The sequence below is a fragment of the Methanosarcina subterranea genome (assembly GCF_055385895.1).
Window position 1 is genome coordinate 980,223 of sequence record NZ_AP042426.1, and the last position, 230,686, is coordinate 1,210,908.

210 protein-coding genes, 3 tRNA genes, 6 pseudogenes and 1 CRISPR repeat array (2 of these 220 only partly in view) are annotated in these 230,686 nt (G+C 41.2%); of the genes and pseudogenes, 114 read left to right on the plus strand and 105 right to left on the minus strand.

All coding sequences use genetic code 11. The features are described from left to right. From ACZ5A8_RS04335 to ACZ5A8_RS04345, 3 genes are all read left to right on the plus strand, one after another. Positions 1-34, plus strand: partial view of an NAD(P)-dependent glycerol-1-phosphate dehydrogenase gene (locus tag ACZ5A8_RS04335; protein ID WP_464532423.1) — the 3' portion only. It extends 1,037 nt beyond the left edge of the window; the window shows 34 of its 1,071 coding nt (coding positions 1,038-1,071); the start codon falls outside the window, past its left edge; it ends in the stop codon at positions 32-34. A gap of 284 nt (positions 35-318) precedes the next feature. Further along, positions 319-768, plus strand: coding sequence for a UPF0179 family protein (locus ACZ5A8_RS04340; RefSeq protein ID WP_322223481.1), 450 nt, complete (start codon positions 319-321; stop codon positions 766-768). Positions 769-843: 75 nt separating this feature from the next. Next, entirely contained in the window at positions 844-1,479 is a 636-nt protein-coding gene (locus tag ACZ5A8_RS04345; RefSeq protein WP_229388420.1) for a DUF2150 family protein, read from the plus strand. A gap of 129 nt (positions 1,480-1,608) precedes the next feature. Here the strand turns inward: ACZ5A8_RS04345 and ACZ5A8_RS04350 are convergent, their stop codons facing one another. The 6 genes from ACZ5A8_RS04350 to ACZ5A8_RS04375 form a co-directional block, all read right to left on the minus strand. Further along, the gene (locus ACZ5A8_RS04350; RefSeq protein WP_464532425.1) at positions 1,609-2,772 is read right to left on the minus strand and encodes a glycosyltransferase family 4 protein; all 1,164 of its coding nucleotides are present in this window, start codon (positions 2,770-2,772) and stop codon (positions 1,609-1,611) included. 500 nt (positions 2,773-3,272) lie between these two features. Beyond that, entirely contained in the window at positions 3,273-4,310 is a 1,038-nt protein-coding gene (locus tag ACZ5A8_RS04355; RefSeq protein ID WP_464532426.1) for a galactose-1-phosphate uridylyltransferase, read from the minus strand. Positions 4,311-4,344: 34 nt separating this feature from the next. Then, on the minus strand, positions 4,345-6,165 hold the full coding sequence (locus ACZ5A8_RS04360) for a glycosyltransferase family 4 protein (RefSeq protein ID WP_464532428.1): 1,821 nt from the start codon (positions 6,163-6,165) through the stop codon (positions 4,345-4,347). Positions 6,166-6,488: 323 nt separating this feature from the next. Continuing rightward, positions 6,489-7,277, minus strand: coding sequence for a DUF1638 domain-containing protein (locus ACZ5A8_RS04365; protein WP_464532429.1), 789 nt, complete (start codon positions 7,275-7,277; stop codon positions 6,489-6,491). Between the two features lie 365 nt (positions 7,278-7,642). Beyond that, positions 7,643-8,437: a DUF1638 domain-containing protein gene (locus ACZ5A8_RS04370; RefSeq protein ID WP_464532430.1), complete on the minus strand. Its 795-nt coding sequence runs from the start codon at positions 8,435-8,437 to the stop codon at positions 7,643-7,645. Between the two features lie 161 nt (positions 8,438-8,598). Further along, the gene (locus ACZ5A8_RS04375; protein ID WP_464532432.1) at positions 8,599-9,417 is read right to left on the minus strand and encodes an ABC transporter ATP-binding protein; all 819 of its coding nucleotides are present in this window, start codon (positions 9,415-9,417) and stop codon (positions 8,599-8,601) included. A gap of 625 nt (positions 9,418-10,042) precedes the next feature. Between ACZ5A8_RS04375 and ACZ5A8_RS04380 the strand changes: the two genes are divergently transcribed. Further along, positions 10,043-10,399, plus strand: a complete 357-nt coding sequence (locus ACZ5A8_RS04380; protein ID WP_229388406.1) for a DUF5658 family protein — start codon at positions 10,043-10,045, stop codon at positions 10,397-10,399. Positions 10,400-10,599: 200 nt separating this feature from the next. On the opposite strand, the gene ACZ5A8_RS04385 is transcribed toward ACZ5A8_RS04380, so the two are convergent. Next, complete coding sequence (locus ACZ5A8_RS04385) at positions 10,600-11,094, minus strand: GNAT family N-acetyltransferase (RefSeq protein WP_464532434.1); 495 nt, start codon at positions 11,092-11,094, stop codon at positions 10,600-10,602. A gap of 254 nt (positions 11,095-11,348) precedes the next feature. On the opposite strand from ACZ5A8_RS04385, the gene ACZ5A8_RS04390 reads away from it, so the two are divergent. Next, complete coding sequence (locus ACZ5A8_RS04390) at positions 11,349-12,068, plus strand: DNA alkylation repair protein (protein ID WP_464532435.1); 720 nt, start codon at positions 11,349-11,351, stop codon at positions 12,066-12,068. Positions 12,069-12,593: 525 nt separating this feature from the next. Here ACZ5A8_RS04390 and csa3 read toward each other — a convergent pair. Continuing rightward, complete coding sequence (gene csa3, locus ACZ5A8_RS04395) at positions 12,594-13,196, minus strand: CRISPR-associated CARF protein Csa3 (protein WP_464532436.1); 603 nt, start codon at positions 13,194-13,196, stop codon at positions 12,594-12,596. A 174-nt stretch (positions 13,197-13,370) separates the two neighbouring features. Between csa3 and cas3 the strand changes: the two genes are divergently transcribed. The 12 genes from cas3 (at position 13,371) to ACZ5A8_RS04455 (ending at position 28,693) form a co-directional block, all read left to right on the plus strand. Further along, complete coding sequence (gene cas3, locus ACZ5A8_RS04400) at positions 13,371-16,124, plus strand: CRISPR-associated helicase Cas3' (RefSeq protein ID WP_464532438.1); 2,754 nt, start codon at positions 13,371-13,373, stop codon at positions 16,122-16,124. After that, on the plus strand, positions 16,121-17,728 hold the full coding sequence (gene casA, locus ACZ5A8_RS04405; RefSeq protein WP_464532439.1) for a type I-E CRISPR-associated protein Cse1/CasA: 1,608 nt from the start codon (positions 16,121-16,123) through the stop codon (positions 17,726-17,728). The genes cas3 and casA overlap by 4 nt, the downstream gene beginning before the upstream one ends. A gap of 23 nt (positions 17,729-17,751) precedes the next feature. Then, the gene (gene casB / locus ACZ5A8_RS04410) at positions 17,752-18,258 is read left to right on the plus strand and encodes a type I-E CRISPR-associated protein Cse2/CasB (RefSeq protein WP_464532440.1); all 507 of its coding nucleotides are present in this window, start codon (positions 17,752-17,754) and stop codon (positions 18,256-18,258) included. Between the two features lie 35 nt (positions 18,259-18,293). After that, positions 18,294-19,382, plus strand: coding sequence for a type I-E CRISPR-associated protein Cas7/Cse4/CasC (gene cas7e, locus ACZ5A8_RS04415; RefSeq protein ID WP_464532441.1), 1,089 nt, complete (start codon positions 18,294-18,296; stop codon positions 19,380-19,382). A gap of 22 nt (positions 19,383-19,404) precedes the next feature. Beyond that, positions 19,405-20,139 carry a type I-E CRISPR-associated protein Cas5/CasD gene (cas5e, locus tag ACZ5A8_RS04420; RefSeq protein WP_464532443.1) on the plus strand — a complete coding sequence of 245 codons (735 nt, stop codon included), beginning with the start codon at positions 19,405-19,407 and terminating at the stop codon, positions 20,137-20,139. Between the two features lie 9 nt (positions 20,140-20,148). Further along, positions 20,149-20,835 (plus strand): type I-E CRISPR-associated protein Cas6/Cse3/CasE, encoded by a 687-nt coding sequence (cas6e, locus tag ACZ5A8_RS04425; RefSeq protein WP_464532444.1) that lies wholly within the window; start codon positions 20,149-20,151, stop codon positions 20,833-20,835. A gap of 28 nt (positions 20,836-20,863) precedes the next feature. Beyond that, positions 20,864-21,775 (plus strand): type I-E CRISPR-associated endonuclease Cas1e, encoded by a 912-nt coding sequence (gene cas1e, locus ACZ5A8_RS04430; protein ID WP_464532446.1) that lies wholly within the window; start codon positions 20,864-20,866, stop codon positions 21,773-21,775. Continuing rightward, positions 21,753-22,061 (plus strand): type I-E CRISPR-associated endoribonuclease Cas2e, encoded by a 309-nt coding sequence (cas2e, locus tag ACZ5A8_RS04435; protein WP_464532447.1) that lies wholly within the window; start codon positions 21,753-21,755, stop codon positions 22,059-22,061. Before cas1e ends, cas2e begins: the two co-directional genes overlap by 23 nt. A 312-nt stretch (positions 22,062-22,373) precedes the next feature. Further along, a CRISPR array of direct repeats spans positions 22,374-25,025; the repeat unit is 29 nt; unit sequence GAGTTCCCCACAAGCGTGGGGATGAACCG. Positions 25,026-25,665: 640 nt separating this feature from the next. Further along, on the plus strand, positions 25,666-26,178 hold the full coding sequence (locus ACZ5A8_RS04440; protein ID WP_464532448.1) for a DUF2227 family putative metal-binding protein: 513 nt from the start codon (positions 25,666-25,668) through the stop codon (positions 26,176-26,178). A gap of 233 nt (positions 26,179-26,411) precedes the next feature. Next, the gene (locus ACZ5A8_RS04445) at positions 26,412-26,996 is read left to right on the plus strand and encodes a plasmid pRiA4b ORF-3 family protein (protein ID WP_464532449.1); all 585 of its coding nucleotides are present in this window, start codon (positions 26,412-26,414) and stop codon (positions 26,994-26,996) included. 271 nt (positions 26,997-27,267) lie between these two features. Then, the gene (locus ACZ5A8_RS04450; RefSeq protein WP_464532451.1) at positions 27,268-27,924 is read left to right on the plus strand and encodes a hypothetical protein; all 657 of its coding nucleotides are present in this window, start codon (positions 27,268-27,270) and stop codon (positions 27,922-27,924) included. A gap of 433 nt (positions 27,925-28,357) precedes the next feature. Then, a complete protein-coding gene (locus tag ACZ5A8_RS04455) occupies positions 28,358-28,693 on the plus strand; it encodes a hypothetical protein (RefSeq protein ID WP_464532452.1) in 336 nt (111 codons plus the stop codon). Positions 28,694-29,102: 409 nt separating this feature from the next. Here the strand turns inward: ACZ5A8_RS04455 and ACZ5A8_RS04460 are convergent, their stop codons facing one another. The 8 genes from ACZ5A8_RS04460 to ACZ5A8_RS04495 form a co-directional block, all read right to left on the minus strand. Beyond that, positions 29,103-29,774, minus strand: coding sequence for a phosphoribosylanthranilate isomerase (locus tag ACZ5A8_RS04460; RefSeq protein WP_464532453.1), 672 nt, complete (start codon positions 29,772-29,774; stop codon positions 29,103-29,105). A gap of 658 nt (positions 29,775-30,432) precedes the next feature. Beyond that, positions 30,433-30,666 carry a hypothetical protein gene (locus ACZ5A8_RS04465; protein WP_464532454.1) on the minus strand — a complete coding sequence of 78 codons (234 nt, stop codon included), beginning with the start codon at positions 30,664-30,666 and terminating at the stop codon, positions 30,433-30,435. Positions 30,667-30,922: 256 nt separating this feature from the next. Next, positions 30,923-31,873 carry a hypothetical protein gene (locus ACZ5A8_RS04470; RefSeq protein WP_464532456.1) on the minus strand — a complete coding sequence of 317 codons (951 nt, stop codon included), beginning with the start codon at positions 31,871-31,873 and terminating at the stop codon, positions 30,923-30,925. A gap of 14 nt (positions 31,874-31,887) precedes the next feature. Continuing rightward, positions 31,888-32,646 carry a DUF6345 domain-containing protein gene (locus ACZ5A8_RS04475; RefSeq protein ID WP_464532457.1) on the minus strand — a complete coding sequence of 253 codons (759 nt, stop codon included), beginning with the start codon at positions 32,644-32,646 and terminating at the stop codon, positions 31,888-31,890. A 138-nt stretch (positions 32,647-32,784) separates the two neighbouring features. After that, positions 32,785-33,282, minus strand: a complete 498-nt coding sequence (locus ACZ5A8_RS04480; RefSeq protein WP_464532458.1) for a winged helix-turn-helix domain-containing protein — start codon at positions 33,280-33,282, stop codon at positions 32,785-32,787. Between the two features lie 404 nt (positions 33,283-33,686). After that, complete coding sequence (locus ACZ5A8_RS04485; RefSeq protein WP_464529078.1) at positions 33,687-34,682, minus strand: hypothetical protein; 996 nt, start codon at positions 34,680-34,682, stop codon at positions 33,687-33,689. A gap of 261 nt (positions 34,683-34,943) precedes the next feature. Then, positions 34,944-36,188 (minus strand): IS110 family RNA-guided transposase, encoded by a 1,245-nt coding sequence (locus ACZ5A8_RS04490; RefSeq protein WP_464530608.1) that lies wholly within the window; start codon positions 36,186-36,188, stop codon positions 34,944-34,946. A 453-nt stretch (positions 36,189-36,641) separates the two neighbouring features. After that, positions 36,642-38,174 carry a PGF-pre-PGF domain-containing protein gene (locus ACZ5A8_RS04495; RefSeq protein ID WP_464532460.1) on the minus strand — a complete coding sequence of 511 codons (1,533 nt, stop codon included), beginning with the start codon at positions 38,172-38,174 and terminating at the stop codon, positions 36,642-36,644. 892 nt (positions 38,175-39,066) lie between these two features. Here ACZ5A8_RS04495 and ACZ5A8_RS04500 point away from each other — a divergent pair. From ACZ5A8_RS04500 to ACZ5A8_RS04535, 8 genes are all read left to right on the plus strand, one after another. Further along, positions 39,067-39,294 (plus strand): winged helix-turn-helix domain-containing protein, encoded by a 228-nt coding sequence (locus ACZ5A8_RS04500; RefSeq protein WP_011032206.1) that lies wholly within the window; start codon positions 39,067-39,069, stop codon positions 39,292-39,294. Positions 39,295-39,592: 298 nt separating this feature from the next. Next, entirely contained in the window at positions 39,593-40,249 is a 657-nt protein-coding gene (locus ACZ5A8_RS04505; protein ID WP_464532461.1) for a flavodoxin family protein, read from the plus strand. A 115-nt stretch (positions 40,250-40,364) separates the two neighbouring features. Next, entirely contained in the window at positions 40,365-42,659 is a 2,295-nt protein-coding gene (locus ACZ5A8_RS04510; protein ID WP_464532463.1) for a CDC48 family AAA ATPase, read from the plus strand. Between the two features lie 322 nt (positions 42,660-42,981). Then, positions 42,982-43,545 (plus strand): helix-turn-helix domain-containing protein, encoded by a 564-nt coding sequence (locus ACZ5A8_RS04515; protein WP_229388792.1) that lies wholly within the window; start codon positions 42,982-42,984, stop codon positions 43,543-43,545. Positions 43,546-43,883: 338 nt separating this feature from the next. Beyond that, positions 43,884-45,035 carry a pyridoxal-phosphate-dependent aminotransferase family protein gene (locus tag ACZ5A8_RS04520; RefSeq protein ID WP_464532465.1) on the plus strand — a complete coding sequence of 384 codons (1,152 nt, stop codon included), beginning with the start codon at positions 43,884-43,886 and terminating at the stop codon, positions 45,033-45,035. Positions 45,036-45,124: 89 nt separating this feature from the next. Further along, positions 45,125-45,589 carry a riboflavin synthase gene (gene ribC, locus ACZ5A8_RS04525; protein WP_464532467.1) on the plus strand — a complete coding sequence of 155 codons (465 nt, stop codon included), beginning with the start codon at positions 45,125-45,127 and terminating at the stop codon, positions 45,587-45,589. Positions 45,590-45,629: 40 nt separating this feature from the next. Further along, entirely contained in the window at positions 45,630-46,034 is a 405-nt protein-coding gene (gene ribH / locus ACZ5A8_RS04530) for a 6,7-dimethyl-8-ribityllumazine synthase (protein ID WP_011032198.1), read from the plus strand. Between the two features lie 55 nt (positions 46,035-46,089). Then, entirely contained in the window at positions 46,090-47,232 is a 1,143-nt protein-coding gene (locus ACZ5A8_RS04535; protein WP_229388785.1) for a pyridoxal phosphate-dependent aminotransferase, read from the plus strand. A 78-nt stretch (positions 47,233-47,310) separates the two neighbouring features. Here ACZ5A8_RS04535 and ACZ5A8_RS04540 read toward each other — a convergent pair whose 3' ends face one another. Continuing rightward, on the minus strand, positions 47,311-47,766 hold the full coding sequence (locus tag ACZ5A8_RS04540) for an FAD synthase family protein (RefSeq protein ID WP_464534009.1): 456 nt from the start codon (positions 47,764-47,766) through the stop codon (positions 47,311-47,313). Between the two features lie 328 nt (positions 47,767-48,094). Here ACZ5A8_RS04540 and ACZ5A8_RS04545 point away from each other — a divergent pair, with 328 nt between their 5' ends. The 3 genes from ACZ5A8_RS04545 (at position 48,095) to ACZ5A8_RS04555 (ending at position 51,229) form a co-directional block, all read left to right on the plus strand. Then, the gene (locus ACZ5A8_RS04545; RefSeq protein ID WP_464532470.1) at positions 48,095-49,597 is read left to right on the plus strand and encodes an L-aspartate semialdehyde sulfurtransferase; all 1,503 of its coding nucleotides are present in this window, start codon (positions 48,095-48,097) and stop codon (positions 49,595-49,597) included. Between the two features lie 2 nt (positions 49,598-49,599). After that, positions 49,600-49,986, plus strand: coding sequence for a 4Fe-4S binding protein (locus ACZ5A8_RS04550; RefSeq protein WP_464532471.1), 387 nt, complete (start codon positions 49,600-49,602; stop codon positions 49,984-49,986). 430 nt (positions 49,987-50,416) lie between these two features. After that, positions 50,417-51,229, plus strand: a complete 813-nt coding sequence (locus ACZ5A8_RS04555) for a DUF166 domain-containing protein (RefSeq protein WP_464532473.1) — start codon at positions 50,417-50,419, stop codon at positions 51,227-51,229. 122 nt (positions 51,230-51,351) lie between these two features. On the opposite strand, the gene ACZ5A8_RS04560 is transcribed toward ACZ5A8_RS04555, so the two are convergent. Then, positions 51,352-52,044, minus strand: coding sequence for an AIM24 family protein (locus ACZ5A8_RS04560; RefSeq protein WP_464532475.1), 693 nt, complete (start codon positions 52,042-52,044; stop codon positions 51,352-51,354). Positions 52,045-52,260: 216 nt separating this feature from the next. On the opposite strand from ACZ5A8_RS04560, the gene ACZ5A8_RS04565 reads away from it, so the two are divergent. Next, complete coding sequence (locus ACZ5A8_RS04565; protein ID WP_229388764.1) at positions 52,261-52,623, plus strand: Mth938-like domain-containing protein; 363 nt, start codon at positions 52,261-52,263, stop codon at positions 52,621-52,623. Between the two features lie 243 nt (positions 52,624-52,866). Here ACZ5A8_RS04565 and ACZ5A8_RS04570 read toward each other — a convergent pair whose 3' ends face one another. Next, positions 52,867-53,745 (minus strand): mechanosensitive ion channel family protein, encoded by an 879-nt coding sequence (locus ACZ5A8_RS04570; protein WP_464532476.1) that lies wholly within the window; start codon positions 53,743-53,745, stop codon positions 52,867-52,869. Positions 53,746-54,235: 490 nt separating this feature from the next. Here ACZ5A8_RS04570 and ACZ5A8_RS04575 point away from each other — a divergent pair, with 490 nt between their 5' ends. Further along, positions 54,236-55,513: a cell surface protein gene (locus tag ACZ5A8_RS04575; protein WP_464532477.1), complete on the plus strand. Its 1,278-nt coding sequence runs from the start codon at positions 54,236-54,238 to the stop codon at positions 55,511-55,513. A gap of 10 nt (positions 55,514-55,523) precedes the next feature. Here the strand turns inward: ACZ5A8_RS04575 and ACZ5A8_RS04580 are convergent, their stop codons facing one another. Further along, positions 55,524-55,721, minus strand: a complete 198-nt coding sequence (locus ACZ5A8_RS04580) for a hypothetical protein (protein ID WP_464532479.1) — start codon at positions 55,719-55,721, stop codon at positions 55,524-55,526. A gap of 479 nt (positions 55,722-56,200) precedes the next feature. On the opposite strand from ACZ5A8_RS04580, the gene ACZ5A8_RS04585 reads away from it, so the two are divergent. After that, positions 56,201-59,914: a PGF-pre-PGF domain-containing protein gene (locus tag ACZ5A8_RS04585; RefSeq protein WP_464532480.1), complete on the plus strand. Its 3,714-nt coding sequence runs from the start codon at positions 56,201-56,203 to the stop codon at positions 59,912-59,914. Between the two features lie 754 nt (positions 59,915-60,668). Next, positions 60,669-61,406, plus strand: coding sequence for an alanyl-tRNA editing protein AlaXM (gene alaXM / locus ACZ5A8_RS04590; RefSeq protein ID WP_464532482.1), 738 nt, complete (start codon positions 60,669-60,671; stop codon positions 61,404-61,406). A 637-nt stretch (positions 61,407-62,043) separates the two neighbouring features. Here alaXM and ACZ5A8_RS04595 read toward each other — a convergent pair. Further along, the gene (locus tag ACZ5A8_RS04595; protein WP_322224960.1) at positions 62,044-62,199 is read right to left on the minus strand and encodes a hypothetical protein; all 156 of its coding nucleotides are present in this window, start codon (positions 62,197-62,199) and stop codon (positions 62,044-62,046) included. Between the two features lie 146 nt (positions 62,200-62,345). Next, positions 62,346-62,504: a VOC family protein gene (locus tag ACZ5A8_RS04600; protein WP_322224961.1), complete on the minus strand. Its 159-nt coding sequence runs from the start codon at positions 62,502-62,504 to the stop codon at positions 62,346-62,348. A 361-nt stretch (positions 62,505-62,865) separates the two neighbouring features. On the opposite strand from ACZ5A8_RS04600, the gene ACZ5A8_RS04605 reads away from it, so the two are divergent. Then, complete coding sequence (locus tag ACZ5A8_RS04605) at positions 62,866-63,537, plus strand: diacylglycerol/polyprenol kinase family protein (RefSeq protein ID WP_464532484.1); 672 nt, start codon at positions 62,866-62,868, stop codon at positions 63,535-63,537. Positions 63,538-64,287: 750 nt separating this feature from the next. Here ACZ5A8_RS04605 and ACZ5A8_RS04610 read toward each other — a convergent pair. Continuing rightward, positions 64,288-65,328 carry a calcium/sodium antiporter gene (locus tag ACZ5A8_RS04610; RefSeq protein ID WP_464532485.1) on the minus strand — a complete coding sequence of 347 codons (1,041 nt, stop codon included), beginning with the start codon at positions 65,326-65,328 and terminating at the stop codon, positions 64,288-64,290. 1,095 nt (positions 65,329-66,423) lie between these two features. Between ACZ5A8_RS04610 and ACZ5A8_RS04615 the strand changes: the two genes are divergently transcribed. The 3 genes from ACZ5A8_RS04615 (at position 66,424) to ACZ5A8_RS04625 (ending at position 67,816) form a co-directional block, all read left to right on the plus strand. Continuing rightward, positions 66,424-66,612: a DUF2795 domain-containing protein gene (locus tag ACZ5A8_RS04615; protein WP_229388750.1), complete on the plus strand. Its 189-nt coding sequence runs from the start codon at positions 66,424-66,426 to the stop codon at positions 66,610-66,612. Between the two features lie 20 nt (positions 66,613-66,632). Beyond that, positions 66,633-66,821 carry a DUF2795 domain-containing protein gene (locus tag ACZ5A8_RS04620; RefSeq protein WP_464532487.1) on the plus strand — a complete coding sequence of 63 codons (189 nt, stop codon included), beginning with the start codon at positions 66,633-66,635 and terminating at the stop codon, positions 66,819-66,821. An 800-nt stretch (positions 66,822-67,621) separates the two neighbouring features. Further along, the gene (locus ACZ5A8_RS04625) at positions 67,622-67,816 is read left to right on the plus strand and encodes a CxxC-x17-CxxC domain-containing protein (RefSeq protein WP_464532489.1); all 195 of its coding nucleotides are present in this window, start codon (positions 67,622-67,624) and stop codon (positions 67,814-67,816) included. A 155-nt stretch (positions 67,817-67,971) separates the two neighbouring features. Here the strand turns inward: ACZ5A8_RS04625 and ACZ5A8_RS04630 are convergent, their stop codons facing one another. From ACZ5A8_RS04630 to ACZ5A8_RS04665, 8 genes are all read right to left on the minus strand, one after another. After that, complete coding sequence (locus ACZ5A8_RS04630) at positions 67,972-68,343, minus strand: hypothetical protein (protein WP_464532491.1); 372 nt, start codon at positions 68,341-68,343, stop codon at positions 67,972-67,974. A gap of 31 nt (positions 68,344-68,374) precedes the next feature. Then, positions 68,375-68,935, minus strand: a complete 561-nt coding sequence (locus ACZ5A8_RS04635; RefSeq protein WP_464532493.1) for a toll/interleukin-1 receptor domain-containing protein — start codon at positions 68,933-68,935, stop codon at positions 68,375-68,377. A 21-nt stretch (positions 68,936-68,956) separates the two neighbouring features. Then, positions 68,957-69,097 (minus strand): hypothetical protein, encoded by a 141-nt coding sequence (locus tag ACZ5A8_RS04640; protein WP_322224968.1) that lies wholly within the window; start codon positions 69,095-69,097, stop codon positions 68,957-68,959. Between the two features lie 126 nt (positions 69,098-69,223). Then, positions 69,224-69,709, minus strand: a complete 486-nt coding sequence (locus tag ACZ5A8_RS04645; protein WP_464534010.1) for a DUF6448 family protein — start codon at positions 69,707-69,709, stop codon at positions 69,224-69,226. Further along, on the minus strand, positions 69,706-69,882 hold the full coding sequence (locus ACZ5A8_RS04650; RefSeq protein WP_464532495.1) for a hypothetical protein: 177 nt from the start codon (positions 69,880-69,882) through the stop codon (positions 69,706-69,708). The genes ACZ5A8_RS04645 and ACZ5A8_RS04650 overlap by 4 nt, the downstream gene beginning before the upstream one ends. A gap of 143 nt (positions 69,883-70,025) precedes the next feature. After that, a complete protein-coding gene (locus ACZ5A8_RS04655; protein ID WP_464534012.1) occupies positions 70,026-70,190 on the minus strand; it encodes a TOBE domain-containing protein in 165 nt (54 codons plus the stop codon). A 438-nt stretch (positions 70,191-70,628) separates the two neighbouring features. Beyond that, positions 70,629-71,078, minus strand: a complete 450-nt coding sequence (locus tag ACZ5A8_RS04660) for a transposase (RefSeq protein ID WP_464534013.1) — start codon at positions 71,076-71,078, stop codon at positions 70,629-70,631. Continuing rightward, positions 71,075-71,449, minus strand: coding sequence for an IS5 family transposase (locus ACZ5A8_RS04665; protein WP_464534015.1), 375 nt, complete (start codon positions 71,447-71,449; stop codon positions 71,075-71,077). The genes ACZ5A8_RS04660 and ACZ5A8_RS04665 overlap by 4 nt, the downstream gene beginning before the upstream one ends. A gap of 93 nt (positions 71,450-71,542) precedes the next feature. Here ACZ5A8_RS04665 and ACZ5A8_RS04670 point away from each other — a divergent pair, with 93 nt between their 5' ends. From ACZ5A8_RS04670 to ACZ5A8_RS04710, 9 genes are all read left to right on the plus strand, one after another. After that, positions 71,543-71,800 (plus strand): hypothetical protein, encoded by a 258-nt coding sequence (locus tag ACZ5A8_RS04670; RefSeq protein WP_464532497.1) that lies wholly within the window; start codon positions 71,543-71,545, stop codon positions 71,798-71,800. A 69-nt stretch (positions 71,801-71,869) separates the two neighbouring features. Continuing rightward, positions 71,870-72,070 carry a hypothetical protein gene (locus ACZ5A8_RS04675; protein ID WP_464532498.1) on the plus strand — a complete coding sequence of 67 codons (201 nt, stop codon included), beginning with the start codon at positions 71,870-71,872 and terminating at the stop codon, positions 72,068-72,070. Positions 72,071-72,458: 388 nt separating this feature from the next. After that, positions 72,459-73,127, plus strand: coding sequence for an META domain-containing protein (locus tag ACZ5A8_RS04680; protein WP_464532500.1), 669 nt, complete (start codon positions 72,459-72,461; stop codon positions 73,125-73,127). A gap of 675 nt (positions 73,128-73,802) precedes the next feature. Beyond that, positions 73,803-75,173 (plus strand): tetratricopeptide repeat protein, encoded by a 1,371-nt coding sequence (locus tag ACZ5A8_RS04685; protein ID WP_464532501.1) that lies wholly within the window; start codon positions 73,803-73,805, stop codon positions 75,171-75,173. A 579-nt stretch (positions 75,174-75,752) separates the two neighbouring features. Next, entirely contained in the window at positions 75,753-76,565 is an 813-nt protein-coding gene (locus ACZ5A8_RS04690; protein WP_464532502.1) for a hypothetical protein, read from the plus strand. A 374-nt stretch (positions 76,566-76,939) separates the two neighbouring features. Beyond that, a complete protein-coding gene (locus tag ACZ5A8_RS04695) occupies positions 76,940-77,722 on the plus strand; it encodes a sulfide-dependent adenosine diphosphate thiazole synthase (protein ID WP_464532504.1) in 783 nt (260 codons plus the stop codon). Between the two features lie 184 nt (positions 77,723-77,906). After that, positions 77,907-77,978: transfer RNA gene (locus ACZ5A8_RS04700), tRNA-His, on the plus strand. Positions 77,979-78,281: 303 nt separating this feature from the next. Further along, positions 78,282-80,009 (plus strand): radical SAM protein, encoded by a 1,728-nt coding sequence (locus ACZ5A8_RS04705; RefSeq protein WP_464532505.1) that lies wholly within the window; start codon positions 78,282-78,284, stop codon positions 80,007-80,009. A 389-nt stretch (positions 80,010-80,398) separates the two neighbouring features. Next, on the plus strand, positions 80,399-80,632 hold the full coding sequence (locus ACZ5A8_RS04710; RefSeq protein WP_464532506.1) for a hypothetical protein: 234 nt from the start codon (positions 80,399-80,401) through the stop codon (positions 80,630-80,632). A gap of 418 nt (positions 80,633-81,050) precedes the next feature. Here ACZ5A8_RS04710 and ACZ5A8_RS04715 read toward each other — a convergent pair whose 3' ends face one another. Continuing rightward, positions 81,051-82,184, minus strand: coding sequence for a hypothetical protein (locus ACZ5A8_RS04715; protein ID WP_464532508.1), 1,134 nt, complete (start codon positions 82,182-82,184; stop codon positions 81,051-81,053). 1,039 nt (positions 82,185-83,223) lie between these two features. Between ACZ5A8_RS04715 and ACZ5A8_RS04720 the strand changes: the two genes are divergently transcribed. The 4 genes from ACZ5A8_RS04720 to ACZ5A8_RS04735 all read left to right on the plus strand — a co-directional run bounded on the left by ACZ5A8_RS04720 (position 83,224) and on the right by ACZ5A8_RS04735 (position 88,414). After that, entirely contained in the window at positions 83,224-85,653 is a 2,430-nt protein-coding gene (locus tag ACZ5A8_RS04720) for an Ig-like domain-containing protein (RefSeq protein WP_464532509.1), read from the plus strand. Between the two features lie 85 nt (positions 85,654-85,738). Continuing rightward, entirely contained in the window at positions 85,739-86,404 is a 666-nt protein-coding gene (locus ACZ5A8_RS04725; protein ID WP_464532511.1) for a hypothetical protein, read from the plus strand. A 52-nt stretch (positions 86,405-86,456) separates the two neighbouring features. After that, positions 86,457-87,278 (plus strand): hypothetical protein, encoded by an 822-nt coding sequence (locus tag ACZ5A8_RS04730; protein ID WP_464532512.1) that lies wholly within the window; start codon positions 86,457-86,459, stop codon positions 87,276-87,278. Beyond that, entirely contained in the window at positions 87,275-88,414 is a 1,140-nt protein-coding gene (locus ACZ5A8_RS04735) for a PGF-pre-PGF domain-containing protein (RefSeq protein WP_464532514.1), read from the plus strand. Before ACZ5A8_RS04730 ends, ACZ5A8_RS04735 begins: the two co-directional genes overlap by 4 nt. Positions 88,415-89,010: 596 nt before the next feature. On the opposite strand, the gene ACZ5A8_RS04740 is transcribed toward ACZ5A8_RS04735, so the two are convergent. Continuing rightward, positions 89,011-89,082: transfer RNA gene (locus tag ACZ5A8_RS04740), tRNA-Gly, on the minus strand. Between the two features lie 531 nt (positions 89,083-89,613). Between ACZ5A8_RS04740 and ACZ5A8_RS04745 the strand changes: the two genes are divergently transcribed. Beyond that, positions 89,614-90,951, plus strand: a complete 1,338-nt coding sequence (locus ACZ5A8_RS04745) for a DHHA1 domain-containing protein (RefSeq protein ID WP_464532516.1) — start codon at positions 89,614-89,616, stop codon at positions 90,949-90,951. Between the two features lie 98 nt (positions 90,952-91,049). Beyond that, complete coding sequence (locus ACZ5A8_RS04750) at positions 91,050-91,283, plus strand: KEOPS complex subunit Pcc1 (protein WP_322221142.1); 234 nt, start codon at positions 91,050-91,052, stop codon at positions 91,281-91,283. 163 nt (positions 91,284-91,446) lie between these two features. On the opposite strand, the gene ACZ5A8_RS04755 is transcribed toward ACZ5A8_RS04750, so the two are convergent. Next, positions 91,447-93,651: a lectin like domain-containing protein gene (locus ACZ5A8_RS04755; protein ID WP_464532518.1), complete on the minus strand. Its 2,205-nt coding sequence runs from the start codon at positions 93,649-93,651 to the stop codon at positions 91,447-91,449. 605 nt (positions 93,652-94,256) lie between these two features. Between ACZ5A8_RS04755 and ACZ5A8_RS04760 the strand changes: the two genes are divergently transcribed. The 6 genes from ACZ5A8_RS04760 (at position 94,257) to ACZ5A8_RS04785 (ending at position 97,913) form a co-directional block, all read left to right on the plus strand. After that, the gene (locus tag ACZ5A8_RS04760) at positions 94,257-94,526 is read left to right on the plus strand and encodes a demethoxyubiquinone hydroxylase family protein (protein ID WP_229389740.1); all 270 of its coding nucleotides are present in this window, start codon (positions 94,257-94,259) and stop codon (positions 94,524-94,526) included. A gap of 155 nt (positions 94,527-94,681) precedes the next feature. Next, positions 94,682-95,140, plus strand: coding sequence for a DNA polymerase ligase N-terminal domain-containing protein (locus ACZ5A8_RS04765; protein ID WP_229388696.1), 459 nt, complete (start codon positions 94,682-94,684; stop codon positions 95,138-95,140). Positions 95,141-95,356: 216 nt separating this feature from the next. Further along, on the plus strand, positions 95,357-95,728 hold the full coding sequence (locus ACZ5A8_RS04770) for an STAS-like domain-containing protein (protein WP_229388694.1): 372 nt from the start codon (positions 95,357-95,359) through the stop codon (positions 95,726-95,728). Next, positions 95,721-96,344 carry a type II toxin-antitoxin system VapC family toxin gene (locus ACZ5A8_RS04775; protein ID WP_464532519.1) on the plus strand — a complete coding sequence of 208 codons (624 nt, stop codon included), beginning with the start codon at positions 95,721-95,723 and terminating at the stop codon, positions 96,342-96,344. Before ACZ5A8_RS04770 ends, ACZ5A8_RS04775 begins: the two co-directional genes overlap by 8 nt. A 206-nt stretch (positions 96,345-96,550) precedes the next feature. Further along, the gene (locus ACZ5A8_RS04780) at positions 96,551-96,823 is read left to right on the plus strand and encodes an AlbA family DNA-binding domain-containing protein (protein ID WP_464532521.1); all 273 of its coding nucleotides are present in this window, start codon (positions 96,551-96,553) and stop codon (positions 96,821-96,823) included. 130 nt (positions 96,824-96,953) lie between these two features. Next, positions 96,954-97,913 carry an ATP-binding protein gene (locus ACZ5A8_RS04785; protein ID WP_464532522.1) on the plus strand — a complete coding sequence of 320 codons (960 nt, stop codon included), beginning with the start codon at positions 96,954-96,956 and terminating at the stop codon, positions 97,911-97,913. A gap of 24 nt (positions 97,914-97,937) precedes the next feature. On the opposite strand, the gene ACZ5A8_RS04790 is transcribed toward ACZ5A8_RS04785, so the two are convergent. Together ACZ5A8_RS04790 and ACZ5A8_RS04795 are read right to left on the minus strand one after the other, a co-directional pair. Beyond that, the gene (locus tag ACZ5A8_RS04790; RefSeq protein WP_464532524.1) at positions 97,938-98,156 is read right to left on the minus strand and encodes a type II toxin-antitoxin system HicB family antitoxin; all 219 of its coding nucleotides are present in this window, start codon (positions 98,154-98,156) and stop codon (positions 97,938-97,940) included. A gap of 316 nt (positions 98,157-98,472) precedes the next feature. Further along, positions 98,473-99,624: an ISH3 family transposase gene (locus tag ACZ5A8_RS04795; RefSeq protein ID WP_464530343.1), complete on the minus strand. Its 1,152-nt coding sequence runs from the start codon at positions 99,622-99,624 to the stop codon at positions 98,473-98,475. A 676-nt stretch (positions 99,625-100,300) separates the two neighbouring features. Here ACZ5A8_RS04795 and ACZ5A8_RS04800 point away from each other — a divergent pair. After that, positions 100,301-100,600 (plus strand): hypothetical protein, encoded by a 300-nt coding sequence (locus ACZ5A8_RS04800; protein ID WP_464532525.1) that lies wholly within the window; start codon positions 100,301-100,303, stop codon positions 100,598-100,600. 450 nt (positions 100,601-101,050) lie between these two features. On the opposite strand, the gene ACZ5A8_RS04805 is transcribed toward ACZ5A8_RS04800, so the two are convergent. The 5 genes from ACZ5A8_RS04805 to ACZ5A8_RS04825 form a co-directional block, all read right to left on the minus strand. Then, on the minus strand, positions 101,051-101,344 hold the full coding sequence (locus ACZ5A8_RS04805; RefSeq protein WP_229388676.1) for a hypothetical protein: 294 nt from the start codon (positions 101,342-101,344) through the stop codon (positions 101,051-101,053). Positions 101,345-102,083: 739 nt separating this feature from the next. Beyond that, positions 102,084-102,563, minus strand: coding sequence for a GNAT family N-acetyltransferase (locus tag ACZ5A8_RS04810; RefSeq protein WP_464532527.1), 480 nt, complete (start codon positions 102,561-102,563; stop codon positions 102,084-102,086). Positions 102,564-102,565: 2 nt separating this feature from the next. Continuing rightward, entirely contained in the window at positions 102,566-102,709 is a 144-nt protein-coding gene (locus ACZ5A8_RS04815; RefSeq protein ID WP_464532528.1) for a hypothetical protein, read from the minus strand. A 116-nt stretch (positions 102,710-102,825) separates the two neighbouring features. Continuing rightward, complete coding sequence (locus ACZ5A8_RS04820; RefSeq protein ID WP_464532530.1) at positions 102,826-102,957, minus strand: hypothetical protein; 132 nt, start codon at positions 102,955-102,957, stop codon at positions 102,826-102,828. Positions 102,958-103,166: 209 nt separating this feature from the next. Then, positions 103,167-103,313, minus strand: coding sequence for a hypothetical protein (locus ACZ5A8_RS04825; protein WP_464532531.1), 147 nt, complete (start codon positions 103,311-103,313; stop codon positions 103,167-103,169). A gap of 594 nt (positions 103,314-103,907) precedes the next feature. Here ACZ5A8_RS04825 and ACZ5A8_RS04830 point away from each other — a divergent pair. From ACZ5A8_RS04830 to ACZ5A8_RS04840, 3 genes are all read left to right on the plus strand, one after another. Beyond that, positions 103,908-104,048 carry a hypothetical protein gene (locus tag ACZ5A8_RS04830; RefSeq protein WP_464532533.1) on the plus strand — a complete coding sequence of 47 codons (141 nt, stop codon included), beginning with the start codon at positions 103,908-103,910 and terminating at the stop codon, positions 104,046-104,048. 298 nt (positions 104,049-104,346) lie between these two features. After that, positions 104,347-105,000, plus strand: coding sequence for a hypothetical protein (locus tag ACZ5A8_RS04835; protein WP_464532534.1), 654 nt, complete (start codon positions 104,347-104,349; stop codon positions 104,998-105,000). A gap of 368 nt (positions 105,001-105,368) precedes the next feature. Next, positions 105,369-105,695, plus strand: a complete 327-nt coding sequence (locus ACZ5A8_RS04840; protein WP_464532536.1) for a GYD domain-containing protein — start codon at positions 105,369-105,371, stop codon at positions 105,693-105,695. 232 nt (positions 105,696-105,927) lie between these two features. Here ACZ5A8_RS04840 and ACZ5A8_RS04845 read toward each other — a convergent pair whose 3' ends face one another. Further along, positions 105,928-106,695: an SDR family oxidoreductase gene (locus ACZ5A8_RS04845; RefSeq protein ID WP_464532537.1), complete on the minus strand. Its 768-nt coding sequence runs from the start codon at positions 106,693-106,695 to the stop codon at positions 105,928-105,930. A 493-nt stretch (positions 106,696-107,188) separates the two neighbouring features. On the opposite strand from ACZ5A8_RS04845, the gene ACZ5A8_RS04850 reads away from it, so the two are divergent. Then, positions 107,189-107,710, plus strand: coding sequence for a hypothetical protein (locus tag ACZ5A8_RS04850; RefSeq protein ID WP_464532539.1), 522 nt, complete (start codon positions 107,189-107,191; stop codon positions 107,708-107,710). A gap of 231 nt (positions 107,711-107,941) precedes the next feature. Continuing rightward, entirely contained in the window at positions 107,942-108,385 is a 444-nt protein-coding gene (locus tag ACZ5A8_RS04855) for a hypothetical protein (protein ID WP_464532540.1), read from the plus strand. A gap of 57 nt (positions 108,386-108,442) precedes the next feature. Here the strand turns inward: ACZ5A8_RS04855 and ACZ5A8_RS04860 are convergent, their stop codons facing one another. Further along, positions 108,443-108,643: a HepT-like ribonuclease domain-containing protein gene (locus ACZ5A8_RS04860; protein ID WP_464534016.1), complete on the minus strand. Its 201-nt coding sequence runs from the start codon at positions 108,641-108,643 to the stop codon at positions 108,443-108,445. 387 nt (positions 108,644-109,030) lie between these two features. Here ACZ5A8_RS04860 and ACZ5A8_RS04865 point away from each other — a divergent pair, with 387 nt between their 5' ends. Both ACZ5A8_RS04865 and ACZ5A8_RS04870 read left to right on the plus strand, forming a co-directional pair. Further along, positions 109,031-111,340, plus strand: a complete 2,310-nt coding sequence (locus ACZ5A8_RS04865) for a tetratricopeptide repeat protein (RefSeq protein WP_464532542.1) — start codon at positions 109,031-109,033, stop codon at positions 111,338-111,340. Then, positions 111,330-111,581, plus strand: a complete 252-nt coding sequence (locus ACZ5A8_RS04870; protein WP_464532544.1) for a hypothetical protein — start codon at positions 111,330-111,332, stop codon at positions 111,579-111,581. Before ACZ5A8_RS04865 ends, ACZ5A8_RS04870 begins: the two co-directional genes overlap by 11 nt. 53 nt (positions 111,582-111,634) lie before the next feature. On the opposite strand, the gene ACZ5A8_RS04875 is transcribed toward ACZ5A8_RS04870, so the two are convergent. Further along, complete coding sequence (locus tag ACZ5A8_RS04875) at positions 111,635-111,889, minus strand: type II toxin-antitoxin system MqsA family antitoxin (RefSeq protein WP_464532545.1); 255 nt, start codon at positions 111,887-111,889, stop codon at positions 111,635-111,637. Between the two features lie 30 nt (positions 111,890-111,919). Beyond that, positions 111,920-112,585, minus strand: a complete 666-nt coding sequence (locus ACZ5A8_RS04880) for a HepT-like ribonuclease domain-containing protein (protein WP_464532546.1) — start codon at positions 112,583-112,585, stop codon at positions 111,920-111,922. Between the two features lie 341 nt (positions 112,586-112,926). Between ACZ5A8_RS04880 and ACZ5A8_RS04885 the strand changes: the two genes are divergently transcribed. After that, a complete protein-coding gene (locus ACZ5A8_RS04885; RefSeq protein WP_464532548.1) occupies positions 112,927-114,435 on the plus strand; it encodes a serine--tRNA ligase in 1,509 nt (502 codons plus the stop codon). Positions 114,436-115,239: 804 nt separating this feature from the next. Continuing rightward, positions 115,240-116,484 (plus strand): IS110 family RNA-guided transposase, encoded by a 1,245-nt coding sequence (locus ACZ5A8_RS04890; protein ID WP_464530608.1) that lies wholly within the window; start codon positions 115,240-115,242, stop codon positions 116,482-116,484. Positions 116,485-116,562: 78 nt separating this feature from the next. Here ACZ5A8_RS04890 and ACZ5A8_RS04895 read toward each other — a convergent pair whose 3' ends face one another. The 4 genes from ACZ5A8_RS04895 to ACZ5A8_RS04910 form a co-directional block, all read right to left on the minus strand. Further along, positions 116,563-117,885, minus strand: coding sequence for an MFS transporter (locus ACZ5A8_RS04895; RefSeq protein WP_464532549.1), 1,323 nt, complete (start codon positions 117,883-117,885; stop codon positions 116,563-116,565). Between the two features lie 64 nt (positions 117,886-117,949). Continuing rightward, positions 117,950-118,780 carry an MmRce1 family CPBP family CAAX prenyl protease gene (gene mmrce1, locus ACZ5A8_RS04900; protein ID WP_464532551.1) on the minus strand — a complete coding sequence of 277 codons (831 nt, stop codon included), beginning with the start codon at positions 118,778-118,780 and terminating at the stop codon, positions 117,950-117,952. Between the two features lie 996 nt (positions 118,781-119,776). Next, positions 119,777-120,169 carry a DUF1699 family protein gene (locus ACZ5A8_RS04905; RefSeq protein WP_464532552.1) on the minus strand — a complete coding sequence of 131 codons (393 nt, stop codon included), beginning with the start codon at positions 120,167-120,169 and terminating at the stop codon, positions 119,777-119,779. Positions 120,170-120,305: 136 nt separating this feature from the next. After that, on the minus strand, positions 120,306-120,461 hold the full coding sequence (locus ACZ5A8_RS04910) for a hypothetical protein (RefSeq protein ID WP_464532553.1): 156 nt from the start codon (positions 120,459-120,461) through the stop codon (positions 120,306-120,308). A 619-nt stretch (positions 120,462-121,080) separates the two neighbouring features. On the opposite strand from ACZ5A8_RS04910, the gene ACZ5A8_RS04915 reads away from it, so the two are divergent. Then, entirely contained in the window at positions 121,081-122,406 is a 1,326-nt protein-coding gene (locus ACZ5A8_RS04915; protein WP_464532555.1) for a PKD domain-containing protein, read from the plus strand. A 345-nt stretch (positions 122,407-122,751) separates the two neighbouring features. Here the strand turns inward: ACZ5A8_RS04915 and ACZ5A8_RS04920 are convergent. The 12 genes from ACZ5A8_RS04920 to gvpA all read right to left on the minus strand — a co-directional run bounded on the left by ACZ5A8_RS04920 (position 122,752) and on the right by gvpA (position 130,645). Next, positions 122,752-122,825 (minus strand) — tRNA-Val (locus ACZ5A8_RS04920). 1,890 nt (positions 122,826-124,715) lie between these two features. Next, the gene (locus ACZ5A8_RS04925; RefSeq protein WP_464532556.1) at positions 124,716-125,288 is read right to left on the minus strand and encodes a gas vesicle protein; all 573 of its coding nucleotides are present in this window, start codon (positions 125,286-125,288) and stop codon (positions 124,716-124,718) included. Next, complete coding sequence (locus ACZ5A8_RS04930; RefSeq protein WP_464532558.1) at positions 125,278-126,078, minus strand: GvpL/GvpF family gas vesicle protein; 801 nt, start codon at positions 126,076-126,078, stop codon at positions 125,278-125,280. Before ACZ5A8_RS04930 ends, ACZ5A8_RS04925 begins: the two co-directional genes overlap by 11 nt. Beyond that, positions 126,035-126,391: a gas vesicle protein GvpK gene (gene gvpK, locus ACZ5A8_RS04935; protein WP_464532560.1), complete on the minus strand. Its 357-nt coding sequence runs from the start codon at positions 126,389-126,391 to the stop codon at positions 126,035-126,037. Before gvpK ends, ACZ5A8_RS04930 begins: the two co-directional genes overlap by 44 nt. Positions 126,392-126,416: 25 nt before the next feature. Then, complete coding sequence (locus tag ACZ5A8_RS04940) at positions 126,417-127,088, minus strand: Hsp20/alpha crystallin family protein (RefSeq protein ID WP_464532562.1); 672 nt, start codon at positions 127,086-127,088, stop codon at positions 126,417-126,419. Between the two features lie 164 nt (positions 127,089-127,252). After that, complete coding sequence (locus ACZ5A8_RS04945; protein ID WP_464532564.1) at positions 127,253-127,621, minus strand: gas vesicle protein; 369 nt, start codon at positions 127,619-127,621, stop codon at positions 127,253-127,255. A 34-nt stretch (positions 127,622-127,655) separates the two neighbouring features. Continuing rightward, a complete protein-coding gene (locus ACZ5A8_RS04950; RefSeq protein ID WP_464532565.1) occupies positions 127,656-127,994 on the minus strand; it encodes a gas vesicle protein in 339 nt (112 codons plus the stop codon). Positions 127,995-128,193: 199 nt separating this feature from the next. Next, a complete protein-coding gene (locus tag ACZ5A8_RS04955; RefSeq protein ID WP_464532567.1) occupies positions 128,194-128,469 on the minus strand; it encodes a hypothetical protein in 276 nt (91 codons plus the stop codon). After that, entirely contained in the window at positions 128,444-128,725 is a 282-nt protein-coding gene (locus tag ACZ5A8_RS04960; RefSeq protein ID WP_464532568.1) for a gas vesicle protein GvpG, read from the minus strand. Before ACZ5A8_RS04960 ends, ACZ5A8_RS04955 begins: the two co-directional genes overlap by 26 nt. Then, the gene (locus tag ACZ5A8_RS04965) at positions 128,725-129,384 is read right to left on the minus strand and encodes a GvpL/GvpF family gas vesicle protein (protein WP_464532570.1); all 660 of its coding nucleotides are present in this window, start codon (positions 129,382-129,384) and stop codon (positions 128,725-128,727) included. Before ACZ5A8_RS04965 ends, ACZ5A8_RS04960 begins: the two co-directional genes overlap by 1 nt. A gap of 434 nt (positions 129,385-129,818) precedes the next feature. Further along, the gene (gene gvpO, locus ACZ5A8_RS04970; protein WP_464532572.1) at positions 129,819-130,217 is read right to left on the minus strand and encodes a gas vesicle protein GvpO; all 399 of its coding nucleotides are present in this window, start codon (positions 130,215-130,217) and stop codon (positions 129,819-129,821) included. A 188-nt stretch (positions 130,218-130,405) separates the two neighbouring features. After that, on the minus strand, positions 130,406-130,645 hold the full coding sequence (gene gvpA / locus ACZ5A8_RS04975; RefSeq protein ID WP_464532574.1) for a gas vesicle protein GvpA: 240 nt from the start codon (positions 130,643-130,645) through the stop codon (positions 130,406-130,408). A 722-nt stretch (positions 130,646-131,367) separates the two neighbouring features. Here gvpA and ACZ5A8_RS04980 point away from each other — a divergent pair. From ACZ5A8_RS04980 to ACZ5A8_RS05010, 7 genes are all read left to right on the plus strand, one after another. After that, positions 131,368-131,775, plus strand: coding sequence for a PadR family transcriptional regulator (locus ACZ5A8_RS04980; RefSeq protein WP_464532576.1), 408 nt, complete (start codon positions 131,368-131,370; stop codon positions 131,773-131,775). A 162-nt stretch (positions 131,776-131,937) separates the two neighbouring features. Continuing rightward, a complete protein-coding gene (locus tag ACZ5A8_RS04985) occupies positions 131,938-132,531 on the plus strand; it encodes a hypothetical protein (protein ID WP_464532578.1) in 594 nt (197 codons plus the stop codon). A 934-nt stretch (positions 132,532-133,465) separates the two neighbouring features. Beyond that, on the plus strand, positions 133,466-134,065 hold the full coding sequence (locus ACZ5A8_RS04990) for a hypothetical protein (protein WP_464532580.1): 600 nt from the start codon (positions 133,466-133,468) through the stop codon (positions 134,063-134,065). A 108-nt stretch (positions 134,066-134,173) separates the two neighbouring features. After that, positions 134,174-134,365, plus strand: a complete 192-nt coding sequence (locus ACZ5A8_RS04995; RefSeq protein WP_464532582.1) for a hypothetical protein — start codon at positions 134,174-134,176, stop codon at positions 134,363-134,365. Positions 134,366-135,066: 701 nt separating this feature from the next. Further along, the gene (locus ACZ5A8_RS05000) at positions 135,067-136,206 is read left to right on the plus strand and encodes a hypothetical protein (protein ID WP_464532583.1); all 1,140 of its coding nucleotides are present in this window, start codon (positions 135,067-135,069) and stop codon (positions 136,204-136,206) included. Between the two features lie 474 nt (positions 136,207-136,680). After that, complete coding sequence (locus ACZ5A8_RS05005; RefSeq protein WP_464532585.1) at positions 136,681-137,271, plus strand: hypothetical protein; 591 nt, start codon at positions 136,681-136,683, stop codon at positions 137,269-137,271. A gap of 507 nt (positions 137,272-137,778) precedes the next feature. Further along, the gene (locus ACZ5A8_RS05010; protein ID WP_464532586.1) at positions 137,779-138,645 is read left to right on the plus strand and encodes a hypothetical protein; all 867 of its coding nucleotides are present in this window, start codon (positions 137,779-137,781) and stop codon (positions 138,643-138,645) included. Positions 138,646-139,053: 408 nt separating this feature from the next. On the opposite strand, the gene ACZ5A8_RS05015 is transcribed toward ACZ5A8_RS05010, so the two are convergent. Together ACZ5A8_RS05015 and ACZ5A8_RS05020 are read right to left on the minus strand one after the other, a co-directional pair. Continuing rightward, positions 139,054-139,194, minus strand: a complete 141-nt coding sequence (locus ACZ5A8_RS05015) for a hypothetical protein (RefSeq protein ID WP_464532587.1) — start codon at positions 139,192-139,194, stop codon at positions 139,054-139,056. Between the two features lie 1,427 nt (positions 139,195-140,621). After that, the gene (locus tag ACZ5A8_RS05020) at positions 140,622-142,427 is read right to left on the minus strand and encodes a replication factor C large subunit (RefSeq protein ID WP_464534018.1); all 1,806 of its coding nucleotides are present in this window, start codon (positions 142,425-142,427) and stop codon (positions 140,622-140,624) included. Positions 142,428-142,810: 383 nt separating this feature from the next. On the opposite strand from ACZ5A8_RS05020, the gene mtxX reads away from it, so the two are divergent. From mtxX to ACZ5A8_RS05040, 4 genes are all read left to right on the plus strand, one after another. Next, positions 142,811-143,668, plus strand: coding sequence for a methanogenesis marker protein Mmp4/MtxX (gene mtxX, locus ACZ5A8_RS05025; RefSeq protein WP_464534020.1), 858 nt, complete (start codon positions 142,811-142,813; stop codon positions 143,666-143,668). Beyond that, complete coding sequence (locus ACZ5A8_RS05030; protein ID WP_464534021.1) at positions 143,665-144,258, plus strand: tetrahydromethanopterin S-methyltransferase subunit A; 594 nt, start codon at positions 143,665-143,667, stop codon at positions 144,256-144,258. Before mtxX ends, ACZ5A8_RS05030 begins: the two co-directional genes overlap by 4 nt. A gap of 260 nt (positions 144,259-144,518) precedes the next feature. Further along, on the plus strand, positions 144,519-145,451 hold the full coding sequence (gene mtrH, locus ACZ5A8_RS05035) for a tetrahydromethanopterin S-methyltransferase subunit H (RefSeq protein WP_464532589.1): 933 nt from the start codon (positions 144,519-144,521) through the stop codon (positions 145,449-145,451). A 396-nt stretch (positions 145,452-145,847) separates the two neighbouring features. After that, a complete protein-coding gene (locus ACZ5A8_RS05040) occupies positions 145,848-146,204 on the plus strand; it encodes a hypothetical protein (protein WP_322224909.1) in 357 nt (118 codons plus the stop codon). A 603-nt stretch (positions 146,205-146,807) separates the two neighbouring features. Here ACZ5A8_RS05040 and ilvD read toward each other — a convergent pair. Further along, positions 146,808-148,469, minus strand: coding sequence for a dihydroxy-acid dehydratase (gene ilvD / locus ACZ5A8_RS05045; protein ID WP_464532590.1), 1,662 nt, complete (start codon positions 148,467-148,469; stop codon positions 146,808-146,810). A gap of 790 nt (positions 148,470-149,259) precedes the next feature. Between ilvD and ACZ5A8_RS05050 the strand changes: the two are divergent. Next, a pseudogene (locus ACZ5A8_RS05050) lies at positions 149,260-150,439 on the plus strand (IS256 family transposase). 44 nt (positions 150,440-150,483) lie between these two features. Here ACZ5A8_RS05050 and ACZ5A8_RS05055 read toward each other — a convergent pair. Continuing rightward, entirely contained in the window at positions 150,484-150,816 is a 333-nt protein-coding gene (locus ACZ5A8_RS05055) for a hypothetical protein (protein ID WP_464532592.1), read from the minus strand. A 130-nt stretch (positions 150,817-150,946) separates the two neighbouring features. Here ACZ5A8_RS05055 and ACZ5A8_RS05060 point away from each other — a divergent pair, with 130 nt between their 5' ends. After that, positions 150,947-151,603, plus strand: coding sequence for a transglutaminase-like domain-containing protein (locus tag ACZ5A8_RS05060; protein WP_464532594.1), 657 nt, complete (start codon positions 150,947-150,949; stop codon positions 151,601-151,603). A 58-nt stretch (positions 151,604-151,661) separates the two neighbouring features. On the opposite strand, the gene ACZ5A8_RS05065 is transcribed toward ACZ5A8_RS05060, so the two are convergent. Then, a complete protein-coding gene (locus ACZ5A8_RS05065) occupies positions 151,662-152,342 on the minus strand; it encodes a phosphoglycolate phosphatase (RefSeq protein WP_464532595.1) in 681 nt (226 codons plus the stop codon). A 208-nt stretch (positions 152,343-152,550) separates the two neighbouring features. Continuing rightward, entirely contained in the window at positions 152,551-153,528 is a 978-nt protein-coding gene (gene radA, locus ACZ5A8_RS05070) for a DNA repair and recombination protein RadA (RefSeq protein ID WP_229391631.1), read from the minus strand. Between the two features lie 286 nt (positions 153,529-153,814). On the opposite strand from radA, the gene ACZ5A8_RS05075 reads away from it, so the two are divergent. From ACZ5A8_RS05075 to ACZ5A8_RS05085, 3 genes are all read left to right on the plus strand, one after another. Beyond that, the gene (locus ACZ5A8_RS05075) at positions 153,815-154,279 is read left to right on the plus strand and encodes a phosphopantetheine adenylyltransferase (protein WP_464532597.1); all 465 of its coding nucleotides are present in this window, start codon (positions 153,815-153,817) and stop codon (positions 154,277-154,279) included. 108 nt (positions 154,280-154,387) lie between these two features. Next, on the plus strand, positions 154,388-154,720 hold the full coding sequence (locus ACZ5A8_RS05080; protein ID WP_229391633.1) for a hypothetical protein: 333 nt from the start codon (positions 154,388-154,390) through the stop codon (positions 154,718-154,720). Positions 154,721-154,902: 182 nt separating this feature from the next. Next, a complete protein-coding gene (locus ACZ5A8_RS05085) occupies positions 154,903-155,736 on the plus strand; it encodes a TIM barrel protein (protein ID WP_464532599.1) in 834 nt (277 codons plus the stop codon). A gap of 140 nt (positions 155,737-155,876) precedes the next feature. On the opposite strand, the gene ACZ5A8_RS05090 is transcribed toward ACZ5A8_RS05085, so the two are convergent. The 6 genes from ACZ5A8_RS05090 to ACZ5A8_RS05115 form a co-directional block, all read right to left on the minus strand. After that, positions 155,877-156,917 carry a methionine synthase gene (locus ACZ5A8_RS05090; RefSeq protein WP_464532600.1) on the minus strand — a complete coding sequence of 347 codons (1,041 nt, stop codon included), beginning with the start codon at positions 156,915-156,917 and terminating at the stop codon, positions 155,877-155,879. Positions 156,918-157,270: 353 nt separating this feature from the next. Beyond that, the gene (locus tag ACZ5A8_RS05095) at positions 157,271-157,564 is read right to left on the minus strand and encodes a DUF378 domain-containing protein (protein WP_464532602.1); all 294 of its coding nucleotides are present in this window, start codon (positions 157,562-157,564) and stop codon (positions 157,271-157,273) included. A 302-nt stretch (positions 157,565-157,866) separates the two neighbouring features. Next, positions 157,867-159,228, minus strand: a complete 1,362-nt coding sequence (locus ACZ5A8_RS05100; protein ID WP_464532604.1) for an energy-coupling factor ABC transporter ATP-binding protein — start codon at positions 159,226-159,228, stop codon at positions 157,867-157,869. A gap of 11 nt (positions 159,229-159,239) precedes the next feature. Beyond that, positions 159,240-160,022: a cobalt ECF transporter T component CbiQ gene (gene cbiQ, locus ACZ5A8_RS05105; RefSeq protein WP_464532605.1), complete on the minus strand. Its 783-nt coding sequence runs from the start codon at positions 160,020-160,022 to the stop codon at positions 159,240-159,242. A 115-nt stretch (positions 160,023-160,137) separates the two neighbouring features. Continuing rightward, positions 160,138-160,479: an energy-coupling factor ABC transporter substrate-binding protein gene (locus ACZ5A8_RS05110; RefSeq protein WP_464532607.1), complete on the minus strand. Its 342-nt coding sequence runs from the start codon at positions 160,477-160,479 to the stop codon at positions 160,138-160,140. Next, a complete protein-coding gene (locus ACZ5A8_RS05115; protein WP_464532609.1) occupies positions 160,476-161,183 on the minus strand; it encodes an energy-coupling factor ABC transporter permease in 708 nt (235 codons plus the stop codon). Before ACZ5A8_RS05115 ends, ACZ5A8_RS05110 begins: the two co-directional genes overlap by 4 nt. 910 nt (positions 161,184-162,093) lie before the next feature. Between ACZ5A8_RS05115 and ACZ5A8_RS05120 the strand changes: the two genes are divergently transcribed. Next, positions 162,094-163,338, plus strand: coding sequence for an IS110 family RNA-guided transposase (locus ACZ5A8_RS05120; RefSeq protein ID WP_464529342.1), 1,245 nt, complete (start codon positions 162,094-162,096; stop codon positions 163,336-163,338). Between the two features lie 246 nt (positions 163,339-163,584). On the opposite strand, the gene ACZ5A8_RS05125 is transcribed toward ACZ5A8_RS05120, so the two are convergent. From ACZ5A8_RS05125 to ACZ5A8_RS05135, 3 genes are all read right to left on the minus strand, one after another. Further along, positions 163,585-164,046, minus strand: a complete 462-nt coding sequence (locus tag ACZ5A8_RS05125) for a YqaA family protein (protein ID WP_464532610.1) — start codon at positions 164,044-164,046, stop codon at positions 163,585-163,587. A 530-nt stretch (positions 164,047-164,576) separates the two neighbouring features. Further along, positions 164,577-167,186, minus strand: coding sequence for an S-layer protein domain-containing protein (locus ACZ5A8_RS05130; RefSeq protein ID WP_464532613.1), 2,610 nt, complete (start codon positions 167,184-167,186; stop codon positions 164,577-164,579). A 355-nt stretch (positions 167,187-167,541) separates the two neighbouring features. Further along, positions 167,542-168,261, minus strand: coding sequence for a queuosine precursor transporter (locus ACZ5A8_RS05135; RefSeq protein WP_464532614.1), 720 nt, complete (start codon positions 168,259-168,261; stop codon positions 167,542-167,544). A gap of 552 nt (positions 168,262-168,813) precedes the next feature. On the opposite strand from ACZ5A8_RS05135, the gene cca reads away from it, so the two are divergent. Then, positions 168,814-170,178 carry a CCA tRNA nucleotidyltransferase gene (gene cca / locus ACZ5A8_RS05140; RefSeq protein WP_464532616.1) on the plus strand — a complete coding sequence of 455 codons (1,365 nt, stop codon included), beginning with the start codon at positions 168,814-168,816 and terminating at the stop codon, positions 170,176-170,178. 140 nt (positions 170,179-170,318) lie between these two features. Here cca and ACZ5A8_RS05145 read toward each other — a convergent pair whose 3' ends face one another. The 7 genes from ACZ5A8_RS05145 to ACZ5A8_RS05175 all read right to left on the minus strand — a co-directional run bounded on the left by ACZ5A8_RS05145 (position 170,319) and on the right by ACZ5A8_RS05175 (position 178,041). Further along, positions 170,319-171,167, minus strand: coding sequence for a DNA-3-methyladenine glycosylase family protein (locus tag ACZ5A8_RS05145; RefSeq protein WP_464532617.1), 849 nt, complete (start codon positions 171,165-171,167; stop codon positions 170,319-170,321). Next, positions 171,154-172,653, minus strand: a complete 1,500-nt coding sequence (locus ACZ5A8_RS05150) for an ADP-dependent glucokinase/phosphofructokinase (protein WP_464532619.1) — start codon at positions 172,651-172,653, stop codon at positions 171,154-171,156. The genes ACZ5A8_RS05145 and ACZ5A8_RS05150 overlap by 14 nt, the downstream gene beginning before the upstream one ends. 48 nt (positions 172,654-172,701) lie before the next feature. Then, entirely contained in the window at positions 172,702-174,177 is a 1,476-nt protein-coding gene (pfkC, locus tag ACZ5A8_RS05155) for an ADP-specific phosphofructokinase (protein WP_464532620.1), read from the minus strand. 399 nt (positions 174,178-174,576) lie between these two features. After that, complete coding sequence (gene argJ, locus ACZ5A8_RS05160; RefSeq protein WP_464532622.1) at positions 174,577-175,764, minus strand: bifunctional ornithine acetyltransferase/N-acetylglutamate synthase; 1,188 nt, start codon at positions 175,762-175,764, stop codon at positions 174,577-174,579. Between the two features lie 17 nt (positions 175,765-175,781). Continuing rightward, on the minus strand, positions 175,782-176,246 hold the full coding sequence (locus ACZ5A8_RS05165) for a CBS domain-containing protein (protein ID WP_229391650.1): 465 nt from the start codon (positions 176,244-176,246) through the stop codon (positions 175,782-175,784). Positions 176,247-176,318: 72 nt separating this feature from the next. Continuing rightward, positions 176,319-177,332: an N-acetyl-gamma-glutamyl-phosphate reductase gene (argC, locus tag ACZ5A8_RS05170; protein WP_322223728.1), complete on the minus strand. Its 1,014-nt coding sequence runs from the start codon at positions 177,330-177,332 to the stop codon at positions 176,319-176,321. Positions 177,333-177,624: 292 nt separating this feature from the next. Beyond that, positions 177,625-178,041, minus strand: coding sequence for an archaellin/type IV pilin N-terminal domain-containing protein (locus ACZ5A8_RS05175; protein ID WP_464532624.1), 417 nt, complete (start codon positions 178,039-178,041; stop codon positions 177,625-177,627). Positions 178,042-178,273: 232 nt separating this feature from the next. Here ACZ5A8_RS05175 and ACZ5A8_RS05180 point away from each other — a divergent pair, with 232 nt between their 5' ends. From ACZ5A8_RS05180 to ACZ5A8_RS05225, 10 genes and pseudogenes are all read left to right on the plus strand, one after another. Continuing rightward, positions 178,274-178,696, plus strand: coding sequence for a nucleoside 2-deoxyribosyltransferase (locus tag ACZ5A8_RS05180; protein WP_464532625.1), 423 nt, complete (start codon positions 178,274-178,276; stop codon positions 178,694-178,696). Positions 178,697-179,121: 425 nt separating this feature from the next. Beyond that, positions 179,122-179,289: a hypothetical protein gene (locus ACZ5A8_RS05185; RefSeq protein ID WP_464532627.1), complete on the plus strand. Its 168-nt coding sequence runs from the start codon at positions 179,122-179,124 to the stop codon at positions 179,287-179,289. Between the two features lie 391 nt (positions 179,290-179,680). Beyond that, the gene (locus ACZ5A8_RS05190; RefSeq protein ID WP_464532628.1) at positions 179,681-180,106 is read left to right on the plus strand and encodes an N-acetyltransferase; all 426 of its coding nucleotides are present in this window, start codon (positions 179,681-179,683) and stop codon (positions 180,104-180,106) included. Positions 180,107-180,144: 38 nt separating this feature from the next. Further along, positions 180,145-180,327 carry a hypothetical protein gene (locus ACZ5A8_RS05195; RefSeq protein WP_464532629.1) on the plus strand — a complete coding sequence of 61 codons (183 nt, stop codon included), beginning with the start codon at positions 180,145-180,147 and terminating at the stop codon, positions 180,325-180,327. 61 nt (positions 180,328-180,388) lie between these two features. Next, positions 180,389-181,417, plus strand: coding sequence for a hypothetical protein (locus ACZ5A8_RS05200; protein ID WP_464532631.1), 1,029 nt, complete (start codon positions 180,389-180,391; stop codon positions 181,415-181,417). Between the two features lie 328 nt (positions 181,418-181,745). Beyond that, positions 181,746-182,261, plus strand: coding sequence for a type I restriction enzyme subunit R domain-containing protein (locus ACZ5A8_RS05205; protein ID WP_464534023.1), 516 nt, complete (start codon positions 181,746-181,748; stop codon positions 182,259-182,261). 50 nt (positions 182,262-182,311) lie between these two features. Continuing rightward, positions 182,312-183,024, plus strand: a pseudogene (locus ACZ5A8_RS05210) (DUF3387 domain-containing protein). Positions 183,025-183,207: 183 nt separating this feature from the next. Beyond that, positions 183,208-184,392, plus strand: coding sequence for a 2'-5' RNA ligase family protein (locus ACZ5A8_RS05215; protein ID WP_464532632.1), 1,185 nt, complete (start codon positions 183,208-183,210; stop codon positions 184,390-184,392). 437 nt (positions 184,393-184,829) lie between these two features. After that, a complete protein-coding gene (locus ACZ5A8_RS05220; protein WP_464532634.1) occupies positions 184,830-185,054 on the plus strand; it encodes a hypothetical protein in 225 nt (74 codons plus the stop codon). Positions 185,055-185,191: 137 nt separating this feature from the next. Beyond that, entirely contained in the window at positions 185,192-185,650 is a 459-nt protein-coding gene (locus tag ACZ5A8_RS05225) for an Hsp20/alpha crystallin family protein (protein WP_464532635.1), read from the plus strand. A 598-nt stretch (positions 185,651-186,248) separates the two neighbouring features. On the opposite strand, the gene ACZ5A8_RS05230 is transcribed toward ACZ5A8_RS05225, so the two are convergent. From ACZ5A8_RS05230 to ACZ5A8_RS05255, 6 genes and pseudogenes are all read right to left on the minus strand, one after another. Beyond that, entirely contained in the window at positions 186,249-187,484 is a 1,236-nt protein-coding gene (locus ACZ5A8_RS05230) for an MFS transporter (protein ID WP_464532637.1), read from the minus strand. Positions 187,485-187,754: 270 nt separating this feature from the next. Continuing rightward, the gene (locus ACZ5A8_RS05235) at positions 187,755-188,354 is read right to left on the minus strand and encodes a TIGR00296 family protein (RefSeq protein ID WP_464534024.1); all 600 of its coding nucleotides are present in this window, start codon (positions 188,352-188,354) and stop codon (positions 187,755-187,757) included. Between the two features lie 389 nt (positions 188,355-188,743). After that, a pseudogene (locus tag ACZ5A8_RS05240) lies at positions 188,744-189,199 on the minus strand (IS66 family transposase); the annotation flags it as partial. 87 nt (positions 189,200-189,286) lie between these two features. Then, on the minus strand, positions 189,287-190,282 hold the full coding sequence (locus ACZ5A8_RS05245) for a hypothetical protein (protein WP_464529078.1): 996 nt from the start codon (positions 190,280-190,282) through the stop codon (positions 189,287-189,289). Positions 190,283-191,000: 718 nt separating this feature from the next. Beyond that, a pseudogene (tnpC, locus tag ACZ5A8_RS05250) lies at positions 191,001-191,978 on the minus strand (IS66 family transposase); the annotation flags it as partial. A gap of 219 nt (positions 191,979-192,197) precedes the next feature. Further along, complete coding sequence (locus tag ACZ5A8_RS05255) at positions 192,198-193,448, minus strand: phosphoglycerate kinase (RefSeq protein WP_464532638.1); 1,251 nt, start codon at positions 193,446-193,448, stop codon at positions 192,198-192,200. A gap of 319 nt (positions 193,449-193,767) precedes the next feature. Here ACZ5A8_RS05255 and ACZ5A8_RS05260 point away from each other — a divergent pair, with 319 nt between their 5' ends. From ACZ5A8_RS05260 to ACZ5A8_RS05280, 5 genes are all read left to right on the plus strand, one after another. Next, positions 193,768-194,361: a uracil-DNA glycosylase gene (locus tag ACZ5A8_RS05260; protein WP_464532640.1), complete on the plus strand. Its 594-nt coding sequence runs from the start codon at positions 193,768-193,770 to the stop codon at positions 194,359-194,361. Between the two features lie 190 nt (positions 194,362-194,551). Continuing rightward, entirely contained in the window at positions 194,552-194,848 is a 297-nt protein-coding gene (locus tag ACZ5A8_RS05265; RefSeq protein WP_464532641.1) for an Hsp20/alpha crystallin family protein, read from the plus strand. 145 nt (positions 194,849-194,993) lie between these two features. Continuing rightward, the gene (locus ACZ5A8_RS05270; RefSeq protein WP_322223357.1) at positions 194,994-195,188 is read left to right on the plus strand and encodes a 4Fe-4S dicluster domain-containing protein; all 195 of its coding nucleotides are present in this window, start codon (positions 194,994-194,996) and stop codon (positions 195,186-195,188) included. Positions 195,189-195,396: 208 nt separating this feature from the next. Further along, positions 195,397-195,522 (plus strand): 4Fe-4S dicluster domain-containing protein, encoded by a 126-nt coding sequence (locus ACZ5A8_RS05275; RefSeq protein WP_464532642.1) that lies wholly within the window; start codon positions 195,397-195,399, stop codon positions 195,520-195,522. Between the two features lie 208 nt (positions 195,523-195,730). Next, complete coding sequence (locus ACZ5A8_RS05280; protein ID WP_464532644.1) at positions 195,731-196,765, plus strand: sodium:calcium antiporter; 1,035 nt, start codon at positions 195,731-195,733, stop codon at positions 196,763-196,765. Between the two features lie 175 nt (positions 196,766-196,940). Here ACZ5A8_RS05280 and ACZ5A8_RS05285 read toward each other — a convergent pair. The 8 genes and pseudogenes from ACZ5A8_RS05285 to pta form a co-directional block, all read right to left on the minus strand. Beyond that, positions 196,941-197,174, minus strand: a pseudogene (locus ACZ5A8_RS05285) (helix-turn-helix domain-containing protein); the annotation flags it as partial. A 79-nt stretch (positions 197,175-197,253) separates the two neighbouring features. Beyond that, a complete protein-coding gene (locus ACZ5A8_RS05290; protein ID WP_464532645.1) occupies positions 197,254-198,699 on the minus strand; it encodes an S-layer protein domain-containing protein in 1,446 nt (481 codons plus the stop codon). Positions 198,700-199,062: 363 nt separating this feature from the next. Beyond that, complete coding sequence (locus ACZ5A8_RS05295; RefSeq protein WP_464532646.1) at positions 199,063-200,520, minus strand: HEAT repeat domain-containing protein; 1,458 nt, start codon at positions 200,518-200,520, stop codon at positions 199,063-199,065. After that, a complete protein-coding gene (locus tag ACZ5A8_RS05300) occupies positions 200,520-201,368 on the minus strand; it encodes a hypothetical protein (protein ID WP_464532647.1) in 849 nt (282 codons plus the stop codon). Before ACZ5A8_RS05300 ends, ACZ5A8_RS05295 begins: the two co-directional genes overlap by 1 nt. Further along, the gene (locus ACZ5A8_RS05305) at positions 201,365-202,003 is read right to left on the minus strand and encodes a helix-turn-helix transcriptional regulator (protein WP_464532648.1); all 639 of its coding nucleotides are present in this window, start codon (positions 202,001-202,003) and stop codon (positions 201,365-201,367) included. Before ACZ5A8_RS05305 ends, ACZ5A8_RS05300 begins: the two co-directional genes overlap by 4 nt. A gap of 409 nt (positions 202,004-202,412) precedes the next feature. Then, a complete protein-coding gene (locus tag ACZ5A8_RS05310; protein WP_464532650.1) occupies positions 202,413-203,165 on the minus strand; it encodes an acetate--CoA ligase family protein in 753 nt (250 codons plus the stop codon). 833 nt (positions 203,166-203,998) lie between these two features. Continuing rightward, positions 203,999-205,225, minus strand: coding sequence for an acetate kinase (locus tag ACZ5A8_RS05315; protein WP_464532651.1), 1,227 nt, complete (start codon positions 205,223-205,225; stop codon positions 203,999-204,001). A 105-nt stretch (positions 205,226-205,330) separates the two neighbouring features. Next, entirely contained in the window at positions 205,331-206,332 is a 1,002-nt protein-coding gene (gene pta, locus ACZ5A8_RS05320; RefSeq protein WP_464532652.1) for a phosphate acetyltransferase, read from the minus strand. A 258-nt stretch (positions 206,333-206,590) separates the two neighbouring features. On the opposite strand from pta, the gene ACZ5A8_RS05325 reads away from it, so the two are divergent. The 5 genes from ACZ5A8_RS05325 (at position 206,591) to ACZ5A8_RS05345 (ending at position 215,491) form a co-directional block, all read left to right on the plus strand. Beyond that, positions 206,591-207,166, plus strand: coding sequence for a flavodoxin family protein (locus ACZ5A8_RS05325; protein WP_464532654.1), 576 nt, complete (start codon positions 206,591-206,593; stop codon positions 207,164-207,166). Between the two features lie 217 nt (positions 207,167-207,383). Beyond that, positions 207,384-209,153 (plus strand): chloride channel protein, encoded by a 1,770-nt coding sequence (locus ACZ5A8_RS05330; RefSeq protein WP_464532655.1) that lies wholly within the window; start codon positions 207,384-207,386, stop codon positions 209,151-209,153. An 84-nt stretch (positions 209,154-209,237) separates the two neighbouring features. Then, entirely contained in the window at positions 209,238-212,795 is a 3,558-nt protein-coding gene (locus ACZ5A8_RS05335; RefSeq protein WP_464532656.1) for a HEAT repeat domain-containing protein, read from the plus strand. A gap of 66 nt (positions 212,796-212,861) precedes the next feature. Next, the gene (gene mtaA, locus ACZ5A8_RS05340) at positions 212,862-213,899 is read left to right on the plus strand and encodes a methylcobamide:CoM methyltransferase MtaA (RefSeq protein ID WP_464532658.1); all 1,038 of its coding nucleotides are present in this window, start codon (positions 212,862-212,864) and stop codon (positions 213,897-213,899) included. A gap of 461 nt (positions 213,900-214,360) precedes the next feature. Continuing rightward, positions 214,361-215,491, plus strand: coding sequence for an ATPase (locus ACZ5A8_RS05345; protein WP_464532659.1), 1,131 nt, complete (start codon positions 214,361-214,363; stop codon positions 215,489-215,491). Positions 215,492-215,607: 116 nt separating this feature from the next. On the opposite strand, the gene ACZ5A8_RS05350 is transcribed toward ACZ5A8_RS05345, so the two are convergent. Continuing rightward, positions 215,608-215,799, minus strand: a complete 192-nt coding sequence (locus ACZ5A8_RS05350) for a hypothetical protein (protein WP_464532660.1) — start codon at positions 215,797-215,799, stop codon at positions 215,608-215,610. A 431-nt stretch (positions 215,800-216,230) separates the two neighbouring features. Here ACZ5A8_RS05350 and ACZ5A8_RS05355 point away from each other — a divergent pair, with 431 nt between their 5' ends. Next, positions 216,231-217,382, plus strand: a complete 1,152-nt coding sequence (locus ACZ5A8_RS05355) for an ISH3 family transposase (protein ID WP_464532661.1) — start codon at positions 216,231-216,233, stop codon at positions 217,380-217,382. 187 nt (positions 217,383-217,569) lie between these two features. Here ACZ5A8_RS05355 and ACZ5A8_RS05360 read toward each other — a convergent pair. Both ACZ5A8_RS05360 and ACZ5A8_RS05365 read right to left on the minus strand, forming a co-directional pair. After that, a pseudogene (locus ACZ5A8_RS05360) lies at positions 217,570-217,671 on the minus strand (IS5/IS1182 family transposase); the annotation flags it as partial. A gap of 251 nt (positions 217,672-217,922) precedes the next feature. Then, the gene (locus ACZ5A8_RS05365) at positions 217,923-218,849 is read right to left on the minus strand and encodes a PGF-pre-PGF domain-containing protein (RefSeq protein WP_464532663.1); all 927 of its coding nucleotides are present in this window, start codon (positions 218,847-218,849) and stop codon (positions 217,923-217,925) included. 799 nt (positions 218,850-219,648) lie between these two features. On the opposite strand from ACZ5A8_RS05365, the gene ACZ5A8_RS05370 reads away from it, so the two are divergent. Continuing rightward, the gene (locus ACZ5A8_RS05370) at positions 219,649-220,977 is read left to right on the plus strand and encodes an alpha/beta fold hydrolase (protein ID WP_464532664.1); all 1,329 of its coding nucleotides are present in this window, start codon (positions 219,649-219,651) and stop codon (positions 220,975-220,977) included. Between the two features lie 52 nt (positions 220,978-221,029). Here the strand turns inward: ACZ5A8_RS05370 and ACZ5A8_RS05375 are convergent, their stop codons facing one another. From ACZ5A8_RS05375 to ACZ5A8_RS05390, 4 genes are all read right to left on the minus strand, one after another. Beyond that, the gene (locus ACZ5A8_RS05375; protein ID WP_229390931.1) at positions 221,030-222,463 is read right to left on the minus strand and encodes an MATE family efflux transporter; all 1,434 of its coding nucleotides are present in this window, start codon (positions 222,461-222,463) and stop codon (positions 221,030-221,032) included. Positions 222,464-223,465: 1,002 nt separating this feature from the next. Then, positions 223,466-224,185: a class I SAM-dependent methyltransferase gene (locus ACZ5A8_RS05380; protein ID WP_464532665.1), complete on the minus strand. Its 720-nt coding sequence runs from the start codon at positions 224,183-224,185 to the stop codon at positions 223,466-223,468. A 431-nt stretch (positions 224,186-224,616) separates the two neighbouring features. After that, positions 224,617-225,984 (minus strand): acetate--CoA ligase family protein, encoded by a 1,368-nt coding sequence (locus tag ACZ5A8_RS05385; RefSeq protein WP_464532667.1) that lies wholly within the window; start codon positions 225,982-225,984, stop codon positions 224,617-224,619. Positions 225,985-226,281: 297 nt separating this feature from the next. Further along, positions 226,282-226,638, minus strand: a complete 357-nt coding sequence (locus ACZ5A8_RS05390) for a winged helix-turn-helix transcriptional regulator (protein ID WP_229390926.1) — start codon at positions 226,636-226,638, stop codon at positions 226,282-226,284. Positions 226,639-226,809: 171 nt separating this feature from the next. Here ACZ5A8_RS05390 and ACZ5A8_RS05395 point away from each other — a divergent pair, with 171 nt between their 5' ends. From ACZ5A8_RS05395 to ACZ5A8_RS05415, 5 genes are all read left to right on the plus strand, one after another. Then, a complete protein-coding gene (locus tag ACZ5A8_RS05395; protein ID WP_464532668.1) occupies positions 226,810-227,469 on the plus strand; it encodes an NAD(P)/FAD-dependent oxidoreductase in 660 nt (219 codons plus the stop codon). Positions 227,470-227,811: 342 nt separating this feature from the next. Then, on the plus strand, positions 227,812-228,150 hold the full coding sequence (locus ACZ5A8_RS05400; RefSeq protein ID WP_322223842.1) for a cupin domain-containing protein: 339 nt from the start codon (positions 227,812-227,814) through the stop codon (positions 228,148-228,150). Between the two features lie 36 nt (positions 228,151-228,186). Next, positions 228,187-228,540 (plus strand): CGGC domain-containing protein, encoded by a 354-nt coding sequence (locus ACZ5A8_RS05405; protein WP_464532670.1) that lies wholly within the window; start codon positions 228,187-228,189, stop codon positions 228,538-228,540. A gap of 161 nt (positions 228,541-228,701) precedes the next feature. Further along, positions 228,702-229,163 (plus strand): hypothetical protein, encoded by a 462-nt coding sequence (locus tag ACZ5A8_RS05410; RefSeq protein ID WP_229390959.1) that lies wholly within the window; start codon positions 228,702-228,704, stop codon positions 229,161-229,163. A 68-nt stretch (positions 229,164-229,231) separates the two neighbouring features. Beyond that, positions 229,232-229,600 (plus strand): ATP-binding protein, encoded by a 369-nt coding sequence (locus tag ACZ5A8_RS05415; protein WP_229390922.1) that lies wholly within the window; start codon positions 229,232-229,234, stop codon positions 229,598-229,600. Between the two features lie 172 nt (positions 229,601-229,772). Here the strand turns inward: ACZ5A8_RS05415 and ACZ5A8_RS05420 are convergent, their stop codons facing one another. After that, positions 229,773-230,327: a hemerythrin domain-containing protein gene (locus tag ACZ5A8_RS05420; RefSeq protein WP_464532671.1), complete on the minus strand. Its 555-nt coding sequence runs from the start codon at positions 230,325-230,327 to the stop codon at positions 229,773-229,775. Between the two features lie 188 nt (positions 230,328-230,515). Between ACZ5A8_RS05420 and ACZ5A8_RS05425 the strand changes: the two genes are divergently transcribed. Then, positions 230,516-230,686, plus strand: partial view of a carboxymuconolactone decarboxylase family protein gene (locus ACZ5A8_RS05425; protein ID WP_229390919.1) — the 5' portion only. Its footprint extends 192 nt past the window's final position; only the first 171 of its 363 coding nucleotides appear in the window; it begins with the start codon at positions 230,516-230,518; its stop codon lies off the right edge, out of view.

Below are 230,686 nucleotides of genomic sequence, written 5' to 3' on the forward strand. Positions count from 1 at the left end.
GAAGGTTGCAAGAATCACAAAGGTCATAAGTTGAAAAGTTGTTCTAACTGAGGCGGAAACAGAAAATCAACAGTGTTTGAAATATCTTAAAACTGAATACCATGGAATACAAGAACCTTTTAAGACCTGGATTCAGATTTAATAAGTAATTAGAAACTCACTCAAGTTTAAATGAATTTAATTTATTCAGGATAATTTTACTTAAATGCCTTACTTCAGGTCTAATCTCAATACTCAATTCAAAATGTTTCGGGATAAACTCCAGGAATCCCGTAGAATCAATAAATGCCCGAAAAAAATTTAAATGGAAGAACCATTATGACAGAAAGCGATACCAAAATAACACTCATCGGATCACGGCTGGCAAGGGAAGGGCTGGAATTCATATTCAAGGGTGAAATGCCTGAATGCAAGAAATGCCGTTTGAAGAATACCTGCCTTAACCTTGAACCCGGGCGCAGGTATAGAGTCGAGAGAATCAAAAGTAAAGACATACACGAATGTTTCCTGCACGACAGCGGAGTACTTGCTGTGGACGTCAGCAGGGCTCCTATCCTTACAACAATGGAGTCGAGAAAAGCAGTTGAAGGGGCAAAAATTATGTATGAGCCCGCCAAATGTGGCAAGAGAGAGTGCGGTGTGTATGAGATTTGCCATCCGGAAGGGCTTTTAAGAGGGGACAAATGCAAAATTGTAGAGGTCCTTGAGAGCCTTGACTCAAAGTGCGAAGCCGGCAATTCCTTAAAAAAAGTGAAACTTGCCTGGTGAACATAAACAAACACCTTTTAGTAATAGTAAGACTGATTATTAATTAATAAAAAAGGTATATAAGCGGTGTTATAAGTGCCTGAACATGATATGAACCAGGTCCCCCCCTATGAATTTTATACCCAAAAGCGCTGGGAAAACTGGCTCGGACGGGCAAAGGAAAGCGGTTTTCAAATCAAAGAGTCCGAAGAAGAGGCCGGAAAGGAGAGTGCTGTATTCGTCAACATGGTTGACGATGTGATTCTTGCCTGCCTCAAATTAACCGCTCGCTTTGAAAAAAATCTGCTCTCCAAAGAAATGTCTTTAAAGATTCTTGAGGAGATCAGGGATATAGTGCTTTCCGAGGTCGAACCCATTTCTGAAGATATCGACCTTATGATCGATTCGGTACAGACCTCTTTGATGGGGGCACTCGTCGCCTTTGAATGCTATGTCATGGGCGATTACGAGGAGGAGGCAAATATCGAAGAACTTATAAAAGTAGCAATCGACGCCGAAGCCTCGGATGACCTTGAAACTGCTCTTGATTACACTGCACAGTGCGGCGCAATCGTACTCAAAGGACAGAGCCTGCCTGAAGAGATAATGGCTGAGCTTCCATATGGAATTGTTGCAGAGTGGCTTGACGGGATTGACTCAATTTCGGCAGCTATGGTAGGAAGCGACAGTTATAAAGAATTTGACGAAGACGACGAGGAAGATACTGTATAATACCTTCCTCTCACACTTTCTCTTCAAACTTTTTCAAATAATAAATTTTTTATTTTTTAGTGCTAAGTTTTTTAAGGACACTGTGTTTTAGTACACAGGCTTTTTAAATGTTCTTCATAATTTAAACACTCAGGCTTTTTCTATTACTTTTTCATATACTTCAAGGGTTTTTTCAGCTATTGTCTCCCAATTGTATCTCTTTTTCAGAAGGTCGTACCCCTTCTCTCCCATTCTGTTACGTCCGAGACCCTCAAGTACGTAATTAAGGCCCCAGGCAATGGAAGAGGGTTCTTTATGAGCAATGATTCCCGTTCTGAAGTTCTCAACAAGAGCAACTGCATCGCTTGCAACCACAGGTTTTTTTGCATCCCATGCCTCAAGCACAACTATCCCGAAGGGTTCGTTTCGGCTTGGGACACAGACAAGGTCACAGGCATTGAACCAGTCTATGACAGTATTGTCCGGGGCGTAACCAAGGAAATTGCAGGAATCCCCAATTCCAAGCCTCTGAGCCTGGTTCTCACATTGAGCCCGCATATCCCCTTCTCCTATGAGCACAAACTGGGCAGCCCGCTTCCTAAGGACTTTTGCTGCAGCTTCAACTAGCAGATCAGGCCCCTTCTGATAGGACATCCTCCCAGTAAAAAGCACCACAGGAAGGCATGGATGTATCCCGTAATTTCTTTTTATTTTTCCGGGATCAACTTCTCTTTTTATTTTTCCCACATTTATTCCATTGGGGATTTCCCATAGCTTGTAATCGGGAATTTTGTATATGTGCTTGACTTCTTCTCTCAAAACTGTGGAGGTTGTAACTACGTCGGAAGCCTCGTACCCTCCAAGCCATTCCCTGTGCGAAATCTCTTTTGCTTCCCACCAGTCACCGTGCCGGTTTCCGTTGCGGCCCCATTCCGTACTGTGGAATGTCAGGACAAAAGGCAGCCCGAACTGGGCTTTAATTCTGCAGAGTACGTTTACAGGATGCCAGTCATGCCCGTGGAGGATATCAAACTCTCCTGCCTCTTCCTGCACATCAAGGAACCGGCAATACATGGCATCGCACATCCTGTTCATTTGTTCCACTATTCCTCCAGTCCTGTCGCATGCAATTCTGTGATAGTGGACTCCACTGATTACTTCATCATTGTTTTCAAGACCTCGGGTAAAAAGATGAACCTCATGACCCTCAGCTGCAAGAGCCTCAGAGAGTTCGGATACATGGGGCGAAATCCCTCCTACACGTATTGAATACAAACTTTCCCAACTAAACATTCCTATTCGAATCTTTCTCATAGACTCACTTGTTCCTTTTTGTCAAAGTAAATGACATCACGGTCGCTAAAAGTTACAGGCTTCCCCCAGCCTGTGCTGTTCAAACCCTTCAGCTTACCGGGTTAAACATATTTTTCCAAATTTGTCAAATATTTTTCCAGACTTGTCAAATATTTTCCAGATTGGTAAACTCAGGTTGCGTCTTTCCTGCTGTAATTTCTCTGTACTTATTCCCCTTAAACCCTTCACGTACCTGTTCAGAACAGGAATTATCTAAATATACCTGGTCTACAGGACAATTTTCGCATTAAGAATATATCTCTATACTTCCCTAACTTTATTCCTTATTAATTGTACATAAATATATCTCTGATTTTTTCCATATGTTTTTTCATTGGAAACTTTTACTCTAACTGTTTATTCCATTTTTTATCCCTTTTGTTTATTCAGGTTATTTGCTCCAGTTGTTTGCTGGCTATTTGTTCCATGTCGATTTCTCTCTCCCGGGTTATTCTGGACACTCATTCATCCCCTCTGAGGTATGAGGCTGCCTTTTCCGGAGAAACCGTATTAATGTAGATTCCGGTGTTAAGTTCGAACCCTGCAGCAGTAGAGAGTCGGGGCACCAGCCTGAGGTTCAGGTGGTACTCCGGAGTTTCAAAAAGCTGGTAGAACATATAGTTATAGGGCAGGTTTCCAAGCACTTTTGCGTAATTCCTGAGGATAACTCGCAAAATCTCACCGAGGGCAAAAAGGAGTTCAGGACTAAAATCCTCGAGAAAGCTTATGTGTTTTTTTGGAAGGATCCATATTTCAAAGGGTCCTGTTGAATAGTAAGGGGCAAAAGCCACAAATTTGCTATTTTCATGGATAAGTCTTGGTGAGACTTTTTCTTTTTCAATAATAGCACAGTAAGGGCACTCTTTTACTTCTCTAATAGCCTTCAATTCTCTTTCCAGAACCTGAGGACAAACCGGCAGAGCTATGAGCTGGCTGTGCGGATGGTCCTGGGAAGCACCTGCGTTTTTTCCAGAATTTTTGAACAGGGAGACATAACGAATTTTTTCATGGGCTGTGTAATGGCATACCCTGTCCTTATAGACATTCATAAGCCCGGAAATTTCAGTATCTGAGAAATCTTCCAGTTTTTTCCCGTGAAAAGGCGACTCTACTATCACTTCGTGGAAACCGAATCCCGGGAGAATTTCAGGATCTTTCCCATGAAATCCGGGAGGAGGTGGGGCAGGAGAAAGTGCAGGATAGAGGTTTGGGAAACAGCGAAAATCCCAATTGCGTACTCTTTTTCCCCCGCTATCGGCAAAGACCTCCCCATTCTTATATACTGCAGTTGCAGGAGGCGTTTTTTCTTCATTTCCCCCGCAAAAAACGCAGCTTTCAAAGGAGCTTTCCTGAGAGCCTTCTGAACCTTCTGAACCTTCTGAACCTTCAGAACCTTCAGAACCTTCGGCTGCCCCCACAAAATCCGAAGGCCTTTTAGCCCTCTCTTCAGCAATTATGCAGTACTCGGGAAGAAAATAATGCTTTCTGATTTCTGACATTTTCTGAAACCTCAGCCTTTCCCTTATTTTCCCTTTACTCTTTTTCAGAGACTTTATCTTCCTGCGCGCAGAAGCGTGCCCCGCTTATAAGCTCATAGTACTGCTCTGTGGGCTTTTCCCAGCCCATATCCTTTGCAAGGAGAAAAGCTTCCCTGCAGAGCAGTTTGTATTTTACTCTGTCATCCACGAAATTTCTGGTAAAGTAACTGACTGCCAGGGCATAGTCAAGGACTGTTTCGTAATAGGAAAGGTCTATGTTGTCTACCACTATCACTCCGCCCAGACCTTCTACCAGGGACTCGATAGTTTTTATAGCATCACTGAAGCCGCAGACCCGGCTTACCACGCTTGGGGTCCCCTCTCTTCCGGCTTCAAGCCCTGTGAGCAGAAACGGGTCATAGCGGGAGGGAAATATCCCGGCACAGCAGCCTGCCATAAAGTCCCTGACTCCCATGCCCAGCCCTCCGTCCTCCGTTGAGATAATCTGGGGATAGAGGACTGCTGCAACTGAACGCTTTCCTCTTACCAGTCTCGTGAAATCCAGCCCTCTTTCCTCTATCATTTGCTGAAGCCTGAGTTCGTTTCCTACAAGTACATCTTTTGGCAGGTGTACCGGAAACCCTTCCGGGAGGTTAGTTTTTGGGCCTTCTGCTGCTATAAGGAAGCAAATTACCTTTACCCCCTCTTCCATATGCCCTTCCATGATGCTGTTCCTTATTATATGCTCGAGAGCTAGAAGGGAATCTAGAAGATCCGGATATCCTTTGTTTTCGACCTCTATACGGGAGATTGTGAAAATGGGAATAATCTTCTCGGGCTCGACCTTTTCCCCTCCATAGTACCTGTGCATGTTTTCGGAAAGGAAATTCCTTATATGTGCGAGGCAAAGTTCCTTGCGGCTCCAGTCTATTTTTTCGGGCACAATGGTTATTCCATTTCTAATGACAATCCCGTTAATCCCGTAAAAAAGCCTGGCTTCCTGTCGAGTCGATTCCCCAACGGCAGTAACCGTATCTGCATAGAGGGCAAGTGCTTCGAGGGAGGCAAGGTTTTCAGGCACGCCCTGAGGCCATGTGCTGTCATTGTTTCTTCTTTTTTGAATGGAATTATATCCGGCAGCTCTGCCAGGAAGGGTGGCATGCAGGGTCGCGACAGTATTTATCGGGATCCCCAGCTTTTTAAGTCTTGCAGGTGCATAGAATGTCCCGAACTCATGGCAGTGCAGGGAAATTCCGGGACAGGGAATTGAATCTTTACCCGAACCTGCCTCTTCTGCCCAGGTATCGCCAGTTTTAGGAGCTGAACTTACAAGAAGCCGGATAAGCTCGGAAATCGAATGCGAAAGAGAAAGGTAATGAGTATATTCAGCTCCATTTGGCATGCTTTCATACCTCAGGGAGTCAAGCCCAAGAAGTTCATAGGCTTCGGCTTTGACCCTGCTTTCGAGAGTCATCTCTTTTCCCATATATGAGGAGCGGAGTTTCCCAAAATCCGAAGTCTGAAATTGCAGGTAACCTATCCTGGTTTCTCCAACCATCTCCTCTCCTGTGAAAACCTTTATGCCTTCGTTTTCAAGGGCTTTGAGACTTTTCCGGAGCTCTCCGTCAGAGCTGAGAGGGGCAAGCCCGTCCATATTAGTAATCCTGTTCAAGCCCCGGTTCCAGTCTGCTCCCCTGTGCCCGAAATATGGCCCTGCAACAAGGATCTCTGTACTTTCTTTTGCCTTGAGTTTTCCGGAGTCAAAAAGAGCCGCAAGGGTATGCGCCTCTTCATCAATGACGTTCCAGATCCCGCCCATTTTGTTTGACGCAGGACCTGCCTCTTCTCCGGCAATCATAATAAAATGGTTTCCCAACTCCTGAATTCCCCCTCAGGTCTTTTGACGTTAGATTTCGTGTTTATTTGAAATCTGCCTGTGAATATTAATACCTATCAATTGATAAAGGAAACTGATAGCTTAAATGTCTCGAACTCATTTGATATTCCAAAAGAATATGTGGAAGAATTTAATGAAAGAAGGACATAAAAATAAAAGAAAGAGAGAATAATAAAAGAAAGAGAGAAAAAAGTTTAAAGATTGAAAAGATGCCGGGAAAGAAAGGGTTCGGAAAAAATATTTTTCAAACCCGAGTTTTTAGACCCGAGCTTAAAGGTCAGGATTTATACCCGGATGTAAGGTCAGGCATTGATCACTGAAGTTTTTGTTTTTGCATAACAATTTTCTACAAGCTGCAAAGTCCCATTCAGGTCCGTAATTTCAAATTCAAAGAGTGTGGAGAATTCCTTTACACAAGCATCGAAATCTTTTTCGTAGGCAAGGCCTGTATTTATTCTGGCAACCTTTTTATAGCCTGCATAATCAAAGACAAACTTCGACATCGTTATATCATCCGGGTTCTGGCTAAGGCCTGCAGTCCGGATCATTTCCCTCCAGTTCACAGCCCACATGGGGGTCAGGAAAAAGGTGCCCACCCCTCTGCAGCTTTTCAGGACTTCCAGGTAACGTCCCCTGCCTCCAAGCACGGCACCGATGCAGTCATCAACGATCTCTCCGTTTTCTTCTTTCAGGATGGAGACCCTGCAGTCCAGGTCTTTGAAGTCTTCTTCAATTTTCCCAAGCACGTTTCCACAGAGCCCGTAAAAGAGCAGGACCCCGTCCGAACGGGGAGCCATAAGTTCTACTTTTGAATATACGGTTTTTTTAAGGTTTTCAGGGATTGCGTGCAGGGCGAGCTCAAGTATGTATATTATGAGGGTCAAACTTTTGTCTTTACCTGCAGCTTTTTCGGGAATCCCTTCAAGAGGAAGGGCTGTGTGTACAATTCCTGCTTCGGTCAACTTTCTCATAATCCCGCCGCAGTCTTCGTTTTCCACTACAAGCACTTTTCCAATCTCAGGGTCGTTTTCAAGGAGGTGCATGATCTCATCTTCAAACATCCTGCACCCTATCATGGTAATTACTGGCATGTAGACTCCTCTAGCATGTGCAACTCATTATTTTTTTGAAAGCATACAGGGCGGTTCCTGAAAGAATTTACGTAATCTCCAGAATAATGTTTTTAAAAATCATATCCTTTAAAAAATAATATAAGCTTCAAAATATTCGACCTTATTTAGCGGCATATATAATAAAGAAAAATATACTGGCACTGTTTATATACCTGAGCGTTAAAAAAATACACTAACTAACCATCAGGTATATTTCAATAACTTGACATATTGCCTTCAAGATAATTTCGAATCTCAAAAAAAGTTAATTGTTTCTGAATCAATACTATTTTGAGTCAATCCCGATGCCGAAGCTCTTAAAGCTCCTTTTTATCAAAATATTTTCAGGCTTTGAGCGGCCTGAGCAGCATATTTTGCATTATACTGTACGATTTTTGCGCTATTTCAGTGCTGCCTTCAAGTTCTACTACCTCAAAATCGAAGTTAAGCGCAAATTCTTCAATCTTTTTCTCAAAATCAGGTTCGTAGGAAAGTCCTGTGTTGATCCGTGCTATTTTTCGATATCCGAGTTCTCTCAGGCTGTCAGGGGTGAATTCAAAACCAGGAAGCAACTTATCATCCAGCCTGAAAGCATTTTTCCAGTTTACAGCCCACATGGGGGTTACGAAAAAGGTATCACTATGGCTCTTCAGAATTTCCCGGTAGCGGGAGTTGCCTCCAAGGGCTGCTGCAATGCAGTCTTCAAGGGGTCGGGTAGATTCGCCTGCGTTTCTGTCCTGCAAAAGCTGTAGAGAGCATCTGATATATGGAAAATCTTTCCGCATCCGGGAAAATGAGTGCCCGCAGAGTCCGTAGAAAAGGAGGATTCCGTCTGAAAACCTGGACATCAGGCTCAGGTTTGTATATGTTTTACTTTTGAGCCTGGACGGGTCTGTGTGGAGACCTATCTCCTGAAGCTGGACAATGACGCTGAATCCATCATTTCGCTCCAGGCAGGACCTTATCTCGTAAACAGGCAGGATCACAGGTTCAAGCCCCTGAGCTTCAAGTTTGTGCAGGAGGCCGATGTTTTCTTTGTTTTTTACGAGGTAAATTCTTTCCACTTCAGGGTCATTTGAAAGCACATGGACAATTTCATCCTCGAATACCCTGCAGCCGATTATGCCCATCGTGGTCATGATGTAAACTTCGCCCTGAACTATTAATAAATATCCTTATCGGGAGAGCTAATGACTCTTAGCAAAAAAAGAGGGTTTTTAAACTATGAATCCTTTTCCTCTATCCCGGTAAGCTCTGGAACGGGTGGTTTTTCGGGGCTGGAGCCGGGATATGCTTTTCTTCAGTTCCAGGTCTGGTAGTAGCCTTCTTTTTCCAGGACTTTTACGGAGAGGGAAAAAAGCTCTGAGAGGTTTGCATCTGTCAGGACTTCTTCTTTTTTTCCGTCCATGAAGACTTTTCCTTCCTTTATGAGAATCACACGACTGATTTCGGGAATGACATCCTGCAGGTTGTGGGTGACAAGGATAACACTTTTCCCGGAGCATGCTATTTTCCGGACACTTTCACGGAAACTGTGCATGGCTTTTAAATCGAGGCTGTTTGCAGGTTCGTCAAGGATAAGGGCATGCGGGTCGTGCACAAGAGCTCTCCCTATAAGCACTCTTCTTGCTTCCCCTGTGGAAAGTTCGCACATCAACCTGTCTGCAAGGTGGGAAATCTCAAGAAACTCCAAAATTTCTCTGGCTCTTGTCTCCATTTCAGGGGTTACCCTATGGTTGTAATATATTCCTATGCTGCTGAAAAATCCTGAGAGTACTGTATCAAGAACCCGGATCTGGCGGCAGCAGGTCTGCTGGAGTTCTCCAGAGACTATCCCGAGAAGTTTTCTGAGCTCAAAAACGTTCCAGGTCTCTTTACCCATTATTTTCAGTACGAGCCCGTCGGCTCCTGCCAGCGGGTGGTATTCTTTTGTAAGGGTTTTTATGAAGGAGGACTTGCCGGAGCCGTTGGGCCCTATGATTGCAACATGTTCCCCGGGCTTGATGGAAAGGGATACAGAGTCAAGGATCTTTTTCCCGCTCCTTACAACTGTAACGTTTCTCATTTCCAGCAGGGAAGGGGAATTTTCCTTCCCTGTTTTTTGCAATTGTTCAGCCATGAGTATCATCTTTTAGTTTAAAATCGGACTTTCAGCCAGACCATCCATTATTTCCAGTTATTTTCTCACTTTCAGGACTTTGCTGGATCACTTTTTATTGAAACTACTTTTGCTGGGACTTTTTATATTGGAGGTATTTGAAACTATTTTTTCTGGGATTATTTGAAACTATTTTTACTGGAATTCACTTTTCCCCGGAGTTTTCCTTTTAATCGAAATTCCCCTTTTTAAATCTTTTCCATACCTTCAGCATAGTCCTTAACTGGCAGGAAGGTTCTTCCAGAAAAATCCATCCAGACCATATCCTGAAAGCACTGGGCATCAATTAGAAAGACTGCCATAATTTCACCCTAAAAGACTTCAGGAGCCTCAGATTTTCTCTTTTTAAATTTACTTTACAAAATATCCCATTAAACAAATATTTTACTGTCTATTTGGTTATCTTAACTCGTTTATATTTCTGGTCCATATTCGGTAGCCTATAGACATATTAAATATTATTAAAACCCTCAACGGTCCCCTTACTAAAATTTGTAAACCTCTATCTTAGTTTCTTACGCTTATATAATCTCATAAAATAAAGTCGCTTTAACCGAAAAACAGAGAAGTAATAAGGGGGGTTTTGTTGGAAGTTAGCTATATTCGGAGTTCGTTCAGGTCTTATCTGTACGATATCCGTTTTATCATTCTTTTCTATGTGATAGGGGACTGGGCTTCTACTTTTTATGCCCTGCCGTTCGGCACAGAATATAACCCTGTTCCTGCAATGATCCTGGAAAAGTATGGAATTTACCATCTCCTGCTTATAAAAGTTGCATTCGTCCTTTTGCTCTTTTACGTAGCTCCGGTAATAAAAACGTCAAAGGGACGCTGGGAACTTACAAAACATATTATTGAATCCGTAGGTATCCTTGTCACTGTAAACAACCTTATGGTGGTTTGGTACGGGAGCAGCCTTATAGAAACTCTTGGGCTGGTCTGAGTTTTTGCAGACCCTGTAATTCAGGCCTTTTTTCCTCTCTTTTTATTTTTTTCTCACTGGTTGACCTGAGCCCTATATTACTTCTCACCTGTTACTGCTCGCCGATTGTTGCTCACCTGTTGCTTATTTGTTGCCCAATGCTGCTTATTTACTCCTTTTCTGCATCCGGCTCTGCTGTTACCCTGCTGCTGCTCTATTGCTTACCTGGTTTTGGAATATACGAAACAGTCGTAGTACTCTTTCCTGATCCTGTGAACTTTTTTTGCGATCCCTTCTTTTTCATACCCGCATTTCCGGGCAACCTGTTCACTTGCGAGGTTTCGAATATCCATAAGGATAACAATCCTCTGTAATTTCAGTTCACCAAAACCAATTTTTTCAAGCTGCCTTACAGCTTCGGTTGCAATTCCCTGCCCGTGATAAGCCTTATCCACAAGATAACCGATTTCCCCAATCCACGGCCTATGCTGGTCGATTCTTATCCCGCAGGCTCCTACAAGTTTTCCGTCAAAGAGGATCGAATAATTGTGTTCAAAATTGGTTTTCTTTTTTACCTCATTCAGCTTCAGAAATCGCTTTTCATCCTCAAGGGTTTCTACCGGAATTTCTATAAACTCCAGGTCAGTGTACATAAGAATTTCAAAAAGACGCTCGGCATCGGATAGTTCCTGAGGGCGAATCTTTACTCGAGGCATAATGGAAAATTGAGCTTCCCTCATGAAAAATGTTTTTAACGCCTATCCGATTTTTCTTTCCCACTTCTCTTTCCCACTTCTCTTTCCCACTTTCTCTCCTACTTTCTTTTTGGGTTTTCATCCTGACCGGCACACGGACCAGCAAACTTTTTTCTTACCTGACCATTCTGGTACCTGGCTATTTCTTACGCCTGAAAGCACGATATGGGTAGAAAAACAAAATATAAGTAACACCTTTGATTAAATATACAACTGTGCAAGCCGATATTATAACCAGGATCAGAAAAGATTTAATCGAAAATGTGGATGAAAATACAAAAAATAGCTGTTCCCGCTTTTTTAAAGAAGAGGTGAAATGCTACGGAGTCAAGACTTCTACTGTCGGAAAAATCGCGAAAGACTATTTTAGAGAGCTGAAGCAGGCAGGACAGGCAGAGAAAATAAATATATTTCTCCTGTGTGAAGAACTCCTGCAGTCGGACTACTGCGAGGAAGCCTACATCGCCTTCGAATGGGCATACGAGGTAAGAGCCGAATACACCGAAGCTGACTTTTCTGTTTTTGAACACTGGGTCAAAAGCTACGTTAACAACTGGGCGAAGTGCGACACCCTCTGCAACCACACAGTTGGCTCTTTTATTGAAAAATTCCCGTCCTACATTGAAAACCTCAAGCTCTGGACACAGTCGGACAACCGCTGGCTCAGGCGGGCGTCAGCCGTGACCCTTGTCCTGCCCGCAAGAAAAGGCCTTTTCCTGCCTGAAATCTTTGAAATCTCAGACCTCCTTCTCACAGATAAAGACGACCTTGTCCGGAAAGGCTACGGCTGGATGCTGAAAGAAGCCAGCAAACCCCATCAGCAGGAAGTCTTCGATTATGTCATGAAAAATAAAAAGGAAATGCCCAGAACTTCCCTCAGGTATGCAATCGAAAAATTCCCTGCAGACCTGCGGGCTGAAGCTATGAAAAAATAAAAAGAGGAAACAAAAAAACCGTGACAGAAACCTCCTGCAAATCGGAAACAGTACAGGAGCAGTTTAAGGCAAAAAGATCGAAAACTGCTGAGACTGAAGATAAAGAAGATTGAAGGGAGCAGGGAGTTTTTCCGATGCAGTACCCCCATACTACATCTATGAGCCCCTTTCTCCCCCATATTCCCTGGTTTTATTCCCATATATTTGCCAGCAGTCTGGTCTGCAGGCGGATCCATTGATGCAAGCTTTGTCTGTCTGCCAATTAAATGAATGTCTTCACAAGTATTTTTGTCTATTTGTCCAGTAATGATAAAAGTTTAACACTACCTAACTTTTAATGAGAAAGTTTAATTCGCACCCGCCTGTTCTATGCTTCGCCTGATAATGTATTGCATCTGAGAATCTTTATTTTTATTTCTTGAGATATAATGTGAAAATGTGATAAGTTGGGACGAGAGGTGTTAATAGTTGTTTTTTGTTAAACAGGGCTTTTTAATTCAATTCTTATATTTTTTGCCCAGGCTGTTAAATTGAGGCAATTTTTCCTGCATCAGTTATTATGTATCCATTATCCCCGTCTGCAATATATCCCATCGATTTGAGCTCCCTCAGGTGGTTGTAAGTCATCCCTTTGGAAATTCCGGCAGTTGCCGCAATCTTAGTGACAGATGAATCCCCTTTCTGGATTTCTTCAAGTATCAGTTTCTTGGTTTCTGAAAGATTGAAACTCAGCACCGGAAAATCGATCATTAAACTGTCTTCTTCGGTCACGTAAACGATTCTCTGTACCATATCGTTTCTCGCATAAGCCCCGAAAAGAGCCCCAAAAGCCTGCGGCTTCCTGCCTCCCGATACATTGACAATGACCTGGCTGCCTCTATCGTGTTCCTTTTCAATCAGCTCGGCAACATCTTTTGCTACGCGAACGGTGTCGTAGAGGGCAGTATCTTTTTTCTCAACTTCAAGCGCGTTTTTAAATGTTTTTTCAATCATTTCCTCTGACCGCAACTTCTTTTCATCCGCCCCTTCTTCTGACAGCAGGATGATTTTCGAAGGGGAAAGCCGCGTCACACAGATAATGACAGGTTCAAGAGCGTAGATTGTGGAGATGAGTGTGAGTTTTGGCATTAGATGCTATGTATTGTTTGGTTCGGTTATATGTTTTACTATGTTACATATCTGCTATTTAATATTATATGCCTACTATTATAATTAAAATTAGAAATGTATATATAGATTATTAACTGTGAATGTTTAGGGTTTACAAATTTAATTTTAATTTGAACTAATCTTGATGATAATATGAACAACTCATGCAATAATTCGATATTTAATAATTGGGGAAAATCCGGCTCTACTGAAGAAAATGAGCATAATTATCACTTACTTGTGTATCATTGTCTTGATGTTGCAGCAGTTGGGACAATACTCTTAGAAAAAGATAATTTACTCACTGAGAAATTTATTCGGATAACAGGTCTCAACGAAAAAAGCGTTCTTTCCCTGATCTCTTTCTTCTTAGCTATACATGATCTAGGAAAATTTTCGGAAAGATTCCAGAATCTCAAGCCAGAGTTGTTGAGAACCCTTCGTGGTCACGATAGTGACAAAAATTATACCCTTCGTCACGACAGTATGGGATTTCATCTATGGGACAGAATATGGAAGAAAGTATGGGACAAAAATAATCTTCGTTTAGATAAGATAGAATACGATGTTTCTGATTGGGCACTTGTAATTTACCCATGGATTAAAGCAGTTACAGGCCACCACGGTAAACCTCCTGAATATAGTATCCATGGTGTTCCCGTAAATCCCAGGGAACTTTTCACAGAAGAAGATACCGAAGTAGGATATTTTTTTGTAGAGGCCGTTTCTGAATTATTCTTAAGCTCATATTTCGATTTTACTGTATACTCCGATGAAGGAGGGGACCCCTTTGATAATTTGATCTCCGGGTTTAAGAAATCTTCATGGTTGCTAGCGGGCCTAACAGTATTAAGTGACTGGATTGGATCAAACAGCCAGTACTTTAAATATATTTCAGAGCCGATGCCTCTCCATGAATACTGGGAACACGCCTTAATAAACGCAGAGCAGGCACTTTACGATTCCTGGCTACTTCCTTCATGTGTTTCATTAGAAACTGGAATTGAATCTTTGTTCACAAATATTCAAACTCCGAGTCCGCTTCAATCATATGTTTCAACGTGCGAGATTGAGCAAAACCCTCAACTTTTCATTATTGAAGAAATGACCGGAAGCGGAAAAACAGAAGCAGCTTTAACTCTGGCTCATCGAATGATGTCAAAGGAGCTTGGAAATGGTGTATTCATAGCATTACCTACAATGGCAACATCCAATGCTATGTATGAAAGGCTTACAGGAGTATACAGGAAATTCTTTATCCCAAATTCTTCGCCTTCTCTGGTTTTGGCTCATAGTAGCAGTTATCTTTCGGATAAATTCCGCAGTTCCATTGGATTTTCTAACATAGGAGGAGATAGTGAATCATATTGCAATAAAAACTCAATAAAAGATGAAACCATCTCTGCCCAGTGCAGTCAATGGATAGCTGACAATAGGAAAAAAGCCCTGTTAGCAGACGTAGGGGCCGGGACTGTAGACCAGGCAATAATGGCAGTTCTTCCTGCATATCACCAGTCATTGCGTATTCTGGGTTTGACTCGAAATGTTCTGATAGTGGATGAAGTCCATGCTTATGATCCTTACATGCATGCTCTTTTATGTAATTTGTTGGAAATGCATTCTTCTCTTGGCGGAAGTGCCGTTCTACTTTCAGCAACCCTTCCCATGAGACAGCGGCAGGAGCTAGCCAATAGTTTTTGCAGAGGATTGGGGGTAAGATGTAAAAAACTAACGAATGCCAATTATCCTCTCCTAACTTTTGCAAGCAAAACCGATGCTATGGAGATTCCTGTAAACATACGTGAAGGAACAGATAGAACAATCAGAATTGAATTTTTCAATGAGCCGGGTGCAGTAGAAAATAAAATCGTTGATGTCTCTCGGAAAGGAAACTGTGTTTGTTGGGTACGAAATACTGTTGATGATGCCATTGAAGCGTATCAAAGGCTTGTAGCGATCCTTGGTGAAGAACAGGTTGATCTTTTTCATGCCCGTTTTGTTATGGGAAATCGTTTAAAAATCGAAAATCGTGTGATGAGTTATTTTGGGAAAAACTCCACTGAAGAAATACGCCGTGGTAGAGTTCTGATCTCAACGCAGGTAGTCGAACAGTCATTAGACCTTGATTTTGATTATCTTATAAGTGACCTTGCTCCTATTGATCTGATTATCCAAAGGGCAGGCAGGCTCCAAAGGCATCCGAAACATGGTATACATAGGATACCGATACTCGGAATCCTTGCTCCCGAATTAACAGAAAATCCTTCTAAAAACTGGTACTCAGATGTGTTTTCAAGAGCTGCCTTTGTGTATCCTAACCATGGGGAACTGTGGCTCACAGCTAGCTTACTTGCAGAAAAAGGAAAAATTACTGTTCCGGATGATTTAAGGTTATTAATTGAAGGAGTTTTCAGTGAAAAAGCCTGTGAGAATATTCCCGAGAACTTGAAATCTTTAGCTGAAGAATCAAAAGGGAGTTCAATGGCCAGCAAATCACTGGCTAATTTAAATTCTCTTAATTTTGAAGCCGGATACCAAAAATCCCCTACACAATGGGTTGACGAGGTCATAACCCCAACACGCCTTGGGAGAGAAACAGTAACTCTTCGACTCGCAAAATGGGATGGAAATTCTCTAACTCCTTTTTTTGAAAAAGGACGATATTCATGGGAATTGAGTCAAGTAAGAATAAGCAAGAATAAATTCAAGACAGTCAATTATTGCAATATACCAGAACCGGAAATCGAGAAAGTAATTGACTCTATGCCTGACAAAGGAAAGTGGTCTATTTTTGTTCCGCTATCAGCGGTAAATGGTGAATGGATAGGTTATGCCACAGATGAAAAGGGAAATCACATTACACTGACCTATAATCAAAAAACAGGTTTAAGCATTAAGAAAGAATGACGGAGGGATTTACGGCGTTTAATCTTATCTATGAAAAATGGATACCCGTTCAAAGAAAGGACGAAACAAAAGTAACAATTGCTCCCTGGCAAATTACAGAAGGTATCGGATCAGGAAATCCGATAAGCGAACTTGATGCACCCCGATCAGACTTTAATGGTGCATTGATACAGTTTCTCATAGGGCTGGTACAAACAACGATATCACCGGCGAATGAGAGGGCCTGGAAAAATGTGCTAAAAAATCCTCCTTCTCCGGAAGATCTGAAAAACGCCTTTGAAAAGGTCTCTCATGCTTTTGAATTTGATGGAGAGAATGCGCGTTTCATGCAGGATTATGACCTTACTGAGTATAAGGAAAGCCAGATCGATGAGTTGCTGATAGAAATGCCAGGTGAGAACACAATCAAAAAGAATTCGGATCATTTCCTAAAAAGAGATTCTGTGAAAAAAATGTGTTTCCCCTGCTGTGCTACTGCTCTTTTCACACTCCAGGCAAATGCTCCTTCAGGAGGTCAGGGACATAGAACCTCTCTTCGGGGAGGAGGTCCTCTGACCACTATCGTAAAGGGAAATAATCTATGGGAAACGATCTGGTTGAACATTCTGGAAGAAGGGGATTTCAAAAAGCTAGGGGATACAGAGAAGAGCGATTTAGTGGACATATTTCCCTGGCTTGGACCTACGTATACAAGTGAGAAAAACCAAAAAATAACTTCTTCTGATGTCAATCCTAAACAAATGTTTTGGGGGATGCCTCGCAGGATAAGAATCAATTTCGATACACTTGAAAGTGGAATTTGCGAGATATGTGGAAAAGAATCTCATGATCTGGCAACAGGTTACATCTCCAAAAACCACGGTATTAACTATGAGGGAGGGTGGAGGCATGTATTAACCCCACATACAGAGGATAAGAGGGGTATTCTACCAGTTCACCTAAATCCAGGGGGAATCAGTTATCGTCACTGGCTTGGCCTTATTCAAAACGATGGAGAAGGAACTAAACAGCCGGCATTTATTGTTGACAAGTTTCGTGATAGACAGTATAATTTCAATTTATTAAGCGAAGTCTTCAATCACAGTCCTGCAATCTGGGCTTTTGGTTACGATTTTGATAACATGAAAGCTCGCTGCTGGTATGAGAGCCAGATGCCGCTGATAATAGTGAATGAAGATATCAGAGCAGAATATGAAAATGTGATTTCTCAGTTAATTAAGTCGGCAGAAGTTATTGCAGGAAATACCAGAAGCTGCATAAAAGAGGCTCTTTTTAGATATTCAAGTAATGTGAAAGGTGATCTTTCATTCATAGATAGCAGGTTCTGGAAAGATACTGAACCCGAATTTTATAAAACTCTGCATGAATTGCATGGTCTTCTGGGTAAAGGAGAAAACACTGCCGAGTTAAAGCTTAACTGGTTAAAATCTCTAGCAAAAACATCTTTCAAATTATTTGATGAGTATTCTCAGTTAGAGTTTATAGGCACCGCAGATCCCAAACGTATTTCACTTGCTCGTCGAGATCTCGGGAAGTACAACTCTCCAAAAGGGCAAAAACTGAAAACGATTCTGGGTTTGCCTATAGAAAAATCTACTAAATGAAGTGAGTTTGGAGTGATAATAATATGGAAGGTAAGAAAAATTTACTCTTTTCTTCAGATCCAAAAGCTCGCCAGGTATTGTATGAATGGTGGAGTGGGCTGGATATTAGCAGAGGGGATCGAGCAGCATTGAGGCACTGTCATGACGTAGATGAAGTTGCTTTTACTCCTTCTTTCCACCGGCTCAGAAAAGATCTGTTGGGTGAGTTTAATGTAAATCCGGAGTATCTGGCTGCAGTAGCCGGTGTACTTTCGCATGTGAAAAATAATGATGCCGGTTCAGGTTTTGCAGTTCAAATGGCTACCCCACCCTCGGGAAGTTCAAATGCGCGAGTAAGTGGTTTGAGATTCCGGAGATTGCTTACTATTGAAGACAGGCGAGAACTGTTTACATCAATGATCCGTACTGTTCGGCTACTTGATGGTACTGCAAACCTTTTCGATCTTGCATACAGCATTTACTGGTGGAATGAAATTACAAAGAAGCAGTGGGCTTATGATTATTATACGAAATCACCTACTGAAAATTAATGATGAATTTTAAACAATAAATGGAGGAATAAATAATGACAAACTTTGTACAGCTACATATTCTTACTTCATATCCCCCTTCGAATCTTAACCGTGACGATCTCGGAAGACCAAAAACAGCCGTAATGGGTGGAACCCAGAGATTGAGAATCTCATCTCAGAGCTTAAAGAGAGCCTGGAGAACCTCGGAAATCTTCCGGGAAGCTCTTTCAGATCACATGGGAGTTAGAACAAAAGAAATGGGGAATTTTATTTATAAAGCTCTGATTACAGGATCAAAATTGACTGACATTCTTAACAATGGCTCTCAAGCTCCTGCAATATACCCCAAAATGGATGAAAAGAAAGCTGGAGAGGTCACCAAACAGATTGCAGGAGTTTTTGGTAAATTGAAAAAAGAAGGATTCGAAATCGAGCAGCTTGCTCATTTCAGTCCTGAAGAGACAAAAGTTATTGAAAATCTGATCGCGGACATATCCCAAAATGATAGAGAATTGACAAAGGAAGACCTTAACATTTTAAGGAAAGATCATGCTGCAGTTGACATCGCGATGTTTGGAAGAATGCTTGCAGCAAATACCCAGTATAATATGGAGGCTGCAGTTCAGGTTGCTCATGCAATAACTGTCCACAAAGTTTCAGTAGAAGATGACTTCTTTACGGCTGTTGATGACCTCAACAATGGAGAAGAGGACATGGGTTCAGGTCACCTTGGGGAAACGGAATTTGCAGCCGGACTTTTTTATATCTATGTATGTATAAACCGCGATTTGCTGGAGAAGAACCTGAATGGGGATATAGCTCTCACCCAAAAATCGTTAAAAGCACTTACAGAATCAGCCTTGAAAGTTTCACCTACAGGCAAGCAGAACAGCTTTGCATCAAGGGCTTATGCTTCGTACGTACTCGCAGAAAAAGGAAGTCAACAACCCCGTTCACTGTCAGTTGCATTCTTGAAATCCATGGAAGACAAGGACCTTTTAAGAAAATCCGTTGAAGAACTCCAGGCTACACGGGAGAAGATCGAAAATGCCTATGGTAAGTGCTGTGAAAACAAGGTTGAGATGAACACATACACTGGTGAAGGGTCCATTGGAGATATCCTCAGCTTTGTAGAAAATTAAAGCTGGTTAGAGGGTGAACAACATGAAAAATTACCTTCTTTTCCGGCTTTATGGGCCTCTGGCTTCATGGGGTGATATTGCAGTGGGAGTCAATAGGCCCTCATATGATCATCCTTCTAAGTCGGCAGTAATGGGCTTGCTAGCAGCAGCACTTGGAATACGAAGAGACGAAGAAGAAAAACATCGAGAGCTTTCAGAGTCATATAATTTTGCTGTAGCTGTGCATTCCTCAGGGACTTTTTTGAGAGACTACCATACAGTTCAGGTCCCTTCTGCAAGTTCACTAAAAAATCAGAAGTATATACTTACCAGAAAAGAAGAACTCGGAATCGAAAAAGACGAATTGAATACAATTCTCTCTTCAAGGGATTACTACTGCGATTCGTGTTATACGGTTGTGGTATGGGCCAGAAACGCTGAAAACCCTTATTCTCTTGAGTTTCTCGCAAAAAAACTAAAAGAACCCGAGTTCGTTCTTTACCTTGGAAGAAAATCCTGCCCTCCTTCTTTGCCTTTTGAAGCAAAGGTTGTGAGTGGAGATAACCTTGAAGAAGTAATCAAAAAAACTGAGTTCAAATGTAAGGAATTTCTTTCGCCTTTAAAAATCCCCAGTCAGGTGAGGCTTTATTGGGAAGGTAACGAAAGCGGTCTGGAACCCTCACACACGATTTCCCGCAGAGATGATATTCTCAGCCGCAAAAGATGGCAGTTCGCCGACAGAAAAGAACACTACATGATGATGGAACTGGGGGAATGAAAATTGTACATGAGCAGAGCAAGCTTGAAGCCTGAAGCTGCAGTAAATAAGGAGTTCTGGAGGCTTGCTACGGATTTAGGTGACAATTACAGGATTCACAGTGCCATATGGTCACTATTTGCAAAAGATCCTGACAAAAAGAGGGATTTTTTGTACAGGCAGGATGAAAAATACGGCTTTCCTTCATTTTACATTGTCTCGGAGCATGCACCTGAAAATAGTCCTGATTTATGGAGCATCGAATCAAAAAAGTACACTCCTTCTCTTTTTCCAGGGCAGAGACTCGTTTTTTCATTGCGTGCCAATCCTATTGTTACAAGGTGGGATGACAATAGAAAACACCAGCGGCATGATGTTGTGATGGACGCAAAGACCAGAATGGAAAAAGAAGGTATTCCAGAAAACAAGAGACCTCAAGTCACTGAAATAGTCCAGAAGGTGGGAGTCGAATGGCTCAAGAAAAAAGGAGAAACGAATGGTTTTGAGGTGTCAGAAGGGCAGGTTATAGCTACAGGGTACCGTTGCAACAGGTTCTATAAACCTAAAGGAAAGCACAGTGTACATATAAGTACCATTGATTTTTCCGGAATATTAACTGTAACAGATCCTGAGTCTTTAACCGATGCACTTTACAGGGGGATAGGGCCGGCAAAGAGCTTCGGATGCGGGTTAATGCTTGTCCGTTCTGCAAGATAAAAGTGAACTGAGGAGGGGGAGTATTGAGATGCTTCCGAAACTAAAACCGATTACGATAAAAGAGAGGTTTTCCTTACTGTTTCTGGAAAGGGGAGAACTCGATATTATAGACGGAGCCTTTGTCCTGGTAGACAAAAATGGGGTACGAACCCAGATACCAGTTGGAGGAATTGCATGCCTGATGCTTGAGCCGGGCAGCAGGGTCTCGCATGCGGCGGCAGTTCTTGCAGCTCAAGTTGGCTGCCTCCTGATCTGGGTTGGAGAAGCTGGGGTCAGACTTTATTCTGCCGGTCAGCCGGGTGGAGCAAGAGCAGACCGTTTGCTTTATCAGGCACAGCTTGCCCTGAACGAAGAGGCACGAAGAAAAGTAGTCCGAAAAATGTATGAGATACGCTTCAATGAAATACTGTCGGAGGACTACAGTGTAGAACAAATGAGGGGAATTGAGGGATCAAGGGTAAAAAAACTATATGAGGTTCTGGCGGAGAGAGCTGGGATAAAATGGAATGGCCGCTACTACGATTATACGGATTGGGATGTCGGTGACCTGCAAAACAAATGTTTGAGCTCTGCTACTTCCTGCCTTTACGGAGTTACCGAAGCGGCAGTCCTTGCAGCTGGCTATTCGCCTGCAATCGGATTCATCCATACCGGAAAGCCAAGGTCTTTTGTTTATGATGTTGCTGATCTTTTTAAGTTTGAGACTGTTGTGCCTTTAGCTTTTCAGGTGGCAGCTAAAAACCCTCCAAACCCTGAGAGAGCCGTAAGGATTGCCTGCAGGGATGTATTCAGGGAAACAAGGCTGCTGAAAAAAATAATCCCGGCTATAGAAGAGGTTTTAGCTGCCGGAGACCTCCCTATTCCTGAAGAACCGCCCGAGTCACTTCCTCCTGCAATTCCAAATGAAAGGGGGCTTAATGATGCTGGTCATCGTCCTTGAAAACACAACTCCTCGACTGAGAGGGAGACTGACTCTCTGGCTTCTGGAAATCAGGGCTGGAGTATATGTAGGAGAATATTCGGTCAAGGTAAGGGATATGATATGGGAGAACGTAAAAGCCGAATTCAATGATGGGAACATTGAAGGAAGCGCGATTATGATCTGGTCCGCAAGAAACGAAATCGGATTTGATTTCAAAATCCTCGGCGAAAACCGCAGAATCCCAAGAGAAATGGATGGAATAAAGTTAATATCCTTCATGCCCGAAATTAAAACAGAAGAGTAGATAACTGGAGACATCATGTTTTTAAAATATTGTGCCTTTTATACCGGTACTAATATAAAACAATTTCATTGGTCATCGGTTAAGGAAAAATCGTTATCACTTGCATTGATTTTCATAAAATTTGTTAAATTATTCATCAAATGCAAAACTGGAATCTGATATCGATTTCAATTTAAACACTAAACATTTGGGTTTGAGTTTTTCCGTCGAAATCGAGATCCGCAGCTCAAAATCCTTAACCGAATACAAATGAAAACAATTTATATATATCACCGGAAAAACTATCCCTACTGATAATATAAAAGGTAAAGAGAGTTCCCCACAAGCGTGGGGATGAACCGTCCAAAACCGTACTCATCTCCAAGCGCTTGTAGAGTTCCCCACAAGCGTGGGGATGAACCGCTCGAAAGAGGTCTGATGCCAACGCGTGAGATGAGTTCCCCACAAGCGTGGGGATGAACCGTGTTATATTATCATATACGATATATTAAAAAGGAGTTCCCCACAAGCGTGGGGATGAACCGTGAAAATGCAACTTACAAAAGTATGCGGGAAAGAGTTCCCCACAAGCGTGGGGATGAACCGCAAGCATGACCTCTCAGACAGTCGTTTTGTAGGAGTTCCCCACAAGCGTGGGGATGAACCGTCCTTTTTAGCTCCCCTGCTAAAACTGGAAAAGAGTTCCCCACAAGCGTGGGGATGAACCGCCCACCCCGGACAGGATAGAGAGACAGAACCAGAGTTCCCCACAAGCGTGGGGATGAACCGTCCTTTTTAGCTCCCCTGCTAAAACTGGAAAAGAGTTCCCCACAAGCGTGGGGATGAACCGCCCACCCCGGACAGGATAGAGAGACAGAACCAGAGTTCCCCACAAGCGTGGGGATGAACCGCAAATTGAATACAAAGCCGCCCACGCTCGCACGAGTTCCCCACAAGCGTGGGGATGAACCGCCGGAAATGACGATCTAGGAAACAGCGTGATAGAGTTCCCCACAAGCGTGGGGATGAACCGAGCAAAACCAACATGCAGTAATTGCGGAAAACGAGTTCCCCACAAGCGTGGGGATGAACCACTTGCAAAGGAAAGAGAAACATTCGCACAGTTGAGTTCCCCACAAGCGTGGGGATGAACCGTCATTTATTACAAACAGTCCATCTGGTGCAGTGAGTTCCCCACAAGCGTGGGGATGAACCGGAGCCTGATTGAGCCATGCCAAGCGAGTCATAGAGTTCCCCACAAGCGTGGGGATGAACCGTATTATAGGTCTTACTAAGTAGGTACTGAAAAGAGTTCCCCACAAGCGTGGGGATGAACCGATGATTCTGATTGCAGAGAAGAGGCTGAGAAAGAGTTCCCCACAAGCGTGGGGATGAACCGATTGTTGAGGTGTAACTGATGCCTGGAGAAATGAGTTCCCCACAAGCGTGGGGATGAACCGAGAGCTATACAGCAGGCATCTCGATTTTCTTGGAGTTCCCCACAAGCGTGGGGATGAACCGATTGCACAAATCTAACAGGGGCTTAGAAGGGTGAGTTCCCCACAAGCGTGGGGATGAACCGTTTCCGGGACAAAGAGTAAGCCTGCTCAGTTTGAGTTCCCCACAAGCGTGGGGATGAACCGGCCCTCAACTGCCACCAGAACAATGTGATAAAGAGTTCCCCACAAGCGTGGGGATGAACCGGTGGATCTCTGTACACAGTCTCGGGTATGGCTGAGTTCCCCACAAGCGTGGGGATGAACCGTTTAGCGACTGGACATGGCAAGGATCAACAGTGAGTTCCCCACAAGCGTGGGGATGAACCGATAGAAATCTATTGTTGAGGCTGTTGGATCATGAGTTCCCCACAAGCGTGGGGATGAACCGATAATAAAGCTCCGGCTAATGCTGCTTTTTCAGAGTTCCCCACAAGCGTGGGGATGAACCGCAGAGCCACTTAATAACCTGAAGGATGGAGGGGAGTTCCCCACAAGCGTGGGGATGAACCGCTTTCAAATGAATCCGGACAAAAGATATCAAAGAGTTCCCCACAAGCGTGGGGATGAACCGACTCAAAACATTTCTGCGGGATATTCTGACTGGAGTTCCCCACAAGCGTGGGGATGAACCGAAATACACTCCCCGATTCTTCGATCTGTTTATGAGTTCCCCACAAGCGTGGGGATGAACCGTGATCCTATCTAATTTGATTTGCAAATCTCAGGAGTTCCCCACAAGCGTGGGGATGAACCGCAAAGAATCCTCTAAACTTCTCACGGTCTTCGGAGTTCCCCACAAGCGTGGGGATGAACCGCTTACAGATGGCAAAGACGGCACCCTGGAAGCGAGTTCCCCACAAGCGTGGGGATGAACCGCCATTTTCAATCAGGAATATGAAAGACCTGCTGAGTTCCCCACAAGCGTGGGGATGAACCGACGCAATAAAAGAAACTCCGGAAGAATGGGCGGAGTTCCCCACAAGCGTGGGGATGAACCGACTAAATATTTTAAGCTCACCGGAGAGCAGAGGAGTTCCCCACAAGCGTGGGGATGAACCGGTTATGCGGGCACTTACACAGTTTCAGATCTTGAGTTCCCCACAAGCGTGGGGATGAACCGGTACTATTATCTCTGAAAACAAGAATGAAGCTGAGTTCCCCACAAGCGTGGGGATGAACCGACCATCCGCGATTGCTGACGCGAAAGAAGGGCGAGTTCCCCACAAGCGTGGGGATGAACCGTCATCCCATTATATCCATTGGCGCAGACGGGAGAGTTCCCCACAAGCGTGGGGATGAACCGGGAAAGTAATCGCAAATAGTCCAGTTTTAGGTGAGTTCCCCACAAGCGTGGGGATGAACCGTTCTTAAACTGAGGGCAAAGTACATCAATTGAGAGTTCCCCACAAGCGTGGGGATGAACCGGCCCTTACCCTGCTGCTTTTGCTTTCCTGGTCGAGTTCCCCACAAGCGTGGGGATGAACCGCCCCGAGCAGCTCACTAAAACGGGGATTGAAACGCATTGTGAATTGTTTCTCCTGTGAAAAACGACTGTATTCATGAGCAAGATCCACTAAAACAAGGATTGAAACATTCAGGGGCTCTATGTGGGAAAAATGGGCTATCGATTCACGAGCAAGATCCACTAAAACAAGGATTGAAACAAAACGCTGCAAAAATGTCTTCACAGGACTCTAAATATATCTATAAATTGTCATTTTTGCTTTCTTGAAATCTATACGATTTTGATTTTTTAAAACATTAAAAATTATAATGTTTCATAGTTACTTTTTCCCTTTCTTTTTCTAATCTTCTATTAATTTAAGCGTCATACTATGTTTTTTTACTGATCTTTCAGAAATTTCTTATTTTACAGCATGTAATGCGGATACATTGTAGATGGGATTTGCAAATCTGTGAGTATTACTTGCTAAATAAAAATTGAAACTGGAATCTTTTTTATTCAAAGCTTACCCGTATGACCCAAATGAAATATTAACCATTACCGCCTGAATAACACAAAATATATAATATGTTTTATAAAATTTGAGGAAGTATACGAGCAGGTTTCATGGAACAGGTTTCAGAAGTGTAATACACTCCCCAGTTTAAAAACGGTGTTCGGAATGCCCAACGGAAAAACTCATACAAAAATAAATATTACGCTGCTGTTTGGAATATTGCTGAGTTTACATACAAACTATATAAAATCGTATATCCCATCGGAATATCTTGAATTTGATGCTATAGCAATATTTTCATTTGCACTTATATTCGGGACATACTATCTCAGTCCTGACCTTGATATCCAGAGTGAGCCCTTCAAAAGATGGGGAATTCTCAGATACATCTGGTGGCCTTATCAAAAAATTTTTAAACATCGGGGGTTATTGCACCGCCCATTATCAGGTCCCATTATAATCATTTCAACTGTAGGTCTATTTATCATAGCACCGGTTGTCAAATTATTCAGCTTCGACATAACTCATATCCCGACAGAACATATTATTTCATTACTAACTGGCATTGTTATTTCTATTGAAACACACATAGTTACAGATATAATATACACTAAAGCAAAAAGAAAATCCGCAAAAATAAAAAAGAAACTGAGAAGTATTCACACTGCCAGGTCATGAAGGCAGATAAATAAAACAGATAATCAACACCATTCGGTTCATTTCTAAAAACTAATATCCAGCTGATCTTTATATCCCAGTATACAATAAAAAGATCAGCGGAAGATGCCAGAATATGTGCTGAGAAATTGCTCTGATTTAAAATCAAAAGAGCAGTATTTTTGCCTCCACATTACCACTGATCCCGGACAAAAGTTCCCAAAACCTAAAATAGTGAGATTCAAATAATTTATATGGGTGAACGATTCATGAAAAAGACTTTCGAGAAGGTTTACCATTTAAAGCTTTCCATGAAAGGCATTACTCCTCAGATCTGGCGGCAAATCCAGGTGTCAGAAGACTACACCCTCCTTGACCTTCATAAGGCTATCCAGGCTGCAATGAACTGGGAAAATTACTATTTGCATGAATTCGAAATTTTAAATCCGGAGACAGGGAAGCATGAAATAATAAGCGCAGAAGGCGATGATTATGAATATTCAGATAAAGAACTGCCTGTATTGGAAGAGAAAACCAAACTCTCCGACTATTTAACGCTGGAAAATAAGGATGCTCTATACACATACAATTTTGGGGACAACTGGCAGGTAGAAATTCTGCTTGAAAAAATACTTCCCAGGAAGAAAAATACAGTATATCCCATCTGCACTGCAGGAAAAAGAGCAGCTGTCCCGGAAGATATCGGCGGGATATGGGGCTATGAAGATATGCTGGAGATCCTGAAGGACCCGGAACATGAGGACTATGAAGATACCGTATTATGGCTGGGGAAAGATTTTGACCCGGAATACTTTGACCCGAAAGATGTTTCTTTCTGAACTTTAAAAACTTCCGAATCAGGAATCTGGACCTGCACTATCGGTCAAATAATCTCATGCTTGAGGCTTACCTATTTTTTAGCAGAAGCTCACCTCAATTTTTGTTTTCGTTATCTTAGTCCGATATTTCAACTGTTTATCGGCACAACCCGCTACAGAATAGTTTCTACTAAAACAAAGATTAAAACATTTAATTTAAATAGCTATTAAAACATAAAAACAGATAAGGCAAACTATTTATTCTTATCAAAAGAGCCAGGTGAAGAGATTTATGGATGCAGAGACTTTAGAGGAACCCGTTTTCCAGAGCTGTGATACTGATCGCGAAAAAATAATCGGTTATCTAAAGAACCATGTAATTGGTAAAAAACTCCTTACAGATGAAGTAGTATATCAGCTTGAAGAAGGCAAGCTGGAAGGTGTTTATTCTGATGAGATGTTTTTTTCGAATTTAGTTCTGTCCGGGCACGGTTTCCAGTTTGACATGACCACTATCACCCGCGAAAAAATATACATTCTGGATTTGGATAAAAGAAGGGGCGCCGTCAAAAAAGACTTTAACGGTGTGAGCGTGTTTCGGTACGAACTGGCAGAGCGCAGAAGTACCTCCAGGATAACTGGAATGATGAGGCTGGTCTCATCGACTGTCTGTGAGCATACAATGGAAGGGATTGCTTACGGAGTATACGATTTGCAGCTGGAAAACAGCCAGTTAAGCTGGAAAGAACAGCAACTGCTGTACCGCGATATGCCTGCGGATGATGATAATTATCGACCGGTTGCCTTTGATGCAAAAGTAAGGTTTTATCTGGAAAATGGGAAGTTGAGGTTTGAGTATATTCCTGAATATTATGATTTCGAGCCTGAGAAACTTACAAGAACGTTATCTAAAGACCAGTATCCTTCTTTTGTAACAAAAGAGCGGTAAAAACTGCTTTTACTTAAAAACAGGCCAGTAAAATGAAAAAGCTTAACTTGCTGCCTCTCACTTGATATTTAGCTATTTGTCGACCAGCAAATTTAGTTAACCAAAACAAGAACAGGTAAATTTCGAATATTAGACAGTTCAAGCAAAAAATAGGTTGTTTGATATTAGTTTTCAGGTTTGATATTTCCTGGGAATTTGCTGAAAATAATGGAAAACGACCCTGTCGAGAAGTAGCTTCCACTAAAACAAGGATTGAAACCTAATGCTTACGCAAATTACGGAAAAGATTCTTCTGATTCGTGAGCAAGATCCACTAAAACAAGGATTAAAACATCATGAAAGCAGTTGATGAATCCTTAGTTTTTAGAAATTCATGAGCAAGATCCACTAAAAAAGGATTGAAACCTCACTAACATATATAAGGAGTTAAAAAATGGTAATTTCTCAGTCTAAAACAGCAATTTTAATACTGGTTGCATTAATACTCTCTTTTTTCTCAGGGTTTGCCGTCGCCTCTTATGAACCAGTAATCAAATACCAGGACTATGACGCCAGGAACACTATATCATTTTATCCAACTGATGAATACCCCGACGTAGACGGTAAATTTGTAATAACGCAGTTTGGCGACACTGCATCAGGTAAATATGTCAAATACCCAAATGCCTACGGATTAAGGTACGATTCGGGGGCTGTTTACACGGTTATGTATACAGATTACTGGATACATACAGTGGATGGATATGTTTGGAAAAAAGTACAAAAGTAAGCCGTTCACAGCACTTACTTTAAAAATCAGTATTTTTATATTATAGCCTATTATGAGACTCTGTTCCTAAATCTAGTGATTTTTGCATTTTTTGATTGAAATCTTGAATTTCCAAGAAGAATTCAGGATTCAATCAAACCAAATATTCGAGATCTTCCGGCATCAATCAATAGGTCACGTTCAAAGGATTGTGACCATTTTCAAAATCTAGTGATTTTTAATTTTGAGTTCATCACTAGATTTTGGCATTGTGTCTATTATAACCACTTATTGTAAAAATTGTAGATTCGCGAGCAAGATCCACTAAAACAAGGATTGAAACAGTTATAAAACACCCCTTTGACAGGTGATGTTTCTATTAAATTTAAAGAATTTATAGTTTAGAAAAAAACAATTCACAAAAATCGGATTAAACATCATTTTTAGCCTGCTCTATAAACTTTTTTATCTTACAGATATCTTTTGTGTTGTCTTTGACTTTAGTCCCGCTGTTTACATCAACGCCATAAGGCCTGATTTTGCTAATGGCGCTGCGGATGTTTTCAGGATTTAATCCGCCTGCAAGAATAAATTTGATTTTAGGAAACTCACTGACAATTCTTGAGCTTACTGACCAGTCATGCACCCTTCCCGTTCCGCCTACTTTGTTTAAAGCTTCATCTTTCGTATCCAGTAGATAATAGTTTGTAGGAGTTTTCATATACTGCAATAGATTTTTTAAAGTCTCATTGTAAGTAGTTACATGAACGGCTGTAATAATTATAAAATCTTCAGGCATTAATTTTTTTACTAGCTGCACTTGCTCAGGTGTACTGCCCCCATGCAGTTGTAAAGCACTTACACCGATTTTCGTTGTCGTGTCGGCAATCCAGTTTGGATCGACCTCGTGTGTAACCATTACCGGGATACAACCAGAGTTAGTTTTCTTAAGCTCATGTACCATTGCACATGCCGTCTGACGATCCACAAAATCATTCGAAGGATATTTTTGACCGACCAGTATGCCACAAAAATCCGCTCCCATAGATGCAGTATTGATAGCATCACTGATGCTTTTGTTCCCGCATATTTTCACCAGCATTTCAATCCCGTGGCTTTTTGATTATTACAATAAGGATTTTAAGAAATGTAAGCGCAGTAATGACAGAGTTCGACTGTGAATAATTTAAAAAGTTTCATTTCTAAAACAAACTATTTGGCTATTGATATTTAATAAATTATAGTATATTATTTATAAACCCACTAAAACAAGGAATGAAACTTGGTCAGTTGAAGGGAATAGTAAAGAAATCTCTGGAATTCGAGAGCAAGAATCATTAAAGCAAGGATTGAAACCGGGTAGTATTGACGTCTGAAATAGCCTGATGATAAAATATTTCTTTGTTCTGATTAACTCTTTTCGTTTTCTGTTGATAACTTTTTGACATACTCTACGGCATCGGCTATTACAGACACACCAAAGTCGTTTCCATATTCTCTGAATCTTAAACAAAATGCTTGAGCAATAATTAAAGAATGTGGCAAAGAAATATGAAAATTCAGATAGTTCGTATGTATAAAATCTTTAATATCATCCAAAACATATTTGGGAACTATTGAATATGACACGTTGGATGATCTCCCAATGAAGTTATTTTTTTACTGAATATATTTTTCTTTTTATCATATAACAAGTTTTCATTTTTACTTGTTTTATTATTTTTATTTTTTAGTAATATGTTCTCTCATATGCGAAATATTTATGTACTTAAACGTATTTTTATTAATATGCAAATCAAATTTACTTGATTTGTTTGCAAAACGGCATTTTCCTCCCTAAATATGTAGAGCGGATTCCAAAATCCAAAAATTCCTTTAGTGAACCTCGGTTTTGAAATAATCAATCGAGCTTCTGATCCTGAGAGTAGTTCTGAAACTCTTATGGATATAGGAATAAGAATTGGTCCTGGGATATGCTCGCAATCTTCTGGCATTAGTTTGCCATTTTAAACCTCCCTAAATCTGCAGTTTTCCAGGAGTGGTTTGCCATTTTAATCTCCTGAAATCTGCAGTCTTCCCGCACCAGTTCGTTCATGAGCAAGGTCCACTAAAACAAGGCTTGAGGCATTGTAACAAGAGTTTTTAAGGTGCCAAAAATGAAAACTCTTTAGAAAATCTGAATTAATTTTATGTGGTCCTCTGCATCAAAAATTATTGATACTACACTTAGCGTGTAGTATCCAGAAATTCTTAAAAGGCAGTTCCATCGAAAGTAGCTGGCACATAGGCGGTGAAAGGAACTGCTTGAGACTCAGAATCTATGGCTTCTCCCTCAAAGACATATACTGGTAAAGCAGAATCCTGTTCTTCGCCTGCGGGCTCTATCCAGTAAGCAAGGTAAATATTCTTGATGCTTGCCTTGTCGATTGTATCCAGGTTTGCCGTTAAAAACATGGCTTTGCCATTTTGCAGTTCAGTGTAAGCAGTCTCAGCTGTTTTAATATCCACCTTTTCCTTAGATATCTCTACATCTTTCCATGCCTTGAACAAACCAACGACTTCCCCCTTCTCTCCGACATATACCTTTATTTTGTTACCGGGACCAACGATAGGTATACCATTAATCTCTCTTGCAGATGCAACTACCTGAAGCACTACATCGTACTCTTCCAGGACTTTCCCTGTACTTTTCTCAGACTCTAGCTGTTTATCAGCAACAACTTTATCCAGTTTAGCATCAGACGGAAGAAGATTCATTTCTGCAAGGAAACTTTCTGCAATTTTTATTGCTTCTGCATCCGATGGTAAATCCGGCTGCGATGAAACTACGGGACTCATTTTTTCAGGCACGGAATAAAATATTGCTCCTGATTTCTCATAGACCATCAAATGCTCAGTTCCATCTTCACTCAGCATACCTGTTTTCCCAGTCCCGGCAGGACCGGCTTCTCCAGTAAAACCAAATCGTTGTCCGATTTCCTCGACGTACTCAGATGATACCACGGGTGCTTTCGTCTCTAAAACGGGAAATGTACTTTCTAACTCTGGTAAAGAAGTTTCCAGCGTAAATTCCACTGATGAATCAATATTTGCCTCGTTTGTCGGGAAAACGGTGCCTGCCTGAGTATGCAGTGCCATGCTAATTCCAAATACAGTAAGTATGGATACCATCCCCGCCAAAACCAATATTTTATTTTTCAATTTGTTCCCTCCCTTCAACAGCTATGAGTCCATGTATTGAATTGATCATCCACAACAGGATCGGATATTACAGTACCCTGACCCCATATTTTGTCATTGCCACAAGTTGACGTTTCACCAAATACTTTTAGAGTAACGCCTGTAGGCTGATTGATATCTATTCCATAGAACCAGGCATCCTTTACCGTGTATGCATCATCGTTTGCACCATCATCAATTAGATAATCAGCCCAGTTCTCTCCATCACCGGCATAATTATATGCCGTAGTGGAAAAACCACATATCAAATGAGCACCTTTTAAGGACTCTGAAAAATCGTTGTTGCTTAGAGTACTACATGCATGTAGACCGATCCACTCTAAATCATAGTCTCCCCATTCAGCTTCATTAGCATAAACTTTCTCTATGTATGTAGATACATCAAGTCTTCCAGCAGAACCATGTCCCTGGTAGAACGCAATGTCTACACCGTCTACATAAGTAGTATCCGAACCGCTCTGTTCGAAGTGAGCAGCTTTTGCGTTGCTATCGCCTTTGTTGAATTTCTTTGTCCACCCAGCGTTCCCGATACGATTATAAAAACCCACAGCAGAATCATCACTGTTAGGTAAGTCCGCATCCGGGTAAGTATAATCGCATACCCATTCAATCCCAACTTCCGGACTTGATGAATCGCTATCATCGCCTGTACCAGCGCTTGCTGGCAATGTTAGTGCTGCAAGGATACATAAGACCAACATGGTTGTCTTAATTCCATATCTACTTCTGTTCATGCACTATCTCCATTATTTTTTCTTCATAACACAATTAATTTGTATTGTATTATGGAGTAGATATGAAAATTAATAAAAGGCCGTAATATGTTCGGAAAAAACCGAATTTCAGAAATTGCCTGCTGCTTTCTTACACTACTAAAAATGTTTTTTCTCTATCCCTACACCCCATTGCCTTAAACTAGAATAGGAAAGTATGATGCTTATTACAATAAAAAGCAGGCCTACTAAAAGATAAAATGTTATGTCATAGGCACCTTCTGCTGGAGGATACATACTTTGTCTCAAATAATCCTTCATGAACTTGGCAATGTATGCAAAGCCACATGCAACTGACACGACAGAAAAAGATAAAAGAACCAGTATCTTATTCTTTTCCTGTGGATGCAAGAGAATTATGCCTTTTTCTGTTATTTCATAGTATGTCCATTTGTGGTTTCCTTCTTTTTTCCCTACCAAGCCAGCATCGAGTAACTTTTCTAAGTGTTCATGAACTGTCGATTTTGCCAGATTTTCAGTTTTCGAGAGTTCTGTGACCGTCATACACCTTGCATCAAGTTTTTTTAATATTGAAATCCTTGATCTCGATGATAATGCGATAAACGATTTTAAATCCAATATGATGTTCTCTGGCATCAAAAATTACGCACCTTTAGTTAAGTTCGTATTATGAACACTTCTATTATTTACTTCTTGAGTACAAATACTCGTATTTTAATATGCTTTTTGGTTGGCAAGCAAATTTAAATCAAGTGCAGAGTTCCATAAGAATTTATGGTAATGATTATATTTTTTCCTCTGACAACTCACGGTGCATAGCCTGTTGCGGGTGGAGTTTGTAGTAGCTGCAATACTTCATTCATAAATTGATTTAAGAAAATAAATTATTAGAATCTGTTAGTATCCATTAAACTAATAGAGAATGGTCATCAAAATAATTTTAGAATTAGTTGAGCTTATGCCAAAATCATTTAAAATGCTTTAAATCCCAAATAAAAGCACTCAATTCTATATTTTCCGGAAAAATTTCCTTAAATAGCTTAAAAATGCAACCTTCTAAAAGCAGTTGGTGCCCTTATCAAATCTTTTCTTCCAACTTTAAAAGCCGTTAATGCCGTAAGTAAAGCGGCAATGTTGCCTATAGAGACAAACATTTTAGCCCATTCAATTCTTCTTGTAGGTGTTTTCGAGCGATTGTATCCCACTACTTCATTTGAGTTCTTTCTTTCAACAGTGGTTCTAAGATTGTATATTTTACCAAGGAGTCTATGAAATTTCCTTGGTATATATATTCCTCTGAAGTGGGTTCCTGTTTCTGTTTTAAGAATAGTTCCTGCACTGTTAGCTCTGGCTGCTATAATTGGAATAACTCCATGATCAATAACCACCTGGTTAGAAGGATGACTATCAGGTCCAGCATCTGCAATCATAAAAAGTGGTTTATGAGTTTCCGATTTCATGCACTGAATGATAGTTTCTTGAAATATAGTGTTGTCATTTTTACTTGCGTTTACTGCATCCCAATAAACTGGTAAACCCCACCAACTATCAACAACACATGTATCAGTATACCCCGTTCCAGATAGGACACTATACTTTCCGGTTTTTTTAACATAATGTCCTGCATCAGGATCTGAGAGCATACCAGTTTCTTTATTTTTTAATCCACTGCAGTTGCACTCAAAGAACCTTCTATCCCATATCCAGATTTTATCTCCTATAAGATTTAGATTTCTACATTCTTGTATCAGTAATTGAGCATATTCCACGAAATATGGATAAATACATTTCAGATTTCTACGATATGATGAAAGAGTGATTCGATCACGATTTTCAATATTTAATTCCTTTCTTAGAGCTTTATTCTGGTTAAATTCTCTAATGAATGATTCAAAATTTGAATACCCCATCTTACATCTTGCAATTTCTAACTTGAGAATGTTGTTGAAATTTAACGATTCATGCTGAGGATGGTACTCCATTGAAGCCTGTAATTCAATGAAAAAGTTATCCAGCGAAGGATTTAATGCAAACATGTCTCCTATATACCCATGAAACGTTTTGAAGTGTTGAAAGGCAAGTACTTGATTCCAGGGCAATACACTTTCCATATAATCTTTGCTATGTACAACTAGAAGATTAATTTTATAAGGAATGCAAATTTTCCTTTTGAGAAAAGTAAATCCTTCACCAAAAAAGTCTGAAAGCACTTTTTGAAAAATAGGGAGCACATTACGTACTTTACAATGTCTTTTGTTTTTAGTAATTTAGCATGAAAGTACATGAGGATATCTTCCTCACATGCTCTCTTCATCCTCTTTTCGCGTTATTGCAAATATTTCACTAATTATTTTTATTCGTTCATCAACTGAGAATATCTCGGTCTCAACAATCTTTCTCTTTTGAATTTCCCTTTTTTTATATCCAGTTTCATCTTCGTACATCTCATCATTCGTAATAAGATGCCATATTATCGTTGCAATTTTCCTTGCCAAGGCAATAATTGCCTTTGCATGTCCAATTGACTTCTTTTTCCTGTTAAAAAACTCTTTTAACTTACTGTTATTCTTTCTTGCCGCTGCTTGAGCAATCTGCGTCAGAATCCATCTTGCTCTCTTTGATCCTCTCTTTGTGATTCTTCCGTTGTGGTATTTATCTGCAGATTGATACACATTAGGAACCAGACCAAGCCAAGAAGCAAGCTTATCTCCAGAAGAAAAATCCTTGAAATTGCCTATTTCAGCAAGTAGAATTGCCGCACCAAGTTCTCCTATACCTGGAACTGACATTAAAATCTCCATTTCTCGCTTATGATTTCTATAAGCATAATTGAAAATTTCTTTTTCTAAAGCTTCGATCTCATCATCAAGACTTTTTATGAGTTTTAGACAGATCTGAAGTCTGAATGCAGCACTTTGAGAGATTTCTCGCTCAAGAATTTCTCTGATTTGATCACTTTTTTTACGAACATTTGGAGAAAGACTTGCGATAATCTGGTCAACAGTCTTACCTGAAGAGATTCCTGATAAGATCATTCTGCCATTCTTGCCGAAAATGTCTGTCAGCACATTCTTCAGGTTTAACATTTCAGATGCAAGAATTGAGTGAGCTTTATTTTTTAGATCTGTTCTTTTTTGTACAAGTGTTAACCGAAGTCGAACATATGATCTAAAATCTCTATGATCCTTTGGAAAAACTCTTGATGGCTGAATCATATTATTAAGTGCAAGTTGTGCAATGACTTCTGAATCAATCTTATCTGTTTTTTTATGTGTAAATACCTTCATATCTCGCGCATTTCCAACTATCACCGGTAGATGCTTTATCAAAGAATCATGGACAGGAACCCAAAAGTCACTTGTTGATTCACATGCAACAACATTACATTTTTCTGATATTACCCAATTTTTAAGGGCTAAAATTCCCTCATCATCTCTGTCGAAACGCTGCTGTTGTTTTTCACCAGATCTACTGAGAATTGTAGCAATGAAAAAGAGTTTGTGAATGTCTAAACCACAAGCTTTGTTTATGACTTCAATCATCAAATAATATCACCCAATTTATTTGGGCAGTGGAATTGCCTCAAAGGCCAATTTAGCATCCGTGATCAAAGTCACACTTGAGCCTTCGATGGCAATTCACTGATTAGTTTTCTGACGGTTTTGAAAAACCAAAATTAGGACAACCTTACTGCCCAAAGTAATAAGGAATTCAATAGCCAAAAAAGTGGGGTAAAGTACTTTCATTTAGTTGTGCATGTTATTCAAAGAATATCATGTGCGTTTTCTGTAAAATTTACTCTCTACCCCTTACTCTTCTTTTTTGATTACTGCTCCATTACCATATACCTTTTCCAGGAAACTTTTCGGGACATTATGGAAGTTTTTACAGGATCTTCATGAAGTCACTTTTTTGCAGCTCTCTTTTAACCTCGCAATGAAAATTCAGGTAATTTGATCCAGAACTCTCCGTATCTGACTATAATTTACTCAGCTTTATCTTCTTCTATAAAGGAATACTCCAAGGAATCCGATTATTCCATACTTCATTTCGAATCCAGGCATGCCTTTACTTTCTTCCTTCTCTGACTTATGTTCGATATCTGCTTCTTCACTTTCAGTATTGGCACTTTCCGCATTTTCTCCAATATCTTCAGTGCTAGGCCGCACTTTAGCACCAGATTCTTTTGCGATTGTTTTACCGGTTATTGCAAAAGGAGAGAATCCCGGAGTTTGTGCAATAAAATAAAGGTATTTGTTATCTTCCCTTAGCAGGGTGGTCGCAAGTTGATCCCATTTTGCATCGCTGTACCTGTTCAAAGTGACAGAAGACCGGTCAATGTCTTTATTCTGTATCCAGGTCTTTTCAACCTTGAAACATACAGTTGCGTTTTCGATATTCTTTGAGGTTGCAAACCCGCTGTTGCCAACCCAGATGTTCAGATAGTTATAGACTTCACCTTCGGGCGCATCCTGGGTAAGAGTGGATTTATTTTTCAGCATTTCGACAATAGTTATTGTCTTTCCAATGGTTCTCTTTGAATCAAAGCTCACATATAAGACGCAGGTTGCATTCTTTGTGAAATCAAACTTTACAGGATTTCCGTTTGTTATGAACGCCTGTGAAAGTTCTTTCACTGCAACATTCTTTGCAGGTTCAGGAGAACCATCGGCACCACTGCTTCCACCACTGCTTCCACCCTTACTACTTCCATTTGTCTTACCATCGGTACTTCCCTTTTCCTCTGAAACATTTTCCACAGTGCACATATAAATATCATAATTTCCATTTCGATAATCCTGCCAGACTATCCTGTTTCCATAGATAGCAGGGTGCGTTTGCGACGATTCATCAGTTGTAATCTGAGTTTCTTCGGAAGTGGACAGGTTGTACATGTAAATGTTAGTATTTATGCCGTCCAGACTACGCCAATCGTCCCATACTATTCTATCACCGTAGATAGCAGGGAAAATATTATTTAGTCCGTCACTGACGATCTGGATTTTCTTGGAAGTAGAGACATTGTACATGTAAACGTTGGATCCGTTAAGAGTATCGTCCTTCCACACTACCCTGTCACCATAGATGGCAGGATAACCATCCGATGATGCGCTAGAGATATAAGTTTCAGTGCAGGTGGAAAGATCGTACATGTAAATGTTGTATTCATCACGAGTATCCAGCCACGCTATCTTATCACCGTAAATCTCAGGATAGTACTGATTTGATTCATCAGTGGTAATCTGTGCTTCAGTGAAGTTAGAGAGATCATACATGTAGATATCCAGGTTTCCATTGCGATAATCTGCCCACACTATTCTGTCTTCATAAATATCAGGAATATTTTGAGAAGATCCATTGGTAGTTATCTGAATTTCATTTATAGTGAGTTGGTACTTTGTACAGTAGACGCCAGTGCGGCAGATGAAACGAAAGTAAAAAGAAGTAAAACCAGAGATATTGAAGTTAAAGTTCTCAAAAAAAACTTTTCTTTTTTGTCCATTTATTTTCCCTTTTCCACCAATCATTCAAAACAATTAAACAGTTAATAATTTTTAATCATGTTTATACCTTTTCTTTTGAATGCAAATTCTATAGAAATCCTTTAATTTAGAAAATTACCGGCGGGCAAAGGTTGGATCAAAGCTAACCTGCGTAGAATCGCTGTGACGGCACAAAAAGTAAAGAAGAGACTCTAAAAATGTTGAATCTAAATAATATCTTACCTTTAATCTTTAAAATGCGTCCCTATTTTTTGAGACTGTAATCAAAATCTCCTTTATTTCTTCATCATCAAAACAATTAATGATCCGTGTAATCCGCGTAGTTGGCGCTCCTCTTTATCCTGAGCGGAATATTCCTGAATTCTACCGGGCTGCTTACAGCCCGGTTTTCAAAAAATCTCAACAAGGCGTTAAAATTACTTTTCTTAGTCATTTCCAATAGATTTTTATGGTCAATCACTGCTGAAAAGAGATTTATGTTCGAGCCATATATTATTAAAATTAAAGTCTTTCACAACCTGTTTCCTGGGAAAATTAAAATTTAAGGGGTCATAAGGGCTTGAATATCGTTAGATCAAAAAATCGGCTAGTAATTAACTAATGACCTTTAAGTGGCCGGAATAGTGAATTTGAATCTTAGAGAGTCCACTGATTTTTTTGAGCTTAATTATATCTGAAACTAAACAGCTTTTTTTATATAGTAACAGATTGTATTTGTATACTTATGTATTAGCTGCAGGTTAAATTTTCCTTTTAAAACTTAATACTTTATATAATACTGATATCGTTATATAGAAAGGGAAACGATAAAGACTTAGAATCTTTGTTACCTACAAAAAGATACGCTTTAATATATTTTGAAAGCGTTGATTCTTACAAAGATTATTTCTAATTAACAGTGGGGGAGGAGTAAGTATTGAAGAGAAGAAGCAGGACAGATATCGCAGTAGATATTCTCAGAGTGGCGATGAACGGGGCAAAGAAAACGCATATCGTTTATGAGGTAAACCTTAACTTTAATATTGCTCAGAAATATCTGGAAATGTTAAAAGAAAAAGAGCTTATCAGGCACGAGAATGGCGTTTTCATCACAACTGACAAAGGAAAAGTCTTCCAGGAAATGGCTAAAGAACTTAAACTTTAAGAATTTTTCTATTTCTCTTTAGATGTTTTTATTTTGTTTTCATCTGCTTTCTTTTTATTTTTTATTTTTTCTGTCTTCCCGGCTTTCATCTTCCCTGATCTATGAATCCAGGATCTCTCTCTATTTTTTATCAAATATTGAGTGGCGAACTCATCCGGAAGAATAAAAGATGAAGCCTGATTTCATAAGGAAACCGGCATCGCGGCAGCAAATTCATAATACAGCTTAGTTAAGTAATAATCCTTCTGAACATTTATGCGCTTCCGTATTTATAAAGGCATTTGGAAACATATATACTATGGCGATGAGGGCGCTTTTTTTGAACTGCACACTGAAAAAATCACCTCAGGTATCGAACACCCGTGCTCTTGTTGACAAAGCTGTGAATATTTTTAAAGAACTTGATATTGAGAGCGAGGTCATAAGGGTTGTTGATCACAATATAGCTTTCGGGATTTCCTCAGACGAAGGAAACGGAGATGAATGGCCCCTTTTACTTGAGAGAATAAAAGCCTGCAATATCCTGGTTATAGCAACTCCTATCTGGTTTGGCGTGCTTTCTTCCGTAGCCAAGATGGTAATTGAGAGGCTGGACGGGACCTATATGGAAGGGGATCCAGAAACCGGGCAGTACCCTCTTTACGGAAAAGTCGCGGGAGTTATCGTTACGGGGAATGAAGATGGGGCGCATGACGTATGTTCTACCATACTCTTCAACCTCACACACCTGGGATGTGCCGTGCCTCCCAATGCGGACTGTTACTGGGTCGGAGATGCAGGCCCGGGGCCCAGCTATATCGAAGCAGGAGGGGAAAGGCACCTTTACACGAATCGGACGGTAAGATACATGGCACATAATCTTGCGTATTTCGCAAAGCTTCTCAAAGAAAATCCTATTCCTACCAACTTGAAAATGCTTGATGAGGAGGCAAAAAGGGTAAGTGACTCGGTCTAAATCAGCTTTAAAAAGCCTTGTGTTACTTTTTACTTGTTTTCGTTGCTTTTATTTTCAAATAGCTGCATACTTTTGCTGAGGGGAACATTTTACTGATAGAGATGGAGGATTTTATTTGACTGATGGGGATAAATCGATTATAAAACTTAAGGTTGCAGAAGCAGATCAACGGGATGTCGGAAAAGGAATTGTCCGAATTGATGAAAGGTTCAGAGAAAGGATGGGCCTGAAACCCTTTGACGTTGTGGAGATCAGAGGTGGAAAATTGACTTCTGCCCTTATAGGCCGTCCTTATCCCAGTGATGCGGGCCTTGATATTGTCCGCATGGACGGGCTTATCCGTATGAATGCAAAGACGAGTATAGGGGAATACGTAGATATCCGCAAAGCAGACTGGAAAGAAGCAAAAAGTGTAACCCTTGCACCTGTAGCCAAAGGAATGCAGATATATGCCCCAAGTGAGACTCTTAAAGCCGTATTCATGAACCGTACGGTTTCAAAAGGGGATTTCATTTCCACTACAAGCCTCAGACGGTCCAGGGAGAGGGAGACTTTTGGTAAAGGGGTTATGTTCGAGGATTTCTTCCAGGACTTTTTCGGGCAGGGTTTTGGCCAATCTTTCGGGCTTGGCGAGATAAAACTGCAGGTGGTATCTACTGCCCCGTCGGGGATAGTGAAGATTACTGATATGACACAGGTAGAGCTTCTGCCTGAGGCTACGGAGGTAACCCCTGAACAGAATATCCCTACTGTAATGTATGAGGACCTGGGTGGGCTTAAAGATGCTATTGGCAAGGTAAGGGAAATGATAGAACTGCCTCTGAAGCATCCTGAGCTCTTTGACAGGCTTGGAATCGACGCTCCGAAAGGGGTACTGCTGCACGGGCCTCCCGGGACGGGCAAGACAATGCTTGCAAAAGCAGTTGCCAACGAATCAGATGCTTATTTCATTTCCATTAACGGCCCGGAAATTATGTCAAAGTACTACGGAGAATCCGAGAGGGCAATAAGGGAAATCTTTGAAGACGCAGAAAAGAATGCTCCGGCAATTATTTTCCTGGACGAGATTGATTCTATTGCTCCTAAAAGGGCTGAAGTGACCGGAGAAGTCGAAAGAAGAGTGGTCGCTCAACTTCTTTCCCTGATGGATGGGCTTAAAGCCCGCAAAAACGTGATTGTTATAGGATCGACCAACCGTGTTGAAGCTATCGATATAGCCCTCCGCCGCCCGGGCAGGTTTGACCGGGAGATTGAACTTAGAGTTCCGGACACGGAAGGAAGGCTTGAGATTTTCCAGATCCATACAAGGGGCATGCCTCTTGCAGAAAACGTAAACCTGATGGATTTTGCCCAGATAACTTACGGGTTTGTGGGAGCTGACATTGCTGCGCTCTGCAGGGAAGCAGCCATGAGTTCACTGAGGCGGGTTTTACCGAGAATCAACCTTAATGAACCAGAAATCCCGAGAGAAATCCTTGATTCCCTTCAGGTCACAAGGGAGGACTTTGAAAACGCCCTGAAAGATGTCCAGCCGTCTGCTATAAGGGAAATCCTGATAGAAGTCCCTAATATCGGCTGGGACGACGTTGGCGGCCTTGAGGGGGTAAAAGAGCTTCTGAAAGAGGCTGTTGAATGGCCGCTCAAGAGCCCTGAATCTTATAGGGATATAGGGGTTGAAGCCCCCAAGGGTGTGCTTTTATACGGGCCTCCGGGCACTGGAAAGACCCTCCTCGCAAAAGCCATTGCCCACGAGTCCGATGCCAACTTTATCACCGCTAAAGGGAGCGACCTGCTCTCCAAATGGTACGGGGAATCTGAAAAGAGAATTGCCGAGGTCTTTACGCGTGCACGGCAGGTTGCTCCTTCCATCATTTTCCTTGATGAACTTGATTCCCTTGCACCTATCCGCGGGGCTTCTACAGGTGAGCCTCAGGTTACAGCAAGAATCCTTAATCAGCTCCTTTCTGAAATGGATGGTCTTGAAGAACTCAGGGCTGTTGTGGTAATCGGTGCAACCAACCGTCCTGACATGATAGACCCTGCTCTTTTGAGACCCGGGCGTTTTGATGAGCTTATTCTTGTGCCTGTCCCGGACGAAGGAGCTCGAAGGGAAATTTTCAGGGTCCATATCGAGAATATGGCTCTTGCGGAAGATGTCGATATTGAAAAACTCGTTTCCCTTACAGACCAGTATACAGGTGCGGACATTGCAGCCGTATGTAAAAAAGCAGGACGACATGCACTGCGTGAAGACCTCCATGCAAAAAATGTTAAGCAAAAACATTTCCTTCAGGCAATTGAAGAGACCGGGCCTTCAGTTACTCCGGATGCCATGAAGTACTACCAGGCAATAAAAGGTGAACTGAGAAAAAGGAAATCCAAGGAAATAGAAAGTTCCTATTATATCTGAGTATGAGAAGGAATTCTGTTTTCTAATTTTTATTTTGTCCTTTTGAGGATTCTCTTTTCAGCCTTCTTTTCTATTTTTATTATTTGTTTAACTTTTTTGGACGTGGCATTCTTTTTATTAATTAGTACTTAATTTTTTATTACTGTTATTGTGCCATTTTTTTCTTAAATCGGTTATTTTTAATTTAATTATTCATTGACAACCTGTTTTACTGGACGTTTCTGGAAAATTGTTAAGTGGCTCCGAAAGTCATTTATATATAAACTCTTTAAATTATGTTAACCAATGACATTAAATATCATAATTACTATCGGTAATATATATGCAGCTTCCAACACCCGAAGATCTTAAAAAAAGAAGAAATGAACTCGGGCTTACCCAGAGCGACCTGGCTAAAAGGGCAGGTGTAAGCCAGCCTCTTATAGCGCGTATCGAATCTGGAGATGTAGACCCCAGGCTCTCAACGGTCAGGAAAATCCTTGATGCTTTTGAGGAAGCTGAAAAGGAACAGCAGATCATTATAAGGGACCTGATGCATTCCCCTGTCCTGCATGTTTCTCCTGAAGACTCGGTAGAAGAGGTGGTAAACCTTATGCATGTTCATGGTATTTCACAGATTCCCGTGCTTGATAGAGGAATTCCGGTTGGAAGTGTTTCGGAAGATATGATCGTAAAACTGATGGGTGAGAGCAAGAAAAAATCCATATCTCAGTTGAAAGTTTCAGGGATAATGGGGGAGTCGTTCCCCACAGTATCTCCCGGAATCTCGATCTCAGTAGTCTCGCATATACTTGAAGGAAATCCTGCCGTACTTGTAGTAGAAAAAGGGACAGTCGTGGGAGTTGTAACAAAACACGACGTAATGAAGCTTCTTCAGGGCCAATAACCGGAATCCTTTTTCCTTAAAGCCAGAATCTCAGATTGAGTGTGGAAAGCACATGAATTATATACTAGGATTCAATTAAACCTGAATCCTTAATTTAATTCGGTACTTAACCTGTTTGAACTGTCCGGAGAAACATGGTAAATGCAGTCGAAAAGGTATCAGGGCTAAGGTACTACGGATCCCTCCGGCATGCCGTATCTATAACTATACTACCCTGAACTATTTCAGGACTACATTACTAAAATAATTTCAATATCATAGAGTTTACATCAATCCTCCTCAATTAATAAAAACAAAAACCAATTTAATCTTTGAAAAAAGTGTGGAGTACAATAAATATGGATCTGGAAGATACCCTTCTCATGATGCCTGGTCCCGTACCTGTTGCACCCAGAGTCCTTAGAGCAATGTCAAAACCGATGATCAACCACCGGAGTGTTGAATTTGCCGGAATTTATACTGATTGCAGGGCAATTCTTGCAGACGTTTTTCAGACAAAAAATGACATCTTTTTGCTCAGCGGTTCCGGGACTGCGGGAATGGAAGCCGCAGTCGGGTCTGTGACCGGAAGCGGGGATAAAGTTATCGCTATAGAGAACGGAAAGTTCGGAGAGCGTTTCAAAGACCTTGCAGCTCTTTATGCTGAAGTGGTTCCCCTGGAGTTTGAATGGGGTCTTCCTGTTGACCTTGAACAGGTTAAGGAAAAGCTCGAGGAAGGGGCAAAAGCTATCACCCTTGTCCACAACGAGACCTCTGCAGGTATCATGAATCCTGCTGCAGAAATCGGCAAGCTTGCAAAAAAGCACAACGCTCTTTTTATTATGGACGGTGTTACTTCCCTCGGGGGAGACGAAGTCAAAGTCGATGAATGGAATGTCGATATCGCAATTGTTGGTTCCCAGAAATGCCTTGCAGCTCCACCGGGAATGGCAGCTGTTTCCGTAAGCGAAAAAGCCTTTGAGGCTATGAACGGAATAAAGAAGAGGCCATACTATAATGACCTTAAGGCATATAAGAAAAGCGGGGATAAACCCAGGCCGGAAACGCCTTACACTCCTGCAATTCCTCTCTTTTATGCACTTCAGGAAGCTCTTCGTATCGTTAAGGAAGAGGGGATGGAAGCAAGGATCAAAAGACACAGAACACTCTCCGAAGCAGTAAGAGCAGCAGCTGGCGCAATGAACATAGAAATGTTCCCACAACTTAATGAGTACAGCCAATACTCCAACACTATCACTGCAATGAAATCTCCTGCAGGAGTTGATGGTGAAGACATTAAAAACGACATGAAGAAACGTGGCGTAATTATAGCTGGCGGGCAGGAACGCCTGAAGAGCAAGATTTTCAGAATTGGAAGCATGGGAAATGTGACTGCAAGGGATGTCCTCTCTACTGTTCAGCAGCTCGAAATCGTGCTTAGTAAGCGGGGTTACATTGGCAGCGTGGGAGAAGGCACCGAAGCTGCATCACGTGTCATTGACAGGTTATGAGATGATTCAAAAAATCCTTCATGACCAAGGTTTATAAACGTTTCAGGAAAACCAGAAGAATATTAAGCTTTAAATTCGATCGGATTCACATGCCCACAATAGGAATTGCAGATACCACGTTTGCGCGCTATAATATGGGGCGTGCAGCAATCGACGAGATACAGAAAAACGTATCCGTAAAGATTAAAAGGGTAACCGTGCCCGGGATAAAAGACCTTCCGGTAGCAACCAAAAAGCTTATCGAAGAGGAAGGCTGCGATATCGTAATGGCCCTTGGAATGCCTGGCGGGAAGCAAAAAGACAAAATGTGCGCTCATGAAGCTTCTCAGGGCCTTATTATGGCTCAGCTTATGACAAATACCCATATTATTGAGGTATTTGTCCATGAAGATGAAGGAAAAGACGAAAAAGAACTTGCTTTTCTCATGGATCAAAGGACCCGGGAACATGCCTTAAACGTGATAAAACTGCTCTTCAAGCCGGAAAAACTGGTAAGGGAAGCCGGTACCGGTCAGAGGCAGGGTTTTGAGGACGCAGGTCCTTTGAGAATGTGAAGCGACTTTAAGTTAAAAACAAGACTGGAGACCTTACTAAATGACTATCAGCCTAGGATTTGTTGTAGCTGAATTTAACAGGGATCTGACCTATCAGATGGAGCTGCTTGGAAGAGAGCATGCGGAATTCCTGGGGGCAACAGTTAAAGAGACCATTCTCGTGCCCGGAGTCTTTGACATGCCCCTTGCAATCAAGAAGCTCTGTCAGAGGGAGGACATTGATGCAGTGGTTACCATAGGATCGGTAATCGAAGGTGAGACCGACCATGACCAGGTGGTTATGCAGCACGCCGCGAGGAAGATCATGGATCTTTCCCTTGAGTTCAACAAGCCAGTAACTCTCGGAATTCCGGGTCCGGGTATGACCAGGATGGCTGCTCATGAACGTGTCGACTATGCTAAAAGGGCAGTAGAAGCTGCAGTCAAGTTGGTGCGGCGGCTGTGAAGTTCCTTGATGCTTCAATAAGCTAGCAAGAGTGTAACAAACCAGGACCATCTCTATGACATCCGCAAGGCTCAAGCGTGTAGAAGAATCTGCAACGATCAGGATCTCCAACATCGCGACCAGAATGATTAAAGAGGGTACAGACGTTATCAATTTTAGCCTTGGCGAACCTGATTTCGACACCCCTAAAAACATCTGTGATGCTGCAGCAAAGGCTATGTATGAGGGAAAGACCCACTACGCTCCTTCTGGCGGTATTCCGGAATTAAGGGCAGCGATTGCCGAAAAGCTGAGAACGGAAAATCGCCTGGATGTGACCGAAAAAGATGTGCTGGTCACCCCGGGTGCAAAGCAGGGGATTTTCGAAATAATGATGGGTGCCCTCGACGACGGGGATCAGGCACTCCTCTTTGATCCTGCCTGGGTAACCTATGACGCCTGCATTCGTTTTGCAGGAGCAGATACTGTATGGGTTCCTACAGTCCCTGAAAAAGGGTTCCTGCCTGACAATTTCGCCGATTACATAAACGATAAGACAAAGCTCATTGTTGTAAACAGCCCGGGCAACCCGACAGGTGGCGTATTCGGGAAAAAAACCCTGCAATGCATTGCAGATCTTGCAATTGACCATGACCTTCTGGTAGTCTCAGATGAGATCTATGAGAAAATCATCTATGACCGGGAACATATCAGTATTGGCAGTTTTGACGGGATGCAGGAGAGGACCATTACTGTAAACGGCTTTTCCAAAGCGTATGCAATGACTGGCTGGAGACTTGGATACCTTACCGCTCCTCCTGAGATCTTCAAGCTTCTACAGAAGATCCAGTCCCACTCTGTAAGCAGCGCCACTACTTTTGTCCAGTATGGCGGGCTTGAAGCCCTTCAGGGCCCTCAGGACGGCGTGAAGGCAATGGTGGATCGCTTTAAAATGCGCAGGGACATCCTCATTGATGGGCTGAATAAAATAGGGCTTGAATGCAAGAAACCGGATGGAGCTTTCTATGCCTTTGCCAATGTGAGTGAGTACGGAAACGGGACCGAAGTTGCTGAAAAGCTACTGAGGGAAGCTCATGTTGCAGTAACCCCTGGAGTTGCTTTCGGGTCTTCCGGCGAGGACTTTATCCGGATTTCCTACGCAACATCCATTGATAGAATCCGCGAAGCGCTTGAAAGGCTTGAAAAAGTATTTGCATAAAACACGATTCCGAAGCGACCTTTTTAATAGAGGTCCGGAAAGTATTTTTTTTAAGTATAGAGGACGGTAGGGGTAAGTTTACCCATACCGTTTAAGGACTTCTTTTATAATTGCGCCGGTACTGCAAAGAGGGCATCTTTTTGAAAGTGGAATCCTGACCACTTTTGCAGGAAGCCCTCTTTTAGTAAGTTCTATCTCCAGGAGCTCAATGTCAAAATGCTGGTCGTAACCCAGAGCAATGATATCCGGTCTTATTTCCTTAAGGGGTTCGAACATATCCTTTTCACTGCCAAGAGTGGCTTTGTCTACCGTTCCAAGTGCATTCACCATCTCAAGCCGCTGCTCCTCAGGAACTATTGGATTTGGCTTATGGGTCACGTTGGAATCCCTGGCAACAATGACAAAGAGTTCATCTCCAAGAGCTCGTGCCTGGGTCAGGAAATAAACATGTCCAGGATGGAGAATGTCAAAAGTTCCGGTAGCAAGTACACGCGTCAATAAATCACCTGGTCTCGGGTAATATCCTCTAAGCATAAGAAACTTACTGAAAATAGTCCTGTTCCCTGACCATAAGAGTTCCATGTTATGCAACCTGTATATAGTGTGAACGGGTGTTGATTATTCTATAACTAGCCTCCATGATAATGGGGTTCGATTATCGTAAGTAATATATATGGCTCATAAATATGATTATTGATTATTGGAATGAAGACCTGACAGCAGTAGTCTGAAGATAAATTATGCAATGCCAGAACTTTTTACCTCTCACGGAAGTAGCTGTTACCCCAGGGGTTATAACAAGTAATATATAATTCTGGCAAAAATTACCATCTAGATAAGTTTATAAAAAGAGGAAAACCCCATGGTTAAAAAATCGGTTCATGAGATCAATAAAAAAATTGAGGATGGGAGCGTCAATGTAGTCACAGCCGAGGAAATGGTCGGAATTGTTGAAAGTCTTGGCGTGGAAGGTGCCGCGAGAGAAGTTGATGTAGTCACTACAGGCACGTTTGGAGCCATGTGCTCTTCAGGTTTGATGCTTAACCTGGGTCATTCGGAACCCCCAATCAAGATCCAGAAAGTATGGTTCAACAATGTAGAGGCATACAGCGGGCTTGCTGCTGTTGACGCTTACCTTGGAGCTGCCCAGATCTCGGACACACGCGGGATACAGTATGGTGGAGCGCATGTCATTGAAGACCTGCTCAGAGGAAAAGAGATCAATGTACACGCAACCTCCTACGGGACGGACTGCTATCCCAGGAAAGTGCTTGATACGACAATCACCCTTGATGACTTAAACGAAGCAGCTCTCCTCAATCCCAGAAATGCCTACCAGAAATATGCTGCTGCAACAAACAGTTCCAAACGGATACTAAATACTTATATGGGAGAGCTTCTGCCCAACTTTGGTAACGTAACCTATTCCGGAGCAGGAGTCCTTTCTCCCCTGTCAAACGACCCGACCTACGAAACTATAGGAACAGGCACAAGGATTTTTATCGGCGGGGCCCAGGGTTATGTTATCGGGAACGGGACCCAACATTCTCCCTCCAGCGGTTTTGGTACCCTCATGCTTAAAGGAAACCTTAAGGAAATGAACCCTGATTATTTAAGGGCCGCTTCTTTTACAGGCTACGGGACAACCCTTTATATGGGAATCGGAATCCCAATACCCATTCTTAATGAAAAGATCGCAGCCTCAACTGCAGTGCGTGATGAGGATATCACTACCAGTGTCCTTGATTATGCCGTGGGCAGCAAGGATAAGCCTGTGGTCAGGCAGGTAAATTATGCCGAACTCAGGTCAGGCTCTGTGCAGATTGAAGGAAAAGACGTTCTAACCTCTTCCCTTTCAAGCTTCAAGAACGCAAGGAAGATTGCAAATGAACTTAAGGAATGGGTAAAGCACGGCAAATTCTTTATCAGCGCGCCTGTGGAAAGGCTTTGCTGTGAAGGCTCGGCAAAATCCATGAAACAGACACAGGCAGTGCCTCTTGTAAAAGATGTCATGTCCGATTTTATTGTTACTATCAAAAAGAACCAGACTGTTCAGGACGCTGCAAAGAAGATCTGGGAGAATTCGTTCAACCACCTTGCAGTGATTTCGGATACAGGCGAACTGGTAGGAATACTTACTGCCTGGGATATCTCAAAAGCTGTTGCTGAAAATATTTTTGATTCCGTAGAAAGCGTCATGACAAAAAAGGTCCTGACCTGCGCTCCGAACGAACCTGTGGACCTTGCAGCCCGCAGGCTGGACCGCTATGGAGTTTCGGCAATGCCCGTGATCGATGCTCAGAAGCGGGTACTCGGAATTATCACAAGCGACAATATAAGCAAGCTCCTTGCAAGGAGGTACTGAGCATGAAAATAAAGATCAGCATCCCCACGGAAAGGATACACAACCCCATTATCTCCGAGTCTATTATCGAAACCAGAATCCTGCTTAATATTATGGTCGCAAATATTGACTCGACTTACGGAGAACTGATTGCAGACGTTAAAGATTCCAGGTTCGACAAAATTAAAAATGCTCTCGAGTCAAGAGGGGCAATAGTTGCAATTCTGGATCGCCCTATTCACAGGGATGAAGAAGAATGTGTTGAATGCGGAGCCTGCATCTCAGTCTGCCCGATGAATGTTTACGCTTTTGATGAAACCTGGAGCCTTTGCGTGGATGAAAAGAAGTGTATCCAGTGCGGCCTGTGTATCAAGATGTGTCCGCACGGTGCTTTAAAACTGGGAGAATGAAAGAGAACTGATCCGCGGATTTCCTTCTTTTTTCCATCTTTTCCTTTTTTTTCTTCATACTTTCCCGATCTTTTTACCTTTTCCTCCCTCTTCCCGGTTTTCAGCTTTTTATTCCTTTTCGAGCGCTCATACAGAGGTTTAGTTGTGGATACCGATTTCTATCTTGAAACTCCCATTATTTATAGATTGAAACAAATAATTATAATGTATAGTAAGATGATAACAGGTGAAAGTTGTCTGCTGTGAGAAGTGTATGCTGTCTGAAGCACCTTCTGTCAGAACTACCTTTTAAAAGCATATCAGCAACCCCGCAAAAAAATATTTTTTTCTCTGTGTTTTTCATTATGAGATACAAAACAGGCGGGGATCGTTACAACGAAAGCGAATTTGCATAGTGACATTGGAATCCTTGAAAAGGGAGAGCAAAAATATGAGAATCCTCGTACTTTATACAGGCGAACTCGGAAAAAAAGTTATCCAGAATTTGGTAAATTCATCAAATTTCTGCGTTTCGTGCGGTGAGCTCTGCAACCACTGCCGACAGGCAAGGAAATCTTATGCAAACCTGATTGTAGGAATCCATGAGTTTCCGGAAGACCTGCCTCCGTTCATCGAAGAGCCTGCCCAGTTTCTGCCTCCATCACTTCCGGAATGTGATTTGATCCTTGCTATAGGGATCCACCCTGACCTACTTGCAGCTCTTCCCGAAGTCGTACAGAAAACCGGGGCAAAAGCCGTAATTGCACCCGCTGAAGACTCAAAGAAAACTCCTGCCGGTGTCCTTGAGCAGCTCAGGAAAGAACTCGAAGCTACAGGTGTTGAATTTGAGGCTCCGAAACCCTTCTGCGCCCTCGAAAAAACCGGAAAGCCAGTGATAGATTCTTTTGTTGACCTTGGCTTCGGAAGACCGGTGCTCAGGGTCGAGATGAGCCCTGACGGGAAAATGTTCGTAGGAGCAGGTGTAATCCGGGACGCCCCATGTGGCTCGACCTGGTTTGTCGCAAAAAAACTCGGTTGGACCGACCTTCCGGGATATAAAGAAACCATCTCAGGAGCTCACCATTCCTATCCCTGTACCGGGAGTATGGACAAAGACCCTCAGATAGGGGATACTATCCTGCACAAAGCTGGATACATCATTAGGGAAGCTGTGGAAGACGGAATGGAGTGTGCAAAGAAGGAAAAAACCAGGTTTTCGACAACCTGCGGCGATGAAGTTGAAGCCATGGCTTCTGAAAATTAAAGTGGGAAAGAGGAAATGCGCAATTTTCCGTGCTTTTCCCTCCTTTCCGTTAGTAAAAACCCTGACTTGATTAAGTTTGTTATTTACACTGTAAGCCATTTTTACGCTGTAAACTATTTTTTTCAGGTCTGAGCCTGGAAATAAATCTCTTCATAAGGCTGGACTACTACAAACCCTTCTCCTCTGAAAACCATCTGGATAGATTCTCCGCTGCCTCTTCCAACGAAACTTTTCAGGGAGATATCAGTTTTTATCTCAGGTTCCAGATTTCCTGACCAGGCAACTGTGGCGTTAGGGTCAGTGAAGACCGGACGTTCTTTAGTTACCCTAAAAGTTACAGGATCGTGGTGAGTGGTGATGGCAACCATACCGTTTCCTTCCAGTTTTACATTGAAAAGCCCGCCTGCCATTACTCCTGCAAGCTTTTTCATCAGCTTGATATCCCAGTTGATAGTATTTTCAAAGGCCAGGATGTCGTTACCGTTTACGAAGATAGAATCATTTTCAAGTTTCAGAACCGATATTTTCTTACCCTTGTCCGCAAGGTAGAGCTTCCCTCTTCCTTCGGCTTTTGTGAGACTGACCCCTTCTCCTGTCAGGGATACTTTCACGAGCTTCCCAAGCCCGTGTTCGAGGACTCCTTCCCGAGTAAACTTTATATTCCCTGTGTATGCGACCATGGAGCCCATTTTGGTCCATACCATACTATTGAGATTAACTTCAAGCAGGCGTTCTCGTTCCAGCTCAAAAACTCCCTGTCCGAGGTCTCTTTCTCCTGTGCTTTGAATAAAATCTTCTAATGAATAGCGTCCCATTATTATTCACCTCTAATTCATTTCTTTAATATTATTTAAATGTTTAATAGTCTTTAATAAATATAAATAAATTTCCTGTGTTCCTTTCAGAAAGCAAGAAAAACCGTACTGACATAAGTTCAGGTTCCGGAGCAAACTTCCTGTTATATATATGAAGCATGCAAAACAATTGTAATATGAAATCTCGTTTTCAGTCTTTAATTTAAGAGGTAAACCATGAAACCAAAGATTGATTCCACAAGTTTTGGTTCAATTACTGTAGAAGGAGAGACTTTTGATTACGATATTCTCATCCGCCTCGACGGCAGGGTTGAAATGCGGGAAAAAATGCTCTCAAAAGAAAAGTATGGGACTTCTCATAAAATCTCTCTTGAAGAAGCAGAGAATATCTATGAGGAGGGGACAGAAAAAATCATCATCGGGACCGGGCAGACAGGTTTTGTGAAACTTTCGGAGGAAGCTGAAGACTTTTTCACGGGAAAAAAATGTGGGGTAGAGTTATTCCCGACTCCCTGGGCAATTGAGCGCTGGAATGAAATCGAAGGCAGAGTTTCGGCACTATTTCATATAACCTGCTAAGAAACAAAACAGACCGGCTGGAAATAAAACAGATAATTGACAAGAATTGACAGGCAATTTTATAAACCGGGCAGAGCTGTCTGGATTTCTTCTGAAGCAGCCCTGCCCTGTATTTGGATCATGTAACTATACTTTTTCTGCTTTTGTCCGGTTATATTTGTTCTACTATTATATCCAATATTTATTTGTCCAATACTTATTTGTCCAATACTTATTTGTCCAATACTTATTTGTCCAATACTATTAGTCCAAAGTTATTATCCCAATGCCTTTTACTTGAGTTTCCTTTATCTCCCTTTTTACTTCCTTTACATGTATTTCCATCTGAGGGAAGGGGATTTCAATTCCTTCTCTCCTGTAAGCCTCAAAGATTCCGGCAGTCAGAGTATTCTTTACGGCTGCAAAATCCCCGGTTTTCGTCCAGGCCCTGAGCTGCAGATTTACGGAAGAATTGGCAAGTTCGGTAGTGACCACTGCAGGTTCGGGTTCCTTAAGTATAAGAGGGTGACCTTTCATAATATCGAGAGCTGTCACGATAGCTTTTTCAATGTCTGAAGAGTAGCTTATGCCTACATCCACGGAAGCCCGTCTTGTAGGCATGCGTGTCATATTGACAATGGAACTCCCCCATACAAGCTTATTCGGGATTGTTATAAGCTGGTTGTCAGGGGTCAGGAGTTCTGTTGACATAATCCCTACTGCTCTTACTTTTCCGGTCTGCCCGTTTACGACCACCATCTCTCCCGTATCAATAGGTCTAATTGCCGCAACCCATACCCCGGCTGTTATGTTCGTAAGGGTATCCTGCATTCCCAGACCCAGGACCAGGCCTATTACCGCAGAAATTCCTATTACAAAACTATCCACATCAAAACTCAGACTCTTCAAAAAGACCAGAATAACTATCACATACAGGAGAATGCTCAGGAAATGTGCCAGAAACTGTGTGGTAAGGCCGGGTAGTTTTGTTTTCTGTATTCCTTTCCTGAATATATACACAAGAAACTTTACTGAAATAAATCCTGCAATCAGCACTATTATTGCGAAAATCAGCCTCGATACCGTTATATCAGTATACGGAATCACCCTCTCTATTATTCCGTTGCTTATTCCATCATCCATTTTAAATCTCCTGTCTTATCTCCTAGCTTTTTATTCCCGAATGCCGAAAAGCCCGAAAGGCTTTTTATGCCTCCGACTGGTATTTTTATAACGTTAGTCTTGGATACATCGGTTGGATTATATTGGTTAGATTTGCCTTCAGCATAAAATATTTTAATTGATTTGTATGTGTCTTATCGAGGATAGCTTTTCTTTTATTCCTCTTTCTCATTCAAGAATAGGATTACATAGAGCAAACTTTAACATATACAGGGACTAAAGAATTATACCTCTAATAATCGCATCAAATAGTTAACTTTACTAAATTATTTAGTTTATTGGATTATTAATTGTTTTAAGTTCTAAATCTTAAATCTTAGATCTTAAATCTTAAATTTTAAATCTTAAGTCTTAAACCTCATCAAGTTACAAACCTTATAAAAATTATTAGCTTATATATTTATTGACTTCATATGTTTATTAACCTAATCAAACTCAAGGAAGGCCCATATTGAAGTGGATTAAAAAGCTCTTCGGAAAACAAGAAAGATCACATGAAAAAGCTGTTTCCAGCGAAGTCAGTTTTGATGGACTGCCCGTTTGGCTGGAGGAGAATTCTCAAAAAGTATCTTCTGAAATAGAAAAGGATGTTTCAGGCCTTTTCAGAGAGCTTGAGGTTGCAATTTCTGAGCTTAAAGAAAGCAATGCCCGGCTTCTGGAAGCAAAAGTTGAAGGAGATTTTGACATAAGGGCTGTAAAACGAGCGAAGAGCAACCGGGAAAATGTAACAAAGCAAGTAGGAGTATTCATAGATAAACTCGGAGTTCTGGAGAATGCCGATTTCAGGGCTCTTAAAGGATTTCATGAAGCAGCTGTGCAGAACCTGGACACCTGCCTTGAACATATGAACCAGAGTTTCCGATACACCAGGGTTGTCTTCCCTCTGGAATCAAAAGATGTTACTGAAAGCCTTGGCAGGCTGGGTCAGGTCCTTAATAGTCTCAGGGAAACAATCAGGGAACATAAACAAGAAATGGAAGCTATCGAAGCAGCTTCTACAGGCATAAAGGAAGTGAGAGAACTAACTGCTTCAATAGAGGTCGAAAAACTGGAACTCGAATCCAAAAACAGGAAAATTCTGGCTTTAAGAGACGAAGCTGCCAGAACCGGTCAGGCTCTCGAAGAGTTCAAACGGGGAGAAGCCTGGCAAAGTATGCAGAGCCTTCAGGATGAATCAGATACAGCCAGAGACAGGCTCAAAAAAGCCGAAACAGGCCTGAATTCCCTTTTCGTTCCTTTTTCAGGCAACCTCTCGAAGATAAAAAAACTTCATGAAAGCGGCAGGTATACCCTGAAACCAGAGGTAAAGCAGCAGCTTGACATCTGCCTTGAATCCCCTGTAAACCTTGATCTTTCTTTTTTCCCGGAGCTTCAGAAAATTTTTGGAGACCCTACTCTTGATATACAAACTCAAAAGAAAGAAAAAGCCCTTTCACAGGTCAAGTCCGCATCTTCGGCCTTTGAAGAGAAGAAAAAAGAGTATATTGAGGCCCGGAAGGTTTTTGAAGCAAAAAAAGCAGAACTGGCAGGCTCAGATACCGGAAAACTTGCCGGACTTGAACATAAAGAGACAGAACTGCTGGCAAGAGCCCGCCTGCTTGAAGAAGAGATCGAAAGTTCCGAAAAGAAACTGGCTGCCTTAAAAGAAGATCTCAAAACTAGAGAAAAAGAGCTTCAGGCCAGTGTGGCTGTAATTGACAGCACTGTAAGAATTCAATTCCTTCCCTGACATCCCGGAGTTATAATATTACCTGAAGGGCCTGAAACAGGGGGAATTTTAGAGAAATCCCTCTTCCCTGAGAAATAGTTTCCCTGAGAAATCCTCCTCTTAACCATAAATTATTTTTCAATCTAAATTTTCTGTCTCTTCTTATTTCTGCTTTTTTCCTGTCGCGTTTCTTCCTGACTTTCCTCTTCTCCTCCTCCTTTTTTTGCAAGAAAAACGGTCCCCTGACGGCGTGATAATAACGACCCGGTATAAAGAAAATGGTTGTAGCGGTTATGGATATTTTTAATTCAGCCCTCCTAAATGAAGCTCACTACTATAGCCCATAAATCAGTCCTCTTGAGCGAAACGGAGTGGAGTGAAAAGGACCGCGTACTCCCGAGGCGCAATTCGGGCGAGGCGCAATTCGGGCGAGGCGCAATTCGGGCGAGGCGCAATTCGGGCGAGGCGCAATTTGGGCGAGGCACAATTCGGGGTTGACAACCTAACAGTCTACCTTAACGTTTTATCTTATCAGTTTATCTTATGAATATATAAATTATCAGCTCGTTAATTTTACTCTGAGAACTCAATTTCGTGGGGGATGAGAGCTTTTTCGGATAGTTACCTGTATTCTGTGTTACCTGTGTCTTTCATGTGACTATTGAGTGCTTTCCGGATAATTTTTAACAAATTAATGCGCTGGTCGTTATGAGTAAAGTATTATTTCGTTTATCTGTCAATGTCTTTCTGATCTCTGTTTTTCTATCAGGAGCCCTGAGTTCCTGCGTTTCGGGCATCCAGGGGGCTTCTGCAGTTGAATCCATCCTGACTGAACACGATAGTGGAAATAGCAGTATTTCCAGGGAAGATACAGGGTGGGGGGCTGTTTCTTCCGGAGAGCCTTTAAGCCCTGCACAGCAGAAGCTCTCAGGTGATCTGCTGCAGTTGAGTGACGAACGCTATCTTTCCGGAAAAGAGTCCTCTGAAACTCTGCGAGCCCGTATGGCAAAGCTGGGGCAGTTAAGTCAGGCAGATCCTGCTTCGAGAAGGGCGGTTCTTTCAGGCGAAAACCCGGGGAATTATCCAGGTTCAGGGAAAAATGCCAGTGAATCTTCTTTCTATTTGGCTGAAAAAGTTTATGTGTACATTTATCTGGAGCCTTTAGCACGCAGCAATATACTTGACGGGTACTGCGAGGTTGCGGAGAGAGATGAAGAAAATCATATCGCAGTGGCGTGGGTTCCGCTCGAATCCCTCGAGACGCTTGCTTCTCTTCCTGAGGTAAGGAGTATTCAAACTGTTCTTCCTCCCTTTGTCAGGCAGAGAAGTACGGTTTCGGAAGGTGACTCCATTCTTAACTCTTCCAGCCTCAGGGAACTTTACGGAGTAAACGGGACAGGGATCAAAATCGGAATTATATCTGACGGGGTAGACAACCTTGAGGACGTACAGGCCATGGGTGATATTCCTTCCGATGTGCATATCTTGAGCAATAAGGTAGGGGGAAACGAAGGCACGGCTATGCTTGAAATCGCCCATGATATCGCACCAGGGGCAGAACTGTATTTTCACGACTGCGGAGGCAGCAGGCTCGAATTCAACAGGGCTGTCGATGCTATTGTTAATGAAGGGTGCACTGTTATCTGTGATGATATAGGCTGGCTTTCCGAGCCTTTTTTTGAAGATGGGATAGTAGCAGACCATGTAAAAGAGCTTGTAAAAAAGCATGATCTCCTTTACATAAGTTCTGCGGGAAATTCCGGAGACAGCCATTACCAGGGGTTTTTCCATGACAACGGGAGTGGCTGGCATGATTTCAGCAGCGGGCAGGGAGAGGTAAAGAATCTAGAACTCGAGGTCCAGCCCTCGGGAGAGGCATGGGTTTTTCTCCAGTGGGACGATAGATGGGAACATTCGGGAAATAATTATGACCTTTACCTTAAAGACAGGAAAACTTCAGAGGTCATTGCGTCCAGTGCGGTCTACCAGGACGGAGACAACCTGCCCCTTGAATATATTATGTATACCAATAATGGAAAAAGCGCCCTTAACGCTTCTATTGAGATCAAAAAGACTTCCGGGGAAGCAAAAGAACTCGAGCTCTATATCTATTACTGGCCGGGAGTAACAATTAATCCTGAAAATATCGTTGCCGAAGACTCAATTTTCGGGCACCCTGCCCTGCCTGAAGTAATAACTGTGGGAGCAGTCGGGACAGGAGAATCCGGAGGTTACGAGATCGAGTATTTCTCTTCCATTGGTCCGGCTACGATCTCCTATCCTTCTCAGGAAGTTCGTCCGAAAGCTGATCTTTCAGGGCTTGATGGTGTAAGTGTCACTGGTAAGGGTGGAATTTCAGAGAAATTTTACGGCACAAGCGCATCTTCTCCACATGTTGCAGCTGTTGCAGGGCTTGTCTGGAGCGCTTTTCCGGAAAAATCGGCTATGGATATAAGAAGGCTGCTTTATACTTCATCAACAGATCTGGGTGAGCCCGGATATGATACTGTTTTCGGACACGGGCTTGTGAATGCCCTCAGGATGCATGAACAGGCATCAGGAGACCCTTCTGTTTTTATTGTAAGAACAGACGGGAACGGGGATTTTGCCTCAATCTCGGAAGCAATAAATAGCAGCAGGCCCGGAGATTCTATTCTTGTATACCCCGGAACATACAGGGAAAACGTGTATGTGCCCTGGGCTCTTAACATAAGTTCCGTTTCCGGAAAGCCTGAGGACACCATTCTCGAAGCTGAATATTCCGGAGAGCCTGTTATTCATGTGACTGCAAATTCTGCGAATATCAATGGGTTTGGTATAAACGGTTCTACCCGTGCTGGCATATATCTCGAAAGTGCAGGTGCCTGTATGCTTACGAATAATAAGGTGTCAGGCTGTAGTCAGGGAGTCCTTCTTGAAGAGTCGTTTAATAACACTCTTACAGAAAATAACATTTCAAATAATGCTGAAGGGCTCAGGCTAACAGATTCTTTCCTGAACACAATCCTTGAGAACGAATTTGATGACAACAATGTCAATATCAATGAAAGTTTCAATCAAAGTCCCTCAGGAGATACAGGACTTTCGAACACTTGGAATACAGCTTCAAAGGTATTTTATCTTTATAATGACAGAATCTATGAAAGTCGATTTGGAAATTTTTACTCGGACTATAACGGACCGGATACAGATGGCAGTGGAATAGGAGACACTCCTTATGGCAGTGATTCTTTCCCGCTTATTACCAGATTGGCATCGTACTCCACGGGTTTTGAATTAGGAAGTGCAATTCCTGCTCAGGATCCCGCTTCCTTTGAAGGGGATACTCTGGAATTCGGGATTCGTTCTACAAGAAACTGCACCTTCAGCTGGTTACTAAATGGAGCTCTTCTACAGATAAACGAATCTGCTTCTTCTGCGGTTCTTTCCATTAATGCCGGAGAAATGATAGGTAGCATCACAGAAATCAGCACTGTCGCCCCTCTTAGAACCGAATACAATATGACGGTTATTGCGGTAAACGGTATGATAAACAGCTCTTCAACCCTGCAACACAGCTGGAACTGGACTATCTATCCTGCAGAAGAAAAGATGGACGCGCCTGAGGACGTAAATGAAGATAATATAATCAGGAGCAACACTTCAGGAGGAGAAAACAAAAAGAATTCAGGAGCCGGGAGAAGTGGAGGAAGTGGAGGAAGCGGAGGAAGCGAAGGAAGTGGTTCGATTGCCAGCTCTCCTGAGCCTTCAAGCAATATCGAAAGTAAGGAACTGGCACAGAGTTTCATTACCAGTGGAAACCATATCCTGTTTGATTTTGCCAGGAATGCAACACCTGTAACAGCTGTAGAATTTGATGTGAGGAAAAACGCCGGAAAAGTTACAGTTATCGTAGAAATGCTAAAAAACCGGTCAGTTCTGGTTTCAGGCTTGCCGGAAGGCGAGGTTTACAGACACTTTAATATCTGGGCTGGCAGCAGTGGGTTTGCATCCCAGGAAAATATACAGGACCCAGCAGTCGATTTCAGGGTAGAAAAAAACTGGCTTTCCGAAAATGGAATTGACCCTACCTCAGTTTCTCTATACAGGTATTCTGACTCAAACTGGACAGAACTTTCTTCCAGAATTACCGGAGAAGATGAGTCATTTTTCTATTTTGAATCGAAAACTTCAGGTTTTGCATCTTTTGCAGTTACTGGCAAGAAGCAGAGCGAGTCTCCACAGTTTTCTTCTCCTACAGGTTTGCAGAACAACTCATCTGAAACAGGTCCTGACGGGGCTCCTGAAATTTGGATTGCACGCGAGAGTGCGGATAACTTCACAGAAAAGGTCAACGAAAATAAGAGGAACATTCCATCCCTCAGCTTTGGGACATGCATTTTCCTCTTGATTGCAGGCGCACTGTGGGTTAAAAAGAAGTGAAGTACATATCGGAAGAACGGTAGATAGAATAGGTTCGTCCAGTTTTATATGTTGGCGTTTTATTAGGTAGATGTTTTTGAGTACAAAGTAAATAAGGGCTGGTCTGAAATCCTGCATCACCCTAGTTTCGCTTCGGGATCACAGGAAATCGAAGATTTTCTGGGAGCTGCACTGCAAGTGCAACAGCACGAGGTCCTTTTCGCTACGCTTCACTTCGCTCAAGAAGACTAAACTGCTTTTTTGTTTTTCTATTTTTTAGTTTCTTCTTTCTTCCTTTCCCTCTTCTTTCTTTCTGCTTCTTTCTTTTTTTTGGGAAAGGCTGCCAGACAGGCTGGCGGAGGCGTTTATATTTACCTGTGAATTAAAATCGATTTTCGGGATCAAAAGAATTATTTCTCAAACCATGGGGGATATCTTCAGAGAACCTGTAATTTTCAAAAGCAGTGCCGATTAGTATATTTTTCTTTTTTCATACTGACGGGCTGGCCCATGGCCCGGACGGCGCAGATGAGAAAAACCAAAGATTCCTTCTTCGTATTCCGGAATAGATCAACCGCTAATAAATGACCTTTTAACATGTTATTTAGAAACTCTTTTAAAGGAATATCCATTTACCTGATAATATATTTGAGAATCAGTGTACAGTGTACTTTATTTTTTCACTTTATAGTACGCTTTAAGAGCTATCAACATTTTTGAATGTCTTCCTTAAAATTGAATTTGTAAAGAGTTTCTTAAGTAAAGAGGTTTGCCAATGACAGAAGTGCTTTATTTCCTTGATTGTTACTTGAAAGAATTCGAAGCAACCGTTGAAAAAGTGACTGATGATAAATATGTCGTCCTTGACCGCACAGCTTTCTATCCCGAGAGCGGAGGACAGCCCAGTGATGCCGGAAAGCTGATAAGAGAGGAAGATGGGGCTGAGTTTGAGATTATTTATGTCGGCAAGTTCAATGGAGACCTCAGCCATGAAATCGCTCTTGCAGGTGAAACTGAATCTGCAGTCCTGAAAGCCGGAGATAGGGTAAAAGGGGTCATTGACTGGGAACGCCGTTACAGGCACATGCGCATGCATACTGCAACCCATGTAATTGCAAATGTGATCGAAAAAGAAGCCGGAGCCCAGATTACCGGAAACCAGCTTGGGCTTGATCAGAGTCGGGTTGATTTCAGCCTTGAAGCTTTTGATAGGGACAAATTCGCAGAATACGAGAAAATTGCAAACGAAATAATAGCCGGTAACCACCATGTAAATCTCTACCTGGTCAGCCGCAGGGAAGCTGAAGAAAAACTCTCAAGGCTTACTACACTTGCCAAAGGTTTCTCTGAAGAAATTAATGAAGTCCGTCTTGTGGAAATAGAAGGAATCACAATTGAAGCCTGCGGGGGTACACACCTGAAAAACACAGGAGAGATAAAAAGAATAAAAATTGAGAAGCTCCAGAACAAGGGAAAAAGCAACCGAAGAATGTATTTCTCGCTTCTGGACTGAAAAAGCTACCGGTAAATGGGGATCTTTTCCGCAATATAAGGATTTACTTCAAAGAAGGAATACCCACTGGTATAATTTAAGTCAACTCTCGTTTAATTTGTTTATAATTGACTTTTTTAAATTCTTTCATTTTTTGCTTTTTCAGTTTATTTTTGTATTCTCCTTCTTTTCAGCCAGCTTTTCAGCTTTATATTTTTCAGTCAGGATTTGATCTCCAATTTTTCTCCTGTTTTAAAGTATACGATGATTTTTGAGTATGAATACCATTATCTATTATAGTATATAATTCTCTTATTATAGATAAAAACAATAAGGAGGAATATTGCTTAAATCAAAGTATAAGGTTATACCTTGCAATATTCCTTCAGAAATTCTTTTATAGGGGGAATAAGCTGGTATCTGATACTCTGATCACGATATGGGTTATCTCGGTAATTGTTTCGCTTGCCGTGGTCCTTTTTGATGTATTTACCCGGAACAGGAAACTTACTCCTGTAATAATGGTTTTCTGGATACTCCTTATCGTATTGCTGTCGATTTTTGGGGTAGTTCTTTACTACTTCCTGGGAAGAAAAAGGTTAACGTAACAGCCAGGGGTCATGTCCCTTCAGAAATTCTACTTTATTTTTTTAAATAATCAGATTGTTCTTTTGAATGGGCGACCATTCTTCTCTTTTAACGGGCAATTCCGGGTTACTTGCTTCTTCTTCTCTTGCCAGAGCCCAAAAGCATTATCTTCGGTGTCCATACGGATTGCAAGGTATCTCCAGCCGGGGATGATAGTTTTTGGCATCAATATTTTGAGCCGGAGATGACAGTTTTTGGCATCAATATTTTGCTTCGGAGTTCTTTTACCTTTTCGAGGCGTTTGTCTACCTAAGAAACTCCAATATAGCTCATTATTCTCTGGTCTATAGCTTCCCTTTTCCCGAGTCCTCCTCAGGGTCCGGGTTCCCATTCAAGCCCCACAGTTTCAATCATGTAGTAATCTACTGTTTCCAGAGGCTTCTCAAACTTCCAGCCAAATAATCTTGCGTAAAACTTCTTTGTCCTCTCAGAGTTGTCTGCCGGAATATCAAAGTAAACTCTTGCTGGCATTTATCCCCAAAAGTACTCGATTTTGAATGATTTAGTTCTGGAGATTGTAGAAATTCTCAGAGGGTTATTACAACTGGGTATCTGATAAGAGGGCATTTAAGGAAATACCAGTTTTATAGCGAATATAGCCTGATCTGCAAATTTATTCTGAATACATTTATTATATTCAACAAAATAATTCTCTTCAATGAAATAATCGTCTTAATAATCGTCTTAATAATCGTCTTAATAAGCAGGATTTACGGCAGTACCGGGTCGTACTGGTGGCTATGCTTTTCACTTTATTCCGCAAACTTCAACCCGGATATTAGTCGGACTTAAACAGGTGTAACTCATAAGGTATAACTCATGAAGTGATTCTATGGCAAACCTGAACCAGGAAGGAGCCAGATGTGACTATCGCGACAAAAAGTCTTCTCTTAAAGGTGAGATTGAACGCCAGCTAATACATCTTTCTACAGGAATTTTTTTTATCCTTTTCATTTATGCAACCGGAGACCAGGCATTATGGTTCCTGCTGTTTCTGCTTGCTTTCTATCTGGCAATATCTTTTGTGATTTTAAAGGATATGCTTCCTTCTTCACTTTCCACTTTCCTTTGCAGGTGGGGACGGCCCGGGAAGCAGAACATCCCTCTTAAAGGGACCATTCTGCTTGTTTGCGGGATAGTTGTCTCTCTGGTGTTGTTCCCCAAAGAAATCGTATCTGCTTCGATTGCAGTGGTCGGGTTTGGAGACTCGGTAGCAACCATTATAGGCGTTACCATGGGCAGGCATAAATTGCCTTATTCGGAACAAAAGAGCGTGGAAGGAACGCTTGCAGGCATTATAGCAGCTTTTCTTGCCTCGTTGATTTTTGTAACTCCTGCTCAGGCATTTGTCGGGTCAGCAGGCGGGATGTTACTGGAAAGTGTTGTGGATTTACAGACGATAAGAGAACTTAATTCTCAAGCAGCATTCAGGTTCTTCCTCAATGACAATTTTTTAATTCCCATATTTTCAGGTTTACTCATGTTTACTCTCGAACTTCTGTAATGTCTGAAGCCATTACCTCTATTATGCTGAAGATTTAAATTCGATGAGATTTATATTTACTATATCTATAATTTATAGATAAATAAATCATATATCTGTAAATTGTCTGTAAATTATCTGTAAATGGGGGTAAACAAATGACAGGGATTATAAGATTGATTATTGGGCTGATAATTCTGATAATTCTAATTCAGCTACTGCTGAGTTTGCTTTAATCGGCAGGAAAAAGAATAGCGTCCAGTTATTATTGTTAGTTATTATCATTTTATATTATAGGGGGTTGATAAACGGTAGCGTGCCGGATTGTTAGAATAGTAGCGGTCTCGCTGCACTGATAATTTGATTTTTCTGCTGCGGGTGCTTCTGAACATGAATTTGATTTAATGAAAAAAGAAACAGCTAAGGAGTAATTCAGTATCTGGAAAATGGGCTGCTGGGAAATAACCAATAAGTCTTTGAAACCGTATTAATAGCGTTGAGACTTCCGGATAAAACATATAAATCAAAAAGCAGGCCAACCAGAATAGAATACGTAAATCAGGATATAAAGGCTAAACCAAAATAGCAATCATCAGAATAAAGGCATTACCTTTTTCAGGATATGCCTTTATGCCTTTATTCCTTAATTCTTTATATCCGTCTGTGATTCCACTTTTTTATTCGAATATTCCTATCCTGTTATTCCTATCCGAATATCTTACCAAATATCTTACCGAATATCTTATCATAATACTCTTATCCGAATATTTCTCAGCTCATACTGAAAAGTACTGGAAGAAAAGCTGCATAGAAAACCATCAACGCTACTCCTTCCCACCTTTTTATCTCCCAGCCTGTGCTGATAAAGATAAGAAGGATTAAACTTATTACTATCATTACAGGAGTTGTAAAGAAGAGGCTTATTTCTACAACGCTTATGGGGTAGAGAAGCCCGGAAAGTCCGAGAATTAAAAATATGTTTGTGATATTCGAACCTATTATATTGCCAAGGGCTATACTTCCGTAACCCTGCCTCGCTGCGGATACCGTTACCACAAGTTCCGGAAGGGAAGTTCCGACTGCGACCAGAGTGGTACCTATGAGGGTATCCGGAATCCCCAGAAGTTCTGCAAAGAAAATTGACTCATTAACAAAATATCTTGCCCCTATTACAATTGCTGCACAGCTTAACACAAGAGTTAAGATATCTTTTGCAAATCCTCCTTCTGGCCGGCCATTTCCATCTTCTGAATCCGAGTTTCCGTTACGGTTTGAACCGTTGATCTTTTGCTTTGCACTGTTTATATATTTGAATTTGAAGAAATATATTATAAACTCTTTGAAGTGGAGTTTTCCCTCATATTTTTCTGCTTCCTCAAACAGGAAAAATACATAAGCGATATATAGCAGTACAAAAAGACCTGATTCAATTATTGATAGTTCTCCGTTGAGTGCAAAAACAAAAAATAGTACAGCTGAAAAGAGCATGATGTAGCCGTCTCTTTTAAGCATCTCAACTTCGGTTTTCATCGGAGAAAGAATTGCAGCAAGCCCGACAATTAGACCTATGTTAACAATGTTTGAGCCTACAACGTTCCCTACTACTATCCCGCTTGCGTGCTGAATAGAAGCGACTATAGAAGAAGCAAGTTCCGGGATTGATGTCCCCACTGCCACAAGAGTCAGTCCTATGACAAACTCCGAAACGCCAAGCTTTTTTGCAATTGTAGAAGCTGACTTTACAAAGTAGTCCGAACCCTTGACAAGAAAGACAAGGCCAAGTAAAAGAATGAGAAAATTTGTTGTGACCATATAATAACATCTGGTTTGTTTTTCTTCTGTTTATTCATTATTGACTTGGACTTTAATCTGAAGAACTCTTATTAAAGGTTTTCAGTTAAAATAAAAAATTAAAATTTTTGCTTACACTGGAGGCTGAAGCTTTTTCAGTTACAGGCATAAGCTTCCTACTGATGACCACGTGGAGATGGAATAATAATAATCTTTCATTTCGGGCAGCTGAGGCAATGAATAAAGCTTCAGACAAGTCAAACGTTAGGTATATATCTCATAACTAAAATTCGATTACATAAGGCTTTTTTTCGATTGTAACCTCTGAGACTCAGGTACGTTCAAGGAAGCTTTCTTTTATATGTAGTAGCTTTATTTTCTGATAGAGTATCTTTTCCGATTCGATAGCCATTTTGAAGAGACTTTTCTTTTATTACTCCGATTTCAATCCGGGTTTTATCCTGAACTTAAACTCAAATTGAAGCTATTTCCTACTCTTTCGAGTTTTCAGTGCAATCAGCCCACCATACTAATAAAAAATAAAGTGTTTCTAGACAAAAATAATCATCTTCTAACAAACGTTTTAGTTGAATTCTTTTTTATATTATATATTGCATAAATACTGAATGGAGGGTGGGCAACTAAGGGAAAAAGTAATGGCTATCCGAATCCTGCAAGGTGAACTTATTAAAAGGAATCCAGTCCAGGTTGGGGAGTCATAAGGCACAGTTTATCCGATAGGCACAGGTTATCCGGCTAAAAGAGATTCCTGTAAATATACCGAGGGAAAAAGCAACCAGGCATCAGATCTTTTGAGAGGTCTGCCTTTAAGGAATAAAGATGCCTTTGCTGATTGCCAAAAACTCGAACGTTTAGAACGAATACAACCTAACAAAGCACTGAATTTATAAGGAATTTGCGACAGCAAATCCAGTAAGGTCCACAAGGCGTTCGAATGTATTAATTTTCCTGTAACAGGATTTCCAGTTAATGTGCCAGGTATGATATCAGTAGTGAAGTTGTATATGTTCTAAAAGACCTTCCTGACAAAAGCTTATCGACTGCTCATGTCAATAAGGTGTTCGAGAGGGAGATAAAATTATATGGGGGAAAATCATGCAAACAAGTCCTATTGAAGTTCAGAAAGCTCTAAAGGGTATGGATTATCCTGCAAAAAAGAAGGAACTTATTGAGCATGCTAAAAAGCACAAAGCCAGTAATGAAGTAATGGAAGTTCTTCAGGACCTTCCTGACCAGGAGTACTCCAACGCTGCGGATGTTAGCAGAGAGTTCTCAGGTAAGTAAATAAAACCGGGGGGAAAATTATGCAAACAAGTCCTATTGAAGTTCAGAAGGCTCTAAAGGGTATGAATTATCCTGCACAGAAACAAAAACTCATTGAACATGCTAAAAAGCACAAAGCCAGCAATGAAGTAATGGAAGTTCTCGAGAGCCTTCCTGACCATGAATACTCCAACGCTGCTGACGTCAGCAAGGAATTCTCAGGCAAGTAACTCTAATCAAGAGTAAATCCGCCCTCCAAATGGGAGACTACTTATAAATAAATCAAAAGTAAATCCGGTTGAGACTCAGGGAGCTTAAACTATTCGGTTATTACAAAAAAGATAATCTGATAGGTACGCCGAATGAAAAAAGGTTCAGATTCAAGAAATCTATAGCGTTAAAAGGCTTCCTGGAAAAAGCCTGTAGCTTCCCATTTGAGGCAAGAAAAGAATCAGGAGGCTTTTAGCCTCCCCTTTTTTCAAATCGTTTCTTAATTTGTTTCTTAGTGTTTGTAGTTTTTTTAGCCCTATTAGCCTTATTATTTCAAATTTATTCTTATTATTTGGATTATACTGTCATTGTAATTCTGATGTGATGTTTCATTGGCAAAGTGTCATATTTACAGACCCCACTCTATTATTTTTAACTGATGGAAGCTTGGGCTCAGGCTGAAGCAGGAATAAAACTGTTTAGCAGGAATAAAACGATTACATTTATGCCGGCGATTACCATGTGAAATCTAACGAGTCTGGAAAACAGTAGAAACTACCATTCCGGAAAGTTAGATTACGTCAAAATAGCTGCATTACCCGACAGAAAATATTGTAACAACATCCGGCTTAAGAGCTTAAAATAAACTGCTAGAGACTTAATATACTTCAAATCCGATGCAACAATAATAAATATCACCATGCTAGATATTAATCATTCAATTAGTTCATCGAGACACACCAAAGAATAACCCATTCATAAGTGCGGCTCTTTTGAATTACTTGATATAAAACCAGGGGTTAACCAAAGGGGAAAACATATGGAACGAAAAGGTTTCCAGAGTAAAGACAGGGACCAGAGTAGAGAAGGTGGCTTCAGCAGAGAGCCACACCAGATGTACAAAGCAAAGTGTTCGAATTGTGATATGGAAACAGAGGTACCCTTTAAACCGGATCCTGATAGGCCGGTCTATTGCAGGGAGTGCTACGCAAAACAGAAAAGTAGAAAATTTTAAACCGGATGAGTTTCTGATAACTTAATTTTAACAGATATACTTCTTACAGACGACTTCTAACCTGTTTCTGAAGTCTTATCTGTAATTTTATTGTTTCCCAATTATCATACAGTAATTTTACTATTTCCTCCCACCTGTTTTTTTCTTCAGTCCTGTTACCTACCTTTCTCTGACTTGATGTCTGCTTGCTCCCTTGATTCCAGCTCCAGTTCTCTTTCTAACTTTGTAATATCGAACCATACTCTGAACAGTTCGTCTGTTACTGTATCTCTAATATCAATTTCAATGGGTTCGACCAGTGTATCTCTAACTGCTCTCCATTCTTCCCTGCGGATATCAACAATTTCCCAGGGGCCAGCAGAACTGTCTTTTACTCTGTCCCTGGAAAGCTGTAACAGGAGATGCTTCTTCTCTACTGGAGTAAGGTCTTCTATACCCTTGACTTCAGTCTCGCTTACGGTAGCCTCCCCCAATTTGGACTGAGCAACCATCGGTTCTCCGGGTTTATCTTTGATTCTTTTTTCCATTAATCCGTCTCCCTTCCTGTATTAGAAATACTCATGGTGTGGGCCTGAAGGTTCTCGGGTCAAGGTAAATGTTTCTCTGGCAGTAACTGCACATTGTTTCAAGGTGTTTCCCTGCAAGAAGAGCCCTCTCCACATCTTCCTCAGGTGAGATGTATTGTGTCATCTCCTCACCACAATAAGGGCACTTTATTTTCAGCCAATCCAGTTTCGTAAGCTGCCTTATGTTTTGTATAAGTTTTCCCAGAGCATCCTCATAGGCTTCAGGGTAAAAATTAATCGGCTGGAGATGACGTATAAGGAGGGGTAGTTCAACACCTGATTCTACCAGCGGAATTATTAACTGATCTATTCCTACAGCGAGTCCTATCTCCTGATTCACTTCCGGGGATATCACTCCTTCCTGGGTGATAATCGGGATAACGCAGTCTGACTGGCGGATTCCAAAACGTATTCTTTCAGCCAGAGAAAGGATTCGAGCTTTTCTATACAGGGCCGAAAAGCTCTCCAGCTCCACTGCCCACAGAGCCCTTGCCAGTTCCTGGGCAAGCAACTCGTCCTGTTCGCAATGAGATATGTAAATCTTTGTGATCATGCCTGTAATACTTGACCTGCGTTATCTTGTTTTCCGTGACTTATGTTCAGGCTCAGGATCCGGTTCGGGTTCAGGTATCGGTTCGGGTGAAGGAACCGGCTGCGGCTCCGGATCAGGTATCGGTTCAGGCTGGAAAGATGGTTTTCTGTCTTCTTTTGGCAAAATGATTCCCCCTTTATTCAATAATATAATTTCCCATCTATAATAACATAACCTTCAGGCTAATTTGTTTTCTTAGAAAGCACTGGTTGACATTTAAACTTATAAAGAAAATAAGAAAGACCGTTTTTAGTGGAGTTCTTCATCCTCAGTATGTTCGTCCTCAGCATGTTCGTCCTCTGTATAATGTCCTTCTTCTGGAGTGGTAGCGGTCTCGTATATTCTCTCAACATAGTGGACGAATGGCACATAAACCTCTACATACTCCCTTCCAGCTCTGACATCATCTGGATTGAAATTTTTCCTGGCAATTGATTTATCGTATTCTTCAAGAGTACCGTTCTGCACAGCATCTGTCAGAAGCTTTACCAGCTCGTCAGAAGAATTGTTCTCAAGAGCTCTGTCAGCAGCTTGAACAACTGGCCCAGGGTCAGTCCCTGCAGGTTTTAAGCCAGTGTAAGGCTCTCCCTCTGATTCTCTGTGAATGCGTGCTACCGTTTCAAAAAAGTACATATCTGCCAGATCTTTTGCTTCCGGGCTCAGCTTCCTAACTTCGAGCGTCTTATTGAATGCATCTCTGATCTGTGTCTCGTTCTCTTCCGGAACCCAAATCAGGGTAAAGTTCCATTACCGGTGTCCAGTGATTTCTGGGCAGCTTTGACGACAGGACCATCCAGAGCGTCACAATGTGCTCCAGCTGGTGTTAGAATTCCAATTGCAAAAACGCTGAGAGCTAGAAACGTTATAATCTGATTCTCATATCCCGCATCCCCTTTGATTATTATCATTTTCAGAATTCAGAAATAAAAATTTTCAAAATAATTTATTCCAAAAATTCCGAATTTTCAGAACCTGAAAAATTCATTTTAAGTCAGTAAAAATCTGTGTTTTGATAAATGCTTTCTATTAATGCAGGCCAAAACTATACCAGTCAGTCATAGGCTAACATGGCGCTTGTGGCTTTAATCACTGTATAGATCTCATGTCCTTCTTTCAAACCCAGCTTTTCGGCTGAATTTTTTGTAATAATCGAAGTAATCTCGATGCCACCCGGAAGTTCGACTATGATTTCCGAGTTAACCGATCCGTGTGCTATACTCTTGACTTTTCCTTAAGTACATTGCGTGCACTTATTTTCATTCTTATCTCCAGATTCTGGTTTTTATTTATTAATCAATAAGGTTAGTCTTGTGAATTATAGAAACATAGGAATCTGGCTTTCTGAACTTGGTTACTGAGCTTTAAGACTTCATTCTAGAGATTTACATATTGGATCTCTTCACCCATTGGAAGTACTCGGACCCCCGGGAAAATGTATCCAGCTTAAATGAAACACAACGTGTTGCAAATAAGTTGAAAGGGTGGGTTGAAGGTTAGTTTTTCAGGAGGATAATACCCAGGATTATGAACATTTTTCAGTACGAAATAAGTAATTATTAAACAGAGGATTTCTTAAACAGAGAATTTCTTAAACAGAGAATTTTCATTATTTTCAGAATAAGAGGTTCACATGGAGGATAACATCGAGCTCGTTTCAAAACTTCTCCTGTAGCTTTTCCCAATAAATAAAGAATGTTGCTAATATCACTAATGCCCTGAATATTCTGTCCAATCTTTCATACCTTAGGATAATTCTTCTGAATCCTATTTTTATCCTTGAGAAAAACCTTTCTACTGCCGACCTTTTCGCATACGATTTTTTACTAAATCTTCTAGGTCTTCCTCTTTTTCTTTTCTTTCTGTTTCTTTTGTTTTCAGGGATAGAAGCTTTGATTCTTCTCCTGTGCAGGTACTCTCGTACCTGCGTATCATCGTAAATTGAATCTGCTACTATTTCTTCTGGTCTTGTTATTGGTCTGTATCCGGTCCTTACCTTTATTGCTCCAATAGTCTCTTCAAATCTGTAAGGATCATATTCCGCTCCTGAACCAATAACAATGCTTATTGGAAGATCTTCTGAGGTTACGGCTGCATGAATCTTTATTCCTTTTCTCTTTTTGAATCCATTATACTCGACACTCTCCCCCCTTTTTTTGCTTCTACAAAACTGCTATCTATTGCAACAATTTCAAGGGAGAGTTGTCCATTCTGATAAGAATCACCTATGAGAGAATCAAAGATCTTATCCCAAACACCTTCTTCAGACCATCTTTTTAGTCGTCTCCAAGCAGTTACGTAAGATCCGTATTGTTTGGGCATATCTCGCCATTGACAACCTGTAACAAGAACATAAAGAATTCCATTAATGATCTGACGATCATTTACTCTCTTTCTCCCAACCTTCGGTTGGGGAGGAAGGTGTGAGTGAATATGAGCCCATTGAGCATCAGTAAGTTCTTCGAAATGTATACTAATCCCCTATATAATATAAAATCAAATAATATATAATTTTGAAACAGGCTCATCATTTATTCCGTTTGCGTTCAGGCGAGTGCGGATGAAACGGCAATGGAAGAATTGAAAGCTATTTATGATGAATATATCCCATATTTAAAGCCTAATATAAAAGATGCTGAGGAAATGATTAATCATATCAAAAGCAAATACCCAACTGAGGAGGATGCTTCTGCCAGGGGAAAAAAGGTTGTGGAGCTGAATGCACTGGGGTATCGGAAATATTTGCCAGATGATATATTTCAGGAAGATACTGCTCCGGATACAACAGCCCTAACCGTAAAAAACGAGGGAGCCGGAAAAACCCTTTAGGATAAACAGGAGCAGGATTATTATGACCTGCTTAAAGAACAAAAAAAATTAATAAAGAATATTGAAGAATTGCCTTTTGAGAAATATCCTATTATCGGCATCGAGAAACACAGTGGGTATGTCTTTGTTGAAGGCAGCCCATCACTTGCGGATGAAATAATACTGCTTCAGGGTTTAAACGCAAAGGAACTTAAAAACATATATTTAGTCGCTTATTATATTCAAATACTGAAAAAGAACAATCAACTGGGGTCCTTCCTAGCTACATAAAATAATCATGATCATGTGAAGCAGAGTTTTACAAAATATAATCTCTTTTTATGATGTAACCTATTAGATGATACCGCTAGCCTTGGATTTGCTTGTGTTTCTAAAACTTCTCTATACTTCTCATAAAGTCACCCTTTCTGGTTTTTTCTTTATGGAATATAAACAATCGTCAGATTATAGGTTCCGTTTTGTGAACATGGTTGCTGCCTGATAACTGTCATTTGTGGATGAGATTTGTTCAGAATTTACGTAAAATAATTGGAATAAATATTCGGTGACTGCGAATCAAACTGAAGCTTAAACAAAAGATATATTGAAGTGGCGCATTTCTCCATCTAATCACTCTCCATCTAATCACTCTCCATCTAATTGTATTACGAGGCATATTATGAAAATGAAAACTACGTCTATAGGCATGGTTTTACTCCTTACTATAGGAGTTATAACCGCGGTCTCCTTCTCGCTTGGATGTACTGAGCAGGAAGAAGCTCCTGTTGAGCCTTCAGATAACACTTCTGTCGAACCTGTAGAAAACACTCCTGCTGAGCCTGCAGAAAACACTTCTGTAGAGCCCGCTGAGAATATCTCTGCAGAATCCATAGAGAATACTCCTGCTGAATCCGCAGAAATCACGCCTGTTGAGTCTGCAGGAAGCGCAGGAAGCACTACCGAGGAACTTGAACCGGTTTCTGCTGACAATATCACCAGTATCGAATGGCAGTGGGCCAGCTTCCAGGACTCTGACAGCCCTGAAACCCAGATAACGGTGCCTGACCCTGAGAACTATACGCTTGCCTTTTTCGATGACGGCACATATTATATCAAAGCCGACTGCAACAGCGGTAGCGGGACTTATGTCCTTGAAGGAAACAACTTAACCCTTGGTCCTGTTACCATTACTCTTATGGCATGCGGGCCTGAATCTATGGATGGCGAATACCTGTCACTTTTACCCACTGTAGAAGCAGTGGCTCTTGAGGATGGACAACTTGTCCTTTACCCAGGAAACGAAGGTGACAAGATGTTCTTTACAAATGGAGGAGAGGCTGAACAGTAAAGGTTGATTTTTAATTGAGTTAGGTGAATAGAGGCTCGAATTTTTATAGAGCTTCGTTTTTACTTTTTGGGTTCTGCAGGTTTTTTCTATACTTATCGTTTTACTTTGAATCTGTTTATTTAACTGCTTGTTTTTTGATTAGAAGTTCTTTTCCTTCTGAAATGTTCAGGGCAAATAAAGAAATGGCACTAACAAATTTATTTTCAATCGAATACCCCGCTAGCTTGCTACGGGGATGGAAAACTTCCCCGGTAAGCGTTAATGATAATATGATTTATCAGTTCCATTTTTGGGCTGTTAATTTCTGCTCAAACTAAATTGTTTAGGGTTATTATCTACTCTAACGGAATTTGGAGCGGTGGCGCGAACATACCCCGTTGCTTGCGGCGGGGTGCGCCAGCGCAACTTTGATTAGTGCAACGTTTTCATCAAAATTCCGGGTCGGTGAACTGCAAAAAAGTCTTCTTACATTCCGGTTCCCTAATATAAAGGCGTCTTTGACGAATGACCGGCAGATTTAAATCTCCTTTTTTGTTTTTAGCAGTTTTGAAGGTTGTATGGGCTTATCTTGATTTCCAATATGGTATTTATAGCAGCCTCAATTATCAGAGATAATCATTTCAAGCTTAAATGTAATGATTAATGTATTCTTACGAGAAAGGTGGGAAACTAATAGTGACAGAAAATAGCATGCAATCTGAAAGATTCTCATTACATGAACGCTTGCGGTTCCTGAATACCTCAGAATTTTACGACCTGGTAAGTACCCTGCTGATTAAAAAACCCGAATTATATCAGCTGGTTATGGAATGGTTCAAAGAAAAACAGGAATCTATGCCTGAAACTACGACAGATAATGATACCGTTTCCCTAAATGATAACCTGTTGTTTGAGTACTGGGAAGATGCCAGAAGCATTATTTCAGAGTTTAACGAGCTAGGTGGTGGCCCAGAAGAAGAGGAAGAGGAAGCATTTAGTTATCTTGAAAAGATTTCAGGCCTGATTGAAGAAGGTAGCCTGTCAACTGCTGCAAAATTTGAATTTTTAGATGAAGCCTTTGAGGAATATAACATCCACAATTCAGGTTTTGAAGATGGCCTCATGGAAATTTTTTTTGAGATCTGCCAGACAAAAGAAGAATGGGAGTATCTGGTGAAAAAACTTGACGAGCATCCTTCTAATTGGAGAAAAGAACGGATAATGAATATCCAGAGAGAATACCTCCACAATGACGAAGCTTATCTGCAAGAGCGCATGCAAATTCTCACTTATGGGATGAATTACTGGGACCTGGTTAAATTTTATGTTGAAAAGGGAGATCCGGATAAAGCCCTGGAAACGGCAGAAGAAGGTATCTTAAAGGGGGAAGGCAGGCTTAGTGAGTTGTTTGAATTCTTGTGGGAATACTTCTCCAAAAAGGGAGACACAGCCAACCTGGAACGGCTTGTGCAGACGGCATTATCTCGCAATACTGAAGAAAAAAACATGCTGGACAGGTCATTTGAATATTACAGGTTAAAAGGAGACTATGAGCACGCAAAAGATGTCCTGTTAAGGTCATTTAAGTTTGCCAGACAGCAATATTATGCAGAGTACAAAAGGATGAAAGAATTCCTGAAAGCATGTGATTGGAAATCCATTGAGCCTGAAATCTTCGATAAAATCAAAGAAAAAGACTTTTATGATTATCTCAGAATTTGCCTTTACAAGGGTATGAAAGAAACAGTTCTTGAATCAATTCTAAGTTTAAAGCCTCCCTACAGTAGATTTAGTTCATCACATGAAAATGGCTTTGATGAGTTTGCAGATAAACTGACAAATGATTTTCCGGAAAAAATCATCGAATATTACTGGCAAAAAGCCTATCGAAACATACCGGGCGGAAACAGAAAAACATATCATTCTGCAGTCAAAGATCTTGAAAAGGCCAAAAATATCTATATCTATGTCTTGACGAACGAAGCCGGGTGGGCAAAACGTTTTTCTGATCTGAAATCCGAATTCAAGAAACGGCCCGCTTTTCTTGAAATCGCGAGCGAGTTATGATATCTCTTTTTTATTTTTTCAGTATCGGGCTACTTGCTGAACTTAGTCGGAACAACCTTTAATTACTTTATGACTGCTCAAGCTTCTCATAAATCTGGGGTACATCGTTTCAATTTCCCATAATCTCTCACCACGCAAACCTAAAGTTGCAAGTATCCGGAAAGTATTTGCATAAACAAGTTCTGTCGGCATGTTTATTTCAATCGAATACCCCGCTAGCTTGTTACGGGAATGGAAAACTTCCCCGGTAACCGTTAATGATAATATGATTTATCAATTCCATTTTTGGTTGTTAACTTCTGCTCAACTAAATCTTATTAGGGTTATCGTCTACTTTAACGGAACTTGGAGCGGTGGAGCTAACATACCCCGTTGCTTGCAGCGAGGTGCGCCAGCGCAACTTTGATTTTTACCAGTTCTGTGTCACTTCCAAACTCAACCAATGCAGCCTTCGATTAAGGTAAAAATAGAATTTGATCCACTTTACTCTATGTAAAAAATTATCTTTGTCTTTGCTTTCTGTCGATTTTATAAATTAATTGTCTGATGTTTAAATAGCTTTATATCTTCTATATAATCGTGATAAATATCTCTGAAGTTATTGACAATTACCCTAATATTGCAAGTGTGTTTCCTGCTGAGTGGTTTGAGGCTGAGATTAAAAAAGAAAATAATCACTTACTCATAAAAGAGTTAATTTTAGACGACGACTTCTCTATTGAGTATCTTAAGGAGTTTGAAGATTGCTTAGAATTGCTAAAAGATGAAATCAAGAAACATATGAAACATTTCAAAACATTAAGAGTTAAAGACCAATTTGAAAAAACACTGATTGAATTAAAAATAGGATATATGTTCAAAAAAATGGGATTCAATATAGAGTTTGAACCATCAGTTCAAAATGGAAAGGTAAGCGATATAAAAATTAACTTAGAAGGTATTGACATTTTTATAGAAGTATCAACTCGAATAGTCCCTGAAGAAGAGACACTAATAGAAAAAGAGAATGGAGTGAAGATAATAGAGTTTAATACCCGAGAGCCATGTAAATTTTCAGATAAAATTGAAGGAGAAAGCATACAGTTATCAAAAGATCATCCTGGGATCGTGGCTTTATATTTCCTTACTCTATATACTCCCGAAAGAAGAAGTATAATGAAAGCATTTGGCTTTGACTTAACGTCAGAAGGTGACCCTGTTTCTATCAATATTGAAGAAAGTATTGACTACTCAAATGTTTCTGCACTTTTATTGAATAGTCCAAATGACATAACTACCTTATGGATAAATCCATTTGCAAAAAATCCACTTCCAGATAAAATATTACAAAAGTTCAAAGAAAATAGTATAAAAATTATGTTTCCTAAAAGAAAGAACCAAGAAGCTTATTGATGTTATTAATTGCAAATATTTCTAACCATCAGCTTATTAATTTCAGTGTACCAAAAACCCAAGTTCTGTTCCAATTTTCTAATTCTTAGTTGTGTAAACTTAAGTCTTCAAGAATCTGCAGATGTATGAATGAAATAATTCACAAGATGTTTTTGTATATTCTGTTGTACCATCAGCAAAATATATCAAGTTCTTTCTTCTCAAATCCTTTCTCTCTTTCTCCATCAATTCCAACAACTTTAAAAGTAATGCCCTGTATCAAAACATGAATTTCAATGCTTACAGTCAGGGTTAACAATCCCTGATTTACTTATTAAAAAGTCGGGTTGTTTTTCCCCTGACTTTCAATCGTATAAGCTTTATGAGAGATTAAAATGGAACTCGACGAAGTCATAATCACACGGGCAATTTTTGAAGAGTATTCTAAAACCTTTCTTGACTACACGGACATCGATGTGGCACTTGTAGGAGGAGGACCTGCAAACCTTGTGGCTGCAAAATATTTAGCAGAAGCCGGGGCAAAGGTTGCCATTTATGAGCAGAAGCTGTCACTCGGGGGCGGCATGTGGGCTGGCGGCATGATGTTCCCTCGCATAGTTGTGCAGGAAGAAGCCTGCCACGTCCTGGACGACTTCGGGATCAGATATAAAGAGTACCAGCCAGGGTATTACGTGGCAAACTCTGTAGAATCCGTCGGGAAGCTGATTGCAGGGGCAACTTCGGCAGGGGCTGAGGTCTTCAACCTTGTGAGCTTTGAGGACGTCATGATCAGGGAGAATGACAGGGTTACTGGCATAGTTATCAACTGGGGACCTGTTACAACACAGCGCCTGCATGTGGACCCTCTTATGATCCGCACAAAACTCGTAATTGATGGGACAGGACATGATGCAGTTGTCTGCAACACGATTCTCAGGAAGATTCCTAATGCAAAGATCGGGGAACTCGGCATGCTAGGGGAAAAGCCAATGTGGTCTGAGGTCGGCGAGCGACTGGCTGTGGACGCAACGCAGGAGATTTATCCAGGGCTGATTGTTGCAGGCATGGCTGCAAATGCCGCAACCCGTGCCCCAAGAATGGGACCTGTCTTTGGAGGGATGCTCCTTTCCGGAGAAAAGGCTGCAAAACTTGCCCTTGACAGGCTTAAAAAGATCTAAATAGATTTGATATTTGCCTGAAGCCACCGTGAAACCTCTCAAAATCAGGTTTTTACCGGCTCTAGATGCCGGGTAGCAGAACCACTCCCTTCTCGAAGAAGGGTCTCCTGCTTTTCCGGCAAAAACTTTATATAAAAAAACTCCTTCTATAGGTTGCTTCAAACCTGAAGTATCAGACCCCGTGGCCGGGGTAGGGTAGCGGTTATCCTGTGGCCCTGTGGAGGCTACGATCCGAGTTCGATTCTCGGTCCCGGCCCTGTAATTATTTTAAATGTATTTTCTTCTATTCTATCTTTACTGTATTTTTTGCGGGATCGTCTTTATATTGTTCCTGACGCCTATTTTGTAACCTATTCCTCTGCTCTATTACAGTTGCCTTATACTGTGTTTCTAGAACCCTGCTGCATCTATCAATCACCCTGTATCTAATATCCGATTATATCCTATCATCTCGATTATCTCTGACTATTTCCGATTACTTCCGACTATATCTGATTATATTCGACCACATTGTATTGCTTCCAATTTCAATTATCAAACAAAGGAAACGAGAACTGATATGAAAGCACTCATCATAGACGGTTATGTGGACGAACCCGCTTGCCTTGGAGTTCCTCCATACTTTTCCCCTTATCCACGGTACCTAGCAGGAGCCTTGAGAGAGCGCGGGCTTTCCGAAAACGAAATCTACTACCTGACCATCGATACCCTGAGGGAAAATCCATCCGGAGCTGGCGAACTTATAGGGAAGGCAGATCTTCTGGTTATTATTGCAGGTATGACTGTGCCTGGAAAATATCTTCGGGCATCCCCTATCACGCCTGGAGAGATCGAAACTATTTTTCGGGCTGCACATGGGGTAAAAGTTATAGGCGGCCCGATAAGGCTCGGGTTTAGCAGCGAGGGCGGAAGGGCTGCAAAGGGTATGGAAAGCGGGATCGGTCTGGAAGAAGCCGTACTTGCAAAAATGGATATTGAGTCTTTTGTTTACGATCTTTTTGAGAAGGAAGGAACAGGTGGAATAGGGGGCGGTGAAAGTTTTCCCGCCAGGCTAAAGGTCCCGGATTCCATTGACCACCGTTTCAGGACGACAGCCGAGATCGGACGCTGGGGACTTAAAGGGGCTTTTTTGATCCGGCAGCACCCTGATTACCCTTATTGCATGTGCGAACTTGAGACTTACAGGGGCTGTGGCAGGCAGGTTCACTGCTCTTTCTGCACAGAACCCTTTTACGGGGCTTCGGACTACAGACCTGTAGAGGATGTTGTCTCTGAAGTCTCTGCACTTTATTTCCATGGAGCCCGTTACTTCAGAGTCGGAAGACAGCCAGACCTTTTCTCCTATCATGGGATCGACACAGGAGGACCTGTCCCGAAACCTGTACCTGAGGTCCTTGAAAAGCTCTATAAAGGAATCCGGAATTCTGCACCTGAGCTTTCCGTACTCCATATGGACAACGCAAATCCTATAACCCTTGCCGCATACCCCGAAGAGTCAGAGCAAATACTGAAGACGATTATCAAATATCACACCTCCGGAGATGTAGCAGCCTTTGGCATGGAGACAGCTGACCCTGCGGTAATTGCAGCAAACTCTCTCAAGGCAACTGCCGAAGAAGTTTTTGAGGCGGTCAAACTGGTAAACAGTCTGGGAGCCATTCGCGGGGCAAACGGGCTTCCGGAAATTCTCCCTGGCATCAATTTTGTACATGGGCTGATGGGTGAGACAAAAAAGACTTTCCAGATGAACTACGATTTTCTGCAGAAAGTGCTTGATTCAGGGCTGCTTCTCCGCAGAATTAATATCCGCCAGGTTATGGCATTTCCCGGAACTCCAATCTACGGCAGGGACGAAGCTGCAAAGAAGCACAAGAGACTTTTTCTGGACTATAAGGAACAGGTCCGGAAGAATATTGACCTCCCAATGCTCCGGAGGGTTGTACCGGAAGGGACAGTACTGAGAGACGTCATGTGCGAGGTGCATGATAAAGGGGTCACTTTCGGAAGGCAGCTTGGCTCTTATCCTCTGCTTGTAGGTATTCCGGCTTCTCTTCCTTTAAGAAAATTCACTGACGTTACTGTCACAGCGCACGGCATGCGTTCAATTACCGGAATTCCCTATCCTCTGCCTATCAACGCAGCTTCCCCAGCTCTTATCCGTGAACTCCCGCGAATCGGCAGAAAAACAGCTGATCTTATAGCTGCAGGCATCCCCTATGCTGACAGAGAAGACTTTCTCAGAAGGGTAAGTGAGGGAGAAAAGATTATCAGTTTTATCGATATTTAATGCTCCGCAGAAACGTGATAGTCTAAATCTAATACCCTAAACCTGACACTCTAACCTGATACCCTGAATCTGGCACTCTAAATCTGGTACTTTAAACCTAGTATCTAAACCTGATACTCTAAATCTGGTACTTTAAACCTAGTATCTAAACCTGATTTATTCCTTCTCCCTTTCTTTTTTCGGAGTTTTCCGGAACCCTACTATTTCTGAGATTTTTACATATCTGCAATTTGCACATCTCATCTTAAAATCGGATTTTTTCGGGAAAACTCTCTTTTTAGCCTGATAACATCTCCAATTTCTGAATCTTAAATGTCCGAATCTTTCAAATAAGCAGTTATTTATTCAATCCCGAATCATTCTAAATGGGATATTCGTGGGGGATTTGCTTGAGCGAGAGCACGGAAAATTTATATAGAGTGAAGATTGCTCTTCAGTTGAGCTTTATTGTATGGGTCATGCTTGGGATTTTTATGTTTTATGCTACCTTTGAAGAGCAGCCCAGAATGCTTGGGACGTTTTTGCTCCTTTTTTCAGTTATTCTTTTCGCGCCTTTTCTACCTGACGGAACAAGCTATAAAGAAATTGAGAATCTGGACGATTATAAGGAAGATGAGTTTTAGAGAGCATGAAAGGAACATGAAATTTCATGCAGGTCAGCAGAGCGTCATTTCAAAATATTCCGAAGCTTCCTTTTTATCTAAAAGATCCTCTTTATCCCAGCTCTAAGAATCAGTCCCGCAATGGGTTCAGGAATTAAAATGACTGAAACAGGGAGAGGTTTGAATTCAGAAAGGCCGCAAAAGGGACAGCGAGTCCCCAGGAGTAAAGATCTCAACAAACAGGGCAGCTGCCAGCATGTATTTTTGATTTTAGAATACTGTTCCCATAAGTTTTAAGGCATTTACTATCTTCAGAACCTTTCAGACTTTTGGTTCTTGTCTGGAGTTCCTGTAACATCTCAGATACAGAAGCACTCCAGAAAGCAAGCTTGTTCACTGTGTGCTAACTGTTGGGTTGCTTATAGCCTGTTGAATCTCCTCAGGCTTCAGTAAATCCCAGGATACTGGCAAGTTCCCCACCTTCGGGCCCAATGGATGAGAGTTCGCTCAAAGCTTCAGATTTCGAAATATATTTTTCGGTCCGGACGCTTCCAGGCTCCTCTATCTTAATGGTAACTTCCCCTTTGGTGTATCCCCTTTCAATGCATTCCCTCGCAAGAGTCCCATATATTCCGGCTATGAGCTTCAGGCAGTCAAACACTATGTTTTCTTCAACAGCGTTCTTGCCGTCCATCAGGATCAGTCTGAGCCGTGTGGATACTACGGACCTTGTGAGGAATTCTTTGATTCTTACCATGAACATATAGAGAGCGTCTCTGTCTATAGCAGGAACCAGTTTTTCATCACCTGTTATTTCATGGTCTCCGTACATGATCAAAAAAGTCCTGTCATCTGCAGAAATTATGAATCTATTCTCTGCATCCTTATCCTCAAGAACTGTCCTTGTATTGTTTTTTGTGTACTCGATATTTGTAATATAGAAATCTGATACATCCAGCTTTTTTACCTTTTCTTCTCTTGACAGAATTCCACTTTTTGCCCTAACAGGCAGGGTAAGTTTTTGAAGGTCCTCGACTTTTAGTGTGTCCTGTGTAAAACTCAGTTCAAACTCAGATCTCATGCCGTTAACCGAACTTACCTGCCAACCTTTGAGTCTTTTGTCTTCGGTTGAAGCGTAATAGGTGTTGTCGGCGCCATAAATGCTGGTCTCAAAAAAAGGGCTGAGAATTGAGAGTATTCTTTCTTCAAGCTGCCGTACTTCTATAATTGCCAGCCTGTTTTGCCTATCAATATCATCAAGTCTTTCATTCTTCTTTAATAGAGCTATGGTTGCACAGGTCTCTATGGTTCTGGACTTGATTTCAAGAATCTCTTCTGATCCGACTCCCCGCGCGTGTTCCTCTATACAGTCAGTAACGTCCTTCTGGAACCTGTCTATCTCCTCGAGCCTACTCTGAGAGATCGATGTCTCTTGTATGTTTCCCTGTTTTATCCTTATAATCGATTTTTCGAGAGGTATCACTTCTTTTGAAACCTTAATGAAGTCCTGAATGTCCTGGATAAAATCTCTCTGGACAGGAAGTTCTGTAGAGTCCTGAAAGGTATATTTCATTTTAAATTCCTCCCCTGTTGCAAAAAATACCTTTTGTTTATTAGGTTTTCCACATTTAAATCTGTGAGTATATACTTGTTATACTGGACAATATAACTCTTTCAATTCAATAATATATTCTTTCAAGCCAGTATTTTTAGCTGCTTATGAAGACTCCATTAAATACAGAGTTCATCTCAACTCAAACTGTTTTCAGAATTTTCTATTTTTAAGTACTCATCGATTTTAAGTGACCACTCAGTTTCAGATTCGGGAGAAAATTCCGGAAATTCGCTTATTGTTAATAAGATTAATTTTTGGATGAGCTCACCAGTAATTATCTTTTTACGCTATTTTTTTATAGTTTTTTATAAAAATACTCTACTTCTTAAATATTCTATTTTCAAAAAATCATTATTATTAAATATAAATTTTTATTCATGTCTATATCCAATCTCTAACTTTTTTTAGAAAGATTTATATCAAATATTTGCGTAAGTTAATTCATATTATCGTCACAAGATAATATATAAAGACGTGTACTATATTATATATTGAATATTTATTATTCATAGTAATTTGCTTGTTAGCGATTTACTGTTTACGATTAATAAGTACATGTCTGATGTGCCGGGCTGACTGGTCAGTACTGGTATAAAAACGGGGTTGATTCATAATTCCCCTGCTGCGGAATAATTTATGGGGTCAATGCTTTCCGTGCCAGAGGAAGAGGCTGCCGTACTCCTTCCCGACAGAGGTTTTGGAGAAGCGATGGCTCTCTTATCTACTAGTTAAAAATTATATTAAAAGATCAATTAAGTTTTGGAGGTGAGGTGAAAAGCAGTTTTGTACTATATAAACTGTAAATTTCCTACAGTCTTACTTTATTTGATTTTTAAATACCAGGTAATTTCAATATTTCTAGACTGTTTATGGAATTGTGTTCTAACTAACTGGAATCTGCTACAACTCGCTAACTTTAAAATATTATTTAGTAAAAAATAATATTTAATGTCAAATCGAACTAAAATTGAACATATGCGGAATCTAGGTGCAGAATATGAAACAAAAATTAATACTATTCAGTACGCTGCTAATCATATCCCTTTTAGCAGGGACAGCAGGTGCAATTGAAGATACAGATAATGAGGATCTTGTATCAGCAGATACTGGGCTGAGCATTAGTTTCAGCTACAGTGGAGCCGGCTATTTCAAAGAGGGAGATATTGTAAAGATCACTGCAACCTTCAATAAACCCGTCCCGTTTGCGGAGTTAACGGGTGAGGCTGGGGGAGTCCCTCTATTATTCGATGAAACAAATAAGGTAAGTGACACTGTCTGGTGCTGTAATTATACCGTTGAAGGTGGAGTAAATGATGCAGTGGACGTGACAGTATTTGCATTTGACGCTATCGAAAGTGAAGTACCATTTTTTTATAAAACTGATGCTCATGCCTTTGTAATTGACAATGAAGCTCCGAAATTCAAGAGAATTCAACCGAGCTCCGAATATGTCAATACAAAGTGTGTGACTTTCGAATTCAGTGCTTTCGATAAACTGGACAATACAATTGCCTATGCCATCTATATCAACAATACCGAGAAGAAAACAGGGATTGTAAGTTCTAACGGATATGTAAAGTTTGAGCCTGAACTGGCTGACGGCTATTACTATTGGGAAGTTAGACTCATGGATGATGCAGGGAATATGTGTACCAGTGAACCCATTGACCTGTATGTTGACACTAAGGCCCCAAGTGTAACCCTTGTTTCCCCGGTAGACTGCTTCGTTGACACAACGGGCCTCCTTGAATTCAATTTCACCGCTCAGGACACTCTATGCGCAGGCTATGACCTGGAACTGTATTATGAGCTGTGCATTGATGGAGAACCTGTTGAAGGTTGTTCTGGGTATATGATTTCAGGAGATTATGAGGAAATCCCAGTAGCTGGCCTCGAGGATGGAGCTCATAACTGGTCCGTTTTAGTCGAGGATAAAGCCGGAAACAGCTGTACAAGTCAAGTCCGGGATCTCTATGTAAACTGTAATGGGCTTGATGTCCAGCTCATTTCCCCGAACGGTGGGTTCGTTCCTGCAAACCTGCAGTTTAACTTCAGTGTTTCAGGAGGAGCAGGGCTGCCTTTTGATTACGAACTGCTCGTTAATGGCACAAAGGTAAAGAACGGCACGTTCATTGTTGGCGAAGATATTGTTAATGAGTATTCTGTGGATGCAACGGTGGATGAAGGAGTGGATATACCATGGACCGTACGCATTACCGACTGTGCAGACACCGTCTATGAACCTGAACCGTTTTATATCTCTGTTGATACTAAGGCTCCGGCTCCTGTGGCAAACCTAAGCGTTATTGATGCACTGGGTGATACTAACTGGTACTATACCTATGATGAGCCAGGGCTGTATGTTCGATGGGACAAAAACACTGAAAAAGACCTTGACGACTTTGCACCATATATGGTTTTCATCAGCGATTGCGAGCCTTCAAGCCTCAAGGATATGAAACTGGCAGTACCTGTAAGCATCATATTTGATGATGAAAAATGCATGTTTATGAACATTGGAGAGTATGACGGGAAGCCTCTCGTCTACGGTAAGGACTACTGGGTTGCTGTTATTGCTCTGGACAGGGCTGGCAACTATGATAATTGCTTTGCCGTATGCGGGCCTGTCAAGACATATGAGGACATGACCATCACTCTTGATGCAGGCTGGAATCTGAAATCCGTGCCTAAGACTCCTGCTAAATTCAATGCTGACACATGCTCGGTCTTTGGAGAATGCAGCACAGTACTTTACTGGGACGGCAGCTGCTGGGAATTCCCGAAGACTATCGAACCATGTAAGGGTTACTGGGTTTACACACCGGAAGCTGGCGTGAGCAATGTAAAGTTCAAGCCAATGTCAATTGACAGCACAAGTCCTGATGTACCTGCCTGTCTTGACCTTGCTCCCGGGTGGCAGATGATAGGGCACACTTCCACGCTGCCTGTGCAATGGTATCAGACTCTGGGTTCATTGCAGGGTCTTCTGGGTTTAGAGTATAAGTTCTCCAACCTCATCACGTATTCTCACAATGAAGGTTGGGGCGGTACAATCTCTCTTGGAGTCTTAGACCTGGTCGGTGCAGAAGAAGACACTCCATGCCCAGTTGGCGTGCTTAAGTCAGAGGGTCTTATGGTCCCAGGACAGGGATACTGGATCTTCATGAAGGAATGTGGTACCTACGCTTCCGTTGAGAGCGTAGATTTCTACCCTGAAGGAATAGTAAACCCGGATAACAACTCAGACAACCCGGTAGATCCATTGAACCCGGATGAAATCGTAAACCCGGATGAAATCGTAAATCCAGATGAAATAGTAAATCCGGATGAAGATGATTCCGAACCCGGTGAAGACGATTCTGAACCCGGTGAAGATGATTCTGAACCCGGTGAAGACGATTCCGGACCCGGAAAAAAGAACAAATAAACTCTAAAGCAAGTAACTTTTCAGCCAGTTCAGGCTGAAATGTTCTTTTTCTTTTTTTGCTTTGTGTAGCAATTGGAGGTAAATAATGAACAAAATATTAAAAAATAGTTTCTTAGGAACAGCTGTACTAATGTTGTTTTTCATAACAGCTGCCCATCCAGGTATGGCTGGGGATGGAGTCCCACCGCTCCCGATGACAGTGCAGGGAGTTGCCCTGATTGATGGCGCTCCGGCTCCCAAAGATACTGTTATTGCAGCTTACCTTGATGGGGAGCAGGTAGAACAGTTTCTCGTAAACACCCCCCCAGGAAATTTCACTTTCTATATTTCCGGAACTGCCGAAGATGAAGGAAAACCCGTTACTTTTACAGTTGATGGAAAGGATTCGGGACAAAGTTTTGAATGGGAATCTGGAAAGCAGATCTTATCTGTCGAACTTTCGACAGGTGTGGTAGCCAATTCCGGGAGCTCTAATAAAGGCTCGACTTCTGGAGAGGGCTCTGGAGCTAAGGTCATTGAAAGTTCAGTCCCCTTACCGAATGTAACTGTAACGGTTCCGGAAAAAACGATTTCGGAAAACACAGATGCCGATTCAGGTGTCGATGCCGGGGTCGAACAGAATCCGGAATCTTCCAAAGAACCCTCTGAAACAAGCAGTGCCCCAGGTTTCCAGATTATTTATGCGGTTGCAGGCATAGTTCTGCTTACTTTTGGACCAAAGCTCGGGAGGGAATCGAGAAGGAAGCTCTGACGGATTTCTCTAAAGGGATCTGTACGGTTAACGTGAAAAATCTCAAGGTGATATGGTGACCATCAAGGACAAATACTTAAGAATTTTATCGTGCCTGGTTATTCTGGTACTGGGCTTATCCCTTGTTCCGGTTGCATCTGCCAGCACTATTCCTTCGATTCCCAACGTGTTTGAAGGAAAGCTGATTATAAACGGTGCAGATGTACCTGCAGGGACTATAATTTCGGCTTATATAGGTTCCGAGCTTGCCGGCTCTATAACTATCGAGGAGGCAGGAAAGTACAAGCTGGGTGTCTCGGGTACCGAGGAAGATAACGGAAAAAAAATAACCTTCAAGCTAGGTATTATAGAGTCCGAGCCTGTTTCCGCGACCTACCAGCATGGCGCTGCGCCGGTGAAACTTGATCTTTCTTTCGAGGGAGACTTTGAGCTTCCGGTTATAGAAAGCTGCTCTGCATCCCCGGTGTACATCCTGAATGACGGGAAAGATTATTCGGTTATAAGGGCAAAAGTCTCGGGTGGATTGTCCGAAGTTGCGTCAGTGACTCTCGACCTCACCCCCCTAGGCGGAGGAGTGGTTTCATTGACGCCTGAAAGCGGAGGCATTTATACCTGCAACGTAGGCAGTACTCTGGCAGGAGAGTTTAAGCTCACCCTTACAGCTACAAATTCTTTTGGAAACCAAGTTACAGATAAAGACAGCATCTCGATCACTGTAGTGAAAGAAGACGAACTCACAACAAGGTACGCAGGGGCTGACAGGACTTTCTCTGCCGAAGAAATTAAAAATATTGTAAACGACAGTAAGATATCCAGCGGGATCAAATACGCAGTTCTGGCTATCTACTTTGCTGACGGGTGGGATAAAATATGAAACAGCCTGAGTTTAAAATTGCTTTTGTGCTGCTCATGACCCTGGTTTTATGTGCGGTTCCTGCTTCTGCGGGTAGTGCAGGAAGGGTTCTTCCCTCTTCAGTTGATACCAATCAGGTGTTTCAGGTAACGGTCAATATAGCTGATTATGGTGCAGCCGGACAGGTTCTTGAAAAGCTTCCTGCAGGTTTCACGTACATTAACTCAACCCTTCCGGAAAGAGCTGTAACCGTAAACGGCAGTAAAGTCTCTTTCCTGCTGATGAATGAAAAGAGCTTCAGCTACACCCTTAAAGCCCCTGCATCAACCGGGACATATCAGTTCGCGGGTCTTTTAAGGGATATCAACAAAAATGAGTTCCCTATCCTCCCTTCAAGTTCTTCCATTAGTGTTGGGTCAACCTACAACGGAGGTTCAGGTGGCGGCTCAGGCAGCGGCTCAAAAAGCTCAGGCGGCAGTTCAGGTGGCGGAGCTGGAGGTTCCCCCGAACCCCAGAGCAATGTCGAAGCTAAAGAGCTGTCCCAGACATCCGTCATTGCTGGAACACATGTCAAGTTCAGTTTTCCAAATGGTGTGACCTGCATAAGGTATGTTGAATTTGACGCCAAAAAGACTCTCGGAAAAATCACTACTCTTGTCGAAATGCTCAAGGGCCAATCAAAGCTGGTTCCGAACCTGCCTGAAGGCATTGTTTATAAGAATGTAAATATCTGGGTAGGTTCAGGCGGAGTCGCAAACTCCGATAACATCGAGAATGCAGTTGTTGGCTTTAGAGTCGAAAAAGCCTGGATCGAGAAAAACGTTGATACAGATGAAAAAGATTCGTTGAACCTCTGGTACTATGACAAGGCGTGGAATAAACTCGAGACTAAAAAAATAGATGAGAGCAACAACACTTATGTCTACTACGAAGCCAAGACCCCAGGTTTCGGATCCTTTGCAATTGTTGCAGCCGGTAAAGACGGTTCTGGTTCGATAAATATCGATCCCGTTTCTACCGATAATTCGGGGGATAATGTGTCATCAGAGCCCGAAAAACCTTCAAGTGGGGGCTGGCGTTCTATGCCTGGCTTTGAATCTGCAGCTTTTCTGGGAACAGTTGGAGCTGCATACTGCATACTGAGAAAGAAGTTCTAAACACCATAAATTTTCCATTTTGAAGCAGCATCCAGAGCTGCTTACTTTTCTCTTTTTTGTGATGCCCGAATTATACCTCGCCCGAATTATACCTCGCCCGAATTGCGCCTCGGGAGTACGCGGTCCTTTTCGCTCCACTTCGTTTCGCTCAAGAGGACTAATTTATGGGCTATAGTAGTGAGCTTCATTTAAGAGGGCTGAATTAAAAATATCCATAACCGGTACAACCTTTTTCGTTATATCGGGTGGGTTGTTTTTGTCATGCTCGATGAAGGAGGGCGATCTTTCCTCGAAAACCGAGAAAACAAGGAGAAAAAGCCGGAAAGTAAAAGTAACACACAAATTTTATATTTTTCATCTCTTTTGACAGATCGCCAGCATGTCTGGCGGAGATAGTTATATAATGTAAACTAAAAAGCAATTTGGGATAGGAAAGTGTTTTTGAGCCCGGCAGAGTATCATATATAACGTTCAGTTTCTTCTTACGATATTCGAATTTGGATATATTAGTAGATAATTGCCGGGGTCGCAAAAATAGTAAAAGAAGAAAAAGAGACATAATTTATGAATGAATATATACTTATTCATAAAATATATACATCAGCCGGGATTCGAACCCGGGTTCGAGCGTTGGCAACGCCCGGTGATGACCGCTACACTACTGATGTACGAAGCTGGCAGGGCGCCCTGCCACGTTTCTAACTATATATTTTCTTATTAATTAAGTTGACCCCTGGAAAGGTTTTATATATTTGGTCAGCAGAAAAATCTGCTTTAGTCTCTGGTGTGTCGGTTTTTTTTACCTGCTTGCAGGGCCTTTTTTCGCCTTTACCGCTTTCTCTTTCTCTTTTTTTCTCTTTCTCTTTCTCTTTTTCTTTTCCTTCCTTTTTTCCTTTCCTGTCTTCTATCTGTTTTTTCTTACTCGCTTTTCTATCGAGCTGATCCCAAAATTCAAAATTACTCTTACGAACTTCGAATTTGGAATAGTCAGTTGAGGTTCGGATCATCAAAATAGTTCTAGATATAGGAATGAAAATGGTTTTGGGATGGGCTCATTATCTAACTGTTCTGTATACTGTTTTTGGAGCATTGTGTTTTATATTATCAAGCAGTATAGACTGCCATTCTTTATTTACCCTGCATTTATGTATTAAATCGACCCTTTTGATTTTATTATTGAATTTTATGAGTGATGGGTTTTGAGCGAACTTGAAAAACTGATAAACCTTGCAAAAAACGCAGCCAATAAAATCAGGAAGCATAACTTTGTGCGTGTAGTCTGTCATAATGACGCTGACGGTCTGACTTCAGCCGGGATAATGGCTCAGGCCCTGCTGAGAGCAGGCATTTGTTTCCAGCTCTCAATAGTAGGAAAACTGGACGAGTCTGTGGTCGAAGAAGTGAACAGTGGAATCTCTCAGGGAGAGCTTGTCATTTTCTGTGATATGGGCAGCGGGCAGCCGGAACTTATCGGGAAGGTGGTAGCTGATGTCGTGGTGCTTGACCACCACCAGCCAGTAGGGCAGTCCCCTGCAAAAGCCGTGGTAAATGCCCATATGGTAGGAATCGATGGAGCAACGGATATCTCGGCTTCCGGCACCTGCTATCTTGTAGCCAGGGAACTCGGGACTGGAAACATTGACCTTGCAGGGCTGGCAATTGCAGGTGCAGTTGGGGACAGGCAGCTTTTCCAGACTGCCAATGCTTTTATTCTGGAAGAAGCCCTGAAAGCAGGGGTAGTGTCCGTCAGAAAAGGGCTGAAGGTAGGGGATGGAGGTCTTTCGGATGTGCTCGCATACAGCACAGAGCCTTTCCTGGATGTAACCGGCTACCCTGAAAAGGCATCAGAGTTCCTAAATCAGCTTGGGCTCTCCGGAAATATTGAAAACCTGTCCGAGGAAGAGCTCTCAAAACTTGCCAGTGCCATTGCCCTGAAACTTGTCAGACAGGCAAGCCCTGAAGCAATTGAAGCCGTTATAGGAGAGGTCTTCCTGCTGAACCGGGAGCTGGTGCACAACGTCTATGATTTCATCTCCATTCTCAATACCTGCGGGAAGCAGAAAGTTTACGGACTCGCCCTGGCTCTCTGCCTGAAGGACTCAAGTATTGTCGATGAGGCTCTTTCCCTTACAAAAGAGCATGAAAAGAATCTTGCCGTGGATATCCGGGACAGCGTGGAAAAAATCCGTAAAGGTGAGAATATCTGGTATATTAGCACGGTTGATGCCCTTTCTACAGGGAGCCTTGCCACAACCGTAGTCAGATATCTCCATCCCGAACTTCCTTTCATCTGTGTAAACGAGTCTGAGGGAATCCTGAAGGTTTCTGCCAGGGGTACCCGCGAACTGGTTTCAAAGGGCCTTGACCTTGCCTTTGCCCTTCGGGAAGCTGCAGGCGCAGTCGGTGGAAGCGGAGGCGGGCACAGTGTCGCATCCGGAGCTTCAATCCCCCTGGGGAGTACGGAAGAGTTCTTGAGCATTGCAGATCGGATAATAGGGGACCAGCTCAGGAAAAATTCCAGTGGAAAAGACAGGTAAAAAATAAAACAAAATAAAACAAAATAAAATAAAATAAAATAAAATAAAATAAAAAAGAAGAGCTCGGAATTAATATATAAAACGCATGAGGCATACTTATGAAAATTACAGGTACAATTGAGTTTCCTGACCCGAAGTCAAGAGAGTCAGCAGCCAGAATCCTGACAGCCCTTGCCCCGGACAACCTGAGGAGCATGGAAAGCGAAATCAGCGATGAGAGGGTTGCTGTGCGGTTTCATTCCGAGAAAATTGGTTCTCTTCTCGCAACCGTTGATGATTTTCTTATGAACTTTAAGATAGGGGAAGGAGTCGAACAGACTCTGAAAATATAAAAGTTAGAAGGGAAAGTAAAAAATAAGAAAGAAAAATAAGAATGAAAATTAGAAAAAGAAAATTAGAAAAAGAAATTAGAAAAAGAAAGTTAGAAAAGAAATTAGAAATGAAACGGGAAACCTGTACCCAGTTTCCCGATCTTTATTAAACCAAATATCTTTTTTAATCTGCAGAGCTTTCTCTCCAGAGCCTTATAAGTTCCCCGAGCCTGGAGCTCGTTAGTTCTACTCCTGTATTCGGAATCGGAAGACTATTTTTATAGACATGAATCGCTTCCTGGAGCTCTTCTGTGCTTATATGCTTTCCTTCCTGAGAGGTCAAATCATCCCAGGGGTTCCAGTCGCGGATTGTCCAGTTCCAGGTACGCATAACCTTTTCGTTTCCTGCTGTGGCGAGTACGGTAACATTATATATTCCGGGAGATAGTACACTGTTTGAATATGAACTGTTTTTTACACCGGATTCGGTAAGCTTTTTCGTTCCGTTAAGGTACCAGTTTACAGTACTGTTATGGTTTGTGGTGATATTGAATTTCTGCCCGTCTCCTTCATAGGTTATGATATTTTCTCCGGGACTTGCAGAGAGAATTGAGAGCTGAGTTAATATTATGTAATTGCTCTTTGTCTCAGAGTCAAGCCCGTTCCTGTTGCTGACATTCAGCGAGACAGTATAACTTCCGTATGATGTGTAGGTGTAGACCGGATTCCGGGTGGTTGAGTCTGCAATTCCGTCGCCGTTAAGGTCCCATTCCCAGGAAAAGGCACCCTGTGAGAGGTCAGTAAACTGGACTGTGAGAGGGGAAACCCAGCTGGTGATATTTGAAGTGAAATCAGCTTCAGGGAGGCTGTTAACAATAGTTAAAGCTTTTATGCACAGGTTTACTTCTGAATATCCGGCTTCTGATGTCAGGTCTTGCCAGCTGGCTCCATCCGAACTTATATAGCTTTCTCTGGAATTAGCCTGTGCCTTGCTGCTATAACCGGAAAGCGGCTGCTCAATTGCAAGAGTGTACGGGTCGGAGGGATTGCTAAACTTTATAACCACCGAAAATTCCTCCCCGGCGCTCAGGTCTACTGGCGAATTCAGCAGGTGGGTATGGTAGCCAGGAAGTGAGCATGTGCCGGTTTCTTTCACAACAAAATTCCTTTCCTGATTAATGGGGCCATTAGTCGGGTTTTTATAAACGTATATTTCATAAGCAGTATCAAGATCCGTAGTATAGAATCCTATAGCTTTCAGTGTTTCGTTCCCTTTCGAAGAAAATACATTTCCACCCCAGGCAGTTAGTCCAGAGTACCCGATTGTTCCTGTCCATCCCAGCGGGTCATACTGGTAATTGTAATCAAAGTTGCCCTGCCCTGCAGTTATAAACACCGCACTTTCGTTGTACCCGAGCCTGGTGTCATAATAGGAAATATAGAAGTATCCTTCTTCTCCCCAGGACTCCCCCCAGCTATTCTTTACAATAAAAGCCCCGTCTCCCGAGGGTACCTGTTTGAACAGGTTCCTATCGAAAGAATCGTTCCAGCCTACGATAGTTATTGCATGATTGGCATTATTCGAACCTGTATATAGATAGGCATTATTATTTGCCTGGTAATTTAGCAGGCTCCAGCACATTGTGGAGTACACAGCTCCGTAATCCATAAGTGCCTGTTTAATCATTTCATTGTCCAGGGACCCCGTTCTGTCAGGCAGTATAAGAACTTCCTGGACATCTTTTTGTATGGTAAGTCCCGTAGGAGAGGAGGTTGAAGTTTCACTAAAAGGATCTTCTGACTCGTTTACAGGCCCTGACCAGCGGGTAAGATATGCCATAGCTATGAAAGCATTTCCGCCGTTATCGGCTGTAAGATCAAAACCATCGGAATAGAATTTTGTAACGAGGTTTTTCATGTTATTTTCGGAAAAATCCCGATCTTCTCCTTCTACCCCCAGGATGTAAGATTCCATGGATGCAAGGCTCGAAAAAGCCCAGCAACTTCCGGTCTGCCCCTGGTTCTTCACAGAGGTGACCTGTCCTTCCGTGCGCAGGTCATAGGTTGCAGGGAGTTCCGAGCCTGATGTTCTAAGCAAAAGCCTTCCCGCAGGCCTTGAAAGCCCTGATATGTTTACAGGAGAGGGTGTATATCCAGTGCCTGAAACTTCCCCGCCGTCAGGAGGCGAGATAGGTTCAAAAGAATCTGGTTGTGTGGGCTCCAGAAAGTTTGGGTTCAGGGGAGCCGTTTCAATTGCAGGTTCTGAAATGGATGTATCGTTCAGTGGTAGCTCAAAGTTTTCGGGACTTCCGGCGGTAAGGTCAAGGCTGCCGGAGAAGCACGAAAATAAAATAATAAGTGCGAACAGAAGGGAGTTTATTTTCTTCAAGAATTCTCGGCCTCGGGTGGATCAATTTCTGATTAGCTGAAAGATAGTACGGAATAACTTGCAGGGGAGTATATTTCCGAATAATTATTTTTAGGTTGTTATTCAGTCTGAGCAGATATTCAATAATTATCAGCCTAATTAATGTTGCTCTGTAGATTCTTCCTGAGTATTAATTCATATGATTAGTTTATTAAATTTATCTATAAGTTCTTTTCTAAAAAATGAACCTCTTTACTAAAATAATTAGATATTTGCTTACCTGAAAATCTCCTTTTGGGATTATATCTTTGAAGATTAACTCTAATGAGCCTGATATTTCCTTTGTTAAGAAAAGATAAATGGCAGACAGATAAAGGTACATAGAAAATAAATGTAAAATATCTTGTTGCCATATATTTTATTCCTTATGATTTATTTATTTCTGTTTATTTGGAAAACCTAAGTAAATTTATTTATAACTTTATGTGTCTTCTATTTACCTTAAAACTCATAGAGTTGTGCTCATAATGAGTGTTACCGTGAGTATTTTCATGAGTATTCCCAATAGAAAGAGACATTAAGTTTGCCTTTCCATATCCTTACAGGGACACTTAGGGGGTAAAAGCCTGCTTTCAGAAACACTTGCAGACCTTGAGAATACCAGCCAGAAAGACCTTGATAAGGAAATTCTGAGAGCCGCAATGATTGCAGAACTGGATGCTGTCAATCTCTATGAACAGATGGCAAACCTGACAAAAAACGAAGAGATACGTAAAATTCTCCTTGACATAGCCAGGCAAGAAAAGATCCATGTAGCTATGTTTGAGACCGTGCTACTGCAGGCTGACAAGGAGTTTTTAAAGATTTATGCAGATTATGCACTTGCCCGAAAATGAAAAAAGGGAGTTAACGATTCCTTTTTTCACTTCTTTATTAATTCCTCTTATGAGTCTTTTTTATAGATTTTCAATTCTCTTCTCATAGCCTCTTTTTCAAGCTTTACTGCATAATCATTTATATCCAGCGCAGCCATATTTTCTATTGATCTTCCATGCTTGAGAAATATGCGAAGAAAAGAGATTTTGATAAGACCTCCGAACCTCCTGCTAAAGGGTTCGAAAAAAGTTCCGGTAAACCTATCTTTGTGGTCCAGCGCCATGATGCAACCAATCTTCATTATGATTTTCGTCTGGAGATGGATGGGGTTCTGAAAAGCTGGGCAGTCCCCAAGGAACCGCCGAAAAAGGCCGGTACCAAAAGGCTTGCTATCGAGACTGAAGACCATCCTCTCGGATACGCCGATTTTGAGGGGGAAATTCCTGAAGGAGAGTACGGAGCCGGCAGGGTTGAGATCTGGGATAAAGGGACTTTCAAGCTTCTGAAACGTAATGAGAAAGAGATCACTGTCACACTTGAAGGGGAAGAGCTGAAAGGGGATTATGTACTGATAAGGACAAAGTATGGGAAAGAGGATAAAGGATGGCTTTTTTTCAAGAAAAAAGCTGACTAAGAAGCCATTGGTATCATAGGTTATTTTAGTTGATTAAAAGGTAAACCGACAAAGTTATTGAAGGTAACGGGAAAAGGTGTTAAGAAATAACTCGTAAAAAGTATTGAAGAATAATTAGAAAAAATATTGAAGTGAAACTGGTAAAAAGGGTGCAGGGCTTTGTACCAGGTGCCCGGCTAAAAGTGTGCTTCTAATAGACATGGGGAGAGTGATCAAATGGGGAAGGTTACGGAAGAGAGGGTGAAGATAAGAATTATTGAGACTGCGGAAAACAATTTCTGCGTTGCAGCCTGCGATGGGGAGAAAGTTCATGACAGGATTGCAGACGCTTTCCGTAAAAACAGGAAGGTTGAGCTCTCTTTTGCAGAGATGAATGAACTTACGCCTGCCTTTCTGAACGTGGCTGTGGGGCAGCTTTACGGGACTTTCCCGGCTGGGCTGATTGAAAAAAGCCTCTCTTTTACGGACCTTGACCCTGAAGACGAGGTTATTATTAAGAGGGTGATGGAGCGGGCAAAAGGCTACTTTGAACATGCATATTCATGCAGAAAGGCTCTCAGGGATGTGATCGGAGGCGAAGATGCCTAAAAGTACCCACCGCGCAGTGGTTTATCCGGTAAGACGCAGTGTGAGGCTTCGCCCTGGGAAAGCTCTGCCTGTAAAGCCAAGCCCGGCTCCTATCCATTCCACAGCGACTTATGATTTCCCCGAAGAGAAGAGTTATTTTTTTGACACCAATATCTGGCTCTATATCTACGGCCCTATAGGCTGGCCTGATCAGAAGTCAGCGGTCTATTCCAGAGCTTTAAGGGAAATTCGAAACTCAAACGGCACGATCTATATAAACTGCATGGTAATCTCGGAATTCATAAACGCCTTCTCAAGAATAGAGTTCAAACAGCAGACCGATCATTCCAGGTTCAAGGAGTTCAGGAACTCTCTTGGTTTCCGCCCGGTTGCCGAAGACATTTCCTCAAATGTAAAAAAAATCCTCAGAAATACCCTTGCCTGCGACCCTGACTTAAAAGTAATAGACCTGCCTGAGATCATGAGCTTCTTCGAGCAGGGAAAATATGACTTCAATGATCTTGTCTTTGCGGAAATCTGCCGCTCAAAAGGACTGGTCTTCGTAACCCACGACAAGGACTTCAGCGAGATGGGAGTTGAGATCCTGACCGCAAATGATAAATTGCTGCGGAGATGAGAAGGAAATTTCGATATAAATCCGAAATTAAGTTTTCCATAGTTACTGCGTTGAGGATTTAGCCAGTTTTTCGCACCATAGTGAGAGTTTTTGATTGTCGGTAAGCGAGATCTAAAATCCTCAATTTCAGAAATTTCCAAAATCATATCTTTTATAACATTTGGATATTATCTTGAAGGCATAAGAGTAATTTTTAAGGCTTCGTTATGAACCCTTTTTCTAAGCTAAAAGAGTCCGAAACCCTTGAACTGAAAAAGTCCACTGCGCAATTGAAACCTGCAGTAATCTCCATAGTTTCCATGCTCAACAAGCATCAGGAAGGTAAATTATACTTTGGAGTTAAGGATGATGGGACAGTTGTGGGGCAGGAAATTGGGGATGACACTTTGAGAACCATTTCTCAGGCTATTTCAGCGTACATAACCAAAAATCTATCCCGTTATCCGGCAGGTAATTTTCGAGGGAAAGCCTTGCATTGAAGTTAAATTCCAGGGAAATGAGGTACCTTATTTTGCATAAGATAGAGCTTATATTCGCACTTCTGACGAGGATAAGCCCCTGAGTGTAAAAGAACTTGAGAACCTGATACTCAGGAAAAATAAAGAACAGTTGAAGTGGGACCGTTCTATTTGCAAGGAAGCAAGTTTAGAAGATATCAGTGAAGAAAAGGTCAGGTTCTTTGTAAAAGAAGCTGGCAAAGAGTACAAAGGGCTTGAAAATTCTCTGAAAAAATTGAAGCTTGCAGAAGATGGAAAATTAACAAATGCCGCAGTAATTCTTTTCGGAAAAAAACCCGAGGGCTTTTTCCCGAATGCAAAACTCAGGTGTGCAGTCTTTGCTACAAATGATACTTCGTATATCATTGACATGCAGGACTATACAGGTGATATCTTCTATCTGATCGGAGAGGCTGAAAAATACATCCTTAAAAACATCCATATTGGAATGCGGCTAGAAGGCCTGAAGAGAATCGACGTCCCGGAAATTGCGAAAGAGGTGACAAGAGAAGCAGTTATAAACGCCTTTTGTTACAGGGATCACTATGAATATGATTCTGTAAATGTAGCAGTATTCAAAAACCGTATGGAAATCAGAAGTAAAGGTCTCCTTTACGGTGGGCTTACCATCGAACAGATCAAGACCGAAATGGTTTCTGAGCGAAGGAATGAACTGATAGCTAAAATCTTCCATGAGATTCACTGGATAGAAAAATGGGGCAGCGGAATAAGTCTGATTCTTTCAATGGAGCCAGACGCTGATTTTAAAGAGGTTGGAACTCAGTTTATTGTCACGTTTAAGAGAAAATATCTTGAAGAGAGTAAGGAAAAAGACGGAGAACAGGTCGGAAAACAGGTCGGAGAAAAGGTCGGAGAAACTCTAACCCAAAATCAAGAAGTGATACTCAGTTTGATAAGAGAAAATCCACAAATTTCAGCCAGGGAACTTTCCTATAAAGTAGGTATTTCCGCAAGAAAAACTGAAGAAAACATTTCTAAATTAAATAAAAAGGGTTTGCTCAGGAGAATCGGTTCGGCTAGAGGTGGACACTGGGAAATTACTGAAGAATGAGGAATTGAAATCCATCAATTGGACTCAAACCTCAATTTTAACTTTCTGTATCCCGATAAAATCAAGTTGTCTCTCTTCTCCTTTCTCGGCTACAACCTCAAGGTAAAGCTCAATTGCTTCCTTTATTCTCCTGTTTAATTCGTCAAGTGTCTCTGCCTGCGTATGACATTCCGGAAGTTCAGGCACAGAAGCTACGTAAATTCCGTCTTCGTCCTGTTCAATGATGACAGTAAACTCTCGCATTGGGTGGCACTCCTTTTAAGATCTAAATAATATTCCAATGATTTTATTTATAGCTGTGTTAACTTTATTGTTTCCTTTTTGAACGTCTGTTTTCAGGACGAAGAATCTATAACTGGCTTCAAAGGAAGCCACCAGATATGATTTCAAAATTATATTTCCGGCTCGAAATGTTCTCCTCTTCCTTATCTGCCGTATATTTATTTAAGTGGTAAAATCAAGGAATAAGACATAGAGAGGAAATTTTCAGAGGCAGAATATTAATATCTAAATTCAGTAGTTCGCTAAAATCTTTCCTCCACTTTTACTCTACCTTCATTTATCTCAAACACCACACTGTTGTCCTCACTCTTAACTTTCTTCTTATCCATTCCTTAATAATAAGTATAAATACTTCAAATCTGAACTTATCCTCATCTATGACCTGAGGTCCTCTTTTGACAATAGTAAAATGTTTATTCTGAATGTATAGCCATATATTTTTTAGTAGAAAGGATACCAATGCATAAAAGTACCTTATAGTTGCGTTTTTAGATGATGTCTTTGGTCTAACCACATTCCTCATCCTGTATGACGATTCAATAGCAAATCTTCTTCTGTAAACTGTACTGACCTTTCTTGGAGACCATTTAACTCCAAAAACAACAAAACCAAGGTTCTCACATCCCTTTTTACCTCTCTTTCCTTTCAGATACTTAACATCAATGATAATGTCTAAAAGAATCTTTTTCTTAGAATTCTTCATGACATATTGTGTACTCCGAGCCTTATTCCCATTCATAAGTTGCTTCATCTTCTCTCCTTTCTTGACAACAGGAACTATGTGAGGAACACCATTACTTTGCAAAAATTCAAACACATCTATAGAATAAAACTCTCTATCAAGGCAGAGAACCTTGATTTTAAAATTCAGTCTTTTGATGAGATAGAGAAAATAGGAGAGGTATTCAACCATTGGTTTTTTCTTTTCTACAGGAAGAACAGATACAGTAAACCTTTCGTTCTTGTTAGTGATGTAGAGGGAGATATATGAGTAAAAAGAGTTTGTTGACTTTTTAGCTTGGCTACGAATTACATATTTCTCGTTAGACGAATCTGTTTTCCCGTAATAAGGATCGTTGGTTAAATCAATGGCAAACTCATAGCTCTTACCTGTTTTGAGAGTTTTTAGGGGATTTTGAAGAAGAATCTTTTCATTGGATAGGATCAATTCGTCCATGTTTAGTTTCTTAAGATGGTAACGTAAAGATGTTTCACAAGCAACAGCAGAATACTGTTTTGAGACAGAATGGACTGAACTCTTATCGACTGCCAAACTCACAACAGTACGAATAATGTCTTCACTTGTAAGTGAACCATTGATCTTGAGGATTACATGAGATGTGAGAGGTTGTAATACAGAATCAATACAGTACTTTGACTTTAATTCGATTTTAAACCTATTTCTGAACTTATTTGTGAAAAAAGACATAGAGAGGCATTTTTCATTACATATAAAGGTATCGAGAAGCTTCCGTAATGAGGAAATCAAAATTAGCGAAGTACTGAATGTAGCTAATATTCGAAAACTGTAATTCTAAGACAGCCTCTGAGATTCTTCCCACGACAAATTTATCCTTTAACCGGAGTTTATACTTTATAGTATAAAGCCACATCAAGCGACATGATCTACATAGGGTCTAACAAAAAATTAATTATGTTGGGTAACAATTCCAAGCATTTTAATATAAAACCGACAAATATAGAACCAATTAAATAAATCGGTGTGGCACAAAAATAGTTAATTTCCCACTATATGGGGTCTAACACAGGATCTCTGTAACAAGACGCCCTATTATGGTTTCTTTAGTATAATATGGTGAAAATCATATAAGTATCAATCGGTGGGCTAGTTCAATATGTGGCGACGCCAAAATTGAACGAAACAAGTTTGGAACTTAATTAATTTCTTGTTAGACCTACATAATATCCATAGCTGCACCACGATTTTTATGAGATCTTATAAACTCCGGTTTAAGCAAAAAAGTACTATTGATTCCGTAAAAGTGTTTGAAAAAGCCGGCCTGATAGCTTATAGAAAAAAGCTACTGAAAGGGATTAATAGGGGTGCCCTTATACAAAGATTTAACGAATTGGGGAGAAAAATAATGCCTACAAAAGAAGAGATAGACAGCGAGATTATGGACCTATGGGATGAGATCTTTGACCTTGAGGACAAAAGCAAAGAAGAACTGGATATTAAGTGTGCAGAATGGCGGAAAGTAGAACCGCGACTGGATGAAGGGGTAGATGAACTCATAATACATATAGAGGCGATGACAGGAATCTGTGACGAAAGCATGCTTATTTACAAAGAGGTTAAAGAAATCAAAATAAGGTACAAACAGCAGAAGAATGAGATACAGGCAAAAATTGATGCGCTGAATAAGGAAAAAGAAAAGATATAAAGATGTCATTGGTTGACTTTTCAGGGCAAAGGCTGGAAATTAAGATAGCTGATAATGGGTTTTCCCAGGCCTGTTTTCATCAATTTACGGTGCTTGCTGCTTCCCTCTGACCTCACCTGCCGTTTGTTTACAATGCTAAAATCATCAGAGGCAAAGTATATTAAATATCAAAAATTGCTGTAAAATTATATTTTTTGTAGATGTTCATTGAACAATAATATTTTTAGAGCCCATCCCAAAACTCAAAGTTGCTTTCTGAATCCAGTATTCCGAATAATCAATCGAGTTTTATATCCCAGAACAATTCTAAAGATTTAATGATTTGAGAATAGAACTGGTTTTGGGATGAATCTTATGACATTAATCCTCACGTATTGATTCGCTCCATCATGCGACGGAAAAGGAAAAAGGCAAAGTAGAAATTAACCTTTGAAATGACAATTTAGTTTGTCACTTATCTTTCACGAAAAATTTTTTACCGGTAAGAAGATAATTATCCAATGATTCGGTAAATAGCTCATCAAGATAACGATAATTTAGCAACCTCTTACAGGGTACCTGGAAGTGAAACTCAGGATTATTATCCCATTGAACTCCAGGATTGGTACTCTTTGCCGAAAGTAAAACGCTGAAATTATTATAGAATCCCACTCCAAAAAATCCGCTATTGGAACCCCTTGCTTTTTGCATGATTTTTTCGCGGTTCTTCGCGTACATTTCTCTTGCTGTTTTCTCCATTATCATATTATCATCTCGATATTCTCACAGGTATTAAAAGCTTTTTGAGCTTCGGGCAGGAGTAAAGAGTTGTTAAGAACTCGATACATTTCAATTCTCGGATTTCAATAGATGAAGCAGTTTTAGAAACGAAAGAGATTAAAGGCGGAGTAAGACAATTATCCCGCCCAGGCTTGAGAGGACAGGTTGAAAGGATTTCTGCCTCAGATACAATTGTGACTCATGCTATGGGTATACTTTGTTGAATTAACTCTAAACTAATTAAATTTTATTTCAATGATAACGACAAGTTTATTTCCTGGATTAACACTGACTTTTCGTAACTGCATTGATTTTAGAAAAATCCTCGAAAATGGTTCACAAATAGTAAATGAGCTCATCCCAAAATCGATTTTATTTTCATATCAACAAGAATTTCAGGATCATTTTCCTAATCAGAAGATCGATTGATTATTCCAAATTCGAGATTTAGGGACTTAATTCTGAGTTTTGGGATCAGCTCTTAAATTTGATTTTTCCAAAATTGTAGAACTTTACCATTTGGTATACTTGCGAATTTTATTGAATTACCAAAAAGGCAGTCCAATAATGGCTAATAATATTGAGATAGCAAAAAAGAGTGTCCGAACAACTACTTATAAAGGAAAGTTGAACTGCAATAGAAAAACAGTTACACAAATGGATCCAGAGATTCGATTGGCTAAAGCTCTTCTACAATTGGCTGCATGTTCAAATAGAGCACGTGTTACTCCTTATTGCTTGACCCTCTAACAAGTTTGAAACCATGCTTTATGTAAAAACCCACCGATTCTGGTTTTGAGTCGACTGTGACGTATCTGCATCCGGCGATATTCGATACTTTTTGAGTCAAATATATTGCAATGTGCAGCATGTATGACCCCACTCCCCGGCCTGCAAAACTTTCGTGTGTGGCTAATCTTGCAAGTTTCAGGGCTGGGTATTTTGAATATGGGAACCCGTCTACACAATCTGAGTTATCGATTGATTTAACCTGTATGGTATCAGTAGTTAAAGTGAAATACCCTACCAATTGTTCCTGATAGTAACAGACATAGGTCTTGTTGATCAGCTGTTCTTGATTTATCAGGGCATCGTTTTTTAAAAAATCGTTAAGATCGGTGTTTTCACAGCAAAAAGATGAAACATCGTTTCTCTTGGAAAGCGAATAAGTAACAAGTTCCAGATCCGGTATTTTATGAGGCAAGCTTACAACCTGACTGTACTTGCAAGTTTCCTTGCCCGCTTAAACATTTCTACTTGTTGTTTGGTTGCAGGTTTCTTCTCGTTTTCCCAGAATTCCCTGGCGTCCTCACCTTCTAAGACAAGACCCAGTTCAATTGGCTTTGCCACAATTGTTTCCTCCGTATTTACAAAATAGAGTTGTAGAATATAAGTAAAATAGAATTGTAGAATATAAGTAACTATCTTAATTGGTTATTATCAGCTCGTTATATAAAAAACATTGCTCAATTTACTTTTTCAAATATGATGCCGTGATCTCCGGGGCAAGGATTTGTGTGGTCGTTGTCACCTTTCCAGATCTCGTCAGAGATGCCGCCCTGGAAGGCATCGCATTCACGAATCCCATGATCTTTCAAGTCGGTGGGTTCAAACGAAAGGGATTTTGGACAATTAAATGACCTGCATCCGTCATCCCTATCCAGAAGATTTCCGGTCTGGGAGGGCCAGGTTTTCTAATTCGCTGGAGTTAGGGAGTTTCTGGAACTTCATTTTACCTAGTTCCTATTTTTCGGTTATTTAGTGCGGCTTATGCAGCTTTAGTTCGGTTTATGCGGTTTTTGCGGAATTAATATGGCTTGAACACAGGATTTATCTGGATTTCGATATGGGACATGACTGTGTAGTCCCGATGGCAAACCGCATTAACAATTGCTTCTCGAACAGCTTCCAGCGGGCAGTCCCAGACTTCTTCCTTTTCCAACCTGCTGGTCATTACGAATTTTACATTTGTATTTTGGAGAAGTTGCAAAGTTGGATGCTGTCAAAAAATCCACGCTAAAAAGTATCCTCAATCAGGCTGATGTTGCCCCTGAATATTTTCTGGAACAGCTTTAATTCTTTTAAAGAAGTAATCTGATGTATAACTGTTTTATTATATTTCCCGACGGGATGCTCCCCTCTCCTCATCGACCGTTTACATTTCTCTCTATTGTTTTTCCTCTGTAACCAGATCTCAAAATCCTCTCCTCAGGACCCTTGATGGGAAGATCCCTTTCCCTGATTGAAAATATTTACAGGTGGCCCTTTTAGGTGGTCCTTTTAAATTCTATAACACATATCTGATAGATACTGATAGCCAACCGGGCTCCAATACAGCAACCAGAGGTTTAAAATGCCCGAAAAACCCACCTTCATATCCTTCACCAAACCAATCCTCGACAAATCTCCAAATCATGAAATTCTGAAACCGGACCCCAGAATAAATAACTCTTGATAGGATCGGGAATACCTGAAATATCTTATTAAAAAGCTTCAGGAGGAAGTCCTGGAATTTACTAAGAATCCCTGCGTTGAGGAACTGGCTGACGTGAAGGAGGTCATTGATTCACTTTCCTGGATCAGAGGGTTTGGGGATGTTGTAAGTGTGCAGGAGAGGAAGAAGGAGGAGAGAGGAGGATTTGGCGGGAGGATTTTGCTTATCAGGGTTTTTGATGAAGGGGAGGAGTGAAGGTATTTGGGATATTTTTTTGATTGAAATTGCTTGTTTTATTGAAAGAAGTAATTGAACTCTATTTCGAAAGCGAAAATTTTTAGATCCTGTTGTTGAAACTTTTTTACTAAAACTTTCAAGGTCTTTTTCATTTCAGAAATTTTTACCCTTTAATTTGTAACGTTGTGTAAAACAATATGGCTTTTACCAAACAACTCATTTTTCTTACTTTTTTAAAGCATCCAAGACTTTCTTTTTTAATAACTCTCTTACAAAAACAAAAAATTTATTAATTTAATAAGTTTTCTTGTATTACATGCTACTTTTCAAGAATTCGGCTAAAACTATGGAGGGCGTTCTTAATAACGCAAAACATGCTACAGATGGAAAACCACATAATGTTAAGCCGGGCGATATAATATTGATAGCTCAAACTAAAAGTACACTTCCACCTGGGCAGAAATCAATCCGAAGGATAATGAATTTTGTATCCTGCGAGGAAGACGTAGATAATTCAAGCGATAAAATCTGGGGAAAGCACTGGCGATATATAATTAGTGGAGAAAATGTAAGGCCTGTAGAACCTTTTGATATAAATGAAGTAAAAATTACTTCCAAAAACTATGATGCAGTTCAAACTTTTGCTGTAATAGAACCTGAAGATGAGGATAGAGTATTGAATTGGATATCTGAGGCTGTAAATACTTATGTATCTGGCAACACTGCTATATCAGAAGAGTTTAGAGAAGGAAAAACCCTCGATTATGATGAATTGATAAAAAAATTAGACCTTAAATACAGAAATACTCCAGAGTTTAAAGAAACTATCATTGAATTGATACAAAGACCTTCCTCACTATCTAATGCGATAAAAGAAAAGTATGGCTACAAATGTATGATATGTGGATATCCAGGATTTTTGAAAAAGAATGGTGAAAAATATGCAGAAGTTTACCATATGATAAATTGAATCAAAAAGCACCGGAAACCCTTCAAAGCTGGAATTTATTAGTTGTTTGTCCTTTGTGTCACAGGAAGTTACACTATGCTGATGTGAAATCTGAATTTTTAGATCCCGGATGGAAAATAACAATTGATGGTCAAGAACATATTATTAAGTGAACTGATTCCAGAACTGATTTTTTGTGTCCTTATCAAGTCTAACAGGAATTCTACTGCATCAGAACATACAGTCTTATTTATAAAATCCAGATATTTCCTTCTTTAGCAGGGCATTTGTTCCAAACTTAATCTCAATTTTATTTAAAACCTTTAATAGATATGTATATATTTTATCGCTCGAGATATTAAATTGAGTAATTTAGTGGAGGGGAATTAATGCAAGATTACCTGATTCAAATATCATTTGCGCCTGAAGCAGTAGCTGCGTTAGTAGCAAATCCTCAAAACCGTGAAGAAGTAGCCCGTTCTTTAATTGAAAGCGTTGGGGGAAAACTTAAAGGTTATTGGTTCGCACTTGGTGATTATGATGTGGTGGAAATCGCAACATTACCTGATGATGAGAGCGCAGTAGCCCTATCAATGGCTGTCTCAGCTGGAGGTGCTATAAAGGTGTTTAAGACTACACCGTTGCTATCGGTCGATGAAGGCATCGAGGCCATGAAGAAAGCATCGAAGCTGGAATACAAACCACCGGGCAAATGATTAAGAAAAAATCGCTTTTTCTTTTTTACCTTGCACTAATTAAGTAGAATGTGATATCTAAAATAAAAAAGGATAAACTGCCCGAGGGCAGCCGGAAAAAGAAACGCAACTCCTTTGAAAAAAGGCTGAAAAAAAGCTTACTTTTCAGTTTCTGGATAGATTTCCTTAACTCTTCCAACCTGACCATCCGTTAATTAAACTTTTATTCTGCGCGGATGAGTTTAAGGACTGGTTAAAGTGCTGTCCAGCCGCCGTCAACTGTAATTATCTGGCCTGTAATATACCTTGATGCCTCGGATGCAAGGTAAACAACTGTTGTATCCAGATCTCCAGACTTTCCTGCACGTCCCATAGGACACATAAATTCGATAATTTTTACAAATTCCGGATCAGCAACAACTCCTTCTGCCATTCCAAGAGCAAAATAACCGGGTCCGATTGCATTAACAGTAATGCCCTCTTTTGCCCATTCGGTTGCCAGAGACTTCGTGAGCATTAATACTCCGCCCTTTGTTGAGCAGTAGGCTGTAACTGGCATTCCTTTCATTGATACTGTTGAGTGAATTGATCCGATGTTAATGATTCTTCCGTATTTTTGCTTTAGCATTACTTTTCCGACTTCGCGGGCAAAGAAGAAGACGCCGTTCAGGTTGGTATTAATCATATTGTGCCACATTTCATCGGTTGTTTTGTCTGCAGCGTCAACAAGTCCGAGGCCTGCGTTGTTTACAAGGATATCAATTCTGCCGAAGTCTTTTTCTATCTGCTCTACAGCACTCTTAATCTGTTCTGTTTTCATTACGTCACATACGTAATAGCGGCAGGTTACACCAAGTTTTTCAATTTCCTTCTGTACTTCCTTTAATTTTTCTTCACGGCGTGCAACTATAGCAATACTTGCACCTTGATTTGCCAGAGCTCTCGCAAAATCTACTCCAAGACCTGAGGAAGCACCTGTTACAATGGCAACTCTTCCAGTTAAATCAAATAGATTTTTCATTTTGACCCTCCTTTAATTATTGTTTTAGCTACAGAGCCAATATTTTGGCTCTCTATAACCCTCTAAATTACATTTTTTATCAAAAATTTATAAAAATCCGGATTTGAAAACTGCCTCTTAATTTTTTATCCTAAAAAAACGAAGGAATACAGTATATTAAATTCAAAGGAGTATATTAAATTTGTTAATTTCAGATTAGAACTGCAGTATAATGGAATTTCTGTAAAATTTATAGTCACTATTTTTCGCGAGCTCATTCCAAAACCAGGTTTATTCTAAAACCAATAAGAATCTCGAAACTATTTTTCATAATTAGAAACTTGACTAGTTATTTAATTTAGAGAAGCAACTTTGAGTTTTGGGTTGGGCTCTATAATATTGGTCTCCTAACCCTGATATGGGCTTCCTAACCCTGTTCATTCTCTCTAAAATTTCGGCTTTGTATCCTCGAAAGAAACAAATACTGTTATATTTATTACTTATTGGGAATTTTATGAATAATCTGAATAAAAGAGTCAAAAAATACACAGTATTCTTTTTTATTGGGATTTCCACATTTTACCTGAGTGGTTATATACTCAGAGGAATACATGCTCCAAGATCGATTTATCTGATGCTTCTGATTTATTGGACTCTTTTTGCGACTGGAGTGCTGGTTATAAGGGATTTCTCGCCCAGTTTTATCCTTAAGGGATTTGCTATCTCTTTTGGAGCCCTCTTTCTGATATCTGCGGGCTTTTTTGTTCTTGGGGCTTATAACCATATGGACTCAGCCGAATACTGGATCGGAGCCGAAAAACTGGGAACAGTACCCGAAAAATATGCTGTTGTCACTGAAAGTGAAATAGTAGAGTATCCGGCTTTGGAGAGAGCACTCAAGACTGCAGAACAGGATTTTAGAATTGATTCCACTGAATGGAAGCAGGTAGAAGAGTTTCTTCATTTAAAAGAGTCGGACGTAATTAAAGTGGGGGAGGATTACTATCAGGTACATCTATCAATGTCTGTTGCTTGAGTAACTGAAGATCAATCCAGACTTTATTCATGAGCTGACCCCAAAACTTAAATCTACTTTTCTAATCCTCTATTTTGAAATAGCCAATTGAGTTTCTGATCAGGAAAGTATTTCTGAAACTTTTCTAAATAAAGGAATAAAAATTGTTTTTGGGATAGGCTCGTTAATAAAAAAGGAAAAATTTGTCAGACATATGCGGAAGGTCAGAAGCATCTCAGAGGAAGCTGGATTATGGATAATATCGATAAGAAACTGGAAGATTTTTTTAGAGAATATGAGACCCGATTTAATAAGTCACTGGTCGGGAAAATTGATGTTGAAGAGACTGCAAATTCATTTACAGACTGTTTTATTGAGGCTAATCCCTTCGGGGTTCTATGCGGTAAGAATGATGAGCAATTTCGTACTGTGATTACTCAAGGGTATGAATTTTACAGGAGCATCGGGACAAAGTCCATGAGCATTGATTCAGTTAAGGTATCTTCTTTAGACGAATACCATTCAATGGCAAAAGTACACTGGCATTCATTTTACAACAGAAAAGACGGAAGAGAAGAATTAATTGAGTTTGATGTAATTTATTTTGTTCAAATAATAGATGAAAAGCCGAAAATTTTTGCTTATATTACGAGTGATGAGCAGGGAGTATTACGCGAAAAAGGCCTTATTCCTTAAAATCTTCTTATATTTAAATTTCGAATGATCATCTAGTTCCTGACCGTGAAAACAATTCTAAAAACGTTCAATGAGTGAGAATAAAGTGAGTTTTGGGGTGAGCTCTTTAGCAGTAGCCCGGACAAGGCCGTAATTCATATTAAAATAGGCATGTATCAGGCGGTCTCTCATACCTGCCATACCTCTCCAGTCCAGGTCTGGAGCTAGTAACTTTCTATCCGGGGGAATATCTTTTGATACCTCTCCAGCACCATTAATTGATGGACAACTGCACTCCTGGTTTTTTCATTCTTCAAAAAAGTCTCTTTTTCCATACTCTGTACGAAGTCCTTTATAGTTCTGTCAACTTCGGGCATTATAGAAAGATCTAGAAGCTGAGATCTTATACCCGCACCAGCTCTTTTAACACCTCATCCTCCCTTATCGGGTAGAGTGCTCTTTCCGAAACAATATCCATCGAAATCTCAACAGGTCTTCAAGATGATCCAGGCTTCAAGATGATCCCGGCCTACAGGATCAAAAGGAGTCCCATTATCCAAACCTTACCAGGATATCAACATCGCTCCCCTCTTTTTCCTCCTTGCGGGCTTATGAGTTGAAAATTCGGGGTTATATTATAAATATCCGGTTTTCAATCTATCTCTTATGTCCAGGCAGCTTGTAGATTCAATATACCGGATTTTCGATAATACTATATTGCAGGTTGAGAAGGGGCAGTACAAAAAGGCGCTCGAAAACCTTGCAAAGGCTGAAAGGCTTTCGGAGAAGGCAAATAAGCCGGAATTATTGTGCCAGACCTTGCTGTTGAAAGGAAGGGCTCTGCTTGCCCTAAAGAGGCAGGAAGAAGCCCTGGTTGAGTTCCAGAGGCTGCTGGAGCTTTCCGTCCCTCTCTTTCTGGAAAACGTAGAAGATACTGATTATCAGTACTTTGTCTACAATTCTATAGGTTTTACTGCAAAAACGCTTGAGGAAATTGGCAATATTTCAAAAACAAAAGAATCTCTTTCCAGGAATGAAAAATTCTTCGAGAAAATCTTTGCTGCGTTTGAAGAACTGCTTTCAAAGGAGCCGAAGAATTTTGAATCCATTAGAAATTATTTGAGAACGCTGGAAAATGTCCGGGCCTATTACTTGAGAGCCCAGCAGTTTGAAAAGCAGACTCCGCTCATAGGCAGGATCGTGCAAAATTACGGGAAAATTTTTGAAATCGAGTCCACAGAAGAGGAATTGTTTGATACCCTGCACACCTTAATTGGAGAATTTAAGAATTATTACCTGGTTTTCAGGAAGCCTGGGGAGGCAAAAGAGGTCTTCGCGCAGGCTGAAAAAGTCTATACAGGAGTCCTCGAAAAAGAACCTGGGAACAGCTTAGCCTTCGGAGACCTCATATCCCTGTATGAAGAGTTTGGGGACCTGTACTCAAAAATGGGGGACATCGAGAAAACTGAAGAAACTTTCCTGAAGGCTCTCAAAGTCCTGGACGAAAAGATCCGGAAGCAGCCAGTGGACATTCCTGACATCAGGAAGAAGAGTGAAATCCTCCGGGTCCTCAGCAGAGCCTTTTCTCAGAAAGGCGAACTTGAAAAAGCGGGTCAATATGCTGAAAAAGCCCTCGAAATCCTCAGAGAATTGCCAGGAAAAAAACCTGGGGACCTGGACTATCAATATGAGATTTCTGATGACCTTACCGAACTTGGGGAATTGTTTGGAGAGATCGGGGATATAGAACATGCAAAAGAGTGCCGTATGCAGGAAATCGAAATCTACAGGAACATACTCGAAAAAGACCACGAGGACCTGGTAAGTGTAGCGAATATAGCCGCTGCCTTTGACCAGATCGGGCACCTTCACGCAGGAAATGGGGAAACGGAGACTGCAAAACAGTATTATGAACAGGGAATTGAAACCTATGAAAAACTGCTTGAATCCGATCCCGGAAATCCCGAATCTGAAATAGGCATTGCAAATTCCCTAAATTATATTGGAGAACTGTACAATTACCTCGAACCTGAAACCGCCCGCCGTTACTTTGAAGAAGCTCTCGTCATAAACGAAAAAGTGGCGGAACTTTTCCCGGAAGGTTCCGATTACAGGGAAGAGCTCATCTATACCCTGAAAAACCTCGCATCCTTAAATATCAGGCAAGAACAGTATGAAAGCGCAATTCGGTTGCATGAGCGCATTATAGAGCTCCGCCTGGAAATGGTCAGGAAAAATCCGGGGGACTCGGAGCATGAAAAAGCTATGGGCTCTTCTTACAGTGAACTCGGGCTCCTTCTCGAAAGGGCAGAAAAGCCTGAACTTGCAAAGCAGCAGTATTCAAAAGCAGTAGAAGCTTTCAGGAAGGTCCTGCAAAATGAAGACGAAGACCCCCTCACAAAAGACCTGCTGGCAATGAACCTCCGGATGCAGATATCTCTCTTCACCCGTGCAAAAAAGTACCACGTCGCAAAAGAATACCTGGACCTTGTCCGTGATTACTACGAAAAATTATACGAAAATGACCCTGAAAGCCCGAAAAATTGGAAAAGCCTTTATGAGATTCGGCTCCTTGAAGGGGTTTTACATGAATCCATGAAAAATTACGGGATGGCTGCTGAAAGGTATGAATCAATGTTCCCTATTCTTAAGAAACACCTGAAATCCGATCCTGAAAATCTTGAATATCAGGCAAAAACTAACATCGCATATACCCAGCTCGGCATTGTTTACCTTTTAGCAGATGAACCCGAAAAATCAAAAGGTGCCTTTGAAAAAGCCCTGTCCATAAGCGCAAATCTGCTTGAAAAAGATCCGGAAAATCCCGTCTACATAAGAGATGCAATTGCGACATTTGAGGAATATGCGAAGTTACTCAAAAAACTGGATCGGAATGAAGAATCAGAGGAATACAGCGCAAAAGCTGAAGAACTAAAAGAGAAATTGGGGGAAGAGATCCCCGAAAATGACCTCTGATTTCCATAATAATCAGGGTGTAATTTGCTGTCTGGAAATCTTTATTGTTCAGGGGGCAGGTCGGTCGCTTCGTATCGTGACACTGTCGACTGCTGGGGAATATGAAGTAGGAGCTGCTGGAAAAATGGGTAATAAACAGCCCTGTCTTCAGATAATTCTCTTGAAAAACGGGGTGGCTGGAATACCTGCTTCAATTGGTTTCGTCCTGCACAAATTATTGCTTGCCCGGGTTTTAAAATAGAGGCGAAATAAATCATCGAATTTGATGGTAGTAATGAGTAAACGTGAAAAAAATCACGCAACAATTTCATTTAAGCTTAGCTCCCCGGCAGCCACGGGATGCAGGAGTAGTTTGGACTCATGAAACATTTTCATGACGATATCGATTTTTCTTGAAACCTCTGAAGTATAATATGCGTCCCCGCAGTTCTCGCAGACATAGGCTGAAATGTCTTTAATGGCGATGATCTGCTCTCCGACTTTTACAACGAGCTCGGTCTCGCCTTCTGAGATTTTTCCCCTATAGAATGTACACCTGTCAGGCTTCATTTCACTCCCCTCTGATTTCTATTCTTTGCGTTATAATCTCTGGTTGCTGGAATTCAGCTCATCAAACAATTTCTCAATTGTTTGCTCAAGCACGGGGATGTCTTTTATTGCAGTATCCCAAACGCGGTCATAATCTATATCAAAATAAGTACATATCAGGTGGTCTCGTATGTATATTATATCTTCCCAATCAATTTCAGGAGACAGAGACCTTATGTCGTCAGAAACGGATTTTGTGGCTTCACCTATGATCTCAAGCTGGAGTACGACTGCATCCTTTGTTTTATTATCGTCCAGAAAAGTGTCTTTGTCCATCTCTCCTGTGAACTTTTTTATATTTCTGGCAGCTTTGAGCATCTCGCACAGGTAAAGAAGAGGGGATTTCATACCCCCGGCAGTTCCCTTTAATATATCATTTCTAATTATCGGGTTAAAGCCTCTTTCGGAAACAACATCGACGGAAACTCCAAACAGGTCTTCAAGGTAAAACTCAAGCGCTGTAAAGTCAAAAAGGTTCGCTCCTTCCCCGAACCTCACCAGGACATCAATATCGCTTCCTTCCTTTTCCTCGCCTCGGGCGTATGAGCCAAAAATTTCAACGACTTCAGCTTTGAATTTTTCTTTAATTTCGTTCTTTCTTTCCAGGATAAGAAGCCGGATGTGGTTAACGTCGATATGTGTTTCTTTGGTTTTCATAATATCCTTATCCTGTATCTTTAATTTCTCACTTCTTATTTGAAACTCTGGTTTGCAATCTTATCCAGTTGTATAATGTATTACATGTTAAATAGACATTATAAATATCCGCATGTTTACCAGTCAACAGCAGAATCTAAATATTTATATAGTTGCTAATTTCTCTTTTAACTAAAAAACTACAACCAGTACAGGTATCTATATCTAATTTTACATCCGAACTATAGGCACCTGCTATTATAGAATAAGCATTTATCTCCAGAATAGGCGTTTAAATTCTGCTGACATCCTTTCCAGACTCACAACCACACTATTCAATACAACTAAAAGAGGCTCAAACCTTGGAATTACAGTTCAAACTCAAAGCTTACTTTAAAACAGGTGCAGACCCCACTCCTGCAGAGGAAGCTGTGGCTACGCTTTTTGAAGAGGCAAACAATACTCTTCTTACCAGAGGTGCCCCTGAAGGGCAGGGAGCAAAAATTACGGAATGGAAGCTCGGGGAAGACAGGATCGAGCTTACCCTGGAGTCCGGAAGGTATGTCAGGGTTCATGATGCCGTCCTGCGGCTGAAGAAAGTGCTTTCCGAGGAACTCGGGAAGAAGTACAGGATAGGGATCAGGGGAATTGAGGTCGAATCTTTTACCATTCAAGTGCCGACAGATCACGAACTCAGGATGCTGAAGGTTCCTTACATAAAGGGAATGGAAAATATCGAAGGCGGGATCATGCTCGAGCTTGAAGTAGGGGAGGCTGAGATGAAGAACCGGGTGCCGGACCGCATCCTTACTCTGCTTGAAGAAAAAATCGAGGCTGCCCAGTACGGGGCAAAGGCTGAGCACTGGAACCTGATCTGGCAGAGAGAGCCTATGGAGCACCCCTTCAAAGAAGACCCTACCCAGGCGATGATGAAAGAAGGCTGGCTCAAAAGGGGAGCAAGCCGCGGTCAGTGGATCCACGGGCCTCAATCCACAAAGGTCTTCCGGACTTTCGAAAAGATCGTTTTTGACGAACTACTTGAGCCCCTCGGGTACAGGGAGATGATCTTCCCGAAGCTGGTCACCTGGGAGGTCTGGATGAAGTCCGGGCATGCCAAAGGAGTATACCCTGAGATTTACTACGTCTGCCCTCCGCAGACAAGGGATCCTGATTACTGGGAAGAGGTTGCAGACTATTACAAGGTAACCCACGAGGTTCCGACAAAGCTCATTAAAGAAAAAATCGGGGAACCCATAGGCGGTATGTGTTACGCCCAGTGCCCGCCTTTCTGGATGTATGTTGCAGGTGAAACTCTTCCGAATGACGGGATTCCTGTAAAGGTCTTTGACAGGTCCGGGACCTCGCACAGGTACGAAAGCGGTGGGATCCACGGAATTGAAAGGGTAGATGAGTTCCACAGGATAGAAATCGTCTGGATAGGGACAAAGGAAGAGGTAATAAGGTGTGCGGAAGAGCTACACGCGCGCTACATGCATATCTTCAATGACATCCTGGACATTGAATGGAGAAAAGCAAGGGTTACTCCCTGGTTCATGGCACAGGAAGGGCTGCTCGGGCTTGCCGAAGGAAATGCTGTAGGGACAACTGACTATGAAGCCTGCCTGCCTTATCGCGGGGAAAACGCCGAATGGCTCGAGTTCCAGAACGTTAGCATCAACGGGGACAAGTATCCGAAAGGCTTCAATGTAAAGCTGCAGTCCGGAGAAGAACTCTGGTCCGGGTGCTCGGGGGTCGGGCTTGAAAGGTGGGCTGCGGTCTTCCTTGCGCAGAAAGGGCTTGACCCGGAAAACTGGCCTGAAGAGTTCAGGAAGAGAGTGGGCGAAATGCCAGCAGGAATTCGCTTCCTCTGAATTTCTTTCATTTTTCTTTTTATTTTCTTTTTAATTTTTTTTAACCCATTTTTTTTCTTTGTTTTCTTTTTAACTGAGCTTATGCCATTTTAGTTAATAGCCCTTATTTTGGAATAATGGATGTTAAAAAGATCTATTTTTTTAAAAAATTAGACTAAAACACTTTAATTTCAATTTAAAGGTAAATAGAATGGATTATACCTAATTAAACCAATATTATGTCGCCAAACAAATAATTGGGCTTTAAAAAGGTATAATCCATGATAAAGATTATTACAAAAGGATATAAGTACTTATTGACTCAAATCGACGATTTTTTAGGGTCTGCACGTACCATTGTTATAAGTCTTAAGAGTATTAAAGGCAGAAAAGAATACGAACAGCTTTTTGGTCGAAAATTGGACGATCAAAAGACAAATATTAAAATCCGTATCATATCTCTAAAACAGTCAAGACTCACAGATTTTATAAGCAATCTTTTTGAAAAATCGATGTCTATATACTCTATTTTCGATCCGATGTTGAGTGAATATTCTAACTTAAAGATCCTTTTCATTGAGAAAACGCACATGATATTCTTTGAATAACATGCACAACTAAATGAAAGTACTTTACCCCACTTTTTTGGCTATTGAATTCCTTATTACTTTGGGCAGTAAGGTTGTCCTAATTTTGGTTTTTCAAAACCGTCAGAAAACTAATCAGTGAATTGCCATCGAAGGCTCAAGTGTGACTTTGATCACGGATGCTAAATTGGCCTTTGAGGCAATTCCACTGCCCAAATAAATTGGGTGATATTATTTGATGATTGAAGTCATAAACAAAGCTTGTGGTTTAGACATTCACAAACTCTTTTTCATTGCTACAATTCTCAGTAGATCTGGTGAAAAACAACAGCAGCGTTTCGACAGAGATGATGAGGGAATTTTAGCCCTTAAAAATTGGGTAATATCAGAAAAATGTAATGTTGTTGCATGTGAATCAACAAGTGACTTTTGGGTTCCTGTCCATGATTCTTTGATAAAGCATCTACCGGTGATAGTTGGAAATGCGCGAGATATGAAGGTATTTACACATAAAAAAACAGATAAGATTGATTCAGAAGTCATTGCACAACTTGCACTTAATAATATGATTCAGCCATCAAGAGTTTTTCCAAAGGATCATAGAGATTTTAGATCATATGTTCGACTTCGGTTAACACTTGTACAAAAAAGAACAGATCTAAAAAATAAAGCTCACTCAATTCTTGCATCTGAAATGTTAAACCTGAAGAATGTGCTGACAGACATTTTCGGCAAGAATGGCAGAATGATCTTATCAGGAATCTCTTCAGGTAAGACTGTTGACCAGATTATCGCAAGTCTTTCTCCAAATGTTCGTAAAAAAAGTGATCAAATCAGAGAAATTCTTGAGCGAGAAATCTCTCAAAGTGCTGCATTCAGACTTCAGATCTGTCTAAAACTCATAAAAAGTCTTGATGATGAGATCGAAGCTTTAGAAAAAGAAATTTTCAATTATGCTTATAGAAATCATAAGCGAGAAATGGAGATTTTAATGTCAGTTCCAGGTATAGGAGAACTTGGTGCGGCAATTCTACTTGCTGAAATAGGCAATTTCAAGGATTTTTCTTCTGGAGATAAGCTTGCTTCTTGGCTTGGTCTGGTTCCTAATGTGTATCAATCTGCAGATAAATACCACAACGGAAGAATCACAAAGAGAGGATCAAAGAGAGCAAGATGGATTCTGACGCAGATTGCTCAAGCAGCGGCAAGAAAGAATAACAGTAAGTTAAAAGAGTTTTTTAACAGGAAAAAGAAGTCAATTGGACATGCAAAGGCAATTATTGCCTTGGCAAGGAAAATTGCAACGATAATATGGCATCTTATTACGAATGATGAGATGTACGAAGATGAAACTGGATATAAAAAAAGGGAAATTCAAAAGAGAAAGATTGTTGAGACCGAGATATTCTCAGTTGATGAACGAATAAAAATAATTAGTGAAATATTTGCAATAACGCGAAAAGAGGATGAAGAGAGCATGTGAGGAAGATATCCTCATGTACTTTCATGCTAAATTAGGCACACCGCCATCAAAAGTAGAGTAAAAGGATATAGAGTAATTTTACAGAGAAATTGGCACACTACCTATATTACCTTGATCTTCAATATCTTCCAATATTTTTATTTTATTATTTCGCCAAATAAACAGAGCAATCATGGAAATCATTAGTCCGGAAATTATAAACATTAAGGCAATTCCCCTACCTTTTCCTGTTCCGACAATAAAACCAGCTGTTTCAACCAGCAAACCGTCCAATTCTAAAAGTGGATTGAAAATTTTATCTGCTAAAAAGCCTGCTACTGCAAAAGCTACTATGGAGCCAAGATAAGTAATCGTAGAAATAATTGACCAAACGCGTCCCTGTTTACTGTTGTCAATGTTTTTTCGAATTAAAACTTCAATAGAGGTGTTAATAAAAGGCAGGGTGGCAAAAAACGTAAATCCTGCTAAAGTAATAAAGATTATATTTGTTGAGAGTCCAAGGTTGGCAAAAAATATGCCTGAGATGAATAACGAGACAGATAATGTTTTTACATGTTTGTTTTTGCTGCCGAATACTCCAATAAACAGGCTTCCGATCAGTATACCCGTTGCACAGATTGATTGAGATATTCCCACCGTTTTTACGGTCGTTAAATTTAGCAGCATCGGAATAAAAAGAGATTGAAGCAATCCAACAAAAAAGAGTATGAGCATGGTAGTAATAACCAAGTTAACTACACCTTTATTTTTTGAAAATTCCTGGATACCCTCTTTAAAGTCATCTATGGTCTTTTTTTCTGATTGCTTTATTGCTGTTCTGCCCAGAGTTTTTCTTACCCAGATAACAATAGAACTGGCAATTAAGAGAGTGCTAATATCGATTAAAAAAATAAATTTGATATCAATTATTGTTAATAAAATTCCGGCTAAAAGAGGGGAAATTAAATATTGAGCTGAACCTGCTAATTGCATTAATCCGCTTGCCTTAGCATATTGAGTTTCGGGTAGAAGGTCAGTAATTAAGGCCTTATAGGCTGGTTCCTGAAAAGCTGAAAAAATAGAACTGGTTGCAATCCCAAGATAAATTTGCCAGAGTTCGATATTGCCTTTTAGCATTATAAGAAATATGAAGAGAAGACCAAGCGTTGCTCCCAAATCACCGACAACCATCATTAGGCGTCTGTCGTAGCGGTCTGCCAGTATCCCTCCATAGGGTTTTAGCATGAGGGGCGGTAAAAAAACACACATTAGTATAAAAACATAGCTTGAAGCTGTATCGGTTTGCTGGTATACATATATTCCTAAGGAAAAAATAGTAAGACCGGTACCTATTATTGAGATGAATTGTCCAAACCAGATAAAAAGGAATTTGGAATAAAGATTTTCTGTTTTATTTGTCATTTTGTTGCCTTTTACTTTTCATGAAAAAATCTTAATGAACCAGCAGTAAATCTTATGCGAACCATCAGTTAGCTTCAGTAGTAAGATGCTCTTTCGAAAAAAACAACTTTTTGTCTGATGCAATAATAACCGCGGCAACAGCAATGAGAACCACAGTTTCGATACATTTTGTCGTCTGAGATATAGTCAGTGCCTCCTGTGAAATATTAACAATAAAGTGAAAGAAGATCGCCGCAGGGATACTTTTTCCGTTTTTAATGCAGATCCAGCTGATAAGCACTCCCATAGGGATAATACCGACAAAAAAATTCACACCATACCAGATGTTTTCGTGAAAGATCATATACTGATAGGAATTATTGACAAATATCAGCGGAAAGTGCCAGAGCGACCAGAGTATACCGAAAATAACCGATGCCTTAAGGTATGTGTACCGGCTCTGCAGGCTGTCAAAGGCATATCCTCTCCACCCAAGCTCTTCAAAAACTGCGGCAAGCACAAGAAGAAACAGGACAGGGACAAAGCCTGAAAAGGAGAACTCTTCTGCAAGTTGAAACTGCGAAATCGACCCCCCGAATGGAAGCGAAAGGAAGATGGAGGCCAGAACAGTAAGCGGCATTATTAAAAAAAATAACGGTAGCATTTTTGGTCTTATCAGTCTGAAATTGATAAGCCGGTTGACAAAATCTTTTTTTAGATCCGAATTTTTAGACTTAGAGATTATAACAAGAGAGATAAGAAAAGGCGCCATCAGTCCAGGCAGCATAAGTAACATATACAGCCCGCTTTTATCGTCCTGAAAACTTACATAGGACCCTGCAAACCAGAGAGTATACGTTACAAGAAAAGTTATAGAAAAATAGAATAATGGTCTGTATTTATAGTTAGAAATCATTGATCCTCAAAATTTAACGGGCATGGGATTTGTTCTTATTTTTATATTTAACCGAACTATGAAGGCATATATACTTTCTGATCGAATATGAGAGCATTACTACTGAGAATATATACTTTCCTATTTTAGCTATTGTAACTGTAAACAACTTTATGATATCCCTGATTTCCTACTGATTTTGGCAAATATGAAGGATTAATGAGATTGATGCCAACAACTTGCTGAAAGCTCTTGTAAACTACAGGCTTATAGATACTTTAGCTTAGAGATAATTTTCAGCATAAATAAAGCTCATGAGTGGGCTAACTGCGGCAGAGTCCTTGATATTTTTGGTCTCGAAGAACTCAGTGAGAGGACTGTACAGGGTTCCTGAAACCCGGGAAATGATCGTGAAACTATTATTTCCGGCACCTTGGATAGACTGTTTGCCAGATCGACTTTGAATATACGAATATTAATAAGGACAAATAATAAGGTCACTATTGATCCTGAACCTTTCAGGAAGCTTTCGATTCCTGCCAACTGTTCCTGCATATCTTTACTTCCTGCATTTGTCTCATGACTTATCCCGCTTTAGAGTCAAGCTCCTCCGTTTGGAGCTTTTTAGAAAAATCGAATAGTTGGCACTACCTTGTTTAACCTGTGTTTATAATTACTCATGATGAAGACTTGACAGTGAAATACAGATTAGACAAAGGTTATACAACCATTGTATAAATCTGAGTTAGAAACTCGTCTTAACGTAACAGAGGAGAAGTTAAAAATGACATCAAAAAGGTTAGTGCGAGAGGTACGATTAGAACTGCAAATTCATATGAGAATGAGTTCTGACCTATTGCCTTTGATATCTGGCAAGTAATCAATCGAAAAAGCCATAAAAGAAAGTTAAATTGGAGATTAGATTAAAATGATGTGGAATCGATGAGCTGTTCAATCTAATCTCCAGCTGAGTCTTAGGGTCCATACCTTATCCCTGCGGATCAGGCACTTATTTCCTTATTTCAGTATATAGCCGACCATTGCAGGGTTCAGCTTGCTTTCCCTTGAGACTTTTTTCTCAATCTCCTCAACGGCTTTGCCTTCGTTCTTCATTTCCTTTATTTTTTCAATTATTGAGGATGAAATGCTGTAATATTCATTGATATCCTTCCTGTGCCCCCAGACATCTCCTTCAAGAAGCTGGACTCTCTGCATCTGAAGGAACATCTCTATGGACTTTGAGACTGTAGCCATGTATGATTTTGGTAACTGAATTACCTCAATCTTCGGACATGTTTCTACCAGTCCAAAGATATCCTTGTTAGAAGGCCTGAAAGCCAGGTGAACAAGACGCTCATTCGGATTAAGTGTGAAAATTTCTTCTCTGGAACTGACTACTCTTATTCTCATAGTTTTCCCCCACTGTTAAGTAATCTCTTGATTTAAGTTGGTTTTAGTTTTAGTTGCTTAGTTTCATTAGTATTCAATTGATTTTGGTAAAAGGAAAAGCAAAGAAATTATACTTTTTCCCGTGAAATGGAACAGTTTATACAGGTAAGGTAGAGGAAACTTTCCCACTGCTAATTTTCCCCTGGGCCATTGAAAGGCATTCAAGCGTGCAGTAGATTGCTTTTTTCTCAACCTTTTCCAGGACTACAAACTCATGCCCACAAATTGGACATGTTTTAGTTACGTACTCCATAAATTTCACCTACTTTTTTTCCCACTGTTGGGTTCTTCTTTACTTGTACTTTGATAACAAGTACACAAACTTTCTATAAATAGTTATCTTAATGAACTAACATTATTTAGATAGTATTTTGGAAATATGGGTGGTATCATATAGTTAGATGAGTATATTAAATCCCAAAAAAGAAATGAAATAACCCCTAGCAGGTTAGTTTTCCCATATTCGCTTCAATTTTTAACAATATTTTTTCATTAAATTAATTTCAAAGTCGTGATTAAATATTTTTACGAGTATTTTTCTTTTACCTTCAACCCTTAATGAGACTATCTTCACAAGTTTAAGTCTAAGAGAAAAGGTATCACTCTTTTTTGCCTGACTGCCAGGATACATACGTAGGAATCTTTAATTTGTGAATTTCGACCCTAGGTACCTGATCAGACTACAAACTTCTCCAGATACAGTTTCAAAATCCAATCACGGCATACAATTCATTTTCTTCTTTTGAATAAATATTCCCTAATTAAAATATATCTAGCCCAACTTTGAGAAAAGATTTAAAATCTATCAACGTGTAATCAGTTTAATTATTTTTTCAACGTCGAATAAAATAAAGATAAGTCGGGGGAAATTAATGAGGAATAAAGGGAAGTTATATTCAACCGCTTTAGCTTTAATTACCTTTATTTTAGTTTTTTTAACTTCCATTTCATGTATGGCTTCTACAGCCTTCGCAGAGAGTGCAGATGGTCAGTTAACTTTAGCTGAGACCCAAATAACTAATAATCCATCATGGAAGGAAGATCCTGTTATCTACGGTGACAGAATAGTGTGGGTGGACTATCGTGAAGGGAAGATACAAGTTTACATGTACAATCTCTCATCTTCCAACGAAACTCAAGTAGTTACAACCTCATCGAGGCAGGAAGATCCTAGAATTTACGGGAATAGAATAATCTGGGTAGATGATAGAAATGATGACTACGACATCTACATGTATGATCTCTTGACCTCCAAGGAAACTCAGATAACTACCAATAAATCAGACCAGTATTTCCCTGCTATCTATGAAGATAAAGTAGTTTGGACAGATGACCGAAATAGAAATCAAGATATATACATGTATGATCTCTCAAATTCCAAGGAAATACAAATTACGACAAACGGATCAAGTCAGGCACTTCCTGCTATTTATGGTGATAAGATAGTCTGGCAGGATCAGCGAAATGGAAACTGGGATATATACATGTATGATCTCTCAAATTCTAAAGAAAGTCAGATAACCACCAACAAATCAGATCAGCATTCCCCTGATGCCTACAAAGACAGAGTATTTTGGGAAGATGAACGTAGTGGTCAAATATTTAACGATATTTACATGTACAATGTCTCTACTTCAACTGAAACTCAGATAGCCGCATCTAAATCGGTTAAGACGTACTATGATATTTACGAGAACAGAATTGTATGGCAAGATGAGCGTAATGGTAATCAAGATATTTACATGTACGATCTGTCAACCTTTAATGAGACTCAAATTACTACCAATGAATCAAATCAGTTGAAACCTGCTATTTACGGCAATAGAATAGTATGGCAAGATAGTCGCAATGGAAACTACGAAATCTATATGTGCACTATTTTGGAGGAGGGGCAGAGACAAGAGCCTATTGCAAACTTTAGCAGTAATGTTACTGCAGGTTATGTTCCTCTTAATGTTCAGTTCATTGACCTTTCGCAAAATGCAGTATCAAGAAGCTGGGACTTTGGAGATGGAGCTAATTCTACTCTACAAAATCCAGCTCACATTTATTCTGCATCAGGAACTTATACAGTTAATCTGACAGTTAGCAATGCAAGTGGCTCTGTATCAAAACTGGGCACAATAAATGTTCTGCAACCTTCTGTTTATGCCACATCAGAGTTAATTACTATTCTTCTTCTACATGATGGAAAATAGAAAGTTACATAAATATTTGGTAACTATTATTGGACGTCATAGAGGTCAAAAAATGAAGCTGTTAGGTAAGTCCAAGGTAATGAAACATAAGGTAAAACCAGAAATTACATATCCTTTAGTAAGGCTGCCACAATCGGAAGTAGATTTTGCTGGAGAAACTGCTCATATTTTCAAAACAGAATACAATGGTAAGCCTGTTTATGTAATTGCCCTTGAAGAAGAGCTTAACTGTGAACTTAAAGTTACACAACCAGAAACAAAATCTGACCTAGAAACGAGAGTTGAAGCATTAAAAAAGAAGCTCGATCTGCACTTAGAATTAGAAAAGAAGGATGATAAAGAGAGTGGGCCCGCTGAGATTCGAACTCAGGATCCCCGCCGTGTAAAGGCGATGTCATGACCGACTAGACCACGAGCCCAGTTTGCTGTTAACTACATTTTTAAGATAATTACTTACAAGCAGTTGCTTGAAATGCAAATCCAACATGTCACTAGTTATATATATGTCTTTTGTTCGGAGAAGACTTTAAAACATTATCAACAATGAGAAAATCCACATATACCCTGATTTTCACTATTAGTTGAATAAAAGGCTGGGGTAAGCTGAGAGATATGCATTTAAGCAGGTTTTTCGAGAGTGTGGAAAGTCCTGCGTTTGTAGAAGTGAGGATGAAAACGGAATATTCTTTGAGCACTTTAGCGATAGAATTCGTATAGCAAAATATATTATAAAAGATTAGCACGTTTTGTTATGTGAGCCTCTCTTTTATACATACCCATTATAGAAGGTCTATTTTATAAGATTTAATTAGTTTAATATTTAAAATACTTTTTGTGGGTTCAGAAGAGAGGATTGAGAACTTCGTTTACGGTTTTCTACGATTCAGGGCGCAGAACGGGTGAATTCAGAGCGTGTAAGGTCAAGCATGTCAAATGCTGTGTTTCGACATATAACTTGAAACCAGTATACTGGACAAATGGTTATACAAGCTACAGTTTAGAAATAAACAAACTGTATACTGAGCAAAGAAGTTATTAGACCACGCAATAGAATTCTCAGATAATAAATTTGAGAAGGATTACATGACCTGACAAGGGAGGGATATTGCGACTGGTGTGATACAGCCCGAACAGCCTCTGCTTTCTCAGCAGAAAGTTGTTACATCATCGGTTTGAAAACAGAATTTTTGTCGTTTAAAACCAATGGATATATAAAGGATTAAACTCGTTTTCGGCACACGGTAAGCATTATATATAAGGAAAATTATTTACCTTTTGCAGCCGCCTGAAGATAATCCCAACCCCCAACACCCCAATTCATACTTCCCCAACTAAGAACAAGCTTTTTTTATAGGCGGCTGTTCCTCAACTTCATCACTTGACGTTTTCTCTCATATCAAGTTCAGGGACAAAATCAACTGGTGTTCTGATTGAATAATAAATATTTCTCCTTCGGAGCTGGTTTTCCTTAATTCGTTGTTAATTTTCATCGAAAAAAGAAAGAAATAAAGCATGGATCGTATTTTCGAACCGAAAAGCATTTCCAAGAAATCTTGTTGAGATGTGAGGCGGACAAAGAAGTCCTTGATGTTCTCAAGAAATCTGGAGATTAAGTCCCGGAAGGATTCACCTTTTTTGCGCCAGCCCTTTTTGTTTTCATCCCTGAGAAGGTGTAGTAAAAATATATAAAAGTAGAGAAAAATGATCATTTGTTGGAGTTTCCTGCCCAAGTTACAACCTCAGGTGGAGAGGTCTGTCCACACAATTAAGTGAGCAGAAAAACATAACAGTTATTACTTAAATTTTTGTACGCCGTTTAAATGTTAGAGAAATGGGCAGTTCAAAATAGAATCAATTCTAAGGCGATTTAAGCCCGTCTTCCATCCTGTCTCACCCCCACACTTTCCACATTGAAGAAGCCCGTTATTACTTCTTATGGATACCCGGCTCAGAAGAATACTGATATTTTCAAACTTGATTTAGGAGTAGTAAAGTGCAAGGATAAAAGATCAAAGTTGCAGAGGCGTTTCCTGCTGCAAGCAACCGGGTATTCGCGCCAGCATTTAGAGACAGAGATGTTTTAAACCGGAATTAAGATTATCGATGTGCATATTCCATTTGAGCGCGTTGGTAAAGCGGGCCTTTTTTGGAAAGGCAGGTATGGGCAAGACTGTGTTGCTGACCGAAATAATTCATAAATGGTCAAGCAGCATCACGAAGTATTACAGAGTATCACAGAGTATCACAGAGTATCATAGAGTAAGTATTTTACGCTTCAATGGAGTTTAGGTTCTGCAATGCGCTGTCTTTCATTTACAGCTAATTAGCTTCCCTGTTGAAGATTCAGGGATAAGTTTGCATATTCTATCATATAGTCCAATAAGGTCACCTGAATGGAGATACAATTCTTCGTCGTTCACCAGGGTCAGGCGAAGTTCATCCCGTTCTTCGTCCTGGTAGATTCCTTTGCCGATATCAAGCATCCGAATTTCGGTAAGTGGAATTTCAAATAAAATTATATTAAAAGCTTTATTCCATCCGAAGATTCTACGGTTGGTTACATAAGTAAAACAGTATTTCCAGATAGGATGAGATTGCTGGAAGTAAGAGCCATAGAATTGGAACTCGATACCTTCATTTTCCTGGAGAAGAGGCCCGGTTTTCCGGTGTTCGAGCTGCCAGGCTCTGGTATTTTTGTCAAGTTCTTCAAAAAGCCCGTATTCAAGCATGGTCTCAATGGATGCAATCGCAGCTCCCAGTTTTACTCCAATGAGAGGAATTCCTGCAACTGAAATTATAACATCTGCATTAATAAGCACTCCCTTTGTAACCAATCGGTTGAGCAGTTCTCCAAGACTATCTTTTTCGCGTTCAGGTTTCATCCTCAATATTCCCCTTGAGATCAACAAAACTGAAAGGTGCCCATGGCCCTGTAAATCTTACTGCAAATCCTTCTCTTCTGTTTATTCTCTCAAGGCTTTGCCCAAGTCTTTCGATGTTGTCGTGGATAACAAGGCAGGAAAATGCAACCATAAGTTTTTTGCCCGTGTATTTCTCAGGTATATAGGGAATTTTCGCCTCAATTTTCAATTGTGTTACATTTTCTCTTATTAATTTCCCAAATTCTTCTCCCAGACTTACCAGATGGTCATTTACTGCCTGTTTCAAGCTGAGCTCGAATTTTTTTTTGAAAATGTAAGCTTTTCCCTTTGACATACCTTCTATTTTATTGTTTATCTCTTCAAGTTCGGGAATCCCCTCTATTACCTGTTTTTCCAGAATTTTCGAATCGTAAAAAATCTGTACAGAATATTCTGCAGAGTTTTTTAACCTGTCAAGTTCTCTTTTATAAGAGCCATAATCCTTTTGAAGCCAGTTTCTTATGGCTTCGTCGTCTCCTCTGGCAAGGCATCCGAAAGAAAACGGCAATACGGTATTAAAGTTCTCAGTTGCTTTATCAATTACGTAGTTATGGTTCAGAATCCACTGATGAGCCTGTTCTTCATTCTGTGCAGGCTCGGGTTCAGGTTTCGAAGCATGTACGACAGCTGCAATATCCTGGAAAACAATAGTGTATACAGGCCTATCGCCAATGCCAATGTCTCCCAGGTTTATTTCTTCTTCAGTGTTAGCTATCAAGTAAAGATATCTCCCTTGGTCGGTTTCGGTCATGCTCCTCTACCTCTTTAGCCCATCTTACAGGATTTATTAATTTATCCACTACATCATCTACAACCTCATCCAGTCCACAACGTACGGATTCAACGGTATCTTCGAGATTATTGTCAGCCTTTATGATTTCAAGTGCCTCGTTCAGATCTGCAAGTGCTTCTCCAAGTCTCTCGATCTCTTCATCACTGAGACTATCTTTTTCGATCCTCAGGAGAGCCTGCTTTTCAAGTAACTCGGTTATTATTTCAACAAGAGCTACAACAAGACCCAGTACGCCTTTTTTCAGATTTTTTTCATCAATCTTAAGCGGCATGGAATTTCCTCTCCTTTCATCGATCTTAATCGATTTTTTCTCTTCGTTTTATTTTTAGCTGCAGTACACCGTTGCTAAAACTTTTCTCTTTAATCGCTTCTGCTTCCGAAGGTAAAGTTATGATTTTCCTGTACAGCCCTGCAGAAATATTCAGTTTGCTGCCTTCAAGTTCTATATGGATATCTTCCTCATTGGCGTCCGGAATCTCAGCAATTACAAAAATATGGTCCTCTTCTCCGAAAACATCAAAAACAGGTTCAATTCTGGTAGATTCGATTTTTACTTCTTCGATTTTCTTTTTAGGGGCCACTCCTGTCGAAGTTTTCGCAGGCTTTGTGTTAAGCGGCCTTATGGAGAATCCATAGTTTACAACAGGCTTTTTATCGCTCCAGCCGGTCTCAAGCCTGTGTTTTATTTCCGAATCAGTTTCGGCAATTCTTTGTCTAAACTCAGGAGAAGTTTTTTCAAGAGTTTTTACTATTTTTCCGAAGCCTGGAATAAGGGAACCTACAAGATCTCCCACAAAACTTTCTTCACGATATTCGGATTCCCTTTTTTCTCCAAGACCTTTCTCAAGTTCCTTTATTCTTTTTTCCATGGCTTTCATTTTGGATTCTAATTCTTCTCTGGACTCTAACTTCTCTTTTTCTTCTTGAGATTCACCTTCAGATTTTCTTTCTGTCGTATCCTTTTCCATTTTAGCCCCTTTAATCTAATTTTGCATTTTAAACCCGATACTGCAAACCTTTAGACCTTTAGACCTTATATGTAGGTTCAATGCTCTAAATCAGGCACTGTCGCCTTGGTACCGAGCCATGATAATGTAGATCCAATGCCCTGATAACTTAAATCCGATGACATTTATCTGGGAGGTTTTATTTCGACTTCCGAGAGTCTTTTATTCTTAAGCGGGCTTTCCCATCCGCATATCGGGCATCCCTCATCTATCAAAAGCTTTTCTTCTCTTCGGTTTCCGCATTCCGGGCAGTTTGCATACGTTTCAAAACTTTTCTCCCAGACCGGAGCATTGAGATTGGTTCCTGAAGGGAATTCAAGCCCATACTTTGCCGCAGTTTCAAAGGATGCAATAGTAGCTGTGATTTTAACTCCAAGAAGCTCCGTACCTCCGACAGATACAGAGATATCGGCATTCAGTACAAGCCCTTTATCAAGAATTCTATCTATTACGTCAACAAGTCCCCCCGACTCCTTGACAACCGAACCATTCATTATTTCACCTTTTTATCAGTTCCAATCCGAATTTTTATAGGTTCTTTTTAAGCGGACTTTCCCACCCGCAGATTGGGCATCCCTGTGCCAGCAGTATTTTTTCTTCTCTTCGGTTTCCGCATTCCGGGCAGTTTATATGTGTTTCAAAGCTTGTCTCCCAGACCGGAGCATTGAGATTGGTTCCTGAAGGGAATTCAAGCCCATACTTTGCCGCAGTTTCAAAGGATGCAATAGTAGCTGTGATTTTAACTCCAAGGAGCTCCGTACCTCCGACAGATATAGAGATATCGGCATTCAGTACAAGCCCTTTATCGAGAATTCTATCTATTACGTCAACAAGTCCCCCCGACTCCTTGACAACCGAACCATTCATTATTTCACCGTTTATTCACCTGTTTATTTATCTGTTTATTAATTCCCTTTTAGCTCCTATAGAACTTCCAGATCCAGATATATGAAACCGGAATTAATGATGTACCGGCATTATTCTCAGTTATTTTTAGAATATATTTACTGTGGGCTGCAGGTGGTTCTCTGGGGATCTTTGAAAGATATAACAGATTTTTATGTATTTAGCCCTCCTCAGCCTCTGACTTCCTGGATACACGTTTTCCGGGCTTTCCTGCTTTTCTTTCAGGATCATTAATTTTGATACGGTAAGAATATTCGATTTTAGAGCCAACCGGTCCCTTGCAAGTACTTCTGCCAGATTTTTCGGACATTTTTTCTTTTTCCATCTCTTCAAGCAGTCTGAAAAAGTCCATGATCTTTCCGCAGGATTTTCTGGGTTCCGAGTCCCCATTTTTTGTGTGTCTTCTTTTTTCAGGCAAAGATGTCGCTTCTGGCAATGAGGTTCATCTCCTCAAAACGCTCTGCAAATTTCAGCTTCTCCATGAGCCTGGACTTTGTTTCTTCGAACTCTTCCCTTGGGACCTCCCCAAACTCGTATAACATCTGATTTTCTTTTATCTCGTTTCTGACTTTATCAGGATTATAAAGTTCCTTATATGCAAGATCCCTTATGATTTCCAGCGTATAAATCAAATCAAACCCTGGAATTGAGATTCCCAGCGCCCGAAGAATAAGATCATCGAGGAGAAACATTACCTGAAGCCTCCCCTCTGTTTCGATAATATATGTATATCTACGAAATTGTAAGGTGACCAGGGTCCGCTATACTGGACTTTAAATGAATCGTGTTTGGTCTCGAGCCTTTCAATCTCATCTGAAAAAGCCTCTATCTTATCTTTTTCCACGAGAAACGAAGTATTCATTATAAGTCGTTTGCTGAAAAGGCTGAGATCTTTGGAATCAAAAGCTATTTGCTTAAGGCTTTTCAAAAACTCGGATTTGCATTCCTGTGCTTTTTGCTCGTTCCCTTCATGATCTTTTGGCAAAACCACCTTTACTCCGAGTTCTACCTTATTATCCACAGTTTTTATGGCTTTTTGCATGGCTTTATACCCAGACCGCATGGAAATGTCCACCAATTTTTTGTTTTTGAAGACCATGCCATATGCCACAGGAATAACACTGTATTTTTTCATTACTTCGTTAACCACGTAAGTGTGAGTTTTTATATCTTCTTCATTCTCAATATCATATTTCTTAAAAAGTACGTCACTTACAACCGGAGAGAAATCTTTGTATTTGATAGTGTAGACTTTTTTTCCCTGAAAGCCTATATTTCCGAAATTTTCCTGTTCCTCCTGGGTTTTGATTATGCAATAGACATACTTTCCATTCTCATTGTCTTTGTTCACTTTGTATTCCCCACGGATGCAAGATTTTTACAGGCATTTAAAAATTCATTTACTTTCAGGTGTTAATCAAAGGTATTATGAGCTTTTTTTCTAATTTTGTAATTTCTTAAATTTTTACGGTTTATTCACTTTTTGGATAACTTCGTCTTTCCACTCACATGGGAAAGTTATGGATTACAGGACATAGTACGAGATTGAGAGCTACAGGATATTGACTTCTATGAATAGTCAAGTTTTTCGACTCCACATACAGCCTAGTTGCGATAAGGCAAGCATTGGATGCCACGATAATCTCCCCCAAATCATTCTATTCTGGAATGGTCCTTTTGAGTTTTTAAAACTGTTTTGAGTTTTAAAGCTGCTTATAGACCTGGCTGTTATCTTGGGATTTAAGAAACCATCTTCTGCCGGTATATCCCTAAATCTCCGGACACTTAGCTAATATAACATTCATCTAGTACTATCATGTCCCCTCTACGTCGCAGTCCCACTCTTCTGTATTCCATGATGTTCAGATCCATATCGAGTTTCATTTCGTAGGTACCTAATATATCCATTATATCGGGAACTGCTCTTCTCTCCAGAACTTCTATCTGGACATTCCAGTATTCTCCCTCCCTGGATATACCCACAACTCCTTGAGCTTTCTTCTTGAGAAGATGCTCAATCTGATTAAGAGCCTTGTCTCCTACTTCTTTTACAGTATGCTTTTTTCTCAAATCATACTGAATCGCTTCATTCCCAGCATCTTCATTCTGAACCGCTTCATTACTGGCTTTTTCTTGCTGTGGTGCTTCATTCCTCTCTTTATTTGATTCATTCTTTTTTTCCATACCGTCCCCTCTAATCAAAAATTCAAGCTAGTGATATCAAAAAATAAATAAAGTTTTGATCAAGATAAAATTTGAATTTTTATGTCAGCTCCGATATTTAGTTTCTATCAGTTTTTTAAACAAACTCCTTTTGAAACTTGTCTCTCTAAATGTTAGAAGAAATATGGTCAGATCCTGCTCCTTACTTATTAAGCTGTGACGGCTTTCTCTTCTTGTTCCAATATAGCTGAGGCTCTTTCAATCCTTGTGATCTCTTCTGCATAGTGCAGGAATGTGTCTACAGATGCAATAACAACTCTGGCTTCAACTGTCAGTATTTCTATTCCAACAAGCGAAACTCTGGCCCACAGATCTATAACCAAGCCTTTGTCGAGTATCAGGTCAAGTACATCATAAAGACCGTTACTATCAGGACTTTTGTTTACCATAGTTTATACCCCCTATTCCACATTTATTTTTAATTTTTAAATTTAAGTAATAGATAGCACTTTAGAATTGGGATTTTTTGCTCTGAAAACGAATTCAGCAACAAATACAGCCCCAAAGAATAAACTCCCATTTTTGTTATCTTTTAGGGTCGCAGAGGTTGAAATAGATTAGTATATTTATTTTTTTATTATAAAATATGTTTTAAAATATGGTCCTTTTATTGTACCGTATAATAAAACAAAAATAATTATTCAGAGCACTCAAATCAGTCGATTGACTTTGGTTTTAACGCTCCGGATAAGTACAATAGTGTTGCGTCAATCCTCAAGTATTGAATGATTCCGAATAGTTGTAATCAATTTTATATGATACTTTACTGCGGACTCGACAATAGTCTAAAATGAAAAATAATAATAATAATAATAATAATAATAATAATATATAAATAAAAAACATAATTATTTTCTTCGCACTTAAACCAGTTTATTACTTATCGGTTTTAAATCCTCGTATCTATTATATACTGATTTATGTAAAGAGTAAATATATTAGTTTATATATTATTTCTGATACTCTTATATAATTCGTTAATCAATGTCTAAGTGTTCACTTTTCGGATTAAATCAACAGTTAATTAAAAGATCTAAAATAATTGCTTATTGGTATGAGTCGTTCGACAAAATTTCTCCAAATTCTAAGGGGTCATTGGAGGGAATATCAGTTGCATTTAAGACAAGGACAGCCTGCCAGATATTCTAATTCTGAAATCGAAGAGGAGTCATATATTGAAAAAATGGTCAAAAAACATCTTGATATGATAATACTTTCTATAATCAGAACAAGGCCAATGTGTGGGCGAGATATTGTAAAAGAAGTCTTCAGGCAATACCAGGTATTTATTAACCAGAGCTCAGTATACAAGGTTCTGTATTCTCTTGAAGAAAAAAATATTCTGGAAGCAAGTACGACCAAAGGTGACATGAGGTCAAAAGTATACGTCCCGACGGAAAACGGGAATGAAATGATTGACTCGCTGTTGTCTGAATTTGTTTACTCAATTGAATACTTGCTTATGAACCTGAAGAAGGATACAAATTATAAAAATGATAAAGATTCGAATTTATCGTAAAATACGTCCTACTTGTGGATAGGTTTGAGAATTTACTCTATATAGAATAAACTTAATATGTACATTCAAAAGTTATTTAATTCACAGGAGTTCGGGTGAACTGTCAGCTTACTGATAAGAGCGGCCAATTTGAAGTCATCATTCGTTTATGAGTGTGAGACTATGAGAAAACTTGTTTACATCAGTATTGTCCATACCGCAGCAGATATGGGATCTTTGAGCAAAAAGCTTCAGGAAGAAACAATTTCCAGGATAGGAAGGGACAAGTGGGAAGAAACTCAGAATATGATCCGGAAGTTCTGGGACGAGCTTGAAAAAGAGCTATTCGGGCTTAAGATTGAACTTGAACATACAAAAATCTATCAGGATGGGCTTCCAATCGGGGGAGAAACCGGAATGAAAATCGTGCACACCACAGCAGGTCTTGGAAGCCAGAACTACAGGCTTATAGAGAAACTTGTGGAAAATAAAGCGGAGATTGTTGCTACTGAAAGTCCGGAGCTTCTGATTGAGGAAAGGAACCTGCTGATGGATATATATAATAGTTTGACTCCGGAAGAAAAAGAGAAAGCAAAAAAAAGGTACGAATTAAGAAAGAAAACTCTATTACAGGACAGGGACGATTATATAGCCTTCAGAATTAACAATACCTTAAAAGACGGAGAAAACGGAATTCTGTTTATAGGTGCCGAACACAACGTTATTCCCTGGCTTGACAATGATATAGAAGTTATTAATCTGGTAAAAATGAAATAAATCCATATTGATAGGTGTTTCAGTCTCGCACATTTACTATTTGTGTTCCTCTAGAATATTTGGGATAAATTACTGCTCATTTTTCGTATTCGGAACTAAGAACTAGTACTGCGATTCCAAAGTATGTTCATAAACTTGGTTTTTGAACAGATCTATAGATCAATGAATTTCCTGTTAAACAAGGGATTTATTTCGGAATCGATGCAATAGTTTAAGTTCTTTGCTTAATCTGGTTTCTGCCTTTTAAGACAACCTTAATAGTTCTCTTATTTTGCTTTGACTTTTTAACTCTTCGATCATGAATTTAATAATCCGCTCAACTTAAGCAGGAATTCTTATAAAGAGCTGAATACACAAGCAGGTAAGGCTTCTCATTTTCATGATTCATCAGCATGCTCTTTCACTCTCGCCTGCTGTACTCAATGAGTTTGTTTCTGTTGTGGCCTTAGACCAGTTTCTCAGTGACAGAGTTAGAATCTCACTCATTGAACCGATAACACATAATTCAAATTGGTTTTTCTGAATGTTTGTGGTTTCAACCATATTTTCCACATAGAGGTTATAAGACTATCATTTATTTCTCAAAAATACTCACTAACAATTTCCTTCCTTAAAAAACTTCTTTAAAGAAGAATTTAAGAAAAAGCAGTTCATTATATAATTTATTATTATAATAGTTCTATTATAAAGCACTATAAGTGTGTGTATCATAGCTATTAGTGCCAATAATTTTGAGAGGTTTCGGTTTGTATTCATTGAAGGGCGCATAGCTGTGATCGTTCTCCAGGTTAAAACGAAACTTTAGAACAGGGGGTACAATGACTGCTCAGAGCCAAGCGGAAAATAAACCTCACAGAATAAGAGGTAAGACCAGGAAAATTGCAGGATATGTTAATACCATAAGGGTTATCGGAAAGAGTCCAGTGGGGGCACTATGAGGGGTATTGCGAAACTTCCAGAAGGTCATGTGAGGGGTATCTCGCAGAGTCCCGGAGGTCGCTCAAAGGGTCTCGGAGACATTAGAGAAGCAATTGAGGAGGCTGTAGAAAGCCTTGAAAACAATCTACAGGGAGCCGCAGGTAATCTCTCAGGGGCGGCTACTAACATTGTAGGTGGTCTCGCAGGAGGGGGCATCGTCAAGGCACTTACAGATCAGCTCACAAAAACTGCAGGAAACCTTACAGATCAGCTCACAAAAACCCTTATAGATCAGCTCACAAAAAATGTAAAAGGCCTGACAGATCAGCTCACCAAACCCATTATAGATCAGCTCACCAATACTGTAAGAGGCCTTATAGATCAGCTCACTAAGACTCTTACAGATCAACTCACCAGTGTTGCAGGAGGCCTGACAGATCAGCTCACCAATACTGCAAGGGACCTTACAGATCAGCTCGCCAAGACCCTTACAGATCAGCTCACCAATACTGCAAGAGACCTTATAGGTCAACTCACCAAGGCCCTCATAGATCAGCTCACCAAAACTGTAAGCCATCAGGACTCTTCTGTAAGTCACCAGGATCTAATATCATGAGCTTACCAAAACTTTAAGAGGCCTTATAGATTTGGCTAACCAAGCTGCAGGAGACCTTATAGATGATCTCATCAATACACCACAAGGTCACCAAGGGGTCTAGAAACATTGGAAAAGTTGTTGAGAAGGTCGTATGCGGGTCTCGTAAGCAACCTGAAGGAAACTGTAAATGTCTCACTTGAGGGGCTGCTGGAGCCGGCACAGGGACCGGTTTCCAATGCGAGAGCTGAGGCTGAAACTAAAAGGAAGAAGGCGCAGTGCAGGAACAGACCAAGCAGTGAAGTCGAGAAGGATCAGTAACAAGAGTAGTAATAAGAGTAGTAACAGGAATCGCGTTAATTTGCCTGTAAGGGTCTAAAACCTGGGAGAGATCAGAACCGAACTTTAATTTGGGTCTCTTTTGGGGAGACTTAATTTTTTATCATATCAGTAGCGTTGACATGTTGACACTGCAAAACTGATTTTTGGGAATAAGGCTGCCTATCCTCAACTTGCAGCTGATAAAGCCGAGTATCTGGAAAATCAAAACGATTTGAAAAAATATCAGATATGAATAATAATTTGCTTTCCATATAGTCTCGCCTCTTTGTATGAGCAGGTTTTCTTATCAAAAACTTCATTATGGAAAGGTTTTAAAAAGAATTAGTTTATTATTATAATATTGCGATTATTAAGTACGATAAGTGGGGTATCACGGCTAATAATACCAATAGTTCGAGATTTTTCTTCGGGTCATGTTTATTGAAAGAGTGTATAATTTTGATTATTCTTCAGGATTAAAAAGAATCTTTAGAAGGGGGATACCACAAGAACTGAAAGCCAGGGAGAAAGTGTGCTTCGCAGAGTGAAAGGTAAGACCAGAAATACTGCACAGAAACTCAAAATACTGCAAAGGCAAAACAAGCGAAGCTAAAGGTAATACAAAGATACTACAAAAAAGGCTAGGGAGAAATTGTGTCGTCTCCAAGGTCAATAAGAGGCGTTTGAAGAGGAGGAGTAAAATGAGCGCTCAGAAACAAGCGGAAAGTGATACCAAAAAAACTGAAGAAAATCCCATAGAGGGTCTCGGGCAGGCTTTAGGAGGTTTAGGAAATACTATAGGTGGTCTTACAAAGGGCCTTGGCAACACTTTAGGAGGAATTACAGAGGGTGTAGGGAAAACGGCAGGAGGTCTCACAGAAGGTGTAGGGAAAACGGCAGGAGGTCTCACAGAAGGTGTAGGGAAAACGGCAGGAGGTCTCACAGAGGGACTTGGAGAAACTGCAGGACAGACCACGGAGCCTGCAGGACAGGCTGGACAACAAGTAACGCAACAGGGAGGACAACAGCCGCAGCAGTTACAGCATACTGGAGGGCAGCCCAAAGAGACTGCAGGTCGGACTGTACAACAGGCACAGGACGTTGCGGGAAAGGCTGGACAGCAGAGAAAACTGCCGGCAGGTAAGACTGGAGGTATAGGAGAACTCATAAAAAAGATTAGAGAGAGCACAGATAGACTCGCAGAGAATATCAGAGAGAGCGCAGAGAGTGAGACCGCTATAGCCAGTCTTGTAAAGGGCATCCATGAGAATACAAATAAACTTGCAGGAGAAGTCAGAGAGGCTGCAAAGAGAGAGGTGACTATAGCTGGTCATGTAAGGGATATTAGAGAGAATACAGAAAGACTAGCAGAGGAGATCAGAGAAAATGCGGGCAAGACTGAAATGCAGGGAGGACAGCAGTCTCAACAACTACAACAGTCGCAACAGTCACAACAGGGACAGCCTTTAGGAAGTATAGGAAAGACTGTAAGTGGTCTTACAGAAGGTCTCGGACAGGCTGCAGGAGATATCACGGTAGGTCTCGAAAATATTGCAGGACAATCTGGACAAAAATTAGCACAACAGGGAGTACAGCAACCGCAGCAGCTACAGCAGACTGGGGAGCAGCCCAAAGAGACTGCAGGTCAGACTACACAACAGGTACAGGACGTTGCGGGCAAACCAACAGGTGAAGCAAGAATTCCTGCAGAAGTCACCGGTCAGACCACGGAAACAAAGGCCAGAGGAAGCCTTGAAGATTATTTCAGGGAGGGTACAGAAAAATTCAGAGAAGAAGTCAGAGAGACTACAAAGAGGATGCAACGCGGAGTCCGAAAATAAAGTGAAAAGAAAAAAGTCGAAGGTAAAGAGCAGAAAAAGAAGAAGTAGGTCAAAGGATCCGGAAAGTAAAAAAGCCATGTATCGTATGTCTGTATCCAGCCGTCTAACGCCAGAAAGATCTCAAACCGAGATATCTCAAGCTCTGTTGTCAACCTGGTAGATCCCCATCCCTTGTTTGTTTTTTTAATCTGGATAGCTATGTTTTAGCCATATTCTCTGCTGAGAAGTATAGTACTAAGTATATCTAAAATTTGCATTAACAGTCCCCTGTCTCAAAAACCTTATTAGAGGAAGGTTTTAAGAGGAATTAATTCATTATTATAATAGTACTTTATTAATAGTACTATAAGCGGGAGTATCACGGCTATTAATGCCGATAATTTTCAGAACTTTTCGGTTTATATTCGTTAAAAGAGTGCAATAGCTGTGATCATCTCAAAATTTAAAAAGAAACTTTAGAAAAGGGGGAGTATCATGAGCGCTGAGGGTCAAGTGGAAGGTGAAGCTCGTAAAGCTGAAGGTCAGGCCAAGGAAACTGCAGGGCAGGCTGGAGAGCAAGCACAGCAGGCTGGACAACAGGTACAGGAAACCGCAGGACAGGCTGGACAACAGGCACAGGAAACTGCCGGAGGTCTTGGACAGGCTGTAGGAGGTCTCGCAGGGGATGTCACAAAGACTGCAGAAGGTCTCACAGGAGAGGTTACGAAAACTGCAGGGCAGGCTGGAGGGCAACCACAGCAGGAGGGACAGCAGGGGCAGCAGCAGGCAGCAGGTAAGGCCGGAGAGAGAGGTATAGGAGAGCTCATAAAGAGTATCAGGGATAGTACAGATAGACTCGCAGAAAACGTAAGAGAGAGTGCAAAGAGTGAGACAACTATAGCTAGTCTCTTACAGGAAATCAATGACAATACAAATAAACTCGCAGATCAGGTGCGAGAGAATGCAAAAAGGGAGGCTACTATGGCTGGTCTCATAAAGGATATCAGGGAAAGTACGGATACTCTCACAGAGGAGATCAGACAGACTGCCAAAAGGATGAGCTTCGACATGGGAACCGAAAGCTAAGGGTGAAAAGAAAAGAGGCGAGGTCTAAGAACAGAAAGAATAGGAGTGAATTAAGAAGGGCCTGGGGAATTAAAAGAGCCGCGTATTATACGCCTGTACCCAGCCATCTAATACCCGAGATATCTCAACCTGAGATATCTCAAGCTCGGGTTGTCAATTTGGTCAATCTCCATCCCTAGCTTGTTTTTTTAATCTGGATGGTTGTAGTTTAGCTATATCTCTTCTACTCTATATCTGTATTCTACTATAATGGCTATAATATCAATAGTTGTATCTCAAATATTTACATTGACAAGTCCCCGTTCTCAAAAACCTTCTTAGAGGAAGGTTTTAAGAGGAATTAATTCATTATTATAATAGTATCATTATAAAGTACTATGAGCGGGGGGTATCACGGCTAGTAATGCCGATAATTAAAAGAGTTTTTCGGATTACACTCATTGAGAAGAAGCAATAGCTGTGATCATCTCAAAATTTAAAAAGAAACTTTAGAAAAGGGGGAGTATCATGAGCGCTCAGGATCAAGTGGAAGAAGAAGCTCGTAAAGCTGAAGGTCAGGCCGAGGAAACTGCAGAACAAGCTGAACAGCAGGCACAACAGGCTGGACAACAGGCTGGAGAGCAGGCACAACAGGCTAAACAGCAGGCTGGACAGCAAGCCAAGAAAACAGCAGGACAGGCTGGACAACAGGCACAGGAAACAGCAGGGCAGGCTGGACAGCAGGCACAGGAGACAGCAGGACAAGCTGGACAGCAAGCCAAGAAAACAGCGGGACAGGCTGGACAACAGGTACAAGAGACAGCAGGACAGGTTACAGATACTGCAGGTCAGATTGTAGGTAAGGTCACGGATACTGTGGGACAAGCTGGACAACAGGGACAACAGCCACAGGGACAGCAGCCACAGCAGGGACAACAGCCACAACAGGGACAGCAGCCACAACAGGGACAGCAGCCACAACAGGGACAGCAGCCACAGCAGGGAGGAGGGCCTTTAGGAGGCCTGGGAGAGACTGTAGGTGGTCTTACAGGAGGTCTCGGACAGGCTGGAGAGCAGCCAAAGGAGGAGAAACCAAAGGAGAAGAAGCCAAAAGAGGAGAAGCCAGAGGAGACTGAAGAACAGCCACAGCCGCAACCGCAGCAGGCACAGCAGCCGCAGGAGACCGGCGGAGGTGGAGGGCCTTTAGGAGGTATAGGAGGTCTCACTGATACTGTAAGCGACACTCTCAAGTCGGTCACGGACACCACAAAGGGTATCGGGCTTCCTGAAATATCTGTGCTTTCACCCTCAGCTGAAGCTGGTGCTGAAGCTAAATCTGATGAGGAAGGTGAAAAGAAAAAAGATACGGGACGGGGGAAGAAGAAGAAGCAGTGAACTCGATAAGGATCTTAAAAAGTAAAAGAACTTTGTATTATGCGCCTGCAATCAGTCGTCTAATACCTGAGATATCTCGAGCCCGAATTGTCAACTTGAGAGATCCTTGAAGAAGCTTAATGGCCGATTAATTAGCCACGTTGACCTGAATAACTGATATTTTGGTAACGTGGCTATTTACTTCAATCTTGATTGTATTTTTTACTGTATCTTGATGAGGCTTAGTAGAAATCCTCTAAGTTAGATGTATTTACCCTTACAAAAATACCAGTAACTCGTAGGGTAATATGCAGATATAAAATGTCAATTTGTTGACTTGTGGATTTTAGCTATCCCATAACAGAACAGTCAGACTCATACTACTTATCAGGAAAGCTTTACAGATCTCGAATTATCTCTTTAGTAGCATTAGGAGTATTTTGTTTTTTTAGTCTGCTCTATGATTTGCTCCTTTCTCTCTGCTGGATACTGTATGTCTCTCAATATATCTTCTATGTTGCTTGCACTGCCCTCATACCATTTACTTGATATTATTATCCATGCTGTCATAAGGATACTATCATTAAGATACTGTTGTCAGGAGATACTACTCAAGATGGAGCCATAAAAGTTAACATATAAGTCAAGCCAGTTTTGACAGGAGATACATTGTGCTCCCGAAGCGAAACTCGGGGAGCAAAACGAGTAAGCAGATATCGTGCTGTTACATTTGCAGTGCAAATCTCAGAAAATTTTCGATTCCCTTTGATCCCGAAGCGAAACTGGGGAAGTAAACTCCGGTCGGGCACAACAGTGACATGATTTGAACCCAATATACATCCAGGCCAGGATTTAGTAAACTCACAATCAGTGCTATTCTTTCTTATCTGTGCTTTTTTCAGTGTTATTCTAAGAGCCCGATTAAGAGTCCTGGTCTTTTTGCCGGTTGTACGGATTCCAGAAAAACATTGTCATGGTAGACAGTTTGAGAAAAAATAGGCTATAAGACGGTAATTATAAATTATGAGGTATATAAGAGAAAGCTATTTATACTATGTATGATTACTCATGCTAAGTGAGCGGGCCTCTTTTCCATAGTATAACCCCAAACCCATATCCCCCAACTATTCCCCCCAACTATTCCCCCAAACTCCCCAAGCCCGCTCACAAACTTTTCTCATGGTTTTTTCTCAACCTTGTTTAACAATATCGATTCTATCTCAACAAATCCCAACATTTTTTAGAATTTTCTCAACTTTACCTTACTTATCTTACTGATATTCGTATTATCCCAACTTTTTTAGTTATCAAACATGGGGTACCGTAGGTTATACAGAACCGTCGCCATGATGATATAGCTATCCGGATAACTTTTAGCAATAAAACTGGTTTTAAAATCCCGACTATTTATGTTTTTGACCAAAATAATGTTCCATTCAGTTTCATTGTTCTTAGTTCCCTTATTCACAAATATTATTTTGGAGTGATTAGGGGTAGTTTTGAAACGAGCACATATATAAATTAGAAGAAAAAACGAGAGAATTGTATGCAAGAGAGCATTAAATAGGACATGCAGCAACATGTAATAAATATGTTAACAAAGTGTTTATAACTGAAGTTATATAGAGTATTTGTGAGCGGATTCCAGTCCAAACTTCCAAAATACATCAGCAACTTCTTCTTTCATTCAAAGTCAACCCTATCATTCCACTCACATAAAAGCTCATGTGTTTTTGACAGCAGCAAGAGCCTGTTACAATAATAAAGAATTTTTACTTTCAGGCTAATCAGAAAGCACGGAAACCTGACCTTTCCAGATCTGAAACAAGGATAAGTGTGAGATATAAAAAGTATGAGACCTGAAAAAAAGACGGGTTGGGATCATAAAATAAAGAATTATAAAGATATGAAATAGTAAAAAACTAGAAAAAACCTGTATGAATTGGATAATCCAGACAGAAAAATATGAAAAATGAGCGATTCGTGCTCTGGAAAAGTTAAAAGTCGAAAAGTGTCTTCTGGTTTTTAGGTTCAGCTTTTTTTAAGCCTTCTCCTGTATTTTCCTGCATGTCTGCAGAGGCTAAAACTTTATCAGTAATCCTTTGTTTTGGAAGCTCTATATCAACCAGATCCTCAACCAGATCCTTTTCTTTTGACGGTATGGAGAGGGGTTTCTGTAAAAATTCAAAAAATTGTTCTTTTTTTGGCAGTGATTCTGAAAGAGAAAGTAAACTATTTTCTGCAAGTTCCGGATCAGCAAGCAGTTTCTGTCCGGAAGTTTTTCTAGTCTCAAAAGTCTCTTTTTTCTCTACAGCCTCAGGCGGTGTGTCAAATCCCAGGTTAAGTGTTTTCTGCTTACCTTCGGAAGGCTGAGACTCAGGAATTTCAGGTTTCCCGGAAGGTGCTTCCTGTTTTTTCTCCGGAATATTAACGGGGCAGCTGAGGGTTTTCTGTTTCTCATCTACTGAAGGGACAGGAGCTTTAAAAAAGTCAGGCTCTTCGGTTTTATCCTTTATTTCACCGAGAAGTTTCTGTGCGTCATCGTAGATTTTCTGCAGTTTTTTGCTCGCTTTTGTACTTCCTGAAAGATACATAAGCTCCTCAAGCTCAAGCCCGAGGTTTGCAGTAACCTCAACAGCAGATACTTCATCCTTTAGCATTCGCGAGTAAAAACCCATAAGGTTGTTCCTCGAATAATGCATTGATTCAAAGCTATGCTCACCGATCTTTGAAGCGATATTATCTCTCATATCCCGCTTCGAACGAGTCTGCCCGAGCCTTCTCCAGAGTGAAGGCTGCTGATATTTAATAAAGCCCGGGTATGACCTTGTCTTTGAAAGGGCGGCCCCGCACACCATAAGCATACTGGCATACCTCCACATCCTGTAATTCTGGCGTTTTTTTACACGCCCGAGGTAAAGGTCAGCTTTTGAAAGATAGCAAAAACCCGCCCTTATATCTTCTAGGTCCCCGTCCTTTCGGGCATACTGGATAGGCAGGTTTTCATCTATCCAGTGCACGAGATCTTCAGGACTTTCATCAAGCCCGCGTGCAGATTCAAGAGCCCTTTTACAGTCAGTGCTTTTAAAGATTTTCTGCATCGCCTTGAAGATATTCTCCTTGACGTCCCTGCCTGCAGTACTGATATCCTCAACTTCGATGGCTTCCTTCCCGTTCGCTGCAGCCTGGAGGTCATTCATGGCACTCCTGAAGTCTCCCCCTGCATTTTCTGCAATCTGCAGGACAGCTTCCTGGCTGCAATAAACCCCTTCAGCCTCACAAACTTTTTTCAAAGCAGGGACCATGGAACGACTCTGCACGGACCCGAACTTAATTTCCAGACATAGATTCCGTATTGTGGGTGTTAGCCCGTAAATGTCATTTGCAATAAGCACCATCGGCTGAAGCGTAGATTTTATGATCCCCGAAAGAGCCCTCATTCCCCCCCTGTCTGAAGTCCCATGGATATTATCCGCCTCATCAAGGATAATAAGGCGCTTCCCACCAAAAAAAGTATTCATTGACGCTGCAGAGCCAGCAATCTTCTCAATAACACCTGCAGTCCTCTGGTCACTTGCATTGAGTTCAATAACCTCCCAGTCCATATCCCTGGCCAGGGCATGAGCACTTGAAGTCTTCCCTATCCCTGCAGGCCCATAGAGAATTACCGCCCTTCTCTCAGGAATCCGGGATTGCCATTCCTCAGCCCATACCCTGAAATCCTGTACTGCCTTCTTGTTCCCCACGACATCTCCAAGTGTCCGGGGTCGGTATTTTTCAGCCCATTCGATTGCCGACATCATCATAAACCATACCAATAAAAAAGGAACTCATTATTAACTTTATATGTTTTAATTTCTTTATCAAGTAAAGCGCCTGCACTCCTATAATCTTCCAACGCCGATTTTAAAAAAATAATCTATTGCCTATAAATCAGTCTTTTCGAACGAAAAGCGATATTGCTCCTCCAGAATAGAGTCTGCTTAAGAGAAATTTAGTACTGGCAGCTTTAAATCCGCTTTCTTTACCGAAGTTCACTTATATGATCCATAAAATTAGTCCTCTTGAGCGCAGCGAAAAGGACCTCGTACTCCCGAGACGAAATTCGGGAAGGGCAAAATTAATTAATGGGTGTGTTTGTTTTTCTTTGAACTACTTCAAATCTTAAACAAAAGTCTGGATGGATATGGAAAAGAACGGCATGTATGCCCTCCTTGAAGCTATCGAAGCACGAGCCCGGGCGAACAGGGCAAGAGTGGCTATGGGAATAAGGGAGCCAAACCCCAAGACTCTTGAGAGTGCATGGAAAGCCCAGGAAATGGGATATGCACAGGTTGTCCTTGTAGGAAATAAGAAAGAAATAGACAAAATCGGGACCAAACTTGAGGTTGTGGATACTGACGACCCCGAAAAAGTCCTTTCAGAACTACTGGTTTCAAGGAAAGTGGATGCAGCTATAAGGGGCACCGCAAAAGCATCCGGAACCCTTTCAAACCTGAAAGAAGCCCTTAGCATGAAGAGGGTTTGCAGACTTGCTCTGCTTCTGACAGCAGACGGGACACCTTTCTTCCTCGCTCCTGTTGGAATAGATGAAGGAAACACGATTGCAGACAAACTCCGTATGATTACCCTTGGTGCAAAGCATATAAGGAGGTTAGGAGTAGAGCCTGTTGTTGGAGTGCTTTCCGGAGGCAGGATCGGAGATATAGGAAGGGACAGGCGCGTAGACAGGACTCTCGCAGATGGAGAATTCGTAGCAGGACGGGCTCGGGAGCTTGGAATTGACGCCAGACACTACACTATTCTTATTGAAGACGCCATAAAGGAATCGAATTTCATCGTTGCCCCTGATGGGATCTCAGGCAACCTCATTTTCCGGACCATTGCTTTCCTTGGAGGAGGCGACGGGTTAGGAGCTCCGGTATTGATGGACGATTATGTGTTTGTGGACACCTCAAGGGTAGGCGGGCATTTCACAAAAGCCATTATGCTTGCAAGTGCGTTATCCTACCTGCACAAGGAAAGAGAAAAGGTGATTTACTGAATCTTATTGCTGAAAACTGGCCTCCCGTAAAAGGTGATTATGTTACAGGAAAACCGGATTCAAGGATTGCAGTCGTAACCCTTGCAAGCCACTTTGATGCCTGCCCTGATGCTGCCATCTGGGGGAGTTCAAAGACTGAAAACCTGGGAGTCGAAAAAATAATTGTAAACGTAATTTCGAACTCCAATATACGGTATATCCTTGTCTGCGGGACCGAGTCAAGGGGCCATCTGGCAGGCCATTCTCTCCTTGCAATTCATGCAAACGGGATTGATGAACAGGGCAGAATTAAAGGTTCGCAGGGTGCAATTCCCTTTATAGAAAATATCTCCCTGGGTGCAGTAGAACGATTCCAGCAACAGGTCATACTTCTGGACAGAATAGGGCTGAACGACCCTGAAGAGATCCGGAAGCTTGTGGAGGATTATAAGGAAAACGGAGAAGCGTACCCTGAGGAGCCTGTGGTCGCCTGTGCCCCTAAAAAGAGGCAGTCCTCTTTTGCAGTTCCAACCTCAGGAGATGTAATAATCTCAGAAGAATTCGTAATGGATTCAATGGCAGGAATTATTTGCCTGGCAGAAAACCTCTGATCCTCTAAATTAAAGATATTAGTTTAAAAGATAAATTATCTTGAAAGATAAATTAGCTTAAGAAACGAATTAGCTTGAGAAATATGTTAGCTTGTAAGATATATTAAGTTGAAAATATGTTTTTAATCGATATAAATTATATGGATGTTTTGTAATAAAAAGAGTCAATTCGAAAATAATCAATTAAAAAAGAGTCAATTTTAATACTGACTTCAAAAAAAGTAGTGAACTTTGAGAAGTATGGATTTTGAGGGCTAAAGATGTTTAAGTTCCAGAAAGAACAGGAAATTGCTAACATTGCAGGGGTAAAGGTAGGCGGGCAGCCTGGAGAGTTACCTACAGTACTTGCAGGGACTATTTTTTACAATAAACACGAAATCATAGAAGATGCTGCAAAAGGACTTTTTGATAGGACTGCTGCCGAAAAACTTGTAAACCTGCAGGAGTCGGGTTCGGATACTACCGGAAATCCCCATATGGTCCATATCTTTGGCACAACCCTCGAGAGTATAACTCGTTATATTGATTTTATTGCAGAGATTTCGGACTCTCCTTTTCTTATAGATTCCCCCGAAGGAACTGTGCGTGCCCATGCAGCCGAATATGTTAGTGAAATAGGGCTTGCAGACAGAGCAGTCTATAACTCCATAAATATGAGCATAAACGCATCAGAAATAGAAGCTCTTGCGCAGTCTGATATTGACAGTTCGATTATTCTGGGCTTCAATGCCATGGACTCCTCACTCCAGGGCAGAATGACAATGCTCGAAACCGGCGCAGGCCTGTTAGAGGAGGGCCTTCTCTCAATTGCAGACAGGTGTGGAATAGTTAACAAACTTATCGACCCGAGTATCACCCCTATGGGGAACGGAGCCGGAATAGCCCTCAGAATGACCATTACCGCAAAAGCAAAATGGGGGCACCCTACAGGTTCTGGAATCCATAACGCTCCCTCAGCCTGGAACTGGCTAAACCAGCAAAAAGAAAAGGATCCTGTTCTGTATAAGATCTGCGACGTAGGCTCTATTTGCCTCCAGCAGGCTGCAGCCGGAGATTTCATCCTTTATGGTCCGATAGAGTATGCACAGTACGTTTTCCCCATGGCTGCAATGAGCGACATCATGATAGCTGAAGCTGTCGCTGACCTCGGTATCGAACCTGCAGAAAGACACCCGATTAACCTTCTAGTCTAATTTTTTTGGCATGTAACCACTGGTAATCTGACCTGCAGTTTAGCCTGCTCTAAATTTAAAAGTCTGACCTGTCTTGCCTGAGAATAGTCCTTTGGCCTCGCGGATCGATTTTTCAGTCTACAGACAAATATAATGCCTCCGCCAGCCTGTATGACGGCCGGTCAAAAAGAGGAAAGAAATAAAGGAAGAAGAACTTGAAAGAACGGATCGATATAGCAAATAAGGTTGTAAGGGTCAGTTCAGGAGTCAGGATTTTGGACCAGCTGTTTTTTTAAGCAATGTAACACCTTTTAGAAACTTTGCATCCAAAAGTATTTACTTCCATGAATTAAAAAGATGATATAAAATTCCTTAAAATGGAAAATTATCAGTAAACTAAGTTAGGGGAGTGGGATAATGGCTATAATAAAGAACAAAACAAACCATACCATCCGGTTTGTAGCTTATCGTGCTGATGGGACCGAAATGCACCAGAAGGCTACGAAGATTCCGCCAAACCAGAGCCGTTATGTGAGCAAGGATTATGCAGGAGGTATCGACTGGTTTATCGTTACGGCTTTTCTTCCGGAGAGCAGCATTCAGGATCATGTGGATGTGGATATCCTGCCGGCTGTAAGGGATGGGGATGATTCTCTTACATTTGCAAAAGTAGGAATTGAAGAGAAGTTCGTATTTGTAGAGGATGTCGATAAAAAAGAATTCCGTTTTTACCGTGATGAAGAAGAACCTGAAGGAGAAATCCACGGCTGGTAAGCTAATAAGGTAAGCTATAGGCAGAAGGAAGGCAGAAGGGACTTCAAGATTTCAGGCTACTCCTTTCAAAATTCCGTTTCTTTTTTGGCTGATTTACTTTTGGCTGATTTACTTTTGGCTGATTTACTTTTGGCTGATTTACTTAAACGTCCCGGTGCCCCCTGAGCCGGGCACATTACCTTCCTTCCCACCTGCACACTTGATACAGATACCTTTTCTACGATCCATGCACTGACTGCACACAAGTTTTCCGCATAAATGGCAAGTATGAAGTTTAGCCGGGCGCCCGCAGATTGAACATAAACCCTCTACTTCCAGAATTTCGACCTCCTGAATTTCTCAATAAAAATAGTTTTGAAAAATGTTTTGAACAAATGTTCTGAATAAATCGTTTTGGATAATAAGATGCATAAAAGATAGGTTCGGGAAATTATAAACGTTTCCCGGAGACTGTATCTGAATACCTCTTATTGGATCTCTTTTTCCAGTAGGCTCAGGCAAAGGGCAGAAAAAGCAATGGGACTCTGCAAGAAAACGCCCTGATCCAGAAAAGGGAAACGGAGGGAAAAACCTCCGGGAAAAAAATAGAGTCTGAAACGGTTTTCAGTCCACTATCCCGCCAGTGTTTGCGGAATGGACAGAACGCTGGTACCTGGCAAGGTAACCCGTGACCTCCTTTTTAGGAGGCACAAAGGAAGCTTTACGCTTTTCGAGCTCTTCTTCAGAAACCTTAAGGTCCAGAACTCTTTCAGGAATGTTGATTTCTACAAGGTCCCCATCTTTCACGAGACCTATCGGTCCCCCTTCACTGGCTTCAGGAGAAACATGCCCTATGCACGGCCCGCGAGTCCCTCCGGAGAAGCGGCCGTCAGTGATCAGAGCCACGGATTCGAGCAGACCCATACCTCCGATTGCGGCTGTGGCTGCAAGCATTTCGCGCATTCCGGGGCCTCCTTTAGGACCTTCATAGCGGATGATAATAATGTCTCCCGGCTTAATATCCCCTGCAAGAATGCTTTTCATGGCATCTTCCTCACAATCATATACTTTTGCAGGACCTGTGTGGACACGCATTCTCGGGTCAACTGCAGCCTGCTTGACAACCGCACCATCGGGAGCAAGGCTGCCTTTGAGGATTGCGATTCCTCCTTCGGCATGGATTGGACTATCAAGAGTTGCAATAATCTCCTGATTCAGTTTTGGGTTAATTATTTCAAACTCATTCAGGTTTTCACCGATAGTTTTGCCATTAACTGTAAGCTGGTCGAGGTGAAGTTTTGATGCAAGCCTCTGCATGACTGCCTCGACTCCGCCTGCCCTGTCAAAGTGCAGCATGAAATTAGGGCCGCCAGGCCTGAGGGAAATAAGATGGGGAGTTGTCCTGCTCAGTTCGTCAAAGGCTTCAAGAGGAAGTTTTAGTCCGAATTCATGGGCAAGGGCAGGAAGGTGCAGAGTAGTGTTTGTACTTCCTCCGACTGCCATATCGACCATTATGGCGTTTTCAAAGGATCTTTGAGTAACAATTTGTCTTGGAGTGATGTTCTCTTTTACAAGCTCTACAATGCGTTCTCCTGATTCCTTGGCAATGCGCGTCTTTTTTGCATCCACCGCATGGGCAGTTGCACATCCAGGAAGGCTCAGCCCGAGAGCTTCGGTCATGCATGCCATAGTATTTGCAGTGAACATTCCTGCACAGGACCCTGCTCCTGCACAGGAAAGGTTCTCAAGCCTTTTAAGGTCGGCTTCGGAAAGTTTGCCTGCCCTGTAGGCCCCGACTCCTTCAAAGACCGAGATCAGGTCCGTATATTTATCATCCACATATCCGGGGAGCATTGGCCCTCCGGTCACAACAATAGCAGGGATATCAAGCCTGCCTGCTGCCATAAGGTGCCCTGGCACAACCTTGTCACAGGTGGGGATAAGGACCATGCCGTCAAACTGGTGGGCTCTGACCATCAGTTCGATTGTGTCCTCTATAACTTCCCGGCTTGGAAGAGAATATTTCATGCCCTCATGCCCCATTGCAATCCCGTCGCAAACTCCTATGGTATGGAACTCAAAAGGAACTCCTCCAGCGTTCCTGATTCCGGCTTTCACAGCCTCAGCAAGTTTATTCAGGTGAATATGGCCAGGAACTATATCGTTCCAGGAATTGACAACCGCGATGAACGGCCTCTTCATTTCCGCATCCGTAACTCCGGTTGCTTTCAGGAGGGAACGATTGGCGGCACGTTCAGGCCCCTCTTTGATAATGGCGCTTCTCATTGCAAGTCTCCTTGTGATCTTGATATTGAAAACTATCAGCGTAACTTGTTATAATGTATAGATAGGAAAAAACTTCATAGTATAAACAGATTGGGGAAGAAAAAACTATAAAGAAGCTGCAGAAAAAGTACCGAAACTCTGAAAAATTATAACAGGGCTGACTAAAAAGTACCTGAAAAATAACTGAAAAGTAACTGAAAAAGAGAATCTGAAGGAAAAATGAACCGAAGAAAAAAATAGAACTTGAAAAAAGGACTAAGAAATAGATAAAAGTTTGTTCTTGAAAATAAATAGTGCCTGTATTTTGACAATAGAGGACAAATTAGGAAAAGAGATTCCGTTTGAACTCTTAAAACCAGTACCTAATATCACAAAAAGGCAATTTAATATAATAGTATCCAAATATTTATATAGCCAATCAGGGATTTTGAGTTAAGCATAGTGAACGGGCCTGCCCTGAACTACATCTACAAGATCACACCCAAACAACACACCACAAAAATATAACCACAAGAGGGTTGCATCCGTTCACCAAATTCTTTTTCTTACTTATGCACTCTTCTGTATCTTTTTTAGGACCTAACCAATAATTCAGGTGTTATTTCGATACAGAAAAGAATATTTTCATCTACTACTGGAATCCCGAGCTTACGCTTCCAGCTTTTCAGCACGGAAAAGACAGGGAATTGAGCTTCTCACGAAAAATCCACTCAAAGGGAAAACAGAGCTAAAGTAAAGAGATGAAACAATGGTAAATGAGGCAGTGTACCGAAAGTTCTGTAAAATATGATTGACTCTGTATCCTTTTCCTTTCACCACAAAAAAAAGAGGATGCAGAGTCAATGGTTAATTTATTCCCACTCATAAAAGATTATCTTGTCGATCAGGAAGATGGAATTCGCCAGCTAATTACCTGGTTTTTAAACCTTGTAATGGAGGAGGAAGCCCTCCTCCAAGCTGGTGCACAACGTTATGAGAGGACAGATTCACGTAAAGCTAGTAGAAATGGCTACAAACCCCGAACTCTCCTGACCAAGCATGGGAAACTCGAATTATTAAAGCCTCAATTCCGTGAGTTTCCCTTTGAAACTCAGGTTTTTGAGAAATATTCAAGAGTTGAAAAGGCCATCTTAACCGCTGTAGCTGAATCTTACCTTCAAGGAGTTTCCACCCGAAGGGTGAAAAAGGTCATGACTGCATTAGGAGTAGGAGAAATTTCAGCCTCTTCTGTTTCCAGGATTACAAAAGAACTGGATGAGAAGGTTGAAGAATTTCTCTCAAAGCCAATAGAACATGAAATCCCTTACTTGCTTATCGATGCGACTTATTTCAAGGTAAGAGATGGGCTTCATTACGAAAACAAAGCTCTCTTTGTAGTTGCTGGGATCAGGGATGACGGTTACCGTGAAATTCTTGGAACAAGATTAGCAGACAGTGAAGCCTCTATGTTCTGGGAAGATCTATTCGATGATCTGAAAAAAAGAGGGTTAAGAGGTGTCAAGTTAATTATTTCTGATGGCCATAAAGGAATACAGAAAGCAGTAAGAGAATCCTTTATTGGATCAAGTTGGCAGATGTGCCATGTACATCTGGCAAGACAAGTTCTCAAGAAAGTGCCAAAAAAGAAGCAGAAAGAAGTGGCTGAGAAGATAAAAGAAGCATTAGTAGACCGTCAGAAGTTGAATGACCTGATTATGGAACTGGATAGTATGGGGTATGAAGGCGCAGCTGATACCCTTGAAAGTTTTCAGTATGATGTAATGAACTATATGCAGTTTCCAGAAAAACACTGGAAAAAAATAAGGACAACAAATATGATGGAGAGGACCAACAAGGAACTCAAAAGAAGAAGCAAGGTAGTTGGAGCATTTCCTAACCAAGACTCAGTATTGAGACTGGTAGTCTCAATACTAATTGATATAAATGAAGACTGGATCACAGGAAACAAGTATATAGTAATGGAACAGTAATCAAAAAAGAAGAGTAAGGGGTAGAGAGTAAATTTTACAGAAAATTAAGCACACTGCCCATTATCCTCTCTATATCCTATCATGTAATCCTTTTTTACTAGCTTTCTGTGGTGAAATATTGCTAGCACGTTAATAATTGAAATTAAAAAAGCCAGAAATATACAAAAAAAAGAAAAACCGATATGATAAGCACGAAGAGCTTCCTGGATGTTAGGGATTCCTCTCCCGAAAAAAAAACTAAGGGCTGTAATAGAGAAACCAAACGCTGTAAATGTCAACGTTATCAGTGAATAAAATCGATCCAGAACTTTGCTCTGTTCCTCGAACAAATCTTTTTCAACATTTTTTTGTATTGCTTGGATTTCGTCCTCTTCCATACCATTGCCCCAATTTTCAGTCGAAGAAGAATTGCAGTATTTTTGTTTATTATATATCAAGATCAATAAAAAGAGATTCCTATCAGATTTAAATCTCATATAGAATTTGTAATATTGACAGGTGAGCAAGATGTATGCCGAAAGCAATAATATTCAGGACTACCTCAAAAATAGCGAAGTCATAAACTACGATCATGAGCTGATCATTGATAAGTGCCTTGAATTAAAGAAAAATATGGAAAACATGGAAAACATGAAAGACATGGAAGAGAAAGGTGAAATTAACCTGATCAAGAGAATCTATGAATTTGTCAGAGATGATATTGATCATTCAGGGGATATAGGTGCACAGGAAGTCACCTGTAAAGCATCGGAAGTTCTGGAGCTCGGGCATGGAATCTGCTGTGCTAAATCTCACCTGCTTGCAGCCATGCTAAGATTTTTCGGAGTACCGACTGGATTCTGTTATCAGAAACTTTGTTCAGGTCAGGAGGGACTTAATAGGAAAGTCCTGCACGGCTTGAACGCTGTATATATAAAAGACCTAGACAAATGGGTAAGGCTGGACGCAAGAGGAAATAAACCGAGCGTGGACGCTCAGTTTTCCGTTTACGAAGAAAAAATTGCCTGGCCAGCAAATAAAGAGCGTGGGGAAGAAGATCATCCGGTAATATTCAAAGAGCCCAATCCGACTGTTGTTGAAGTATTAAAGAGAAGCAATCATAGGAAAGAAATGTGGGCACAATGGGATCTTGGGCTGAAAGATTTGTTTAGTAACTACGAGTAATACCATTATGAGTAAAATATCTAAGGGTTAAATCAAGGATTTCCATATTTGGTGATTTTTAAATCCAGCCGTTGGATTCAAGAAATTCAATAGCTTCTACAGCCCCATCCCCAAACGGTGCATCTGTCACGTAATTGGCAGCTTCTTTAATTTGTTCGTCCCCGTTTGCAACAGCGATCCCGAAACCTGAAACTTCAAACATTTCTACATCATTTGCTGAGTCCCCTATTGCTACAAAGTCTTCAGCTTCGAGTCCCATCATTTCTGCAAGTTTCTGGAGCCCTATTCCTTTGTTGATTCTGATACTTTTGACATGGATTGCGTATTTAGTATCAACAAGTTCGACCTCGAAGGGCTGAGTCTCCAGAAGAGCTCTGGCTTTTTCAATGTCGAAGTTCCGCCGGAGAGCAATTTCGGTTTTGCGGTATATGGGATCGAGCTTTGTGAGCTTGAAATACTCGGAAAGGAAAGAGAAGGCTTTTTCACACTCTTCAAGGCTTTCTTCAAAAGTGCCGTTCAAATCATAGCGGACAGTAATAGCGCCTCCGTTCTCAGCAATCACAGCTCCGTCCAGACCGATAAGCCTTGATGTTGTCCTTGCATAACATAGGATGTTGCCTGTGGCAAGAACTACCGGAACTTTTAAGGAGCGGATTTTTTTGACGGCTTCCAGATGGAGTTCTCTGTTCTCGCAGGTAATTGTCCCGTCAATGTCAACAACAATAGCTTTGAATTTCATTGAAAAAAGATGGGAATGGGGGGATAAAATGCTTCCCCCATTAATCGCTCTGTGAGTGTATGTCTGGATGTATAAGGCTATTTTTACCTTAATTTACATCCTTAACTTAATTCTGTTTATCTTAATTCAACCGACCTTAGCTTTTACTGAACTCTCAATGAATTTTCAATGAATTTTCAGTGAATTTTCAATGAATTTCAATAAACTTTCACTGATCAGTAATTCCGGCTGTGGTGACTGCAACGACAGCTTCCCCTTCTGGCAGGTTGGGTGAGTCTACCAGGCGGATAATTCTCTTTTCTCCTTTGGACTTCCGCAGGTAAAGCCTGAAAGTTGCCGTGTGCCCGACGATGTGCCCTCCGACAGGCCTTGTGGGATCACCGAAGAAGGCATCGGGTTTTGACATTACCTGGTTTGTTACAATTATACAGGCATTGAACAAGTCCCCGAAACGAAGCAAGCCGTGCATATGTTTATTGAGTTTCTGCTGTCTGTCTGCCAGAGTTCCCCTTCCTACATATTCAGCCCTGAAGTGAGCCATAAGAGAGTCAACTATCAGCAGGCGAACAGGTTTGCCCATTTCCCTTAGCTCGTTTGCCAGGTCTGTTGCAGAGTCTACAAGAAGTATCTGGTGATTGGAATTGTATGCTCTGGCGACATGGATATTCTGCAGAAATTCTTCAGGATTAAGTTCCATTCCGTACTTCTCGGAAAGCCCCTTTACCATCTGGGTAATCCTTTCCGGCCTGAAGGTGTTTTCAGTGTCGATTATAATGACGGAACCGCCGAGGCCCCCGTGTTCCTTGTCCATCTGGACGTTCACTGCGAGCTGGTGAGCCACCTGGGTCTTTCCGGAACCGAATTCTCCATACAGTTCGGTAATAGCCTGGGTTTCTATGCCCCCACCCATCATTTCGTCAAATTCCGTACAACCGGTAGTCAGTTTGCCTACCATTTTCCTTCTTTCAAGCACAATATCTCCGGTCTCAAATCCCCCAATATCAGCAGCCTGTCTTGCAGCATTGATGATTTTTGCGGCAGTTGATTCCCCAATCTCGGCTGTGTTTGCAAGTTCAGCAGGCGAGGCTACCGCCACTGCTTCAATGGTATTAAATCCGGCTTCTTTGAGTTTTTCTGCAGTAGCAGGGCCAACTCCTGGCAGATCTTCAAGTGCTATTTCGCTCATTACAAATTCTCCTGGATGCACATGTTTGTATAAGGTGCATAACGGTGGCTTCACTATGTTTCACAGGTATATATATCTAGAGGAGGCGGAGTGAAAGTATTCAGAAGAGCCTATAAAACGAAGTCAGAACGTCACAGAACCTGGCAAAAAGGAGGAGAAATAAGAGTTCTTTCCCGACAGTTACACTTACAAAAGAAAGGAGAAAAAATAAAGAAATTTTCTAGAAATTCTCTGGAAAACCGAAAAAAACCAAAACTTCTTTTTACTTAGTAGATTATCACCCATCATGCCAAAAGTCGCCGTAGGCGGTACGTTTCAGTATCTTCATGACGGACACGCCAAACTAATTGAAAAAGCTTTTGAGATAGCAGGGAGCGGAAAAGTCCACATCGGGCTTACTTCGGACGAAATGTTGCGAAAAAGCCACAATGTAGACAGTTATGAAAACAGGAGGTTCCGACTGCTTGAATACATAAAAGAAATGGGGATTCCGGAAGAAAAATATGAAGTCACCAGGCTGAATGATCCCTGCGGCCCAACTCTGGAAGAAGACTTCGACTACATAATTGTCTCCCCTGAGACCTACCCGGTCGCCCTTAAGATTAACAGCATCAGAGAGAAAAAAGAAAAGAAACCTCTGGAAATTGTATACGTCGAATATGTGATGGCTGAAGACGGAACCCCGATTTCTTCTACAAGGATTGCACAGGGAGAAATTGACAGACACGGAAGGTTAAAAAAAGAGGCTTGAAAAATAGTTAGAATCCTGAAATACCTGTAATTTTCCGGAAATCCCCTCTTCAATAGGTATAAATCAGGACACAATCATAAAGTGAAGACACAATTATAGAGTGATTACATGCCCAGAGAATTTACAGAAAAAGATATCGAGATTTTTAATAAGCTCGCCCCGGAAGCAGGAGGAAAAACGATGTCACGGGAAGCAGGACATCATTTCCCCTTTATCCTGCGTCCGGTCTCACACAAATTTGCCGAATCTCCTGAAGACTTCAGGGAAAGGCTCGAAAGGTTGAACGCGGATGAACTTGACTATCTTGTAGGGCTCGCCCTTGAAGGAAAAGAGGATGTCCAGTCTCTTGACGAGGACCTTGAAGAACTGGTTGCGGTAGTCACAGAAAAAGTGTCTCCTGAAAGGGCAAAGCAATTAAAGGATTTTGTGGGAATTTTCTAACAGATGAAAATATTTTAAAGTCTTTCTGGAAAAAGGGTATCCTGAAAAAAGGTATCCTGAAAAAAGGTATCCTGAAAAAAGGTATCCTGAAAAAAGGTATCCTGGAAAAAGGTACCCTGAAAAGAAATACCATTGAAAAGAAGGCACTCTAAAAAAGAGAAATAAGTAGCATTTTGAAAAACATGTCATCAGAAAAACTTATTTTTGGGACTGCAGGGGTTCCCAGAAGCACAAAAGCCAGCAACAGTACTGCAGGAATTGCGCGTGTCAGAGAACTGGGTCTCGACTGCATGGAACTGGAGTTCGTGCAGGGAGTACGTATGGGTGAAAAAGGGGCAGGAAATGTTCTGGAAACAGCCAGAAAAGAAAACATAGCCCTGAGTGTACATGCGCCTTATTACATCAACCTGAACTCCCCGGAAGAAGAGAAATTAAAAGCCAGCATGGAAAGGATCTATCAGGCTGCAAGGATAGGCAGCCTCTGCGGAGCAGAGTCAATAATACTGCATGCAGCCTTTTACCAGAAGAGCAGCAAACAGGCTGTCTATGAAAATGTCTCAAAAGCCCTCCGAGAGCTCATAGGGCAGCTCAGAGATGAAGGGATACCTGTAGTTCTTCGCCCGGAGACTATGGGCAAACGTACGCAGTTTGGAACCCTTGAGGAAGTGATTGCCTTAAGCGAAGAAATCGAAGGAGTTATGCCCTGCCTGGATTTTTCCCACATGCATGCAAGGGAAGGGAAGGAAAATTCATATCCGGAATTTATGGCAATTCTTTCGGAAGTAGAGGATGCTCTTGGAAAGGAAGGACTTACAAACATGCACATGCACGTGTCGGGAATAGAATATGACAGGAATGGGGAAAAAAGACATCTGACCCTTAAAGAATCAGACTTTAATTATCCTGAACTTTTAAAAGCCCTTAAAGAATTCGAGGTTCGGGGGCGGGTCATTTGCGAAAGCCCGATCCTGGAAGAAGATGCGCTTCTGCTAAAGAAGACGTACATGGAACTATAATGTTATAATTCTTAGCTGATAAGTTTATAAGGTTTACCCGGCACTCATAATCCAAACAAAAAAGTATCTGATTGCCCGGGTAAAAGTAACATCTACAGCAGGTCATAATACTTTTCGGATAGACTCTTAGTCTAATCTATTCACCGATCCTTCTTTTCTGCATTAAATTGATTGATACCTTTTGCTGTATTCTTAAGCAGCTTGAAAGCAAGGTCCGGATCCGGCCAGAACGCCAGCCCACAGTCCGGATTCGCATACTTTATGCGATCTCCAAGAACGGAAAAAGCCGTTTCAAGCCTCTTTTTTATAATATCTGGAGTCTCTAATTCAGTTACTATTTTTTGCATGTACTCTTTTTCCTTCCAGGCATTAACTCCGTACTTTTCATTGACAATACTTATAAGACTGAAAATGTCGGTTCTTGATATTCCGACTCCTACATAAGTATTTGAATCCTCCAGTACTTTTCGGTCCAGAAGATCAAGGTAGGAAGGAGTTCCTGCATACTCGAATCCTATGACGTTAATAGGGGTCTCACATATAAGCTTATACTTTAATGGGGAATATACATGAATCTCCATATCCACTCCCTGTTGCCGAGCATAGGTAGAGGCGACAGTAAGAGCCGATATGATGTCAGCATCAGAAAACTGAATCTTATCGTTTAATCCCAGGCTAATTTCATCCAGAGCTATAACTTTAATTTTGAAATTTTTTGCTGTTTTAAATGCCTGTTTAATGAATTTCTCAATATCCAGTGCAAGGATATGATACGCGTCCACAAAAGCTGTTGCCCCGAAAGCCTGAAGGTACATATCTGTAGGGCCTGCAATACAAACCCTAACTTCAAGAATCTTTCCCGTCTCTTTTTTGTATTGTTTTGCGACTTCATCGATTATTTCCAGCTCAAGGATTTTTGCGTTTTCCTCTTTCAATACATAAGGCTCATAACAGTTTTTTTCGTCTTTTATGATATCAAGAAACTGACCTATCATATCTCTAAATTGAGGATATGTGGGGACTTGCACTCCTACATCAATTTTTCTCTGGAAAGCTTCCCTTATTATTGAAAAGAGTTTTTCGTCTTCATTTCGATTTTCAGCTGCAGCCTTTATCCACTCCCTTGTGACACCTTCAGGTGTGGGAAGGCTGCCTTCATCTATAAAAATAATCTCCTGCATGCCTGGTATTAAGAGAGATGAAGTTTTATAGATATTGAAATTGTTCTGGCATTACAGTGGGAATTTTCTAAATTTTGCGCCGCCGGCCACCAAAGAAAGAAGTAGCAAACCAGTTTATGCTTGTTTAGATATGGCACACCCTTAAAGGGGACCTGCATTTATAAAAATGTCCAGAAGTAAGTCAGCTATTTTTTTGATTATTTTTATTTTAGATCTGTTTTGTGATCAATTTGTAAAAATGACTTACTGCCTGGACTTTCTAATAGAAATAATATTAAATACTCCTTATATTATTCAAGACAATATTCAAGGAAGTATTCCAGCAAATCCGGTTGAAAAGGCAATTCCATTATTTATGGAGTTCCACTCCAGCTGTATTGCTTGCCACTATACTTCTTCTCGCCTTTTGTATGCCAGTGCTTTTTCAAGTAGGAATATTTTTCTTTATAAATCATTATCAAGTAGACCCCAGACAGGCCCACAAGAATGTAGACCAGCTTCGAGACGACTGATTTCTTCCCAAAAAAAGTTGCTACCAGATCGAAGTTCAGGAGCCCTACAAGACCCCAGTTCAGAGCACCTATTATTACTAATAATTTGGATAGAATCTTTAGTTTAGACTTATGCATCTGTTTAGACTTATGCATCTTTACCAAACCTCCCATTAGATAAAGCATTGAGAAAGGACAGATTGTTTTTTGACTGGAAAATTTTGACTGGAAAACTTCGGTCCTTTAAATGCCCAATTCCCTGCTCCCTCAAACAATGTTGGAGCTAAGATATTATTAATTTATTCCTCAACCTGGCCAGAATTGTTTTCTAGTGAAAAACATGCTCAAAAGGACTTGACGGAGTGTTCAAAAAGTCAACGAGTATTCAAAAGAATCTAACGAAAAATGGAAATAAACAGAAAAGTAGTTGCAAGAAGAAAAAAAGAAAAAGAAAAAAATTATATTTTAAGCACTCCAGGTTTTTCATCGGTCCCTTCAGTCCATTTACATCCACCATCCCTGTTAACCACGCCCACGGTAAACTCTATCCCGCTTTTTTCTACGTACTCTCTGGTTCTCTTCAAAGCATGGTCCACCATTCCGCCTGCTGTCAGGATAAGGCAGCGTTTTCCACAGAGTGCCATAAGGATCGACTTATCTATAACGCCTGTGGTAACGTCCAGGCGGATCCCGTCCTGTTCGGCAAGAGTCTTGCTTTTCTTGCCCATTGCCCCAACGAAGGCAATTTCTCCTTCTGTAATGATTTGCCTGACTTCTGGCAGGGAATAATTGTCAGTATCGTAAAGCAGCACCCCACCAGCTTTGATACCCTTGCGCTTGAGCTCAACAATAGCCCTGCCGTCGGGGTGGATGTGCAGAACGGTTGCATTAATCGCTTCGTAAGGAGACTGAGTCGCATACTCCCCGTACATGACCCCGAGGTTCAGGTTATCACCTTCCCGGACTCCGGGAGGAACCTCAACCCACATCAGGTCGAGAGGCTTTAAAGTATTGACAAGGTCAGGTATGGTTTTAGGGGAGTTTTTGCCGTATGCGAGCCCTCTCCTCTCAATTTCATGATAAATCTCAAGGGTAGTTGGCTGGCGCAGACCTGCTTTTTTAAGAAGCTCCTGCTCTTTGAAGACCTCTGCAGGTGTCCCCTGCCCTATCAGTTTGCTGTTCGACATGAGGTACACATAGTCAGACCAGCGGTAAGCCAGGTCCACATCGTGGGTGGATATGATGATCGTACTGCCGAAGTGATTAAATTCGTTGAGCAGATCCATGATCTCGTCTGCTCCGACAGGATCAAGATTTGAAAGGGGTTCGTCAAGGATGATCACTTCAGGCTCCATAGCCATCACCCCCGCAATTGCAACCCTCTTTTTCTGCCCTCCGCTCAGGTGATGTGGAGGCTTGTCCTTCAGGCGGGAGAGCCCGACATGCTCAAGGGCATGCTGCACACAGGCATCGACTCTTTCTTTTGAATAACCCAGGTTTGCCGGCCCGAAAGCTACGTCCTGATACACTGTGGGGGCAAAGATCTGGTCATCGGAGTTCTGAAAAACAATTCCTACGGATTTCCGTATTTCTCTAAGGGACTTTGAATCGTACTTAAAAGAGGCTCCATGGAAAAGGATTTCACCTTCTTGTGGCTTTAAGGTCCCGTTCAGGAGCAAGAAAAGCGTGGACTTCCCGGAGCCGTTCTGCCCTACAAAGGCAATCTTTTTTCCTTTTTTGATCTCGATATTTATGCCCTGGACAGCTGCAGTCCCGTCCGGGTAGGTGTATTTAAGGCTCCTGGTCTCAAGAATAATCATAATCTTTTACCTCAAACAATGGATATGTTTTTTGTAAAATAAAAAAGTGCAAGAGCTGAAAGGAAATAAACAGAAGTTAGAAGAAGTTCTACTGCCCTTACAGGCCTGTTTACTTCGAATAGGGTCATTTTTCCGTCGTAACACCTGGAATTCATCGCAAGAAAGAGTTTGTCTCCCTGCTCCCAGGATCTTATAAAAAGTGTACTTCCAAGCATGCCAATTGAACTGAAGGAGAGCCTGAAGTTGGAGTAGCCTAACCTCACAGTCTGGGCATACTTAATAGACATAGCCATATCCAGGAAAACAAAGATGTACCGGTAAATAAGCATGGAAAGCTCTATAAGTGATTCCGGAAGCCTGGAAGCCTTGAGCACGGCAAAAAGTTCTATCATTGGAGTTGTAAGCGAAAGGAAGTAAAGGCAGCACATCCCGCTTAAGGACCGTGAAAGCACGAGGAGAGCAAGCTCAAGCCCGTCTGCCTTTACCGAGAAAGGATAACCTGCAAGTTCAAAGGACAGGATCTCCTGCCCTGATCCGGAGAAGAAGGCTATGATAACCACACCCGTAAATGCAAAACCCACAGGGGCGAGCAGGAGTTTCAGGTATAATTTAAGTGGAGCCCTGCCGAGAGCAACTGTTGTAAAGCTCATGCACAGGGCTATGAAAAGAGGAGTTATAGGGGAAGTGGATGAGACTCCTACAAGCAGCCCGAAAAGAACTATTGTCAGCTTTAACCAGTTGTTTTTGTGCCTGAGAGGGCTCATAAGGGCGTAATCGTCAAGGATATTAGTCATATGGAGAACCCGCAGATAGGTAAATGAAATCAGAAATCAAAGGTTAAAAATAAAAGGCAAAAGATAAAAACTTTCCTCCCTGGAAAGAAGGAGAATAAAAGGGCAGAAGAAGAAATTATAGAGACTGCCTGTCACCATCGGAATTACTTTTGTCTTTGTATCCAAGATCTTTTTCATAGCGGCTTTTAGCCCTGTAATAGCCAAGGAAGTAGCCGATGACCCCTGCACCGATAGCTGCCTGAAGGCCAAAGAGAAGGCTTTCGATTTCCCCGCTTGGAGGCTCCCAAAAGGGTTCTGCATTTGGTTCGTAGGTTCCGCCAGTGATTTCGTTTATTACGTCTTCAGCCTGTCCGTCAGCTCCTCCATATTCAGCGTCCGTTGTGGACGACATATAAATGAACTGTACTGCAAAGATAAGGATAATTGCGAGTACGATAAGTTCCAGTTTTTTGCTCATGCGGAAGTCCCTCTCAGTTTTCTTACGACAGCATCTTCAAGGACTTTCATTTCAACCAGGATATCACTCTTGACATTGACCACATACTTGAAGAGCAGGGCACTGACAGCTCCTTCCATGATTGCAAGAGGCAGCTGGGTAATTGCAAAGACTGCAGCAAATTTGCCGAATGAACTCATAAAGCCTGCAAAGGTGAGTGCTCCTCCTGCAGGATATGCAAGAGCAAGTTCTACAGAGGTGGTTACATAAGTTGCCCAGTCCCCAAAAGCTGTTGCAAGGAAAACCACGGCATAGAAATTGAGCTTTGCTTTCATCCCTGCCTTATAAACCAGGTATGCTGCCACAGGGCCAACGATGCCCATGGAAAAAACATTTGCTCCAAGGGTTGTAAATCCTCCATGCGCAAGGAAAAGTGCCTGGTATAAAAGCACGATAGTCCCGAGCACTGCAGATATTGCCGGACCGAATATAATTGCTGCAATCCCGGTTCCTGTAGGATGAGAACAGCTTCCTGTTACCGAAGGCAGTTTAAGGGAAGATAGCACAAAAATAAACGCACCTGCGACAGCAAGGAGAGGCAATATTTCGCGTTTTTCGTTCACCAGCCGATTCATTTTATGAATGCCATACAGTATCACTGGAATTGACACTGCAAACCAAGCCTGCCACCAGGGAGTCGGTAAAAAACCTTCCATTATATGCATCGGATCACCGCAAGGATATCAAGTAAATATTAGTGGGATTAAGTCAAGTTAAATTGAGTTAATAAATACATAAAGGTTACGGTGAGGGAGAAGCAGGCGCGCAAGAACCTATAAAATTAGTTCAAAGGTGATAGGGCTCTTAATATTTCGAGAAAATAGGACAGAACAAGCAAACTTGAGTAATCGGAGGTATAAACCAGTAGATAAATTATGCCCCATAAAGAATAATTTAAAGGAAATTAGCATCTATAGAAATTGTTAAGCTAATGTGAAGAAATAGACAATCAATTTCACTAGCAGGAAACGGAGAAATTAGCTGAAAGAAAGTAAAATTGTCCAGGATTGAAAAAAATAGAAGTAAAAAAGAAAAGATAGAAAAAAATAAAAATGGAGGTTATAACAGTAGATAGTTTCCGTTTTAAGAACCTGGAAGACAGGTCGAAATGGCAAGCAAAGCAAATAAAAATCAACTAAAATTGCTTTAGCAAAAAAGTATTGTATCCTTAAATATATAAGTGTATCTATTTGCTTCTTTTAGAAAAGAAGTCTTGAAATAAGATCGCCAGACAGGGTGTACAGTAGAAGAAAAATAAGAAGATTTAAAAGGAAGATCTACCCGGATGATGAAAAATCCATTTGAAAATGAGAAAGAAATAAAAGTAAAAAAACGCACATGATATTCTTCGAATAACATGCCCAAAAAGATGAAAGTCCTTTTATACCTAACTTTTTTGTTTATTAACTCCATCATTACCTTAGGACAGTAAGGTTGTCTTTTCTTTGGTTCTGTGAAACCGTCAAAAAACTAATCAGCGAATTGCCATCGAAGGCCCAGATGTGACTTTGATCACGGATGCCAAATTGCCTTTGAGGCAATTCCACTGTCCTTGAAATGATGGAGTAATGTAAATTGGAAGGAGAAATAAACAAATCTTGTGGTTTAGACATTCACAAACATTTTGTCATTGCTACTATTCTCAGCAGATCCGGTGAAAAACAGCTACAACGTTTTGATAGAGATGATGATGGAATTTTAAACCTTAAAAATTGGGTGACATCAGAAGAATGTGATGTTGTTGCCTGTGAATCAACAAGTGACTTCTGGGTTCCGATTTATGAGTCATTGATAGATCATTTGCCTGTTATAGTTGGAAATGCGCGAGATATGAAAGCATTTACACATAAAAAGACCGATAAGATAGATTCGGAAGTCATTGCACAACTTGCATTGAATAAAATGATTCAACCGTCAAGAGTTTTTCCTAAAAAGCACAGGGAATTCAGGTCGTATGTCAGGCTCAGGTTAACTCTTGTAAGAAAAAGGACAGATATAAAAAATGAAGCTCATGCTATTCTTTCTTCTGAAATGTTACATCTAGGTGATGTGCTAACAGACATTTTCGGAAAAAATGGAAGAGCAATTCTATCAGGAATTTCTTCAGGAAAAAATATTGATCAGATTATAGAATCACTTTCTCCAAATGTTCGGAAGAAAGCTGGTCAGATAAGAGAGATTCTGAACAGAGAAATATCTCAGAGTGCTGCAATAAGGCTTCAGATGTGCCTGAACATTATAAAACATCTGGATGAAGAAATCGAAATTCTGGAAAGAGAAATTTTCAATTACGCTTATAGAAATCATAAACATGAAATGGAAATTTTAATGTCAGTTCCTGGGATTGGAGAACTGAGTGCGGCAACTTTAATTGCTGAGATAGGAAACTTCAAAGACTTTTCTTCAGGGGATAAACTTGCTTCATGGCTTGGGATAGTTCCGAATGTGTATCAATCTGCAGATAAATACCATAATGGAAGAATCACAAAGAGAGGATCAAAAGTAGCAAGGTGGATTCTGACACAGATTGCTCAAGCAGCAGCAAGAAAGAAGAATAGCAGGTTAAAAGAGTTTTTTAACAGAAAAAAGAAGTCAATTGGATATGCAAAGGCGATTATTGCCCTGGCAAGGAAAATTGCAACGATAATATGGCATCTTATCACAAGTGATGAGATGTATGAAGATGAGACAGGGTATGAAAAGGGAGAAGTTCAAAAGAGAAAGATTGTTGAAACTGAAATATTTTCGGCTGATGAACGGATCAAAATAATTAGTGGAATATTCGCAATTATGGGAAAAGAAGACAGAGAGAGTACGTGAGGAAGATATCCTCATGTACTTTCATGCCAAGAAAAAGCAAAAAATGAGAAATCCGTATGATAAAATCAAACCCGCCCGCAACAGGAACAACAGTTAATCGAATTTAGAAGGGCAAAAATTTAAAAGCTAATTTTAAAAATTTAAAAGCGGCTTCTACAATTTAAAACCGATTTTTACAATATATAAGCCTTAAATTTCGTTTTTACATCGAATAAACTCTTATATTGATTTAATAGCTGACAGACCTTAAAACCCGTTACTAAAAAACACTACAGAATAAGCAACTGCAAGATAGCGCCCGAATTTACCAAGAAAAACCAGGACTGAGAAAGACCTGAAAGGAAGCTGCATAAGCCCTGCAACCATGGTAATCACATCCCCTATACCCGGAACCCAGGTAAAAAGCAGAGTATAGACTCCATATTTATTAAAAAGCCTTTCACTTTTCTCGAGCTTTTCACGTGAAGGAGAGAGATATCTTTCAAGTACATGCCGCCCTTTTAAACCCAGGTAGTAAGTGGTACATGACCCTAGAAAGTTACCAGCAGTAGCTACCATAACTACAGTAAAAGGACTGAAACCCTGATAAACGAGAGCGATTACCAGAGCCTCCGACCCAAAAGGAAAAACCGTAGAAGCCAGAAAACTTAGAATAAAAAGATTCAGATAACCGTAGTCGGTAATAAAGGCACTTAGGGATTCAAGCATGGTACTCCTTCTCTTACATTCCTGCTTACTATTCCATTTATATTATATTATCTCTGCGTAACAACACTTTTTTTATTACGTTCGACAAAAGAGAGTGATTATTTCCACGAAAAAAGAGAGAAACCAAAAAGTAAAGTTTTGAAACTACATCGAAAACCGGAAAATGTGTAAACAAAATAGAATTGGGTACTGCTTGATAGTTGCTGATAGATACTCTTTCTCCATCTTTTATTCTTTACGGCTTTTTTCTTTTTACGGACCACAATACAGCCTATTGGGTGTCGCTATAATATCGGATTGAAAAATGGCCCCAGGGTCAAAAGAAGCAGTCTCAAGACAGATATAAAGGGAAAGCAAAGGGAAAGCCTCCGGTGAAATATCAGAGAAAGTATTCAATTAAGATTCTGGGGACTATCAAATTAAGGTCCAGAAAGTATCAGGTTGAAGTATACTAAGAAAAAAGAGGAAAAAGACCGGAATCAAAAAACTAATTTCCGGTCCCTGCTACAGAAGAAATGTTCAAATCGGGTTTAGTTCCTTCTTTTCCGAAGCAGTATAAATGCCGTGGCGAGTATTCCCAGGGTTGCAATGCCGCTTAAGAAGGGAGTCGATTCCGTTACATCGTAACTTCCGCTCAAATCTCCGACCTCAACGGTATATGTTCCCGCTTCTTCCTCAGTATGGGAGAACTCAACCACTGTACTCTCACCAGCTTCCAGGCTCACGGTTTCAGAGTCCACAGACTCACCGTTGATCAGGAGTTCCACTTCTGTTTCTCCTGCAATGTTCCCTGCGTTTGTAACGTTCACCTGGATATTAACTGCGTCTCCGCCTTCAACAGAAGCAGGTTCAATTGAGAGGTCCGAGAATTCAAAACTGGCTCTGTCTTCAGAAACCTCAACAATAGTTTCTCCTTCCTCATAACCTGCCTTTGTAGCATTTACCGTAAATGTACCTGGAGCAGTTACCCAGTAAGACACAATACCGTTTGCACCCGTCTGTCCTTCAATTTTCTGTCCGCCAAAGAAAACATCTGCCCCGGAAACAGGTTGGTTTTCTGCCGAGTCGGTAACCATTATACTTATCTGGTCTCCTTCTCTGACGGTTTCAGGAGAAACTGAGAGAAGCAGTTTCAGGATGCCTGTCCCGACAATGTCTACATCTTTACTTCCGGAGATATATCCGGCCTTGTTTGCGGTCAGGGTAAAGTCACCTTCCTGGCTGGGGGTGTACGTGAGAATTCCATCGTCTCCCGTGGATCCGATGCTCTGATTTCCAAGAAGGAGTTCAACATCACTAACTGAAACGTTTCTTGCCGTGACCAGGATTTCTGCCGCCTGTCCGACCACAAAGATATCTGGAACTTCAATTACCAGCTGATCCTGTGCAGCACTTTCGATTTCTACAAAGGGATAGAAGCGCAGAACAGACGAATCATCAGCAACCCTGAGCTTAACGTTGCCCATCAGGTTAATGGTATTACCCCTTGAGAGGGAAATCGAGTCCTCATTTCTCATCGTAATTCCTGAGCTGGAAATCGTGCTTATTTCCATCCTGCCGAAAGAGTCGCCCTGGGAAAGCTCAAGGTAATCGTCCGAGATCTGGAAGATTCCTTCTATAAACACAGCATCCGTTTCCCGCGACCTGAAGACAGTGCTTACATGGACTGCAATCATAGGGACATCTTCAGCCCCACCGATATCTGCTTCATAAATGTAGTCCCCGTTACTGGGAACTATTCCCGAATCCAGCAGCCGCCCATCTTTGTACAGCTCAACGAGTACTCTGTTTCCGTTAACGTCAACTTCCGAAGCCTTGAGGGAGTAACCGTTCTCAAGAGCTATTGAAGAGCCGGTAAACATAGATTTTCTGTTATCGTCATCAATCAGGACTTTTGAGAGAATATCATCCGAAAGCACACTCACATTTCTTGAGTTTCCAAAAGTATTAGCCGGATAACCCGCAAAATACTTCTCGGCCATGAACCCTATAACTTCATAGCTTCCCCAGCTTTCCTGCTCGAATTTTACAAGTGCCGGGCTGGTGGAATAAACAAGCGCATCGTCATTAATTGACCTTCCGCTTATTCCTTCTCTGAGAGTCAGGCTTTCGGTGGAAACGTTTTCATCGATGCTGTAATAGAATCCTTCGAAGTTGTAAGGCGTCCAGACAGTGGTGTTGAACACTTCGTCGTAGACAGTGCCCCTCAGCTCATAGGTCCCGGGCTCGGAAGTCTCGACCACGGGGGCAAAGCGAAGTTCACTGGCATCAGCCACAACAAAACTGAGTTTTCCCATAATGTCGATTGTGTTTCCCCTGCTGAGGGAAATAGAATCACGGTTTCTCATTGTGATTCCGGAACTTGAAGTGGAGCTTATTTCCATTTTCCCGAATCTGTCCCCATTCTCAATCTGGACGTATTCGTCAGATATCTGGAAAATCCCTTCTACAAAAACCGCATTTGTCTCTCTACCACTGAAGATCTGAGCTAAATGAACTGCGATAAGGGGTACATCGTCCGCATCTCCAAGCTCGGTTTCATAAACATAATTACTGTTGGAAGAGAGGAAGCCATTATCTATCACGTCCCCATCCTTTTCGAGCTGTACCCATACGGTATCCCCATTAATGTCCACTTCCACAATATTCAGGGAATAACCTTCTTCAAGTATGAGGGAAGAGCCCGAATACAGGGATTTCCTATCGTCACTATCAATCAGTATCTTCGAAAGCTGTCCATCCGAGATTACACTGACATCGTCATCTGCAAAGCTGGAGTTTGCTGTGTACCCTGCAAAATACCGCTCTGCCATAAACCCTATAACCTGATATGAGCCCCAATTCCCATATTCGAATTCCGTTTCAATGGGTCGGGTTTCATACCGCAATCCATTTCTCTCGACGCTCCGACTGCCCGAGGTAAGCTGGATTGTCATATTCTCGGAGCCTTCCCCGGTATCAAGGTCATAGTAAAAACCTGAGTACGTCTGGGGCGTCCAGGTATAGGTAAGGTTCTGGCCTGCGTTTTCATCCCAAATGCGGTTGCCTGTCGAACCTGAAACCTGTGCAGCTGCAGTTTCACATAGCAATCCGAGCACCAGAAATAGACATAGTATTTTTATATATTTTTTAATCCCCAAGTTAGACCTCCTTTTGATATAATGGAGAAGCGGGTGAAGCCATCTGGAAGCCCGGGAGAGAATAGAAACAGAAAAGTTTCCTGAACACTCCCTGGACATTTTCCTTGACCCGAATACCCCTGTTTACTTTTAAAGATATTAAAGTATTAAAATATTCAACTATATGCATTTCTAGATATTAGACTAATCAGATAAAAGTTTTTGGGCAATTCTGACTGTATAAAATGAAAAAACGGAACATATAGAAGGCGAAAGATGGGCTAAAAATAAGAAATAAGAGATTATAACGGCTTAAAAAATAAAACGGGAAGGGATATAAATGTATATTATATTTTTACCAGTTAGAGGTCATATTTTACTTTTTAAGCAGTTTTTTGTAGAGCACAAACCAGGGATTATCCAGAAAACCTATTACATTTTTACTGATAAGCTGCCCTATAACAAGAGGGAGAACAGGCATAACTCCGTAAAAAGCAATAAAGACAAAGATAAGGGAATCCAGAGTGAGATTAACAATATCACTTGAACCTGAGCGCAACCAGATGTAAGGATTTATCATGGTATCATGCTTGAAGTTCGTTTCTTTTTCAAAAAAGCGTTTTTTAAGGGATGCAAAGATCCAGGCATCAAGGTTCGAGCAGACCAGAAAAGAGACCCAGCTTGCAATCGTAATTCTGATGCTCAGCCCAAAGAGGCTCCTCCAGGCATCTTCCAGTTCAAAGAAAGGGGCAGGGCTTAGATTTGTGACCATACCTATGAAAAGCACGAACAATACCTGGGTCGCAAAAGCGATAAGAATAGAAATATGTGTCCTCCGTTCCCCGTAGACCTCGTTAATCATATCCACTACCTGGGCAATAAAAGGATAGATAAAAACTGCTGCAGGAGCAAAGAAAGAGTAAAATCCAAGGTCAAATACGATAATACGCGTGGCAAGGACCTGTGAAGCCACAAGATAAACCACATAGAAAGCGGTGAGTACCGTAAAACCGTTTTCAGGCATTTTTTTAATAACATACACGGATGCATAGGTAGCAATTGTAAGAGTGATAATCCAGTACAGCCAGACGAACATTTTTTCACAACCGGGTTTTATGGAGCTTGGAATGGACCGATGAAACTTGGGCGGACTAATAAGATTTGAATAAAGGGCGGATAATATTTGAATGATGAAACTGAAAATTAAAGAGAATGTAAATCTTCAAAACTGCCAGATTCGGGAAATAGGAATACTGCTCATTTTATTTAAAGTGTACATATTTTTCTTACCACAGGATTCTCTGAAGAAGACTTATGAAAACCAGGACTTATTCCCATACAAGAGAATCCTCTATAGGCCTCATCCTCCAGTCAGGAAAAGAGACTTCTTTTTAAAATTCTACTTGTAGATCCACAAATTATAAGTTAAAAGAGAAGGTTTCTGATCTGTAAACCGCAAATTCTGTAAAATCAGAAATTAACTGTACCAATAATTAATCTTAGAATTGTTACTAATCTAAGATGTATTACCAGTCTAAGAATCAATAATCAGTTTGAGCATCACTACTAATCTGAGAATGAAGATCAATCTGCAGGATCAAGAATTGACCTTCAGGATCGATAAATAATATGTGGAGCCGTCCCGGGCATGGAAACAAATACCAGCATTCCAGAAGACCTGAAGCTTGCCGTACTTGAAAGGATTAAACCCACGGAAGCCGAAAGAAAAAAACTCACAGCAGTTCAGGAGGAGCTTGCCGAGAAAGTACGGGCTGCATCAGAGAAACTTTGTGTACCGGACATTTTTGTAAAAATGGTCGGTTCTGCTGCAAGAGGCACCTGGCTCTCAGGCACCCATGATATTGATGTATTTATCAGCTTTCCTGAAGAAACACCCAGAAGAGAACTGGAAATCAGGGGAATGAAGATTGCCAGGGAAGTTGCAAAACATGCAGAATATTCCGAAGATCGCCATGCCGAACATCCTTACCTGAATATCATTTACAAAGGCTTTGACGTGGATCTCGTCCCCTGTTTCAGGGTTGCCTCGGCATGTCAGCTAAAATCCGCAGTTGACAGGACTCCTTTCCACAACGAATTCGTAAAGGCCCGTATAAAAGGGCATGAAGACGAGGTCCTGCTCATGAAACAGTTCATGCGCGGAGGCGGAGTCTACGGTTCAGAATTAAGAACACAGGGTTTTTCAGGCTACCTGACCGAGCTATTTATCATTTACTACGGCTCTTTCGAAAATTCCGTAAAAGCAGCCTCTTCCTGGAAGCCCGGAAAGAAAATAGATATTATGCAGCACTCGGAAATGGAACACACCGAGCCTCTGGTAATAGTAGACCCGACCGACCCCAGGCGAAATGTTGCAGCAGCTCTTTCCCTTAACAAATTCTGTATGTTTATAGACCACTGCAGGGAGTTTCTGAAAAACCCGGAACTCAAATTCTTCTTCCCTGCCTCCCCCCTGCCCCTCGAGGACAGAGAAATCCTTGAAAAGCTGGAAATACGGAAAAGCTCACAACTTGCAATTGTCTTCGAAACCCCTGATGTTGTAGACGACGTGCTCTATCCGCAGCTATATAAAATGGAACAGGCTGCAGCTTCCCTCCTGAACGAGTATGATTTTTCAGTGATAAAAACCGGAGTATGGTCAGGAAAACCCGAAACCGTAATCATGCTCGAACTTATCTCAGACACCCTCCCCAACGTCAAAAAAAGAATAGGCCCTCCGGTATGGGTAAGAGAGCACGCTGAGAAGTTCAAAGCCAAATACGAAGGGGCTGAAAACGTTTTCGGAGGCTATATAGAAGAAGGAAAGTACGTCTATGAAATCCGGCGTAAATACCCCACGGCAAAAGGTCTCCTTGGAGAACTGCTTGTAAACTCATCCCTCGGGAAACAGGTACATCAGAGCGTGAGTGAGGGATTTGAGGTCGTTGAAAACGCAGAGATTTGCAGGCTGAAAGACCCGGATTTCAGGGTTTTTTTGAGGAAATGGATGTGAAAAAATTATAAAGTAAATATAGATTCAATATATAAATTCAATAAAGAAAATTAACAAAAAATATAACAAAAAATAAGGAATAAAAAAACAAGGGAAAGAAAGTCGCTGAACAGGACTTTTTAAAAAACATCATTGAGTAATTAATAAAGAGGGACAAAACCCTCAACCCTTTTCTGGTAATAAAGATACTCTTGGGCGTACCCGCAGTAGTGTCCGAAGTATTCCCGCCCCCATTCTCCCATACAGCTCAGGTTTTTGCAGGTTTCAAAGTAACTGTCATCAATGTGATAATGCTGGATGATCTGCCTGATGTGGGTATCTACGGGAAAGGCTTCCATTTTCTCAAAGGCGAAAAGGAGGACACAGTCCGCAACTTTTTCCCCTATACCGCGAAGCCTCATAAGGCGTTCCCTGGCATACCTGTGCTCAAGGCGGAAGATAGCATCAAAGTCCAGTTCTCCTGAACACACTTCTGCTGCTGCTGCTTGTATGCGTTCTGTCCTGAAGCCGAGCTTGCACCTGTCAAGCAGGGACATATCCGCATTTGCAAGAGCTTCAGGGCCCGGAAAACTGAAATACCCTTCTTCAAGTTCCTCCCCTAAAAACCGGCTCAGAAGGCAGATCCTTTTCTGTATGGTGGGGATGCTTGAAGCTGTGGCAAGCATGTAGGAAATCAGGCATTCCCATGGGTCCTGCCGGATCAGGCGAAGACCTCTATAGTTGTTTATTGCCCTGTTTATCAAAAGGTCTTTGTTTATGCTTTCATAAATTGAGGACAGGTTATCGTCCAGACGAAAGTAATCAGTGAAAAACTCAGGCGGGAGTTTTGAGTCAATCAGCAGTTCCCCGCTGTCCACTTCCTGGGAAAGCCGGATAACCTGGTCTTTTACAACTCCTGTCCACCAGTCTCCATCCCTTTTCCAGCGGAAGACCTGTCCGCAGTCGAGGGTATAGTCAAGGTTAAAGATTACGGGTTTAAGTCTGTACATCCAGTTCAAGCCCCCTCAAAAAAGTTCCTGCAGTTAGTGTGTCCCCGAGCCCCACAGTAGTGATTGGAGATTTGGAAAGCAGTGTAGGAAGTATACAGACCAGGTGGCTCCCCATTAAAGCAAAAGCTCCCTGCCCGCAGGCAACTCCACCGAAGGCTTTGAGGAAAAGCTGCAGTTGCTCCCTTCCAAACCTGCTCTCCTGCAGTTTTGAAGCCTCTTTTTCTACAAATTCCCGCCCTTCAAGCCTGCCTGAAGCCGCATATGCTCCTGCACACCTGAGCCCGAAACCCATGGCTTCAAGGTGTTTTTCAGCTGCTTTGAATAGAGACGGGCTTTCTTTGTTATCACATTTTCCTTCATCACACTTTCCTTCATCACACTTTCCTTCATCACATTTTTCTGAAATCCCGGAAGCGCCAGAAAACCCGACTCCATTCGAGTCCCCGGAATCCGGCTTAAAGACAACCAGGATGAACTCCCTGGTGTGAATGAAAAGTTTTCCGAGCCCGTAGAGGGAAGCAAGTTTACAGGCTGCCTTTCCTGTAGCTTCGGCTTCCATATGTAAGAGCCCTTCAACAGGGATTTCGTGCAGGTTATTAAACATTGCAAGCTCGTCCTCGTTCATTCCTATGCTGTCTGAGATTTCGGCAGACTTTAAAAAGACAGAATTTGCAATCTCCCTGCTTGCAAAATGCCCGAACTCCACATGGACTCTGAGCTTTTCGTTCTTCGCCTTCCATTCCCTTAGCCGGGAAAAAGAATTTTCAATGACTTCTTTGTATGTGCTGCCGTCAGGATAGGTATCAAGCAGGAGGTGGAAACCTGAGATAAGTGCACCGTCCATCTCTCCGGCGTGCTTCATGGCATAGCTCTCAAAGGCAGGACTGGTAAATAGCCTGAAATTTAAGTGATCGCAGGTTGCAATGAAACGGTTTTCCCTCGGGACCCTGACCTCGGTGCCGTAAAGGGAAAAGGTCTCACCTTCGGAAAAATCAAACACAAAATGTATGGGGTCCTGATTGTTTAAAGAGGCAGATATGCTATTTCCAGATTCTGCCCTCTGATCTCCCTCTTTTTGCAGGGGAGCATCAGGGAAATATACTGCTTTTTCGGAAAATAGGGAAAGCTGGGTCTTTGAAGGAACTGCAACATTCGGGACTACTCGTGAAGCCCCTAGTTCGGAAAGAGCATTTGCCATTATCCCGGCATTTCCCCCCATTCTCACAAGGGATTTTTCAAAATAGCAGTCCTTCAGAAACTCAAAGACCCCCTGTTCAAAGACAAGCCATTCTGCTCCATATCCATTTTTCATGCAGTAGGCGAGTCCTGCCGTGAAATCGGATTCGGAAAGTATTTTTCCTGGAGGGTTTTTTATTTTCTCAAGGATTTCATCCCTTTCAAAAGTTCTCAGCAGTTCAGAGATTTCGGCTCCGCTTATCCTGTATACGGAATCTATGTTTACGTTGTAACCGCAAAGTATGTTCATCTGACCGGTTCCTTTGTTCAGACAACTTATTTTTAATTTTCAAATAGCTTATTTCCCTGCCTGCTTCTGTTTCATCCTTGCAAGCATAGCAGCAAAAGCTCCCGCAGAAATCGTATCTCCTATCCCTACTGTAGCTTTTGGCCTGTCTACCACCTTGGAAGGGATGAGAATAGCATCATGGTCCGGCCCGTAGATATATCCGTATTCAAATTCATCCGGAGTGCAGAGCTTTCTGCCTGTGCAGTATAGCTGGAAGGTCTCCAGATCTTCTATCCCTTTAGCTGAGACAGGCACTTCCAGTCCGGCTTCGGCTTCCGTAAGGTTATCGATTTTTCCATTGAGGGCCTGGGCAGCTGCCAGAACCGAAGAAAAGAGCAGAGCATCTCTCTGTTCTTTCAGGGTTAAAGGGTGACCTTTCGCCAGAATACAGATATAAAAGCCAAGCGAGTGTACATGTACCCTCTCAAGTTTAAGATCCTTCATTAGCTGGACAGCCCCCTGGTAAAGGGACATAATTCCATTTTCTCCTTTCCGGATCACGGAATATGAAAGTTCCTCATACCCAAGCACATTCAGGGCATTTGCCACTTCCACGGTATCAAGGCCCAGGGAATGGACGTGCCTTGCAACAATCTCTGTCAGGATAGCCTTTCTTATAACCCGGTTCTGAATGGATGTAAGTTCTACGTGGATGCGGAGGTCAGGGTTCAGGGACTTAAGCTTGTCAATGACCTTTACGGAATGTTCGACGTAATCGTTATAGGTGGACCCGTCCTCGTATTCTTCTTTTATCATCTGATAACCCGAAAGCATTGCCCCGTCAATCGGGAGGAGGGAATCAAGTTGCTCATAGATCTCTTTGTCCATGTCCAGACGGATCCATTTAGGGCGAGAGGAGATAATCAGACGGTTATCCCTCGGTACCCTGAAGGTACTGCCTGCACAGGTCACTTTCAGGTCTTTGGAAAATTCAAGTATCCAGTTGACTTTTGACCCGGTCCCTGGCTTGAAGGCTTCCCCAGGAGGTTTCAGGAGGACTTGTCCGTTTTCTACCTTCGGGTGCAGGATATTGCCAGAATCCGCAAAGTATTCTGCCTGTTCCTCAGAAAGCCAGGGGACATAAGCCACCACTTTTTTCAGGCCTAATCGCGCAAGGAGATTTGAAATGATCCCTGCCTGACCACCCATGCGGGCATAATCGAAACCCAGGTGCTCTTTCAGCCATTCGTGGGTCTCTGCAGTATATGCAGGAACTTCCGCGGCTTTCCCTTCCCGCATGGAGATAAGCAGGCGGGCAACAAAATCCAGAGGTTCCGCAATTTCTCTCGGGTATACCGCAACCCTGTCCTGAATTTCAGCCTCATCGAAAAGCCCGACAAGCCTGGACAGGTCTTCTTCAGTAAGGTGTCTGATAGCATCGATATTGCTATTATAAGCTACAAACATCCCATCCAGATAAGGAAGGGCTTCTTTTGCATCGTAAAAAGCTTCTGTATGGCGCTGTTCCCATTCTTCTATGTCCACTTCCGTAAACCCCCTGGGAATAAAATAAAATCCAGAATTAAGAAGTTTAATTGACCTTGAATAACGGAGAATAAAGGAAATAAAGAGAATAAATCAAAATAAATCCGGGTTTTTGAGTACCAGGGATTATCTTATCCATATTTCCTTTATTTCTCATTTTACGTTTATTTTATTTAACTTTGTGTAGATTGGAGACCTGAGACCAGGCCAGTTGATCTGATGCCAGCTGTGTGAATCTAACAACAGATACCAGGACCATTTCAGGTCGTAAATCAGGCATTAAACTGTATTATTCAGCTACGCTGTATATTCGATCGAGCTACGCTGTATATTCGATCGAGCTACGCTGTGTATTCAATCGAGCAGCCAATCCGATTAATGTTGTGTTTTCAGTTTGATTTACGTTGTATATTCGGCATTGATCCTGACATAATCATAAGTCAGGTCGCAGCCCCAGGCAGTTGCCGATTCTTCTCCCATTCCAAGGTCAAGGGCAATGATAATTTCTTCATTTGCCATTATCTTCTTCAGGAGTGAAAGATCAGAAGCCCTGGAAATCTCCCCGGACTTCACAAGTTCAACCTCTTCTCCCCCACCTGAGAATGAGAGGGAAAGCCTTTCCTGCTCAAGCTCGGCACCCGAGTACCCTGCAGCTGCAACAACCCTGCCCCAGTTGGGATCTTTTCCGAAAATGGCAGATTTGACCAGAGGAGAGCGGACAATAGATTTTGCAGCAAGCATAGCGTCTTCATATGTTTTTGCGCCGACAACCTTGACTTCTATGAGTTTGGTGGCCCCCTCACCATCCTGTGCCATTTTTTTTGCAAGGTCCGTGAACACGTAAATAAGCCCTTCCTCAAACTCATCAAGGCATTCCAGACAGGGCTTGACTCCGGATTTACAGGTGGAAGTGAAAAGAACCATATCATTCGTACTTGTGTCGCCATCAACAACAACCATGTTAAAGGTTTTATCGACCGCTCTTCTCAGAGCCGCGTCCAAGACATCTGCAGGCACATTTGCGTCTGTGTATGCAAAGCAGAGCATGGTTGCCATATTTGGTTCGATCATGCCTGAACCCTTTGCAATTGCCCCTATCCTTATCCCGCACTCGAGTTCCACAGCAGATTCTTTTAAGGCTTTATCTGTGGTCATAATTGCCTTTGCAGCTGCGCGGCTGCACTCTGGAGAACTGCCCAACCCTTGAAGGACTTCAGGGAGGTGCTCCCTTATCCAGGAGACATCAAGCCTTCTGCCAATTACTCCTGTTGAGGCAACTGCGACGGTATCAGGGTCGAGGTCAAGCTTTTCAGAAAGTGTTGATGCCATTTCCATTGCATCCAGAAAACCATCATCACCTGTAAAGGCATTGGCATTTCCGCTATTTGCAATTATAGCAGAAAGCCGTTGCTGGGTCTCAATCACTCCTTTGCTCAGGGTAACAGGAGCTGCAACTACCTTATTCTTTGTGAAAACACCTGCGGCAGGGCCTTCTGCATGAATGACCGCAATTCCCATTTTTCCGGGTTTTATCCCGTTTGCAGATACGCCCTTTACTGCACATATTCCACCCTCTATTTGCTTCATGAAAACTCACCTTTCACTCAAAGCTTTGCAAGGCCTTCGATAATATCTCCGCGAGTGACAATTCCGACCACACGGCTATTCTCCATTACTGGAAGCCTGTTGATCCTGTGCCTGACCATAAGTTCGGAGGCTTCTTCAACAGATGCCTCGGAAGAAATTGTGTGCACGTCCTTTGTCATCATCTCTTCAACTTTTGTAGAACCAACATCAGAAAGCATTTTTTTCGTCTCTTCCCAGCTGAGGAGTTCCCTTATTGGTACCTCTATAACTTCAAAAGGACTTGGAAGCCAGAGGTTTCCCTTTTCTGGAATTACGAGCAACTCAAGCAGGTCAGCCTCGCTTACCACCCCTACAAGCTGTCCATCCTCAAGGACAGGAGCTCCACTAATATTGTTTTCCTTAAGGACTTTTGCAGCTTCCCTGACTGTATCATCAGGCTTGCAGAAGACAACATCAGGGTTCATGACATCTTTTACTTTCATAGGACTACCCCAAGATATATTCCATTCATTACTTAATCCGTCACCGGTTATATGTTCTCGCCTGCTCTACCTTTAAGGTGCAGCCGCAGGCATCCAGAGCCCGCAGGTCTCAGCCAGCCCGAACATAAGGTTCATGTTCTGGATAGCCTGCCCTGATGCACCTTTGACAAGGTTATCGATTGCTGAGAGCACGACGATCCTGTTATTTTCTTTATCCGCCTCAAACCCTATGTCACAGAAGTTAGATCCCCTGACTGCAGTGAGAGATGGGACTCCTCCCGGAAGCCGGACAAAGGGTTTGCCCTGGTAAAATTCTTCATAAATCCCCCGAACATCTTCAGTCGAAAGAGGCTCTTTCGTAAAGAGATGAGCAGTTGTAAAGATTCCTCTGATGGACGGGATCACATGGGGGGTGAAGTTGATGTTCCTGAGCTTTCCGTCCAGTCTTGTCAATTCCTGGAATATCTCAACCCTGTGTCTGTGAGTCGTAAGCTTATAAGAGATGATGTTCTCTGCGAGGTTCGGGTAATGAGACGTTTCCGTAGGTGAGATCCCGGCTCCTGAAATCCCTGTTTTGGAATCAAAGACTGCAATATCTATTAACCCTGCTGCTGCAAGTGGTGCTGCTGCAAGGGTTGCTCCGGTAGGAAAGCAGCCCGGGTTTGCCACAAGGTCTTCCTTTGCAGCTTCAGGGTGGAGCTCTACCAGCCCGTACACTGTTTTCCTGGGGTCTTTGTGCTTCATTCCATAAATTTTTTCAAATACAGGGACATCAAGCCTGTAGTCTGCGCTGAGGTCGATTACCTTTGTACTGCCGTCGAGAAGTTCAGGTACATAATTCATAGCAGTCCCGTGAGGCACTGCCACAAAAACCACATCACAGCGCTCCCTGATTTCTTCAGGTCCCGGATTTTCGTACTTTAAGTCCAGAAAACCTTCGAGGTGCCTGTGGGTACCTGTAACGGGTTTCCCTGCAAGACTCCGGGAAGTTGCCAGTTCAAGCCTAACATCGGGATGGCTTACAAGTAAGCGCAGGAGTTCTCCTCCTGTGTATCCGGAAGCTCCTATAATTCCTGCCTTGATCATAAGTATTCACTGACAGTGTAATGTCAATACAAGATAATTAAGCTTGTTATCGAAAAAAACCAGAAAGAAGACTCTAAGGGTTGTTGACCGCGCACAAGCATAAGCTTAGCAGACCATTCCAGCTCTGGACCATTTTGGCTCTGGATCTTTGGCTCTGGATAATTCTGGCTCTGGATAATTCGGCTCTGAATCGTTCTATCTCTGAATAATTTCTGATCAGATCATTCTTCAGGCACTATAACTATCTGTCCTTTAACCTCAAGTTCACTCTTTGCAATAAGGGCATTCATAATCAACTACCTTTACAGGATACCCTATCTCCCTGTCCCAGTTCCATTGCAGGCAGTCCACTCTCATTCAGAGCAAGAACCCCTTTTTCTCCGGCTTCGAGGGTGTTCAGTGCAGAGTCATTCAGTCTGTGTGAAGCATCATTAATATCCATAATAACCGATAGTGAAGAGCTGTCAAAAAAGAGCTGAGCTCCTCCACCATGTTCGAACTCGAGCGAATTTAGATCTTCAGTAAATCGGATCTGAAGTTTTGCTGCTGATGATCCCCTATGGAAGGAATCCCCATATTCCTCAAAAAAGACTGAAGAGACCAGACCTGCAAGAATGAAAACAATGAATATTGTGACTGCCGTTCCAACAACAGGAGCGATTCCGTTTTCGTCTGAGACTTTCAACATTGAAGAATTCCTGACCGTCATATTACCCCCGGAATAGAAAAGTCATACAATTAATATTAAGGCATTACAGTTTAAATTTTTAGAGATATAAGTGTATTCCAGACATTTATGGACGGGTTTATATCAGCTTCGATCAAGCATACATCTCTGATAAAATTTCAGTATAAGGTAAACTATTTTACCTTTATCATCCTTCTTTCCTGCAAGAAAACTCTTATGAGTGATGACTTCCGGAGTAACAGGAGGAAAAAACTTGAGCAAAAAAAAGTTAATTTACCTTGCAGGCCCGCTCTTCACGCATGCCGAACTCGAATACAACCGAAAACTGAAGGATATGCTGCTCAACAATGGCTTTTCCGTTTTTTTGCCCCAGGAAGATGCAGAAGATATGGCACAGGAACGCGAAAGACAGAACCAGGAACGTATATTTATAAGGTGCGTGGAAGGCGTGGATGCCTCAGACCTTATTGTCGCAGTTCTTGACGGTGGGGATGTGGATTCCGGGACAGCCTGGGAGATAGGTTATGCCTATGCAAAAGAAAAACCTGTTATAGGGCTCAGGACTGATTTCAGGGAGCTTGCAGACGGGATAGTGAACCTGATGGTGGAGATGGCTATCGTTTCTCTTGCAAGAGATGAGGAAGAACTGTTGAAAGTACTGGAAAAGTTCCGATAATCTTTTTCTCTCCTGTTTATGTGTTTATAACTTAGTGTGCATCTTATTTTTCTCATTTGTCTTATTTGCCTTATCTGTCTGATTTGCCTTATTTGTCTGATTTGCTTTATTTGCCTATTTGCTTCATTAATCTATTTATTTCCCTACTTATCTACCCGGTTCACCATTCAGGATAAATCCCTTTACCTTTTTCCTGAACCACTTAGCGAAAAAAATTTGATGTAAAGCCTGTGAACTGAGTCTTAAAAATGACCTTTGTGTTTCCAAAAAACTCATAAATACTTTTTTGTCGAATATATATTATCCCCCAAATGAGACAAATATCAAAAAAAATTCAACGCTAGTAGCCATAAAACATAATGATTATTAGTTTTAAAAATGTTTATATGGCAGACCGGATATATTAACTATTGGAGGTTAAGGAAATGACCCTTTCAATGGGATACACTTTTACGAAAGTGAAAACCTCACACGGGCCCGAAGTGTACGTGACCCAGTTCGGAAAACTGGTAAAGGTTGTACCCTGCAGCCCGCAGGTGAAAATATCCGAAGGATATGCAAGCTACTTGATCAGGCAAATCGAGTCAGATTAAAAGATAAGAAATTATCCGACTTTTTCTTTTTGATTCGGACCATTTTCATTAAAATCCTTTTTTTCGGCCGAACCATTTTCGGTGTATTTTTTATTCATGATCACTACATAGTGCACTAAGCCTTTTTTCAATAATATCCTGAACCTGAGTTCTCCAGCCTGTTACCTAGTAAACTTAACTTGCCATGTGGAGACTGCTGGCCGGATACTTATCCTTAATCGAATACTTATCCAGCAGGAGCTTCTTTCCAGCAGGAGCTTCTTAATCGGAGACGAATATATAGCCCGATAATTTAACATATTGCCCAATCGATTCCATTATCCTAGATATAAAGGATAATTTAATTTTAGATAAATAAAATAACCTTAATAAAAGAGAGGAATCGGATAAATTGATCAGAACTTACAGGGAAACAGATCTTGAAGAGATGGTAAGGATCTGGTATGATGCTTCCGTTATTGCTCATCCCTTTATGCTAGCCTCTTTCTGGGCTTCGCATAAATCTGTGATGAAGGAAAAGTACCTGCCTCTTGCCGAAAACTATGTTTTTGAACAGGAAGGAAAGGTAATGGGCTTTATTTCACTTGTCGGAGAAAAGGTATGTGCCCTGTTCATAACTCCAGAAGCGCAGGAAAGGGGGACAGGCAAAGCGCTTCTAGAGTACGCGAAAGTCCTCAAAGGAAGGCTCTCCCTTAAGGTCTACAGGGATAACAGAAGAGCTATTATCTTTTATGAAAAAAGCGGGTTTAAAGCAGTCGGAAAAGAGATTGATGATCATACGGGCTGTGTGCAGGTTTTGATGGAGTGGGGAATCTAATTTTGAGCCTCAAGATTCTGATGCATATTCAGTTTTAAGTGCACTTACTGAACGCAATGGGTTATCACGAAAGTAAAGATAAAAGAAGAAAGAGAGACGGGAAAGAAGAAAGAGAGAAAAATAGGGAAGAAAAGAGAAGGGAGAGAGAAGAAGAGAGAGAAAGATGGAAAAAGATGAAAGGAAAGATGGAAAAAGATGAAAGGAAAGATAGAAAAAGATGAAAGGAAAGATGGAAAAAGATGAAAGGAAAGAAGGAAGGCAGGGAGTAAAGGAGAGAAAGCAATGAATCATGAAACCGGAGATAGATCCATTAAAGAGGACGAAGATTCACTTTTCCGGCACCTCATACCCGATACGCCAGAAGTGAAGAAAATAAGAAGCCTGCAGGGTAGAGAATATGAATATGCCGAGCTTATCGGAATAGTCGAATATTCGATTGCCAGGTATTTTTATGAGGTTGACAGAAAAATAAAGGACAGGGATGCAGTATCAGCATTAAAGAATATCAAAAGAAACTGTAATAAAAATGTTTCTTATTTTAAACAGGATTTTGAAAAAGAGATTGTCAAAGACCTGATAGAACTCCTTGAAGAAAAACAGGTAACTCACCATGAATTGAAACTGGCAATAGATTATGTTCTGGAGGTTATCGATAACAGGTCCTGGATGGAAGATGAACAGGCATACATAAAATGGGTAGCCTATATTATGGACCTTTTCACAGAAGAAGAGAACGAAGAGTATGAGAAGAGCATAAAAAAGCTTGCTTCCAAGCTGGGCCTATCCGGTAAACACGCAGATCTCATGCTCATGAAAGGGGACGAGGAAGATTATTTTGAATTTATAGAAGAATATGGAGATGTAGGAGAGTATGGAGAAGAAAATGAGGGAGATGAAGGAAAAGAAAGAGATAAAAGAGGAGAATTGATTGAAGAAGGGCTGACTGAAGAAGAATTGATAGCAGAATTGGAAAGCAAGTTCCTTTTGATGGAAGATAACGAAAAATTTGATTTCCTGCTGGAAAACGGCCCGGAATTCTACGAACTTGCAGGCCTTTACATATCCGAACTGGCAGAAAAAGGCGAATTTGACAGGATTCAAGAACTTTACAGCAAACTCACCGAGAAATACGACGACTTCCTCTACCTGTATGTTTTTATGGGAGCAACCTACCTTGAGATAGACCCTGCCCTTGCAAAATCCTATTTTGAACTGGCACTAAAAGCTCTCGATAAACTTAATGACCTTTCGGACTCCACAAAAGAAAGATTGAGAGACAGCTTCCTTTCCCTGATCGAGAAAATTGACTGAATTTCACGCCCGATAGATCCTTTATCATCAGGAAAATTTCATTCACTGCCTGAGAAAGGATCTTTTGTCTGCACTTTGCCTGTATTTTGCCTGTAAATACAGCAGTTGCCTGAAAAATTGCCACAACTAGGTAAAGCGCTGAGCGTTGCTATGCTGAACACTGCTTAGAATTAGCAATTTTATAACAGTTCACGGATTATCTAAGCCATCATTACAGTGTTGATAATCCATGGCAAAAAACATAGCAGGCTCAAACGGCGCAAACCTTGTTTTGAAGAAAAACTCTGGCAGACAGCGGATAAGCTAAGAAACAATATGGACGCAGCGGATTAGGGACAGGATGCAGGACCCGGCTGATCTCATGAGGCTTTTAATTGTCTGCGACATGTGGCTTACCGGTTTTGATGCCCTCTGCCTGCACACCATGTATTTCCTGAAATGGCTGCAGGGGCACAACCTCATGCAGGCAATCACCCGCGTAAACCGGGTATTCAGGACAAAGCCCGGATGGCTTATAGTTGATTATGTGGGGCTCCTTTACGACCTTAAGTATGCCATGGCAACTACACACGAAGCGGGAGCCGGGGCAGTCCTGCGGGGACTCAAGGCCGAAGCCGTTGCACTAATGCTCGAAAAATACGAAATTGTACAGGAGATGTTCTATGGCTTTGATTACATGCGTATTTTTTCAGCATCCCCGAAAGAAAAACTTACAATTGTAAGGGAAGGGGCGGATTTCATCTTTTCGCAGGGGCGTACGGAAGATGAAAGGACGCAGGAAAAACGCTTCATCCAGCACGTAACCAAGTTTTCCAAAGCCTTCACCCTATCAGTCTACATCTGAATGCAGACCGGATAAGTGATAAACTTGCATATCTCCAGGTTGTAAGATCTATTCTTGTAAAGGTGGACAGAAAGCCTGCAAAATCAAAGTATAAAATGAATTCGGCAATAAAAGAGCTTGTCTTAAAATCGATTGCAAATGAAGAAATCATCGATGTCTTTGACGTAGTTGGGATAAAAAGGTCTGATATCTCGATCCTTTCTGAGGATTTCCTCACCGAAGTTAGAGACCTCCCACAAAAAAATCTTGCATATGAAGTCCTGAGAAAACTGTTATATAACGAAATCAAGGTCAGGTCGCGCAGAAACCTGATCCAGGGAAAGTCTTTTGCTGAAATGCTTGAGCGGGCAATCAACGAATACAAAACCGGGGCATTGATACCGTTCAGGTCATAGAAGAACTCCTCAACCTGGCAAAAAAGATAAGCGAAGCCGATAAAAGATGTGAAGAGATTGGCCTCAGTGAAGAGGAGGTCGCATTTTACGACGCCCTCGCAGACAATGAAAGCGCTGTGGATGTTCTGGGCAACGAGGCATTAAAGCTCATGGCTGCAGAACTTGTAAAAATCATCAGGCAAAATGCAGGGGTTGACTGGACTCTCCGAAAAAACATCCAGGCAAAGATAAAAGTCAGTGTAAAACGACTGCTAAAAAAATACGGCTACCCTCCTGACAAACAGAAACTCGCTACTGAAAGCATCCTTAAACAGGCTGAACTGCTCTGCAGGGATGCGGGTGTCTCAACAGCAGTTTCAGCGACATAAACTCATATATAATTTTTTGTATAAATTTAGCTTATTCAGTGCAGACTTTATTCCCAATCATTCTCTTTTTTCAGGACGAATTTATTTGTTGAATTCAAGGGTTCTGCAACGAATGAAAAACTAGGCAGAACTCAAAACTATGTTCAACAATGTATATAACTCTTAAAGGTTTTTTATTACTAGATGGTACATTACCTGATTGAATTTAGATTCTATGGTAGTGCAAAATATGAAATTAAGAAGTTGATAGATGAAATCAGTCAGAAGTTTGGATTAAAATCTAAAAGAGCGATTCCTCACATCACTTTGGTAGGTCCATTCAGTACAAATGATGAGACAAGATTAATTAGAGATTTTAACCAGTTGTGTTCCAACCACTCTCTAATGGGTTTCGAAGTAAAAGGGTTCAGCACATTTGAGGATAGTAAAGTTGTATTTCTTGATGTCAACCCAAGTAAAGAAATGGATGAGTTTAGGTGGAATCTTGCTCAAGCACTTGAACCATATTGCCAGCTTAATCAATTCGATCATGAAAGAAGATACGAGTTTCATACAACGATAGCGATGAAATTATCGAATGACAAATTTGAAGGAATAAGAAAATACGTTGAAAGAAAAAATAGTCTGAAATTCAAACATAAAATGGTCAGAGCAACTCTTGTGAAAGATCAATTAATACTAAGGGAGTATGACTTTCTTTTAAGGCGGCCATTAAGAAGGGAATTGGCACTGGATAGGGATGTCTATACTCACACATTGCATCTATTAAATGCATATTTTGAAGGTAGTTATAATCCGGGTGAGTATGTAAGCGAGAGAATTGAGATTCCACAAAGAAGCATGGCTGAGAATATCAAAAGTGTATTTCGAAGATCAAAGGTCTTTGTAACTTCTGATTTACATTTAGATCATGAGAATATTATAAAGTATTGCAAAAGACCGTTTCTAGATGCTGCTGATATGAATCAAACACTCGTGCAAAATTGGAATAACACAATTGGTAATAAAGACACTGTTTATTTTTTGGGAGATTTAGCTTATGGAAAAGAGAGGAGATCAACAGATTATTGGCTAAAACAGCTAAACGGAAATGTTTTTTTCATCAAAGGAAATCATGATGAATCAAATGAAATAAAATTTTATGATAATTTTATCCTTGAATATGCAAATCACAAATTCTTTTTAACACATCGACCTGAGAATGTTCCTTTCGATTGGAATGATTGGGCTATTTGTGGCCATAACCACAACAATAACCTCCGCAAGTACCCTTTTATTGATAAAGAAAATAAAAGGATAAATATTTCTGTTGAACTGACAAAATATAAGCCGGTTGACATGGATTATATTATTAAACAAATAAATTAGTGATGCTTCTCATTAAGGACATTTTTTTAATTGAACTAAACCGGTCTTTTGCGCCTAAACTCAACTTTTTGCCCTGCAAATATCCGATTTTTACTGATTAGTAAGGCAAAGTTGCATAAACCTGTTTTCTTTAGTGCAGACTTTATTCCCAATCCCCCCTTACAGGATAAATTAATTAAGGGGACTCCAGAGCCCTGCATCGCCCGAAAAAACTTATTCTGCATGCAAATTATACGGTTTTCCCGAGAAACATCCGATTTTGAGCAGTCTGAGGGCAGGGGCATGGACAAAAAATTTAAATATAATGAATACTAACTAGATGTTAGTAACTGAGAAACAATAACACCCTTACAGTAACCACAATATAGTAACTGTAGGGCGAGACCACCAGTTACCTTCTCAAAGACCCGTAAACAAAACCTGCGAACAGACTAAAGGTGACCTGTACCACCTTTAAAAACGGATTCTTCCCTCCACGAGAAAGAGATGAGAGCCTGGAACTCTCATCTATCCTGCCTGTAAGATATGGACAGAGAAATAAAACAAAAATCTCCACTCTTAAATCTCCACCCCTGGCAGGGTTTTCACATCTTACAGGCAGCTTCCTACGGAGAAAAGAAGAAGCTGTTCCATACCTCCAGAACCACTTACAGATCAGATAAGAGTTCAAGTTACAGATCATTAACCAACCGAAGTAAAATATTGGATAAGAAATAATACAAAACCAGGGAGATTCGAAAAGATTCCAGCAGAACTGGAATCGGAGGATTCCCCGGAGTCAAGTAAGGAGGAATTTGTCATGAAACTGCCAGTAAAGAGACCGTCCCGTGACGTGCAGAGCTGGGACCCGTTTGATGAGATAAGAAGGATGCAGGAATACATGGAACAGATGATGAGGGCATTTCCTGCACTGGAAAACAGGTATATGGGCGAGACTTTATCCCCGCTGACCGATGTTGCGGAAGAAGATAATAAAGTAATTGTTACAACCGACCTGCCGGGCATTGACAGAGAAAATGTAGAGCTGAGCCTGAAGGAGAACTTCCTTGTGATCAGTGCATCTAAAGGAAAGGAAGGGGAGACAGAAAAGGAAGGCTATCTCAGAAAAGAGAGGTCTTTAATGCGTTATTACCGTGAAATTCCTCTTCCGGAAGGTGTAACCGAAGAAGGAGCAACTGCCCAGCTCAAAAACGGCGTTTTAACAGTCACCTTACCAAAAACAAAATTCGTGGCCGGAAAAAAGATCTTGATCGAATGATCGGGATGCTACCATAGCCAGATTCGCCGCTAAGAAATTTCTGCCTTACTCACACAAAACGATGAAAACAATAAAACCAGCAAAACCGATAAAACCTACACCGATAGAGCCTATAAAGCCACAAAAACCAGGTTTGCCGACAGGACCTGCAGGTTATCAAGCCTGCAGGCAAACCTTCCTTGCCAATCCATTAAATGTAAGTCCAGAGCTATATTCGAGTCCATTTAACTAAACCGCGAATTATCAAGCAAAAGTAAAATTCACTGAAAAATTCCTTCATTATAAAGACACCTTCCCTCAACTCATGTTCATCTCCGTTTTTTTCGTTAACTTATTTTTCGTTAACTTATTTTTCACTAACTCATTTTTCATTAACTCATTTTTCATAAAATTTTTCTATTTTTTAATGCAGCCCTGGAAAACCTGGAAAAGAGTAACGCCTTTTTGTAATTTATTAAGAATCTAAAAAGTGGAGTAAGGGATTGGATATCGAGAAGAGGTTCTTAAAAGAGAATCAGGAAAGCCAGATACCGGCTTGAAAACAGTAGGTATCGGGAAAAGAAATTAAGGTTCTTCCCGGACGTTCGTCCTCAGAGGCTTATGCAACCTCCCGACTTTGGTTACCTTCTGGCTCTTCTACTTTTTTGATCACCAGAAAGCCTGCCAGAAGCATCAGCAGGGCGCAGGCGTAAAAGGGCGTTACAAAGGTCACATATCCCGCAAGAAAGCCTCCGAAGATAGGGCCAAAAGCCATTCCTGCTGCCTGTGCAGTTGTTATTATGCTGAGCCTTGAGCTTAAGGAAGCCCCGTCCGAGAGGTCAGCTGCAAGCGCCATTGCAGGCGTGTCTATTGAGGCTACAAGAAGCCCCTGAAAAGCCCTGAAAAAAATAAGCTGGCTTATACTTGTGATGTAACCCATCCCGACAATCAGAGGAACGCTCAGGAAAAGACCGCCGACAATCAGTTTTTTCCTGCCGATCCTATCCGAAAGGCTGCCGAGAGGAGCCTGGAAAAGCAATCTTGCGAAAATGTAGGCTGAGACAGCAACTCCAAGTGAAAGCTCGGATGCTTCGAGCCGGACTTCATATTCAGGAATAAGAGCAACAACCATCATTATCCCGACCATCATCATTAGCATGGCGCCTGCAAGAGAATAAACTGAAGCGTAGCTTTTTTTTCCTCCTTTTTTTTCGGGAACTGGCTCATGAGGGCGTTTAGTTTCTTTTACAAAAAAACTCACAAGAACCAGGCTTACCACCCCGAGAAGGGCGCAGGCATAAAACCCGGCATCAAAACCCCAGTACCTGGCTATTGCTCCCCCTACAACGGGCCCGAGACCGAATCCGACACCCCTGATAGTTGTGTAGACTCCCACGGCTTTTCCCCGGGTCTCGGAGGTTGAGATGTGTGTAACCATTGCGATAACTGCAGGTATGGTTGCCCCTACGGTAATTCCCTGGAGCAGCCGGATAAAGAGCAGCTGCTCATAGTTTGTTACCTGCGAATAAAAGAAAGAAAAGAAGGTATATCCAATCAGCCCAAAAAGGATGAAAGGTCTCCTGCAATCAAGCCTGTCCGAGAGCCTGCCCATAAGAGGCTGAGTAAAGGCACTGAAGAGCCCGAAAACCGTCATTACAAGTCCTGCCCGGGCAACAAGTGGAAGCCCGGAAAAAAAGGATGCTCCAAGGTCGGAGATGTATAAAGGAATCAAGGCAACGAGCATCCCTGAACCAAGATCTTCGAAAAACCTCGAAAGGGAGAGGACATAGAGTTCAGGATTAATATCACCGAAAGATCCCGGAAGCGCGTTTTTCTGCAGGTTACAGGTATTCATGTTTGCTCAACTTAACTTAAAAGTGAGTGATATCCAAAAGAAGTGATATCCAAAAAATAACAAATATCTTACAATATAAAACAGTGTTGAAATCGTTCTGCTCGAACGCAAGGAAGAGAATATAAAAATAAGTGGTAAATGGGGGAAATATTTCTTTTAACCTTACAGAAGATGGTTTTCAATCCACATTATGTAAAATGCCTCCGCCAGCCTGTCTGGAAAGCCGTCGGAAGAAAAAAGAAATCAGAAAAGAAATAAAAGTAAAAGAGCTCAAAACTTTTCTTCTATGACTTCGCCCCCAGGCTCCTTTTCCTTGAAAATCTGTCCTTCGAAACAATAGACCTCTGCTCCTTTAACCCAGGCATCAGGAGAAAGGCCGGCTTTCATACATGTATGGCTCAGGAAATCTATAGAATCCATTTTGTTCTCAGGAGCGACCTGGGGGAGCAGCAGTCCCTGGCAGTAGCCCTGTTTTACAATGAGCCCGTGCTTGCCGATCTCTACCTTATCCGGAAGGTCTTTTGGAGATGCATTGATTTTTTCGGGTTGAGTAAGGATCGTAACCTCAACAGTTATGCTGTCCAGCTCTTCCTCCTCAACAGGTGGAAAGCGCGGATCACGGGTTGCCGCAGAGACCGCGGAGTCCAGAATTGCTTCTTTAAGAGTTGAGTCAGGGTAAGGATGGCCTATACAGCCTCTCAATAGCCCATCTTCGGTCAATGTGACAAAAACGCCTCTATTTTCCCCAAAAACAGGAGGAAGGTCAATTTCTTCTGCCTGATGATGCGGAAGCACTTCCCCCAAGATAAATGATTCAATGGTTTTCCTTGCAAGCTTGACTGTAGCCCTGCCTTCTGTTTCTGTAAGCATGCCTAAACCAACACCTGTAATCTGTTCATTTAATCTGTTCATTTAATCTGTTCATTTAATCTGTTCATTTAATCTGTTCATTTAATCTGTTCATTTAATCTGTTCATTTAAGCTGTTAATTATATGTTTAAGCTGTAAATACCAGCCAGTAATAACCAATGCTTAGTATGATGGTATGTCCGGAAACTGGTATAACAGTATGTTATTGGCGCTGGTTAAAGTACATTTCTGGTATTGCCTGAAGTCTTGAAAAGGTAAAGAGGAATGAAAAATGGATTGGAGAATAAATTAGAAAAAGAATGAAGAGAAATTGAAAAAAGAATAGAAAAAAGGTAACTATTCAGCCACTGATAAAAAAAGTATATTTTTTCAGCAAAATGCTGTAATTCTCAGGATAATAGCGGCGCTCTGTTGAGCGCCGCAAGAATAGCATCTATAACATTGAAACCATTCTTTTTAATTGTAGAAATGTAAGCTCTAATTCTGCAGAAAGCTTGCGCTCCTTGTATGGTTCTGAAAGTTCCTGATATTTTCTGCTGTAATTTCATCATTCTGATGTCTCTTTCTGCCTGGTTATTCTCAAATGGAACTCCCAAATCAGTGAGGAATCTCAGGATCTGTTCTTTGTTTCCTATAAACCTGTCAAGTAAGTTCCTTGCTTTGGTTTTTGGGTTTTTACCACGTTTTCCCTGTTTCTCAGGATTTTGAGAAGGTGGATTTTCTTCAATCCCTTTAATGATGATAGCATTGAACCTTTCTTCCAATGCTTTAATTTGCTCAAAATCCAGATATTTGACTTGCTCTCTACACTCATCAGTATATTTTTTCATTTCTGTTAACAGTTGAGCTTATGCCAAAATCATTTAAAATGCTTTAAATCCCAAATAAAAGCACTCAATTCTATATTTTCCGGAAAAATTTCCTTAAATAGCTTAAAAATGCAACCTTCTAAAAGCAGTTGGTGCCCTTATCAAATCTTTTCTTCCAACTTTAAAAGCCGTTAATGCCGTAAGTAAAGCGGCAATGTTGCCTATAGAGACAAACATTTTAGCCCATTCAATTCTTCTTGTAGGTGTTTTCGAGCGATTGTATCCCACTACTTCATTTGAGTTCTTTCTTTCAACAGTGGTTCTAAGATTGTATATTTTACCAAGGAGTCTATGAAATTTCCTTGGTATATATATTCCTCTGAAGTGGGTTCCTGTTTCTGTTTTAAGAATAGTTCCTGCACTGTTAGCTCTGGCTGCTATAATTGGAATAACTCCATGATCAATAACCACCTGGTTAGAAGGATGACTATCAGGTCCAGCATCTGCAATCATAAAAAGTGGTTTATGAGTTTCCGATTTCATGCACTGAATGATAGTTTCTTGAAATATAGTGTTGTCATTTTTACTTGCGTTTACTGCATCCCAATAAACTGGTAAACCCCACCAACTATCAACAACACATGTATCAGTATACCCCGTTCCAGATAGGACACTATACTTTCCGGTTTTTTTAACATAATGTCCTGCATCAGGATCTGAGAGCATACCAGTTTCTTTATTTTTTAATCCACTGCAGTTGCACTCAAAGAACCTTCTATCCCATATCCAGATTTTATCTCCTATAAGATTTAGATTTCTACATTCTTGTATCAGTAATTGAGCATATTCCACGAAATATGGATAAATACATTTCAGATTTCTACGATATGATGAAAGAGTGATTCGATCACGATTTTCAATATTTAATTCCTTTCTTAGAGCTTTATTCTGGTTAAATTCTCTAATGAATGATTCAAAATTTGAATACCCCATCTTACATCTTGCAATTTCTAACTTGAGAATGTTGTTGAAATTTAACGATTCATGCTGAGGATGGTACTCCATTGAAGCCTGTAATTCAATGAAAAAGTTATCCAGCGAAGGATTTAATGCAAACATGTCTCCTATATACCCATGAAACGTTTTGAAGTGTTGAAAGGCAAGTACTTGATTCCAGGGCAATACACTTTCCATATAATCTTTGCTATGTACAACTAGAAGATTAATTTTATAAGGAATGCAAATTTTCCTTTTGAGAAAAGTAAATCCTTCACCAAAAAAGTCTGAAAGCACTTTTTGAAAAATAGGGAGCACATTACGTACTTTACAATGTCTTTTGTTTTTAGTAATTTTCTCAATGAAAAGGATCTTTAAGTTAGAATATTCACTCAACATCGGATCGAAAATAGAGTATATAGACATCGATTTTTCAAAAAGATTGCTTATAAAATCTGTGAGTCTTGACTGTTTTAGAGATATGATACGGATTTTAATATTTGTCTTTTGATCGTCCAATTTTCGACCAAAAAGCTGTTCGTATTCTTTTCTGCCTTTAATACTCTTAAGACTTATAACAATGGTACGTGCAGACCCTAAAAAATCGTCGATTTGAGTCAATAAGTACTTATATCCTTTTGTAATAATCTTTATCATGGATTATACCTTTTTAAAGCCCAATTATTTGTTTGGCGACATAATATTGGTTTAATTAGGTATAATCCTTTCTATTTACCTTTAAATTGAAATTAAAGTGTTTTAGTCTAATTTTTTAAAAAAATAGATCTTTTTAACATCCATTATTCCAAAATAAGGGCTATTAACTAAAATGGCATAAGCTCAGTTCATTCATCTCTTTAGCCCAATGCTGTTTATAGTTATCCTCAATTCCAGTAAGTTCTCTCTGGAGATGAGCGTTGCAAAGAGCATGATCACATTCATAACCGTTATAGGGTTTCCATCCATCATGAACTGCTATTCCTTTAAATTCTGGAAGAATTCCCATATCATTTATTGCTTCTGATCCCCTTTTTGAGTGAGCAAAATAACAGGTGTATTTGTCATTAGAAGCTACATGAAGCCAATGTCTTTTTCCTTCAATTTTCATCCCAGTTTCATCACAATGGATAACAGGAGAAGCTAGTAACTTCTCTCTAATAACGTTCTCAAATTCCTCTAAATTCTGGAAACATTCTCTTTCTGCTTTAATTATAGTAGCAGGACAGATTTTTATCCCCATAACGTCATTAAAAAACTCACAAATCCTTTCATAAGGTATAAACTGGTAGTTTTTACAGTAAACAGCTGAAGCTAAGATATTAGGACCATACTGGACTGGATACTTTACTGATTCTGGAAAAACAGCTTTATTCAATTTTCTGCAGTGGGGGCAGCTCTTTATTTGACTTCGATGTTCTGTAACAATTAGATTTACAGGAGGAATGTCAAAAATCTGTCTTCTCTCATAAGTTTCAACTTTAACATTCTCGAGAGTATGTCCACAATCTTCGCAGCAGGTCAAAAAATGTTCAATTACCTAATCAGGATCATTAACCATATCAAGAGTTGTGCCTGGATGACCTTCTTGACCTCCGGGTTTCCTGTCACTCTTTTCACGGCGACTCCTGGGATTAGGTTTCTCTTTAACAAAATCAGTAGAAGGAGGTTTACTGCTGTTTCTGCTGTTTTGATTTAACCGAGCTTCTAAGACTATCAATCTTTCAGTAAGTTCTTTAATCTGAGATTCAAGACTCAAAATGTAAGCAATAACTTCAGGATTTGAAGCACACAGAGCAAGGATCTCTTCACGTTTCATCAAGGAGAAAAATGATTCATTTTATATCCAATTTTTCCTCGTTTCGAGGAAAAATTGTGTAACCTTAACAAGATACCTGAATAGTTACGAAAAAAGATTAAAAAAATAATAGCAGAAAAACAGAAGAAAAATAAATTAATTGGAATAAAAATAAGGAAATTCCTGCAGAAAATACCAGACAGAAATCCGTTCTTATTGCCGGAACTCGCAGGAAAAAAACCCTTAAAGCTTTTTAGCTTCCTGATATTTTTTGTAGGCAGCCTTCAGAGCCTCGACTCCGGGCAGCTTTTCTCCTGCAAGGTAATCAATACAGGCTCCTCCACCTGTGCTGATATGAGAGAAGCGATGTTCAAGGCCGAGGTGTGCAACCTCAACTGAAATATGCCCACCGCCTATGATCGAGAAATCGGATTTAATGGCAGCTTTTATAATTTCATGAGTACCAAGGGCAAAATCGTCAATTTCGGAAACTCCGGCAGGACCATTCAGGACAACAGTTTTGGAATTCTGGATTTCGTTAGTATAATTGACGATGGTTTCGAGCCCTATATCGTTAATGGGTAGAGAATCGGAATTAAGCTCAGAGATAGGTACTTCGACGCGTTTTTTGTTATCGTTTAAAGCTACGTCCTTTGGAAGGCCAATTTTATCTTTGAACTTCGCAAGCAAGCCTCTAGCTCTTTCGATCTGTTCTTCGTATTCCTGAGACTTGATGAAATCCATGCTGGCCTTTCCGATGTTTACTCCCGACGCAGCAAGAGCAACATTTGCAACCACACCCGTAAGGAGTACCCTGTCAGCCCCTCCATTTGTGAGAACGTTTTCGGTAACCCTAAGGGAATCATCCACCTTTGCCCCACCCAGCACAAAAACGCTTGGTCTTTCCCCTCCTTTGACCCCTATGTCGAGAGATATAAGCTCTTTTTCCATTACCCTTCCAGCTCCCGAAGGAAGGATCTCGGTAAAACCTACAACAGAAAGGTGAGACCTGTGAGATACTGCAAATGCATCGTTCAGGAAAATATCGACAAAAGGTGACAGTTTTTTAACCAGATAAGTATTGGCCTGCTCTGCTGGTGTTCTCTCAATGCTTTCTTCCGAATAAAATCGGACATTTTCGAGCATGATAACATCCCCATCCTCCATAGAGGCAATCTGGGTTTTTGCAAATGTCCCGAAAATATCATCCACATAAGTAACTTGCCTGCCCAGATACCTGGACAGCAGGTGGGCGTGAGGTTTCATTATGGTGAAATCGTTTTTTCCGGGCCTGCTCTGGTGCGCAAGCAGGACGACTTTTGCGCTCTCAAGGTCTTTTAAGGTCGCAATGTGGCTCCTGATCCTCATATCATCCAGAATGTGGCCCTGGGTGTCCATAGGAGAGTTCATATCGACCCTTACAAGAATCGTCTTTCCGCGTATGTCAAAATCATCGATCGTAAGAAAGTTTCTGGAAGTCATTACCCTCAGCACACCTTTGTAACAAGATTTTATATATATCAGAAAATAAAGCTTAAAATATAAAATTTTAGAGAATCTTATCCTTTCAGTATTGGTTATCTTTGTCATGGAATTTTTTCCATAAATAAGTTTGTTCTGGTTTTCATCTCAAGAGATGGATTACTATTTTTATATGAAAATCAAGAAAAAAAGGCAATTAATGTAAAAGAAGAAAGCAACTATACAAGAGTAAAAGGCAGCTAGCATTAGAATAAAAAATGTACTGATTCAGTGCCAGTTTCAGGAAAAAGATGTAATCTCAGGATAAGGAAAAATGAAGGAGCTAAAAGATATGGCAGCAGAAGAAGAGAATTGCGGAAACCTTGAAGAAAGAGTTCGAAAATTGGTGGAAGCCGGATATGAGACTGTCACAAGGGAGGCAATAGCCTGCATACGATGCCCTCTCCATAAAAGTGCAATTAAAAGAGTAGTAGGAAAAGGGTCCTGCAATCCGAAAGTGTTCTTTATAGGAGAAGCTCCGGGAGAATCCGAAAACAAATCAGGGATTCCCTTCTATGGAAGGGCAGGAAAGCAGCTGGACAAAATGGTCGAGTATATGGAGCTCTCAGAAGAAGATTGGTTCGTAACAAACACTGTCAAATGCCATCCTCCTGAAAATAGAAAACCGAGAGTACATGAGATTGAATGCTGCAAACCCTTCCTTACTGCCCAGATAACCCTGCTTAACCCTAAAATCATAATCCTCCTTGGTAACACAGCTGAAAAGTCATTCTGCCCGGAAAGAAAACTGGAATGGGGCGTTCCTGTAGAACAAGAAGGAAGAACAATTCTGAAACTCTATCACCCTGCAGCGCTGATTTATACGTCTTCGAAAATAGAAGTCCAGAAAGCTTTTATAGACAAAAACAGGGAGATGTGGCAGTAAAAAGTAAAAATCCGAGAACCAGGAGAGATAAAACCGGGCAGAAAAAGATTCGGAAGGAGCAGCGACCGGAAGCTGTAAAAAGGCTATTGTTCATAAGATATAAATAAAACGATCCAGCTATTATTATTTGAATTCGTTTATATTCGGATTTGTTTTATAATTGTTTTATAACTCTTTGGGGAGGGATAGTATGGCAATGGTAAAAATGACACCTGATATGTTTTCGTGTTCGGATGAAGAGGGAAACCTGTACATCGAAATCGATATGGTTGGGGTAAGGAAAGAGAATATCGAATTGAAAATGGTCGAGAACGGCTTTTTTGTAAGAGCAAAAAGAGAAGAAACCGGACTTGAATATGCTGGAACTTACGCATTCTGCTGCGGGGTAATCCCTGAAAAGGCTATTGCAAGATATACTGATGGGAAACTCTATGTGAAGGTGCCTTACAGGGAAGCTACAGAAACAGTTGATGTTAAAATTCAGTGAAATCCTGTAATTGAACAGGACCAGTGAGATCCTGTAATTGAACAGGAGTATGGGACTGACAATTGTCATAACTATGAGCATCAGGAAACTATGGAATAAGAAATCCAACTTTCGAATTCAGAAAGTCTGACAAGATGGAGAAAGTATGCATCCAGTAATTGATTATCACAGATGTAACGGAGCTCTCGCCTGCTATGAAGTCTGCCCTGCAGAAGTTTTTGATATCGACGAAATAGATCAGGTAAAGAAAGCAGTTGTAGCTCGCCCGGAGAATTGCATAGAGTGCGAACAATGTGTGGAAGCCTGTCCGGCAGATGCTATCGAACTTGTTGAGGACTGAATTCAAAGTCCTCTGTCAGTATCGCCCGGAGTAAAGGAGTGGAGTAACCGGTTAAGTCCCGGAGATTCAAAAAACAAACTAAAATTTCAGAAAGAAGCAGAAACTCCAGAAACAAATCAGAACTCCGGGAGAGGTAAAAATGCATCCCAGAATTGACTATAAGAAATGTGTTGGTTCACTTGAATGATATGACGTCTGTCCTGTAGACGTGTTTGACGCTGAAGAGATAGAAGAAGGAAAAAGGGCAGTAGTAGCACGTCCTGAGGACTGCGTAGAGTACGAGCTGTGTGTACAGGTCTGCCCGACAGATGCAATAAAGATGATAGAGGATTAAAGAGGCAAGAGAAACAAAGACGGAATTATATCGAAAAATATCAGTATATACCCAAAAAATTGGTTAAAAATTCTATAAGAAAGTCGATTAAAGAACTCTTCAGTGAATTCCTTTTTTAATTTCCGGAATAAGCAGCCACTGATTTCAAATTTTTATTATTTTCAAGAGTTATTTTTAAGGTTATTTTGAAATTCGGAGAAAGCAAAAGATGGATCTGCCTGCTGCAACAATATTTTTTGTCATCTTCACTGCCGTAATAGGTGTTGCAGGGACCAGGCTCAGTAAAACCGCAGACCAGTTTGCAGACCTTACTGGACTCGGGGAAGCTATGGTAGGGGGAGTACTCATAGGGAGCATCAATTCTCTTGCAGGAACCATAACCTCAATTACAGCCGCCTACCAGAACCATCCTGAACTTGCAGTCAGCAATGCAGTAGGAGGCATCCTTGCCCAAACAACCTTTCTTGCTTTTGCCGATATCAGCTACAGGAAAGCAAATCTTGAGCATGCAGCTGCTTCTTATCCCAACCTGATGCACGGTACTCTTCTCATCATCATGCTTTCCTTTATTTTTCTAATAACATTTTCTCCCGAATTTTCGGTCAGAGGGACCAATCCAGGTTCTATTCTCATGATAATTGGGTATGCTGCAGGAGTGCGTATGATCTGGAAAGCAAAGAAAAGAGCCATGTGGGTCCCGAAGAATACGGCATCAACAGTTGAAGACCTTGTCCAATACGTCGAAGACGAGAACCTGAACAAAAAAAGTGTTACAATAAAGTTCCTTATACTTGCCACTATTGTGGCTTTTTCAGGATATATGGTGGCAGAGACGGGCATAATAATTGCTGCAGAAACAAAGCTTTCCGAGACTATCGTAGGAGGGCTTTTTACCGGAGTAGCCACTGCACTTCCCGAACTCATTGTTACTTTTACGGCAGTCAGGCAGGGGGCTCTGACTCTGGCTGTAAGCAATATAGTAGGAGGCAATACCTTCGGATGTGCTCTGTGTGGCTTTTTCGGATATTGCCTATCTAAATGGTTCCATATACCATGTGCTTGCCAGGTCTCAGCTGCTTATAATCGCCATGACCCTGATGCACATTTCAATCCTTGTCATGGGCCTCCTCGACAGGGAAAAGCATGGCATAGCGGGTATAGGCTGGGAGAGCTTCCTGATCATTGTACTTTTTATCGGAGGATATGGGCTTATCATTTTTTCCTAACTCCTCGGCAGGGGTAATTCCCCTTCCCGGAAAACTCTCCCGGCAGTTTTCCAGTGTTTTTTCCAGGATATCCAGGACTAAAGGACCGCTGTTTCTGTTTGCCCTTGGCACCAGTAAAATCGGCTGCTCCGCAGGGGCATAAATTTTAACTTCACGACCTTTACAGCTCCATTTTACCTGCCTGACCTTTATCAGTCCAGCTTTTTCCAGTGCATCAAGGTTGTATTTCAGGGTATTCAGACGAAGCCCAAGTTCTGATGCAAGTTCACCTGCAGACATCTGTTTGTCCTGAAGCTGTTTAAGGATTTGAGTAGGAAGAGTTCTTGAAAGAGTCCTTGCAAGAAGAGACACCTCATCCGGCAGCTTCAGGACAAGCACGGGGACCAAATCCTCAGTTCTCTCCAAATCTTTCAACCTCCTCTCCACTTTTAGGAAACAAAGAACTCAAAAACATTACCTCTTTTCCCTTAGACCAGATATTTGTATTGTTTCCAATTTAAGGTGCTTATTTGCTTTTCATCATAATAGATCTCCAGAAGTTCCAGTACCAGGGAGTGGTAGATCCCGTACTTTTGTCAGTAAACTTAACAGGTCCCTTTTCGGGAGAGGAGGATGCAGAAAAATTAGTAGCTGAAGCGTCATCAACAACCGAAGCATTATCAGCAACTGAAGAGTCATCAGCAACTGAAGTATTTTCGAAAACAAGACTGCCCAGATTAGATGCATCCACTCCGCTGATGATCTCCTCAAGTGTGAATTCTCCGAATTTGTCTCCGACATTGAGAGTTCTGGCATTTGCATAATCAATAAGCCATATGCCGTCGATCCAGATAATACTGGTTTCTGTTCCTACGAATAGCTGCTTGACATGGACTTTCATGACAGTAATGTTGCTTTCACCCAGAACATTGTCAAGGGCAACAGTCCATGTCTTGTTGTCATCGGTATCGATTGAGACATTTTTGGTGGCGACATGCTGTCCGTCCCTGGTGAATTCGAGCCAGGCCTTCTCAGTTTCAATATCAATCTCTTTGACCTCGAGCGCGTAACCATGGCCGAGGTCGATATTTTCACCGGGTTTGAGGGTGTGAGTTTCATTACTATCAAGAATCAAACTGGCAAGCTTGTTAACGTGAGAGTCCCAGATATCATCATTGTTTGCGAACAATGGAACATCCGTCTCTCCAAATAAATCGATTGCAGGATATTGTTCATTAGACCAGCTATCGCATTCATAATTGGTTCCGACAACACTATGGGTTAGAGAAGATTCCAGAGTGTTTTCGAGAACAAGACTTCCCAGATTAGATGAATCTGCTCCATTGATGATTCCCTTTAGTGTAAACCCCCCAAGTTTATCTCCGATATTCAGCTTTTTGACGTTTTCATAGTCAATAAGCCATATACCATCAATCCTGACGATGCAATCTTCCGCACCTACGAACACATTGTTGACATAGACTTTCATTACAACAATATTGTTTTCACCCTGAATATTGTCAAGGGTAACATTCCATGTCCTGTTGTCATCAGTATTAACTGAGATAATCTGGTCAGCGATGTGTTGTCCGTTTCGAGTTAATTCGAGCCAGACATCCACATAATCACTACTGATCTGCTTGACTTTGAGAGCATAACCTTCACCAAGGTCAATTTTTTCTCCGGGTTTGAGGATGTACGTTTCATTACTGTCAAGAATCAAACCGGCAAGCTTGTTAACATGCGCATCCCAGATATTTCCGTTAGTGGTAAACAGCGGAACATACTCGTCCCCAAATAGGTCGATTACCGGATATTGTTCATTAGACCAGCTATCGCATTCATAATGAGTGGCTACAACTTTACAAATACTGGTTTGATTGCTAATATTGTCTGCTGCACTTGCAGTGCCTGCTGTAACTGCAATTAAAGCAATTAGAGCAGCGAATGAAACTGCTATATGTCTTTTCATTTTGTTGTTTCCTCCATATTTATACAAGTAATAATTTCACGAAACGTTTTTGAGATTTTATGGGGACCTTCAAAATCTAGCATAGTCTCCGCTAACGGTTGATCCATATTGATCAAAAATTTGAAAGATGATAAACATCTCTCGCCAGGGTCCCGGCATTTGTAATTATTGCTAGATTAGTTAAAATGTAAAGAAGAAAGTTTATTTGCTCGTTTCTTTATTTAATATCTTTTCCTGTTTCTTTATACTCAATAGTATTTGATTTTTTTGTGGAGTCTATATTATATTGAAATAATTTTTCTTCGAAATTTGCTTTAAAACATATTTCTTATTATTTGGAGTTATATAGCCCACACAATTGAATCAAGAAGCAGAGGAGACGTTCATCTCTTCACCTCCCTCCATATTTTCAAGGGCCACTTTTGCAGCAGTCCTGACGTGCCCGTATTCTTCCGTATCCGTGCGAATCTGGCGTAGGCCTTCAACAGCCTCTGGTCCTCCAAGTTCCCCAAGAGCCCGAACCTGTGCAAACCTGACATCCACTTCTCTTTCACTCTCAAGAGCTTTGAGGAGAGGTTCAACAGCCCTCTGATCTCCAAATTTTCCTAAACCTTCTGCAGCACTTTTCCTCACTTTATAATTTTCATCTCCAAGAGAAGAGATCAGTGGATCAACAGCTCGAGAATCTCCGATTTCTACAAGGGAATATACAACCTTCTCTCTTACCAGCCAGGCATTATTCTCAAGAAGGGTAGTAAGAGAATCCACAGCTTCAGGATCTCCAATATTTCCCAGAGCTACGACGGCCGCAATCTGAACGTTCTGATTTTTGGCTTGAAGGAGCTCCTCAAGATAAGGGATAGAATCTTTGCTCTTAATCCTTCCAAGAGAACGAGCAGCGACTTCCTGTACCACGGGATCGCTGTCTCCAAGAGCATCGATAAGAGGCAGCTCTATTTGGGCAACTTCTTCAGTCTCTATAAAAAAGCCCAGAGCAAAAGCAGCCTCCTTTCGCACCTCCGGGACTCTATCGTCCAGCATTTCAATCAGGTAAGGGATAGCAACAGGGTCCCGGAGACCATAAAACGCCTTTACAGCGTTAGCCCGAGTTGTGGGATTACTGCTGCGCAGAAGTTTAGCAAGTTTTCCAAAAACCTGTTCACTTTCAAATCTTCCAAGGGTATCAGCTGCCGTAGATCCAATATCTTTGTCATCCAAAAGATCAAGAAGAGGATCAATTGCTCTCGGGTCGCCGATTTCTCCAAGAGCACTGGCAATTCTCCAGCGCTCATCATATTCATTACTGTCCAGAATTTCAACAAGGGGTTCAACGGCCCTGGGATCCTTCAATGCTCCAAGAGAAGACACCGCACTGAAAACTACCCCTTCATTTTCATCCTTTAAGAGCTCAATTAAAGGCTCAACAGCTCCGGAAGCTCCAAGCCATCCAAGTGAAGAAGCTGCATTCATACGAACCTCAGGATAAGGATCGTCCAGAACTTCGATAAGAGAGTCTGCAGCTTTTTGAGCTCCAATTTCTCCGAGGGCACGAGCAGCAAGGCTGCGCACCTGCGGATCATCATCTTTTAAAGCTTTTATTAAAGGGTCTACAGCAGGTTCCCCGATATCGACAAGTGCATAAGCTGAAGCATAACTGACATTCTCGTCCTCATCCCCGAGACTCTGGATCAGTTTCTCTACCCTTGCCTCAAGAGGGTCCTGACCAAGGCAACCGGCACAAATTCCGGAAAACAAAATCAGGAGAATCAAAAGTCCTGCATGCCTGCAACTGAAAAGTTCAAATTGCTCTGTCATACGCATCACCTGCCCTCCTTCTCGGAAGGAATGAGTAATTCAGCAGAAACCACCTGATCCTGCCACGTTGAAGTCACATTAATCAGGAAGCGATCCTCACTTTCTCCAATTACTACATTCCTGACAGGCATATAAGACTCTCCTGAGGGCTCTCCATGTGCGATTTCCACAATTGCATAGGGATAGTCCGGCCAGGTCCATAGGGCTGCTTTATCTTGATTTCCCGCATAATAGACATCGGAAGATGTGAGCACCCTCTCCCCTGTTTTTTCGTCTGTCATTGTTAGGTTCGTTGATACGTCTCTTGCCGAGCCTGATCCATTGTTAATCAGATAGCCGTAGATCCTGTAAATATCAGAAGTATTCCTGCTCTCCATTTCATATTCCAGCTTCAGGTGGATTTCAGGAAGCGGAGTCTGTACAATATAGGTGCCTTCATCCAGGAGCCTGCTGTTCTCGACAACCTTTACATTTACCGGGTATTCCCCTGGAAGCTCATATCCGAGCCATACGCTGACCGAATTGTTTCCTGGAAGAAGATGAATCGGCTTCTGAAGCGAAACAAATTCGACATCCCATGGATCCACAGAATCCTTGGAAATAATCAGCCTTGATGTAGAACGAGCTTCTCCATTTTTATCTACAAAAGCATTCTCGACCTCAAGCCACACGTCCACAGGCTTTGAGCCGTTGTTCTGAAGCACTATGTCCAGCTGCCCCGACTCCCTGATCCCAACAGGGGGAGCATGCATATCAACAATTTTCACATCAGCCGAATTTCCATAATACCATAAAACCCCCAGAGCCAGGACCAGTAAAACAACTGAAATCGAAATCAGAGTACTTTTCTTCATTTCATTTCACCCTTCAGCCCTACGTTATCCTTAAGCTCATCAGCAATCGAAATGCAGTTAGTAAGCCCGTACTTTTTCTTTGTTATTATGCCCCTTCTTTCCAGGTTCATAAGAACCCGAGAAACCTTAGCTTTAGAAAAATCAAGGGAATTTACGAGTTCATTCTGGAGAATTCTTCCTCCTTTTGCTGCAATCAGTTCGACAGCTTTTCTTTCATCCCCTTCAAGAGCCCGCAAAAGAACATCCGTAGGATCAATTTTAGCCCTGACAGGTAGGAGTTCCTCACCAGGAAAATTTTCAGGAGAGACCTCATATCTCCCCACCTCAAATCTTTTCTCCGGAACTTCCTCTGCGACTTCCTCTGCTACAAGACTGAGAGCTTTTACCCGTGCTGTGGAGCCCGTTACGGAAAAAACAGGGTCCTGAAACCCTGAGGATCGCAGGACCTGAGCCAGAGCCAGCCCTCCCATAAATCCTGAAAAAAGAAGAACATAAGCTTCTTTTACTGTATACACATAAGGAATATCCACAACTTTGAACGTGTCTCCTTCAAGCTGAATCACCACGGGTGAGTCTTCAAGAAGAAGATCAATGGCTACAATGCTCGATAGGAGCAGGATGCCAACAGCCAGCACGAATCTTTTTCGTTCCTGGATCGTATTACCACCTCATTTACTACCTCCAGTATGTACGAAACAAATGTTATATTTTTAGTTTGACCTGAATCCGAGACGTCTCAGAATTCCGAGACCACCGGCAGTAGATGGCGAAACTTGTTTCGGGCTGGCATATTAAAAAATCAGAGGGCCTGCCGTGGACGGGACGAAAAATAGACTGAGATAATTAATGAATAGGGCAGATAAACAGGCGAGTAAATGAAAAGAGCAGACAAACAGGCAGGTTATGGACAGGTTGAGAAGAAAAGAAAGAGAAAAAAGACCGGCCCTGAAAAAAAGTAATCAATTCGATCAGTTTTTCTTCAACCTATCAATTTTTATTCAAAGCATCAATCTTTCTTCAAAGCATCAATCTTTCTTCAAAGTATCAATTTTTATTCAACATAAGCCTCATATCTACCGCAAGAGCACCCTTTCCCTCTTCGAAGACCATCATCGGATTGATCTCAAATTCTTCAATCTCCGGAAAATCGCAGACAAGCCTTGAAACCCTTAAAATGGTATCTACCAGAGCATCAATATCCGAAGGCTTTGCACCCCTGGCTCCGGCAAGGACCGGGTAAGTTTTGATCCCTGTAACCATTCCCCTTGCCTCTTCTTCGTCCACAGGGGCGATTGCAAACTGTACGTCTTTGAGGATCTCGATATAAATTCCCCCAAGCCCGAACATTAACATGGGCCCAAAAGTAGGATCGCGGATCATCCCGATAATTACTTCTTTTCCGCCTGAGAGCATTTGTTGCAACTGGACACCTTCAAGGGATGCATCCGGCCTTTTTTCAGGGATCTTTTCCATCATTTCTCGGTAGACAGCCCTCACCTCATCCCCGTCTTGCAGGGAAAGACTGATCCCTCCCACATCGGATTTATGGGAAATCTGAGGAGAGACAACCTTCATCACCAGAGGGTAGCCGATCTCCTCTGCAACTCTAAAGGCTTCCTCTTCAGTTTTTGCAATGACAGTTTTCACTACAGGAATACCGTAAGCTTTCAGGATGCCAAAAGATTCAAGGCCCAGCGTGCGCCGTTCAGCCTCTCGTGCAACTCTGAGGATTTCATCTGCTAAAACCCTATATGGACCAGATTCCGGGAGGGCGAGATCTACCTGCTTCATAATCATATGATACCCTCACGACAGTTATTCTTTAAGAGGAATAATTTAATTAATAAGTTATAAAATTGTGTGCTTCAATCCTGAGAATGAAAAGTTTTTCCTTTGTAAAAAGAAAGTTGACGACACCTGTGAAAAATTATCTCTACTGACCCCGAAAAAGCCATTTCAGATAACAAACAAAGGACACTCCGGGCTTGTATGGCAACTCGTTGCAAGAGATATAAAAAAGGCTTGAAAAGAGCATTCTCAAAAGAAATTAATTTCCAAAAAGAGCAAAAGAGACGTGAAAAAAGAGTATTTTCAGCAGTATTATTTCTATTTCGTCCTTTTATATCAGGTTTCTTTTATGTGTCAACTCTTCTCGCCTCTTTTTCAATGGAAAGACCCGTCCTCCCACGCCGAGCGTGACAAAAACAACATAATAAAGAGAATAAAGTTGCACTGTTCAGAAAGATTTGTAACTTAACCCTTATGAGCGAATCTAACTGTTATAACCCATAAATTAGCTAGCTTAAAGAAGCGAAATTCAGCGTAACCTATAAATCAGCTTCCTTGAGCAAAGCTCACTGCTACAAATCGTAAAGTAGTCCTCTTGAGCACAGCGTAGCGAAAAGAACCTCATGCTGTTGCGCTTGCAGTGCGACTCCCAGAAAATCTCCGATTTCCTGTGATCCCGAAGCGAAACTCGGGAAGTAAAAGCTGTGCTTTTATAAATCAGTCTGCTTGAGCGAGCGAAGCGAGTGAAACAGACCTCGTGCTCCCGAAGCGAAACTCGGGAAGCGAAACTCTGCTGGAAAAAATAGAATAAAGGAGGTAAAGGAAAAAATTTACCTTTACCATCAGACAGCTACTGAGCTGCGTAACTTGATTTCGGTCTCACAGATTTCCTTTGTGTCCCTTGCAATGGTAAGTTCTTCATTGGTTGGGATGACAAGGACCCTGACTTTAGCATCTGGAGTGCTGATATCGATTTCCTGACCTCTGATTTTGTTCTTTTCCTCATCGATTTTTATTCCGATGCCTTCAAGGCCGGAAAGAATTCTCTTTCTGATGCTTGCACTGTTTTCTCCGATACCTGCTGTGAAGACAACTGCATCTACACCATTGAGCACGGCTGAGTATTCACCTATGACCTTCTTAATCTTATATGCGAAGATTTCAAGGGCAAGTTCGGCTCTCTGGTTGCCTTTGGAGGCTGCTTCATCAAGATCTCTGAAGTCATTACTGATCCCGGAAACTCCAAGCACGCCGGACTTCTTGTTCATTAGGGTGTCGATTTCTCTGGTTGTAAGGCCTTCTTTTTCCATAACGAAGGGGACTACTGCCGGGTCGATCGAACCGCATCTGGTACCCATTGCAACCCCTTCGAGCGGGGTAAAGCCCATAGTCGTTTCAACGGATTTTCCGCCTTTAACAGCCGTAATGCTTGAACCGTTCCCGAGGTGGCAGGTGATGATCCTGGTTTCTTCTACGGGTTTTCCGAGCATAGCGACGGCCCTTCTAGCAACATACATATGAGAGGTGCCGTGGAAACCGTATTTCCTAATCCCATGCTTTTCGTACAGTGCGTATGGCAGAGCATACATGTAGGCATATGCCGGGATTGTCTGGTGGAACGCTGTATCAAAGACAGCAACCATTGGGATGCTGGGCATGATCTCCTGACAGGCAGTAATTCCCATCATGTTTGGAGGGTTGTGGAGAGGAGCCAGTTCAAAGCAGTCCGTGATTGCTTTTTCTACACCTGCGTCGATCAAAGCAGAGGTGGTAAACGTTTCTCCACCGTGCACAACTCTGTGCCCGACTGCATTGATTTCATTCATGCTTTTAATAACACCGAACTCAGGATCTGTCAGAGCCTTGACAACTTCCGCGAGGGCTGTCTTATGGGTAGGAAGGTCGGTCTGCTTTTCCAGCTTCTTGCCGTCAAATCTCTTCTGCGTGATGATCGAGTTGTCGATGCCTATCCTCTCGCAAAGCCCTATTGCAAGAGCGGATTCATTCGTCATATCAATTAATTGATATTTGAGAGACGAACTCCCTGCGTTTATAACCAGTACTTTCATTTGTAAACCCCAGTTCAATCCATTGCTTTCCAGTTAAATTTAGAGTTTCCGGATAAAATACTACTATGTATGAAAGTTAATAAAACGCTTCCTAAATAGTTTCGATTATTTGTCCTGCGCTGCAGCCTGCACACAGGTAATTGCAACGGCACCGACAATGTCTTCGTCACTGCAGCCTCTGGACAGGTCATTAATTGGCTTTGCCAGCCCCTGGGTAATAGGGCCATAGGCTTCGGCTTTAGCAAGTCTCTGAGCAATCTTGTATGCGATATTTCCAGCGTTCAGGTCAGGGAAAATGAAGACATTTGCCTTACCTGCAACAGGGCTTCCTGGGGCCTTTGAGGCTGCAACTTTGGGAACAATTGCTGCATCTACCTGTAGTTCACCATCGATTGCAACGTCAGGGGCAAGCTCCTGTGCACGCTTTGTTGCGGCGATTGTAGCTGCTGTCAGCGGGCTCTTTGCACTTCCTTTGGTGGAGTAGGAGAGCATTGCAACCTTTGGAACATCCTCAACAAGCAGCTCAAAGGTCTTTGCAGAACTTACAGCAATATTCGCAACATCTTCTACGCTCGGCATTTCAACCATTCCCGAGTCAGCGAAAAGGAATGTTCCGTTGGACCCGTATTCACAGTCAGGTACAGCGATGATAAAGAAAGCGGATGCAAGAGCCGATCCCGGAGCTGTTTTCACGATCTGCACAGCAGGTCTGAGGGTGTCTGAAGAAGAGTGGGCAGCTCCTGACACTACACCGTCTACTTCCCCGAGTTTAGCCATCATAACAGCAAAGTAAACGTAATCGCTCATGATTTCAGCTGCACTTTCGGGTGTGACGCCCTTGTGTTTTCTCAGCTCATAGAAGGTATTTATGTACTCATCCCTTCTCTCATAAGTTTGAGGGTCTACAATTCTTGCTTTTGAGAGATCCAGATTTCCTGCGAGCGCTTTAATATCGGCCTCATTACCAACAAGGACAACTTTTGCAATATCCCTTTCAAGAATCTTGGCAGCTGCCTGGAGGGTTCTTATATCTTCAGTTTCAGGTAAAGCAATTGTTTTATTAAGTTTCTTTGCTCTTTCACTGATCTTATCTAAAAATGTTACCAATCAACCAACCTCCTATATAATTAGAGTAATTTATGTTAGCTGGGTCTTGATATATAAATTTACGTAAAAAGCATAGAGAAATATATAAAAATGAAAAATATATATTTCGAGTTGCGAACATATATCATTATGCAAATATTTATCCCAATAATATATGAAGTATAATCTGATTTTTTACAACAAAGGTAAGGTAACTTAAAACAATTATTACTGAATATAAATGATAGATTAATATAAAAGAATTCCGGAATGAGACGAATGAAAATATTAGGAATTTCAGGCAGCCCGCGAAAGGGCCAGAACTGTGAGAAGATGATTACAGCAGCTCTCGAAACTGCTAAAGAAAGGGGATTTGAAACAGATATGGTTTTTCTCTCTATCTCAAAGGTGGCTCCCTGCAAAGCTTGCGGAGCTTGCAGAGAAAAAGATTGCTGTGTTATAGAGGATGGCATGGAAGAAATTTATGAAAAAATGAGAGTAGCTGACGGTATAATTGTTGCAGCTCCTGTATATATGGGGAATTATCCTGCCCAGCTCAAAGCCCTTTTTGACAGAAGTGTCCTGCTACGCCGTAAAGACTTCGCACTTAAAAACAAAGTAGGAGCAGCTCTTTCAGTCGGAGGCTCAAGAAACGGAGGGCAGGAAAAGACCATTCAGTCCATCCATGATTGGATGCACATTCACGGAATGATTGTAGTTGGCGATAATGCTCATTTCGGCGGAATTACCTGGAACCCGGCAGAAGAAGACGCCATAGGGATGCAGACAGTCTCCGAAACTGCAATTAAGCTCTGTGATGTTCTGGAACTTATCAAGAAAAATAAAAAAATGTAAATAATAGTTAAAAGTTTACGCAAAAATAAAGGAATAAATGTCAGTTTCCTGAAGGTAGAATATTAGGGAGAGCATGACATAATTCTATCGAAGGATACATTTAAATAAATGCTCGAAATCCTTTGAGCGGAGAAAATATTTCATGCAGAATTAAAAATCTGAAAACTTTTTGCTCAATAAAAAGTTAAGCATAAAGGTCTTCAAGAGGCACGAGCATTTGGAAGTTGATCCAGAATCGAGATTCAGATTCCATAACATAAAAGAATATCCCAGGATAACGGAGTATATCTCCCGGTTTGATACTGAAGCTGCCAGGGTCAACTCAATTGCCATTATAATCGGGCTTTTGACAGGGCTCGTGATAGGAGTTTATGACCGCACTCTCCAGTACAGTAATACTCTTTTCGGAATGCAGCAAGGGTTCTCTTTACACGAGTTCCCACACTATTATGTAATATTCATGCCCGCCCTTGGAGGGCTACTGGTGGGATTAATTTCCCACTTTCTGATAAAAAAACAATACGGTGTTGAAGGGCTTATAGAAACCGTAACCCTCCGCGGAGCAAGAATTAAACTCAGGGATACTTTCCTGGAAGTCTTTACCTCAATAATCACTATCAGTTCGGGAGGTGCCCTGGGAAAGGAAGCGCCAGGAGTCCTTGCCGGAGCCGGAACAGGCGCTCTTGTGGGGAGAATCCTGAAGAGCCCTGAAAGACAGCTCCAGACTCTTCTCGGCTGCGGGGCTGCCGGCGGGATTGCAGCTGCGTTCAGCGCTCCGCTTGCAGGTGTGGTTTTTGTAGTAGAGGTGATTTACGGGGAACTTGAAACAAGGACTTTCATTCCGATAGTTATTTCCTCGGTCTTTGCAACCCTTGTCTCGAGCACACTTTTCGGGATAAAACCCATCCAGATCTCCCCCTACCAGCTGGTAAGCCCCTACAAGGAACTCGGGCTCTACCTTATCCTCGGCCTTCTTGCAGGAATCGTCTCTACAATCCTGATCCGGACGCTTTACTACACAAAAGACCTTTTTTCAGAAATCCCTCTCCATCCTGTCTTCAAACCTGCCCTGGGAGGGCTTGCAGTAGGAGTGATCGGACTTTTTTACCCCAGAGTCCTGGGGATGGGATATAATGTAATAATGGATGCTCTGAACAACCAGTTTACCTTCAAACTCCTGCTGGCCTTGCTCTTCCTGAAGATCCTTGCCTTTTCCCTGAGCCTGGGATCGGGGGGATCAGGAGGAACGATTGTCCCCTCCCTCTTTACAGGCGCAATGTTAGGGGGAGCCTTCGGGACAGCCGCAAATCTGTTTTTCCCAGGGACAATAGCAGAGTCGGGGGCTTATGCCATGGTCGGTATGGGAGCAGTGTTTGCCGGGACTGCCAGGGCACCTCTTACTGGTATTCTTATCCTTTTCGAGATAACAAGGGACTACAGTCTCATCCTCCCCCTCATGTTTGCCTGTGTGCTGAGCAATGTGATGTCAAATGCCCTGTACCCGGAGTCCATTTTTACGGAAGGGCTCCGCAGGAAAGGATTTAAGATAAGGAAAGGTCGGGAAGTAGACATCATGGTCTCCATGTTCGTAAAAGATGCCATGGTAACACACGTCCAGACCGTTTCCGAAGAAAAAAATGTGGGGATTCTTATTGCCCTCATGCAGGCAAGCCGTCATGCAGGTTTTCCAGTCCTTGATTCAAAAGGCAAACTTTCCGGGATAGTGACACTCTCAGACCTCCGGAGCAAAGTAAAGTATGGTGAAGTCGACAAAAAGATAGGGGATATCGCTACCCACGATATCGAAGTAGCCTATCCCGACGAAACCCTTGAAGCCGTCCTCAAACGCCTTGGTTCAAAGCAAATAGGCAGGCTCCCTGTTGTGGACCGCCTGGACAAAACAAAACTCCTCGGCCTCATCACACGGAGTGATATTGTAAACTCATATAACAAGAAAGTCGTAGAAAAAGTCAGGGACACATACTAAAAGCAGTAAACTAAAAAAGGTCCCCCGACAAAAAGAATAGAAATGGAAAAGCGGGGATATTCTGTATAAAATCTGGGGGGCCTTATGCAGGGAATTGAAGGAATTTCAATCGGGGAAGTAGAGGAGTACCTGAAAAACATAATACTTGAAGATAGAGACGAAATATTTAACTTCTATATCGAATTATCTGCCAGGGAAATTTTGCCAATTACACGCCGACTCTTCGAAGAAAATCTTTCCCTGACTCATGAATTCAAAATATCACAACTTGTAGAAAAAGAGAAACGCCTGATAATTTACGGAGAAGCAGGTTCCGGAAAGACGACTACCCTTAAGTGGTTGAATGCTGCCTATGCTAGGGAATATCTCGAAGGAAAAAAGGAACATATCCCTATTTATGTATCCCTTGATTCCTACGTTAAAGGTTCTTTTTATAATTACTTGAAAGCAAAAGCAAAGCAAAAAGGAGTTTCTGAACCTGATTTCAAGAAATTACTTGAAGGAAAAAACCTGCTGCTTTTAGATGGATTGGACCTGCTTACGTATTCTTATAATTTTTCCCCGCTTGAGGAGATTTCCAGCTTTATTTCCGAATATGAGGACTGTCGATATATTATTGCCTCAAGACACGGACCCTCTGGAAGCATAAAAAGTACATTTGCAGTTTGCGAGCTTGAAAAATTATCAGATGAAAAAATAAGGCTCTTTATAGAGAACTACGTCCCTAATAAGAGACAGGCAAAACTCTTGAAAACCAGACACCTGAATAAAACCAATTCGTATCCTCTTCTTCGAAACCCTTTTCTGCTTCAGCTATGGACTAAAATTTCAATCACTCGAATAGAGATGGAAGGAAAGAAGAGACCTGATCAAGAGCTTACTCCTTCTGGCTTTGATTGTATTCCTTCCAATAAGGCAGAACTTTATCTGGCTTTCATTTCAGATCTGTTTAGAAATTACAGGGTAAAAGAAGATTTCTTTAGATCTGAAGATGTGCTCTTTTTGAAAATAAGCGGTGATATAAAAAGCTCTGAAGAAATAAACTATGAAAACAGAAACTATGAAAACAGAAACTATGAAAAGTTATCTGCTGAGAGAAAAGACTATGAAAAAGTGAATGCAGGAAAAACAGGGATTGAAAATTTTCTAATGGACCTGGCATTCAAGCTCCAGTGCAGGAACAGGGTTTCATGCAAGTACAGATGTGCCCTTGAAGTAGCAGAAGAGTGTGCAAAACACAATGTACCCGGAAGAACCGAAGCCAAAAAAACACAGGCCAGAAAGCTTCTCAAGGTATGCTTCGGGCTCGGGCTCCTGACCAGAAACCGCTCTGAAGTAAGGTTTGGAATAAACCGATCTTTCCAGGAATACTTTGCGGCTTTAAAGCTGAAAGCATATCTTGAGAACGGCATGGATATCTCGGAAGCATTCAGGCATCCGAGATGGGAAAATGTGGTTATATTTACCTCGGAGATGGTCGAATCAGGAGATAAATTGATAGACTCCATAATTTCAAGCAACAATTTGGACCTTGCCTCAAAATGTGCCGGAAAAGCCAGCCCTGAAACAAAAGAGAAACTATGTTCATTACTTGCCACCAGGCTCGACAGTAGATATACAGTGGAAAAAATGAGGGCGATTCAAAGCCTCGGAAGACTGGGGACCTGTGGGATTGAAGCCAGTTCAAAGGGGCTTGAGGATAAAGATATAGGGGTGAAAAGAGAAGCTGTAAAGGCTCTTGGGAAAACAAAATCCGAAATAGCACTTGCCCCTCTCACAGCTGCACTTGGAGATGAGGATTATTCTGTGAGGATAGAAGCTGTAAAGGCCCTCAGTATGATAGGATCCGAGAAAGCTGTCGGGCTCCTTAAGAACGCACTTGCAGATAGGAACCGGGCTGTCCGTCTGGAAGCTACGGACGCGCTGATGCAGATCGGATCAGAAAGTGCACTTGAAGTCCTTGTTTCCGCACTTGGGGCTAAAGATGATTTTGTTCGTTTTGGGGCTATAGGGGCTCTTGGCAGAGCAAGCCCTCGTAAAGCGGCGGATCCTCTCATAAAAGCATTTCATAAAGAGGACAAACTTGTTCGATTGGGAGCTGCCGAGGCTCTGGGTCAGATGGGGTCAGAAAGAGCTGTTAAATCATTCAGAGCTGCTCTGCAGGACGAAGATGAATTTGTACGATGGATAGCTACAAAAGCGCTTGGAAAAATAAAATCAGACAGGACTCCTGAGACATTCATCGATATACTTGGCGATAAAAGCCGTTTTGTCCGAAGGGAAGCTGCGAAAGCGCTCGGAACGGCAGGTTCCGAGAAAACGCTTGATCCCCTTGTTTCCGCGCTCTCGGATGAGGATGAATTTGTAAGAAAGGCAGCCGCTGAAGCTCTCGGAGAGATAGGCTCCGAAATGACAGAATCCGAAATGTCAGGATCCGAAATGGCCGGATCTGAAATGAAAGGATCCGAAGTGATAGGATCTGAAGTAATAGGATCCGAAACAGCTGTTGAAGCACTTGTAAGTATGCTCAGTGACGAAAGCCATTTTGTCCGTCTGGAAGCGGCAAAGGCACTCGGAATGGTAAGATTCAGGAAAGCTGTTACTCCACTTCTTTCTGTACTGGGGGATGAGAACCGTTTTGTCCGAAAGGAAGCAGCAAAAGCACTAGGTCAGATGGAACCAGAAAGAGTCCTTGAGTTGCTTATTCACGCTCTTGAGTCCGGAAACGATTTTATGAGGCAGGGGGCAGTAAGGGCCCTCGGACAGATAAACTCTGATGTGATAAACACAGATGAAGCACTAAACCAGATAGCAGATAAAGTATTCGATTTTCTTGATGATGCTTTCCAGGATGAAAATAAATTTGTACGGAGGGAAGCAGCCAGATCTCTGGAAAATATATCCAGAAACATGCCTGAAAGAGCCCTTAAATCCCTGATTAATGCGCTTGATGATGAGGATGAGGAGGTCAGGAGGCTTCTGGCCGGAATACTGAAGTGCCTGGGTTCTGAAAAAGCTGTTCCCCAATTGATCAGCGCTCTCAAATCCCATGACCCAATTGTAAGACGGTTTGCAGCTGAAGCCCTTGGACAGACGAAATCTGAAAAAGTCCTGGAGCCTCTGATAGATACCATGCTTTTCGATACTGAGGGATTTGTGAAAGGGGAAGCTGCAAGAGCTCTTGGAAAAATAAAGTCCAGAAGGGCCATAGAACCTCTTATTGACACGTTGCTGGACGAAAACAATGAAGGAAGATGGGGAGCTGCCGAAGCCCTTGGCAGGATTAAAGCCGAAACTGCAGTTGACCCCCTGATCCTTGCTCTTGCCGATAGAGATGATTTCACACGGTTGGCTGCTGCAAAAGCTCTTGGCAGGATAAAACCGAAAAAAGCAATCGAACCTCTGATCAATACACTTTATGATTGGAACCGTTTTGTAAAAGCAGAAGCCTCCGGAGCCCTTCTGAAAATTTGTACAGAAGCAGACAGAGAGAGGATGCAGGCTTTGCTTGATTCAGAAAATGGACTTATAGCAGATCTTGCTTTTGAAATCCTGGAAGAAATTGAAATGCAGGAGTTATCGAAAACCAGACTTTTTTTAGCTTTTGAAGTAGATCCTGAAATGGTAACCAAAAAATGGTAACCGATTTGAATGAAGAGAATAGAATAATTTAAAAAAATCGGTTTAAAAAACACCGGAGTCAGAAAAATGGAAAGAAGTCTAAGGAAAAACTTTCTTAACGCCATTCACGGAAATCTCATTAATAGGATTCCTGCCCTTTCTGTCACCCAGACCGGAACTGTTGAACTGATGGACATGACCGGCTCAGCCTGGCCGGAAGCCCACTCCAACCCTGAGAAGATGGCAGCCCTCGCCCTTGCAGGCCATGAAATCGCAGGCCTTGAAGCCGTACGTTACCCCTACTGCCTGACCGTGCTTGCCGAAACCATGGGCTGTGACGTGAGGATGGGCACAAAAGACATCCAGCCATCTGTCCTGTCCCATCCTTTCTCAAAAGGGCCCGAAAACCTCAGGATACCTGAAAATCTGCTCGAAAGAGGAAGAATTCCCACTGTCCTGAAAGCAACAGAAATCCTGGCAGCTCGAACAGAAAATGGAACACAAATTGAAATTCCCCTCATAGCAGGCATGGAAGGCCCTCTGACAGTATTTACCCATCTTGCCGAGGTTAAAAACTGCCTTATCTGGGCACTAAAAAAGCCCGACTATTTTAAAACATTCATGGAATCCTGCACCGAGATCTGTATCGAGTACGCAAACTCCCTCTTCGACCGCGGCGCAGATGCCCTCTGTATGCCCGACGGCGGGCTAGTCGGCTCAAGAATGATGCCTCCTTCAATCCTTGAAGATTCAGTCAAACCCTTCTACAAACGCCTCTGCGAAAGAGTAAACGGTCCTGTAATCCTGCATATTTGCGGTGATGTTGGCGATTCCTTGAGAACTCTTTCAGAGTGCGGTTTCGAAGCCATCAGCATCGAAGAAAAAGTCAGTTTGAGAGCCGCAAAAGAAGCAATTGGAGACAGAGCAAGGTTAATTGGAAATGTTTCTCCCTCAAGAACCCTGCTTTTTGGAACCCCTGACACCGTGAAAGCAGAAGCAAAACAGTGCCTCTCTGCCGGTGTAGATATCCTCGCCCCTGGTTGCGGGATCGCACCGCGGACGCCGCTTGCAAATATAAGGGCGCTTGTGGAAGCAAGGGACAAATGGTATGAGGAAAAGGAATGAAGAACAAATGAGAGGGCAAAAGTAAGGGAAAATTCAGGTCATCTTTTTAGTTGCTTCACGGCAGTTATGCAGTACCCGATTAAACGGACTTTTGTTTTACTGGACTTCTGTTTTATTACATAGTATAAAATTCCCATATATAGTATAAAACTCCTCATTGTTCGCAGACCCTGCAGCTTCCATACCTGCCTGCTGGAATAGCCGGGGAATCTTTTTTTTTAACAGGGTTTTATGTAACCAAAAAAGTTACGATTCGGATAAATAAAATATACAGTGACTTATTCAGCCATTATTATTAAAATTGGTTAGTTTTAAGTATATTTATATTATAATGTATATAATTGACTATGAAACTAAACAAGACAGAAGCAGATTTATGAATATTAGATAGTCGCTCGTCTAGTTTCTTAATCAAGTTTGCAAATTATTCAAAATTAAAAACGTGTATCATGGGGGGAATTATGACAGAGAATGAGTACTTGAAAAGATGTAGCAGGTGTATATTACCCGAAACAGCACCAAACATTACTTTTGATAAAGATGGTGTTTGTAATTTTTGCCGTTCTCATATAAAAGTCCAGTATGAAGGTGAATCAAAACTTAGAGACTTATTGTACTCATATCGCAAAGATAGCAACAGATACGATTGTGTTGTAGGAGTCAGTGGAGGAAGGGATAGTAGTTACACACTCCTTAAGCTCGTAAAAGATTATAACCTGAAAGTCCTGGCAGTTAATTATGAAAATCCATTTACTGATCCCCAGGCTAAAACAAACATTGAAAATGCTGTAGAAGCATTAAACGTTGATGTTGTTAGTTTCAAATTGAAGAATGATATTCATGAAAAAACATTTAAACATAATTTTACTGCGTGGCTTCGCGAACCATCTCCTGCAGCTATACCTATGATGTGTATTGCCTGTAAATTGATTCTTCCAAACGTAATTAAATACGCAAAAAAGTATGGTGCGAAATGTGTAGTAACCGGTGGTAACCCATATGAATATACATCTTTTAAAAGGGAATTACTGAATGTTTCAACAGATGAAAATTACATGAATCTTTTAACAAAAAGTTTCGGCATAAAAGGTTTTGGAGGAATTACGAATGAAATATTAAAAAATCCACTTTATTGCCACCCGATGTGTATTCCCACAATGATAACAGGATTTTTGTATGGAAATCCTTATAGTTTTGGACCTAGATTTCTGTCCCCAAATATTGGGTTTATAGACATATTTCATTATATCCCCTGGCAAGAAGAGGAAGTTTTGTCGAGAATTAAGCATGAATTGAAATGGGAAAGCCCGAGAAGATTCAGTTCATCCTGGAGATTTGACTGCACCGTAAGCCATTTAAAGGATTTTATGTACATGAAAACACTTAACATGACCGAAAAAGATGATTTTTATTCTAAAATGGTGAGAGAAGGTCTAATTACTCGTGAGGAAGCCCTCCGAAAGCTAAAAGATGAAAATAAAATATATATGAATGAAATACAAGACCTGCTGGATAGTGCCGGAATCAAAAACATTTCACACTCACAGGGAGATAAAGGGGAGATAATTCGAAAAGAGTTACTGGCTGAATAAGTCAAATAGTTTCTCTTTAAATCCCTCAAAAAACAGACCCATTTTTTAAGGGCGAATAAACCTTATTTCGTAGATTAAGCAGGCAATAGTGTTTCTCCAATTCTGTAAACGATGAATTATTCCAAAATTTCGGGAGATAAATAGAAATACAAATTGTGCCCTATTTCTATCGCATCCTCAGCAACTTCCAGCACTATCCTCGTCTTTTCCTTTATCCAGTCATCCACACCATTCCTCGCAAGCAACCTTTCACATTCTTCAACAAGAGGTTCTGGTTCAAGGTAACTCTCAGAAATGTAAGTTTCCATGAGTGAAGCAAGATTAGGATAATCGCCCAGTTTCCGGACTTCGTCACAATACTATTCTGATCTGAGATCAAAAGGACTAATTTATAGGATTTCTATCAGTAAAACGGTATTCACTATACAGAACCGCTTTTGTCACGCTCGCTTGTGAACGGCTTACTTTTGAAAAATGGAAGAAACAAATACAACAAAAAAGGAACTGAGGCGATCTACCCTAAAAATCCTGAGAACTTAAGTATTTTACTTTATTTCCGCGATTAAAGGCATGTGATCGCTCAGAGATATCCAATCTTCATATTTACCAAGAGAAAAAGATTTCCTACTATTAATAGAGTCGATAGGAGCAAATATATAATCTCAGTACTTCGCTAATTTTGATTTCCTCATTACGGAAGCTTCTCGATACCTTTATATGTAATGAAAAATGCCTCTCTATGTCTTTTTTCACAAATAAGTTCAGAAATAGGTTTAAAATCGAATTAAAGTCAAAGTACTGTATTGATTCTGTATTACAACCTCTCACATCTCATGTAATCCTCAAGATCAATGGTTCACTTACAAGTGAAGACATTATTCGTACTGTTGTGAGTTTGGCAGTCGATAAGAGTTCAGTCCATTCTGTCTCAAAACAGTATTCTGCTGTTGCTTGTGAAACATCTTTACGTTACCATCTTAAGAAACTAAACATGGACGAATTGATCCTATCCAATGAAAAGATTCTTCTTCAAAATCCCCTAAAAACTCTCAAAACAGGTAAGAACTATGAGTTTGCCATTGATTTAACCAACGATCCTTATTACGGGAAAACAGATTCGTCTAACGAGAAATATGTAATTCGTAGCCAAGCTAAAAAGTCAACAAACTCTTTTTACTCATATATCTCCCTCTACATCACTAACAAGAACGAAAGGTTTACTGTATCTGTTCTTCCTGTAGAAAAGAAAAAACCAATGGTTGAATACCTCTCCTATTTTCTCTATCTCATCAAAAGACTGAATTTTAAAATCAAGGTTCTCTGCCTTGATAGAGAGTTTTATTCTATAGATGTGTTTGAATTTTTGCAAAGTAATGGTGTTCCTCACATAGTTCCTGTTGTCAAGAAAGGAGAGAAGATGAAGCAACTTATGAATGGGAATAAGGCTCGAAGTACACAATATGTCATGAAGAATTCTAAGAAAAAGATTCTTTTAGACATTATCATTGATGTTAAGTATCTGAAAGGAAAGAGAGGTAAAAAGGGATGTGAGAACCTTGGTTTTGTTGTTTTTGGAGTTAAATGGTCTCCAAGAAAGGTCAGTACAGTTTACAGAAGAAGATTTGCTATTGAATCGTCATACAGGATGAGGAATGTGGTTAGACCAAAGACATCATCTAAAAACGCAACTATAAGGTACTTTTATGCATTGGTATCCTTTCTACTAAAAAATATATGGCTATACATTCAGAATAAACATTTTACTATTGTCAAAAGAGGACCTCAGGTCATAGATGAGGATAAGTTCAGATTTGAAGTATTTATACTTATTATTAAGGAATGGATAAGAAGAAAGTTAAGAGTGAGGACAACAGTGTGGTGTTTGAGATAAATGAAGGTAGAGTAAAAGTGGAGGAAAGATTTTAGCGAACTACTGTACTTCTCTTTTATGAATTCTCATTTATCCTTCTCCCCTTTTATGAATTCTCATTTTCCTAATTTTATTTTACGAATTTTGTTTTTTAGCTTATGATCTGGCAGCTTTTCTTGAAACACTAGGTTTAATTTGCTAATTTTCAACCACGATTACTTCGGAGAGTAGGAATATGGGGCTTAATTAATTCCCATCCTTTATCGGATAAATCACTGGGATAAGGAAGTCTTTTAGATCGTTTTAACATTAAAGAATAAGCAGGAAATAAGGATTATTTAAATTTAAGACAGCCTCTAAGAGGATGCTAAAGGACATCAAATGGAAGACTATGAAATTTATTTAGATAGATTAAAACCAAAATTATATTTAATTCATCAAAAAAGATATCAATTGAGGTATTGTGCCAACCACAAAATAAATTTAGAATACAAGTGAAAAGAAAAAGCCGTGCTAATTTGTATGTTTACGCATGATACCTCATCAAAAAAATGAGGGAAATTAGTTTCCCTTAAGATATGCGAGAATCATTTCAAGTATATGTATTATCTCACTTTTTGTTAGACCATTTGTTTCTTCTGTATTATTATCCGAAGATGTATTATCCGAAGATGTTGATGTAAGAGTATCATCTACAGTTATTGTTTTATCCACAGTTATTGTTTTGCTTGTAATTGCAAATGTAGAATATTCAGATACTTCAGCTGTAAAGTACACATACGTTGAATCCTGTCCTGTTATTGTAATTGGTACTGCTACCCATTTACCATTATCATACATATTCAGGACAATAGATGATTTATCAAGACCATTTGCTTTAAGCCATGTCTTTTCAACTTTAAAATCAACAGCTGCATTTTCAATATTATTATTTACATCTACATTGTCAATCCATATGTTAAATGACTTGTAAACATTTCCTTCAGGTGGCTCCTCAGTTAAAACGGATTTGTCCTTCAGGTCCTCAACAACTATTGTTACTTTGCCGGAATTTTTTGTTGATTCAAAATATATATTGTTGACAACTGAATTATCTGTAAAAGAAACATTTACAGTTTGGCTATTATCTACATTTACCTGTGTTGATTCTACGTGCTGGATATTGGTCTGAGATTTATCCGAGTATTCATATGAAGAATCATATATCTGTGAGCTGTTCTCCACAATTGTATTTTGAGTTATATTTGTATCATCATCTGAAGTTGTTATTACTGTAGTATCAACTACAACAGAATCATCTGCAACAATAGTATCTTTTTTTTCAACAGAATCTTTATTAGTGTTATCAGAAACATCAACAACAGTAGTTTCATCTTCAATAGTCGAATTGTCTCCTGATGAATTTGCCTTCGCCCCTGCAGTAGCGCACGGGAATACAGCCCCAAAAATAAGGACTGAAACTAATAGTATTGACAGATATTTTTTCATCCTCTATACCTCTCCCAGGGGATTACCTGTAGAATTGTTTTACTGAATATATTTTTTCAAAATTTTGACTGTTGGCCTCACCAGGAACTATTTTTCTCCAATAAGTACGTCTTGGGTTTATTGAGCCTATGGTTTAATTCACTTTCGGCTGGCTTACTGCAGTAAAATTATGAAAATCTTACCTTCCAATTGTGATATCTTTAAACGCCGGAAAAAGCTTCTGCAATTTCCAAGCTTTTCTTATGTCGCTATTCATGGAAATCTGTTTGAAAAAATAAACATCAAGACTGGCAATATAGCTGGTAATTTATTAAGAGCTGAGAAATAATACTCTCCTTAGCTCTTTCTTTTATCTGTGTTTTACCCGGGGTGTGTTTTTTATATAGAAATATTCGGAGCGCTGTTTCGGAATATTACGGCAGTTGCTTGGAAATTTTGGAAATATTCAGACAATTATATGGAAATACTTGGAACATTGTAAAAAAGTATGGCTCAAAATTAAAATCACAATTCTTATCTGTATAAATTCTGTTTGGTCGAAAGGTAGTGTTTTGAGGGCATGAGATGCACAGGAGTACGACCGATGAGATAATTTTCCGGCGACCTTAAGAATCATCTTAAGATACCTGTCAAAGCCTTTTCTCCTTTATATCATAATTTTAACCACGTAGGCTACTTCTATTGTTTTCACTACTATCTTTGACGTCAAAAAGGGGTAATATGCCTTCTTTTAAAACGTATAGTTTTTCAAGTCAGTATTTTAGTTTCAAAAATTTAGTTTCATTAAAAAGGTGAGCTCATGAAAATGCGAGTTGTTTTAATAGTTGTTTTCTTCCTTCTGTTAGCAGTTTCTCCCCCAATTTCAGCCCTCAATCCTGATCTATGGCTGGACGATGTTTACAGCCAGCCGGAGAATCTGGAAATTATGTGCATCCCTTCTCAGTTTACTATTTTGAAACCGGATCTGCCTTTGACTGAAAACAGCAGAATAGGGTTTGTTTCCGGGAATATGGCAAAGTATAATATTAAGATAAACGTTGGGCCCGGAAAATATGACAATGTCACTCTTACTAACTATGTGCAGGAGATAAGTCCCTGGCATACAAAAGCAGACAAAAATCTGGTTATTTTGCCAGGGCATGCTTTGACTGAGAAATTCTATTCTGACATGGCGATATATTATGCCCGGCAGAGGTACAGCACATATATCCTGGACAGGAGAGAGACAAATCTTCCGGTAGACGAAACTGATTTCAGTTATATGAAAAACTGGACCTTTGATGAATACCTTAAGGATACATACGAAGGCATCAATGCTTCACGAAGCCATACCTCTCTCTTAAGTGGTAAACCTGCGGAAAGCATAGAGGTTACTGCAATCGGCCACAGTCACGGAGCATTAATTCTTACAGCTTATGAAGCAAGCGAGTATGATGATCTGTCCGCAGGCTCTGTTGACAGGGTAGTTCCTGTTGATATTATCATTGCATATAATCCCAAAAACTCTGAATTAATACAGGATCAGGCACAGGAATTTAATGCAATTTCCGAAAGTATTGAGAGTGGAGTTTATACTGACAATAGCATGGCAGGTATGATGTACATTGCCTATATGGCTTCTACAGAGCCTGATGCCGGATCCTATTTTCAGTCAGAACTTACAAACAGGCAGTTTTTCAGGCTTATGGCCAGTCAGACATATAGATTTTCCAGATATCCCTATACTCCGGACTATCACTACTGGAGTGGGAATGCTAACAGTCTCGATTACGTTGATGAAAATCATTTACTTTCTTTGACTTTGACCGGGGGAACTGTCCCTCATACGCCAAATCGCCTGGACCAGTATATGGCCGGGCTGATGGGCAATGTGAAGGGCTATAAAATTAATTCTTCCAGAATAGATTCTCCATTACTTTATGTTGGACTCGGAGGAGACTTTGGTGATTATGGCTCATGGTGGTATGAAAACGAGGTTGGAAAAACAAACAGCAGGGTTACTTCCATACACTGGAACGACCAGGGGCACGGCAGTCTACTGATCGATCGAAATTCCCCTGCTTTATGGGAACTCATTGATAACTGGGTGAAAAATGATAAGAATCTGAAAAAGGAAAAGTCTCCCTAATCTCAGGAAATAAAAATAAATATTGATGGAAAAGTGCCTGGTTTTCAGTTCCTCAGGCTGCAACACCTTCTGCTCTTCCAATGCGTTCTGTCCTCAAAAGCCCTCTAAGGAAGTACCTTGCCCATAAAAAGAGTACTACAGATCCTATTCCATTCCCTGCAACCATTCCCCACCAGACTCCTACCTGTCCCATATCCAGGGTAAAGGCGAAGAGGGCTGCAAAGAAAGGAGTAAAAACTATGGTTCTCAAGAGAGTTGCAATCATGGCGTTTACTCCTCTGCCTGCTCCCTGGAAGAAAGAGGAAGAGAATATTCCGAGTGCGACAATCGGGTAGAAAAGACACATTACTCGCAGGAAATGTGCAAGGTCTGCTGTGATATGTGCTCCCCCTTCAGCCTGAGTAAAGATAGAAGCTATTTGCGTCGCAAAGGTAAAGATAAGGATTCCGGCTCCGCATTCTGTAAGGAAACCGAGTTTTGTCGAATAGGAAAGGGCGGTCTTTGCTTTCACATAATCCCTGGACCCTATGGCAGCTCCTGATACCGAAACTACAGCTGTCGCAATTCCCATAAGGGGGGCAATTGCAATTGTTGCTATTCGCCAGCCTGTGGAATAGACCGCAACTCCGTCAGTACTGCTTACGCTAACAATGATAAAGTTCATAAAGAGCATTGAAAGGGACATTGAAAGCTGTTCGGCAGAAGCAGGAATTGAAACATTAAGGATATCTCTTACAATCTTTTTATCAAAATGGAAATCTCTAAAGTCAAAAGTGACATAGGTATCTTTCCTGAAAAACAGCCAGTTAGCCATCAGTAGGGCAGATACTGCAATAGAGATCACTGTAGCCCAGGCTGCACCTGCTATTCCCATTTCAAAACTGTATATGAAAATAGGGTCAAGGATTATGTTCAGGACTGCTCCAAGAATCATTGCCCTCATTGCCCGCTTCGAGTCTCCTTCACTTCGAAGAATTGAATTTGCCACGTTGGAAAAGAAAATGATTATGCTTCCCAGGAAAATAACGCGAGCATAAGCTACTGCAAGCTCTGTGGTTTTTCCTGCGCCTGCAAGGGTAAAGAGCTGCGGGGCAAACATGTAGAATGGAAGCGTAAAAGCTAGCGCAAGCAGAAATATTATTATTATTGTGTGTACGGCTACATTATCTGCGCCTGTTTTATCTTTTGCCCCTATCCTGCGGGAGATGGCTGCTCCTCCCCCTATCCCGATTCCGTTAGATAGAGCCATGCTGATGAAGAAGAACGGGAACACAAAACCCATTGCAGCAAGTGCATCCGCTCCGAGTCCTGAAACCCAATAAGTATCAACCAGGCTGTAGATTGTCTGCACAAACATAGCCACAATCATAGGGATCGCCAGTTTTACGATGGCTTTTTTAGGATCTCCCTGAAGGGCTTTTACCCCTTCTGTTACTCTACCTGCATGCCCGGCAGCAATTTCATTTTTATGCTGATTATCTGTCATCTATTATATCTTCCTTAAAGATTTCATCTTTCAAAATTTGCCCTTTAGCCTGCTCTCTTAACTCGTTTCATTCTCTGGATTCTTTTTCGCTTTCTCAACTGTCAATACTGGCTTTCTACCAATGGACAATTTCCAATCAACAGTGCATGTTTAAAAGAAGCCAGGAATTGAAGTTATTAAATCAAGGGTTGAAGTTACAGGATCTTTGCAATTCCGGTGGTTATTTTAACAGAGCTACTGGCTAGTGAATAAGCTGAAGAATTCAGGATCAAAGAGTCTATTGTTTGATTACTAACTATTTGATTCTATATTGTTCAATTTCTAACTAGATAATTGGTTCTACTTATAGCTTTTCATGAGTTTTCTAATCCGTCAGGAAAAAATATTATAAAGATGCTCCCTACACATTCAAACCTGCATGGTCTGTCCAGGATCTGCCATCAGGTAAGAAAAGAAAACATCAAACCTGTCTGCTTTACGAGAAAACTAACGTTGAGGAAAACTATTCTACTGGTTAAAAAATAGTTTTAAAAATAATCTCTCTATTCCTGGAGCCAGTCTTCAATATAGATAAATATATGACATCTCCGCCAACCTGTCCGGAAGGCTGTCGAAAAAAAGGAGTCATGGTAGAAGAAATTTGATAAGTACTTTTCAGGTATATTTTCTAATTGATTATCAGTTCCTTCTTTTTTCGTTCTCTTTTAATTTTTAACTTTTCCTTTCTCTTCTTTTTTGTCTGAAATATCGTTCTCCTGCGTCGAGCGTGACAAAAACGGTTCAGTATAGCGGATAAGGATATACCGGTTATGAATATTTGTAGTTCAGTCCTCTTAAGTGAAACTCACTACCATAGCCCCGAAGTTAGTCCTCTTGAGCGAAGCGAAAAGGACCGCGTACTCCCGAGGCGCAATTCGGGCGAGGCGCAATTCGGGCGAGGCAGAATTCGGGCGAGGCAGAATTCAGGTATTAATCATGTAAGGCAGAAAACCAGTTTTTAGTTCAGGAAATCTTTGAGAGTATAGCGTGGTACCTGTACTCATAATACATCGATTTCACATACTCCACATGGAAATCACTTCTACGGGCAATTTTTTCAATCAGGTGGGGACTGTAAGAATTCCCTATTATATCATAGGGTTTGTTTTTCAAAAAAGCTGACATCCTTTTCAAGCAATCCAAACATGCTCCTGTAAATATACTCCATGACATGAAATTCTGTGAAAACCATCCGATTTTCCATAAATAATAAAACTTTGGATCAATTATGTCAAAAAATATTATTTTTCCTTCCTTACTTAGATGTTCGGAAGCATTACGAATAAAACCTTCTAACTGTTCAGGTGTGAGGTACTGGACTACTGCTGTTGCCGTTATTCTATCAAACTTCACGTTTAATTCGTCCCATACTGTTCTGTCATCAGCAAAGATTAAATCTACATTTCGATACTCGTGCTGCATGACTTTTTTTTCTGCTTCCAGGAGCATGGATCTGGAGAAATCAACTCCAATCACTTTTTCATAATTTGGCACGTAGTATATAAGGAGTTCTCCTGCCCCACATCCAAAGTCAAGAAGGGTTTTCCCTCCACTCAGGTGAAATAGCTTCTCTTTTGCCTCTTTAGCAAGAAACTCTTCAGTTGAAAACCTGTGTCCGCCCTTCTTTTTATCTGAAAAATATTCTTCCCAGGAGAACTCTGACTTTTTTAATGCTGTTTCCATTGTTAACCATCCTGCTCTTTGCCTGGCCTTCCAATTTCCGGGTTATTTCCTGGAGAAAAAAATAGAAAGTGAGATTAAAGTTAGAAATGATTACAAACGATTGCATTTTTCTGAAACTTATATTGAAAAATATATTTGGTAATACAAATCTCATAGATTATTATAAAGTTTTTGAAATAATTGTTCTGAAAAAAATTACTGTCCTTTTTTATTGTCCGATTTTCTGGAATGACAGGCAAGAAGGAAGGAAATCTTTATCTATGACTTAAAAAAGCTGGGATATAGTATTTAGCAGTTATTTAGCAGTTAAAATCAAAAATCTTTGATATCCTGCTATCTTTAAAATAAGAACTAAAAAATAATTATAATTTATAGATGCTTCGAATCAAGCTGCTCTTATTGATTTTTGATAGACTTAACTTTGTATTATGTTACTTTTTTCTACTACACAGTACAGTTGCAGCCCTCACTGCACTCTCAGGAGTGAAAAATACAGGCATTCCGGCTTTTGTAAATGCTGAAGCAAGTTCCCGGCTGAACTTTCCGCCTGGAGAGCTGATCAAAATAGGTTTTCCGCAGCTGTCGACAAAATTCCTTATTTTCTCCGCAACCCCTTCGGTAAGAAGAGGCGGGCCCCATAGCAGGCTAACAATCGCAAGGTCATATTCTTCGGCAGGAGTTTCCTGCAGGGCAGCAACATAGTGTTCATCCCGCACGCTGCCTGTGAGGTCTATCGGGTTTCTTACGGAAGCAAAAGCCGGAAGTTTTTCCTTCAGCTTCCTGACTGCAACCTCGGAAAGTTCAGGGACTTTAAGCCCTGACTCTTCACAGGAATCGGCAATGGAAATGCCTATCCCTCCCCCGTCAGTTATTATCAGGACCCTTTTTCCTTCGACAGGGGAATACCTGTTCAGGACTTTGCAGGCGTCTTTCAGTCCTTCATAACTGGCAACCTCGATTATGCCTGTTTTCCTGAATGCGGCTTCATAGGCTTCATACATCCCGCTAATAGCGCCTGTATGAGAGCTTGCCGCCCTTGCCCCCGGTTCCCGTTTTCCAACCTTGAGAGCTACTACAGGTTTCTTTTTTACACAGCTGGAAGCAACCTCAAGGAACCTCCGCCCGTTTCCTACGGACTCAATGTAAAGGGCAATTGCCTTTGTGGCTTCGTCCTGTGTAAGAAATTCAAGGCAATCGCTTTCGTCCACATCCACTTTGTTACCGTAGCTTACGACCCTTGCAACGCCTGCTCCCTCATTTGCCAGTTCATCCATAATCATGGCTGCAAAAGAACCGCTCTGCGTAAGCACGGAAATCCCGTCCTTGACAGGCCTTTCTATCTTTTCCCGCTCTATGAAAAAGGTATCTACATTTGAGATTGTATCGTATATCCCGAGGCAGTTGGGACCCATAGCCCTTATGCCCTTCTCCTTTAGAAGAGCCCTCAGCTCATCTTCCATCTTCTTTCCGCAGGCCCCCACTTCCCGAAAGCCGGAGCTAACAATTATGGCTCCTTTTATATTTTCCACAGGCGTTTTCAGAATTTCAAGAACAGCTTTAGCCGGGACTGCGAAAATAGCAATGTCAATCCTGTCCTCAATCTCACCTGGGGACGAATAGCACTTGAGCCCCTCAATCTCTCTGTAGCCAGGGTTTACAGGATAGATCTTTCCTTTAAAATTCATCTTCCGGAGGCTTTCCAGAATTGTATGGGAAAGTTTCTCAGGTTTCGGAGATGCTCCTATAAGGGCTATGCTTTCAGGATTGAAGAAAAAGTCAATCGATTTTTCGGTATTCATTGCTGTCTCCAGGATTATGCGGATCAACTGAGACCTTTTTTGATGTTTTTTTTCTTTCGACCGGCAGGCTTAAAGCTTTTTATCCGAAAATTATTCTTGAAGTACCCCTTTGCCTTAAAGTACCTTGCTTAAAGTACCCCTTGTTTTCTAAAGCCCTTTCCCCTGCCTGATATAAACTAGGGTTCGTTAGTATAAAACAATTTCAATTCGAGGAGCAGAGGTTTCACTCAGCAATTAACAGTTTTTTTCTTCTTGGTTCCTTCTGATTTTGTCTTGATTTCTTTTTGGCTTCCGGGCTCAGTGGTCACAGTACATGCAGATAGCTTTCTCGCATTCTTCGTTCTGGAATTTCCACTTTAGCCCCCATCGCTTTATTGCCTGTATTATCTTTACAAAATCTATTCCGCTTTCAGTAAGGTAATATTCGGATTTTGGGGGGTTTGTAGAGTTATCGACTTTTTTTTCTATCAGGCCTTCATTTTCAAGTTCTGTAAGTCTTTCCGAAAGGATTTTCGGGGTTATATATCCAAGCTTTCTTTTCAGTTCATTAAAGCGCTTTTCTTTCTTTTCCCCTTTATGCAACTCAAGGAGAATATGGATGGTCCACCTTTTCCCGATGATGTTCATTGTCTTGTAGACTGTGCAGTCCTTCATAGTATAAGCATAGAAACTGTCTGATATATAAATTAGTATCTCTAATATACTGGTATCAAAAGGATACTATTATATAATTCAATTTTATAAAAATACTTTTAAAAGATATATCTGTATATAATATCTGTGTAATAATAACTCTATAATAAAAATAAGGAGAAAGGATCAACCGTGAAAGACAATTTACCGGAAAAAGGCGCAATCGTTCAGAAAGACCGTGAGACATACGCAATAGCCCCACATCTCCCGGGCGGAATCGTGGACCCTGATACTCTCATAAAAATTGCTGAAGTTGCGAAAAAATATGGGGCAGCTGCTCTGAAAGCAACCTCTGCACAGAGAATTGCAATCGTGGGTCTGAAAGAAGAGGACCTTGATAATGTCTGGGCTGACCTTGGCATTAAACCAGGGGCAGCAATAGGGCTCTGTGTGAGAAGCGTTAAGTTCTGTCCGGGGACAACTTTCTGCAAGCAGGGGAAACAGGACGCAGTAAGCCTGGGTCTCAAATTGGATGAAAAATATCACGGGATGTCGATGCCTTCCAAATTGAAAATAGGAGTTAGCGGTTGTCCGAACTCATGTGCTGAGCCTGCTATTAAGGATATAGGGTTAATGGGTACAGCAAAGGGATACAACCTCATGGTCGGGGGTTCTGCTGCTGCAATGCCAAGGCTTGCCCAGGTTGTAGCAAAGGAACTTTCCGAAGCTGAGGTCCTTGAAGTCGTGGACAGAATCCTTAACTTTTACAAAAGCTCCGGCACAAAAAAGAGGCTTGGAAAGTTTATTGAAGATATGGGTCTGGACGAGTTCAAAACGCAGGTTGGGTTGTAACTTACGTGTTAAATTACAAATTTTTTGCCTTACAGGCGTTTTATTAAAACTCGACATCCGCTGTTTGACCTCCAGCAACTGTGTGATATGTTTCCTCCATGAATATCGAGCCTTATTTCCTTTCAGGGCTTGAGGTTAAGATTCTCAGGCTCTGATATAGCTGAATCCAGCAAAAAAGCTGGTTTAGAGACTGATCTAATAAGTTTATAGTGATCAGACATATATGAAACGGATTCCAGAATGTATATGCGGGATAAATGGGTGCTCGGTTAAAAACACTCAGGTTACTCTGACAAAATACGGCAGCAAAAAAGCAAAATATAGTCCGAAAGGGGAGAGTAAATGAAAACTATTGAGATGAAATCTTCACCGGAAAAGCCTAACCCTCACAATGTGAGCGTACGCTTGCTCTATGATACTGAACATGCTCAGGCGGTACACATCGAACTCAAGCCAGGTGAAGTCTTAAAAAAGCATATCACACCTGTGGATGTGTTTTTCTATATTCTCGAGGGAAAAGGTGTAGTCGAGATAGGGGATGAACAGGAAGAAGTAAGCAGGGATATGCTGATCGAGAGCCCTGCAAAGATCCCTCACCGCCTTCTGAACCCCGGTGACGGGATATTCAGGGTGCTTGTTGTAAAAGTTCCGAGGCAGACTGAGCCCACTCGCCTTCTGTAAAAAGGATTTATGACTAAAAGATATTCGGGCAGGACTGTGGTAAAATTGGCTGAGAAAACAAATCTAACAAGAATCGCAGTTGTCCGCTGTGATATTGTTTCTGAAACCTGTCCCGGGGTAGGCTGCTTCAAAGCCTTCAATGAGAGAAAGTTTCACTTTAAGGAATATGATGGGGAAGCACAGATAATTGCTTTCTTTACATGTGGGGGCTGCTCCGGAAGAAGGGTTTACAGGCTGCTAAAAGCTCTGAAAAAGCATAACCTTGATGTTGTGCATATGAGTTCCTGCATGCTCCTGGAGGACAGCTATCCGAAATGTCCCAATATAGATCTCATCAGAAAGACAATTCAAGATGCGGGTATGAAAGTGGTGGAAGGAACACACCACTAAAAAATCCCAAATTTAACAAAATAGGATAAAAGAGTTTATTCCCATTGGCTGAAAAAGCCTTTTGATGGGATAAAAGCTCAGTTCAAAATTTAATTCTTTTCAAAATCAAATTGCGAATAATAGACTGAGAATGCAAGTTGTGGGTATACCAGGATGATAAAATGGACCATGATACATCGCAGGATAGAGACAAAGATGTTGAAGAAGATGAAAACTATGAGGGCGCAAATCCTGAGCTTCAGGACCTTCCCCTTCCTACAACCGATAATATCTTGTATTCGATTCTGAACTCTTTAAATCAGAACATAGCGAATTTTCATGCTTATCTAAAATTTAAGAACTATATCTCTGAAGATACCTTAAATACGGAGCTTTTGAAAAGAAGCATGGGCATTCACAGGGATTTTTCTGCTCTCTTTTTACACACCAAAGAAGAACTGGTATTTATTTACCCGGAACTTCTGGAGAAAGCAGAAAGAATACTGTTCAAAGGGGAAGCAGGCACGGATTTCATTAAGTATACCTGTAAAATGAGCAAGCTAATAAATGATTATAAAGTAACATTGTATAGGGAAGGGTATTTGCAGGACTTCAAACTGCAGTTAATGTTAACCGATATCTGATTTCTTCGGCAAATCAAATAATATCTCTCTGTAAAAGGTGTAGACCTAAAGGAAGGGGGTTAATTTTCATGGTAAAACGAACAATTATAAAAATTGACGAGGAAAAATGCACAGGCTGCGGAAAATGTGTTGCACCCTGCGCTGAAGGCGCTATCCAAATCATTAACGGCAAAGCAAAAGTCGTATCCGAAGAACTCTGTGATGGTATGGGCTACTGTATCGGGATCTGTCCTGAAGGCGCCCTCTCTATTGAAGAAAGGCACACAGTTGAATTTAACAGGGAAAAAGCCGAAGCCCAGCCAAAAAAGAAAGATGTTTCAATTCACTGCTTCGAATGCGGAGCCGGAGAAGATACCCACTACCTCATGCCTCTCAGGCACAATATGGAAAGCCTCTGGGTCTGTACTCGCTGCCTGCCCAGGTTGATACATGGCTGATCCGTTTAACCTCAATCTAAATTAATTCGTCTGCTTGAACGAGCGAAGCGAGTGAAACGGACCTCGTGCTCCCGAAGCGAAACTCGGGCAGCGAAGCTCGGGCAGCGAAGCTCGGGCAGCGAAATCAGGTGGTGCAATTCGGGAGCTTGAAGAGTGAAATAGTCTCACAAACTCACTCAGGCTCTACATATCTATCTCTGAGACCGTGCAGTAGCATGTGGAACTCTTCATGCTTGCCTGCACCTATTTCTTTATTTTCCACAATCTCAAAAGAGTCAAGCAACTCCCTCTGCACTTCCACCTCAAAATGGGCATCAGCCATTGGAAAAAGGTTATTATCCTCTTTATCGGTATGCTGGGTCAAAAGCCGGATATATGCCCGTGAATCCCCAATCATGGGCGAGCCTGCTCTGTCCCATACCTTTTTTGAAACTGCCTCTTCTATTCTGCGGACATATTCTCTCCCCTGTTCGTGTTCTTTCTTAAGAGAAGTTATCAACTCACTTGCACCTGGAATTTCCGCCTTTTCCATCTCAGGAAAAAGGTAAGCCTCTTCTTTTGTGTGATGGCACTTATCCACGAATATTTTCATGAATTCTACGAGTCCCTCGAGGTGCTCCTGTTTAACACTCCTTCCGGACTCTATACCCGTACATATGCTGTCGAGGATTTTCAGCATCAGTTTGACAGCCCTGTGTTCTTCTCTCAGGTCATCGGTTGGTTTCATTCTATTCTCCCCACTCTTTTATTTATGAATTCAACTATAGATTCATTCCCATCTCTGGCTGGCTGCACTTTATTTTCTCTCCCAACCTGTCCTTTTTGAGAGTTCGCATCCGGAGCCTCAGGGCCTCAGGAATAGATAAATAATATGCACATAGATTTTAATGTAATTTCAAATGGGGGTTAACCACTATGGAAGAGCATAAAGATCTGGAACATGAAGAATTACTGGAAAGTATGAGTGAGAAACTGGGATTTACTCCGCATATTCTTGAGATACTTGGATGTCTTGACAGTGAGTCAACGAAAAAATATAACAGGTGTAACAAAAAGTTGCTGTCAGACGGTGCTCTGCCTGCAAAG

Coding starts and splice junctions, on each gene's coding strand:
- ACZ5A8_RS04460 (WP_464532453.1), bottom strand. CDS start 29,774: ATGCTGGTGAAAATATGCGGGAACAAAAGCATCAGTGATGCTATCAAT.
- gvpO (WP_464532572.1), bottom strand. CDS start 130,217: ATGGAAAAAAAGAATGAATCAAATAAAGAGAGGAATGAAGCACCACAG.
- ACZ5A8_RS05370 (WP_464532664.1), top strand. CDS start 219,649: ATGAAAATGCGAGTTGTTTTAATAGTTGTTTTCTTCCTTCTGTTAGCA.
- cas3 (WP_464532438.1), top strand. CDS start 13,371: ATGAACAACTCATGCAATAATTCGATATTTAATAATTGGGGAAAATCC.
- ACZ5A8_RS04770 (WP_229388694.1), top strand. CDS start 95,357: ATGGGGAAGGTTACGGAAGAGAGGGTGAAGATAAGAATTATTGAGACT.
- ACZ5A8_RS04715 (WP_464532508.1), bottom strand. CDS start 82,184: ATGAAATATACCTTTCAGGACTCTACAGAACTTCCTGTCCAGAGAGAT.
- casA (WP_464532439.1), top strand. CDS start 16,121: ATGACGGAGGGATTTACGGCGTTTAATCTTATCTATGAAAAATGGATA.
- ACZ5A8_RS04765 (WP_229388696.1), top strand. CDS start 94,682: ATGCTTGAGAAATATGCGAAGAAAAGAGATTTTGATAAGACCTCCGAA.
- ACZ5A8_RS05235 (WP_464534024.1), bottom strand. CDS start 188,354: ATGCTTACAGAAACAGAAGGCAGGGCTACAGTCAAGCTTGCAAGGAAA.
- ACZ5A8_RS04930 (WP_464532558.1), bottom strand. CDS start 126,078: ATGACCGAAACCGACCAAGGGAGATATCTTTACTTGATAGCTAACACT.
- ACZ5A8_RS05110 (WP_464532607.1), bottom strand. CDS start 160,479: ATGAGCAAAAAACTGGAACTTATCGTACTCGCAATTATCCTTATCTTT.
- ACZ5A8_RS04570 (WP_464532476.1), bottom strand. CDS start 53,745: ATGGATGATGGAATAAGCAACGGAATAATAGAGAGGGTGATTCCGTAT.
- ACZ5A8_RS05290 (WP_464532645.1), bottom strand. CDS start 198,699: ATGAAAAGACATATAGCAGTTTCATTCGCTGCTCTAATTGCTTTAATT.
- radA (WP_229391631.1), bottom strand. CDS start 153,528: ATGAGCGAAATAGCACTTGAAGATCTGCCAGGAGTTGGCCCTGCTACT.
- ACZ5A8_RS05040 (WP_322224909.1), top strand. CDS start 145,848: ATGGCTATAATAAAGAACAAAACAAACCATACCATCCGGTTTGTAGCT.
- ACZ5A8_RS04465 (WP_464532454.1), bottom strand. CDS start 30,666: ATGCCAGAAGATTGCGAGCATATCCCAGGACCAATTCTTATTCCTATA.
- ACZ5A8_RS04695 (WP_464532504.1), top strand. CDS start 76,940: ATGGAACTCGACGAAGTCATAATCACACGGGCAATTTTTGAAGAGTAT.
- mmrce1 (WP_464532551.1), bottom strand. CDS start 118,780: ATGATTTCTAACTATAAATACAGACCATTATTCTATTTTTCTATAACT.
- mtaA (WP_464532658.1), top strand. CDS start 212,862: ATGGAAAGAAGTCTAAGGAAAAACTTTCTTAACGCCATTCACGGAAAT.
- ACZ5A8_RS04585 (WP_464532480.1), top strand. CDS start 56,201: ATGAGTAAAGTATTATTTCGTTTATCTGTCAATGTCTTTCTGATCTCT.
- ACZ5A8_RS04445 (WP_464532449.1), top strand. CDS start 26,412: ATGGGTGAACGATTCATGAAAAAGACTTTCGAGAAGGTTTACCATTTA.
- ACZ5A8_RS04440 (WP_464532448.1), top strand. CDS start 25,666: ATGCCCAACGGAAAAACTCATACAAAAATAAATATTACGCTGCTGTTT.
- ACZ5A8_RS05310 (WP_464532650.1), bottom strand. CDS start 203,165: ATGATTATGAAGCAGGTAGATCTCGCCCTCCCGGAATCTGGTCCATAT.
- ACZ5A8_RS04625 (WP_464532489.1), top strand. CDS start 67,622: ATGGAACGAAAAGGTTTCCAGAGTAAAGACAGGGACCAGAGTAGAGAA.
- ACZ5A8_RS04775 (WP_464532519.1), top strand. CDS start 95,721: ATGCCTAAAAGTACCCACCGCGCAGTGGTTTATCCGGTAAGACGCAGT.
- ACZ5A8_RS05420 (WP_464532671.1), bottom strand. CDS start 230,327: ATGAAACCAACCGATGACCTGAGAGAAGAACACAGGGCTGTCAAACTG.
- ACZ5A8_RS04780 (WP_464532521.1), top strand. CDS start 96,551: ATGAACCCTTTTTCTAAGCTAAAAGAGTCCGAAACCCTTGAACTGAAA.
- ACZ5A8_RS05260 (WP_464532640.1), top strand. CDS start 193,768: ATGGCAGCAGAAGAAGAGAATTGCGGAAACCTTGAAGAAAGAGTTCGA.
- ACZ5A8_RS05300 (WP_464532647.1), bottom strand. CDS start 201,368: ATGAAGAAAAGTACTCTGATTTCGATTTCAGTTGTTTTACTGGTCCTG.
- ACZ5A8_RS04495 (WP_464532460.1), bottom strand. CDS start 38,174: ATGATTGGTGGAAAAGGGAAAATAAATGGACAAAAAAGAAAAGTTTTT.
- cbiQ (WP_464532605.1), bottom strand. CDS start 160,022: ATGACTAATATCCTTGACGATTACGCCCTTATGAGCCCTCTCAGGCAC.
- ACZ5A8_RS04350 (WP_464532425.1), bottom strand. CDS start 2,772: ATGAGAAAGATTCGAATAGGAATGTTTAGTTGGGAAAGTTTGTATTCA.
- cas1e (WP_464532446.1), top strand. CDS start 20,864: ATGCTTCCGAAACTAAAACCGATTACGATAAAAGAGAGGTTTTCCTTA.
- ACZ5A8_RS04480 (WP_464532458.1), bottom strand. CDS start 33,282: ATGCCAGAGAACATCATATTGGATTTAAAATCGTTTATCGCATTATCA.
- ACZ5A8_RS04475 (WP_464532457.1), bottom strand. CDS start 32,646: ATGAACAGAAGTAGATATGGAATTAAGACAACCATGTTGGTCTTATGT.
- ACZ5A8_RS04825 (WP_464532531.1), bottom strand. CDS start 103,313: ATGACCAGCAGGTTGGAAAAGGAAGAAGTCTGGGACTGCCCGCTGGAA.
- ACZ5A8_RS04945 (WP_464532564.1), bottom strand. CDS start 127,621: ATGAATGGTTCGGTTGTCAAGGAGTCGGGGGGACTTGTTGACGTAATA.
- gvpA (WP_464532574.1), bottom strand. CDS start 130,645: ATGGTAAACAAAAGTCCTGATAGTAACGGTCTTTATGATGTACTTGAC.
- ACZ5A8_RS05335 (WP_464532656.1), top strand. CDS start 209,238: ATGCAGGGAATTGAAGGAATTTCAATCGGGGAAGTAGAGGAGTACCTG.
- gvpK (WP_464532560.1), bottom strand. CDS start 126,391: ATGCCGCTTAAGATTGATGAAAAAAATCTGAAAAAAGGCGTACTGGGT.
- ACZ5A8_RS04450 (WP_464532451.1), top strand. CDS start 27,268: ATGGATGCAGAGACTTTAGAGGAACCCGTTTTCCAGAGCTGTGATACT.
- ACZ5A8_RS04985 (WP_464532578.1), top strand. CDS start 131,938: ATGAGAAAACTTGTTTACATCAGTATTGTCCATACCGCAGCAGATATG.
- ACZ5A8_RS04630 (WP_464532491.1), bottom strand. CDS start 68,343: ATGGAAAAAAGAATCAAAGATAAACCCGGAGAACCGATGGTTGCTCAG.
- ACZ5A8_RS05315 (WP_464532651.1), bottom strand. CDS start 205,225: ATGAAAGTACTGGTTATAAACGCAGGGAGTTCGTCTCTCAAATATCAA.
- ACZ5A8_RS04385 (WP_464532434.1), bottom strand. CDS start 11,094: ATGCCTCGAGTAAAGATTCGCCCTCAGGAACTATCCGATGCCGAGCGT.
- ACZ5A8_RS04805 (WP_229388676.1), bottom strand. CDS start 101,344: ATGATAATGGAGAAAACAGCAAGAGAAATGTACGCGAAGAACCGCGAA.
- ACZ5A8_RS04990 (WP_464532580.1), top strand. CDS start 133,466: ATGAGGGGTATTGCGAAACTTCCAGAAGGTCATGTGAGGGGTATCTCG.
- ACZ5A8_RS04505 (WP_464532461.1), top strand. CDS start 39,593: ATGGCGATGAGGGCGCTTTTTTTGAACTGCACACTGAAAAAATCACCT.
- ACZ5A8_RS04600 (WP_322224961.1), bottom strand. CDS start 62,504: ATGCCAGCAAGAGTTTACTTTGATATTCCGGCAGACAACTCTGAGAGG.
- ACZ5A8_RS05000 (WP_464532583.1), top strand. CDS start 135,067: ATGAGCGCTCAGAAACAAGCGGAAAGTGATACCAAAAAAACTGAAGAA.
- cas6e (WP_464532444.1), top strand. CDS start 20,149: ATGAGCAGAGCAAGCTTGAAGCCTGAAGCTGCAGTAAATAAGGAGTTC.
- ACZ5A8_RS05390 (WP_229390926.1), bottom strand. CDS start 226,638: ATGAAGGACTGCACAGTCTACAAGACAATGAACATCATCGGGAAAAGG.
- ACZ5A8_RS05080 (WP_229391633.1), top strand. CDS start 154,388: ATGCCCAGAGAATTTACAGAAAAAGATATCGAGATTTTTAATAAGCTC.
- cas2e (WP_464532447.1), top strand. CDS start 21,753: ATGATGCTGGTCATCGTCCTTGAAAACACAACTCCTCGACTGAGAGGG.
- ACZ5A8_RS05135 (WP_464532614.1), bottom strand. CDS start 168,261: ATGTTCGTCTGGCTGTACTGGATTATCACTCTTACAATTGCTACCTAT.
- ACZ5A8_RS04515 (WP_229388792.1), top strand. CDS start 42,982: ATGCAGCTTCCAACACCCGAAGATCTTAAAAAAAGAAGAAATGAACTC.
- ACZ5A8_RS05115 (WP_464532609.1), bottom strand. CDS start 161,183: ATGCATATAATGGAAGGTTTTTTACCGACTCCCTGGTGGCAGGCTTGG.
- ACZ5A8_RS05325 (WP_464532654.1), top strand. CDS start 206,591: ATGAAAATATTAGGAATTTCAGGCAGCCCGCGAAAGGGCCAGAACTGT.
- csa3 (WP_464532436.1), bottom strand. CDS start 13,196: ATGCCAAAACTCACACTCATCTCCACAATCTACGCTCTTGAACCTGTC.
- ACZ5A8_RS04840 (WP_464532536.1), top strand. CDS start 105,369: ATGCAAGATTACCTGATTCAAATATCATTTGCGCCTGAAGCAGTAGCT.
- ACZ5A8_RS04725 (WP_464532511.1), top strand. CDS start 85,739: ATGAACAAAATATTAAAAAATAGTTTCTTAGGAACAGCTGTACTAATG.
- mtrH (WP_464532589.1), top strand. CDS start 144,519: ATGTTTAAGTTCCAGAAAGAACAGGAAATTGCTAACATTGCAGGGGTA.
- ACZ5A8_RS04925 (WP_464532556.1), bottom strand. CDS start 125,288: ATGAAACCTGAACGCGAAAAAGATAGTCTTGGAGAACTGCTCAACCGA.
- alaXM (WP_464532482.1), top strand. CDS start 60,669: ATGACAGAAGTGCTTTATTTCCTTGATTGTTACTTGAAAGAATTCGAA.
- ACZ5A8_RS05355 (WP_464532661.1), top strand. CDS start 216,231: ATGTCTTTTTTCACAAATAAGTTCAGAAATAGGTTTAAAATCGAATTA.
- ACZ5A8_RS05245 (WP_464529078.1), bottom strand. CDS start 190,282: ATGTTTGCATTAAATCCTTCGCTGGATAACTTTTTCATTGAATTACAG.
- ACZ5A8_RS04960 (WP_464532568.1), bottom strand. CDS start 128,725: ATGTTTCTCCTCGATGATCTTATTCTTCGGGCGCTGGGAATCTCAATT.
- ACZ5A8_RS05165 (WP_229391650.1), bottom strand. CDS start 176,246: ATGAAAGTAAAAGATGTCATGAACCCTGATGTTGTCTTCTGCAAGCCT.
- ACZ5A8_RS04620 (WP_464532487.1), top strand. CDS start 66,633: ATGCAAACAAGTCCTATTGAAGTTCAGAAGGCTCTAAAGGGTATGAAT.
- ACZ5A8_RS05010 (WP_464532586.1), top strand. CDS start 137,779: ATGAGCGCTCAGGATCAAGTGGAAGAAGAAGCTCGTAAAGCTGAAGGT.
- ACZ5A8_RS04375 (WP_464532432.1), bottom strand. CDS start 9,417: ATGGCTGAACAATTGCAAAAAACAGGGAAGGAAAATTCCCCTTCCCTG.
- ACZ5A8_RS05060 (WP_464532594.1), top strand. CDS start 150,947: ATGTATGCCGAAAGCAATAATATTCAGGACTACCTCAAAAATAGCGAA.
- ACZ5A8_RS04370 (WP_464532430.1), bottom strand. CDS start 8,437: ATGACCACGATGGGCATAATCGGCTGCAGGGTATTCGAGGATGAAATT.
- mtxX (WP_464534020.1), top strand. CDS start 142,811: ATGGAAAAGAACGGCATGTATGCCCTCCTTGAAGCTATCGAAGCACGA.
- ACZ5A8_RS04735 (WP_464532514.1), top strand. CDS start 87,275: ATGAAACAGCCTGAGTTTAAAATTGCTTTTGTGCTGCTCATGACCCTG.
- ACZ5A8_RS04915 (WP_464532555.1), top strand. CDS start 121,081: ATGAGGAATAAAGGGAAGTTATATTCAACCGCTTTAGCTTTAATTACC.
- ACZ5A8_RS05015 (WP_464532587.1), bottom strand. CDS start 139,194: ATGACAGCATGGATAATAATATCAAGTAAATGGTATGAGGGCAGTGCA.
- ACZ5A8_RS05375 (WP_229390931.1), bottom strand. CDS start 222,463: ATGACAGATAATCAGCATAAAAATGAAATTGCTGCCGGGCATGCAGGT.
- ACZ5A8_RS05400 (WP_322223842.1), top strand. CDS start 227,812: ATGAAAACTATTGAGATGAAATCTTCACCGGAAAAGCCTAACCCTCAC.
- ACZ5A8_RS05065 (WP_464532595.1), bottom strand. CDS start 152,342: ATGAAATTCAAAGCTATTGTTGTTGACATTGACGGGACAATTACCTGC.
- ACZ5A8_RS04705 (WP_464532505.1), top strand. CDS start 78,282: ATGAAAGCACTCATCATAGACGGTTATGTGGACGAACCCGCTTGCCTT.
- ACZ5A8_RS05145 (WP_464532617.1), bottom strand. CDS start 171,167: ATGTACAGACTTAAACCCGTAATCTTTAACCTTGACTATACCCTCGAC.
- ACZ5A8_RS04790 (WP_464532524.1), bottom strand. CDS start 98,156: ATGCGAGAGTTTACTGTCATCATTGAACAGGACGAAGACGGAATTTAC.
- ACZ5A8_RS04855 (WP_464532540.1), top strand. CDS start 107,942: ATGGATAATATCGATAAGAAACTGGAAGATTTTTTTAGAGAATATGAG.
- ACZ5A8_RS05005 (WP_464532585.1), top strand. CDS start 136,681: ATGAGCGCTGAGGGTCAAGTGGAAGGTGAAGCTCGTAAAGCTGAAGGT.
- ACZ5A8_RS04890 (WP_464530608.1), top strand. CDS start 115,240: ATGATTGAAGTCATAAACAAAGCTTGTGGTTTAGACATTCACAAACTC.
- ACZ5A8_RS04610 (WP_464532485.1), bottom strand. CDS start 65,328: ATGGTCACAACAAATTTTCTCATTCTTTTACTTGGCCTTGTCTTTCTT.
- ilvD (WP_464532590.1), bottom strand. CDS start 148,469: ATGAGAAGCGCCATTATCAAAGAGGGGCCTGAACGTGCCGCCAATCGT.
- ACZ5A8_RS05380 (WP_464532665.1), bottom strand. CDS start 224,185: ATGGAAACAGCATTAAAAAAGTCAGAGTTCTCCTGGGAAGAATATTTT.
- cas5e (WP_464532443.1), top strand. CDS start 19,405: ATGAAAAATTACCTTCTTTTCCGGCTTTATGGGCCTCTGGCTTCATGG.
- ACZ5A8_RS05295 (WP_464532646.1), bottom strand. CDS start 200,520: ATGCGTATGACAGAGCAATTTGAACTTTTCAGTTGCAGGCATGCAGGA.
- ACZ5A8_RS04490 (WP_464530608.1), bottom strand. CDS start 36,188: ATGATTGAAGTCATAAACAAAGCTTGTGGTTTAGACATTCACAAACTC.
- ACZ5A8_RS04565 (WP_229388764.1), top strand. CDS start 52,261: ATGAAACCAAAGATTGATTCCACAAGTTTTGGTTCAATTACTGTAGAA.
- ACZ5A8_RS05265 (WP_464532641.1), top strand. CDS start 194,552: ATGGCAATGGTAAAAATGACACCTGATATGTTTTCGTGTTCGGATGAA.
- ACZ5A8_RS05020 (WP_464534018.1), bottom strand. CDS start 142,427: ATGATGTCGGCAATCGAATGGGCTGAAAAATACCGACCCCGGACACTT.
- ACZ5A8_RS04340 (WP_322223481.1), top strand. CDS start 319: ATGACAGAAAGCGATACCAAAATAACACTCATCGGATCACGGCTGGCA.
- ACZ5A8_RS04605 (WP_464532484.1), top strand. CDS start 62,866: ATGGCAAACCTGAACCAGGAAGGAGCCAGATGTGACTATCGCGACAAA.
- ACZ5A8_RS04550 (WP_464532471.1), top strand. CDS start 49,600: ATGAAAATAAAGATCAGCATCCCCACGGAAAGGATACACAACCCCATT.
- ACZ5A8_RS04905 (WP_464532552.1), bottom strand. CDS start 120,169: ATGAGAATAAGAGTAGTCAGTTCCAGAGAAGAAATTTTCACACTTAAT.
- ACZ5A8_RS05385 (WP_464532667.1), bottom strand. CDS start 225,984: ATGAATACCGAAAAATCGATTGACTTTTTCTTCAATCCTGAAAGCATA.
- ACZ5A8_RS04535 (WP_229388785.1), top strand. CDS start 46,090: ATGACATCCGCAAGGCTCAAGCGTGTAGAAGAATCTGCAACGATCAGG.
- ACZ5A8_RS04750 (WP_322221142.1), top strand. CDS start 91,050: ATGAAAATTACAGGTACAATTGAGTTTCCTGACCCGAAGTCAAGAGAG.
- ACZ5A8_RS05365 (WP_464532663.1), bottom strand. CDS start 218,849: ATGAAAAAATATCTGTCAATACTATTAGTTTCAGTCCTTATTTTTGGG.
- ACZ5A8_RS05230 (WP_464532637.1), bottom strand. CDS start 187,484: ATGAATACCTGTAACCTGCAGAAAAACGCGCTTCCGGGATCTTTCGGT.
- ACZ5A8_RS05175 (WP_464532624.1), bottom strand. CDS start 178,041: ATGACGGTCAGGAATTCTTCAATGTTGAAAGTCTCAGACGAAAACGGA.
- argJ (WP_464532622.1), bottom strand. CDS start 175,764: ATGAAGCAAATAGAGGGTGGAATATGTGCAGTAAAGGGCGTATCTGCA.
- ACZ5A8_RS05055 (WP_464532592.1), bottom strand. CDS start 150,816: ATGGAAGAGGACGAAATCCAAGCAATACAAAAAAATGTTGAAAAAGAT.
- ACZ5A8_RS04560 (WP_464532475.1), bottom strand. CDS start 52,044: ATGGGACGCTATTCATTAGAAGATTTTATTCAAAGCACAGGAGAAAGA.
- ACZ5A8_RS05215 (WP_464532632.1), top strand. CDS start 183,208: ATGGTACATTACCTGATTGAATTTAGATTCTATGGTAGTGCAAAATAT.
- argC (WP_322223728.1), bottom strand. CDS start 177,332: ATGATCAAGGCAGGAATTATAGGAGCTTCCGGATACACAGGAGGAGAA.
- cas7e (WP_464532441.1), top strand. CDS start 18,294: ATGACAAACTTTGTACAGCTACATATTCTTACTTCATATCCCCCTTCG.
- ACZ5A8_RS05085 (WP_464532599.1), top strand. CDS start 154,903: ATGTCATCAGAAAAACTTATTTTTGGGACTGCAGGGGTTCCCAGAAGC.
- ACZ5A8_RS04875 (WP_464532545.1), bottom strand. CDS start 111,889: ATGAAGCCTGACAGGTGTACATTCTATAGGGGAAAAATCTCAGAAGGC.
- ACZ5A8_RS04910 (WP_464532553.1), bottom strand. CDS start 120,461: ATGGAGTACGTAACTAAAACATGTCCAATTTGTGGGCATGAGTTTGTA.
- ACZ5A8_RS04950 (WP_464532565.1), bottom strand. CDS start 127,994: ATGAATGGTTCGGTTGTCAAGGAGTCGGGGGGACTTGTTGACGTAATA.
- ACZ5A8_RS04800 (WP_464532525.1), top strand. CDS start 100,301: ATGCCTACAAAAGAAGAGATAGACAGCGAGATTATGGACCTATGGGAT.
- ACZ5A8_RS04615 (WP_229388750.1), top strand. CDS start 66,424: ATGCAAACAAGTCCTATTGAAGTTCAGAAAGCTCTAAAGGGTATGGAT.
- ACZ5A8_RS04680 (WP_464532500.1), top strand. CDS start 72,459: ATGAAAATGAAAACTACGTCTATAGGCATGGTTTTACTCCTTACTATA.
- ACZ5A8_RS05350 (WP_464532660.1), bottom strand. CDS start 215,799: ATGGAAACTTACATTTCTGAGAGTTACCTTGAACCAGAACCTCTTGTT.
- ACZ5A8_RS05225 (WP_464532635.1), top strand. CDS start 185,192: ATGAAACTGCCAGTAAAGAGACCGTCCCGTGACGTGCAGAGCTGGGAC.
- ACZ5A8_RS05410 (WP_229390959.1), top strand. CDS start 228,702: ATGGACCATGATACATCGCAGGATAGAGACAAAGATGTTGAAGAAGAT.
- ACZ5A8_RS04850 (WP_464532539.1), top strand. CDS start 107,189: ATGAATAATCTGAATAAAAGAGTCAAAAAATACACAGTATTCTTTTTT.
- ACZ5A8_RS04870 (WP_464532544.1), top strand. CDS start 111,330: ATGACCTCTGATTTCCATAATAATCAGGGTGTAATTTGCTGTCTGGAA.
- ACZ5A8_RS04455 (WP_464532452.1), top strand. CDS start 28,358: ATGGTAATTTCTCAGTCTAAAACAGCAATTTTAATACTGGTTGCATTA.
- ACZ5A8_RS04485 (WP_464529078.1), bottom strand. CDS start 34,682: ATGTTTGCATTAAATCCTTCGCTGGATAACTTTTTCATTGAATTACAG.
- ACZ5A8_RS04555 (WP_464532473.1), top strand. CDS start 50,417: ATGAGAATCCTCGTACTTTATACAGGCGAACTCGGAAAAAAAGTTATC.
- ribH (WP_011032198.1), top strand. CDS start 45,630: ATGACTATCAGCCTAGGATTTGTTGTAGCTGAATTTAACAGGGATCTG.
- ACZ5A8_RS05150 (WP_464532619.1), bottom strand. CDS start 172,653: ATGAACATACTTTGCGGTTACAACGTAAACATAGATTCCGTATACAGG.
- ACZ5A8_RS04595 (WP_322224960.1), bottom strand. CDS start 62,199: ATGCCAAAAACTATCATCCCCGGCTGGAGATACCTTGCAATCCGTATG.
- ACZ5A8_RS05090 (WP_464532600.1), bottom strand. CDS start 156,917: ATGCAGGAGATTATTTTTATAGATGAAGGCAGCCTTCCCACACCTGAA.
- ACZ5A8_RS05200 (WP_464532631.1), top strand. CDS start 180,389: ATGAATCATGAAACCGGAGATAGATCCATTAAAGAGGACGAAGATTCA.
- cca (WP_464532616.1), top strand. CDS start 168,814: ATGGAAACAAATACCAGCATTCCAGAAGACCTGAAGCTTGCCGTACTT.
- ACZ5A8_RS04730 (WP_464532512.1), top strand. CDS start 86,457: ATGGTGACCATCAAGGACAAATACTTAAGAATTTTATCGTGCCTGGTT.
- ACZ5A8_RS05125 (WP_464532610.1), bottom strand. CDS start 164,046: ATGCTTGAATCCCTAAGTGCCTTTATTACCGACTACGGTTATCTGAAT.
- ACZ5A8_RS04865 (WP_464532542.1), top strand. CDS start 109,031: ATGTCCAGGCAGCTTGTAGATTCAATATACCGGATTTTCGATAATACT.
- ACZ5A8_RS05095 (WP_464532602.1), bottom strand. CDS start 157,564: ATGCATAAGTCTAAACAGATGCATAAGTCTAAACTAAAGATTCTATCC.
- ACZ5A8_RS04520 (WP_464532465.1), top strand. CDS start 43,884: ATGGATCTGGAAGATACCCTTCTCATGATGCCTGGTCCCGTACCTGTT.
- ACZ5A8_RS04540 (WP_464534009.1), bottom strand. CDS start 47,766: ATGCTTAGAGGATATTACCCGAGACCAGGTGATTTATTGACGCGTGTA.
- ACZ5A8_RS05100 (WP_464532604.1), bottom strand. CDS start 159,228: ATGATTATTCTTGAGACCAGGAGCCTTAAATACACCTACCCGGACGGG.
- ACZ5A8_RS05280 (WP_464532644.1), top strand. CDS start 195,731: ATGGATCTGCCTGCTGCAACAATATTTTTTGTCATCTTCACTGCCGTA.
- ACZ5A8_RS04940 (WP_464532562.1), bottom strand. CDS start 127,088: ATGGAAAAGGATACGACAGAAAGAAAATCTGAAGGTGAATCTCAAGAA.
- ACZ5A8_RS04355 (WP_464532426.1), bottom strand. CDS start 4,310: ATGTCAGAAATCAGAAAGCATTATTTTCTTCCCGAGTACTGCATAATT.
- ACZ5A8_RS05270 (WP_322223357.1), top strand. CDS start 194,994: ATGCATCCAGTAATTGATTATCACAGATGTAACGGAGCTCTCGCCTGC.
- ACZ5A8_RS05185 (WP_464532627.1), top strand. CDS start 179,122: ATGACCCTTTCAATGGGATACACTTTTACGAAAGTGAAAACCTCACAC.
- ACZ5A8_RS05345 (WP_464532659.1), top strand. CDS start 214,361: ATGACAGAGAATGAGTACTTGAAAAGATGTAGCAGGTGTATATTACCC.
- ACZ5A8_RS04720 (WP_464532509.1), top strand. CDS start 83,224: ATGAAACAAAAATTAATACTATTCAGTACGCTGCTAATCATATCCCTT.
- ACZ5A8_RS04835 (WP_464532534.1), top strand. CDS start 104,347: ATGCTACTTTTCAAGAATTCGGCTAAAACTATGGAGGGCGTTCTTAAT.
- ACZ5A8_RS04795 (WP_464530343.1), bottom strand. CDS start 99,624: ATGTCTTTTTTCACAAATAAGTTCAGAAATAGGTTTAAAATCGAATTA.
- casB (WP_464532440.1), top strand. CDS start 17,752: ATGGAAGGTAAGAAAAATTTACTCTTTTCTTCAGATCCAAAAGCTCGC.
- ribC (WP_464532467.1), top strand. CDS start 45,125: ATGCCCACAATAGGAATTGCAGATACCACGTTTGCGCGCTATAATATG.
- ACZ5A8_RS05075 (WP_464532597.1), top strand. CDS start 153,815: ATGCCAAAAGTCGCCGTAGGCGGTACGTTTCAGTATCTTCATGACGGA.
- ACZ5A8_RS04365 (WP_464532429.1), bottom strand. CDS start 7,277: ATGCCAGTAATTACCATGATAGGGTGCAGGATGTTTGAAGATGAGATC.
- ACZ5A8_RS04845 (WP_464532537.1), bottom strand. CDS start 106,695: ATGAAAAATCTATTTGATTTAACTGGAAGAGTTGCCATTGTAACAGGT.
- ACZ5A8_RS04670 (WP_464532497.1), top strand. CDS start 71,543: ATGGAAGAATTGAAAGCTATTTATGATGAATATATCCCATATTTAAAG.
- ACZ5A8_RS04880 (WP_464532546.1), bottom strand. CDS start 112,585: ATGAAAACCAAAGAAACACATATCGACGTTAACCACATCCGGCTTCTT.
- ACZ5A8_RS04895 (WP_464532549.1), bottom strand. CDS start 117,885: ATGACAAATAAAACAGAAAATCTTTATTCCAAATTCCTTTTTATCTGG.
- ACZ5A8_RS04635 (WP_464532493.1), bottom strand. CDS start 68,935: ATGATCACAAAGATTTACATATCTCATTGCGAACAGGACGAGTTGCTT.
- ACZ5A8_RS04650 (WP_464532495.1), bottom strand. CDS start 69,882: ATGATAATAATCAAAGGGGATGCGGGATATGAGAATCAGATTATAACG.
- ACZ5A8_RS04545 (WP_464532470.1), top strand. CDS start 48,095: ATGGTTAAAAAATCGGTTCATGAGATCAATAAAAAAATTGAGGATGGG.
- ACZ5A8_RS05415 (WP_229390922.1), top strand. CDS start 229,232: ATGGTAAAACGAACAATTATAAAAATTGACGAGGAAAAATGCACAGGC.